The sequence below is a fragment of the Vibrio sp. B7 genome (assembly GCF_963888765.1).
Taxonomy (GTDB): domain Bacteria; phylum Pseudomonadota; class Gammaproteobacteria; order Enterobacterales; family Vibrionaceae; genus Vibrio; species Vibrio anguillarum.
Genome location: NZ_CAWPKR010000033.1, coordinates 1 through 230,686, shown reverse-complemented (window position 1 = coordinate 230,686; position 230,686 = coordinate 1). Strand labels below are relative to the sequence as shown.

183 protein-coding genes, 18 tRNA genes, 2 pseudogenes and 1 riboswitch (1 of these 204 cut by a window edge) are annotated in these 230,686 nt (G+C 43.9%); of the genes and pseudogenes, 69 read left to right on the top strand and 134 right to left on the bottom strand.

Going from position 1 to position 230,686, the window contains the following annotated elements; genetic code table 11:
• The 24 genes from AACV32_RS10600 to cysP all read right to left on the bottom strand — a co-directional run.
• Positions 1 to 2,745 carry the 5' portion of a M16 family metallopeptidase gene (locus tag AACV32_RS10600; RefSeq protein WP_170895000.1) on the bottom strand. It extends 111 nt beyond the left edge of the window, so 2,745 of the gene's 2,856 nt are visible here — the first part of the coding sequence; it begins with the start codon at positions 2,743 to 2,745; its stop codon lies beyond the left edge, outside the window.
• A 9-nt stretch (positions 2,746 to 2,754) separates the two neighbouring features.
• Positions 2,755 to 3,216, bottom strand: a complete 462-nt coding sequence (locus AACV32_RS10595) for a YqaA family protein (protein WP_017049742.1) — start codon at positions 3,214 to 3,216, stop codon at positions 2,755 to 2,757.
• The gene (locus tag AACV32_RS10590) at positions 3,210 to 4,160 is read right to left on the bottom strand and encodes an NADP-dependent oxidoreductase (protein WP_017049741.1); all 951 of its coding nucleotides are present in this window, start codon (positions 4,158 to 4,160) and stop codon (positions 3,210 to 3,212) included. The genes AACV32_RS10595 and AACV32_RS10590 overlap by 7 nt, the downstream gene beginning before the upstream one ends.
• 117 nt (positions 4,161 to 4,277) lie before the next feature.
• Entirely contained in the window at positions 4,278 to 5,408 is a 1,131-nt protein-coding gene (locus tag AACV32_RS10585) for a sodium ion-translocating decarboxylase subunit beta (RefSeq protein WP_013857700.1), read from the bottom strand.
• 9 nt (positions 5,409 to 5,417) lie between these two features.
• Complete coding sequence (oadA, locus tag AACV32_RS10580) at positions 5,418 to 7,196, bottom strand: sodium-extruding oxaloacetate decarboxylase subunit alpha (protein WP_029388147.1); 1,779 nt, start codon at positions 7,194 to 7,196, stop codon at positions 5,418 to 5,420.
• A 30-nt stretch (positions 7,197 to 7,226) separates the two neighbouring features.
• The gene (locus AACV32_RS10575; RefSeq protein WP_040122944.1) at positions 7,227 to 7,481 is read right to left on the bottom strand and encodes an oxaloacetate decarboxylase subunit gamma; all 255 of its coding nucleotides are present in this window, start codon (positions 7,479 to 7,481) and stop codon (positions 7,227 to 7,229) included.
• Between the two features lie 372 nt (positions 7,482 to 7,853).
• Positions 7,854 to 7,930 (bottom strand) — tRNA-Arg (locus AACV32_RS10570).
• A 66-nt stretch (positions 7,931 to 7,996) separates the two neighbouring features.
• Positions 7,997 to 8,073, bottom strand: a tRNA-Arg gene (locus tag AACV32_RS10565).
• Between the two features lie 36 nt (positions 8,074 to 8,109).
• Positions 8,110 to 8,186 (bottom strand) — tRNA-Arg (locus AACV32_RS10560).
• 66 nt (positions 8,187 to 8,252) lie between these two features.
• Positions 8,253 to 8,329 (bottom strand) — tRNA-Arg (locus tag AACV32_RS10555).
• A gap of 36 nt (positions 8,330 to 8,365) precedes the next feature.
• A tRNA-Arg gene (locus AACV32_RS10550) sits at positions 8,366 to 8,442 on the bottom strand.
• A 66-nt stretch (positions 8,443 to 8,508) separates the two neighbouring features.
• A tRNA-Ser gene (locus AACV32_RS10545) sits at positions 8,509 to 8,601 on the bottom strand.
• A 31-nt stretch (positions 8,602 to 8,632) separates the two neighbouring features.
• Positions 8,633 to 8,709: transfer RNA gene (locus tag AACV32_RS10540), tRNA-Arg, on the bottom strand.
• A gap of 41 nt (positions 8,710 to 8,750) precedes the next feature.
• Positions 8,751 to 8,843, bottom strand: a tRNA-Ser gene (locus AACV32_RS10535).
• Between the two features lie 186 nt (positions 8,844 to 9,029).
• On the bottom strand, positions 9,030 to 9,227 hold the full coding sequence (csrA, locus tag AACV32_RS10530; RefSeq protein WP_010320440.1) for a carbon storage regulator CsrA: 198 nt from the start codon (positions 9,225 to 9,227) through the stop codon (positions 9,030 to 9,032).
• Positions 9,228 to 9,319: 92 nt separating this feature from the next.
• A complete protein-coding gene (locus tag AACV32_RS10525) occupies positions 9,320 to 10,507 on the bottom strand; it encodes an aspartate kinase (protein ID WP_013857703.1) in 1,188 nt (395 codons plus the stop codon).
• A 205-nt stretch (positions 10,508 to 10,712) separates the two neighbouring features.
• Complete coding sequence (alaS, locus tag AACV32_RS10520) at positions 10,713 to 13,295, bottom strand: alanine--tRNA ligase (RefSeq protein ID WP_013857704.1); 2,583 nt, start codon at positions 13,293 to 13,295, stop codon at positions 10,713 to 10,715.
• A gap of 121 nt (positions 13,296 to 13,416) precedes the next feature.
• Entirely contained in the window at positions 13,417 to 13,920 is a 504-nt protein-coding gene (gene recX, locus AACV32_RS10515; protein ID WP_170895001.1) for a recombination regulator RecX, read from the bottom strand.
• A 35-nt stretch (positions 13,921 to 13,955) separates the two neighbouring features.
• Positions 13,956 to 15,002, bottom strand: coding sequence for a recombinase RecA (gene recA, locus AACV32_RS10510; RefSeq protein WP_010320444.1), 1,047 nt, complete (start codon positions 15,000 to 15,002; stop codon positions 13,956 to 13,958).
• Between the two features lie 133 nt (positions 15,003 to 15,135).
• A complete protein-coding gene (pncC, locus tag AACV32_RS10505) occupies positions 15,136 to 15,627 on the bottom strand; it encodes a nicotinamide-nucleotide amidase (RefSeq protein ID WP_088720873.1) in 492 nt (163 codons plus the stop codon).
• A 113-nt stretch (positions 15,628 to 15,740) separates the two neighbouring features.
• Positions 15,741 to 16,868, bottom strand: a complete 1,128-nt coding sequence (locus tag AACV32_RS10500; RefSeq protein WP_017043744.1) for a sulfate/molybdate ABC transporter ATP-binding protein — start codon at positions 16,866 to 16,868, stop codon at positions 15,741 to 15,743.
• The gene (gene cysW, locus AACV32_RS10495; protein WP_017046720.1) at positions 16,865 to 17,728 is read right to left on the bottom strand and encodes a sulfate ABC transporter permease subunit CysW; all 864 of its coding nucleotides are present in this window, start codon (positions 17,726 to 17,728) and stop codon (positions 16,865 to 16,867) included. The genes AACV32_RS10500 and cysW overlap by 4 nt, the downstream gene beginning before the upstream one ends.
• A gap of 10 nt (positions 17,729 to 17,738) precedes the next feature.
• The gene (gene cysT / locus AACV32_RS10490) at positions 17,739 to 18,596 is read right to left on the bottom strand and encodes a sulfate/thiosulfate ABC transporter permease CysT (RefSeq protein ID WP_017046719.1); all 858 of its coding nucleotides are present in this window, start codon (positions 18,594 to 18,596) and stop codon (positions 17,739 to 17,741) included.
• A gap of 66 nt (positions 18,597 to 18,662) precedes the next feature.
• A complete protein-coding gene (gene cysP, locus AACV32_RS10485) occupies positions 18,663 to 19,664 on the bottom strand; it encodes a thiosulfate ABC transporter substrate-binding protein CysP (protein ID WP_010320449.1) in 1,002 nt (333 codons plus the stop codon).
• Between the two features lie 213 nt (positions 19,665 to 19,877).
• Between cysP and cysM the strand changes: the two genes are divergently transcribed.
• Together cysM and mutS are read left to right on the top strand one after the other, a co-directional pair.
• On the top strand, positions 19,878 to 20,768 hold the full coding sequence (cysM, locus tag AACV32_RS10480) for a cysteine synthase CysM (protein WP_170895002.1): 891 nt from the start codon (positions 19,878 to 19,880) through the stop codon (positions 20,766 to 20,768).
• A gap of 243 nt (positions 20,769 to 21,011) precedes the next feature.
• Positions 21,012 to 23,600, top strand: coding sequence for a DNA mismatch repair protein MutS (gene mutS / locus AACV32_RS10475; protein ID WP_170895003.1), 2,589 nt, complete (start codon positions 21,012 to 21,014; stop codon positions 23,598 to 23,600).
• 132 nt (positions 23,601 to 23,732) lie between these two features.
• Here mutS and rpoS read toward each other — a convergent pair whose 3' ends face one another.
• The 11 genes from rpoS to folB form a co-directional block, all read right to left on the bottom strand.
• On the bottom strand, positions 23,733 to 24,734 hold the full coding sequence (gene rpoS, locus AACV32_RS10470) for an RNA polymerase sigma factor RpoS (protein ID WP_017047531.1): 1,002 nt from the start codon (positions 24,732 to 24,734) through the stop codon (positions 23,733 to 23,735).
• A 72-nt stretch (positions 24,735 to 24,806) separates the two neighbouring features.
• Complete coding sequence (nlpD, locus tag AACV32_RS10465; protein WP_026028368.1) at positions 24,807 to 25,739, bottom strand: murein hydrolase activator NlpD; 933 nt, start codon at positions 25,737 to 25,739, stop codon at positions 24,807 to 24,809.
• A gap of 5 nt (positions 25,740 to 25,744) precedes the next feature.
• Positions 25,745 to 26,371 carry a protein-L-isoaspartate(D-aspartate) O-methyltransferase gene (locus AACV32_RS10460; RefSeq protein WP_013857716.1) on the bottom strand — a complete coding sequence of 209 codons (627 nt, stop codon included), beginning with the start codon at positions 26,369 to 26,371 and terminating at the stop codon, positions 25,745 to 25,747.
• Entirely contained in the window at positions 26,371 to 27,117 is a 747-nt protein-coding gene (surE, locus tag AACV32_RS10455) for a 5'/3'-nucleotidase SurE (protein ID WP_010320454.1), read from the bottom strand. The genes AACV32_RS10460 and surE overlap by 1 nt, the downstream gene beginning before the upstream one ends.
• A gap of 12 nt (positions 27,118 to 27,129) precedes the next feature.
• A complete protein-coding gene (truD, locus tag AACV32_RS10450; protein WP_170895004.1) occupies positions 27,130 to 28,227 on the bottom strand; it encodes a tRNA pseudouridine(13) synthase TruD in 1,098 nt (365 codons plus the stop codon).
• A gap of 154 nt (positions 28,228 to 28,381) precedes the next feature.
• Complete coding sequence (ispF, locus tag AACV32_RS10445; protein ID WP_013857718.1) at positions 28,382 to 28,867, bottom strand: 2-C-methyl-D-erythritol 2,4-cyclodiphosphate synthase; 486 nt, start codon at positions 28,865 to 28,867, stop codon at positions 28,382 to 28,384.
• On the bottom strand, positions 28,860 to 29,591 hold the full coding sequence (ispD, locus tag AACV32_RS10440) for a 2-C-methyl-D-erythritol 4-phosphate cytidylyltransferase (RefSeq protein WP_010320457.1): 732 nt from the start codon (positions 29,589 to 29,591) through the stop codon (positions 28,860 to 28,862). The genes ispF and ispD overlap by 8 nt, the downstream gene beginning before the upstream one ends.
• Complete coding sequence (ftsB, locus tag AACV32_RS10435) at positions 29,592 to 29,873, bottom strand: cell division protein FtsB (protein ID WP_026027578.1); 282 nt, start codon at positions 29,871 to 29,873, stop codon at positions 29,592 to 29,594.
• 129 nt (positions 29,874 to 30,002) lie between these two features.
• Entirely contained in the window at positions 30,003 to 30,806 is an 804-nt protein-coding gene (locus tag AACV32_RS10430; protein WP_013857720.1) for an undecaprenyl-diphosphate phosphatase, read from the bottom strand.
• Between the two features lie 12 nt (positions 30,807 to 30,818).
• On the bottom strand, positions 30,819 to 31,310 hold the full coding sequence (gene folK / locus AACV32_RS10425) for a 2-amino-4-hydroxy-6-hydroxymethyldihydropteridine diphosphokinase (protein ID WP_094125538.1): 492 nt from the start codon (positions 31,308 to 31,310) through the stop codon (positions 30,819 to 30,821).
• A complete protein-coding gene (gene folB, locus AACV32_RS10420) occupies positions 31,307 to 31,660 on the bottom strand; it encodes a bifunctional dihydroneopterin aldolase/7,8-dihydroneopterin epimerase (RefSeq protein WP_017047526.1) in 354 nt (117 codons plus the stop codon). Before folB ends, folK begins: the two co-directional genes overlap by 4 nt.
• A gap of 187 nt (positions 31,661 to 31,847) precedes the next feature.
• Between folB and plsY the strand changes: the two genes are divergently transcribed.
• A complete protein-coding gene (gene plsY, locus AACV32_RS10415) occupies positions 31,848 to 32,450 on the top strand; it encodes a glycerol-3-phosphate 1-O-acyltransferase PlsY (RefSeq protein WP_017048933.1) in 603 nt (200 codons plus the stop codon).
• 111 nt (positions 32,451 to 32,561) lie between these two features.
• Here plsY and AACV32_RS10410 read toward each other — a convergent pair whose 3' ends face one another.
• Both AACV32_RS10410 and tsaD read right to left on the bottom strand, forming a co-directional pair.
• Complete coding sequence (locus AACV32_RS10410) at positions 32,562 to 33,410, bottom strand: alpha/beta fold hydrolase (protein ID WP_017048932.1); 849 nt, start codon at positions 33,408 to 33,410, stop codon at positions 32,562 to 32,564.
• A gap of 135 nt (positions 33,411 to 33,545) precedes the next feature.
• Positions 33,546 to 34,562: a tRNA (adenosine(37)-N6)-threonylcarbamoyltransferase complex transferase subunit TsaD gene (gene tsaD / locus AACV32_RS10405; protein ID WP_017048931.1), complete on the bottom strand. Its 1,017-nt coding sequence runs from the start codon at positions 34,560 to 34,562 to the stop codon at positions 33,546 to 33,548.
• Between the two features lie 240 nt (positions 34,563 to 34,802).
• On the opposite strand from tsaD, the gene rpsU reads away from it, so the two are divergent.
• The 5 genes from rpsU to AACV32_RS10380 all read left to right on the top strand — a co-directional run bounded on the left by rpsU (position 34,803) and on the right by AACV32_RS10380 (position 39,503).
• Positions 34,803 to 35,018, top strand: coding sequence for a 30S ribosomal protein S21 (gene rpsU / locus AACV32_RS10400; protein ID WP_004396009.1), 216 nt, complete (start codon positions 34,803 to 34,805; stop codon positions 35,016 to 35,018).
• Positions 35,019 to 35,047: 29 nt separating this feature from the next.
• The gene (locus AACV32_RS10395) at positions 35,048 to 35,491 is read left to right on the top strand and encodes a GatB/YqeY domain-containing protein (protein ID WP_010318215.1); all 444 of its coding nucleotides are present in this window, start codon (positions 35,048 to 35,050) and stop codon (positions 35,489 to 35,491) included.
• 95 nt (positions 35,492 to 35,586) lie between these two features.
• A complete protein-coding gene (gene dnaG / locus AACV32_RS10390) occupies positions 35,587 to 37,329 on the top strand; it encodes a DNA primase (RefSeq protein WP_017048930.1) in 1,743 nt (580 codons plus the stop codon).
• A gap of 98 nt (positions 37,330 to 37,427) precedes the next feature.
• Positions 37,428 to 39,284 (top strand): RNA polymerase sigma factor RpoD, encoded by a 1,857-nt coding sequence (gene rpoD, locus AACV32_RS10385; RefSeq protein WP_017048929.1) that lies wholly within the window; start codon positions 37,428 to 37,430, stop codon positions 39,282 to 39,284.
• Positions 39,285 to 39,427: 143 nt separating this feature from the next.
• Positions 39,428 to 39,503, top strand: a tRNA-Ile gene (locus tag AACV32_RS10380).
• Positions 39,504 to 39,766: 263 nt separating this feature from the next.
• Here AACV32_RS10380 and AACV32_RS10375 read toward each other — a convergent pair.
• The 7 genes from AACV32_RS10375 to AACV32_RS10345 all read right to left on the bottom strand — a co-directional run bounded on the left by AACV32_RS10375 (position 39,767) and on the right by AACV32_RS10345 (position 48,565).
• Entirely contained in the window at positions 39,767 to 40,063 is a 297-nt protein-coding gene (locus tag AACV32_RS10375; RefSeq protein WP_064624362.1) for a Dabb family protein, read from the bottom strand.
• A gap of 144 nt (positions 40,064 to 40,207) precedes the next feature.
• Positions 40,208 to 40,492: a type VI secretion system PAAR protein gene (locus tag AACV32_RS10370; RefSeq protein WP_094128495.1), complete on the bottom strand. Its 285-nt coding sequence runs from the start codon at positions 40,490 to 40,492 to the stop codon at positions 40,208 to 40,210.
• A 197-nt stretch (positions 40,493 to 40,689) separates the two neighbouring features.
• On the bottom strand, positions 40,690 to 41,688 hold the full coding sequence (locus AACV32_RS10365) for a sel1 repeat family protein (RefSeq protein ID WP_170895005.1): 999 nt from the start codon (positions 41,686 to 41,688) through the stop codon (positions 40,690 to 40,692).
• 2 nt (positions 41,689 to 41,690) lie between these two features.
• The gene (locus tag AACV32_RS10360) at positions 41,691 to 45,284 is read right to left on the bottom strand and encodes a LysM peptidoglycan-binding domain-containing protein (RefSeq protein WP_170895006.1); all 3,594 of its coding nucleotides are present in this window, start codon (positions 45,282 to 45,284) and stop codon (positions 41,691 to 41,693) included.
• Entirely contained in the window at positions 45,281 to 45,811 is a 531-nt protein-coding gene (locus AACV32_RS10355) for a DUF4123 domain-containing protein (protein ID WP_094133661.1), read from the bottom strand. Before AACV32_RS10355 ends, AACV32_RS10360 begins: the two co-directional genes overlap by 4 nt.
• Positions 45,811 to 47,907, bottom strand: coding sequence for a type VI secretion system Vgr family protein (locus tag AACV32_RS10350; RefSeq protein WP_170895007.1), 2,097 nt, complete (start codon positions 47,905 to 47,907; stop codon positions 45,811 to 45,813). Before AACV32_RS10350 ends, AACV32_RS10355 begins: the two co-directional genes overlap by 1 nt.
• A gap of 139 nt (positions 47,908 to 48,046) precedes the next feature.
• Complete coding sequence (locus AACV32_RS10345) at positions 48,047 to 48,565, bottom strand: Hcp family type VI secretion system effector (RefSeq protein WP_013857791.1); 519 nt, start codon at positions 48,563 to 48,565, stop codon at positions 48,047 to 48,049.
• Between the two features lie 303 nt (positions 48,566 to 48,868).
• Here AACV32_RS10345 and arfB point away from each other — a divergent pair, with 303 nt between their 5' ends.
• Entirely contained in the window at positions 48,869 to 49,282 is a 414-nt protein-coding gene (arfB, locus tag AACV32_RS10340; RefSeq protein WP_017043428.1) for an alternative ribosome rescue aminoacyl-tRNA hydrolase ArfB, read from the top strand.
• A gap of 381 nt (positions 49,283 to 49,663) precedes the next feature.
• Positions 49,664 to 51,415 carry a lysophospholipid acyltransferase family protein gene (locus AACV32_RS10335; RefSeq protein ID WP_170895008.1) on the top strand — a complete coding sequence of 584 codons (1,752 nt, stop codon included), beginning with the start codon at positions 49,664 to 49,666 and terminating at the stop codon, positions 51,413 to 51,415.
• A gap of 247 nt (positions 51,416 to 51,662) precedes the next feature.
• Here the strand turns inward: AACV32_RS10335 and accD are convergent, their stop codons facing one another.
• The gene (gene accD, locus AACV32_RS10330) at positions 51,663 to 52,529 is read right to left on the bottom strand and encodes an acetyl-CoA carboxylase, carboxyltransferase subunit beta (protein WP_017045524.1); all 867 of its coding nucleotides are present in this window, start codon (positions 52,527 to 52,529) and stop codon (positions 51,663 to 51,665) included.
• 106 nt (positions 52,530 to 52,635) lie between these two features.
• Here accD and AACV32_RS10325 point away from each other — a divergent pair, with 106 nt between their 5' ends.
• Complete coding sequence (locus AACV32_RS10325; protein ID WP_371319556.1) at positions 52,636 to 53,541, top strand: LysR family transcriptional regulator; 906 nt, start codon at positions 52,636 to 52,638, stop codon at positions 53,539 to 53,541.
• Positions 53,542 to 54,189: 648 nt separating this feature from the next.
• Here the strand turns inward: AACV32_RS10325 and AACV32_RS10320 are convergent.
• The 13 genes from AACV32_RS10320 to AACV32_RS10260 all read right to left on the bottom strand — a co-directional run bounded on the left by AACV32_RS10320 (position 54,190) and on the right by AACV32_RS10260 (position 76,883).
• Complete coding sequence (locus AACV32_RS10320) at positions 54,190 to 55,533, bottom strand: hypothetical protein (protein WP_170895010.1); 1,344 nt, start codon at positions 55,531 to 55,533, stop codon at positions 54,190 to 54,192.
• Between the two features lie 152 nt (positions 55,534 to 55,685).
• Positions 55,686 to 56,126: a restriction endonuclease gene (locus tag AACV32_RS10315; protein ID WP_170895011.1), complete on the bottom strand. Its 441-nt coding sequence runs from the start codon at positions 56,124 to 56,126 to the stop codon at positions 55,686 to 55,688.
• Positions 56,127 to 56,134: 8 nt separating this feature from the next.
• Positions 56,135 to 59,812, bottom strand: coding sequence for a Reverse transcriptase (RNA-dependent DNA polymerase) (locus tag AACV32_RS10310; RefSeq protein ID WP_170895012.1), 3,678 nt, complete (start codon positions 59,810 to 59,812; stop codon positions 56,135 to 56,137).
• Between the two features lie 12 nt (positions 59,813 to 59,824).
• The gene (locus AACV32_RS10305) at positions 59,825 to 63,469 is read right to left on the bottom strand and encodes a DEAD/DEAH box helicase family protein (RefSeq protein ID WP_170895013.1); all 3,645 of its coding nucleotides are present in this window, start codon (positions 63,467 to 63,469) and stop codon (positions 59,825 to 59,827) included.
• Between the two features lie 48 nt (positions 63,470 to 63,517).
• The gene (locus tag AACV32_RS10300; RefSeq protein ID WP_249339484.1) at positions 63,518 to 64,735 is read right to left on the bottom strand and encodes a restriction endonuclease subunit S; all 1,218 of its coding nucleotides are present in this window, start codon (positions 64,733 to 64,735) and stop codon (positions 63,518 to 63,520) included.
• Positions 64,735 to 66,342, bottom strand: a complete 1,608-nt coding sequence (locus AACV32_RS10295) for a type I restriction-modification system subunit M (RefSeq protein WP_170895015.1) — start codon at positions 66,340 to 66,342, stop codon at positions 64,735 to 64,737. Before AACV32_RS10295 ends, AACV32_RS10300 begins: the two co-directional genes overlap by 1 nt.
• A gap of 88 nt (positions 66,343 to 66,430) precedes the next feature.
• Positions 66,431 to 68,107 carry a hypothetical protein gene (locus AACV32_RS10290; protein ID WP_306690495.1) on the bottom strand — a complete coding sequence of 559 codons (1,677 nt, stop codon included), beginning with the start codon at positions 68,105 to 68,107 and terminating at the stop codon, positions 66,431 to 66,433.
• Positions 67,998 to 69,542: a TnsD family Tn7-like transposition protein gene (locus tag AACV32_RS10285; protein WP_170895016.1), complete on the bottom strand. Its 1,545-nt coding sequence runs from the start codon at positions 69,540 to 69,542 to the stop codon at positions 67,998 to 68,000. Before AACV32_RS10285 ends, AACV32_RS10290 begins: the two co-directional genes overlap by 110 nt.
• A 56-nt stretch (positions 69,543 to 69,598) precedes the next feature.
• Positions 69,599 to 71,182 carry an ATP-binding protein gene (locus AACV32_RS10280; protein WP_170895017.1) on the bottom strand — a complete coding sequence of 528 codons (1,584 nt, stop codon included), beginning with the start codon at positions 71,180 to 71,182 and terminating at the stop codon, positions 69,599 to 69,601.
• On the bottom strand, positions 71,175 to 73,256 hold the full coding sequence (locus tag AACV32_RS10275; RefSeq protein ID WP_170895018.1) for a Mu transposase C-terminal domain-containing protein: 2,082 nt from the start codon (positions 73,254 to 73,256) through the stop codon (positions 71,175 to 71,177). The genes AACV32_RS10280 and AACV32_RS10275 overlap by 8 nt, the downstream gene beginning before the upstream one ends.
• Complete coding sequence (locus tag AACV32_RS10270; RefSeq protein ID WP_170895019.1) at positions 73,246 to 74,067, bottom strand: TnsA endonuclease N-terminal domain-containing protein; 822 nt, start codon at positions 74,065 to 74,067, stop codon at positions 73,246 to 73,248. The genes AACV32_RS10275 and AACV32_RS10270 overlap by 11 nt, the downstream gene beginning before the upstream one ends.
• A gap of 134 nt (positions 74,068 to 74,201) precedes the next feature.
• Positions 74,202 to 76,034 (bottom strand): glutamine--fructose-6-phosphate transaminase (isomerizing), encoded by a 1,833-nt coding sequence (gene glmS / locus AACV32_RS10265; protein ID WP_170895020.1) that lies wholly within the window; start codon positions 76,032 to 76,034, stop codon positions 74,202 to 74,204.
• A gap of 87 nt (positions 76,035 to 76,121) precedes the next feature.
• Complete coding sequence (locus tag AACV32_RS10260) at positions 76,122 to 76,883, bottom strand: DeoR/GlpR family DNA-binding transcription regulator (RefSeq protein WP_013857797.1); 762 nt, start codon at positions 76,881 to 76,883, stop codon at positions 76,122 to 76,124.
• A 424-nt stretch (positions 76,884 to 77,307) separates the two neighbouring features.
• Between AACV32_RS10260 and pykF the strand changes: the two genes are divergently transcribed.
• Entirely contained in the window at positions 77,308 to 78,720 is a 1,413-nt protein-coding gene (gene pykF, locus AACV32_RS10255; protein ID WP_026027602.1) for a pyruvate kinase PykF, read from the top strand.
• A 103-nt stretch (positions 78,721 to 78,823) separates the two neighbouring features.
• Here pykF and AACV32_RS10250 read toward each other — a convergent pair whose 3' ends face one another.
• From AACV32_RS10250 to AACV32_RS10240, 3 genes are all read right to left on the bottom strand, one after another.
• Positions 78,824 to 80,695, bottom strand: coding sequence for a sensor domain-containing diguanylate cyclase (locus AACV32_RS10250; RefSeq protein WP_017049515.1), 1,872 nt, complete (start codon positions 80,693 to 80,695; stop codon positions 78,824 to 78,826).
• 165 nt (positions 80,696 to 80,860) lie between these two features.
• The gene (locus AACV32_RS10245; RefSeq protein WP_026028482.1) at positions 80,861 to 81,553 is read right to left on the bottom strand and encodes an oxidative stress defense protein; all 693 of its coding nucleotides are present in this window, start codon (positions 81,551 to 81,553) and stop codon (positions 80,861 to 80,863) included.
• A gap of 102 nt (positions 81,554 to 81,655) precedes the next feature.
• A complete protein-coding gene (locus AACV32_RS10240) occupies positions 81,656 to 82,552 on the bottom strand; it encodes a LysR family transcriptional regulator ArgP (protein WP_017045436.1) in 897 nt (298 codons plus the stop codon).
• A 122-nt stretch (positions 82,553 to 82,674) separates the two neighbouring features.
• On the opposite strand from AACV32_RS10240, the gene AACV32_RS10235 reads away from it, so the two are divergent.
• Positions 82,675 to 83,307 carry a LysE/ArgO family amino acid transporter gene (locus AACV32_RS10235; RefSeq protein ID WP_017045435.1) on the top strand — a complete coding sequence of 211 codons (633 nt, stop codon included), beginning with the start codon at positions 82,675 to 82,677 and terminating at the stop codon, positions 83,305 to 83,307.
• Positions 83,308 to 83,381: 74 nt separating this feature from the next.
• Here the strand turns inward: AACV32_RS10235 and mscS are convergent, their stop codons facing one another.
• The 5 genes from mscS to AACV32_RS10210 form a co-directional block, all read right to left on the bottom strand.
• On the bottom strand, positions 83,382 to 84,308 hold the full coding sequence (mscS, locus tag AACV32_RS10230; protein WP_164996748.1) for a small-conductance mechanosensitive channel MscS: 927 nt from the start codon (positions 84,306 to 84,308) through the stop codon (positions 83,382 to 83,384).
• A gap of 233 nt (positions 84,309 to 84,541) precedes the next feature.
• Entirely contained in the window at positions 84,542 to 85,618 is a 1,077-nt protein-coding gene (gene fbaA, locus AACV32_RS10225) for a class II fructose-bisphosphate aldolase (RefSeq protein WP_017049518.1), read from the bottom strand.
• 153 nt (positions 85,619 to 85,771) lie between these two features.
• A complete protein-coding gene (locus AACV32_RS10220) occupies positions 85,772 to 86,935 on the bottom strand; it encodes a phosphoglycerate kinase (protein WP_170895021.1) in 1,164 nt (387 codons plus the stop codon).
• A 148-nt stretch (positions 86,936 to 87,083) separates the two neighbouring features.
• Positions 87,084 to 88,109 (bottom strand): erythrose-4-phosphate dehydrogenase, encoded by a 1,026-nt coding sequence (epd, locus tag AACV32_RS10215; protein WP_026027970.1) that lies wholly within the window; start codon positions 88,107 to 88,109, stop codon positions 87,084 to 87,086.
• Positions 88,110 to 88,308: 199 nt separating this feature from the next.
• Positions 88,309 to 90,264: a ligand-gated channel protein gene (locus AACV32_RS10210; protein ID WP_170895022.1), complete on the bottom strand. Its 1,956-nt coding sequence runs from the start codon at positions 90,262 to 90,264 to the stop codon at positions 88,309 to 88,311.
• Positions 90,265 to 90,407: 143 nt separating this feature from the next.
• Here AACV32_RS10210 and AACV32_RS10205 point away from each other — a divergent pair, with 143 nt between their 5' ends.
• On the top strand, positions 90,408 to 91,310 hold the full coding sequence (locus AACV32_RS10205; protein ID WP_019282284.1) for a LysR family transcriptional regulator: 903 nt from the start codon (positions 90,408 to 90,410) through the stop codon (positions 91,308 to 91,310).
• A 63-nt stretch (positions 91,311 to 91,373) separates the two neighbouring features.
• On the opposite strand, the gene tkt is transcribed toward AACV32_RS10205, so the two are convergent.
• On the bottom strand, positions 91,374 to 93,383 hold the full coding sequence (gene tkt / locus AACV32_RS10200) for a transketolase (RefSeq protein ID WP_017049522.1): 2,010 nt from the start codon (positions 93,381 to 93,383) through the stop codon (positions 91,374 to 91,376).
• A 329-nt stretch (positions 93,384 to 93,712) separates the two neighbouring features.
• Between tkt and metK the strand changes: the two genes are divergently transcribed.
• From metK to ruvX, 7 genes are all read left to right on the top strand, one after another.
• A complete protein-coding gene (gene metK / locus AACV32_RS10195) occupies positions 93,713 to 94,867 on the top strand; it encodes a methionine adenosyltransferase (RefSeq protein ID WP_026027375.1) in 1,155 nt (384 codons plus the stop codon).
• A gap of 67 nt (positions 94,868 to 94,934) precedes the next feature.
• Positions 94,935 to 95,435 carry a SprT family zinc-dependent metalloprotease gene (locus AACV32_RS10190; RefSeq protein ID WP_170895023.1) on the top strand — a complete coding sequence of 167 codons (501 nt, stop codon included), beginning with the start codon at positions 94,935 to 94,937 and terminating at the stop codon, positions 95,433 to 95,435.
• 133 nt (positions 95,436 to 95,568) lie between these two features.
• Positions 95,569 to 96,276 carry a deoxyribonuclease I gene (gene endA / locus AACV32_RS10185; RefSeq protein WP_094150972.1) on the top strand — a complete coding sequence of 236 codons (708 nt, stop codon included), beginning with the start codon at positions 95,569 to 95,571 and terminating at the stop codon, positions 96,274 to 96,276.
• Positions 96,277 to 96,384: 108 nt separating this feature from the next.
• On the top strand, positions 96,385 to 97,116 hold the full coding sequence (gene rsmE, locus AACV32_RS10180; protein ID WP_017049524.1) for a 16S rRNA (uracil(1498)-N(3))-methyltransferase: 732 nt from the start codon (positions 96,385 to 96,387) through the stop codon (positions 97,114 to 97,116).
• A 13-nt stretch (positions 97,117 to 97,129) separates the two neighbouring features.
• Positions 97,130 to 98,083, top strand: coding sequence for a glutathione synthase (gene gshB / locus AACV32_RS10175; RefSeq protein WP_170895024.1), 954 nt, complete (start codon positions 97,130 to 97,132; stop codon positions 98,081 to 98,083).
• A gap of 46 nt (positions 98,084 to 98,129) precedes the next feature.
• Positions 98,130 to 98,693: a YqgE/AlgH family protein gene (locus AACV32_RS10170; protein ID WP_013857816.1), complete on the top strand. Its 564-nt coding sequence runs from the start codon at positions 98,130 to 98,132 to the stop codon at positions 98,691 to 98,693.
• Positions 98,694 to 98,775: 82 nt separating this feature from the next.
• On the top strand, positions 98,776 to 99,204 hold the full coding sequence (gene ruvX, locus AACV32_RS10165; RefSeq protein WP_017045508.1) for a Holliday junction resolvase RuvX: 429 nt from the start codon (positions 98,776 to 98,778) through the stop codon (positions 99,202 to 99,204).
• A gap of 83 nt (positions 99,205 to 99,287) precedes the next feature.
• On the opposite strand, the gene AACV32_RS10160 is transcribed toward ruvX, so the two are convergent.
• Positions 99,288 to 100,394 (bottom strand): PilT/PilU family type 4a pilus ATPase, encoded by a 1,107-nt coding sequence (locus tag AACV32_RS10160; RefSeq protein WP_017048293.1) that lies wholly within the window; start codon positions 100,392 to 100,394, stop codon positions 99,288 to 99,290.
• A gap of 10 nt (positions 100,395 to 100,404) precedes the next feature.
• Positions 100,405 to 101,442 carry a type IV pilus twitching motility protein PilT gene (locus tag AACV32_RS10155; RefSeq protein WP_013857819.1) on the bottom strand — a complete coding sequence of 346 codons (1,038 nt, stop codon included), beginning with the start codon at positions 101,440 to 101,442 and terminating at the stop codon, positions 100,405 to 100,407.
• Between the two features lie 25 nt (positions 101,443 to 101,467).
• Here AACV32_RS10155 and AACV32_RS10150 point away from each other — a divergent pair, with 25 nt between their 5' ends.
• The 7 genes from AACV32_RS10150 (at position 101,468) to hemW (ending at position 106,210) form a co-directional block, all read left to right on the top strand.
• Complete coding sequence (locus tag AACV32_RS10150; RefSeq protein WP_017049526.1) at positions 101,468 to 102,169, top strand: YggS family pyridoxal phosphate-dependent enzyme; 702 nt, start codon at positions 101,468 to 101,470, stop codon at positions 102,167 to 102,169.
• Between the two features lie 61 nt (positions 102,170 to 102,230).
• The gene (gene proC, locus AACV32_RS10145) at positions 102,231 to 103,049 is read left to right on the top strand and encodes a pyrroline-5-carboxylate reductase (RefSeq protein ID WP_069582293.1); all 819 of its coding nucleotides are present in this window, start codon (positions 102,231 to 102,233) and stop codon (positions 103,047 to 103,049) included.
• 70 nt (positions 103,050 to 103,119) lie between these two features.
• Positions 103,120 to 103,677 (top strand): YggT family protein, encoded by a 558-nt coding sequence (locus AACV32_RS10140; protein WP_170895025.1) that lies wholly within the window; start codon positions 103,120 to 103,122, stop codon positions 103,675 to 103,677.
• Positions 103,677 to 103,967 carry a DUF167 family protein YggU gene (gene yggU / locus AACV32_RS10135; protein WP_026028741.1) on the top strand — a complete coding sequence of 97 codons (291 nt, stop codon included), beginning with the start codon at positions 103,677 to 103,679 and terminating at the stop codon, positions 103,965 to 103,967. Before AACV32_RS10140 ends, yggU begins: the two co-directional genes overlap by 1 nt.
• 42 nt (positions 103,968 to 104,009) lie before the next feature.
• Positions 104,010 to 104,441, top strand: coding sequence for a DUF4426 domain-containing protein (locus AACV32_RS10130; RefSeq protein ID WP_013857823.1), 432 nt, complete (start codon positions 104,010 to 104,012; stop codon positions 104,439 to 104,441).
• 12 nt (positions 104,442 to 104,453) lie between these two features.
• On the top strand, positions 104,454 to 105,053 hold the full coding sequence (locus AACV32_RS10125) for an XTP/dITP diphosphatase (RefSeq protein ID WP_017042394.1): 600 nt from the start codon (positions 104,454 to 104,456) through the stop codon (positions 105,051 to 105,053).
• The gene (gene hemW, locus AACV32_RS10120; protein WP_170895026.1) at positions 105,053 to 106,210 is read left to right on the top strand and encodes a radical SAM family heme chaperone HemW; all 1,158 of its coding nucleotides are present in this window, start codon (positions 105,053 to 105,055) and stop codon (positions 106,208 to 106,210) included. Before AACV32_RS10125 ends, hemW begins: the two co-directional genes overlap by 1 nt.
• Positions 106,211 to 106,291: 81 nt before the next feature.
• Here the strand turns inward: hemW and glsB are convergent, their stop codons facing one another.
• Both glsB and trmB read right to left on the bottom strand, forming a co-directional pair.
• Positions 106,292 to 107,212, bottom strand: coding sequence for a glutaminase B (gene glsB / locus AACV32_RS10115; RefSeq protein ID WP_026028230.1), 921 nt, complete (start codon positions 107,210 to 107,212; stop codon positions 106,292 to 106,294).
• Between the two features lie 143 nt (positions 107,213 to 107,355).
• Positions 107,356 to 108,075 (bottom strand): tRNA (guanosine(46)-N7)-methyltransferase TrmB, encoded by a 720-nt coding sequence (trmB, locus tag AACV32_RS10110; protein WP_026027213.1) that lies wholly within the window; start codon positions 108,073 to 108,075, stop codon positions 107,356 to 107,358.
• Between the two features lie 411 nt (positions 108,076 to 108,486).
• Between trmB and mutY (AACV32_RS10105) the strand changes: the two genes are divergently transcribed.
• Positions 108,487 to 109,512 carry an A/G-specific adenine glycosylase gene (gene mutY, locus AACV32_RS10105; RefSeq protein ID WP_170895027.1) on the top strand — a complete coding sequence of 342 codons (1,026 nt, stop codon included), beginning with the start codon at positions 108,487 to 108,489 and terminating at the stop codon, positions 109,510 to 109,512.
• A 655-nt stretch (positions 109,513 to 110,167) separates the two neighbouring features.
• Entirely contained in the window at positions 110,168 to 110,398 is a 231-nt protein-coding gene (locus AACV32_RS10100; protein ID WP_170895028.1) for a hypothetical protein, read from the top strand.
• A gap of 8 nt (positions 110,399 to 110,406) precedes the next feature.
• Here the strand turns inward: AACV32_RS10100 and AACV32_RS10095 are convergent, their stop codons facing one another.
• The 7 genes from AACV32_RS10095 to AACV32_RS10065 all read right to left on the bottom strand — a co-directional run bounded on the left by AACV32_RS10095 (position 110,407) and on the right by AACV32_RS10065 (position 119,913).
• Positions 110,407 to 111,360, bottom strand: coding sequence for a type IV toxin-antitoxin system AbiEi family antitoxin (locus AACV32_RS10095; RefSeq protein ID WP_170895029.1), 954 nt, complete (start codon positions 111,358 to 111,360; stop codon positions 110,407 to 110,409).
• A 198-nt stretch (positions 111,361 to 111,558) separates the two neighbouring features.
• Positions 111,559 to 112,071 carry a hypothetical protein gene (locus AACV32_RS10090; RefSeq protein ID WP_170895030.1) on the bottom strand — a complete coding sequence of 171 codons (513 nt, stop codon included), beginning with the start codon at positions 112,069 to 112,071 and terminating at the stop codon, positions 111,559 to 111,561.
• Positions 112,072 to 112,269: 198 nt separating this feature from the next.
• Positions 112,270 to 114,234: an ORC-CDC6 family AAA ATPase gene (locus AACV32_RS10085; RefSeq protein WP_170895031.1), complete on the bottom strand. Its 1,965-nt coding sequence runs from the start codon at positions 114,232 to 114,234 to the stop codon at positions 112,270 to 112,272.
• Positions 114,235 to 114,407: 173 nt separating this feature from the next.
• On the bottom strand, positions 114,408 to 115,097 hold the full coding sequence (locus AACV32_RS10080) for a hypothetical protein (RefSeq protein WP_170895032.1): 690 nt from the start codon (positions 115,095 to 115,097) through the stop codon (positions 114,408 to 114,410).
• Positions 115,090 to 117,030: a site-specific integrase gene (locus AACV32_RS10075; protein WP_170895033.1), complete on the bottom strand. Its 1,941-nt coding sequence runs from the start codon at positions 117,028 to 117,030 to the stop codon at positions 115,090 to 115,092. The genes AACV32_RS10080 and AACV32_RS10075 overlap by 8 nt, the downstream gene beginning before the upstream one ends.
• Positions 117,031 to 117,035: 5 nt before the next feature.
• The gene (locus AACV32_RS10070) at positions 117,036 to 118,775 is read right to left on the bottom strand and encodes a hypothetical protein (protein ID WP_170895071.1); all 1,740 of its coding nucleotides are present in this window, start codon (positions 118,773 to 118,775) and stop codon (positions 117,036 to 117,038) included.
• Complete coding sequence (locus AACV32_RS10065; RefSeq protein ID WP_170895034.1) at positions 118,768 to 119,913, bottom strand: tyrosine-type recombinase/integrase; 1,146 nt, start codon at positions 119,911 to 119,913, stop codon at positions 118,768 to 118,770. Before AACV32_RS10065 ends, AACV32_RS10070 begins: the two co-directional genes overlap by 8 nt.
• A 488-nt stretch (positions 119,914 to 120,401) precedes the next feature.
• Here AACV32_RS10065 and AACV32_RS10060 point away from each other — a divergent pair, with 488 nt between their 5' ends.
• The gene (locus AACV32_RS10060) at positions 120,402 to 120,890 is read left to right on the top strand and encodes a mobile mystery protein A (protein WP_094147126.1); all 489 of its coding nucleotides are present in this window, start codon (positions 120,402 to 120,404) and stop codon (positions 120,888 to 120,890) included.
• Positions 120,887 to 121,498, top strand: a complete 612-nt coding sequence (locus AACV32_RS10055; RefSeq protein WP_014610887.1) for a mobile mystery protein B — start codon at positions 120,887 to 120,889, stop codon at positions 121,496 to 121,498. The genes AACV32_RS10060 and AACV32_RS10055 overlap by 4 nt, the downstream gene beginning before the upstream one ends.
• Positions 121,499 to 122,183: 685 nt before the next feature.
• Here AACV32_RS10055 and AACV32_RS10050 read toward each other — a convergent pair.
• The 5 genes from AACV32_RS10050 to AACV32_RS10030 form a co-directional block, all read right to left on the bottom strand.
• Positions 122,184 to 122,903, bottom strand: coding sequence for a hypothetical protein (locus AACV32_RS10050; RefSeq protein ID WP_115339209.1), 720 nt, complete (start codon positions 122,901 to 122,903; stop codon positions 122,184 to 122,186).
• A 130-nt stretch (positions 122,904 to 123,033) separates the two neighbouring features.
• Positions 123,034 to 123,963: a hypothetical protein gene (locus AACV32_RS10045; protein WP_115339210.1), complete on the bottom strand. Its 930-nt coding sequence runs from the start codon at positions 123,961 to 123,963 to the stop codon at positions 123,034 to 123,036.
• A 154-nt stretch (positions 123,964 to 124,117) separates the two neighbouring features.
• Positions 124,118 to 126,190: a hypothetical protein gene (locus tag AACV32_RS10040; protein ID WP_170895035.1), complete on the bottom strand. Its 2,073-nt coding sequence runs from the start codon at positions 126,188 to 126,190 to the stop codon at positions 124,118 to 124,120.
• 1,436 nt (positions 126,191 to 127,626) lie between these two features.
• On the bottom strand, positions 127,627 to 127,944 hold the full coding sequence (locus AACV32_RS10035) for a hypothetical protein (RefSeq protein ID WP_170895036.1): 318 nt from the start codon (positions 127,942 to 127,944) through the stop codon (positions 127,627 to 127,629).
• A 316-nt stretch (positions 127,945 to 128,260) separates the two neighbouring features.
• Positions 128,261 to 129,586: an IS4 family transposase gene (locus tag AACV32_RS10030; protein WP_170908164.1), complete on the bottom strand. Its 1,326-nt coding sequence runs from the start codon at positions 129,584 to 129,586 to the stop codon at positions 128,261 to 128,263.
• 266 nt (positions 129,587 to 129,852) lie between these two features.
• Here AACV32_RS10030 and AACV32_RS10025 point away from each other — a divergent pair, with 266 nt between their 5' ends.
• Positions 129,853 to 131,619 (top strand): hypothetical protein, encoded by a 1,767-nt coding sequence (locus AACV32_RS10025; protein WP_170895038.1) that lies wholly within the window; start codon positions 129,853 to 129,855, stop codon positions 131,617 to 131,619.
• A 394-nt stretch (positions 131,620 to 132,013) separates the two neighbouring features.
• Here the strand turns inward: AACV32_RS10025 and AACV32_RS10020 are convergent, their stop codons facing one another.
• On the bottom strand, positions 132,014 to 132,511 hold the full coding sequence (locus AACV32_RS10020) for a hypothetical protein (RefSeq protein WP_170895039.1): 498 nt from the start codon (positions 132,509 to 132,511) through the stop codon (positions 132,014 to 132,016).
• 62 nt (positions 132,512 to 132,573) lie between these two features.
• Complete coding sequence (locus tag AACV32_RS10015) at positions 132,574 to 133,077, bottom strand: hypothetical protein (protein ID WP_103193803.1); 504 nt, start codon at positions 133,075 to 133,077, stop codon at positions 132,574 to 132,576.
• A gap of 281 nt (positions 133,078 to 133,358) precedes the next feature.
• On the opposite strand from AACV32_RS10015, the pseudogene AACV32_RS10010 reads away from it, so the two are divergent.
• Positions 133,359 to 133,466: pseudogene (locus tag AACV32_RS10010) on the top strand (IS5/IS1182 family transposase); the annotation flags it as partial.
• 552 nt (positions 133,467 to 134,018) lie between these two features.
• Here AACV32_RS10010 and AACV32_RS10005 read toward each other — a convergent pair.
• Both AACV32_RS10005 and AACV32_RS10000 read right to left on the bottom strand, forming a co-directional pair.
• A complete protein-coding gene (locus AACV32_RS10005; RefSeq protein WP_170895040.1) occupies positions 134,019 to 134,507 on the bottom strand; it encodes a hypothetical protein in 489 nt (162 codons plus the stop codon).
• Positions 134,508 to 135,311, bottom strand: a complete 804-nt coding sequence (locus tag AACV32_RS10000) for a hypothetical protein (protein ID WP_170895041.1) — start codon at positions 135,309 to 135,311, stop codon at positions 134,508 to 134,510.
• Positions 135,312 to 135,893: 582 nt separating this feature from the next.
• Between AACV32_RS10000 and AACV32_RS09995 the strand changes: the two genes are divergently transcribed.
• Positions 135,894 to 136,754: a LysR family transcriptional regulator gene (locus tag AACV32_RS09995; protein WP_064626258.1), complete on the top strand. Its 861-nt coding sequence runs from the start codon at positions 135,894 to 135,896 to the stop codon at positions 136,752 to 136,754.
• Between the two features lie 46 nt (positions 136,755 to 136,800).
• On the opposite strand, the gene AACV32_RS09990 is transcribed toward AACV32_RS09995, so the two are convergent.
• Positions 136,801 to 139,308: an AMP-binding protein gene (locus AACV32_RS09990; RefSeq protein WP_170895042.1), complete on the bottom strand. Its 2,508-nt coding sequence runs from the start codon at positions 139,306 to 139,308 to the stop codon at positions 136,801 to 136,803.
• A gap of 3 nt (positions 139,309 to 139,311) precedes the next feature.
• Positions 139,312 to 140,709, bottom strand: a complete 1,398-nt coding sequence (locus tag AACV32_RS09985; protein ID WP_170895043.1) for a lysine decarboxylase — start codon at positions 140,707 to 140,709, stop codon at positions 139,312 to 139,314.
• Positions 140,710 to 140,917: 208 nt separating this feature from the next.
• Between AACV32_RS09985 and AACV32_RS09980 the strand changes: the two genes are divergently transcribed.
• The 13 genes and pseudogenes from AACV32_RS09980 (at position 140,918) to AACV32_RS09920 (ending at position 146,107) form a co-directional block, all read left to right on the top strand.
• On the top strand, positions 140,918 to 141,517 hold the full coding sequence (locus AACV32_RS09980; protein WP_064626255.1) for a cysteine hydrolase family protein: 600 nt from the start codon (positions 140,918 to 140,920) through the stop codon (positions 141,515 to 141,517).
• Positions 141,518 to 142,236: 719 nt separating this feature from the next.
• Positions 142,237 to 143,196: pseudogene (gene mutY / locus AACV32_RS09975) on the top strand (A/G-specific adenine glycosylase); the annotation flags it as partial.
• Positions 143,197 to 143,217: 21 nt separating this feature from the next.
• Positions 143,218 to 143,490 (top strand): oxidative damage protection protein, encoded by a 273-nt coding sequence (locus AACV32_RS09970; protein WP_010320634.1) that lies wholly within the window; start codon positions 143,218 to 143,220, stop codon positions 143,488 to 143,490.
• A gap of 78 nt (positions 143,491 to 143,568) precedes the next feature.
• Positions 143,569 to 144,699: a membrane-bound lytic murein transglycosylase MltC gene (gene mltC / locus AACV32_RS09965; protein WP_013857830.1), complete on the top strand. Its 1,131-nt coding sequence runs from the start codon at positions 143,569 to 143,571 to the stop codon at positions 144,697 to 144,699.
• A 106-nt stretch (positions 144,700 to 144,805) separates the two neighbouring features.
• Positions 144,806 to 144,881 (top strand) — tRNA-Phe (locus AACV32_RS09960).
• Between the two features lie 55 nt (positions 144,882 to 144,936).
• A tRNA-Thr gene (locus AACV32_RS09955) sits at positions 144,937 to 145,012 on the top strand.
• A 6-nt stretch (positions 145,013 to 145,018) separates the two neighbouring features.
• Positions 145,019 to 145,094: transfer RNA gene (locus AACV32_RS09950), tRNA-Phe, on the top strand.
• Positions 145,095 to 145,130: 36 nt separating this feature from the next.
• A tRNA-Asn gene (locus tag AACV32_RS09945) sits at positions 145,131 to 145,206 on the top strand.
• A 386-nt stretch (positions 145,207 to 145,592) separates the two neighbouring features.
• Positions 145,593 to 145,668: transfer RNA gene (locus tag AACV32_RS09940), tRNA-Phe, on the top strand.
• 55 nt (positions 145,669 to 145,723) lie between these two features.
• Positions 145,724 to 145,799, top strand: a tRNA-Thr gene (locus AACV32_RS09935).
• 15 nt (positions 145,800 to 145,814) lie between these two features.
• Positions 145,815 to 145,890: transfer RNA gene (locus AACV32_RS09930), tRNA-Asn, on the top strand.
• A 34-nt stretch (positions 145,891 to 145,924) separates the two neighbouring features.
• Positions 145,925 to 146,000: transfer RNA gene (locus AACV32_RS09925), tRNA-Thr, on the top strand.
• A 31-nt stretch (positions 146,001 to 146,031) separates the two neighbouring features.
• Positions 146,032 to 146,107: transfer RNA gene (locus AACV32_RS09920), tRNA-Asn, on the top strand.
• 121 nt (positions 146,108 to 146,228) lie between these two features.
• Here the strand turns inward: AACV32_RS09920 and djlA are convergent.
• Positions 146,229 to 147,083, bottom strand: coding sequence for a co-chaperone DjlA (gene djlA, locus AACV32_RS09915; RefSeq protein WP_017050643.1), 855 nt, complete (start codon positions 147,081 to 147,083; stop codon positions 146,229 to 146,231).
• A gap of 149 nt (positions 147,084 to 147,232) precedes the next feature.
• Here djlA and lptD point away from each other — a divergent pair, with 149 nt between their 5' ends.
• Genes lptD through apaH form a run of 6 tightly spaced genes read left to right on the top strand, consistent with a single transcriptional unit; the run spans position 147,233 to position 154,012 of the window.
• Positions 147,233 to 149,602 (top strand): LPS assembly protein LptD, encoded by a 2,370-nt coding sequence (gene lptD / locus AACV32_RS09910; protein WP_026028742.1) that lies wholly within the window; start codon positions 147,233 to 147,235, stop codon positions 149,600 to 149,602.
• A 56-nt stretch (positions 149,603 to 149,658) separates the two neighbouring features.
• Positions 149,659 to 150,954, top strand: coding sequence for a peptidylprolyl isomerase SurA (surA, locus tag AACV32_RS09905; protein ID WP_064624316.1), 1,296 nt, complete (start codon positions 149,659 to 149,661; stop codon positions 150,952 to 150,954).
• Entirely contained in the window at positions 150,944 to 151,936 is a 993-nt protein-coding gene (gene pdxA, locus AACV32_RS09900) for a 4-hydroxythreonine-4-phosphate dehydrogenase PdxA (protein WP_017050645.1), read from the top strand. The genes surA and pdxA overlap by 11 nt, the downstream gene beginning before the upstream one ends.
• A 13-nt stretch (positions 151,937 to 151,949) precedes the next feature.
• Entirely contained in the window at positions 151,950 to 152,756 is an 807-nt protein-coding gene (rsmA, locus tag AACV32_RS09895) for a 16S rRNA (adenine(1518)-N(6)/adenine(1519)-N(6))-dimethyltransferase RsmA (RefSeq protein ID WP_013857835.1), read from the top strand.
• A gap of 60 nt (positions 152,757 to 152,816) precedes the next feature.
• Positions 152,817 to 153,197, top strand: a complete 381-nt coding sequence (gene apaG / locus AACV32_RS09890) for a Co2+/Mg2+ efflux protein ApaG (protein ID WP_013857836.1) — start codon at positions 152,817 to 152,819, stop codon at positions 153,195 to 153,197.
• A gap of 11 nt (positions 153,198 to 153,208) precedes the next feature.
• Positions 153,209 to 154,012, top strand: coding sequence for a bis(5'-nucleosyl)-tetraphosphatase (symmetrical) ApaH (gene apaH / locus AACV32_RS09885; protein ID WP_170889054.1), 804 nt, complete (start codon positions 153,209 to 153,211; stop codon positions 154,010 to 154,012).
• Positions 154,013 to 154,076: 64 nt separating this feature from the next.
• Here the strand turns inward: apaH and folA are convergent, their stop codons facing one another.
• The 6 genes from folA to rplU form a co-directional block, all read right to left on the bottom strand.
• Positions 154,077 to 154,607, bottom strand: coding sequence for a type 3 dihydrofolate reductase (gene folA, locus AACV32_RS09880; RefSeq protein WP_373568406.1), 531 nt, complete (start codon positions 154,605 to 154,607; stop codon positions 154,077 to 154,079).
• Between the two features lie 72 nt (positions 154,608 to 154,679).
• Positions 154,680 to 155,168, bottom strand: coding sequence for a threonine/serine exporter family protein (locus AACV32_RS09875; RefSeq protein ID WP_013857839.1), 489 nt, complete (start codon positions 155,166 to 155,168; stop codon positions 154,680 to 154,682).
• Positions 155,156 to 155,917, bottom strand: a complete 762-nt coding sequence (locus tag AACV32_RS09870; RefSeq protein WP_129532213.1) for a threonine/serine exporter family protein — start codon at positions 155,915 to 155,917, stop codon at positions 155,156 to 155,158. Before AACV32_RS09870 ends, AACV32_RS09875 begins: the two co-directional genes overlap by 13 nt.
• A 116-nt stretch (positions 155,918 to 156,033) precedes the next feature.
• A complete protein-coding gene (gene cgtA, locus AACV32_RS09865; protein WP_010320622.1) occupies positions 156,034 to 157,206 on the bottom strand; it encodes an Obg family GTPase CgtA in 1,173 nt (390 codons plus the stop codon).
• A gap of 221 nt (positions 157,207 to 157,427) precedes the next feature.
• Positions 157,428 to 157,685 (bottom strand): 50S ribosomal protein L27, encoded by a 258-nt coding sequence (rpmA, locus tag AACV32_RS09860; RefSeq protein WP_010320621.1) that lies wholly within the window; start codon positions 157,683 to 157,685, stop codon positions 157,428 to 157,430.
• A gap of 21 nt (positions 157,686 to 157,706) precedes the next feature.
• Positions 157,707 to 158,018 carry a 50S ribosomal protein L21 gene (gene rplU, locus AACV32_RS09855; RefSeq protein WP_010320620.1) on the bottom strand — a complete coding sequence of 104 codons (312 nt, stop codon included), beginning with the start codon at positions 158,016 to 158,018 and terminating at the stop codon, positions 157,707 to 157,709.
• A gap of 272 nt (positions 158,019 to 158,290) precedes the next feature.
• Between rplU and ispB the strand changes: the two genes are divergently transcribed.
• Entirely contained in the window at positions 158,291 to 159,262 is a 972-nt protein-coding gene (gene ispB, locus AACV32_RS09850; protein WP_094128145.1) for an octaprenyl diphosphate synthase, read from the top strand.
• A gap of 96 nt (positions 159,263 to 159,358) precedes the next feature.
• On the opposite strand, the gene AACV32_RS09845 is transcribed toward ispB, so the two are convergent.
• Both AACV32_RS09845 and mdh read right to left on the bottom strand, forming a co-directional pair.
• A complete protein-coding gene (locus tag AACV32_RS09845; RefSeq protein WP_017047085.1) occupies positions 159,359 to 160,765 on the bottom strand; it encodes a basic amino acid/polyamine antiporter in 1,407 nt (468 codons plus the stop codon).
• Between the two features lie 293 nt (positions 160,766 to 161,058).
• Complete coding sequence (mdh, locus tag AACV32_RS09840) at positions 161,059 to 161,994, bottom strand: malate dehydrogenase (protein ID WP_017043806.1); 936 nt, start codon at positions 161,992 to 161,994, stop codon at positions 161,059 to 161,061.
• Between the two features lie 325 nt (positions 161,995 to 162,319).
• Here mdh and argR point away from each other — a divergent pair, with 325 nt between their 5' ends.
• The 5 genes from argR (at position 162,320) to AACV32_RS09815 (ending at position 168,169) form a co-directional block, all read left to right on the top strand.
• Entirely contained in the window at positions 162,320 to 162,793 is a 474-nt protein-coding gene (argR, locus tag AACV32_RS09835) for a transcriptional regulator ArgR (RefSeq protein ID WP_013857844.1), read from the top strand.
• A gap of 463 nt (positions 162,794 to 163,256) precedes the next feature.
• Positions 163,257 to 164,225 carry a TAXI family TRAP transporter solute-binding subunit gene (locus tag AACV32_RS09830; RefSeq protein ID WP_026027829.1) on the top strand — a complete coding sequence of 323 codons (969 nt, stop codon included), beginning with the start codon at positions 163,257 to 163,259 and terminating at the stop codon, positions 164,223 to 164,225.
• 287 nt (positions 164,226 to 164,512) lie between these two features.
• Entirely contained in the window at positions 164,513 to 167,086 is a 2,574-nt protein-coding gene (locus tag AACV32_RS09825; protein ID WP_094128151.1) for a TRAP transporter permease, read from the top strand.
• A gap of 84 nt (positions 167,087 to 167,170) precedes the next feature.
• Positions 167,171 to 167,608, top strand: a complete 438-nt coding sequence (locus AACV32_RS09820; protein ID WP_013857847.1) for a universal stress protein — start codon at positions 167,171 to 167,173, stop codon at positions 167,606 to 167,608.
• 168 nt (positions 167,609 to 167,776) lie between these two features.
• On the top strand, positions 167,777 to 168,169 hold the full coding sequence (locus tag AACV32_RS09815) for a DUF2061 domain-containing protein (RefSeq protein ID WP_026028743.1): 393 nt from the start codon (positions 167,777 to 167,779) through the stop codon (positions 168,167 to 168,169).
• Between the two features lie 11 nt (positions 168,170 to 168,180).
• Here AACV32_RS09815 and AACV32_RS09810 read toward each other — a convergent pair whose 3' ends face one another.
• Entirely contained in the window at positions 168,181 to 168,984 is an 804-nt protein-coding gene (locus tag AACV32_RS09810) for a glycosyl hydrolase 2 galactose-binding domain-containing protein (RefSeq protein ID WP_013857849.1), read from the bottom strand.
• 681 nt (positions 168,985 to 169,665) lie between these two features.
• Between AACV32_RS09810 and AACV32_RS09805 the strand changes: the two genes are divergently transcribed.
• Entirely contained in the window at positions 169,666 to 171,696 is a 2,031-nt protein-coding gene (locus AACV32_RS09805) for an HsdM family class I SAM-dependent methyltransferase (protein WP_170895044.1), read from the top strand.
• Positions 171,684 to 172,811, top strand: a complete 1,128-nt coding sequence (locus AACV32_RS09800; protein WP_170895072.1) for a restriction endonuclease subunit S — start codon at positions 171,684 to 171,686, stop codon at positions 172,809 to 172,811. Before AACV32_RS09805 ends, AACV32_RS09800 begins: the two co-directional genes overlap by 13 nt.
• 313 nt (positions 172,812 to 173,124) lie before the next feature.
• Here AACV32_RS09800 and AACV32_RS09795 read toward each other — a convergent pair whose 3' ends face one another.
• The 5 genes from AACV32_RS09795 to rraB form a co-directional block, all read right to left on the bottom strand.
• Positions 173,125 to 173,610: a hypothetical protein gene (locus tag AACV32_RS09795; RefSeq protein WP_170895045.1), complete on the bottom strand. Its 486-nt coding sequence runs from the start codon at positions 173,608 to 173,610 to the stop codon at positions 173,125 to 173,127.
• Complete coding sequence (locus AACV32_RS09790) at positions 173,611 to 175,620, bottom strand: hypothetical protein (protein WP_170895046.1); 2,010 nt, start codon at positions 175,618 to 175,620, stop codon at positions 173,611 to 173,613.
• A 2-nt stretch (positions 175,621 to 175,622) separates the two neighbouring features.
• Positions 175,623 to 177,467, bottom strand: a complete 1,845-nt coding sequence (locus tag AACV32_RS09785; protein WP_170895047.1) for a hypothetical protein — start codon at positions 177,465 to 177,467, stop codon at positions 175,623 to 175,625.
• Positions 177,464 to 179,101 (bottom strand): site-specific integrase, encoded by a 1,638-nt coding sequence (locus tag AACV32_RS09780; protein WP_170895048.1) that lies wholly within the window; start codon positions 179,099 to 179,101, stop codon positions 177,464 to 177,466. Before AACV32_RS09780 ends, AACV32_RS09785 begins: the two co-directional genes overlap by 4 nt.
• Positions 179,102 to 179,244: 143 nt before the next feature.
• Positions 179,245 to 179,670 (bottom strand): ribonuclease E inhibitor RraB, encoded by a 426-nt coding sequence (gene rraB, locus AACV32_RS09775; protein ID WP_170895049.1) that lies wholly within the window; start codon positions 179,668 to 179,670, stop codon positions 179,245 to 179,247.
• A 687-nt stretch (positions 179,671 to 180,357) separates the two neighbouring features.
• On the opposite strand from rraB, the gene arcA reads away from it, so the two are divergent.
• Entirely contained in the window at positions 180,358 to 181,578 is a 1,221-nt protein-coding gene (gene arcA, locus AACV32_RS09770) for an arginine deiminase (protein ID WP_017047087.1), read from the top strand.
• Positions 181,579 to 181,695: 117 nt separating this feature from the next.
• Here the strand turns inward: arcA and tldD are convergent, their stop codons facing one another.
• From tldD to AACV32_RS09640, 26 genes are all read right to left on the bottom strand, one after another.
• Positions 181,696 to 183,141, bottom strand: a complete 1,446-nt coding sequence (gene tldD, locus AACV32_RS09765; protein WP_013857867.1) for a metalloprotease TldD — start codon at positions 183,139 to 183,141, stop codon at positions 181,696 to 181,698.
• Positions 183,138 to 183,971, bottom strand: coding sequence for a carbon-nitrogen hydrolase family protein (locus AACV32_RS09760; protein ID WP_170895050.1), 834 nt, complete (start codon positions 183,969 to 183,971; stop codon positions 183,138 to 183,140). The genes tldD and AACV32_RS09760 overlap by 4 nt, the downstream gene beginning before the upstream one ends.
• A gap of 10 nt (positions 183,972 to 183,981) precedes the next feature.
• Entirely contained in the window at positions 183,982 to 187,866 is a 3,885-nt protein-coding gene (locus tag AACV32_RS09755; RefSeq protein ID WP_170895051.1) for a YhdP family protein, read from the bottom strand.
• 10 nt (positions 187,867 to 187,876) lie between these two features.
• Positions 187,877 to 189,346, bottom strand: a complete 1,470-nt coding sequence (rng, locus tag AACV32_RS09750; RefSeq protein ID WP_017047090.1) for a ribonuclease G — start codon at positions 189,344 to 189,346, stop codon at positions 187,877 to 187,879.
• 22 nt (positions 189,347 to 189,368) lie between these two features.
• Complete coding sequence (locus AACV32_RS09745; RefSeq protein WP_026027832.1) at positions 189,369 to 189,935, bottom strand: Maf family protein; 567 nt, start codon at positions 189,933 to 189,935, stop codon at positions 189,369 to 189,371.
• The gene (gene mreD / locus AACV32_RS09740; protein ID WP_013857872.1) at positions 189,932 to 190,420 is read right to left on the bottom strand and encodes a rod shape-determining protein MreD; all 489 of its coding nucleotides are present in this window, start codon (positions 190,418 to 190,420) and stop codon (positions 189,932 to 189,934) included. Before mreD ends, AACV32_RS09745 begins: the two co-directional genes overlap by 4 nt.
• Positions 190,410 to 191,297, bottom strand: coding sequence for a rod shape-determining protein MreC (gene mreC, locus AACV32_RS09735; RefSeq protein WP_013857873.1), 888 nt, complete (start codon positions 191,295 to 191,297; stop codon positions 190,410 to 190,412). The genes mreD and mreC overlap by 11 nt, the downstream gene beginning before the upstream one ends.
• Positions 191,298 to 191,348: 51 nt before the next feature.
• A complete protein-coding gene (locus AACV32_RS09730; RefSeq protein WP_013857874.1) occupies positions 191,349 to 192,392 on the bottom strand; it encodes a rod shape-determining protein in 1,044 nt (347 codons plus the stop codon).
• A gap of 170 nt (positions 192,393 to 192,562) precedes the next feature.
• The gene (locus AACV32_RS09725; RefSeq protein WP_170895052.1) at positions 192,563 to 196,975 is read right to left on the bottom strand and encodes a DUF6701 domain-containing protein; all 4,413 of its coding nucleotides are present in this window, start codon (positions 196,973 to 196,975) and stop codon (positions 192,563 to 192,565) included.
• On the bottom strand, positions 196,962 to 197,390 hold the full coding sequence (locus AACV32_RS09720; RefSeq protein ID WP_088728592.1) for an MSHA biogenesis protein MshP: 429 nt from the start codon (positions 197,388 to 197,390) through the stop codon (positions 196,962 to 196,964). Before AACV32_RS09720 ends, AACV32_RS09725 begins: the two co-directional genes overlap by 14 nt.
• Complete coding sequence (locus AACV32_RS09715; protein WP_170895053.1) at positions 197,362 to 198,132, bottom strand: PilW family protein; 771 nt, start codon at positions 198,130 to 198,132, stop codon at positions 197,362 to 197,364. The genes AACV32_RS09720 and AACV32_RS09715 overlap by 29 nt, the downstream gene beginning before the upstream one ends.
• Positions 198,132 to 198,689 carry a type IV pilus modification PilV family protein gene (locus tag AACV32_RS09710; RefSeq protein WP_170895054.1) on the bottom strand — a complete coding sequence of 186 codons (558 nt, stop codon included), beginning with the start codon at positions 198,687 to 198,689 and terminating at the stop codon, positions 198,132 to 198,134. Before AACV32_RS09710 ends, AACV32_RS09715 begins: the two co-directional genes overlap by 1 nt.
• Positions 198,679 to 199,176, bottom strand: coding sequence for a prepilin-type N-terminal cleavage/methylation domain-containing protein (locus tag AACV32_RS09705; protein ID WP_170895055.1), 498 nt, complete (start codon positions 199,174 to 199,176; stop codon positions 198,679 to 198,681). Before AACV32_RS09705 ends, AACV32_RS09710 begins: the two co-directional genes overlap by 11 nt.
• Positions 199,177 to 199,329: 153 nt before the next feature.
• Positions 199,330 to 199,803, bottom strand: coding sequence for a type II secretion system protein (locus AACV32_RS09700; RefSeq protein WP_094150213.1), 474 nt, complete (start codon positions 199,801 to 199,803; stop codon positions 199,330 to 199,332).
• Between the two features lie 37 nt (positions 199,804 to 199,840).
• Positions 199,841 to 200,416, bottom strand: a complete 576-nt coding sequence (locus AACV32_RS09695; protein WP_013857881.1) for a prepilin-type N-terminal cleavage/methylation domain-containing protein — start codon at positions 200,414 to 200,416, stop codon at positions 199,841 to 199,843.
• Positions 200,417 to 200,511: 95 nt separating this feature from the next.
• A complete protein-coding gene (locus tag AACV32_RS09690) occupies positions 200,512 to 200,973 on the bottom strand; it encodes an MSHA biogenesis protein MshF (protein ID WP_094123565.1) in 462 nt (153 codons plus the stop codon).
• Positions 200,974 to 200,983: 10 nt separating this feature from the next.
• The gene (locus AACV32_RS09685) at positions 200,984 to 202,201 is read right to left on the bottom strand and encodes a type II secretion system F family protein (RefSeq protein WP_013857883.1); all 1,218 of its coding nucleotides are present in this window, start codon (positions 202,199 to 202,201) and stop codon (positions 200,984 to 200,986) included.
• 12 nt (positions 202,202 to 202,213) lie between these two features.
• Positions 202,214 to 203,938: a GspE/PulE family protein gene (locus AACV32_RS09680; RefSeq protein WP_026028748.1), complete on the bottom strand. Its 1,725-nt coding sequence runs from the start codon at positions 203,936 to 203,938 to the stop codon at positions 202,214 to 202,216.
• Entirely contained in the window at positions 203,928 to 205,058 is a 1,131-nt protein-coding gene (locus AACV32_RS09675; protein ID WP_170895056.1) for a tetratricopeptide repeat protein, read from the bottom strand. Before AACV32_RS09675 ends, AACV32_RS09680 begins: the two co-directional genes overlap by 11 nt.
• Positions 205,055 to 205,900 (bottom strand): ExeA family protein, encoded by an 846-nt coding sequence (locus tag AACV32_RS09670; RefSeq protein ID WP_026029164.1) that lies wholly within the window; start codon positions 205,898 to 205,900, stop codon positions 205,055 to 205,057. Before AACV32_RS09670 ends, AACV32_RS09675 begins: the two co-directional genes overlap by 4 nt.
• 5 nt (positions 205,901 to 205,905) lie before the next feature.
• Positions 205,906 to 207,534, bottom strand: coding sequence for a pilus (MSHA type) biogenesis protein MshL (gene mshL / locus AACV32_RS09665; protein ID WP_170895057.1), 1,629 nt, complete (start codon positions 207,532 to 207,534; stop codon positions 205,906 to 205,908).
• A 14-nt stretch (positions 207,535 to 207,548) separates the two neighbouring features.
• Positions 207,549 to 207,875 carry an MSHA biogenesis protein MshK gene (locus AACV32_RS09660; RefSeq protein ID WP_170895058.1) on the bottom strand — a complete coding sequence of 109 codons (327 nt, stop codon included), beginning with the start codon at positions 207,873 to 207,875 and terminating at the stop codon, positions 207,549 to 207,551.
• Positions 207,865 to 208,509 carry a type II secretion system protein GspM gene (gene gspM / locus AACV32_RS09655; RefSeq protein ID WP_094133109.1) on the bottom strand — a complete coding sequence of 215 codons (645 nt, stop codon included), beginning with the start codon at positions 208,507 to 208,509 and terminating at the stop codon, positions 207,865 to 207,867. The genes AACV32_RS09660 and gspM overlap by 11 nt, the downstream gene beginning before the upstream one ends.
• Positions 208,506 to 209,948: an MSHA biogenesis protein MshI gene (locus tag AACV32_RS09650; RefSeq protein WP_170895059.1), complete on the bottom strand. Its 1,443-nt coding sequence runs from the start codon at positions 209,946 to 209,948 to the stop codon at positions 208,506 to 208,508. Before AACV32_RS09650 ends, gspM begins: the two co-directional genes overlap by 4 nt.
• A gap of 12 nt (positions 209,949 to 209,960) precedes the next feature.
• Positions 209,961 to 211,949 (bottom strand): RNase E specificity factor CsrD, encoded by a 1,989-nt coding sequence (csrD, locus tag AACV32_RS09645; protein ID WP_094125115.1) that lies wholly within the window; start codon positions 211,947 to 211,949, stop codon positions 209,961 to 209,963.
• 129 nt (positions 211,950 to 212,078) lie between these two features.
• A complete protein-coding gene (locus AACV32_RS09640) occupies positions 212,079 to 212,612 on the bottom strand; it encodes a single-stranded DNA-binding protein (RefSeq protein WP_013857892.1) in 534 nt (177 codons plus the stop codon).
• Positions 212,613 to 212,897: 285 nt separating this feature from the next.
• On the opposite strand from AACV32_RS09640, the gene AACV32_RS09635 reads away from it, so the two are divergent.
• The 4 genes from AACV32_RS09635 to AACV32_RS09620 all read left to right on the top strand — a co-directional run bounded on the left by AACV32_RS09635 (position 212,898) and on the right by AACV32_RS09620 (position 219,367).
• On the top strand, positions 212,898 to 213,545 hold the full coding sequence (locus AACV32_RS09635; RefSeq protein WP_170895060.1) for a LuxR C-terminal-related transcriptional regulator: 648 nt from the start codon (positions 212,898 to 212,900) through the stop codon (positions 213,543 to 213,545).
• 117 nt (positions 213,546 to 213,662) lie between these two features.
• Complete coding sequence (gene galU / locus AACV32_RS09630) at positions 213,663 to 214,532, top strand: UTP--glucose-1-phosphate uridylyltransferase GalU (protein WP_013857894.1); 870 nt, start codon at positions 213,663 to 213,665, stop codon at positions 214,530 to 214,532.
• Positions 214,533 to 214,716: 184 nt separating this feature from the next.
• A complete protein-coding gene (gene uvrA, locus AACV32_RS09625; protein ID WP_026029161.1) occupies positions 214,717 to 217,539 on the top strand; it encodes an excinuclease ABC subunit UvrA in 2,823 nt (940 codons plus the stop codon).
• 67 nt (positions 217,540 to 217,606) lie between these two features.
• Positions 217,607 to 219,367: a PglL family O-oligosaccharyltransferase gene (locus AACV32_RS09620; protein ID WP_170895061.1), complete on the top strand. Its 1,761-nt coding sequence runs from the start codon at positions 217,607 to 217,609 to the stop codon at positions 219,365 to 219,367.
• Positions 219,368 to 219,481: 114 nt separating this feature from the next.
• Here the strand turns inward: AACV32_RS09620 and mgtE are convergent, their stop codons facing one another.
• The 3 genes from mgtE to AACV32_RS09605 all read right to left on the bottom strand — a co-directional run bounded on the left by mgtE (position 219,482) and on the right by AACV32_RS09605 (position 223,391).
• Positions 219,482 to 220,858, bottom strand: coding sequence for a magnesium transporter (mgtE, locus tag AACV32_RS09615; RefSeq protein ID WP_170895062.1), 1,377 nt, complete (start codon positions 220,856 to 220,858; stop codon positions 219,482 to 219,484).
• A 166-nt stretch (positions 220,859 to 221,024) separates the two neighbouring features.
• Positions 221,025 to 221,420, bottom strand: a complete 396-nt coding sequence (locus AACV32_RS09610; RefSeq protein ID WP_170895063.1) for a hypothetical protein — start codon at positions 221,418 to 221,420, stop codon at positions 221,025 to 221,027.
• 849 nt (positions 221,421 to 222,269) lie between these two features.
• Positions 222,270 to 223,391, bottom strand: coding sequence for a pyridoxal-phosphate-dependent aminotransferase family protein (locus AACV32_RS09605; RefSeq protein ID WP_170895064.1), 1,122 nt, complete (start codon positions 223,389 to 223,391; stop codon positions 222,270 to 222,272).
• 178 nt (positions 223,392 to 223,569) lie between these two features.
• Positions 223,570 to 223,745, top strand: a riboswitch (Lysine riboswitch).
• Positions 223,746 to 223,854: 109 nt separating this feature from the next.
• Between AACV32_RS09605 and lysC the strand changes: the two genes are divergently transcribed.
• A complete protein-coding gene (lysC, locus tag AACV32_RS09600; RefSeq protein ID WP_017043419.1) occupies positions 223,855 to 225,207 on the top strand; it encodes a lysine-sensitive aspartokinase 3 in 1,353 nt (450 codons plus the stop codon).
• Between the two features lie 66 nt (positions 225,208 to 225,273).
• On the opposite strand, the gene metH is transcribed toward lysC, so the two are convergent.
• Positions 225,274 to 228,951 (bottom strand): methionine synthase, encoded by a 3,678-nt coding sequence (gene metH, locus AACV32_RS09595; RefSeq protein WP_170895065.1) that lies wholly within the window; start codon positions 228,949 to 228,951, stop codon positions 225,274 to 225,276.
• 116 nt (positions 228,952 to 229,067) lie between these two features.
• Between metH and AACV32_RS09590 the strand changes: the two genes are divergently transcribed.
• The gene (locus AACV32_RS09590; protein WP_017046634.1) at positions 229,068 to 230,414 is read left to right on the top strand and encodes a cation:proton antiporter; all 1,347 of its coding nucleotides are present in this window, start codon (positions 229,068 to 229,070) and stop codon (positions 230,412 to 230,414) included.
• The last annotated feature ends 272 nt before the right edge of the window (positions 230,415 to 230,686 follow it).

Sequence of the window (230,686 nt, the reverse complement as noted above, 5' to 3'; positions counted from 1 at the left end):
TTTAGCGGCGAGTTTATTGAGCGTTGATTTTTTTACGTTTTCCACCAGTTCATTTCGTTGCTGTAGGTAATCTTCATCCAAACTATAGGTCAAAATATTACTAAGCAACTGCGCTTTTTGTGATGGTGTTTCATACGTCAGTGCATCTTGTTGGCCAACAGCAAGGCGCATAAATTTTAGCTCTTGGTCGGTTAAGCCACTTTGACTGAATGTTGCCATCTCTTTTTCTATTTCAACGATTGAAGCTACGGTAGCATCAGCACGCACTTGAGCATTGAAAACAATAGCGCCCACTTCTCGATTGCTCGCGAAATAACTCCCAGCGCCATAGGTGTAGCCTTTATCTTCACGCAAATTCTGATTAATGCGGCTGTTAAAGTTGCCCGCTAAATTGAAGTTAGCCAGTTGGCTGAGAAAAAGCTCGCCAGTAGCATCAAAAGGCAACCCTTTTCGCACAAAACGAACAATGCTCTGCGGCGCATCAGGCTTATCAACCAGATATATCTTCCGCTCTGTCAGTGAGTTCACCACTTGGGGACGTAACAAAGGAGAAGCTTCACCGCGCCACTGCCCTAAAAAGGTTAACTGTTTAGCGACCTCTTTTTTGGAAATGTCGCCAACAACAACGATTTGCGTACCATGTGGCGTGTAATGTTTCGCATAAAAGCGTTTTACATCTTCTAATGTTAAATCGTTTAGTGATTGCTCAGTGCCTTCACTTGAACGCGCAAAAATAGAGTTGCCAAACAGTACTTGACGAGTAGCTTGTGAAGCAAGCCATCCCGGTGTTTGATGCTGATAAACCAACCCTTCCAGCATCTGCTGCTTCAGCCGTGTAAAATCATTCTCTTTGAAAGCAGGATGAAATAAAACTTCTTCAACCACATCCAATGTCGCTGCAACATTCTTCTTCAAACTAGAGACGATAATACTGGTCGAATACTCATTGGCAGTAACACTGATAGTCGAACCTAACGTGTCGAGTTGAGCTTGAATCGCTTCCACTGAGCGTCGAGTTGAGCCTTCTTCAAGTAGCGCCGCGGTTAAATTAGCTAACCCTTCTTTGCCACGCGCGGCGTGTCGCTCCCCTGCCGGTAAATTGATATTAATTAGCACGGTCGGCGTTTCGCTGGTTTGTGTGGCTAATAACTCAATACCGTTATCAAAATAGAGTTCATACAATGTCGGCATTTGTGCTTTCACACCTTTTGCCACAGAAGGCATGATTGAGCGATCAAATTGATCTTCAACCTGGCGATAAGCCAATTGATCTTCGGTTATCGTTTGATGCTCAGGTAGCACTCTTTTAGGGGGTACGAAATTGGCTTTTTGAACGGCAAGATCGGCTTTATGTTTAGGTACAACACTTAAGGTAACCTTATGTTGATGAGCAATGAAGCGCTGATAAGCCTGTTGAATTGACTCTGGGGTGACCGCATGAATCTGAGCTAATTGCTGCTCTAGGCGATCAGGCTGCCCATAAAACGTTTCGTTGGACGCAAGCTGCGTCACTTTTCCAGATACGCTTTGCAGCGCAAAGACCGCATTCGCTTCCGCCATACCGGTAATTTGATCAAGTCGACTCTGATCTACCCCTTGCTGCTCAAACTGACTGAGCGTTTGCATTAACTCTCGATACAAAGGAGCAAGCTGAGCCTTTTCACCCGAAGGGGCCATGGCATAAACATAGAAGGTACAAGCCAATTCGGCGCAATCTTGGAATGCACCCGCATTGACGGCTTTTTGAGTTTTGACCAACGCTTGGTAGAGATAACTATTGGTACCGCTGCCTAACACTTTGGCAAGCGCATCTAACGAGGCTTGACTTTGAGCACCGCGATATTCTGTCGGCCAGCCCACCACAACCATGGGTTGCTGAATACGATCTTCCAAGGTAATGAAACGATCTTGCGCCAACTGGGCCAGCTGTTTAGGTGCGTTATCAACGGCTGGGCCTGCCGGTATGGTGCCAAAATATTGATTAACCCATTCAAGTGTTTGCTGAACATCAATATCACCACCAATGGTCAGCACTGCATTATTCGGCCCATACCAACGTAAGAAAAACGCTTTAAGATCGTTGACGTCCACTCGGTCAAGATCTTCGACATAACCAATGGTTTGCCATGAATAAGGGTGTCCTTCGGCATACATCGCCTCCGCCATTTTTTCCCACATCAAGCCATAGGGGCGGTTGTCGTAGTTTTGTGCACGTTCGTTTTTTACTGTGTCACGTTGGATCTCAAATTTACGTTGAGAAACCGCGTTGAGTAAAAATCCCATCCGATCAGATTCGAGCCACAACACTTTTTCTAGCTGATTTGAAGGCACGGTTTGGTAATAATTAGTACGGTCACGGTTAGTACTCCCATTCATGGTTCCTCCCGCTTCGGTGATCAAACGAAAATGTTCTTGATCGCCAACGTGCTCCGTTCCTTGAAACATCATGTGTTCAAAGAAATGAGCAAACCCTGATTTTCCAATCTCTTCACGTGCCGAACCCACATGATAAGTGACATCGACATGCACTAAAGGATCTGAGTGATCCGGTGAGAGCACGACAGTAAGGCCATTATCGAGCTGATATTTTGCATAAGGGATCATCACTTTTCCCGGTTGAGCATCCACTTGCTCAATCAGCGTAACCCCTTTCGGTAATGATGAAAAAAAAGCGATAGGTGCGACCGTTGATGAACAGCCGTAAATGGCAATAAGAGAAAGGGCACCTAGCCAAATTTTTCTCATAACAGCTCCTTAGAAAAAACCATAGAATACAGCGGCAAGCATGATGTAACGCAGTGCTTTGCCGATCAAAATCATGACAAAAGTAGGTAAAAATTTCATGCGTAGCCAACCTGCGGCCAAACAAAGCACATCGCCCACCACAGGTAACCAACTGAATAAGAGGACCCAATAACCATATTTATTGAGCCAAGCTAACGCTTTATGACCGTGCTTTTCGCTTTCAGTTCGATTAGGCAACCAGATACCGAGCCAATAGTTGGTCAGACCGCCGAGGGTATTGCCAGCGCTTGCAACGGCGATAACCCAAAATACGGGAAATTGATTCAGGCTTAATGTGGCGAATAAACTCGCTTCTGAGCTTCCCGGTAATAAGGTAGCACTGAGAAAACCACTAAAAAAAAGCACCCACAGCGCAGAGCCAGCAAACCAATACGAGAGCGGTTCCAAATAGGTGCTAAAAATGTCTAACATTTCATATCAAGAAGAACTTTGCCTCGAGTATGGCTTGTTTCAATCTGTTGATGAGCCGCAGCCACTTCCGCCATCGGATAAACAGCTTGAATTTCCGTTTTCAATAAGCCAACGCTGACCATATAAAGCATGGTATCGAGCTGTTCAGGATTAGGATCAACTAACATACCTGTGGCTTCAAAACCAAGTAATTTTGCTTTTTCACAGATAAGCTCAGCACTTAGAGTGGGAACAGTAACGACACGCGCATGATCTTTCAAGCATTTCAAAGCGTCGAGAGCCGCATCACCCCCGACTAAATCAATCAGCACATCCACTTCTTCTAAACGCTGTGAAGCAGGAGCAAAATTATAATTAATCGCATGAGCACCAAGAGTCGCTAAATAATCCAAATTTTGTTCGCTGCACGTGGTATACACTTCGGCTTTTGCTGCTAAAGCAATTTGTACCGCTAAGTGCCCGACACCACCAGCGCCTGCGAGGATCAATACGCGATCCCCCTCTTTCACTTGCGCTTTATTTAGGGCTTGCGCCGCCGTTTGCCCTGCCAGTGGCAGCACCGCTGCTGCTTCTAAGGTCACAGCATCAGGAACAAGGCTGAGTTCGCTTTCTGCCACACACAGGTATTGGCTGTAACCGCCACCACGCAACGGAAACCCAACAAAGCCCGCCACATTATCTCCAATTTGAAAGCGGCGATTATCTTCCCCCACCTCAACAACTTGTCCAGAAATATCGTAACCTGGCACCCATGGCAGCTTATCTTTGTTTTGCGCTGCAGCCCACCCCAGACCAGCCCGAGTTTTTACATCAATAGGGTTTACACCAGCAAACGCCACTTTTACTAACACTTCGCCAGCTTTAGGTTGAGGAACGTCACTGGTTTGAATAACGAGCACCTCTGGTCCACCAAACTCAGTAATTGCGATCTGTTTATTATCCATGTCAAACTTCCCTATTGATAAAAAGAAAGGGATGCCTCAGCATCCCTTTGAATATATACCATTTTATTGCTTCTAGTTAATCTTTAGCTCGCAAAATAACCATCAGCTCGTCTAGGCTTAGCCAACAAGAGCAAGCAAAACACCCGCCGCAACTGCAGAGCCCAGTACACCTGCTACATTTGGCCCCATGGCGTGCATCAATAAGAAGTTCTGTGGATTAGCTTCAAGCCCCACTTTGTTCACTACTCGCGCCGCCATCGGTACCGCAGACACACCAGCCGCACCAATGAGAGGGTTAATATCCTCTTTCGAGAATTTATTAAGCACTTTCGCCATCAACACACCACCAGCCGTACCAATACTGAAAGCAATAGCACCGAGCGCCAAAATACCTAATGTTTCCAAGTTCAAAAACTTATCAGCCTGCAGTTTAGAACCAACGCCTAAGCCTAAGAAGATAGTAACGATGTTGATCAGTTCATTTTGCGCTGTCTTGGATAGACGCTCAACCACACCCGATTCACGCATTAAATTACCTAGACAGAACATACCCACTAATGGCGTTGCTGACGGTAAAAATAGAATCGTCATCAATAGCACCGCCAGAGGAAACAGTATTTTTTCTGTCTTCCCAACGTGGCGTAGCTGAGCCATTTTGATTTTTCGCTCCTCAGGTGTTGTAAGTGCCTTCATAATCGGTGGCTGAATGATAGGAACTAATGCCATATAGCTATAAGCCGCCACAGCGATTGCACCTAATAAATCCGGCGATAATTTACTGGCAAGGAAAATAGCGGTTGGGCCATCGGCTCCACCAATGATGGCGATGGACGCAGCATCGGCCATGGTAAATTCCATACCCGGTACATAGTTGAGTAATATCGCACCAAACAGGGTGGCGAAAATACCAAACTGAGCGGCCGCACCTAGCCATAACGTTTTAGGGTTTGCAATCAACGCCCCGAAATCGGTCATCGCGCCCACGCCCATAAAAATCAGCAGTGGAAAAACGCCCGTCTCAATACCAACATGATAAACGTAATAAAGCAGACCGCCGGGTTCGGTAAAACCCGCATTCGGAATATTCGCTAAAATCGCACCAAAGCCGATCGGCAATAACAGCAGTGGCTCAAAGCCTTTGCGAATAGCCAAAAACAGCAGTAAACAACCGACCAAAATCATGCAGATTTGGCCTAGCTGAAAATTAGCGATCCCTGTTTCAGACCATAAGGTCAATAATCCGTCCATGGTTCTCCCTTACGCTAAGCTCAGCAATGGTGCACCAACAGTCACAGCATCACCCTCTTTGACATGAAGATCTTGAACAATACCGCCACGTGCCGCACGGATCTCAGTTTCCATCTTCATCGCTTCCAGAATCACTAACACATCCCCTTCTAACACCTCAGAACCGGCTTGAACATTCACTTTAAAAATGTTGCCAGCGAGTGGTGAAGGAACCGCTTCTGCATTGTTACTTGCCGGCACGCTTGATGACTGTGCTGCTTGAGACTGGCTGGCAGCAATTGAGCTAAGCTGGCCTTGTGGTCCCACTTCAACCGTGTAAATTTGCCCATCCACTTTAACACTGTAGGTTTCAATACCACCTTTTGTCACAACGGTGGCAGGTGTAGGTTTGGCTGACTCCAAGGTTGGCGCAGGCTCAAATGCATCCGGATTGTGACGATTTTTCAAGAACTTCAAACCGACTTGTGGAAACAATGCATAAGTCAGAACATCATCCACCGTATCTGTAGCTAATGAAATTCCCTCTGCTTTTGCCTTTTCAAGCAATTCAGTGGTCAACACGGCCATTTCTGCATCCAACAAATCGGCTGGACGGCAAGTGATCGGCGTAAGATTACCCAACACCTTGGCTTGCAACTCAGTATTCACTGGCGCAGGCGTGGCACCGTATTCACCTTTTAATACCCCTGCAGTTTCTTTCGTGATGCTCTTATAGCGCTCACCAGTCAGGACGTTGATCACCGCTTGTGTTCCCACGATTTGAGATGTTGGAGTCACAAGGGGAATGAAACCTAAATCTTTTCGCACACGAGGGATCTCTTCAAGAACCTCATCAAGGCGATCGGCCGCTCCTTGTTCTTTTAGTTGACCTTCCATATTAGTCAACATACCACCAGGAACCTGCGCAATAAGAATACGAGAATCGACACCTTTTAACTGTCCTTCCCATTTAGCGTATTTCTTACGCACTTCACGAAAATAAGTGGCAATCGGTTCAAGCTGTGTCAGGCTCAAGCCCGTATCACGCTCGGTTCCTTCAAGCATAGCGACCACTGTTTCGGTTGGTGTGTGGCCATAAGTTTGGCTCATTGAAGAGATAGCAGTATCCAAAATATCGATACCAGCTTCTACCGCTTTAACGGCTGTTGCCGCTGAAAGACCAGTCGTTGCATGGCTGTGCAGTGCTAAAGGTACGGCACAAGAGGATTTAATACGGGTGATCAGATCTTCAGCTTCATACGGCTTGAGCAACCCTGACATATCTTTAATACACAAAGAGTGGCAACCGAGATCTTCCAACCGCTTGGCAAGATCAACCCAAGTATCTGAATTATGAACAGGGCTAGTGGTGTAAGACAGTGTGCCCTGCGCGTGTGCGCCAACATCAATTGTCGCTTTGACCGCTTTTTCAAAATTGCGAACATCATTCATCGCATCAAAAATACGGAAAACATCCATCCCATTCGCGTGAGCTCGTTCGACAAACTTTTCAACAACATCATCGGCATAGTGGCGATAGCCTAGTAAATTCTGGCCGCGTAGCAACATTTGCATTGGGGTGTTGGGCATCGCTTGCTTAAGCGAACGTAAACGCTCCCATGGATCTTCACCGAGAAAACGGATGCAAGCATCAAACGTTGCTCCTCCCCAAGTCTCCAGTGACCAATAACCGATCTTATCGAGCTCTGCTGCAATAGGCAGCATGTCTTCGATACGCATGCGCGTGGCAAATAGTGACTGATGGGCATCACGAAGGACCACATCCGTAATAGCTAGTGGTTTAGACATGCTCATAAACTCCTTTTCATCCTTTCTATGCTATTTAGCTAATGCGCGGTGCTGATGCACTGCTGCAGAAATTGCCGCCACAATTTGCGGGCTCACAGCTGAAGGGGTTGGTTGAACTTTTCGATGTTGAATCGGCGCTGCGATCGGTTGTGGTACTTCTTCCGGTACCAAGGTTGACATTAACTGAACGAGATAAACGAGAATAGTTAGAAAAATAAAGACTACAGCCATCCCCGTAATCATAAGGGTGGCGGCGTCAACTAATAGGCTTCCAATAGTAGTCATGTTGCTTCCTTTCTGTGTCATCCTGACAACAATTGCTACGCATTTTTACAAATGCGATCTTGGCAAGTGGACTAGGATTATCTCGATTGGTTAATAATTGTCAATTTTGTTTAAGGGACTCTTGTAGATAACACACAAAATCGGCGAACAATTACTCACACAAATCACAAAACTCTGAATTTTCTCTATTAAGAAGGGCATTTAACTAGCCAATACGGCTACGTTAATCAAAAAATGATGCAGATACTGAGAGGGAGTTAAAACATTGCAGATTAACAAGATAAAACAAATAGTTGCCATTTTAAATTTAACAAAATAGCAACAAAAAACCAACATAAAAAAGCCCCGCACAATGCGAGGCTTCTTAATAAATGGCGCGCTCAGGAGGATTCGAACCTCCGACCGCCTGGTTCGTAGCCAGGTACTCTATCCAGCTGAGCTATGAGCGCGCAAAGTTTTGATATTAATCAGCGATAATCGCTAACAATATCAGGATCAATGACCCTTTGAATAAGTGGCGCGTCCTGGAGGATTCGAACCTCCGACCGCCTGGTTCGTAGCCAGGTACTCTATCCAGCTGAGCTAAGGACGCGCAGAGTTAATGACAGTATCACTAACTTTTAATAAGTGGCGCGCTCAGGAGGATTCGAACCTCCGACCGCCTGGTTCGTAGCCAGGTACTCTATCCAGCTGAGCTATGAGCGCGCAAAGTTTTGATATTAATTAGCGATAATCACTAACAGTATCAGGAGCAATGACCCTATGAATAAGTGGCGCGTCCTGGAGGATTCGAACCTCCGACCGCCTGGTTCGTAGCCAGGTACTCTATCCAGCTGAGCTAAGGACGCGCAGAGTTAATGACAGTATCACTAACTTTAAATAAGTGGCGCGCTCAGAAGGATTCGAACCTCCGACCGCCTGGTTCGTAGCCAGGTACTCTATCCAGCTGAGCTATGAGCGCGCAAGATGTGAATTACATCACAAAAATTTTATTTCTGAACAAAAAAATTGACTCATGGTCAATAAATGGCGGTGAGGGAGGGATTCGAACCCTCGATACGGCTATAAACCGTATACTCCCTTAGCAGGGGAGCGCCTTCGGCCTCTCGGCCACCTCACCGCATTTTCACATTCAATCTTACGAAAGAATATGGCGCGTCCTGGAGGATTCGAACCTCCGACCGCCTGGTTCGTAGCCAGGTACTCTATCCAGCTGAGCTAAGGACGCACATTGTTCTTTATTTGGATGCTAAACCAAATAAGCAAGAATGGCGGTGAGGGAGGGATTCGAACCCTCGATACGGCTATAAACCGTATACTCCCTTAGCAGGGGAGCGCCTTCGGCCTCTCGGCCACCTCACCGTCTTGCGGAGGCACATATTACTTTTTACCAAAAATATGTCAAACACTTTCTTGGTAAAAGCGACAAAAATCAAATCAACCGTTGGCTATTTAATCAAAGCGCTGTGAAATTAAACTTTTCTGTCATATCAGTGACTTCAAAGCATAAAAAAGGCCAGAAAAATTCGCTGGCCTTCCTTGAGATAATTAGTAGTTGCTAGGTGCAACACTACCATTACCTTTTTCAGCTTGAATGCGCATGTAGATTTCTTCACGGTGGACAGAAACCTCTTTCGGTGCATTCACACCGATACGCACTTGATTACCTTTTACACCAAGAACTGTTACTGTCACTTCATCACCGATCATTAGTGTTTCGCCAACGCGGCGAGTCAAAATTAGCATTCTTTGCTCCTTGAGTAATCTCTGTATTATATTGCAACTGCGCTATTATCCACTAAAAGTTATATTTTCGTAAACTATCTATTAGTGCGCTCTCACCCTAAAGAGACATGTTTTAGGTGAAAAGCTAATAGCTCATCTGACGTTATATAGGCCTCATGTAAAATATTGGCTGCCTTATCAACATGTTGTGGCTGCATAACTAGCATTAACGATTGTTTATCAACCGAAAGGGAACTCACTTCGATCCCTTGTTCTGCAAGTAATTCACATGAGCGTTCAACTAATTCCTGAGCTAGTAAACCTACCGTGGTCAATAAACTAACGGGTTCACTATTACGGATTTTGTCATTGAAAACCAGAGCTAATTTAGCACAAGCGTCTCGTTTTATAATGACACCTGTCCATTCTGCCTCTTCGATCACACTCCACACTTCCACACCGAGCATTTGGCACTGCTTGGCTAAACTCGGGAAATGATCATGTTGCACAGTAATCAGCGCCATATCGCGTTGAATCGCAATGCCACATACTGCTTTATGACACTGCTCACCTTTGATTAGACTGCCTGCGTTTACATCAAAAGTAGACAGTACGCGTAAAGGAACTTCATTTTCCCACGCATATTGCACACAAGGTAAATGCAGAACTTTAGCGCCTTTACGTGCCATTTCTTCCATTGACGGGAAATCAACGATCTCTAATTTTTGAGCCGTTGCAACCACACGTGGATCACATGTGTAAACGCCATCCACATCAGTGAATATTTGACACTCATCGGCTTTAAGAGCTCCCGCTAGCGTCACAGCGCTAGTATCAGAACCTCCACGTCCTAAAGTGGTGATATCCCCATTCTCATTCACACCCTGAAAACCCGCTACCACCACAATATGATCTTGTGCCAGCAACTCGGTAATCGTTCGAGTATCAATCATTTTAATCGTCGCGTCATTGTGTTGATTATCGGTCACAATATTCGCTTGAGCTCCGGTTAGTGAGCGAGCTGAATAGCCTAATTTATTGAGTGTCATCGCTAATAGCGCCATAGACACTTGCTCACCAGCAGAGAGCAAAACATCAAGTTCCCTTGCAGTTGGTACACTATCGATTTGTTGTGCTAAGCCCAACAGTCGATTGGTTTCTCCTGACATTGCAGAAACAACTACAACCACTTGATTACCATCATTCTTCGCCTTAATGATGTGTTCAGCGACGGTATGGATTCGTTCTATTGAACCCACAGAGGTTCCGCCAAACTTTTGCACGATAAGGGGCTTTTTCACCTATCTTCACCTTCCCAAGACCAAAGTCTCATTAGGACCAAATCGAAAGCAGAGCACTATGTTGAGTATCGATTCAGTAGTTACAAAAACAAAACCAAGCAGATAACTGGCTCGTATCCTATTGCGCCAATTAGACCACTTGGTTTGGTAAATAAAATTACGCCCAATCAAAAAACAGTGATTGAGCGTGACTTATTACAGCGGTTTATAGATGCTCAGCAATCCAAGCATCTACTGAAGCTAAAGCGCTAGGCAAGGCATTAACATCCGTACCTCCCGCTTGAGCCATATCCGGACGGCCGCCACCTTTACCACCCACTTGCAAGGCAACCATATTGACCAGCTCCCCAGCTTTAACTTTAGCGGTAAGATCTTTGGTCACACCCGCAATCAAACCCACTTTATCATCAGCCACATTACCCAGCATGATAATGCCACTGCCTAACTGATTTTTTAGCTCATCAACCATACCACGCAGCGCTTTGTTATCGGCGCCATTAAGTTGAGCAACTAGCACTTTCACACCCGCAATCTCTTTTACATTGCTGATCAGATTGGCACTTTCTTTCGCTGCAAGTTTATCTTTTAACTGCTGCAACTCTTTTTCCAAAGATTTCGCTTTGGCCGCCATTTCAGCCACTTTGACTTCATATTGAGCCTGCTGTTGATCCAATAGATCCAGCGCGCCTTCACCCGTCACCGCTTCAATACGACGAATGCCAGCAGCAATACCGCCTTCAGAAACTATTTTGAATAGGCCGATATCACCGGTGTTACTTGCGTGAATACCACCACACAGTTCGGTTGAGAAATCACCCATCGACAATACACGAACTTCATCGTCGTATTTTTCACCAAACAGTGCCATAGCACCTTTGGCTTTTGCCGCTTCGATGTCCATAATATTAGTTTCAATCGTGTGGTTACGGCGAATTTGCGCGTTCACTAGACGTTCCACTTCTTTTAGCTCTACGGGCGTCATTGCTTCTAAATGAGAGAAGTCAAAACGCAAGCTTTCCGCTTTTACCAATGAGCCTTTTTGCGCCACGTGCGAACCTAATACTTGTCGAAGTGCAGCATGCAATAAATGTGTGGCGGAGTGGTTGAGTGAAATTGCAGCGCGGCGCTTAGCATCAACAATGGCTTTCGCTTCATCGCCTTTGGCGAGTACGCCCTCGATGAGTTCACCGTGATGAGCAATGGCGTTGCCGAGTTTTTGTGTATCTTCAACTTTAAACAAGCCCGTGGCCGTTTGAATAACACCCGCATCACCACATTGACCACCGGATTCAGCGTAGAAAGGTGTTTCGCCCAAGATCAAAATCGCTTTATCACCCGCAGATAGAGTGTCAACTTCATTGCCGTCAACAAACATAGCGGCAATGCGGCTCTCGCCTTGTGTCGCGCTGTAGCCACAGAAAGCGGTATTGGTATCAACTTTAATGATTGCATTGTAGTCAGTGCCAAATTGGCCCGCTTCACGCGCTCGTTGACGCTGCTCTTCCATCGCTTTTTCGAAACCTTGTTCGTCAATGGTCAGCTCACGTTCACGTGCAACATCATTCGTTAAATCAGCCGGAAAACCGTAGGTATCGTAAAGTTTAAAGACAGTTTCACCATCCAGTACGCTACCCTCTAAATTATCGAGTGCATCATTGAGGATCGCCATACCGCGTTCAAGAGTGCGACCGAAGTTCTCTTCTTCAATGCGCAGCACTTTTTCTACAAGCGCTTGCTGCTTTTTCAGTTCTTCACCAGCCGTTCCCATCACTTGTGCTAATGGGCCAACCAGTTTGTGGAAGAAGGCACCTTGCGCGCCCAATTTATTACCATGACGCACCGCTCGACGAATAATCCGACGCAGTACATAGCCACGACCTTCATTCGATGGCATTACACCATCCACAATCAAGAAAGCACAAGAACGGATGTGATCAGCAACAACGCGTAGCGATTGATTGGAAAGATCGTCATAACCCGTCACCTCAGCGGCGGCTTTAATCAAGGCTTGAAACACATCAATTTCATAGTTTGAGTGAACACCCTGCATGATCGCAGAAATACGTTCAATACCCATACCAGTATCAACGGAAGGTTTTGGAAGTGGCTCCATCGTGCCATCGGCATGACGGTTAAACTGCATGAAGACGTTGTTCCAAATTTCAATGAAACGATCGCCATCTTCCTCTGCCGAACCTGGAGGACCACCCCAGATATGATCGCCATGATCATAGAAAATTTCAGTACAAGGACCACACGGACCCGTGTCACCCATTTGCCAGAAGTTGTCTGACTCATAAGCTTTACCACCCGGTTTATCGCCAATGCGAATAATGCGCTCAGCCGGAATGCCTACTTTTTTATTCCAGATATCAAATGCTTCATCATCGGTTTCATACACGGTAACCAGTAGACGATCAGCGGGCAACTTGAGTGTTACAGTAAGAAACTCCCACGCGTATGCAATAGCGTCTTCTTTGAAATAATCACCAAAGCTGAAGTTACCCAACATTTCAAAAAAGGTATGGTGACGAGCGGTAAAACCAACGTTTTCCAGATCGTTATGCTTACCACCAGCTCGCACACAACGTTGCGCCGTTGTTGCACGTGTATAAGCACGCTTTTCTAAACCAAGAAAACAATCTTTAAATTGGTTCATTCCTGCATTTGTGAACAACAGGGTTGGGTCATTAGCGGGGACTAATGATGAACTATCAACAATTTGGTGTCCTTTACTTTCAAAGAACGAGAGGAACGCGCGGCGAACCTCATCAGTGCTCATAAACATGCAGCTCTTCCTGAAATACTCAAGTTAGAATTTTGCGTTATTGTAAAGCATGGACAAGAGTTCGACTAGTTTTCTTATAGAAAAGGCATGGCAGGAAATAAATTGCGGATCAGACGAAGAGTTAAGCTTCCGATGATGATAAAGCGTAGCTAATTTGCTCGAAGCTAAAGCCTCGATACTGCAAAAAACGCACTTGTTTGGCATGTTCTTTTGAACCTTTTTCCGCAGGTTCTCTGAATTTTTTTTCAGCCACTGCTTTTGCCAATTCAAACCAATCTTGAGGCTCTTGATATAAAGCGGTTTCAATATCATCGCTACTGACTCTTTTTTGGCTCAGCTCTTGTCGAATGCGCCGCTCACCATGACCTTTAGTGACATGTTGTCTTATTTGACTTGCGGCATAGCGCAGTTCATCCAAATAATGGTTATCAAGGCAGTAACTAATTGTTTTAACGATAATTTCCGCATCATACCCTTTACTCATGAGCTTTTGCTGTAGCTCATGCTCGCTGTGATCTCGCCGGCTCAGTAATTGCAATGCACACTCTTTGCACGATAACGTCGATTTGAATTTAGAGGAATACATACTGTCCCTATTGGTCATGGATAAAACAAAGCCCTGCATTGCAGGGCTTTGTTGAAATATAAACGTGGAGAATATTACAACTCTTCTTCTTGAGGCATTTCGCTCAAAATAGGTTCTTCAACAATTAACTCGGCTGGATTGAGCAGCATTTCACGTAACTTAGTATCAAGAGCCATAGCTGCAGCCGGATTCTCTCTCAAGAATTTACAGGCGTTTGCTTTACCTTGACCAATTTTATCACCGTTATAGCTATACCAAGCACCCGCTTTCTCAACCAATTTATGTTTCACGCCAAGATCAACCAATTCACCTTCACGGTTAAAACCTTGTCCGTAAAGAATTTGAGTATCCGCTTGTTTAAAGGGAGCCGCGATTTTGTTCTTAACCACTTTAATACGCGTTTCGTTACCCACGACTTCGTCACCCTCTTTAATAGAGCCTGTACGACGAATATCTAAACGAACTGAAGCGTAGAATTTAAGGGCATTACCACCTGTTGTGGTTTCAGGGTTACCAAACATCACACCAATTTTCATACGGATCTGGTTAATGAAGATGCACATGCAGTTGGACTGTTTTAGGTTACCCGTTAACTTACGCATCGCTTGAGAAAGCATACGTGCTTGCAAGCCCATGTGGCTATCGCCCATTTCACCTTCAATTTCAGCTTTTGGTGTCAGTGCAGCCACTGAGTCAATGACGATAACATCAATGGCACCAGAACGAGCCAAGGCATCACAAATTTCAAGCGCTTGTTCACCCGTATCAGGTTGTGAAACCAACAGCTCATCGATGTTTACACCCAGTTTTTTAGCATAAATTGGGTCAAGGGCATGTTCTGCATCGATAAAAGCACAGGTTTTACCCACTCGTTGTGCTGCTGCGATCAATTCCAGCGTTAACGTTGTTTTTCCTGATGATTCAGGGCCGTAGACTTCCACGATACGTCCCATTGGTAAACCGCCAGCACCCAATGCAATATCCAAAGAAAGTGAACCGGTAGAAATGGTTTCAACATCCATTGTACGGTTGTCACCAAGGCGCATGATCGAACCTTTACCAAATTGCTTTTCAATTTGACCCAGTGCTGCGGCTAACGCCTTCTGCTTATTTTCGTCCATTACTTTCTCCAAACTGTCGCTGTGGGTAGCGGCTCGTTAAATTTTTTATCGACTCTTTAGTCGCCAATTGGGGTTAATTATACTGTTGATTCATACAGTGTCTATAGCTGTGTCGAAAAAATTTCGACTAGGTTCAATTTGGCTGCGATAAAAAGTGACTCACCACTTGTAATGCATGAGTAATCGCCTGCTTGCGCACCTGCGCGCGATCGCCTTTAAAACAAAGCGTCTCAGCACGTTCCCAGCCTTGTTTAGAAGCCCATGCAAAGCATACGCTTCCCACTGGTTTTTCTGCGCTACCGCCGTCAGGACCAGCAATACCACTGATCGCTACACCAATAGTGGCTTGGGAATGCAAAAGTGCTCCTTGTACCATTTCGCGCACCACGGGTTCTGAAACCGCGCCAAAATCCACCAGTGTCTGTGCTTTGACACCGAGCATCTCTTGTTTAGCAAGATTACTGTAGGTCACAAACGATCGTTCAAACCAAGCCGAACTTCCTGCAACCTCGGTAAGTGCAAATGCCACACCACCGCCAGTGCATGATTCAGCACTGGTGAGGATCTCTTTTTGTGCTAACAATTGCTGACCTAATTGTTCACTTAATGCAAAAATCGCTTTCATTACGCTCTCTCCAAAGCCACGTTATCTTGCTTGAACCTTTATAGCAGATTGAATCTCCAGAAAACAGAATGGGCACGCAAGCGTACCCATTCTGAATCGTTCGTCCGTTGTATTTAGATCTCAAACATTAAACTATCTGCGTCTAAGAATGGCCAACGAATGGTGTGCGGAGTGCTGCTCTCTCCACCAAAAAAGTAGCCCACTTGTGGTGTAGCAAAGGTTTTGTCGCCTCGTGTGAGTGGTTGTTCACTCAATGCTCTATGGGTTAATTTTGCTTCCCATAATTGCTCACTCTCCCAGCCTACTGGCGCAAGTTCCACTCGCACTTCAGCGCCAACAGGGTTAACGGAGACCACTTCAAAAGGCAATGAAGCTTGGCTATTTTGTTTATTCGATAGGCTCAACTCATGGCTGCGCACATACAACTTTCCTGATTGATTAATCGCGTGATCTTTCGGCGGTAAGATAAACGATTGGCCGTTGACCCACTGCTCGTTATTCCAGTTGGCTTGGAATACATTCACATTGCCAAAAAAGTCAAAGACGAAGCGACTGTTCGGTTGAGCATAAAGCTGTACTGGCGAGTCGATCTGTTCGATGCGGCCATTGCTCATCACGACCACGCGATCAGAGAGTTCAAGTGCTTCATCTTGATCGTGGGTGACAAATACGCTCGTAAAACCGAGCTCTTCATGCAAGCTGCGCAACCAGCGGCGCAATTCTTTACGCACTTTGGCATCCAGTGCGCCAAAAGGCTCATCCAGCAGTAGCACTTCCGGCTTTGTTGCAAGAGCGCGAGCCAAGGCGATGCGCTGCTTTTGCCCACCGGAAAGTTGTTCAGGATAGCGCTCAGCTAAATGGCCAAGTTGTACAATATCCAACAGCTGTTTGACTCTTTTGGTTATTTCCGCCGCCGCTGGTCTATGACGGCGATCCATCACTTGCAAACCAAACGCGACATTGTCGGCCACCGTCATATGACGAAAAAGTGCGTAGTTTTGAAACACAAAGCCAACTCGGCGCTCGCGGACGTGGACATGAGTCACATCGCGATCTCTAAAATGAATGGTTCCGCTATCAGCACCTTCAAGGCCGGCAATAATACGCAACAAAGTGGTTTTGCCTGAGCCTGAAGGACCAAGTAAGCCAATCATCTCGCCATCATCAATCTGTAACGAGAGCGGAGAGAGCGCTTGAAATTGACCAAATTGTTTGGAAATGTTGTCTAAACGTATACTCATACCGTCTCTTGCTCTCTGTTCGTTTTTGTCTGATTGTTGTGTTGACGCCATTCAACATAAGCTTTAAAAACTAAGGTTAATAATGCAATGAAAGCCAATAGTGAGGCGCTAGCAAACGCCGCTTCCGATTGATAATCTTCATACAGTAGCTGCACATGTAGCGGTAAGGTATTGGTTTCACCACGAATATTGCCAGACACAACCGCTACTGCGCCAAATTCACCAATGGCACGCGCATTGGTTAGGATGACACCGTAAATCAGTGCCCATTTAATATTCGGTAAGGTGACGCGACGAAACAGTTGCCACCAAGATGCACCCAAAATAACCGCCGCTTCTTCATCTGATCGGCCTTGCTGCTGCATCAGCGGGATCAGCTCACGCGCAACAAACGGGCAAGTCACAAAAACCGTGACCAATAAAATTCCCGGCCAAGCAAACATCACTTGCAGATCGCGCTCAAACAACCACTCGCCCAACCAACCGCTGCTGCCGTAAAGCAGTAAATACAGAAGGCCTGCAACAACCGGTGATACGGCAAACGGAATATCAATTAAAGTGGTTAATATTTTTCTACCCGGAAATTCAAAACGAGTCACTGCCCAAGCTAATAACACGCCGAACACTAAGTTAATTGGCACCGTGAGTAGCGCAACTAGCAGTGTTAAACCAATGGCATGACGCGTATCGGGTTCAATTAAATGACTAATATAAGTCGATAAACCACTAGCAAAGGCTTGTTTGAAAATGCTCACTAGCGGGATAATCAGCAACAATGCAACCCAAAACAGCGCAAAGCCAATCAAACTCCACTTCACCCAAGGTGCTTCACCGACTCGTAACGGTTGATGTGCTTTCATTATCGGTTCCTTAACGTCCATGAATTCGACGCAGGTATGCGCCCTGCCATAGATTGATCAGTAGTAGCAGCGATAACGATGCCATCAATACTACCGAGGCAATGGCACTCGCCGCCGGAAAATCAAATTCTTGTAAGCGTACAAAAATCATTAATGAGGTAATTTCACTGACGTAAGGCATATTGCCCGCAATGAAAATCACTGCACCAAACTCGCCCAAGCTACGCGTAAATGAGAGTGCAATACCAACCAATAGTGCTGGACGAATCGAAGGCATGATCACTTTCCAAAATACGGCGCTGTCTGATGCGCCTAACGTCATTCCCGCTTCTTCCTCTTCTTTGGATATCTCTTCCAAGACGGGTTGTACCGTGCGTACCACAAACGGAATACTGGTAAACGCCATCGCGACAACAATCCCCAAGGGGGTATAAGCCACTTTAATTCCAAGCTCGCCAAGTACGCTGCCCACCCAGCCATTGGATGAGTAAAGCGTCGCCAACGTGATGCCTGCAACGGCGGTAGGCAAAGCAAACGGTAAATCGACTAAAGCATCAAGAATACGTTTGCCATAAAAATCATAACGAACCAGCACCCAAGCGAGTAATAATCCTAGCAAGCCATTAAACAATGAGGCGATGAGTGCTGCGCCCACCGTTACTTTGTAACTGGCCAGTACACGAGGGTCCGCCACCACCTGCCAATACTCGGTGAGCGACATTTGGCTCGTCTGCATAATCAAGCCACTAGCGGGCAATAGCAGCACTAAGCTGACAAAAAACAGCGAAGTACCGAGGCTAATACCAAATCCGGGTAGCACCCTTTTATGGCGTGGGCGAGATAAAGAAGCGGTGAAGGAATGGCTCATAAACCCTCGAAACAAAACGGATGCGTAAGAAAACCACCCACACTCAGCGCAGGTGGCGATGACGAATTAACGACGTTGAAGTTGGTCAAGCTTCGCGCCATTGGCAAAATGAAGTTTCATGGCATTTTCCCACCCGCCAGCAATGCTCTCAACTGTTAGCAATTCAACTTCAGGGAAGCGATCAGCAAATTCTGCGTTCACTTTTTCATCATGAACGCGGTAATTAAACCCAGCCAGCAAACGTTGCGCTTCTTCACTGTACAGATAAGCAAGATATTCGTTAGCTACCTCAAGCGTGCCTTTACGCTTGGCATTTTTTTCCACCACGGCCACAGGAAACTCGGCCAAGATAGAAGTCTTAGGCACCACTACTTGATATTCATCCACGCCATACTGCTGACGAATATTGTTCACTTCAGATTCAAACGTAATCAGCACATCGCCAATGCCACGTTCAACAAACGAAGTAGTCGCACCACGGCCGCCAGTATCAAATACCGCTACATTAGCTAAAAATTGTTTGAGGAATTGATCCTGCTCGGCTTGGTTCTCTTTGCCAAAAGTCTTTTGTGCATAACCGACCGCGGCCAAATAGGTATAACGCGCATTACCTGAGGTTTTAGGATTGGGGAATACAGAAGCCACATCAGCTTTGGCGAGATCGCCCCAATCTTGAATATTTTTGGGATTTCCCTTGCGCACTAAAAATGCGGTCGTGGAGTAGTAAGGTGAGCTTGCATTGGGCAATTTTTCTTGCCAATTAGCATCGATAAGCTTGCCACGATCGTGTAGCACCTGAACATCCGTTACCTGATTGAATGTCACTACATCGGCGGCTAACCCCTGCAAAATTGAGCGAGCTTGCGCAGATGACCCACCGTGCGACTGTTTGATCTCCACTGTTTGGCCTGTCTTTTGTTGCCAGTGTTTTTCAAACACTGGGTTATAAGAAGCAAACAGCTCGCGAGCGATGTCGTACGATGAGTTGAGAATGGTTTGATCCGCGGCCGAAACATTCAACGATCCTACGGCTAATAAGCTGGCTAAGGCTGACTTGATGAACTTCATATATTGCTACTCCCTAATCACTACGGCCAAAATGGCGTCCTTGGCAATTAGAGTATGAGGAAAATGAATTATAACAAAGAGGATAACTAGAACTTTTTGGAATAAACTCTAGCAATAAATTGTATGCCAATTACCAGCACGACTTTATAGTAGTGTTCGGTAAGGTGGATACGTCATCTTACTCTTCCGACTAAAAAAATTAAGGACAACATGATGGCGGACTTTCCAACGATTGAAGCATATGTCGGGCAAACGCCTTTAGTTCGCTTGCAGCGACTGGCGGCTCACACCTCAAGCACCGTATTGGTCAAGCTAGAAGGCAATAACCCAGCAGGTTCAGTCAAAGATCGCCCAGCACTCAATATGATAGTGCAAGCAGAGCGTCGCCAAGAGATCCAACCGGGCGATACCATCATTGAAGCGACCAGCGGCAACACGGGTATTGCGCTGGCAATGGCGGCCGCCATCAAAGGCTACAAAATGATTTTAATCATGCCGGATAATGCCACCCAAGAGCGTAAAGACGCGATGAAAGCGTATGGTTGTGAGCTCATTTTAGTCAGCAAAGAGCAAGGCATGGAAGGAGCGCGCGATTTAGCATTAAAAATGCAAAGTGAAGGCAAAGGAAAAGTGCTCGATCAATTCAATAACCCCGACAACCCGCAAGCTCATTTTGATTCTACTGGCCCAGAAATTTGGCAACAAAGCCACGGGGAAATCACCCACTTTGTCTCAAGTATGGGCACAACGGGCACCATCATGGGCACTTCTCGCTATCTAAAAACGCAAAATCCAGAGATAAGCATTGTCGGTTTACAACCAGCAGAAGGCAGTGCAATTCCGGGCATTCGCCGCTGGCCTCAAGCTTATTTGCCCGGCATTTTTGAATCATCACGTGTTGATGTGGTACTCGATATCAAAGAGCAAGATGCCATCAATACGGCTCGTGCTTTAGCGACCGAAGAAGGCATTTGCGCTGGCGTCAGCTCCGGAGGCGCGGTTTTCGCTGCATTACAAATCGCGCAACAAAATCCCGGTGCGGTGGTTGTCGCCATCATTTGCGATCGAGGCGATCGTTATCTCTCATCCGGTCTTTTTTCTTAGATCAAATCTCCAACCCAATGGGCTAATCAGTGCTGAACGCGCTCATCACTTTTTAGCCCTTGGCTTTGCTTCCACATCAGCATCCCTTGATTGCTCAGCAATAGCGAAGTTTGTTATCCTCTCCAACTATTTAAATGCATGTTCTGACGATTCTTTCTAACTCATGTCAGAGCTAAGACCACAACCATTTCTGTACGGTGGTCATTTTCACAGTCAGCCATTGATAATCGAGTGACGAATAACATGAGCAAATCCAGCGCATCTTCCGCCGAGTCTTCACCACAGCACACCCCGATGATGCGGCAATATCTGCAATTGAAAGCGGAAAACCCCGATATTCTGCTCTTTTATCGGATGGGCGATTTCTACGAGCTGTTTTACGATGATGCAAAACGCGCATCGCAATTGCTGGAAATATCACTCACCAAACGCGGTGCTTCTGCGGGTGAGCCTATTCCAATGGCGGGCGTTCCCTATCACGCAGTGGAAGGTTACTTAGCAAAATTGGTACAACAGGGCGAATCCGTCGCGATTTGTGAACAAATTGGCGATCCTGCCACCAGCAAAGGCCCCGTTGAGCGTAAAGTGGTGCGGATTGTCACGCCCGGTACGGTCACGGATGAAGCCTTGCTCTCTGAGCGAGTCGATAACTTAATTGCTGCCATCTACCACCACGATGGTCGCTTTGGCTACGCAACCTTAGACATCACTTCAGGGCGCTTCCAACTGAGTGAGCCAGAAACCGAAGAGGCGATGGCCGCCGAACTGCAACGCACCGCACCGCGCGAACTGCTCTTCCCTGAAGATTTCACGCCAGTCACTTTAATGGGCAATCGCAAAGGAAACCGTCGCCGCCCTATTTGGGAATTTGAGTTAGAGACAGCAAAACAGCAGTTGAACCAACAATTTGGTACGCGTGATTTGGTCGGTTTTGGCGTAGAACAGGCTAAACTGGGCTTATGCGCCGCTGGCTGCTTGATTCAATACGTGAAAGATACGCAGCGCACTGCACTGCCTCATATTCGTTCACTGACGTTTGATCGCCAAGATCACTCGGTGATCTTAGATGCCGCCACGCGCCGTAATTTAGAGATCACGCAGAACTTGTCCGGTGGCTTTGATAACACCTTAGCGGAAGTGCTCGATCATTGCGCCACCCCAATGGGCAGCCGCATGCTTAAACGCTGGTTACACCAACCGATGCGCTGTATTGATACGCTGAATCAACGCCTTGATGCGATCGGCGAGTTGAAACAGCTTGCTCTGTTTAGTGAATTACAACCAGTGCTGAAACAGATTGGCGATATTGAACGTATTCTTGCTCGTTTGGCATTGCGTTCCGCTCGCCCAAGAGACTTAGCACGCCTGCGACATGCGATGCAGCAATTGCCGCAGCTCAGTGAAATACTGCAACCCTTGTCGCAACCCCACTTAGTTCAGTTAACTCATCATGTACAGCCATTGGATGAGCTGTGCACACTGCTTGAGCGAGCGATCAAAGACAACCCACCAGTTGTGATTCGTGATGGTGGCGTGATTGCCGATGGCTACAGCGCCGAACTGGATGAATGGCGTGATTTAGCCAACGGCGCAACCGAATACTTGAATCAATTAGAAGCTGAAGAGCGCGAACGTCACGGCATTGATACGCTAAAAGTCGGCTACAATGCGATTCACGGTTTCTACATTCAAGTCAGCCGTGGCCAGAGTCACCTTGTTCCTCCCCACTATGTGCGCCGCCAAACGCTGAAAAATGCCGAGCGTTATATTATTGCCGAGCTAAAAGCGCATGAAGATAAAGTGCTCAACTCGAAATCAAAAGCACTGGCAGTGGAAAAGCAGCTTTGGGAAGAGTTATTTGACTTATTGTTGCCTCATTTAGAGCAGATGCAAAACCTTGCATCTTCGCTATCGCAGCTCGATGTGTTGCAAAACCTTGCCGAGCGCGCTGAAAGCTTAGATTACTGTCGCCCGACCTTGAGTAAAGAGCCAGCGATCCATATCCAAGCGGGCCGTCACCCTGTCGTTGAGCAAGTGATGAATGACCCCTTCATTGCCAACCCAATTGAGCTCAATCCGCAACGAAAAATGTTGATCATTACTGGGCCTAACATGGGCGGTAAATCGACCTACATGCGCCAAACCGCATTGATTACTTTATTAGCGCATATCGGTTGCTATGTGCCAGCGGAAGCGGCACGCATCGGTTCGATTGACCGCATCTTCACCCGTATTGGTGCATCGGACGATCTCGCCTCTGGGCGCTCTACTTTCATGGTTGAAATGACCGAAACTGCCAACATTTTGCATAATGCGACACAAAATAGCTTGGTATTGATGGATGAAATTGGCCGCGGCACCAGTACCTATGATGGGTTATCACTGGCTTGGGCAAGTGCACAATGGCTCGCAAGCCAAATTGGCGCGCTAACGCTATTTGCCACTCATTATTTTGAACTGACCGAGCTGCCAAACCAGCTACCTCACTTAGCCAACGTGCATTTAGATGCCGTGGAACATGGCGATAGCATTGCCTTTATGCATGCGGTTCAAGAAGGGGCGGCAAGTAAATCTTACGGCCTAGCAGTGGCAGGTCTTGCTGGCGTGCCTAAAACAGTGATCAAAAACGCGCGCGCTAAACTGTCGCAGCTCGAGTTATTGAGTCAACAGCAGCCCAATGGCAGCAAAAGCTCAACCGTAGATATTGCTAATCAACTCAGTTTGATCCCAGACCCAAGCGAAGTCGAACAGGCATTAGCAGCTATTGATCCTGACGATCTAACGCCTCGCCAAGCGTTAGAAGCACTTTATCGCTTGAAGAAGCTAATGTAACAATCTGATATTACAAATAAAAAAGGCATCGATTTAAAATCGGTGCCTTTTGTGCTTTTATGCAATAGTTTTATAAATCAACGGTTTTATGAATCAATGGTTTTATGAATCAAGGTCTTGTTGAACCAACCTTTAGTCGTATTCAACATTAAACAGCGCTTCCATGTTCAAGCCTTGTTTAACCAAGATCTCTCTCAAACGACGTAGGCCTTCCACTTGAATTTGACGAACTCGTTCACGGGTTAAGTTAATTTCGCGGCCTACCTCTTCTAAGGTGGACGGTTCATAACCTAATAGCCCAAAACGGCGTGCAAGTACCTCTTTTTGTTTTGGGTTCAGTTCATCTAACCAATTCAGTAGTGATTCACGGATATCATCATCTTGCGTAGAAATTTCAGGATCAGAGTTGTTCGCATCTGGGATGATATCGAGTAGTGCTTTGTCACCATCGCCGCCAATCGGTGTATCAACAGAACTGATACGCTCGTTCAGACGCAGCATTTTACTGACATCTTCTACTGGCTTATCCAGTTGGAACGCAATTTCTTCTGCGGTAGGTTCATGATCTAACTTCTGCGATAGCTCGCGAGCCGTGCGAAGGTAGATATTCAACTCTTTAACGACGTGAATTGGCAAACGGATAGTGCGTGTTTGGTTCATTAATGCACGTTCAATGGTTTGACGGATCCACCAAGTAGCATAGGTTGAGAATCTAAAGCCACGTTCTGGATCAAATTTTTCTACCGCGCGGATCAAGCCTAAATTACCCTCTTCAATTAGATCGAGTAAAGCTAAGCCACGATTACCATAACGGCGAGAAATTTTAACGACCAAACGTAAGTTACTTTCGATCATGCGTTTACGAGCAGCTTCATCGCCTCTCAGTGAACGACGAGCATAAAGTACTTCTTCTTGGGCTGTTAATAATGGAGAAAAACCAATCTCGCTAAGATACATCTGTGTTGCATCTAAGCTTTTTGTTGACGCATCAAATCCTTCTTTGGCATCTTCGATTTGAACATCGTCATCGCTTTGGCTTTTAGTGGTGGTGAGTTCTTCATCAACCTCAATCGAATCCATGATCTCTTGGTCTTCAAACTCTTCGACTTTCGTTACTGCATTGCTGATACTCATAGCGCCTCCCCCTGGCGAGCTAGCAAGACATTACTACTTTCTAATGTCGCTACATGACTCTTTCAAGTATGTTTACGGTAAGTAGCGTTTTGGATTCACCGACTTACCTTGATAACGAATTTCAAAGTGTAAACGAACACTGCTGGTTCCTGAGCTACCCATGGTTGCTATTTTTTGGCCAGCTTTAACACTTTGTCCTTCTTTTACCAGTAACCGATCGTTATGAGCATAAGCACTGAGGTAGTTATCGTTATGTTTAACAATCACAAGATTGCCGTAACCTCTTAATGCATTTCCCGAATAGACAACGGTTCCTGCAGCTGTTGATAAAATGGATTGACCACGCTGTCCTGCGATATCGATCCCTTTATTTCCTTGATCGCCTGCTGAAAAGTTTTTAATTATTCTCCCTTGTGTCGGCCATAACCATTTTGAAACTTTATCATCTTTTGGTTTAGCAAAGGTTACATTAGCATTAACATTTTGCTTACCTTTTGAATCAACATACTCTTTTGATTTCGATTGTTCAACTACCTTAGGAGGATCTTTTTTTGCGACTTTGGTCGAAGAACTTGCGGCATTAGATCCACTATTTTGATTAGAGTTTTTACTCACTCCGTCTACAACCATTGGGGGGGAAACTAAGCCAGCCATTGTGCTCGAAGGGGTTGCAGCCACAATGACTTCTGTTACACCATTACCACCATAAGCAGGAGGCGTGTAATTGGGGATCCATAATTTGAGTTTTTGACCGGGATGAATGGTGTAAGGTTTTTTTAAATTATTGAAACGGATCAAGTCGTTTACATTTTTATCTGTGACATAAGATATAAAATAGAGCGTATCGCCTTTTTGCACTTCGTAAAAACTGCCGCGATAACTACCACGAGGAATGGCATTATAGTCTTTATTGAGCCCAGAAACGGGTGCAGGAGTATGAGCAGCACATCCGATAAGGACGCTACTCATTAGCACCATTATTACTCTGTTTCTTAGGTTACTCATCATCACTAAGCTAAATCACCGGCAACTAAAGGAACAAAACGCACCATCTCAATGGTGTTAGAAATAAAATCATCGCCTTGGCGAACTATTTTCAATAACTGTTGCTCACTACTGCCGACAGGGATCACTAAACGGCCACCTTCCGCAAGCTGATCAAGCAGCGCATTTGGGACAAATTCGGCCGCTGCCGTAACAATGATCGCATCAAAAGGAGCTTTAGCATCCCAGCCCAACCAGCCATCACCATGCTTAGTGGAGACGTTATAAATATCAAGTTGCTTTAAACGACGCTTCGCGTCCCACTGTAATGACTTGATCCGTTCAATCGAATACACGTGCTCAACCAACTGGGCAAGCACAGCGGTTTGATAACCCGATCCTGTGCCAATTTCTAAGACCTTACTCTGCGGCTCAAGTTCTAAAAGCTGCGTCATTTTTGCCACAATGTAAGGTTGTGAAATCGTTTGTCCTTGGCCTATCGGCAAGGCATTGTTGTCATAGGCTTGATGCATCATCGCCTGAGAAACAAAGCTTTCTCTTGGCAAACAATGAATGGCATCCAAAACGGTTTGATCTTGGATACCATTCGCGATCAGAAATTCAATTAATCTGTCGGCATGTGGATTGGCCATTACCCTTTTTCCTTCAACCAGTTATCCATACTTGGCAGTGACTCATGAGCCGTGAGATCAACCTGCAACGGCGTCAAGGAGACATAGCCATGCTCAATCGCATAGAAATCAGTACCTTGCCCTGCATCTTGCTCTTTACCCGGAGGACCTAACCAATAAATATCATGCCCACGAGGATCTTTCTGCTTAATCATACTTTCTGCGTGATGGCGAGCACCTAAACGCGTCACTTGAATACCCGCTAACTCCTCAAATGGACGATCTGGTACGTTCACATTCAATAATCGATTGGTTGGGATCGGGGCATTGAGATGCTGTTCGACCAACTGGCGCGCTATCTGCGCTGCCGTAGTAAAATTAGCCGTCCCGACCAGTGAAAACGCGATCGCTTGCACCCCAAGAAAGTGCCCTTCCATCGCCGCCGCAACCGTGCCCGAATAGAGCACGTCATCGCCCAAATTCGCACCATGATTGATGCCTGTCAGCACCAAATCAGGCAGATCATCTTTGAGCAGTTCATTGAGTGCAAAATGCACACAATCGGTTGGTGTGCCTTGCACTGAATAGGTATTGGGTGCAATGAGATCCACACGAAGCGGCTGCTCTAATGTCAGCGAATTGGAGGCTCCTGACCGATTACGATCCGGCGCGACAATCACGATCTCAGCGAGATCCGCCAGCGCGCGTGCTAGGGTATTTAAACCTTGCGCGTATACACCATCATCATTGCTTAATAAAATCTTCATCGAGTTTTTTCCTTAGAACTCGCGTTCAACCGCTATCTCTTCAACCAATTCGCGAATGACTGAGGTAGCAAAACTTCCTGCATCTAAATCAAAACGTAACGTCACATTGTCTTGTTCAACTGTCCAAGAAAGATTCTGAGGCTTAAGCATCACCGCCCGGCGCTCATGACGCATACGATTGCTGCGGATCAGTGCCATCAAGTCAGGTTCAGCATCAAGGTGAACTTGTTCTAAATCTAAAGCCTCACCTTGCGTCGGTAATCCGTTATCGCCCGCCAAAGCAGCACTTATTTGCACTTCATTCAATGCCAGTTTGTTATTGAGATCGGTAAGATTCGCCAAGGTAACTAAGGTCGTTTTCTCTCCCTCAAGTGCGATATCTCCTTCGATAAATTGGTGTAACTTATCTTGCTCGATACGGGCAGAGACAATTTGGTTGAAAATCCACGAACGGGCCGCCGAAAGATACAAACTGCGCTGATTTTGGTTACGTGAACGCACGTTCTCTTTTCCCCAGCGACGCGCTTCACTGAGGTTATTGCCGTGATTGCCAAAACGTTGGCTACCAAAATAATTAGGCACACCGTGCGTGGCAATGTGCTCTAATCGCGTCACTACTTCGGCGGTGTCGGTGACTTCAGAAAGCGTGATTTCAAAATGATTGCCGACTAAATCTCCGGGGCGCAACTTTTTATTGTGACGCGTAGTTTCCAGAATTTCGATGCTCGGATATTGAGCCAAAAACTCGGTGAAATCTGGCGTCTCACCTTTTGGTAAATGTACACTGAGCCACTGCTGCGTAACCGCATGACGATCTTTCAGACCAGCCCAACTCACATCTTTTGATTTCACACCACATGCTTTAGCCAATTCATTGACCACAAAACTGGTATTTTCACCAGTTTTACGAATATGAACCATTAAGTGTTCACCACTTCCTGCCAGTTCGAATCCTAAGTCTTCAATCACTTTAAAGTGCTCTGGCTTGGCTTTTATTTTGGCTTTAGCGGCTGGTTTACCACAAAGGTAAGCCAATGAAGATAATATATCTGACATGTTTTCATCCGTCGCTGACGCGAGTTGGCGGTAATAATAAAAACAGCGACGCATGAGCCGCTATTGCGCGTTACTGAGCGTGCCATTCGTTGGCGGTAGTCCATCAATAACGTGTTTTCACATAGAAGGAGAGGCAAGTGAATTGCCATTACCTCTTCAATTTGGGTCGTTTTATTAAGGCGATATTATGCTTTGATCAACCGTGCATTTAATCTGTAGTACATTTGATCAATAAGACAACCGCTTCGCAAGCAATACCTTCTTTGCGCCCAGTGAAACCAAGGCGCTCGGTTGTGGTTGCTTTGACGTTAATATTATCTAGCGTCGTTTCAAGATCTTGCGCAATGGCAGCGCACATCGCTTCAATATACGGCGCCATCTTCGGCGCTTGCGCGATAATGGTGACGTCGGCATTTCCTAAACGGTAGCCTTGCGCTTTCACACGGCGATAGACATCTTTCAATAATTCACGGCTATCTGCCCCTTTCCATTTATCATCAGTATCGGGGAAATGGCGGCCAATATCACCTGCGGCAATCGCGCCAAGCAGCGCATCACTTAAAGCATGCAAGGCGACATCACCATCGGAATGAGCAATTAAGCCTTGTTCATAAGGAACGGCAATTCCCCCAATGATGACTGGGCCTTCACCGCCAAATTTATGAACATCAAAACCGTGGCCAATTCTAATCATGGTTATTTCCTATTGCGGCTAGTGAGGAAGTACGACCTAAGTAAAACTCAGCTAAAGCGAGATCTTCGGGTTGCGTAATTTTTAGATTATCCGCCCGCCCAGCGACCAACGCTGGATGTAACCCTTGCCACTCCATTGCGGATGCTTCATCGGTGATGATGACTTGCTGATCTAACGCGTCCGACAAAGCCTCAAAAAGCGGCTTGGCTCTAAACATCTGGGGGGTGAGTGCATGCCATAATGCGACGCGATCAACGGTATGATCAATGTTGTTTTCGCCATCAGCACGCTTCATTGTGTCTCGAACAGGTGCAGCTAAAATCGCACCTACTGGATGCTCTTTAGCCGTCGTAATCAATCGGTCAATATCTGCAAAAGTAAGACAAGGCCGCGCTGCATCATGCACGAGAACCCATTCACCTAGGGAATTAGCTAAAACATATTGCAGCGCCGAGAGCACCGAGTCGGCTCGCTCTTGACCACCGCTGACACGAATAACATTGGGGTTAGTGGCTAATGGCAGAGCAAAATAGTAAGGATCATCGTCACTGACGGCGACAACAACGCGATCAATATTAGGGTGCGCGAGCAGCGTCGCTATTGTGTGTTCAAGAACGGTTTTGTTGTGTATGGTTAAATACTGTTTCGGACGATCCGCTTGCATTCGGCTGCCAACACCAGCAGCCGGTACAATCGCGGTAAGAGAAAGCGTACTGTGCGGCATTTATTGACTATCCTCACCGACCAATCGATAGAAAGTTTCACCTTCTTTTATCATTCCTAATTCATGACGTGCTCGCTCTTCAATCGCGTCCAATCCTTGTCGTAAATCATCAATTTCGACGAACATTTCCGAATTTCGTAGCGTTAGGTTTTCGTTTACTTGTTGCTGCACGTCAATTTCATCGACAATGGTTCGATAATCAGCAATGCCATTTTTACCGAGCCACAAATCGTACTGTAATAAACCGAATAATAACGCCAATGTCACCGCAAAAAGTCGCATCACATCTATAACCATTCAAAACGTTCACTATGAAAGAGAACGTAAACGATAAACAAAGCGTGCTGTTTAAAAAAAGTGACGCTCTAACACAGCACGAAAATGATGGCTATTTATACCACAAGCCTTTATTTAACTCATCATTAGGAACGCAAATAAGCCGCCACCCAGAATTAAACGGTAAATGACAAACGGAGTCATACCCATTTTAGAAATCAGTTTTAAGAAGAAATGGATACAAATATAAGCACTGATAAAGGAGGTCAGGATACCCGTTGTTAAGAAACCAAAATGCACAGGTTCGCCACTGGTCACCAGCTTTAACCCTAAATAGCCACCCGCCAAAACAATGATAGGAATCGACATCAAGAAAGAAAAACGCGCGGCCGCTTCACGAGTAAAACCAAGATACAACGCCGCAGTGATGGTCGCTCCTGAGCGAGAGGTACCGGGGATCACCGCAACTGCTTGTGCCAAACCAATCATCAGCGATTTTTTCCAATCGGCTTGGTATTCATCATCCGCTAATGGAGCGTTTTTATCGACATACCACAGTAATAGACCAAAAATAATAGTGGTGGTTGCTATCACCCAAGCACTGCGTAGGTAGAGTTCAACAATATCTTTCATAAAAAAGCCGAAAATACAGGCAGGAATGGTTGCTAGTACGATCATCCATGCCAGTTTCGATTCTTTACTGCGCTCGCCTTTAAAAATCGAGGCAAAAAAAGCGCGCAGTAAAGTCACGACTTCTTTCCTAAAATAGATAACCACGGCAGCTAATGTGCCGACATGCACCGCCACATCAAAGGCAAGACCTTGATCTTCCCAGCCTAAAATGGCTGAAGGCAAAATTAAATGGGCGGAGCTGGAGATAGGTAAAAATTCGGTTAAGCCTTGAATCAAAGCCAAAAAAAACGCTTCTAAATAACTCATTACTGACTCTTATTAATTAATGTCAAACCAAAGTTTGACAGGGGTGAGCGATTCTAAGTTGATCGCCTGTTGCCATATTTGACGCACACTACGACCATCATTGGGAACGATCCGTTCCGGTGACAAATCGTAAAGTGGTTGTATGACAAATGGATATTTAAAGATATCACTGCGTGGCAGTTCAGGATCTTGCGCTGAAATTTCTTCACCAAACAAGATGATATCGAGATCTAAGGTGCGATCTTGAAATTTTTTCGCCTGCGGGTCGCGCCCCCATCGAGATTCAATCGCTCGAAGTTGCGCCACGAAATCACTCAACGAAAGCCTTGTTTCCAGCGCAACGACTAAATTATAAAAAGCCGCACTATTGAAACCAACCGATGCACATTCGTAAATGGTCGAGATCTGTAGATGATTTCCGATGGTCGACAATTCCTCGATGGCCACTTCGATATGTTTGCGTCTTTCAATATTAGAACCGACGCCAACATAGACCGTCGTCATGCATGGCCTCGTTCAATGATAACGCCAACACTGGATGCCTGTGCTACCGCGCCGGGCTTTGCTAAGCGAATTTTAACCCAAGGAACGGAAAAACGCTGCATCAGAAGCTCTGCTACTTCTTCTGCAACACGCTCTACCAATAAAAAGCGACCATTTTCAATATGTGCGATCACCGCTTGACTCACTTGTGCGTAGTCTAATGCATCGCTCACATCATCACTTTTACCTGCGGGTTGATTGTCGTGCGCCATTTCGATGTCGAGCACCAACTTCTGCTTAATCTCTTGTTCCCAATCATACACGCCAATGGTCGTAATTACCGTCAGCTGTTCAATAAAGACTTTGTCCATTTTTGCGTCTCTTCCTCTAGAGGTCGGATACCCTAATTACGTAAAAAATCGTACTATTTTGCCTAATCGCGATATCATATACCCAAACTGAGTCGAGATGCGAAATCCAAAACATTTTTTTGCTTTTCATCATGGTTAACAATGGCTTGTGAACTTGCTTTAGGGCATTTCCACTGCAGAGGTACTTATGACACCACTCGCACTGATAATGATCATTTCTGCCTATTTACTGGGTTCGATCTCAAGTGCGGTGTTGATCTGCCGTTTATTACGCCTGCCCGATCCTCGCAATATGGGCTCAAATAACCCCGGTGCAACTAACGTATTACGCATTGGTGGAAAAAAAGCCGCCATCGCGGTACTGCTGTGTGACATGCTCAAAGGTACTATTCCCGTATGGGGCAGCTACTATTTGGGGATTGACCCCATTCTATTGGGCCTAGTCGCCATCGCCGCTTGCCTTGGCCATATGTATCCTATTTTCTTTCATTTTAAAGGCGGAAAAGGTGTTGCAACAGCACTGGGAGCAATCGCACCGATCGGTTTAGATCTCACCGCACTTATCATATTGACTTGGATCAGCGTTGCATTTTTATTTCGCTATTCATCCTTAGCGGCTTTGGTTACCGTGCTGCTCGCTCCGTTCTACACTTGGTTGATCAAACCGCAATATACCTTACCGGTAGCAATGCTATGCTGCCTTATCGTGTTTCGTCATCACCAAAATATTAAACGGTTATTGGCTGGCACAGAGCCGAAAGTGGGTGAGAAAAAAACGCTTGGTTCTTGAGCTAGCTTGGATGATGGATAAACCCGCTTGCAAATAACGTCAATGACGAATAAGTAAAAGGCCTCTTACGAAGCCTTTTTTGATTAAGCATGGCCCGCTAATAAGGGAAGACTAGCTAAGCGCTTTTTTCAAGAAACGGGTCAACATGGCGGTAACGTATTCAGGTTGCTCTAAGTTACTGATATGTCCAGCATTAGCAATAACCTCTAACTCACTGCCGTGAATGGCATCATTCATTAAGTAAGCCTCAAGAGGCGGACGAGGCATATCTTCAGCGCCAGCTGCAATCAGCACTGGCAACCTCAATTGCTCCACCTCTTCAATCATGTCACGACGACCGAAGATCATTTTCCCCAACCGAGCCACTTCCACCGCTTGTTGACCAGTAAGCGCCGATAAATGTTGCTTGAATCCAGCCACTAATGCCGGAGATTGCTGCTCGCAATCTTTTGCAAAAAACATCGGTACAACTGCATCAACAATCGGTGCTGGCACTTGCTGCATCGCCGCAATCGCATCGAGCATGGCAAAATATTTTGTATGGCTGACTTCAGGCTCTAGACCAACAAAGGTATCCATCATCACTAATGATTTCACGCGCGCAGGCGCAAGAACGGCTAACTCAGCCCCCCACATTCCGCCTACAGAAAGACCAATGATAGAAAACTGCTCAATCGATAAGTGGTCCATCAAAGCCAAAATATGCTGAGCATAATCTTTCAGTGTGTTCATGGATGACGGTGCAAAATCTGACTGACCATGCGCCCATAAATCAGGCACGATACAGCGGTAGTGTTGACTCAACGCTTCCACCTGAGGTGCCCACATTGCGCTGTCCCACAGATAACTGTGACCGAAAACAAGCACTTCACCTTGCCCTTGATCCAAATAGCGCATCTGGCAATCATCAATAACAAATGTCTTCATTGTGAATCCAATATTAGTAAAGTAGGTTGGCATTGTAGCATTGATATGAGCGATAACAGCTCAGAGCAGAATGTAAGCAATGGCTAATTAAAATCAATACAGAACGCCACAGAAACGGAAGTACCAAAGAACAAAACGGCCTCTAAAAAGAGGCCGTTGCGACACCCGCTAAATAATGGATTTAAGTTGATCAATCGGCCAGCGAGGTGTTGCCTGCACCGCTAAATCGACTGTTTCACCATTTTTTAAACGCTGCATACCCGCATAAGCAATCATTGCACCGTTGTCGGTACAAAACTCAGTACGCGGGTAATACACTTCGCCACCAATTTTTTTCGCCAGTGCGCCAAGCTCTGCGCGTAACTGCTTATTGGCACTCACGCCACCGGCAATAACAATGCGTTTCATGCCAGTTTGCTCAAGGGCGCGTTTGCACTTAATCACTAAAGTGCCACACACCGCCTCTTGAAAGGCATACGCAATATCCGCTCGGGTCTGATCATCATTCTCATTAGCTGCAATCGTATTGGCTGTAAATGTTTTTAAACCAGAGAAACTCATGTCTAACCCTGGTCGATCCGTCATCGGACGCGGAAACTTAAAACGCCCTGGCGTTCCTTTTTCAGCCAAACGAGCCAACAATGGCCCCCCGGGATAATCAAGCCCCATCAGCTTCGCGGTTTTATCAAACGCCTCACCGGCCGCGTCATCAATAGACTCTCCGAGGATCTTATATTCACCAATCCCTTTCACCTCCACCATCATGGAATGACCACCGGAAACCAATACGGCCACAAACGGAAACGGAGGCGGATTATCTTCAAGCATCGGAGCTAAAAGGTGCCCTTCCATATGGTGAACAGGCACCGCAGGCACATTCCACGCATAAGCCAAACTACGGCCAATCGTCGCGCCAACAAGCAGCGCACCCACTAAACCAGGACCTGCGGTGTAAGCCACGCCATCAATATCCGCAGGCGTCAAATTCGCTTCAGCCATCGCTGCTTTTATCAGTGGAATGGTCTTTTTAACATGGTCTCTAGAAGCAAGCTCCGGCACCACACCGCCGTAATCGGCGTGCAGTTTTACTTGGCTGTACAATTGATGAGAAAGTAAGCCTTTCTCTTCGTCATAAATGGCGATGCCAGTCTCGTCACACGAGGTTTCAATACCAATAATGCGCATAATTTTCTCAGCACGCTTTCATCAACAATTGGAAATGGCCGCCATGTTACCCCGCCTTGGCTCCGTAAACAAATTTTGTACAGACTATAATCGACAAAGTGCTTTACAAAGCTATTGCGATCGGATTAAAATTCCGCACCATTTTTGATCAAGCTGATAACCGAGCAAACAGACAAGAAATCTTGTGGTTTAAGCCTCAAAATATCAGCGTTAACGAATAACCCCTGAGGTGAAAGGCATATGCCAATAGTTAAAGTACGTGAAAACGAACCGTTCGATGTTGCATTACGTCGTTTCAAGCGCTCTTGCGAAAAAGCAGGTATCCTTTCTGAAGTGCGTCGTCGTGAGCACTATGAAAAACCAACTACCGTTCGCAAACGCGCTAAAGCAGCAGCTCAAAAGCGTCACGCTAAGAAGCTAGCTCGCGAAAACGCACGTCGCGTTCGCCTGTACTAATAACCTTTTTCCATTAAGGAACGAGAGTTATGGCTCTAATTGATATCCTCAAAGAAGAGCAAAAATTAGCGATGAAAGCCAAGGATAAAGTACGCCTTGGCACTATTCGTTTAGCCTTATCCGCGATCAAACAACGAGAAGTCGACGAGCAGATCACTCTGAACGACGACGATATTCTTGCTGTGATGGTAAAAATGGTTAAACAGCGTCGCGACTCTGTCGCTCAATATGAAGCTGCCAATCGTCAAGATCTCGCAGATGCAGAGCAAGCAGAAATCACTATCCTTGAGGCATTTATGCCTCAGCCGTTGAGCGATGATGAAGTGAGCGCATTAATTGATGATGCGATCACCCAGTCCGCTGCTGCTGGCATGCAAGACATGGGGAAAGTGATGGCTGTCTTGAAACCGCAAATTCAAGGGCGTGCAGATATGGGTAAAGTCAGCGGATTAGTTCGAACTAAACTCGCTTAAATGCCCGCATCAAATTGCATCAAGCCGTGCTATCCTCTGGAACGCACGGCTTGTTTGTATCTAATCATTCGTTTTAATCTTTTCTTTTAGGTTTTATGGCAGGACACATCCCTCGCAGTTTTATTGATGATCTCCTTGCTCGACTTGATATTGTCGACATCATAGACGCACGTGTGAAACTTAAGAAAAAAGGTAAGAACTACGGTGCTTGCTGCCCATTTCATAATGAAAAAACGCCCTCATTTAGTGTAAGCCAAGAAAAACAGTTCTATCACTGCTTTGGTTGTGGCGTGCATGGCAACGCCATCGACTTCATGATGGAATATGAACGCCTTGAATTCGTCGAGGCCATCGAAGAATTGGCTTCTTTTGTGGGGCTAGAAGTTCCCCGAGAGCAACGCTCTAGTGGCCATTTCTCATCAGCCCCTAAAGCCAATAGTGAAGAAAAACGCACCCTTTATGACTTAATGGGCAGCATTGCGCAGTTTTACCGCAACCAACTCAAAGTTCCGGGTAATCGTCATGCCATCGAGTATCTGAAAGATCGCGGTCTTTCTGGCGAAATCGTGCAGAAATTTGGTATTGGCTATATCGCTGACGAATGGGATTTAGTGCGCAAAAACTTCGGTCAGCAACAAGAAAGCCAAGAGATGCTCGTCACTGGCGGCATGTTGATCGAAAATGACAAAGGCAACCGCTACGATCGTTTTCGTGGACGTATTATGTTTCCCATTCGCGACCGCCGCGGACGAGTGATCGGCTTTGGTGGACGCGTTACTGGTGATGGAACGCCAAAATACCTGAACTCACCAGAAACTCCCATTTTCCATAAAGGTAAAGAGCTGTATGGCCTATACGATGTCATGCAAGCCTATCGTGAACCACCGCAAATATTAGTTGTTGAAGGTTATATGGATGTGGTGGCTCTGGCGCAATATGGAGTGGACTACTCGGTTGCTTCGCTAGGAACCTCAACTACTGGCGATCACCTGCAACTGCTTTTTCGCCAAACCAATACGGTGGTCTGTTGCTATGATGGTGACCGAGCAGGACGAGAAGCGGCGTGGCGCGCACTGGAAAATGCGTTGAGTTATCTCAAAAGTGGCAATATTCTTAAATTTCTGTTTTTACCTGATGGTGAAGACCCAGATAGCTACATCAGAACCCATGGAAAAGCGGCCTTTGAACAGTTAGTGCAAGATGCAGAACCCTTATCCAAATACCTATTTACCAACCTACTGTCACAAGTTGATGTCGGTAATAACGAAGGGAAAGCAGCGCTTGAGGCGCTGGCATTACCACTGATTAATAAAGTGCCAGACACATCTCTACAAGCGCAATTGCTCAAAATATTAGGGCAAAAAACTGGGATTTATAAAAAGCCATCACTGCCAGAATCAGACAAACACCGCTCACAGCCACACAAAGAGCTCAAACGCACACCGATGCGTGAAGTGATCGCTTTGCTTATTCAAAATCCAAGCTATGCTGAAATGGTGCCTGATATTTCCAGCGTTCAATCCTTGCCCATACCCGGTTTAAGTTTATTAATTGAGGTACTTGAGAATTGTCAAGAGTACCCCAATATTACTACAGGCCAATTGCTTGAACACTGGCGCGGTAATAAAAACGAGACCCTTCTGTCTCGCCTCGCAAGTTGGGAAATTCCACTTGTTGAAGACAACCAAGAAGAACTATTTTTAGATTCATTGGACAAAATATTGGCTCAATGCATCGAAAAGCAAATTGAAAACCTGCAGGCAAAAGAAAGAAGCGTCGGTTTATCAGCCGAAGAGAGACGGGAGCTTCAAGACTTAATGAAAGACTTGAAAGCGTAACCCAGTTTAAATAGTCAGCAATGAATAAATTTGTTAGTATATGTGGTTTGCATTTCGCATACTAATTCCTTCACCAGATATGAAGTTGGATACCGTCTATGGATCAAAATCCGCAGTCACAGCTAAAACTACTTGTCATTAAAGGCAAAGAGCAAGGCTATCTGACCTACGCCGAAGTAAATGACCACCTACCAGCAGAAATCGTAGATTCCGAGCAGGTAGAAGATATCATTCAGATGATCAATGACATGGGCATTAAGGTGGTAGAAACTGCCCCTGATGCCGATGATCTTGCTCTAAATGATGACAACGCAATCACCGATGAGGATGCTGCCGAAGCTGCAGCCGCTGCATTATCCAGTGTAGAAAGCGAAATTGGTCGTACTACCGACCCTGTGCGCATGTATATGCGCGAAATGGGTACCGTAGAACTGCTGACTCGCGAAGGTGAAATTGATATCGCTAAGCGTATTGAAGATGGTATTAACCAAGTTCAACGCGCAGTGGCTGAATATCCAGGCACCATTCCATACATCTTAGAGCAATTTGACAAAGTTCTTGCTGAAGAACTTCGTTTAACAGACCTGATCTCAGGTTTTGTTGATCCTGACTCAGATGCAACGAACGCCCCAACAGCGACCCATATCGGTTCAGAGCTTGCTAGCGCTGACCTTGCTGATGAAGACGACCTCGATGATGACGACGATAACGACAGCGAAGATACTGACTCTGAAGAAGATGCAGGAATCGACCCTGAGCTTGCGCTAGAAAAATTCACCGAACTACGCAACAAGTATCAAAATCTTCAACTCGCGAAAAATGAGCATGGCTATGACAGCAATAAAGCCGCCCAAGCCACCGAGTTGATGTTGGATATTTTCCGTGAATTCCGACTCACGCCAAAGCAATTTGACTACCTAGTCAACAAGCTTCGCACCTCTATGGATCGTGTTCGTACTCAAGAACGTCTGATCATGAGAGCTGCGGTCGAATACGGTAAAATGCCTAAGAAATCATTCATTGCCTTATTCACTGGCAATGAATCAAGCGATGCATGGTTAGATGAAGTACTCGCTTCAGAAAAACCTTATGCAGAAAAAATCAGACAGCAAGAAGAAGACATTCGTCGTTCAATTCATAAATTGAAAATGATCGAAGAAGAAACGTCTTTGAATGTACAAAACATTAAAGACATCAGCCGTCGCATGTCTATCGGTGAAGCGAAAGCTCGTCGAGCGAAAAAAGAGATGGTTGAAGCAAACTTGCGTCTGGTTATTTCTATCGCGAAGAAATACACCAACCGTGGCCTGCAGTTCTTGGATCTTATCCAAGAAGGTAATATCGGCCTGATGAAAGCGGTAGATAAGTTTGAATACCGCCGTGGTTATAAGTTCTCAACTTACGCCACTTGGTGGATTCGCCAAGCTATCACACGTTCAATTGCAGACCAAGCACGTACTATTCGTATTCCAGTGCACATGATCGAAACGATCAACAAACTGAATCGAATTTCACGTCAGATGCTGCAAGAGATGGGCCGTGAGCCTCTGCCAGAAGAATTGGCAGAACGCATGCAAATGCCAGAAGATAAAATTCGTAAAGTACTGAAAATTGCTAAAGAGCCAATCTCTATGGAGACACCTATCGGTGACGACGAAGATTCGCATCTTGGTGACTTTATCGAGGATACAACCCTTGAACTACCACTTGATTCTGCTACGGCCACCAGCCTAAGAGCAGCGACTCGTGACGTTCTTGCTGGCCTAACCCCTCGTGAAGCGAAAGTACTGCGTATGCGTTTCGGTATTGATATGAATACAGACCATACGCTAGAAGAAGTTGGTAAGCAGTTTGACGTAACGCGTGAGCGTATCCGCCAAATTGAAGCGAAAGCACTGCGTAAACTGCGTCACCCAAGCCGCTCTGAAACATTGCGCAGCTTCCTAGACGAGTAATCGCAACCTATCCAATCTAAAAGGTGAGCACAAGCTCACCTTTTTTGTATCTCATGGTTTAAGTGGATAAAAACTAAGCGCATTTACCCTATTTTGCGGGTAGACACTCATAACTCCATCCCCTATAATCACACACCTAATTTGGCCCCTTAGCTCAGTGGTTAGAGCAGTCGACTCATAATCGATTGGTCCCCAGTTCAAGTCTGGGAGGGGCCACCACTTTCTCTCCGATAACATCCGTCAAAACCTACAAAGCCAATTAAATCAATATGTACCAAATTATTCAGCATTCATAGTCTCTTGTGACATCAATGATTTAATGTACCATCGAATGTACTAACGACTAAATATCGACTGTTCTGGTGGTACATCATGACGAAAAGAATAGCTCCTTAGCTAACACTCAAGCCAAACAAGCTAAAGAATCTAGAGTCCATCCCACCCAACATGGGGTGAGCGCCTCTAGGATTACCGGCTTGTAACTAAATCGAATAATCGAAAACGATGATCTCTTCGAGCAAAGGACGAAAGACATCCTTTAGCACGTTATGCTCTGGATGAGGTAGATAATTTTGGCGTCCTTGCTCATCGGTAAATGTCATTAAAACGCTGTGAGTATAACCTTGGTTTTTGCCTTCTGGGCTGTCGTTCACGCCCCACTCAACCGCAGCGACCCCCTCAATTTTCTCTGGCATGGCTTCAAACAGTGACTTGAGCTGTTGGATGTCGGCAGGCTGAGCTTGTGGTTTGAATTTGATTAATAAGATATGGCGGATCATTGTTCGCTCCGTTTCTGTCTGTAGAATTTCTTTTCATAAAGAGGGATAACGCTGGCTCACTATTGCTAAAGCTGCTGTGCTTAAAACAATAAAGCGGCACTCAAGGTTTGAAGCGCCGCTTTATATCTCAAATAGGTTACAACCTTAACCGATATTGACCGATGAACCACCAATAATTACACCACCGCAGTCAACGGCATCACCGACTCGCGCAGCAGGCTTGCCATCAATCATAACGCTACCCGATCCCCCTTTAATTACACGTGGGTGGCTTGGGTTGTTCGGTTTGTCATGAGGCTCTAGCGGGTCGCCCTGCCTTGCCACTGCTTTGCCATCAATTTTGACCGTCGGTGACCCAGCGGTGATCGGCGTAGGAGGAAAACCATCATGATCGGATCCGATATCTCCTACTAATGCACCATTTGCCATTGATTTGCTCCTTATCAGATTCGTTGATTAAGCTTGTTGCGATGTTGTTTTTACCCTAAGGGTTTAGGTAGTTTATGCTTTTGCCGTGTAGGCTATGAATTTGCCATTAACTTCGATGAATTTCGCTATGCAGAAAGGCGACGTATTCATCAAAACCACAGTAAGACCAATAACGCACCACCATAAGTACAGATGAATTAGAACAGATTTATCGACGTTTCATCCAAAAACAGATTAGGCTTAATGTCTTTTACAAATTCAGCCACTTGTTTATCTATTTCCGCTTGCTCTTGCTCAGTAACGAGAATTTCAAACACAGGTTCACCATTTTCATCCGAAACAGGTAAGCCATCTTTAATCAAACGAGTGCTGATAATAGAACTAGTCTCCTCTTCGCCCCCTAATGCCCCACTTAATTTATTATAGTAATAGGCTTTTTGAGGATTAGGCCTAATCACTTGATTTCCTTGCTTATCTTTTTTGCCTAAGTCATAGGCAAGAAATAAAACCCTAGCTGCAGCAGGATAACCAAGTTGAATAGCTTTATTAATCCACTTCAGCGCCCCCTCAATATCACCATCGTATAATTGAGTATAATAAAGAGAAACCATTGCAGGTGCATAACCTTGGTTAGCAGCGAGCTTGAGGTACGGTAGCTTGTCTTCAAATGAATCCCAATAGATATTGTGATCTAAGAATCGATAGCCCCCATTACTCGTCCCTCTAATAGCAATTTCTTGATATCGGCTCTGACGATAAAACGGAATATATTCCCACCAATCTCGACTTGTAGAACTATAAGCAAATTCAGCTTTGCCATTACCGTTTTCAGCCAGTACTTTCCATCCCTGCTTGGCTTTCGTTAACCATTTCTCATCACAGGACCAACCAAGGAACTTACAAGGGTTATTAGCATAAAGATTCACATCACCCAGAACCCCCATCGCCCATGGGTCGCCCATCTCCGCCGCTTGTAAAAAGGTTTGTCCCGCCTCAAAGTGCTGGCGGTTTTTGTACTGGGTCACCCCTAACCAAAACGTCGCATAAGCACTACCAGCATCCGATTGCTGCTGAAAAGTTTGCTGAGCTTGTTGATACTCTTTTTGATTAAATAAGCGAATTCCCTGCTCGATAGGTGCCATAGCCCAAACTGCGCTGTTTAACAACATTAAGCAGATAACAATAATTTTTTTCATGTTTATTTCTCTGGTAACCAATTAACAAGTCGATAGCCACTAGCTTTTAAAGATTCAAGTTGCTCCTTATCACTGGTAGGCAGTGCGATGTATTCGGTACTTAAACGGGCTCGGCGCGCAGAGCTCAGCGTGGTTTTTTCTAAAATTTTATGTTGCTCTGTTAACCGCAACATCGATTTTCGAAATGATCGATAATCACGGTGTACCTCATCCATATATGTGGCTTTATTTGTATCTTTCGGATTTTCATAAGGTTGAGAAAAGGCTTTGCTAAAGAAATCACGTAAACTTAATACATTTTTTGCGTAACGCGACCACTGCTCGGCTTTATCTAATTGAGTAGGATCTGCTAGCCCCATGCGCTGCAGCGCATTTTCAAAACGGCGCATACCACTTTGATTGGCCTTTTCACCCCCTAACCAGAGTAATATTTGGTTGATCGCCTTACGTTGATTTTCATTGCGAGTGGCTGCGTTATCTCGCTCAAGAGAAGTATCCTTAAAAAGGGTAAATACCGGAATATCATTGTAATGGATCAGTACCGACAATAGCTTAGCTAACGTTTCAGCGGGCATATTGGCGATCCACTGTTGGTTTTCTCGTTGATGCTCCTCCGAGAGTAAAAAGTTCGCCACAAAATAAGCGTTATCTTTATCACTGGCTTGCTTTTCCATATTGCTGATGATGTTAAAGGGTAACATCATCACTTGCCCAACCGTAAGACCAAAAGCCGCCGCCACGGTCAATATTGTGTTAAACGCAGCAAAGGTATTCACCTCTCCTGATTCATCGAAAAATTCAAAACGTTGGAAGCCCGAATTTTGCATCACCGCGAGTAAAGCGGCGAAAAAATCGTTCGCAGCCGCTGGGTTAAGTTCGGTGGCAAACTTACCCCCAATCCCCAGTCCAGTACTGGCACCCAGCGCCGTGATAAAAATAAAGCGGCCATTTTGAAAAGTGCATTGCAACACACCTTCATAGCCAATGCCTAGGCTCATTTTAAAATCTTGGCTGACTTTAAACAGGTTTTGCGGTGGCGATTTTAGATCTTTTGTCCAATCGTATTTGCAGCTCAGCATACCGCCCGCTTCAAGACCAGCAAAAACAGAGGCTTCCGCTTTAATACCAGCTCCAATGGCATTGTCATTGCTGCCGCGTGTCCCCAATGATGATACAGCGTAAGAGCTGTAATCCGCTCTATTCGGTACCGTCCCCTTGATGCCAAGTGGCTTGACTTGTTGGGCTCCAAATCCCGCACGAGATTCTTCGACATTGCCAATATGCAGTTCCGTCCCCAACTTGAGGCTGGCTCCTAATACGCCATAGACTTTACCCTCAATCACTAAGACGGCCGTGCCTATATTTTTGATTCGACGTTCGTTACTCTCTCTGACACGATACGGAATATCTAATGGTAAGGACCCCGAATTAGGGAATCGTATCGTGAAGCTGCGTTCAGCACTGGCTAATGTCAAACCCGCCTTAAGTTCAACTTTCACTAGCGTAGAGGAATCGGCTTTGATCAGTTCATGATCAACTTTCGCCTCAGCGCTATAAACATAACGAGCAAACTGTGCGCCACCGCTGGTTTCGTAAGCGGTATTAATACCAAACATCACACTTTGAAAGTCTTTCATTTGCCAAGGGAAAACAATGTCTTCAACGTTAGCCCATGTTGCCGTTTTCTCAAATTTCAGACTTTTCAATACCGATTCACTGCCCAGTGCCTTTTTGAGTCCTGCCGTGATTTTGCCTTTCTCCCGTGCAGCTAATGTCGCTAGGTTTAACGAAATCACCGAGGTACATTTTTTATTTTCAGACACATTGGAAGAAAGCACAGGGCTATCAGACAAGATATAAAGCGCGGTCTTTGGATCAGAAGAGAGGGCACATTCCACTACGGTTCGCTGATTAATACCACTATTGGCAAAAATCTGGTTATTGAGGTTTTGGGGTTGCCAGTGAGTTTCGCGGACCAATACCGTACGGGATGAATCATCCCAAACTGGAACATCGCCGATAAAGGTAATGTCTCTTTTCAAGTAATCCCAGTGGGGGGAGTTGACATTTTGAGTGGCCAGTGCCAAGAGACTTTCACGACGTTGCTGCGCCGCTTCCGCGTAGCGCAATAAACTTTTAACGTATTGAGCGTACTGCGCATTCTCCCCCAACCGCTCAGCAAAATTTTCTACTCGCAGCGCGACCTCTTGCAGTAAAAGCAAGTTCAGTACATAAACGCAATAATACCCCATTGCATTATCAATGGGCGTCTGCCGCTCAATGCTATTCAACAACTTTTGTAAATCAGCAATACTGGCGCGCTGCTCTTTAATCGCAATCCTTACTTGCTCTACCTGCTCCCAGCCTTTAAAGAGTTCATCTTCCGTTAAGCACTGCTCTTTAAGTACCGTTCCGGTCTGATTAAGATGGTACACCGCAGCATAAAAATCAGGATTCTGCAGTCGGTTATCACTCTTAGTACTAGTGAAAAAAGCCCTAGGGTTCCAATAGCCTCTTTGACTCATTAGACGATTTAAAACCGTATGCGCAGTGCCTTGCCAATACTGATAACTTTCATACGCGGCTTTTAATGAGGGTATTGCGGTGGAAATGGTTAAATCTGCGCTGTCGATATAGTCACATAACCCAAGCTTTTTACGTTCTTTTTTGATGGTTTCTAATGCATTATAAATTTCAAGCTCAACGTTTGAGGTGTAATAGGCATGCTTATCAGAAAATTGGTAATGTTTACCTTGCTCCTCAAGGCTCGTTTTGGCAGCAAAATCCATCGCCTCTTTTTCAAAGCGTTGAATGCTTTTTTCGAGCTGCTTTATCAGAGACTTCTGTAATTTTTTGAGTTGTGCAACTCGGTGATTATCAGCTCCGGCAATCGCATCTTTAGTTAACATGATTTCTCCCATCATTCCTCCGATGGGAAGCCAGTTTGAACCTTGGGAACGTTGTTCAATATCACGTAATGCGTCTTCATATCGTTCTTCAATTTTTTGCTGACGTGAATTGATACTACTGAGCCCTATACGCTCATTGTCTAAAGGAAATTGCAGTACATCGTTTTGGTAACAGTAGGATAAGGCCATGTGTTCCAACAGCGCTTCTCGGTAATCCTTGGCTTTTTGCTCATCAATATGCTTTAAAAAAGCTTCATGGGCGATGCTATTGAATTGATCCATCACACCCAGTTTAGTGAGCTGCTTAAGAACGGTTTCTTTATCCCCTTGCAAAGCGGCCTTACAACGCTGGTTATCTTCAAGCACATATTTTTTGGCCTCTTCGGTAAGCAATATCAGCATCTGTTTTCTGGTATTCGGATGCTCTGGAACATATAAAGCATCGACAAATTGCGGAACACTGCATTCAGAGAGAGTAAGCAGATCATTGGATAAGATTTGCTTAGCCTCTCGCTCACCACTAGCCAAATCGTAGACTTCCGGTAAAACCAAAGTATTACCGTTGTAAATGAGATCAATATCTTTGATCTGTTGGGCATTCAACCGCTGTAAAGTCTTGATATCGGTATTGTAACGTTTGGCTAATACAGAGAGCGTATCACCGGGTTGAATTATATGGGAGCTCATTGCAATAATTCCTCAATAAGTGCGCTAGGAAGTGAAAGCGGAGTTTGCTGGCTATTGAAACGGGTATGTTGAACGTTCTCCATCCCGTACTCCTGAGAAATAAGCGGTGATAAACAAGCCGAACGAGCAGCGCCTAAAACAGCATTAGTGACCGCCTCATCACCATATTTTGCGATAACTGATAGAGTGTAAGGAGAATAAAAGCGCAGCAGAAATAAACGCCCATCCGCGCTTAGCGCGGTAATGTTATTCTGCAATGAGGTGACAATATCGTTGAGCTCTTGGTTATCAGAATATACGAATATCACGGCGCTCGTTGCCCAAGTTTGGTCATTTTCCCACAACTGCCATAAAGGATCATCTGGTGTCACTTTGACCCAGATGGGGCTGTTTTCCAATTGTGGTTGCCACTCCGTTCCCAAATAAAGAGGCCCCCACTCGTTATTGTCTTGTGTACAAATTTGTTTGGCATCGGTCACTCTAAGTGCATCAACCACAAGCAAATATTGGTTATCATCGCTCTTCATCAGACACACTCACAATTAGGTTTTGGACAACTGCCATCAGCCTTCTTTTGACATAGCTCTGTGATGGGTAAATCTAATGTAGCCAACGCTGGTAATAGGCTGGTCATTGATGCAGAAATTGGAGCAAGCAATATTTCATCCGGCGCACTTGACGCTGCCAGCCCCATAGGCAACACCGCTACAACACCGCCATAACCCGAGCCGCTGCCTGCGCTGCCGCCGGAGTTAAGGTTGATCGCAGGCCCGACTAGGTACACGCCGCCGCCATCCACTTTGATAAAACTGCCCGCAGCTTTAATGGTGATCTCATTACCCGCATCTAACACCAACTTATTGCCTGCTTTAAGGTGCACTTCATTACCTGAATCAAAAACCGTTTTTTCACCGATTTTTTGGTGCAGTGAACCACCCACTTCAAGGCTATGATCTAACGCTATTTTCTGACGGCTTTCGCCCTCGACCGTTAGGTGTTGGTTATTTTTGATGTGGCTGAACTGGTCGTTATCCACTGTCAGGTGTTTATCGTGTTTGATGTGTGTGGTGGCATCATTAAGCACTAGTGCTTCATAGTCTTTTTGCGCATGCAGGTAGATTTTCTCTTGCCCTGCTTGATCTTCAAAACTCAGCTCATTAAAGCCTTCACCTTGGTGGGTTTCACTACGCAGTACGGTTTTGGTTTTGTTATCTGGCAGTGTGTAGGGCGCTTTATTGGTGGCGTGATAAGCGCGGCCAGTGACGATGGGTTGATCCGGATCGCCATTTAAAAAATCGACAATCACTTCATGGCCAATTCTTGGGATAGCCATCATGCCATATTGGCTGCCAGCCCAACCTTGCGACACCCTCACCCAACATGAACTGTGTTCATCGCCGTTAGAATATCTGTCCCATGGGAAATGCAGTTTAACGCGGCCATACTCATCGCAGAAGATCTCTTCGCCATCGGGGCCAACCACATGGGCGATGCATGGGCCATCCACTTGCGGCTTCGTGTGCGGTGTTGCGCGCCACGTTACATCGGCTGGGATCAAGGTAAATTGGTTACTGTAGGTTGTTGCACCGCTACCGCCAGACTCTTCTAATGCTTGCGGCTGCTGGCCTTGATGGTTTACTTGCACCACAACCCAATCTCGGTTCACGCTGTCGTCTAAATGTTCGGCCAAATCAAACAGGGTTCCGGCTTGCAAACGCGCTTCATTGCTTTGGCCTTGTGCGGTACGCGCCTGCCTTCTTAGGTACTCTAAACGAATTTGGTTAAACGCTTTACCGCTCTCATCGTCTTTAAATCGACCCGGGAAATCAAAATGTTCATAGTGGGTCTGCTGGTAATCCATCGCGGTGCCGAGTGCACTTTGCTTAAAACCGTAAATCGGTTTTTTAAAGCTGTAATCCGCCAATTGGCTTTCCGCCACTTGCGATTGCGTATGGCTGATTAAGTTGGAAATGTAAGGCGTATCAGCGATACCACCGGACAGCACATTGTAAGGGATCGGTGTATCGAGCTTCGTTAAGCTTTGACTGTCGTCACTGAAAATGAGGGTATGTTTACCTTCTTCATGTAGGAGGTGATAGACCAAGCCCTCTTCGGCGGCTAAGCGGTGTAAAAAGTGGATATCGGTTTCACGGTACTGTACGCAGAATTCGCGCTGAAGACATTCTCGTTTAAGTGCGAAGGCGTAGTCGTCAATGCCCATCTCTTGTAGCACAATGGAAAGAATTTCAGGTACGGTTTTAAGCTGGAAGATGCGGCTATTTTGGCGCAGCGACAAGCGCTCTAATGCAGGTACTAAAGTGAGTGAATAAAAGGTGTGATGATGACCAATATCGCCTTTACTGAACTGGCGCACGATGCCATGCACGCGCTGCACCACCCCGTCATTACGAAAAATCGTTAGCTGAGCCGTTTTGTCGACGACATCGATTGCACTCAAAGTTGATTGACGGCTTGCGAGCTCAATGTGGTAACGAAACCCATAACAAGGCTCGCCATTAGCCAGCACACTCTCCGATAAGGATTCTTGTCCGTGGTATTCTCGCACCACAAATGCATCGTCGGCGAGCCCGTCAACCTTTAACGTAAAATTCAGCGTGGCCATCTTCCATCCTCTTTACACTAGAAACAGCAAAGCCTTAAGCAAGTCACACTCATTGAATGCACTTTGCTTAAGGCTAAAAAAGGTGGCTGGCCGGATTGGCTTTGCTTACGCAACATCAACCAGCCACCCAAATCAAAGCTTACGCTTCTACTGGTTTGCGCCAGTCATCTGAACCTGAAGTACCCGCGTTCACGTGATCCCACAGGATTTTACGGTAAGACATAGAAACCGTAACGTTTTGCGTGAAGTCGCCGTTCGCAGGATCTTGGCAGTGTGGCATTTCGCAATGAATGTCCACGATAGACGCGCTTTCAAGTTTAGTGGTGAAGAAGTTCTCTTGTTTGCCTTCAATAGACGTGCGGTACCACTTTAGCTCAACCGATTTCATCTTCTCGCCAGACGCCAACGCGTTATAAAGAAGAGGAACCGCTTTATTTAGCGCAACGGTGAATTTGAATGGTTTGTGAACACGTTGACCAGAAGGCTGACCTGATTGTGGGTCAGTCGGTACTGTCACAACGTGGTCAAACATTTGAACCAACATTTGATCTTCATGACCTTCAACGAAAGCATCGCCGATAGAGTCAGTAGAAAGAGCGCCAGCAGTGATGAGACCCTGAGTTTCGCCTTCGATAGAGATATAACATGGAGTTGGCATGACTTAATCCTTATTCAGTAAGAAAAAGCGATGGAAATTGCATCGCGTTATGTAATGTTTCTTAAAGCAAAGGGGATGCCAAAACAAAAATATTTAAATTTCAACCAATTAGATTATAAGCTTTCATTTTCGAGCAAGAACTTGCTCGTCCGGGTAGAAACTTGCTCGTATCAAGCAATTTTTCGCTGCGATTTCGCAATACGTCACTCTGTATCGCTTTTCCTAATCTAGCCACAATCTGCGGTAGATAACCTTAGCCACCTCAACTAGAATGCGGATTGAACACATTTTTACTTTGGTTGTATGCTCAAACTATCCAACACTATTGAACTGGCAGACTGGGAAATCGAACTTACTGCGATTCGTGCAGCTGGAAATGGCGGGCAAAACGTCAATAAAGTCTCCAGTGCGATCCACTTACGTTTTGACATCAGACGCTCAACGTTACCGGACATCTACAAACAAAAATTACTCGAAAGACCAGATTCCAGAATGACCAAAGAGGGCGTTATTGTCCTCAAAGCGCAATCTCACCGCACCCAAGAGCTGAATAAAGAAGATGCACTCAAACGTCTCAAAGAAATTATTCTTTCTGCGATGGTGATAGAAAAACCGCGCCGGGCAACCAAACCGACAAAAAGCTCTCAACGTCGGCGAGTTGACGAGAAAAAACGGATAGCGGCCAATAAATCATTGCGCGGTAAAGTCTCTTTTTAAATGAATGGATTGGCAGCAAGGCAAAATAAAGAAGAAAAGAAATAAGCAACCTCGCGCTAAAAACAGCAACGGGAGCACGAAGCTCCCGTCTATTCCAGATCAGCAAAACAAAGGTTCAATTGACATTTTTATATTTTTTACAGCCATTACAAGCTAACACCAAAAATGTCGCATCAACACAAATTTGCTTCATTTTGTGAGCAATAAATTATTTAGTTTTACTAAAAAATCATTGTTGCATCCAAGATTCTAATTTATCTCCAGTTTGAGACGGATTTCATTAAACTGTAAAAAAAGAGCCATCAATTACTCACTTAATCGCAGCCAGATTGTCATCTTCCCTCTCTAGCATAAGCACAAAGCATAAAATGCGAGGTTTCTATGCTCACGACAAGCCCTTTTAAATTACCGAGAAAAACGCCGTTTGGACTAGGCGAACACTTCACTGAGTGGGCGACAGGCCTAACTCGTTTAGATAAGTTTTATGCACAACGCCCACCCCATTGCGATACCGCAACATTTTTGCGTTTTACGTTAGAGGTATTGGGTATTGACTACCAAGTGGTGAAAGGATCATTAGCTCAAGTTCCCACTCAAGGCGCGACAGTCGTTGTTGCAAATCACCCACTTGGTTGTGTGGAAGGCGTTATTCTGGCTGAGATGCTGCTTTCAATTCGCTCAGACGTGCAGATATTAGCCAATCACTATTTAAAAACCGTACCAGAGTTAGATTCGCTGTTCATTGGTGTGGATGTTTTTGAAGACAAAGCCGCGCAAAAAGCGAATATGCAAGCCTTGAGAGCCGCCAATAAACACCTTGCTCAAGGAGGGCTACTATTGATGTTTCCTGCGGGCGAAGTGTCACAATTGGTTGATAGTAAAACGCAGAAACTGGAGGACAAACAGTGGAGCCGTTCAGTCAGCCGACTGATACAAAAGCATCAAGCGATGGCGTTACCAGTGTTCATCAACGGGCAAAATTCGAAACGCTTTTACATGGCCGGAAAAATCCACCCGCTACTAAGAACGTTAATGTTGGGCCGTGAACTGCTCAATAAAAAGCATCAGCGTATCGAAATCGCCATTGGCGATGCGATCAATCATAAAGAAATCCAACATCTGTGTGATGAGACGCTGGTCAGCTATTTAAGGCTCAACACCTACCTTTTAAGTCACATCAACCCAACCAAGCGCAATAAAACCAATGATGAGCCGTTACAACCCATTGCGCAGCGGTTCCCCCTAAGCGCTTTGTTACACGATATTGAGCAGCTTTCTTTTTCTGATCATCTATTAAGGCATAACGAATTCGATGTGTATTGTACCAGCGCAGAAAACATCCCCTCGTTACTGCACGAAATAGGACGAGTGCGAGAGCACAATTTCAGGCTGGTAGGTGAAGGCACTGGCACCGAGCTCGATATCGATCAATACGATCGCAACTACCTGCATCTATTCATTTGGGATCGCGAAGCGCAGAAATTAGTCGGAGCTTACCGTTTAGGCTTAGTCGACCGTATTGTGCCTATAAGCGGTATTGCAGGTTTGTACTCACGAACGCTGTTTCAGTATGACCACCGCTTTCTCAATACCATAGGTAATGCAATTGAAATGGGGCGTTCAGTCGTCGACATCGAGTATCAAAAAAGTATGGCTCCGCTATTGCTGCTTTGGAAGGGAATCGCAACCTATGTGCACCGAAACCCGCACTATACGCACCTATTTGGCCCCGTAAGTATCAGCAATGATTACAGTGAAAGTGCGCGCCGTTTATTAGCCGATACAATGACGCAGCACTACTACAATAACCAACACGCCCATTTGGTAGAGGCAAGTAACCCACTCCCCAAGCAACAAGCTCCTTGGAATGCCAGTTTGCTGAGTGCATTGGCTGATTTACAGCTGCTTTCAAAAGTGATTGCCCGGTTGGATGAAGGGAAAAGCGTACCGGTGCTACTGCGTCAATACCTCGGTTTAAATGGCAAGTTAGTCAGTTTTAACGTAGACCCTGATTTTAATGATTCGTTAGATGGCTTGATTGTGGTCGATTTACGCAACGTTCCGGTGCGCAGCTTAAGCCGCTACATGGGCACTAAGGAAGCATACGAATACCTCACCCATCACACGCTTTAACTCTGTTGTTCGGGTTGTTTATACCTCCTCTTTTTAAGGGGAGGTATCCCTATAACACACTCCCCCAACCTAGCACTCCTTTTGAAGAAAACAGAGCTGAGTTTCGCATATTGGATAGCACTATCAGGGGCGCTTTCAAATTAAAAATGGCTTACTCCCAACGCTCACAAAACTGATTCCCTCCCCTTCAAGGGGAGGTACAGAACGTTTATCAACTTCCGCTCTAGAGCATAACTGAGCCTATAAACTATACATCCAGTGGAATAGTGGTATTGGTCATTTTAGCGACCAGTCCACCAATTCGTTTGCGCATCTCACGTCTATCCACAATCATATCTAGAGCACCATGTTCTAAGAGGAATTCACTTTGCTGAAAGTCCTCTGGTAGTTTCTCTCGAACGGTTTGTTCAATAACTCGGCGTCCTGCAAATCCGATCCTTGCTTTCGGCTCACCAATGTTAATATCACCCAACATGGCGATACTTGCAGATACCCCCCCATAAGTTTGATCGGTCAGCACAGATATGTAGGGTAACTTAGCCATTGATAACTGATTCAAGGCAGCACTGGTTTTAGCCATCTGCATCAATGCGATGAGTGATTCTTGCATTCGAGCGCCCCCACAAGCAGAAAAGCATACCAATCCACAATTTGCATCAATAGCCGTATTAATAGCCTTAACGAAGCGTGCGCCTACCACTGCCCCCATTGAACCAGCCATAAAAGAGAATTCGAATGCACAGGCCACAATAGGTAAGCCCATTAGTTTTCCTTTCATTGCAATTAACGCATCTTTTTCTCCTGTACTTTTCTGGGCGAGAACAAGACGTTCCTTGTAGCGTTTTAGATCCTTAAAATTCAGCAAATCTTTCGGCTCATATTCACTGGCAATCTCAATTCGCTCTGCTTTATCCAAAAAGCTATCTAATCGGCGGCGAGCTGACATCCTCATATGGTGATCGCATTTTGGGCACACATCTAAATTTCCCTCGAGGGCTATACGGTACAAGATCTGGTCACAGGACGGACATTTAATCCATACTCCCTCGGGAATCGGCGCTTTATGTGTACTGATGATCTTCTTCTTATCTATTAACCTTTCTAACCAACTCATGGGATGCCTCACTAGGTAACTTAGTGAGGAACATTGTATAAGCCAACTTCTGGTAATAAAGTGGTTTAAATGGGTTTGATAATCCAACTTAATGGGATTAAATGAGATGCTTGATAAGATTGATCAGCAGTGGCTAAAAAGTTTTCACTGCGTTTATGAGAACAAAAGCTTTAAACGAGCCGCGGAATTTCTATCTTTACCGACATCAAATGTCAGTCGCCATATCGCTTTACTCGAAGAACGGCTAGATATAAGACTATTTGACAGAACCACACGCCGAATCGCTCCGACAGACGCAGGAGAACATCTTTACTTACGCACACAGCCGTTGCTAGACAAACTTAATGATGCTCTTGAGGAAGTGACACTGCACTCCCATGAAGTCATGGGTCAACTGAGAGTTTTGATGCCTGATGCACCAACTTTAGCCCAAGCAGTGGTTTCATTTTGTACTCAACATCCCTCAATTTCATTATGTTGCGATACGAGTCTTAGCCCTAAAGAGGATCTGTTTGATCGGTTTGACATCATTTTAAGTTTTCATAGAGGAAGGCTCGAAGACACTAATTGGGTCGCGAAGAAGGTTAAATGTTGGCCAAGTGCGGTGGTGGCATCTCCCAAACTCCTTCAGACTACGCGAAGACCTTTCCAGATTACCGATTTGAAACATGTTCCTTGTATAAGTAGTTTTACCGCGTTAAACGGGACACCGTGGGTCTTCAAAAACGCTAAAGGTGAGCTGACAACCCAAAAGGTAAAGTCTTCATTTAAAGTCAATAGTGGACATTTAGCTAAATTAGGCGCGTTAGCTGGTTTGGGGTTCGCGATATTGCCAACCGAATCTTGTCGTAATGAGATAGAGGTAGGTTCTCTGGAAATAATAAAAATGGAGTACGCGCCTGAAGATTTGGTTTTATATGTCTTTTACGCTTCCAGAAAACACTTGGCAAAAAAGGTCTCAATGTTTATTGAACACTTACAGTGCCACGCAAATTTAGATACAAGTATATAGGCAGAAGAACAATTTCCGTGAACAGCTTCGTCTAAACCACTTATTTAGAGTAGAGGATTTGCTAAGCGAATTGCTATGCAAAGTTAGGCTACTTAGCATACGCAGGGTGATTCACTACACTGGTAGAAAGGGCGCATCGGTTCTGAATGGTCAGTTATTAGGAAGAATCGGGCAATGTTCTGCGAAGGAAGAGCATCATTTTGTTACGCAAACTCGTAATGGGACAAAAACTGTTTTAGCAAACTGCATCCATTATAATAAATGGCTTACTCCCAACGCTCACAAAACTGATTCCCTCCCCTTCAAGGGGAGGGTTAGGGTGGGGTGAACACCCCCTCCTAGCCTCCCCCTAAAAGAGGGAGGAACAAAAGCGTTATGAGCTTCTACTTTGAAGCATTAAGTGGCAGAAGCGGGTTTGTGCTGAATCGCTTGTTTACATCACTTGAGCTAAGTGTTTGAGCAAAGAAAAACGATGATACTTTATTCTACTCACACAACAATATTGTCGTTGGACATTAAAGTTTGATCATAAATGACCTAGAAATAGGTCATTTGCAACTCTCAAAATGATAAAGTTTGATCATTTATTTCATCAAAAATGATTGTTAAGAACTTAAAATCCACAATAAAGTTTGATCATAAAAAGCGCTAAAATAAAACTTTCTCTATCTTTCCATTTGAATCTTTCATGATGTAGAGCTTCGTTTCTTGACCAAGCATTTGAAGTTTAGTCGATACGCTCTCACTCCAAAGCAAATTACTCTCAAACTCTTCCACCATTGGTAATGCGGTTGTCTTTATTGTGGAAAAAATATCTTTTCTTCTATTTCTCAGTTCTTTATCACTTGTAAAAACAACCTTACCAAGCAACTTATCAGTCTTCTCTTTGAACTTCCTGAAGTAACTTTCCATTAGCATTGGTATCTCTTTACTACCAACAGATTTCCAATTATATAAGTTTTCATGGTGGGTACTATTTCTAGGATTAATGAACGCTCTTAATACATACACCAAAGTCATTAAGGAATGAGACAACACCGCCTGTTCAAATAAATTGAAATCATCTTTAAGTTTGGACTTTAACTCATCTCTAGTGCTAGCACTTCCAAAAGTATCCACAGCTTTAATCGATTCAACTAGCTGCTGATTTTGTTTAATTGAATCCTGACAGAAATCTATAGCCTTTAAAGCATCACCATATATTGCTTCTAATCTAACATGACGAGCACTTAATTCTGACTGAGACAAACGCTTATAAGATAAGTCTTGAGAAAACTCAGTTAAATAAATCAAATGTGATTTCAAAGTACTCTTGAATTGATCATTTATAAAATTGTTAACGTGATCTATTTTACTTTCAATCGATTTTAGCTTTCTTTTAATATCAACCAAATGACTTTGTGCTACAACTACTGAAAGTATTTGAAAAGAGGCAGCTCCAATAGCTGGTAGCTTACTTACAGGAATTTGTCTTGCTTGCCCAATGATTTTTCCATCAGGACCAATAGCAATACACATAGCAGCACCACTTTGATCATTTAAAACCGTAGCAGTTCCATTAGCTAGTTGCTCTGCTACCTCTGGTTTGAACACGAGTTGCACGGCATCACTGGATATAGAATGAACGGCACTTGCCAGTGATGGTAAAGTGCTGATCAAGCTGTTAAGGCTATCTTTCGCTACAGATGAATTATTTGGCGACTCTCCAAGATCCCTAACCAAGGTAGAACGATCAATTTGAATTAAAGATAGAACAGGGTTTTCTGGAATAATATTTTGACCATTTGTTAACTCTTGAGGAGAGACAAAACAAACGTATAAATGTTGTAAATCAAGTTGAAAGCCTACTGCCGATTTATACTTACTAGCCACAGCCAAAGGATTCTGATTACTTTCCAACGAGAAGCTTTCATGACAGTATAAAAACTCTCCAGTCTTATAGTCATATACATATAGCAAAGATGTATCATCACTATAGTTTTGCTCTAACACATTAATTCCCGTGTAGGGAGAACATAACGAGCTTTCATCTGAATAGGGAATATTTCGTATAGCCATTTTAAATTTCACACATTTTTAATTTAATTATATGAATCATCGCACATAACTCTTCTGGTTGTACCTAAAACTAAGTTCCCATTTAGTTACCCTGAAATCAGACTAAGCCTTATTAGATCCAAAATTGGCTCTATATAGAGTTTTTCTTCAATAACTCTAGTTTTTTTGAAATGCTCAGAATGAAACTTCAAATGTTTTTCTAAGGTATTTGCCCACGATTTATCCTTTAAGCTCCCTTCAACTTCTACAATCTGTTCGAAACAAAATATCATTCGAGCGACATACCAAACATATTGATCATACGCAGGATCTCTTTCTTTTCTAGGGTCTGCACTATACCCCTTGGAAAACTGAGGGTGCTCCATCGCCAATTGAAGGTAAGTATGATAAGCCGAATCCGCAACACTCTTCTTAGCTATTTCTTTGTTTTCTTTAATCGTTTGGGTGGCAACGAGGATAGCCCAAATAGCAACGCCTCCACTAACTACAGGCGACAAAACCGTAGCCCACTGAACTAACTCTTGCATAAATCCTCTTAATGTCGTCGATTAAAACCTGCTGGTTGAGTTTTAGTGTACTTATATTTTTTTACTTTTCTTCTAAATGCCGCTAAATCTACATCAGCAGTACTAATTGCTATTTGACTGGTTCCATGTGCATGAGAGATTAACTTATGGTGTTTTTCCTTATACGGAGCTTGCATTGTTGAGCCTCCGTATTCTCCAGTGTTAGCTATTACGACATGCTGATACATATGCCACTGAAGAGCAGAAGCCATATTATCAAATGTATTCACATCTTTGTTATATGCAGCAATAACAAACATATCTGTCAAGTCTCTTAGATCTGCGGCAAGCCTTATATCTGTTGCGTCATAGCATATTGCACCAGTTAACTTAAATGGCCCTTCAGGATGTCCCTCTATAGATATAATGTGCTGTGCTGGTCTATATCCTTGGACTCCTAAAGCAAGCTCACCATCGGTCATATGAAATTTACCCTGATCTCGAATACGCCATTGAATTCCTGATTCTGTTGTATCTGGAATAATCCACCGAGCTTTATTTACTATACGACCATCGTGCTCAGTAAACACAAAGCCTGCAAATATGATAGCTTTGGTTCTATAAGCCAGTGCTCTTACTATATCTTCATCATCAGGGTGAACAGCAACTTCTGAAAAAACGATTAAATCAGCGGTACTTTTGTATTCCCTCGATTCAGTTTTCAACTTCGCAATTAAAGTCTGTTCCGCTAGCTTACAAATTTCAGCCAAATGTTCTCTGTGCTTCCAGCGTACATCAGGGTTATCTAATTTCACATCAGAAGGATGGAAATTCTTATCTTTAGGATAAAGCTGTTGAACCGTAACTATTCTAAACGAATTAGACGCTAATTCTGGCCGGTAAACTACTGTTGGTAATGCTGGCACATTAGATGAAATACATAGTTGTGTATTAAGATAAACTAGTCTTGCCTTCAAACAACTCTTAAACTCTTCAAGGCTACCAATTGATAAAATGTCCTCTTCTTCTAGATATGAGGACGAAAAACCCGGCCACTGTAATCCATGTTGAAGAAGGCTTGCAAACCAATCACTTATTGTTCCATATGAACCCACAATTGATTCAGGCGTATGTAACATTCCCATACGTCGCTTATACCACTGGGAGCGAATTCCATCATATCTCGAACCATCTAATCTAAGATCATTTCGTTGAGTAAAATCTACATTTCCTAACGCTGCACTTCTTAACACGCTACATACCCAATAAAGCTTTGGTTCATCATTGCGCTTAGCCAGCCACGTAGGACTATGATAGCGAGGGTCTTTAGCAACTTGTTCGTTCCGATCAACTGAACAGGTTATACTTACATCCGGACTCCACAAATCTGCCCAAGACTTATTTGTGCTCGCCACTTTTATTTCATGTGGTGAATATTGTTTACCATCAGTTTTCCATATGCTGTTATCAACATCATCAATACTGTTAACCAACGCTATACCTAATTTAAGAAGAGCGTGCTCGTACTTAAAAGGGTTCTCTTTAAAGCTAATAACAGAAGAAAGATAATGTTCGGCTCCATTGGCTTTTGACTCTTGTTTAGGAATCGCCCATCTAAACCTATTAATCCTAGTCCTATTTTGCTCTCTAACTATTTCCTTCCAAAGAGCACTCCAGAATTTCCCACCTCGAAAAGCAAATTTTTGTATTATGATATCAACAACTTTTTTCTTATTTGGATGAGAAAGTAAGAAAGCAGCATTTGCTTGGTAGTCATTACTTATCTGAGCGGCTAACTCAAATATATATCCATCGCTACTTTCAAGTAACTCAATATGTTGCTTAATCAAAACACTCTGAAGTTTTGAGAGATCTGAGGTTGATTTATCGATGGATATATAAGGTTTATTAATAACAGCCAAATGAAATAGTGCTTGTTGATATGCATAACTTGGAAGTGAAGCCTTACAAACAAGTAGCTTTTGAGCAAAGGAGGTAACTTCACTAATTAACTTTTGATAATCAGCCAACTCATCCGTTTGTAGGCTACGGTATATCTCGATAACACTACGGAAAATATCTGACAGCAGATATAACATAATATATCGATCAAATTTATCTCGATTTGACCTGATACGATTAAAAATAATATCAAGAATCTTACTATAGAGATCAAGATTTGGATTTACATCTAAAGCCTTACGAAAAATGACCATTATAGATGGATCTTTTAACCAAGCTTTTAGTAAGTGCTTTGCAATTAGCGAAGATTCATTTTCGAACTGGACTCTCTCACTCGGTGAAATCAATTTTCTCTTTTTTGCCAAGCTTGTTTCTAGTCTATGAGCAGAAAAACGACGTAACGATTCGATTTTAATAGACTTATCATTGTTAAACCCAGGTAATAGCTCTTCCGCACCATCTAAAAAGTCATCTTGTTCTGTCAACAATAACTGCTGAAGCGCAGGTATATTATTATCTAGACCTCGGCGCTCTGGGACACTAGAAGCTCCGACTTCATTTTGAATTTCATTAATTCTATTGGTAAGACTACTTCCGTTATCAAGATCGGAAAGTGCTAAAACGTTGGTCTTACCTTTATTAACAACTAAACTCGGTTCATCTTCCAATTCATCTTGCTCGAGTGTTTCATCAAGAATACCTTGAACGAGTTTATGAACTGACGTCTTAATTTCATCAATAATTAAGGCTTCGCCAGATATAACTAGACGAATATCATCGACATACCGACAGTAGTCATGCAATTTAATCTGACTACCCTCAATCCTCTTACTAAGAATAGAACTTATAGACTCATCAAAGTCTATTAAGTATGCATTTGCCAAAGCACCAGCAGATGCAAGTCCTTGAGGTAGCCCAACGTTTCCAGGAATATCCAATTCCTCAAGTAATGTTATCGAGCTTTCAGACCACTCCCAATCTAGAATCTGACTTGCTAGCTTCCAAAACTGATCATCTTCTACATATTGAGAATCGTAATGCCTCGAAGCTATTTCTTTTAACTTCTCAATCAATAACTCGGTTTTTATAGATCCATAAAAATTAGACAAATCTAAACTAACAATGAAAACATCATCAATTTCACTAACTTTGTGGACGACTTCCCTACCAATGGAAATGGGTCTTTGCAAAAAGTTTCGATAATCAGTAGAAAACTTTCGATAATATTCACTTCCTCCCCAACGAAATCTTGCCTTTTCATTCTCCCAATCACAGAGCAATCTATTCCCGTAACTAAAAACCTCGTCTTTTATATGATCTGAATAATCAAGATTCATCAGCGAACAATCTTTCTGTCTCGTTTCAATTGCATCAGCAAGACACATTGCTACTGCCGTTGCAAATGACTGATCCTTAATAGATATATCAGCTAAAGGCCTTAACTTTCTATCATCTTTATTTGTGGTCCATTTCCCCTTATCAATGAACCACTTAGCTCCTTTAGGAGCTGGTATCAGTTCGATATGACTATTAGATAGTCCCCAATAAACAGCATCTTTTGACCAACTATTGACTTCGTCATCTATGTTAAAGGTACACTTATCTAGAGCCAAAAGATCTGCATACCAGTTGTGAATTCTGACAAAGTTATCCGTTTTCTTCCATGCTAACCCTAATATAAACGGATCTTTGAGATATTCAGAGAAGGGGCCAAGATTGTAGTATTTCTTATCTAATAATTTCATTGTTCAATAAACCTAAGCACTCTGACTCTCTTCAACCACCACATTCGCATTGGCATTCACGGCCCTTATCACGCCAAACAGCTCAACCACTGTGCCTTCATCAAAGAACCCATAGGCGCTTTCGCCGTGCGCGTCAGTAAATGGCGGCTCGAATATTTGCCCCATTTCGAGCACGCCGTTGTGCACTAGGTAATCGATCACTTGATCGACGAATTGAATCTGTTCAGCGTTGTAAGCGCCTTCATCAAGAAAGGCGCTAAAGGCTTCTTTGGCAGCGTTCATGTCTAGGCCAACCAATTCGCGAATAAACGTCCCTAGTGGCTTGTCTTGCAAAATCTGCTCTCGGTACGCCTCAATATCACTCATACCGCTAGCGTCCAACAACAAGCCTTCTAGTACGTCTAAATCGGCTTGGGTAATCGGTTTGTTACGTTTTAGCTTTTGAATAGTTAGCTGATCTTGGTGGTCTTGAATATACAGCTCAATTTTTTTACGGTACTGGGCTAAGTCCACCGTTGGGCTGGTATATACGCCTGTTACGTCGCGCACACCTTGAAACTCATCTTCAAAGTTGGTGTAAACCATCTCTTTTTTGTCTTTGTCTAAGGCGAACATCAAATTACGCAAGCGCTGACGTACATCCTCTAGCGTGACTAAATGAATGTCTTGCCAAAACTCGACGGTTTGCAGGTCTTGCAGCAGCTGCAATTGCGCTTGAATGGCCGGAATAACCGACTTGCCTTCCAACTGCTGCGCGATTTCCATCACTCGAACACGATTGGGCTCTGGTACTAAGCCCTTTTCCAGCAAGGCTAATTGCATGGTTAGCAGCAGGTTATCAAAACGGTTGGCTAAGTTATTCACTTGCTCAACGGGGTTAAACGGCTCGGCTTCAGTCGGTAGCGCGGCAATCTGGCTTTCTAGCTCGGTGTGTTTGGCATCGTCAATGTTGTCCCAATGCTCGCGGGCTAAAAAAGGCTCCACGGCTTGGCGTTTCGGGCGCACAATAAAGTTATCTAAGTTCATGCCGGTAACTTGATGATGCAGCAAGTCGAGCTGATAGCGGTTTAACTCTCGTAATCTCTGGGCATCTTCAGGGTGTTGCTCGGTATAGTTTTCATCGGCTAAGCGTTTATTGAGCAAGATGCTTAAACTAACGCGCTTTTCAAATACCTGCTGCATTAACGGCTTGGCAATACCAACGGGTAAGCCTTCAGGGTTTGAATCAAAATATTCAAAGTTTTGGCAATAATCGAACACCTTAAAGGTGGTTTTATGCAAGCCTGGGCCAAACAAATCCTCACACAAGCGGGTGCCGCGACCGATCATTTGGGTAAACTTCACCTTAGAGCGGATCACTTTAAAGAACACCAAGTTGACCACTTCGGGCACGTCGATACCGGTATCGAGCATGTCTACCGAAATCGCAATGCGGCAGGTCGGGTTTTTCGGGTCAAAGTCTTTGCGCTCGTTTTCGTCGCCACCGAATTCGTCAATCAGGCTTTGCGCGTAGGTTTCTTTAAAAGTGATCACCCGCGCCAACTTACCCGCCCATTTCGGGTAGTTTTTGTTGAACATTTTTTCAAGAAACACCGCGTGGTCGTTATTGGCGGCAAATATAATGGTTTTACCAATCACATCGCCACCTTCCACATGAATGCCGCCCAGTTCGTCTTTACTCATTAACTGGGCAAACATCTTCTCGGCGGTGTCTCCGTTGAATAAAAACTTATTCACTTCCGAGGGCAGCACTTCTTCGCGGTCGGTTAATTCGGCCTTGTTTTCCCACTCCAGTTTTTCTTCATCCGACAGCTCTTGATACTTAATGCCTTCACGGATGAACTTAGTGGCAACGGAAATTTTAGTCGGTGGCACTAAGTATTTTTCAGCGTAGGCACTGGCATCTTCATAGGCGTAGGTGGGCATGCCTTTTTGCAAATCAAAAATGCCGTAGGTGTCTTTTTCCACTTCGTCTTTCGGGGTGGCGGTTAAGCCCACTAAGCAGCCATCAAAATACTCAAAAATCTGACGATACTTGGAATACACCGAGCGGTGCGCTTCATCCACCACAATTAAATCAAAATGCCCCACGCCAAACGGGCGCTCGTCTGCGCCGCGATCCAATAAGTTTTTCATGGTGGGATAGGTTGAGAAATACAAGCGGCTGTCGATGCTGCCTTTGCTTTGCCCTGAGCTTAAAATAGAGCAGCTTACGCGCGGCAGCAGTTTCACAAAGTGCTTTTTAGCTTGGGTTAATAAGGCATTACGGTCGGCCAAAAACAACACGTTTTTCACCCAGTTATTTTTTACCAGCAAATCAACGAGGCTTATCACTGTACGGGTTTTACCTGTACCTGTGGCCATCACCAACAAGGCTTTACGCTGATGGGCTAATTCAAAATGCTGCAAAATATGAGTAATGGCGGCTTTTTGGTAATGGCGGTTGGTAATGTTTTCGTCTATTTGTGCGGTGAGCTTTTTACCTACCCCTGCCTCGTCACTGAAAAACGACAGCCGGTCATGGCGGCGTTTAATCATCAGCGCCAGCTCGGCTTTGGTGTAAAAGCCTTGCACCTTGCGCGGCGGGTAAAAGGCATCGTCCCACAGCCGCGTTTCGTAGCCATTAGTGTAAAAAATAATTGGCCGCACGCCGCACTGTTGTTCTAGGCAATCGGCATACAGCTTGGCTTGTTGCTGGCCGTCTTCAGGGCGGCGCGAGGTACGTTTGGCCTCTACCACCGCCAATGCGGTGCCGTCATCGCCCCATAACACATAATCAACAAAGCCATTGCCGTTAGGATTGGCGCTCGAAATCGGCATACCTGTTACCGGATATTCGCGGTCACGCTTGTCTGTTAACGGCCAGCCTGCTTCGTGTAACAAGGCATCAATTAAGTAATCGCGGGTTTGGGTTTCGTTGTAATCGTGGTTATCTGGCGCAGCATCGGCTTGTTGTTTCGCCTGTTCAATTTGCTCAAGCAAGGCTTGGTTTTGCGCTTTTAGGGCGGCGTTTTCATTAAGTTGTTGCTGGTATTCCTCACGCTTAATGCTGTCGCTTTCGGCCAGTTGTTTTTCCAGCTCTTGCACCCGTTTAATGCTGCTCATGGCTTTTGTGACCAGCGTGGCATCAATGGCCAGCTTTTGCGGCACTAACGCTTCGTCAAACGGGTTAACGATAAACTGTTTGCGATCAAACCCGCTGTTGCCAAAGTCAGGGGTATAGGTGCGCACAAACCAATACAACACATGGTGCAGCTCTTTCACCGCTTGCAAGGCATCGCGCTGTGGTGGTGTGGTTTTACCGTGCGCTGCTTCGTTACCAATTTTGATGATCAGTTTCAACTTGGGGAACAAGTTGCTGCTGAGGTTATCTTTAAAGCCTTTATCGTGAATAAGCGACATTAAGGTCACATCATGGCGCGGGCGGGTTAGCCAGTTATCAATGTCAAATACGGTTTCAACCATTAACTCCAAGGCATTACGGGCATAAAAGCCGGCAATACGTGGATCGGTTTTAATGTTGCTCTCGGCATTTTGGGCACGCGTTTTAATCTCGGCACAACGACTAGAAAACAGATCATCGCCGTTAATGGCACTATCCATAAACGCAAAGTTGCTACCACCTTGAGCGCCTTTTGAATCAACCGTATCTGACATTGAATTTCCTTTTTACATCACCGCTTTTTAGGTAAAAGCGATTATTCGTTATAGGTTTAGCTCGCCTTTAAAGGCTTTTTGCATAATGGCGTTAAATGACTTTTCACATTCTTCTTTTGATGATTTGTGATCATCAAGCAGTTTTTTATGTTGCTTAATAAATTGAGAGAACTCATCTTGTTTGACTTTTGGTGGTATGGGTAACGCAATTTCTCTCAACGCATCTTTACGAATAGTTTTTGTTACGGCACCTTTTACCTTTTTCTGAATAGCTTGAATACCGCCTTTACTTGTCAACAGATAATACATGAATATAGAACTAGCGAGTTCTTCGTTGAAACGGATCATAAATTGATTCATAGCTAACGACACAGGTCTGTTTAAAACTGGCATTAAATATACTTTTCCAGCACTACCAATCTTATTCACTATAAGTTCATTTCCAAACACTTTCGTTTTGGTCAAAAATTCATAGGCATGCTCTGAAATATAATTGACGCCATCGGTAAAGTTATTTCTCTCTAAGTCAGTAGTTCGAACCATCAAAGCGTAACCTTCATTAAGAAGAGTGACGTTTTCTTGCAGAATCTCATAACTACCGTTGGCGTGATAATCTGTCAGTAAATCAAAAGTTGTTCCAATAGCACGAACATCCCACCCCTTCGGATTGGTCACCGGATCACCAAACATCTCAATAAACACGGATTGGGCGAGGCTGTTTAGCTCTTGCTCCAAAAGCTTACAGTCTTTACGCAGTTGGTCGGCTTTTTCTAACACCGCCGCGATTTGCTTTTGGGTTTCGATTGGCGGGAGTGGGATTTTGATTTGTAAAAATCGAACTCTATCTAAGTTAGATATGTTAGTTGTCTGCTTTCCTAAATGCCGAATGCTATCTTGGGTTTTATCCATTGATAAAAAACGAAAAAGATAATCGGGATCAATCAATTCTGCTTTCGGCCTTAGCATCGAAATGAAGCCACCAATTGTTGATTTGTATCGAGTCGACTTTACTCGAACACACTTGCCTACTAATTCCCAACTATTCGCTGAGGATATTAAAATATCTCCCTGTTTAACGTATAATTCATCACGTTTCACAAAGCTTGAAGGTACAGCTAGTAAGTCTCTTTCATCAAGCTCTTTTTGGATGTTTTTCGTGCGCAAACACACCACGGAATCATCGGTTCCAACATCAACTTTATCATCTGGTTTGAAGGTAATACCTCTATGAAAAGTTAGAATCGAATCTAAAGGAACCAAATTCATCACAACAATTTCTCCAACTCAGCCACACCCTTCGCCATCTTGTCTTGCAAGGTTTTAATCCGCGCTAAAATCTCTTTTGGTGAGTCGTACTGCACTTCCTCATACACCACTTCTTTGTAGCGATTCAGGCTTAAATCGCAGTCGTTGCCGGTAATGCTTGCCACGGGCACCATAAAGCTTTGTTCGGTGGTTTTACGGCGGTACTCAGGACTGGCAAGGTTGGGCGTGCCGTCTGGGTTGGTTAAACTTAAATAACGGGCAATAATATCGGCAATGTTGCTTTGCTGGTGAGTGGGTGTTTCACCTTCTTTAAACAGTGGCGTGCGTTTATCATCCAGCGAGTAACCATCGGCTTGCATATCGTAAAACCACACTTTATCGGTGCCGCCAGAGTTGGTTTTGGTGAAGATTAAAATGGCCGTGCTCACCCCCGCATAAGGCTTAAATACGCCTGATGGCAGTGAAATCACCGCTTCGAGCTTTTGCTCGTTAACGATTTTTTCGCGTATGCTTTTGTGAGATTTGGTGGAGCCAAATAATACCCCATCAGGCACAATCACCGCGGCGCGACCACCGACTTTGAGCATGCGTAAAATCAGCGCTAAAAACAGCAGTTCGGACTTTTCGGTTGGGCCTTTCTTTTTCACCTCTACCTGAATCTCGTTGCCGTTTTCGTCAATTTCAGTTTTGTATTTCGGCGCGGCTTTTTTCGCGGCAGGGTTTTTACCAAGGGCGCGCAGTAAATCGGGCGCGACAATGTCAAAGTCCACCGAGCCTTTAAACGGTGGGTTGGCCAAAATCAGGTTGTAGGCGTCACGGATATTGGCGTCGCCTTGGTCTTGCAAGCTGTCGCGGTAATGCACGCTTGGGTTTTCAATGCCGTGCAGCAACATGTTCATCGCGCCAATGCGTAGCATGTGTTTGTCAAAATCAAAGCCGGTGAACATGGCATTATCAAAATGCTGTCGGTTAGCGGGTTTGTTGACGTCATTTTTATGGTGGGTTTCCACGTATTCCACCGCCGCCATTAAAAAGCCGCACGTACCCGAGGCGGGGTCACAAATGGTGTCGCCCATTTTCGGCTGCATTAGCTCCACCATCATTTGGATGAGGTTGCGCGGGGTGCGAAACTGACCATTAACGCCCGACTGTTGCAGCTTGCTGAGTAGGTATTCGTACAAGTCGCCCTTGGTGTCTTTGTCGTCCATGTTGATGGCACTTAACAGTTGCACCACTTGGTCGAGCAATTTGGCCGACGGGATCATGAAAATGGCGTCTTTCATGTGCTCGGCAAAGCTGCCTTCGTTTTGCAGGGTTTTGATTTTTGGAAATACTTGGTCGCGGACGATGGTCATCATCACGTCGGGATCTTTGTCTTTAAAGCTATTCCAGCGCAGCGCTTGCTCGTCGGGGCCAAAGGTTGGGTTGTTAACTGGTAAACCCGTGGCTTGGCTGCGGCGCTCTGCGGTGCGTTGCAGCTCGTCTAAACGACGGATAAACAACAGGTAAGATATTTGTTCGATCACTGAAATGGGGTTAGCGACACCGCCGGTCCAAAACATTTCCCACACTTGATCAATTTGACTGCGAATTTTGCCTGTTAACATGGATATTCTCTTCAGTATGAATTTAGCCAACTAATTGACTCATATTGGCTTCATTTTACTGGATAAGAACCACTTAAACACTTAGTTTTCATGATAATTGGGTTACCGAACGCTGAACTGCTCGATGAAGGGCTTCTATCCACGCGATTTCATATTCACTGGTTGTTCTAAGAACACTATCCCCATCTACCATCTTTGTCTTAAAAGGATGCTTTATCCCCATTACGATTGAACAGTACTCATCGTTGATTTCTGGATCCCAATGAACGCCTTTTTCAGAACAAGCTTTCATTACATACTTAAGCCCCTTATTACCGCTCTCACGAAACGCAAACAACCGAGAACCAAGTTTATGTTTAGCACTAATGTCGCTGATATCGACTTCAATAATGACTAAAGGGATTTGTTGATAATAAAAATACGCACAGTGATAAGTCCGAGGCTCCTGTGTGAATTTATTTATATAAATAAGAGAGCCATTGTCTGGTTTTGGCATTGCTAAGCACTGTGTTGATTGGTGCTCATATTCAGGCAACATCATTAGTCGCTTTATAACCTTTTCAAAAATGTGAAAGTTACTTGTAGGGGCTACTTCCTTTGGCTCTTCTGGTACGTCTGGTTCACCACAATCATCTCGATTAATGGCCCAATCAAGCTCTTGAGCACTACCACCATCAGAAGCATGTCCGACTCCTGATATATCTGATTTAGGTTCTTCATTCATGTTAACAGTCGGCGTAACTCGTCGTTGGTCATTGCCTGGAAGCACTTTAACTTCATCATCAGAATCACAAATAAAACGGAATCCTTCCTCACTGACGATATCCCTTTTTCTTTGCGTTCCTGGAGTCGCTCGAAAATCTAATTGCGGATCTGGATCAGAACGATTGACTTCAGGTTGATTCCCATTACTAGGCTCAACAGAAATCAGTTTTCGTTTCTTCGGGTGAGAAATAGTAACTTTCTTTCCATAGTCAAAGTAAGGCGTTTTAACGCGTTTTATCTCTTCAACATGAAAAAGCATCGTGTCTTCTTGATCATACTCGCCAAACAACCTGAACCCCCACCCCTTTAAGGGTGGTGGTGAAAAACTAAATTTCCAGTTAGCTGTTTTTTCTTCGATTAGGTGCTGGTAAATACTATTAAAACTTCGTTTGGCGTCACGATTCAGTAGCAACCAGCGGATATGCTCACATGCACCTTTTGAGTCGAGATTTTTCAGCGGGTAATCAGATAGCTTGTGAAACCGAATGATAGTTCCACTTTTATCTGTCTCAATGAAAGCCATCCCCTGCAACCCGTTAGGTCTCAATGCAGTTCGAGTCAAATGCACATTATGTAAAAACAATGCCCTTGCTAGCTCTATGCTCGGTATGGCTAATTTTAAGTTTCCGTCTTTTAAAAGAATCGAGTTCCCTACTTGCGATGTCATCTGCGGCCCGTTTTCAGTAATACTGACTTCCAGAGATGTTCTTTCTTTCCGTGAAATTCGCTCTTTATTATTGTACTGCGAATTAAGAACGAGCATTGGTATCAACTCCGCAGGGACTTTACTTTCAGGGTAACCTGAGAATTGGACATTGATATAAGGTCTGACTTTATTGCCCAATACACTTTTAGTTTGAATACTGCCAATGTGTATTAGTGGTGTTTCTTTAGGAAAATGTCGCAGTTCTCTGCCAGGCTGGGATGTCCAGTCTGAGAATCTCCCTCGCAGGTTGTCTGCTACGCTTACGGCTGAGTCCAGCAAGTTTTTCAATCTCACACACAGGCCTTAAAATATCTTTATGTTCAATTAGTTGAACCATAACACGAGTTAACCTGCGTACTTGGTATTCTTCAATCGATTCGCTATATCGATCAAGAAACAAACGACATAGTGGTAACTTATGCAGTTTTTTCTCCATAAGCGTCTTTTGATTGATTCTTGTTGAATACCAAGACTTAGAGCGACGTTGTATTTCAAAGTTATCTTCATCGTGATTCTTAATTTGAATTAAAGTTTTCACTAACTTCAGATCTCTACTAGCCCAATCAACCCTTTTGTTTTGATAATTACTCATACGTTGAGGTTTATGGCTATCCAACCACTTTCGGTCATAACGATATAACCAAGAATATGATTTTGCTCCAATCGATGTAGACCGAATCTCTTTCAGTGGCAAATATTTTAAAAATTTCAGCAAATTGAGCCACTCTTCTCTAGTTTGATCTCTCTTTGTTGAGTTAGGTATTGAACGATAACTTTTGTATTCAACGAATGGTTGTATTGAGCGAGCTAGATTTAGCTCTTCATTCAGTTTTATGACCGAATCTCGAAGAGATAACCAAACAACAAAATGCTGTAGGTAACTAAATGGTCTTCTGTGTTTTCTAAAGAGGGAAAGTAACCAAGTATTTTCTCCAGTTAACTCCGACTGCAAGCCGTGTTGCTCCAACCATGATTTTGTCCAATATTTTTCAACCAAATACTTAATAGCTTGATGATCGATCCTTGCACCTTTCATCATTCCTCTATCTCTGGCAAGGTTCTGATAGTATCTAGTCCATTGCTCAGGTGAAACATACCCAACTCCGGATTTGAGTAAGGTTTCAATCATGGATGATAATTCCAATTCAGACGACTTAGCAGCCTCTGATAACCACGCTTTAGGCTGATAACCAAGCGTGCCTATGAAGCGATGACGATGGGAAGATGAAATCCTCAAGCCAGTATCAACTAAGCAACATTCATGCTTCAAACATACGGTTACCCCTGGGGATTGGAACAATCTCTGCCAGTATGTAAAGCCCAAAAGTTCTAATTGTTCTTTCCAGCATTGGGGACATATTTTATAGCTAAGTGGCCATTGAATGAGAGAGGCATTGATCCCTGCTCGCGACATACTGAGATTGACATGACCAAACGATAGATCAGACATTAACTGTTCATAACGATAGTTAGGTAAGAAAGGTTGAAACAACGGGAGGAGTGTATGCTGCGATATTAATTCCTTCGAGTCGACGCGCCAAAGATGTCCTACCTGACTAAGCAGCGGATCTATATGTCCTTGCAAAAAAGCCGACGGTATTACCATTCTATTTTTAAATAGAATATCCAAGGCAACTTTGTCGTCTTTAATGTCTAATTGATAAATAAACCGAGCCAGTACGCTCGTTAACAATTCATCTTGTTGCGCTTTAGGAAAGTGAGCCAACATAAAAGCCGCCAAACTAATAATTTAACTTGGTTAAGTATAGTTTGCGGCCTTATATCTTACAGAAAAGGCGTAATATCGAGAATCATGCCTTCATTTTTTAAATTACTGTAAGTCGACATCGGTTCATCATTTCTGAGTAGTCTAAGATCTCGTTCAACAAACCTCGACTCTAGTTTTTTTACCTTTGAACCGGAAGATTTCTCTACTGCAACGGTTTGGTCTTCTAAAGATTTGATATGTGCAACTAATCCAAAGAGATCTGCGTCAGGCTTTTCGTCTAATGCTTGTCGTGCAGCAAGCGGAGCAATATCATCCCCCAAACCCATTCGAATCAACATATCTGTAAGTTCCGATAATTTATCTTTAGATGTTTCATCAATACTTTCGACTTCGCTTAATACTGTATCGTTCGACAGCCCCAATATACGAATCGAATCAGCAGGTAAATCTAGATCTGCATATTTAACAATCTCTTCTTTTCGACCACTTTGTAAGGCTTTGATCATAGGATGAACAATAGATAGCTCTTCGGTAAAAACATCTTTTACCAATTTAGGTGTGATGAACTCTTTTCCAGCAACAACAGCTCTAGCTTGGCAGAGATAAAACAGCGACACAGCCACGTGTGCCACCCCTTGAGTCAGTTCCCAGAATAAGTCCTGCATTGGTTTAGTCAAAGGAGTTGGCGATTTAAACCACTGTAATTTCCACATCCGATGAATAAACCGTTCCCACTCACTTTCTCCTGGTATATTCGACAGATGCTCAAACCTATTCCAATTTAGACTACCAAATTGGGCAGCGCGGCGAGCAGACCTCAGTGTAGGTGAGAATAGTTCGAGTGCTTTTGGAGTTCCAATGAATAATACAGGTACTTTGATAACGTTGGTGAGTGTAACAAAGAAGTTAAGTAGTTTAGACGCACCACCTGAACGAGCAGCACTTAAATGCTGAATTTCATCAAGAACCAATATCCCTATAGAATGCAGAGCAGCCACTCTGGCTATATCCCCCAGCATAGACTCAGCCGAAGATCTCGATTTTACATAAAGCATTTCATAATCTGTTCCAATCGCATCATCTACTGCACGGAAAAAATGAATACATAGACTTTTCGCTGACCCATCATGAGGACAGTCAATCTTTAACCATACTAATTGCATGTGCTGGAAATCTGGATGGTAAATAGCTTGATGGCGGTATGAGTCCAATATAGCTTGAACAGCCGTTGTTTTTCCTGTTCCTGAGCAACCAATCACAGATGTCGTCAACGCAGCGTTGCCTGCATTCCTAGATGCGACTGAGAAGTCGACGTTATCTACATCGGATAGATTACGCTGATATTCATTTGAAGCGATATTACGCCCTAAATACCCACGTCGTATCATCCCAGAAATCATCTGCTCAAGTTGAAGATGTGCTTTAGTAGGATACAAAAACTCATCAAGTATTCTCATCATCGCATGACGACGAATATAGCCAGGCAGAACTTTTTCAGATTCTCTTACTTTAGGGTAACGATTGAGAGCTTTCGCTGTATCTTGTGGAGAATTAAGCAAAGGCAAAGCATTAATCAGAGGCTGATCTCGATAATCTTCTATTTCAGGCTCAGCATATTCTGCATGATGAATGTTAATCATCGTCTTCTCCTAAAAAGTCATCGAGTGAGGGATATTCTATATTTTCCGAATTCTGACCAGATTTAATGTCGATAACCTTAGCTAGTGTTTGCTCTATCTTCGGTTTTAAATTAACAGCATTGCTTGTACGCTCTAGTTCTCGCTCATTGTCTCTATTCTCTTTAATACCAGATAGTCGTTGTGAATCTTTCAACTTTGGAACATTACTTTTCTTTCCACGCTCTCGCTTAGCAATTGTTTCCAATTTTTCTTGCAAATCTGGAGCACTAAAATCCTTAATTTGATTTGCAGTAGCCTCTGCTATTTGGGACGACTTTAAAATACCCGCAGCATCGATAAAACTCATACCTTTGTATCGACGACTACGATCAGAAAGTTCGCATATCCAATAAGATTGGTAGCTATTATCAGGTCGAAGATAAACTACATCGGTTCTTCTTGGATCAAACGCTATCTCGACATTTTTGGGTCTAGAATGTTTAAACCGATCAAACCACCCTTCAGCTAAAGCCTCACGACAAGTATATTTCAAGCCTTTGAATCCGATACCTACTGCTGAAACGGTTCCTTTTTCCGTTGGTAATAAATTCACTTCGACCATATCTTTGCTACATGGTCTAAGCTTGCCAGTTCGATTTTTTATACCCCAGTTCCAGAGCTGAAGAGGCACTGCTGGTAAATCATCTGGCATATCTGCGGCAAAATCATAATCTTTAACTACATGACGAGTATTGTAGTGGATAATTATGTGTATTACCGTTTCCGTGAACGCACTCAAGGTTAATTCTGCATCTAGTTCATAGCGACGACCCAAACGTTTTTTACCATTTACCGGCTCAACAATCCCTCCAATATATGGCTTAAATGTTGTTTGAAGTGTATTGAAATAGCGCTCCACACCACCTTTATCATCACCCCTGTAGGAACGAGAGTTACTCAACTGAATGTTAAACGCATTGACTAACACATCAGCTTGCCTATGCAAAAGCTCTCCCTTATCTGCCATCATGGATGCAGGGATACCAACAGAAGGCCACATGCTGCTATCAATATCGATACCGTAGCTTCGGCAATATTCAACTTTATCAAGAAATGCGTTAGACATTGCCATCATAGCTGCTACCCATGACGGATTTTCAAGACCAACATATAGACCTGTAACCATTCGGCTAAATACATCTTTAACAACATAAACAACAGGCCGTCCGATGATTCGATTAGGATCTTTCTCAGAAACCAAATATAAGTCAGCTATCGTTGCATCAATCTCATATCGACCTCCGGGTCCCATATTCATAAAGGCTGAAGTACTCGTTAAGGCTCGAATATCTTTATCGTATGTTTTCGATGAAGTCCTACGTCTGACAACATCTTCCTTTCTGTAGTTAGACTCATAGAAGTAACGAAATTGTCGAAGAGTGGGAATAGATGTTTTATCAGACTCTGGATAGCGAGATTTATAGAGACCAATGGCCTTATCTTTAGCATCTTTGATTGAAAATTTATCATTTGGAAGAAAGAAGCCATCAATAGCCAGACGAAATATTTCTGCAACTTCATCATTAATAATCACTCCGACGCCATCACTAGTAGTTCGCTTTCTTCCAAGCTTGTGTTCTACGTTACGCCTAGGCTTACCTTTGCCTCCAGAATTATGGTAGTCCGGTAACAAAGCATTGGGTGTCATGCCTCGCTGCCAATAGCGGCGCAATTGACGAATAAAATAAATTCGTGGCTTTCCGGTCTCTTCAACCACATGTCTGATTATTCTGTTTCGTTCATTTTTATCAAATAATTGGCTAGGTTCGCCTAATACTAATTTAAGTAGTGAATACGCCTCATCTCGTTTGATACTTTGTGTACTACCTATTTCAACGTGGGAGAAAGTAAAAGGCTCACTGATATTTCGTATTTCTTGGCTGACAATGAGTTCTTGCAACTCGGAAATAGGCTTAGGCATAGGCCAAGCAGAAGCGTCATCAATATTGATCAGCCAAACAAGTTCTATTGTTTCGTATACGATACGAATGCGCTCACTTGAATCAGTGTATTCATAGACTTGATTAAGAAGCATTACCCACTCCTAAGCTATTACTGTCACTGATTAACACTTCAATGTCTTCACATTTCCAATCAGTGAATGGGGTTTGTAGTGGTGTCTTCAAATATTGATTTGCTATACCGTAGCGGAAGATCTCAATATGAGTACCTGCCTCTAACTGGTAATCATCATCTAATTTAGCACAGTGTCGTGCGACATAAGCATTAGGTTGTCTGGATAATCTAGCCACAAGATCCATGACATCTTGTTTAGAGAATGAGTAGTTAAATCCAGCATCAATATCTATTAGTGGCTTCAACCATTTCAAGTTCATCTGAAGCTCTTTGGATACTTCTTGATCGGTGAAAATTAGGCAAGGAATCTTGGTGCTTTCCCAGTATGACTTTTCGATTTGAAGCTTTTCAATAACTCTTTTGTCATTGAGCTTTGAGGCTGGTTTTACAGGTATAGCCAGTTGGGTTCCGTCCAATAAATCAATGAGCAGATCCGTTGTAACGATCTTCAATTCGCCTTTTTCTTGTGGATGACGAATACCTAGCTGACGACAAATGTTAAGGGATTCAGCAAGAGGAATTGGAAACTGTTCCCGAATGTCGATGACATTTTTACACCAATCAAACACCAAAAAGGCTGCGAGTTCATTGCCTGAGAAAAAATGATGAATCCGCCCAACAGTAGTACTTTTCACACGAACACTTTCACCGGAACTACTAAACTCCCCAACTTTAATGAAAGGGACATAGTCTTTTCCCACACCTTGTCCACGTTTCTCATCCAAACGCTTTTGGTCTTTCTTATTTAATGGCTTATTTTCATCTGACATAAAAAAACCTCCGACTAAGCTCAACTTAGCAGGAGGTTATTAATTGTTCAAACTTTATTGTAAATGATCAGACTTTATTGTTAATGATCATACTTTATTGTCTTCCGACAAATATGCGCTCTAACCACCTTGTATCACTCAACCGTTACGGCTTTGGCCAGGTTACGAGGTTGGTCGACATCCGTACCTTTGATTAAAGCAACATAATAAGAAAGAAGCTGCATTGGAATGGTGTAGTAGATCGGCGCGGTAATTTCACTCACGTGTGGCATGGTGATGATTTTCATTGTTTCATCAGCCGCAAAGCCAGCGTCTTGATCGGCAAACACATACAGCAAACCGCCACGAGCACGTACTTCTTCAATGTTAGATTTTAGCTTCTCTAACAGCTCGTTATTTGGCGCAACCACGACAACGGGCATATCAGCATCAATCAGTGCTAATGGGCCGTGCTTTAATTCGCCTGCCGCGTATGCTTCAGCATGAATGTAAGAGATTTCCTTCAGCTTTAATGACGCTTCAAGCGCGATAGGATAAAACTCACCACGGCCCAAGAATAGAGTGTGGTGTTTATCTGCGAAATCTTCAGCCAGTGCTTCAATCTGCTTTTCATAGGCAAGGGCTGCATTAATTTGTGCAGGCAGTGCATGCAGAGCTTCAACAATTTCCGCCTCTTTTTCTTTATTAATGCACTGCTTTTGTTTACCAAGAGCGGTCACTAACATTAGCAAGGTTGCAAGCTGAGTAGTGAAGGCTTTGGTTGACGCCACACCAATCTCTGTTCCAGCGCGAGTCATGAATGCAAAGTCAGATTCACGAACCAGCGAAGAACCCGCTACGTTACAAATAGTCATCGCGGCCATGTAACCTTTTTCTTTCGCCAAGCGCAAAGCGGCTAAGGTATCTGCCGTTTCACCGGATTGAGAAAGCGTGATCAACAAGCTATTTGGACGAGTCACAAATTTGCGATAGCGAAATTCAGAGGCAATTTCCACATCGCAACTCACGCCTGCCAATGCTTCAAACCAATAACGCGCTGTCATGCCTGCGTTGTACGACGTTCCGCAAGCGACGATTTGTACATGTTCCACTTGGCTAAGAATTTCGGCAGCGTTCACGCCAATGCTTTCTGTCACTACGCTGTCTTTGGTGATGCGGCCTTCCATGGTGTTAATCAATGCCGTTGGCTGTTCAAAGATCTCTTTTTGCATGAAATGACGATATTTACCTTTATCGCCAGCGTCGTGCTCTGCGTTAGATTCGCTAATTTCACGCGTCACCTGTTCGCCGTTTGCAGCAAAAACCGTCACATCGCGGCGCGTAACTTCCGCAACATCACCCTCTTCAAGATACATAAAGCTGCGTGTAACATTCAGCAAAGCTAATTGGTCTGAAGCTAAGAAATTCTCACCGACACCAAAACCGATCACGATCGGGCTACCAGAGCGAGCAACCACAACACGGCTTGGATCTTTGCGATCAAGTACCACAGTACCGTAAGCACCCTCGAGTTGTTTAACCGTTTTTTGCACCGCTTCAAGCAGTGAACTGGCCGTGCGCAGTTCCCACTCAACAAGGTGAGCAATCACTTCGGTATCGGTTTGCGATTCAAAAAGGTAGCCGCGTTCACGCAGAACGTCACGTAGCGTTTCATGGTTTTCGATAATGCCGTTATGCACAACCGCAATATCGCCCGACATGTGTGGGTGAGCATTAATTTCGGAAGGTTCACCGTGTGTCGCCCAGCGTGTGTGCGCAATGCCAGTGCCTCCGGCAACATGTTGTTTTTCGACTGCATCGGCTAGCTCTTGCACTTTGCCTAAACGACGAACGCGCGTTAATTGACTCGCACTATCCACCACAGCAACACCGGCTGAATCATAGCCGCGGTATTCCAAGCGGCGTAGTCCTTCCACTAAAATTTCAGCCACATCTCGTTGTGCTACTGCACCGACGATTCCACACATAAGGTTTTTACTCCATTTTAGATTTATGCTTCATCCCTAAAGCCGCAAGCGAAGGCCTTTATTTAGGAATGGTTGAATAGGGGTTAATTAGGCTCGGATCACTCGCACTTGGTGCGATTCAATCAATGCGGCATCTTGAACGGTTAGATCGTTATCGGTCACTAACACGTCGATATGCTCCCAAGCGAGCTCAAGGTTGGGAATTTTTCGGCCAACTTTGTCTGATTCGATCATCACGATCACTTCTCGTGAGACTTCGGCCATCACTTTGCTCAGGCCAATCAGTTCATTGAAGGTGGTGGTGCCACGTTCAAGATCAATACCGTCAGCGCCAATAAACAGTTGGTCAAAATCGTAAGAACGCAGTACAGATTCAGCCACTTTGCCCTGAAAGGACTCGGAATGGGTATCCCAAGTACCGCCCGTCATTAATAGTGTCGGTTCACTTTCTAGTTCATTAAGGGCATTCGCTACGTGCAATGAGTTGGTCATCACAACCAAACCGCGTTTATCATTCAGTTGCTGAATTAATGCTGCCGTAGTACTACCACAGTCAATAACGATGCGATTGTGGTCTCGAATTAACTTAGCCGCCGCCTTAGCCAGCTTTATCTTTCGATTCGAAACTTTAGGATTAAACTCATCATTGACCACCTCTTTAGGCAGTGCAATCGCACCACCGTAACGGCGTAAGAGTTGACCGTTTTTCTCTAAAGAGGCCAAATCCTTTCTAATCGTCACCTCTGAGGTTTCAAACTGAGCAGAGAGTGCATCAACACTGACCTCACCCTGTTCATTCACAAGGTTAGCGATGGTATGTCTTCTCAGTTGTGTATTTCGTTTCGACATTTATATTTTTCTTCAAGATTACGAATCGAAAGCAATATTAATCGAATCGAAACTTTATTGTCTATTTATTTCGATCTAAAAAATTAATAATTCACGCTAAAACCTTGTCCTAAGACAATTCTTAGGCAGTGATATTGAACTCATTAGGTGGTAGAATTCGCGCCGAAAAGAAAAAAAATTACAGAATTGACTGTTATTCTTTTGCAACTTAACCGATTTAAACTCAATAAGTGGCAAAATAACGCTATAAAATCGACAATGCTTGGTCATAAAATGACTAAACTGTTGAAAGACTTTCAGCTCTAATGTCACAAAATCACATCAATATTGTTGGGTAATAGATAAGAAAAATTGCCGCTTGTGATGACGCTAGAACACTCAACCAACTTCAAATTGTAATCATATTTACCGGAGAGAACCTTCCATGAAAAAGACCAAAATCGTATGTACGATTGGCCCTAAAACTGAATCTGTAGAGAAGCTTACTGAGCTAGTGAATGCTGGCATGAACGTTATGCGTTTGAACTTCTCTCACGGTGACTTCGTAGAACACGGCACTCGTATTGCGAACTTCCGTAAAGTAATGGAAAACACTGGTAAACAGCTTGCGATCCTTTTAGACACTAAAGGTCCTGAAATCCGTACCATCAAACTAGAAAATGGTGATGACGTTGATCTCGTGGCTGGCCAGGATTTCACTTTCACTACTGATGCAACTGTTGTAGGTAACAAAGATAAAGTTGCCGTGACTTACTTAGGTTTTGCTAAAGACCTTACTGTAGGTAACAAAATTTTGGTTGATGACGGCCTGATTGAAATGGAAGTGATTGCAACCACAGAAACTGAAGTGAAATGTAAAGTGCTGAACAACGGCGCGCTAGGTGAAAACAAAGGTGTTAACCTTCCTAACGTTTCAGTAAACCTTCCAGCTCTTTCTGAAAAAGATAAAGCAGACCTTAAATTTGGTTGTGAGCAAGGCGTTGATTTTGTTGCGGCTTCTTTCATTCGTAAAGCTGACGACGTACGTGAAATCCGCGAACTGCTAACAGCAAACGGTGGCGCAGATATCCAAATCATCTCTAAAATTGAAAACCAAGAAGGCGTTGATAACTTCGACGAAATTCTTGAGCTTTCTGACGGTATCATGGTTGCTCGTGGCGACCTAGGTGTTGAGATCCCTGCTGAAGAAGTTATCTTTGCACAGAAGATGATGATCGAAAAATGTAACCGCGCACGTAAAGTGGTTATCACAGCAACTCAAATGCTTGATTCAATGATCAAGAACCCACGTCCAACTCGCGCAGAAGCTGGCGACGTAGCCAACGCGGTAATGGATGGTACAGATGCAGTGATGCTTTCTGGCGAAACAGCAAAAGGTAAATACCCTGTTGAAGCGGTCACTATCATGGCGCAAATCTGTGCTCGTACAGACCGCGTTCTACAAGCTGAGTTGGGTTCTCGTTTAGACAGCCCACGCCTACGCATTACTGAAGCCGTATGTAAAGGTGCGGTAGATACTGCTGAGAAATTGGCGGCTCCACTTATCGTGGTCGCAACTGAAGCGGGTAAATCAGCTCGTTCAGTGCGTAAGTACTTCCCAACTGCGAACATCATTGCCGTAACCACTAACAAGAAAACGGCCGCTCAACTTGTTCTGACTAAAGGTGTAACACCGGTTGTTGTTGATACTATCGACAGCACTGATGCGTTCTACATCAATGGTAAAGAGATTGCACTGGCTTCTGGTCTAGGCAAGAAGGGTGACATCGTAGTGATGGTTTCTGGTGCACTTGTTGCCTCAGGTACAACCAACACAGCTTCTGTTCACGTTCTATAATAGAAACGTAAGCTAGAAACAGAAAAATCGGGGCTTGCCCCGATTTTTCTGTTTCCGCTATTTACGCTTTATTTGCCAAACCCATCACTCTTTGTGGTATGCCTTAAGCAAGATCATCACTGCTTTTACACAGTGAAATTCGATTTCGTCCTAAGGTTTTCGCCTCATATAAAGCAATGTCAGCACATTTATACGAGCGTTTACCATCTGCGGTTAAGTCAGTAAAACCAGCGCTGATGGTCACGGTAAGACTTTGCTCTACCTCTACTGCGACTCGTAAGCGGTTCAAGACAATCTCCGCCTCTTCGACAGAAGTGTGCGGCATAATAATCGCAAACTCTTCACCGCCAATACGTGCCAGAAAATCCGTGGCACGCAATGTTTGGCTCAAAATCTCACCAACTTTAATAATGACGCGATCACCTTCATCATGTCCTTGTTCATCATTCACTCGTTTAAAGTAATCAATATCAATTAAGACGAGGCAAACATGATGGCTTTCGGGATAACGTTGAATGATGTGCGTATGATGCTGCAATTCTGCTTCAAATTTACGCCGATTCCATAGCTGAGTTAACGCATCTTTTTCACTCAATTCTCGCAATCGGTTTTCTAAGACTTTGTACTGAGTAATATCGACTAAAGAGGTGATGTAATAACTGACTTTAGTCGCCTCTTTAATCGCTTGAATTCTCATGATGGCGGTTAGAGTCTCACCTTGTGTATTGACCATTTCTACTTCACCTTCCCAGAAATGTTGCTGCGATACCTCTTCAAGCACCTCGAGCATAAACTCCATACCATTTGGACTGAGCAGTAACTTTAATGCGTTACTGCCTTTTATCTCGTCAATAGTCAAACCTGTAATCTTTTCAAATTCGCCATTAACCATCATCACTTTGTGCTTTCTGTCTGAGATCATCACTGCAGACATACCATTCAAGGCCGCTCTTGCCAGTTTGCTTTCAATACTTCGATGATGGTAATGCAACGCCATGGAAACCATGGGAAGCGCAAAAATGAGTATAACGAAGAAGACAAAAAAAGCTTCTTTGATTAAATCGTTGACGTCACGCTTCGCTCGATGCTCTAGTTGCTCATCGGTGAGTTGAATCATCAAAAAAACAGGTTTCAGTGAAGCAAATTTAAGGGTTTTATAAACCGTAACCTTGCCATTTTCGAATACATAGCCAGAAGGAGTTGTCTGCATCTGCTGCCAAGTTTTCGGTAGCAGAAGTGCAAGATTCACGTATTGATTGGACGGTAATAAGTCTCCAAATAATTTGGTTTTATCGTTGGAAGACCAATAGAAACCTGAATCGCCGATAAGCTCAGGAGTTAATTGTGGATCACGGACATGATTTAAACGCGAGGATTGTGACCAAATATCAACATTGAGGACTAAATAGCCTTTTCGTTCCCCTAATACGGTAACTGGCGTGATCACACATAGCATCGGCTGTATAGCCGCAGCACTTCGAGCACTAGCCAATGCAATGCCCCATACACCCACTTCTCCCTCTGACAGGTTTTCTGCAAAGGCAATATAGCCATGATGTGACAGGTCTTGAAGATTTTTTGCACTAGAGGCTAAAGGGTTGTCCGCAGAATGATCAATACGGAGTCGCTCATGCCCAGATAAATCCAAAAGTGTAATCGAACTATACCATGTCTGCTTTTCAGCAACAGAAGACCATATATTTTCAAGATGCTGCCGGTTTATCTCTGAAGGAGAAAAAATAAATTCATACAAACTTTGGCTTCGACTAAGCAAATCAATAATGGAACCGACCTGAGCTTTCAACCCCCGATACTGTCGCTCACTTTCATTGAGTTGATCAAACGCCTCCGCTACCGTGTTTTGCGTTGCGTTGTCTTTCACTTCTTGGTAGCGCTGATAGTAATACCCAGTCACTATTGCGCTGAATAAGAAACAAATGATGAGAAGGATGCTGATTATTTTTGTGTATCTCATGACTTGTCTAAATATTAACCCTAAATAGTGATGAGCGGATTATAGCATCTTAAAAAATAGACAAAACAAAAAGCTACCGATTAATAATACAATCAATTTATGGAAGTAAAGGCTCGTTTTTATCCATTTTAAATTAACTAATTAATCAGTAGCTTAGGAAAGGGCTTAGTTGTTTAATTGATAGACTACGTCCACCCTATCGCGAATAATAAGCGTCGAGTCTTGGTAACTATTAGATTCAGATTTTGCATCCATTGCCATAGCACGCATCATAATCGGCTGCACGCTGGGCGAGTTGTAGTCTATCTGCCACACATCACCTAATTTCAACTTAAATCCTTCCGCCAATGATAGTGCTTTGGTATTCGCATCTTGAATCGCCGCTAGCCGAGCTTGTTGCTGGTATTGCTCTTGATTCCGAACTTTAAGTTGAATATTGTCGACTTGGTTAATGCCCTCACCGAGCGCTACATCAAGGTATTGATTAAGCTGGCTTAAATCTTCAACCTCAACCGTGACACTTCTTGTTGCTTGATAACCCACTAACTCAGGCTTGCCGGACTTAGGGTAGTGATATTGAGGGGCAAGGTAGAGATTTGAACTCGATATTTGTTGGGAAGTCACACCGGATTCTTTCAAACGCGCCACAAATGCTTCTACCACTTTGTCGACCGCTCTTTTTGCCTGCTCCGCCGTCAGCGTCGATTCAACCACTTTAACTGAAAACTCAGCCATATCAGGTGCCGCAACGACTTCACCATAACCTGTCGTTGAAAGATGAGGAAAATTCATTTCCTGCGCCATAGAACCAAAACTGAGCAATCCAGATAATAGCGTTACACTTATCATTAATTTCATGGGAGTTACCTTACTCAAATGGGTGAATACATCATAGGCGATACTCTATATAAGCACAGTTAATAGCTTATGAAATGACACAACTTTGACGTTGAACTTTTATCATTGCGGCAACACTTGGCGAGCATATTGAACGATGGCCTGAGAAATTTCCTGTAATATTCCCGTTTCTAACTGCCAATGATGCCAATAAATACGGTTGGTTAAAATGAACCCTGGTGTAATGTCGGTAAGCGTGCCTATTTCGAGCTCTTGTGCTATCTGTAAGCGAGGGATCAAACAATACGCCGCACCGGATAGGGCTAATTTAACAAAAGCTTCTGAACTACCCACGGTATGGTTTATGACGGCATCTCTTGGCACATTGAAGTGATCATGCAAATATTTTTTATGCAGATCATCATACTGATCATACGATACCGCTGGTGCTTTTTTTAAGGTATGAAAGTTCACACCTTGAGAGAAATAACGCTGATAAAACTCCGGGCTGGCAACACACACATAGTCCATTCGGCCTAAGTAGTCAGCATGACAACCAGGAATGGCTTGCGATTCTAAGCTTATTGCGCCAGCTACTTCGCCATTTTTAATTTTTTCGATCGTACGTGACTCACCGAAAACTGTCAGGTTCAACTCAACTTGCCGCGTTTTCATCGTATTCGATAACGCAGGAAGTAACCAAGTGGCCAAACTGTCCGCATTAGTGGCAATAGCTATTGAAACAGGCCGCGTATTCTCCTCATTCATCAATTCAGGCACCAGTTCATTTTCAAGCAAACACACCCTACGATACAACCCTAGCAATTTTTTTCCCACCAGCGTTGGCCTTGGTGGCTGCTCTCGAATCAGGACCGGTTGGGCGATAAATCTCTCTAGTTGCTTGATTCTTTGAGAAATAGCCGATTGTGAAATATAGAGATTTTCAGCGGCTCGTTCAAAGCTTCCTTGTTGCAGTACCGCATCTAATGCCTCAATCCATTTGTAATCTAGCCCTCTCATCCTAGGCTCCTTTTTATGGTTATTAGTATTACTAATATAATATTAAAATCATTAATTATACTTATTTTTATACTCTCGCTATTGTGCGCTCACTGTATTGAATTATTACGATGAGGTGAGCTGTGAATGTGTGGATTTTGCTACAAGGTTTTGGATTAGGTGCAACGATGATTATTCCTATTGGTGCACAAAATGCCTATGTGCTAAACCAAGGAATTAAGCGCAATCACCACTTAACGACGGCGACCATCTGTAGTCTACTGGATGTGATTTTTATTTCTCTGGGTATATTTGGTGGCGGTGCCCTACTCTCAAGTAACGAAATCTTACTGACCTCGGTTACCTTAGGCGGTGTTGCTTTTCTCTCATTTTATGGATTTATTTCTTTAAGGAGTACCTTCACTTCAACAAGCACTAATGAATCGGATGGCGAAGTGATCGCACGTGGTAAACGAACGGTTATTTTGGGCGCGTTAGCCGTTACTGTGCTTAACCCACATTTATACTTAGATACGGTTGTGATTTTGGGATCGATTGGTGGTCAGTTTGAAGGCCATGATCGCATCGCGTTTGCGCTAGGAACCATGATGGCCTCTTTTGTATGGTTTTATTCTTTATCAATTGGTGCTGCGAAGCTGGGGCCGACGCTCTCAAAGCCTAACGTGAAGAAAGGAATAGACATGGCCGTGGCTGCAATGATGTTTAGCATCGCCTTTATCCTTGCAAAAGGGCTGGCAATTCAATATCTGGTGTAAGTGTATAACCAACAAAAAGAAAGGGCATGAACTGAATAATCATTTCATGCCCTTTTCACTTGATTGAAAATGAATTAATTCATTTTATTCAGATGAACATCCATTTGTGGGAATGGGATCTCAATACCTTCTTTATCTAACTCTTCTTTGATGGCTTGTAACAAATCAAAATAAACAGCCCAATACTCTGTCGTTTTCACCCAAGGACGAACCACAAAATTGACTGAAGAATCGGCCAAGGCCATTACACCGATAGTCGGTGCAGGATCTTTCAACAAACGAGGCTCTGCCGCGACTACTTTAGCCAGCACTTCCTTGGTTTTTTGCAGATTGGACTTATAAGAAACACCAATCACCAAATCAATACGACGAGTGTCATGGCGTGAATAGTTAACAATTGGGCCACTGATGATCGAACCATTAGGCACAATCACCATTTTATTGTCAGGCGTGCGCAGTACTGTTGAAAAAATTTGAATCGATTCAACCGATCCAGCAGTACCACTCACTTCCACGTAATCACCGGATTTGAATGGGCGGAATGCCACAATCAAAACGCCCGCAGCAAAGTTTGATAGGGAGCCTTGTAGCGCTAAACCAACCGCCAATCCAGCCGCACCGATAATGGCCACAACAGAAGCGGTTTGCACACCAATGCGACCTAAAGCGGCAATTAATACCACTACAAATAGCGTATAACGGACTAGACCATGAACAAACTCAACAACTGCTTTGTCCATGTCTTTCTTTTTCAGAGCCTTGGCAACACTTCCAGCGACAGCTTTAACAACAATGTTACCGATAAATAGGATCAGAATAGCGGAAATAATATTGACGCCGTATTGTATCAAAAGATCTGAATTATTGGTCAGCCAAGTATTGGCTTGCGCTAAACCATCGACTAATGGAGCTTCGATGCCCATTGATTCACCTGACATATTGCATTTCCTCTTTATAAAATCATTTTGAATGTTGTTGTTACCACTGAACATCAAAGACAAAAAACGACTGACAGTAGAGTGTCAGTTTTTTGGCACAATATCTCACTTTGGTTATGTTGCAAAGTCAGTTTTATGTAAACACTGACAAAACAAATAGTTACTTGGAAGCATTGATATGAGCTTGTTAGAGGTTAAGCAATATTTTAACAATCCGCCAGTCATTTTGTCTGAATCTCGGTCATAAAAAAACCCGCTCATTGAGCGGGTTCATCACTTAGTCCAGATAAATGAACTTATAGTACGTCGATCGCATTAAGGTCAGCGAAGGCTTTCTCTAAACGAGCAACCATCGATGCTTGACCAGCACGTAGCCATACGCGTGGATCGTAGTATTTCTTGTTTGGCGCAGATTCACCCGTAGGGTTACCAATTTGACCTTGTAGGTAATCATGGTTTTCAGCTTCGTACTGACGGATACCGTCCCAAGTTGCCCACTGAGTATCAGTATCGATGTTCATTTTGATAACACCATAGCTGATTGACTCTTTGATCTCGGCTTCAGAAGAACCAGAACCACCGTGGAATACGAAGTTTAGAGAGTTCGCTGGAAGGCCAAATTTCTCAGAAACATACGCTTGTGAATCACGTAGGATAGTTGGAGTCAGTACCACGTTACCCGCTTGGTAAACACCGTGTACGTTACCGAAAGAAGCTGCGATAGTGAAACGGTGGCTCACTGCGCTCAATTTCTCGTAAGCGTAAGCTACGTCTTCAGGAGAAGTGTACAGCTCAGATGAATCCATGTCTGAGTTGTCAACGCCGTCTTCTTCGCCACCAGTACAACCTAGTTCGATCTCGATAGTCATACCCATTTTAGCCATACGCTCTAGGTATTTCGCACAAGTTTCAACGTTCTCTTCTAGAGGCTCTTCAGAAAGGTCTAGCATATGAGAAGAGAATAGAGGCTTACCAGTTTGAGCGAAGAACTCTTCGCCTGCGTCTAGTAGACCGTCGATCCAAGGAAGTAGTTTCTTCGCAGCGTGGTCAGTGTGAAGAATAACAGGCACACCGTAAGTTTCTGCTACAGCGTGAACATATTTCGCGCCAGCAACCGCACCTAGGATTTGTGCACCTTGACCAGCAAGTTTAACGCCTTTACCAGCAAAGAAAGCCGCTCCACCGTTAGAGAACTGAACAACCACTGGCGCTTTAACTTTAGATGCAGCTTCAAGAACCGCATTGATAGAGTCAGTGTTCACTACGTTTACTGCAGGAAGAGCAAAGTTATTTTGTTTTGCAACTTCAAATACTTTCTGTACGTCATCGCCAGAAATTACGCCTGGTTTTACGAAATCGAAGATCTTAGACATGGATTTGATCCTATTTTTTCTATCGTTTTAAAAATAAAACAGTTAAGTTTAAATTCTTGCAAACGTTTGCTCACAACTGGCGTCATTCTATCAGAATAAAAACACACGTGCAGCAAACAAGAAAGCGGGAATCACTCCCGCTTTCATTAGTCATTAAGCTTTCGCGCGTGCTTCTAGCATTTCAACCGCTGGTAGTACTTTACCTTCAACAAACTCAAGGAATGCACCGCCGCCAGTAGAGATGTAAGAGACATCCGCTTTGATACCGAACTTGTCGATTGCCGCCAGTGTGTCGCCACCACCAGCCACTGAGAAACCTGCAGATTTCGCAATCGCTTCAGAGATACCTTTTGTACCTGCTTCGAAGTTTTTGAATTCAAATACGCCAACAGGACCGTTCCATAGAATGGTTTTTGCGTTAGCGATGATTTCAGCCAGTTGTGCGGTTGAGTCTGGACCTAGGTCGAAAATCATATCGTCATCTTGAACATCCGCCACGTTTTTGATTTCCGCTTCTGCGTTTTCATCAAAGGCTTTTGCACAAGCAACATCTGTTGCTACTGGAATAGAACACTCTTTCATCAACTTTTTAGCCGTTTCAAGCAAGTCTGCTTCATATAGAGACTTACCTACGTTGTGGCCTGCTGCTGCGATGAAAGTGTTAGCAATACCACCGCCAACAACCAGTTGGTCAGCAATTTTAGATAGCGATTCTAGAACCGTTAGTTTAGTAGACACTTTTGAGCCACCAACGATAGCCACTAATGGACGCTCTGGGTTATCCATGGCTTTGCCTAGTGCTTCAAGTTCTGCTGCCAATAGTGGACCAGCACAAGCGATAGGTGCTTGCATACCAATGCCGTGAGTTGAGGCTTGTGCACGGTGAGCCGTACCAAATGCATCCATCACAAATACGTCGCAAAGAGCGGCGTATTTTTTAGATAGTTCTTCTTCGTTCTTTTTCTCGCCTTTGTTAAAGCGAACGTTTTCTAGAACAACAAGCTCACCTGCGTTTAGCTCTAGGCCATTTAGGTAATCTTTTGCCAGTTTCACTTCGCAATCTAGCGCGTCGTTTAGGTAATTAACCACTGGTAGTAGAGAGAACTCTTCCGCGTATTCGCCTTCAGTTGGACGACCTAGGTGAGAAGTAACCATCACTTTAGCGCCCGCCGCTAGGCAGTGCTGAATTGTTGGTAGCGATGCAAGAATACGTGCATCAGAAGTTACTTTGCCATCTTTCACTGGTACGTTTAGGTCAGCACGGATAAATACGCGTTTACCTGCTAGGTCCAGGTCGGTCATCTTGATTACAGACATGGTTTGTCCTCTCAAATATTAATAAATAAAGTTTTTGGAAACCCGGCAACCTTGCCGAGCCTATAAATTCTTCAAACTGGTTATCGATATGGAGATTTGAGTTATTTATTTCAAGCCTGAAAATAAATAAATCTCCATCATCCTGCTACTACTCGGATGCTTGCATTGCGAGTGCCGTATCCAGCATGCGATTCGCAAAGCCCCATTCGTTATCACACCAAACGAGCATTTTAACAAGCTGCCCGTTGCTCACTCTTGTTTGTGAACCATCAACAATCGCACTATGGGGATCGTGGTTAAAATCGATGGAAACAAGCGGAGCTTCAGTATAGTCAACAATGCCACGTAATGTACACTGAGATGCGTTAACAATGGTTTGATTTACGTCATTAACTTTCACATTTGTATTAATTGTGACACTCAAATCCATCGCGGTGACATTAACTGTCGGTACGCGCACTGATATCGCTTCAAATTTGTTAGAAAATTTCGGAAAGATCCTTTCAATTCCTTTGTGCAACTTGGTGTCCACTGGAATGATGGATTGGCTTGCAGAACGTGTTCGACGCAAATCGGTGTGGTAGGCATCGATCACTTGTTGATCATTCATTGACGAGTGAATGGTGGTAATGGTTCCTGAATCGATACCAAACGCTTCATCAAGCACTTTAATAATCGGTACAATGCAATTGGTGGTACAGGATCCGTTTGACACAATGCGGTGTTCTGCGGTTAGCGTCTCATGGTTGACCCCATAAATGATTGTATTATCGAGATCATGTGAGCCTGGATGTGAAAAGAGTACCTTCTTTGCGCCTGCCTCAATGTGCTCCAAACCATCGGCTTTTGAGCCGTACACCCCCGTGCAGTCGAGCACAATATCAACGCCTAAATCGCGCCATGGCAGAAGTTTGATTTCACTAAGGTGCAAAATTCGAATCGAGTCATACTCATCCAGCCCATGATGAACATAGATATGCTCTTGATCATTGGTGATCTTTTTACCAAATCGACCATGAGTAGTGTCGTATTGCAGTAGGTGCGCCATGGCATCAGGTAGCGCCAGCTCATTCACCGCCACCACTTTTATCTGCTGACTTTTTCCACTTTCATATATCGCACGCAGCACGTTGCGCCCGATACGCCCAAAACCATTGATCGCGACTTTAAGCATCATTCCATCGTCTTAACTTTTTTCGTGGTACAGATAGTAACCGATAGCGACCAAGAGCAACACCCCAAGCCATCAGTTGTCGCAAAAGATTCCGTTTCTAAACGGACTCAAGGTACAAGCAACGGCGGCTACGACAAGAAAGATGACCATAAAAAATGGCTCACCAAACGGGAGCCATTTCATTTGCGGTATTGATGGTTTAAAAGTTAACGTCAATACCTAACCAATAACGACGTCCATCTTCTACATAGCCATATTCTTGGTATGAAATTTCTTCATCGAGTAGATTGTAAATCGCACCTTTCAAGCTTACTTGAGAAGAAAGCGCGTAAGTGATGCCAGTATCGATGAACTGATAAGCTGGCTCAATCAAGCTGCTACGAGAAGGGCCAGTGACTGGGTTGCTCTCTTTTCCACGATAAGTCAGCTTCAACCAACTGCTCAAGTTGTCAGTCGCTTGCCAATCAATATCAGCGCTGAAGCGATGTTCAGGTTGTTGCTCAAGTGGCATACCTTGATATTTTCCGGTTTTTTGCTCTGAGTCAGTAAAGGTATAACTCGCGTTGAAATAAACCGTTTCTGTGATAGGTAAACCGAGCGTACTTTCGACCCCACGCGTGTACGCTTCATCAACGTTCACTCGATAAGTGGGATCAGAGCCCCACTCGTTCGGGCCTGCAGTACAGACGTTGCTTGGGCACACAACACGGGTAATTTTGTCTTTGAAATCATTATGGAAGAAAGTCAAACTCGCGTTAAGACCCTCTCCATTTTGGTACATCAACCCCAACTCTTTGTTAATCGAGGTTTCGGGTTTTAAGTCTGGATTACCGTAAATATTACCGCCTTGACTCACTTGCGCCCAATTTGGCGTGACTTCTCTGAGCTGCGGTGAACGAAAACCCGTTGCCACGCCACCTTTCAGAATCCACGCTGGATTGATGGTCCACACGCCATACGCTCTTGGGCTAAAATGAGAACCATAATTTTCATCGTGGTCAACACGGCCACCTAAGGTTAGGTTAAACGACTCGGTCATGCGCCACTCGTCTTCAACAAACGCCGCCCATTGAGTGCTTTCAATCTGAGTTAAATCAGAGGCTTTATTTGAGGTGAAATCTTCTAACTTTGAATGTGAAGCCTCAATGCCTACGGTTGCCGTATTGTTAGTCAATGGCACCACTAAGCTTGATTTAGCCACCGTATTGATGATCTCCATCTCACGGCTTTTATTGTTACTTACTTCACGTTGGACATAAGTATCCGACACACCATAGTCGCCCCAATCCCCTTGGTGAGAAAGGGAAATATAGGTTCTACGGTATTCGTTTAAGCTGTCTTCGCACCCACCTTTACAACCTGTCGTTGGCACGGATAACCCCACATTGCCTCGGCGATCTTGTGCGGAAGTGCCCACTTCAAAAGTCAGATCATGCTGCTCATTAAGTTGGTAGTTCAACTTTGAAGTTAAACTTTTTAAGCTTTTGTCTTGGTAGCCACGTTCAATCTTATCTTCATCGCGTTCGGTACTCTGTCCATAAACTTGCAGAGAAAGATTGTCGGCCAGTGGCCCTGTCAGGAAGAAGTTGACGCCGTTCTGATCGCCAGAATCGCGATTTTCTTGGAAAACCGTATCCAACTGAACACTGCCTGACCACTCTTGATTATCTTTTCGTGTGATGATGTTGATCACACCACCAATGGCATCTGAGCCATACAAAGTCGACATTGGGCCACGAATCACTTCAATTCGTTCAATGGCTTGCAGTGGTGGCATCCATCCCTGCTCAATACCTGGGCCATCACTATTTGGTCGAGTTTGACGCGAAGATTGACGCTTACCATCGACTAACATCAAGGTGTAGTTTGAACTCATACCGCGCAAGCTAATGTCTGTTTTATCACCACCTCCAGTCACCAACACGCCCGGCACACTGCGCAGTGCATCGGTTACATCACGATAATAACGTGATTGCAACTCTTCTCGTGTAATCACACTGATACTCGCTGGAGCCTGCGCTTGTGTTTGTTCAAAACCAGCCGCCGTCACCACTAATTTCTCATAAGATTGAATTTCTTCAGCGAACACGTGTGATGAGGTGAATAACCCGAGCGCCACAGTAATTGCAACATTCAGCGGATTGAGTCTGGACATGTACCACTCCTTTAAATGATAATGATTATTAATTTCAGGAGTGGATTATTCATAATTTTGATGATTGAGATAGATAGACAGATGGAATGGTCGATACCGAATATGGAACACAGTGATGATTAGATTAAAAGGCCATTTTACTTATGCATGATTTCAGTGCGATCAAAGCTTTCCATGCTCTCTGTCAATACAAAAGCCTGACTGCGGCGGCGAAAGCGCTGGAACAGCCTAAGTCCACCCTCAGTCGACGTTTGGCGTCTTTGGAAAACGATCTCGGACAAGCCTTAATTGCTCGGCAAGGCAACCGTCTAACTTTGACTAAAGCTGGGCAAGTTTTTGCAGTCTATACAGAACAACTGCTTGAATTAGCAGAAAAAAGCCATGAAGCACTGCAAGAGTTTAATAACCAAATCAGCGGTGAAATGACCTTGGTGGTTCATCCGAACTTAATTCGTGGCTGGTTGAGCAACGTATTGGATGAGTTCATGCAAACCCACACCGAAATCAACATTCGACTCTACAGCCAATATGTGGCAGAAGAGTCGCATCTTGAGCCTGATTTACTGATTTGGATTGGCCCGTTTGCTCAACAAGGCTGGAGACGTGAATTGCTCGGCCATTGGCAATATTCACCTTATGCGTCGCCACACTATCTTGCCAATAACGACATGCCAGAGCATCCACAAGATCTAGTCAAACATCCTTGGATTGATTTTATCGCTTTTCGCCAAGAAGCTTTGGCTCTCATCCATCCTATTCACGGCAGCTATCTTTTACCTGCGCTCACAAGCCGCTTGCAGAGTGACAATTTAGCTATGCAAGCGGATGCGATAGCCAAAGGAAGAGGCATCGGCTTACTGCCAACATGGTTTGCCAAAGGCTTTGAACAAGCGCACCCAAACAGTGTGCAAGCATGTTTGCCAGAATGGTTGTCGCCACCCACTGAAATTAGTTGTCATTATCCAGCAGGCAGACATCCGCTCAAACTGCGTCTGTTTATCGACGCGCTACGTCAAGCCTGTCCTGAGGAATGGAAAGCACCATAAACATCAAGATCAAAAAAGCCCAGCGAATGACTCGCTGGGCTTTTGCATTAAAAATAAGAAGACTTAAGCAAGCAGCTCTTGTGCTTGTTTCACCACGTTTTCAGTTGTAAAGCCGAACATTTTGAACAGTTGATCCGCTGGTGCTGACTCACCAAAGGTAGTCATACCGATGATCTTGCCGCCAAAACCAACGTACTTGTACCAGAAATCCGCGATACCTGCTTCAATTGCAATACGCTTAGTCACGGCGGCTGGTAGTACGGCTTCGCGGTAGGCTGCGTCTTGTTTATCAAACGCATCGGTCGATGGCATCGAAACTACGCGCACTTTCTTACCTTCGGCTGTAAGTTGCTCTGCAGCTTTTACCGCCAGTTCAACTTCAGAGCCAGTGGCAATCAGGATAAGCTCAGGCTGACCCGCGCACTCTTTTAGGATGTAACCACCTTTCGCGATATCCGCAACTTGCGCTTCGCTACGTGGTTGCTGCGCTAGGTTTTGACGAGAGAAAATCAGCGCTGATGGGCCATCTTTACGCTCAATCGCCAACTTCCATGCGACGGCTGATTCCACTTGGTCACACGGACGCCATGTGCTCATGTTTGGTGTCAAACGCAGTGAAGCCACTTGCTCAACCGGTTGATGGGTTGGGCCATCTTCACCCAAGCCAATCGAGTCATGAGTGTAGACTTGGATGTTCTGAATCTTCATCAGCGCGGCCATACGCATTGCATTACGGGCGTATTCCATAAACATCAGGAAGGTTGCGCCGTAAGGAACGAAGCCACCGTGCAGCGCGATACCGTTCATGATGGCAGTCATACCGAATTCACGCACACCATAGTGAATGTAGTTACCCGAGAAGTCTTCCGCCGTGAGCGACTGAGAGCCCGACCACATGGTGAGGTTAGACGGTGCCAAGTCCGCCGAGCCGCCCATAAATTCTGGCAGCATTTTACCAAACGCTTCCAGCGCATTTTGTGACGCTTTACGTGACGCAATATTGGCTGGGTTAGCTTGAAGGTCAGCGATAATTTGACTCGCTTTCGCTTCCCATTCTGCTGGCAACTCGCCATTTACGCGGCGTTTGAACTCAGCGGCTTCGGCTGGGTAAGCGGCGGCGTAAGCTTCAAACTTGGCGTTCCAATCTGTTTCTTTCGCTTGGCCAGCTTCTTTGGCATCCCACTGCGCGTAAATGTCGGCAGGGATGTGGAAAGGTGCATGCGGCCAACCCAGGAATTCACGCGCTGCTTTGATTTCTTCAGCGCCTAAAGGGGCACCGTGACAGTCGTGTGAGCCCGCTTTGTTTGGCGAGCCAAAACCGATGATGGTTTTGGTGCAAATCAAGGTTGGACGAGGGTCAGCTTTCGCAGCCTCAATCGCGGCATTAATCGCTTCAGCGTTATGTCCATCAACCGCAGCAATAACATGCCAGCCATACGCTTCAAAACGTTTTGGCGTGTCATCAGAGAACCAGCCTTCCACATGACCATCGATAGAGATGCCGTTGTCATCCCAAAACGCAATCAGTTTGCCAAGGCCCAGTGTTCCCGCCAGAGAACACGCCTCGTGCGAGATGCCTTCCATCAAACAACCATCACCCATGAACACATAAGTGAAGTGGTCAACGATGTCGTGACCCGGTTTGTTGAACTGCGCCGCCAGTGCTTTTTCAGCCATCGCCATGCCGACCGCATTGGTAATACCTTGGCCTAGTGGGCCCGTGGTGGTTTCAATGCCCGGCGCGTAACCGTATTCTGGGTGACCCGGTGTTTTTGAGTGCAATTGACGGAAGTTTTTCAAATCATCAATCGACAGCGCGTAACCGCTCAGGTGCAATAAAGAGTAAATCAGCATTGAGCCGTGGCCGTTCGACAGCACAAAACGGTCGCGGTCAGCCCATTGTGGGTTTTGTGGGTTATGGTTTAAGTGGCTACGCCAAAGCACTTCAGCGATATCCGCCATACCCATCGGTGCACCAGGGTGACCAGAGTTAGCTTGTTGAACACCGTCCATACTAAGAGCACGGATGGCATTGGCGAGTTCTTTATTAGAAACAAGGTTACGGGAAGACATGTCTGCTCCTGAGTGCATTAAGCGAATTCAAATTAACGGAAATGGGCTGAAAATAGCGCGGCTATTCTCTCAAAGCACTTTTCTCACTGCAAACGTTTTACTGGAGAAATAGTGCTCTTTAGCGCTTATTTTTAGGATAAAAAACCAAACTCCAATTTTTCATCTAAATTTAAGCAAACGTTTGGTTTACAGACAGGCGTAAAAATAACTTGTAATTCGACCATTCAAAACTAGAATAGACGTCTAGATGTAGAAACACCTACATAAACTAATGAATAACGATGGTGAGCGAAGCTTGCCATAGTCCAACGATTAAAAGTGGAGCTCTCATGGTTAAGCACCTATTTACTTCTGAATCCGTTTCAGAAGGCCATCCAGATAAAATTGCAGACCAAATTTCTGATGCAGTTTTGGATGCGATTCTAGAACAAGACATCAAAGCGCGTGTTGCTTGTGAAACTTACGTGAAAACCGGCATGGTCATGGTTGGTGGTGAAATCACGACCTCTGCATGGGTAGACATTGAAGAGCTTACTCGCCAAACCGTTCGTGAAATTGGTTACGTCAACTCAGAGATGGGTTTCGATGCCAATTCTTGCGCTGTTTTGAATACCATTGGTAAACAGTCACCTGATATCAACCAAGGTGTTGATAAGGCCGACCCTAAAGAACAAGGCGCCGGTGACCAAGGTATTATGTTCGGTTACGCGACCAACGAAACTGAAATCCTGATGCCAGCACCAATCACCTACGCTCACCGCTTGATGCAAAAACAAGCAGAAGTGCGTAAAAATGGCACGCTTTCTTGGCTACGTCCTGATGCAAAATCTCAAGTTACCTTCCAATATGACCAAGGTAAAATTGTCGGAATTGATGCAGTCGTTCTTTCAACGCAACATTGCGACTCTATCTCGACAGCTGACCTACGCGAAGGCGTCATGGAAGAGATCATTAAGCCTGTGTTGCCAGCCGAGTGGCTTAGCAAAGAGACCAAATTCTTCATCAACCCAACCGGTCGTTTTGTGATTGGCGGCCCAATGGGTGACTGTGGTTTAACTGGTCGTAAGATCATTGTTGATACCTACGGCGGCGCAGCGCGTCACGGTGGTGGTGCATTCTCTGGTAAAGATCCATCAAAAGTAGACCGTAGTGCAGCCTACGCGGCGCGTTATGTAGCGAAAAACATCGTAGCAGCTGGCCTTGCTGACCGCTGTGAAATTCAGTTGTCATACGCGATTGGTATCGCAGATCCAACCTCAATCATGGTCGAAACCTTTGGTACTGAGAAAGTATCACAAGAAATCATCATTGAAGCGGTACGCCAGCACTTTGACCTACGCCCATACGGCCTACAAGAAATGCTCAATTTGCTGCAACCGATCTACAAGAAAACCGCCGCTTACGGTCACTTCGGCCGTGAAGAGTTTCCTTGGGAAGCGACTGACAAAGCCGCCATCCTGCGTGACTTTGCTGGCTTGAAGTAATTTTCAACCTAGTTTAAATTTGTAAGCCCTTGCTCATTCGCAAGGGCTTTTTTCTAGGAATGAATCTGTGCCTAATTTTGAGCTACATTACCGTGTGCAAGTAAAAGCAAAACAGTGCATCACAACCGCTCGTCACTATTTTCAACACGACTTCCCTATGCCGAGTATCAGCTATCAGTTACGGGGAAAGGCGGCAGGTAAGGCTTATTTACAACGTTGGGAAATCAGACTGAATCCAGTGCTGTTTGCTGAAAATCAACGCGCCTTTCTCGATGAAGTGATCCCACATGAAATCGCCCACCTAATTACCTACCAGCGCTATGGTCGTGTTCGTCCACACGGTAAAGAGTGGCAGGCCGTGATGAATCAAGTGTTTCATTTACCAGCCAATACCACTCATCGCTTTGAAGTCTCTTCTGTGCAAGGCAAAACCTTTGAATATCACTGCGCTTGTGCGCATTATCCGCTCACTGTCCGTCGTCACAATAAAGTGATGCGCAATCAAGCCACCTACCGCTGCCAACACTGTGCACAAACGCTCCATTTTACTGGCGTGCAGCTTTCATAAATAAACTTTGGTTGCTGCTACTTGAATCCACAGCGGTGTGGTTACACCCATCTACAATTAACAACAAAAACATCATTTATTATTCTTTAATCTGAGTGTTAGACTAATAAAAACCATACTTATATCAGTCTAAATGATGTCCTATTTTCGCTTATTGCTTGTGAATAGCAGCTTAGCTTTGTTCTCGTTTTGTGCCCTAGCTGCGCCTCCCGCTTCCTTTTCTCAAGCTAAAAAAGAAGCATTGAAAATCTATCATGATCATCCAGTGAGCTTTTACTGCGGTTGTGACATTGCATGGCAAGGTAAGAAAGGCACGCCCGACTTACAAACTTGTGGTTACCAAGTTCGCAAACAACAAACTCGCGCCAGCCGTATTGAATGGGAACACGTCGTCCCTGCTTGGCAATTTGGCCACCAGCGTCAGTGCTGGCAACAAGGTGGGCGTAAAAATTGCACCAAAAATGATACTATTTTTCGTTCGATGGAAGCTGATCTCCACAACCTGACGCCGGCGATTGGCGAAGTCAACGGCGATCGTTCAAACTACAATTTCAGTCAGTGGAATGGCGTAGAAGGTGAAAGCTATGGCCGTTGTGAAATGCAGGTCGATTTTAAACAACGCAAAGTCATGCCACCCGATAGAGCACGTGGCTCAATTGCTCGTACCTATCTGTACATGAGCCAAAACTATGGCTTTCAGTTATCCAAGTCCCAAACACAACTAATGCAAGCTTGGAATCGCCAATACCCAGCCGATGAGTGGGAATGCAAACGCGATCAGCGAATTGCCAAAGTTCAAGGCAACCACAACCCATTTGTGCAGCAACAGTGCCGTTCATAAGGTACTTTTTGTGGGCCATTTTCGTGATTGAAACTCGCCCTTGCCCCTTGTTTTTTCAGTGTAAAGCATCCATGTTAATGGCTATTCAACGTCAGGTAGGAACTATCCATGCGTATCCCTAGAATTTATCATCCGACTCCTCTTCAACCCTCAAGCATTATTGCTCTCAATGATGATGCGGCTGGGCATATTGGCCGGGTGTTACGCATGCAAGCGGGCCAAGAAGTACTGCTTTTTGATGGCAGTGGCGCGGAATTTCCAGCGGAAATTACCGAGGTCAGCAAAAAAAATGTGCTGGTCAATGTGTTGAAAAGAGTCGAAAGCAGCTGTGAATCGCCTCTTAATTTACACCTTGGGCAGGTGATCTCGCGTGGAGACAAAATGGAGTTCACCATTCAAAAATCGGTCGAACTTGGCGTCAATACCATCACGCCTTTGATTTCTGAACGTTGCGGCGTGAAATTAGATGCCAAACGTTTTGAGAAAAAACTTGAACAGTGGCAAAAAATTGCAATCAGCGCTTGTGAGCAGTGCGGCCGCAATATAGTGCCGCTGATCCGCCCAATTATGCAGTTGGAAGAGTGGTGTGCCGAACCCAGTGATGCGCTCAAGCTCAACTTACATCCACGTGCGAAGTATTCGATTAATACCCTGCCTCAACCCATCAATAAAGTCCGTTTGTTGATTGGCCCTGAAGGGGGCTTATCAGAATCAGAAATTAGCATGAGTGAACAGTACCATTTTGAAGAAACCTTGCTAGGTCCACGCGTACTGCGTACTGAAACTGCGGCCTTAACGGCTATTACTGCTCTTCAAGTTCGCTTTGGCGATCTTGGCTAACCGGAGAAAAACAATGATTAAACTTGGTATCGTCATGGACCCTATCTCGTCCATTAACATCAAAAAAGATTCCAGCTTTGCCATGTTGCTAGAAGCGCAGCGTCGTGGTTATGAAATCCACTATATGGAGATGAATGATCTACACTTAGATCAAGGTGTCGCTTTTGCCGATACCAAAGTGGTGACATTGAAAGAAGATCCGAATGGTTGGTATGAGTTTTTATCTGAGCAAACTATTCCACTGGCTGAACTCGATGCAGTGTTGATGCGTAAAGATCCGCCGTTTGACACTGAATATATCTACGCAACCTACATTCTAGAACGCGCAGAAGAAGCAGGAACATTAATCGTCAATAAGCCGCAAAGCTTACGTGACTGCAATGAGAAACTGTTTACGGCATGGTTCCCTGAACTAACGCCAACCACCATAGTGACGCGTAAAGCGGAAAAAATTAAAGCCTTCCGCGCGCAACATGGTGATGTGATTTTAAAACCGTTAGACGGTATGGGCGGGGCATCTATCTTCCGCGTTAAAGAGGGTGATCCAAACGTATCTGTCATTATCGAAACATTAACTAACCACGGCCAAAACTACTGTATGGCGCAAACTTTTGTACCTGACATCAGCAACGGTGATAAACGTATTTTAGTGGTCGATGGTGAACCAATGCCTTACTGCCTAGCGCGAATTCCGGCACAAGGTGAAACCCGTGGCAATTTGGCAGCTGGTGGCCGTGGTGAAGCGCGTCCGCTAAGCGAAACCGATAAAAAAATTGCTCAAACTATTGCTCCAACATTGAAAGAAAAAGGCTTAATCTTTGTCGGACTTGACGTTATTGGCGACAAGCTCACTGAGATCAACGTGACGAGCCCTACGTGTATTCGTGAAATAGAGGCCGCCTTTGATATCTCAATTACCGGTAAGTTGATGGACGCGATTGAGCGTCGAATCAACAAGTCATGCTGAACTGGGCAAACTCTTGCCCAGTAATTTGCGATAGGTTGGAGGCAGTATGAATCTTACAAATCATTTTTTAGTCGCCATGCCAAGTATGAGAGACCCTTACTTCAAGCACAGTGTTATTTACATCTGTGAGCACAATGAAGAAGGGGCGATGGGCTTGATGATTAATGTGCCGATTGATATCACCGTGGGCGGCATGTTAAACCAAGTCGATGTTGAGCCAAGCTACCCGAAGCTTCAACTTGATAGCCTAAAAAGGCCCGTATTGAATGGCGGTCCTGTTTCTGAAGATCGCGGTTTTATCCTACATCGACCGAAAGATCATTATGAATCCAGCATCCGTATGAGCGATGACATTGCCGTCACCACATCGAAAGATATTTTAGCGGTACTGGGCACGGATGCCGAACCAAGTCACTATCTTGTGGCTCTGGGTTATTCAGGCTGGGAGCCCGGTCAACTTGAGTTAGAGCTGGCTGAAAATTCTTGGTTAACCATTGAGGCCGATCCAGATGTTATCTTTAATACGCCCATTCACGATAAGTGGAATCAGGCGATTAAAAAACTCGGCATTGACCCCATCCAACTCTCAGCACAAGCTGGGCATGCTTAACTTTTACGGCTCTAACCTTTACGGCTCTAACTAGGTAACGCGCCTTTTTAGAGCCTTCGTTGCACCATTCAAGATACTGATTATGACATCCAGAACCATTATGGCTTTTGACTTTGGCACCAAAAGCATCGGCAGTGCGATTGGCCAAGAAGTTACAGGCACCGCATCGCCACTTAAAGCCTTTAAAGCCAATGACGGAATTCCACATTGGGAAGAGATCGAAAAGCAGATCAAAGAGTGGCAACCCCATTTATTGGTGGTAGGGCTACCAACAGATTTGCACGGCAAAGCATTAGAAACCATTACCCCACGAGCCAAAAAATTTGCGCAGCGTTTACACGGGCGCTTTGGCTTAGCCGTCGAGATGCATGACGAACGGCTTTCAACCCGGGAAGCCCGCGCCGACTTGTTTGCCATGGGCGGCTATAAGGCGCTGAGCAAAGGCAATGTCGATTGCCAATCAGCTGTAGTGATCTTAGAGAGCTGGTTTGAAGCGCAATGGGGCGCGTAACTTAACCTCGCGTAACTTAACTTTAATACAGCGGTGCAGCACAATCCCGAATCGAGTTCGGGATTGTTCGTCTTAAACTGCGACTATTCCATATCAATCTGCACGTTATCCAATGTGCCACTGCTGATCCCTTCGCCACGCTTTGTTTTTAACATTAAACGTAAATCGTTAGCCGAGTCAGCGCTGTGCAGTGCATCTTGTTCACTGATTTTGTCCTCAACGACCAGTTGATACAGTGCTTGGTCAAAAGTCTGCATCCCCACTTCTTTTGATTTGCCCATCGTCGCTTTCAATTCGTGCAGATCACCGCGGCGGATCAAATCGGAAATTCGAGGACTGTTGAGTAAAATCTCAAACACACCATGTCGTCCCTTGCCATTTTTATCGCGGATCAACTGCTGCCCCACAACGCCTTTGAGGTTCATCGACAGATCAAACAAAAACTGCTCTTTTTGCTCTTTAGGAACCAAATGCAAAATTCGCTCAAGCGCTTGGTTGGCATTGTTAGCATGTAACGTTGCCATACATAAATGACCAGTCTCGGCAAAGGTCATCGCATATTCCATCGTTTCACGTGAACGGATCTCACCAATTAAAATCATATCAGGGGCTTGGCGCAGCGAGTTTTTCAGCGCCACTTCGTAACTCTCGGTATCCAACCCCACTTCTCGCTGGGTCACAATGCAACGCTGATGCTCATGCACAAACTCAATCGGATCTTCCACTGTTAAAATATGCCCAGTTCGGTGCGAGTTACGATAGCCCGTCATGGCCGCCATGGTGGTCGATTTGCCCGACCCCGTAGCGCCGACCACCAGCACCAGCCCACGCTTTGCAATCGAGAGATCTTGCAACACGCCCGGTAACTTTAATTCTTCAAAAGTGGGGATATGAGTTTCAATACGGCGGATCACCGCACCGGGCAGCTCACGCTGAAAAAAAGCACTGACACGAAAACGGCCAATCTCTCTCACCACTGCAAAATTGGCTTCACGTGTGCGTTGAAATTCACGGCGGCGATCCTCATCCATCATGGCATCTAACAACGCCATCACCTGCGTTTGGGATAACTTTTCGCCATGAGCTCTTAACTCTCCATCGACGCGAAATAACACTGGCGCTCCTACGGTGAGGTACAAGTCGGAAGCTTTTTGAGTCAACATACCCTCAAGACATTGGTTCAGTTCCATGAGCTCTCTCTTAAAATGGTGATGAATTGACTTCCAGTTTTTTCTGCACTTCTTCTTGATCGACAATACCTTGCGCAATCAACTGTTTGGAATTCTGTTCCATGGTTTGCATGCCATGCGCCGCACCCGTTTGGATGATAGAGTACATCTGCGCAACCTTATCCTCGCGGATCAAGTTACGAATCGCTGGAGTGGCAAGCATAATTTCATGACATGCGACGCGGCCCCCACCTAAACGTTTTAGCAACTTTTGCGCAATCACGGCTCGCAATGATTCAGAGAGCATTGAACGAACCATCTCTTTATCACTACCGGGAAACACATCAATGATCCGGTCGATGGTTTTCGCCGCAGAGCTGGTATGTAACGTGCCGAACACTAAATGCCCGGTTTCAGCCGCGGTTAACGCTAAGCTGATGGTTTCTTGATCGCGCAGCTCACCGACCAAGATTACATCCGGATCTTCGCGCAGCGCCGAGCGTAGCGCCGCTTTAAAACTGTGGGTATCTCGGTGTACTTCACGTTGGTTAACCAAACATTTATTGTTGCTATGCACAAACTCAATGGGGTCTTCAATGGTTAAAATGTGTTTGTTGTGATGAGAATTAATGTAATCAACCATTGCTGCCAGTGTGGTCGACTTACCCGACCCTGTTGGCCCAGTCACCAGCACCAATCCTTTCTCATAATTGGCGATTTTATTAAAAATGTCAGGCGCTTGTAGTTCTTCCAAGGTTGGGATCACCGTAGGAATCGTCCGGAAAACCGCAGAGCAGCCACGAGATTGATGGAAAGCATTGACACGAAAACGCCCTACATTAGGCAGCTCAAATGAGAAATCCACTTCCAGTTTCTCTTCAAATTCACTACGCTGAGCATCGTTCATGATCTCAAAAATCAAACGATGCACGTCAGCATGAGTAAAAGCAGGCACTCCGAGCTTTCTTACTTCACCATCTATCCGTACCATAGGTGGAACACCTGCAGATAGGTGTAGATCCGAAGCGTTGTGCTTTACACTAAAATCCAGTAGCTCAGCGATATCCATTTAATTTCCTTAGTAAAGTCAGGCTATGAGTAGTATTCAACAAAACATTGAACAGATCACTTCACAAATTGAAAGTGCACAACAAAAGTGTGGACGCGCTCGAGAGAGAGTGCAACTTTTAGCGGTCAGTAAGACCAAACCTGTCGAGGCGATTCTAGAAGCGGCGCGCGTTGGGCAACGTTTATTTGGTGAAAACTATGTGCAAGAGGGCGCGGATAAAGTTCAATACTTCAATACCTTGCACCCCGAACTGGATTTAGAATGGCACTTTATCGGCCCAATTCAGTCCAATAAATCGCGCATTGTGGCCGAGAACTTTGCTTGGGTGCATACGGTGGATCGAAGTAAAATTGCCCAGCGTTTAAATGATCAACGCCCAGCAGGCATGCCACCACTACAGGTCTTGATTCAAGTCAACACCAGCGGCGAAAGCTCGAAATCGGGCATTGGTGAACACGAAATAGTTGAGTTGGCAGAGTTGATATCCGCGCTACCCAACCTCACGTTAAGAGGACTGATGTCTATTCCTGAGAATGTCCCCGATTACGCTGCGCAACTTGCCGCATTTCAAAAACTGGCGAGCTTACAAGCGCAATTGTCTGAACGTTTTTCAGGGTTAGATACGCTCTCAATGGGCATGAGTGGCGACATGCAAGCGGCGATTGAAGCTGGTAGCACTATGGTGAGGATCGGCACCGCTATTTTTGGTGCGCGTGATTACGCTTAGCACTGGCTTATCTATCAACCACATAATAATCAATCAGCGACAAGCAATTAGAGGTCAGCAGATGCAGCAGAGAAACATCACTTTTATCGGTGCAGGCAATATGGCCAAAGCAATTATTGCAGGCTTAGTCGCCAGCGGTTATCCAGCTGATAGAATTACCGCGACCGCACCGTCAGAAACAAGACGCAAACCACTGGAAAGTGCTTGTGGCATTCACACCACAAGCGATAATCTTGCCGCAGCGCAGCAAGCCGATGTGGTGGTACTGGCGGTCAAACCGCAGTTGATGGCCAGTGTCTGTCAACCTTTGCAATCCATTGATTTTAGAAATAAGTTGGTGATCTCCATTGCAGCAGGTGTTTCTGCGGCGCGCCTTAATGAGATGCTGGCAACCGAACTACAACTAGTACGCGCCATGCCCAATACACCTTCGCTGATCAATCGAGGCATGAGCGGTCTATTTGCCACTCCAAGCGTATCAGAGCAAGACAAACGCTTTACCGCACAATTGCTACAAGCCGTTGGTGAAGTGTGCTGGGTTGAAAACGAGTCCGCCATTAATGGCATCATCGCCGCCGCAGGCAGTGCGCCTGCCTACTTCTTTTTGTTTATGGAAGCGATGCAAAATGAAGCCATCGCTCAAGGCTTTGATAAAGAAACGGCCCGTTTGTTAGTACAACAAGCGGCGTTAGGCGCAGCCGAAATGGTGGTGGCAAACCCTGAGATTGAACTCTCGACATTGCGTGAACAAGTGACCTCCAAAGGCGGCACCACCGCCGAGGCGATTCGCACCTTTAACGAGCATCAACTTGCCAATATCGTTGCACAAGCGATGCAAGCGGCCGTAACTCGTGCACAAGAAATGGAAAAACTGTTTTAATCCTAGTGGCGTTTCACTAAGCTATAGCGCAAAAGCGCAAACGACACTCTACTCATATTAAGGGCTAGCTATGAATTCAATGAGTTTTTTGATCTCCACCCTGTTTGATCTGTACATCATGGTCGTAATTTTACGCATCTGGTTACAAGCAGCGCGTGCCGATTTCTATAACCCATTCTCCCAGTTTATCGTCAAAGCAACGCAACCTGTGGTTGGCCCACTGCGCCGAGCGATTCCATCCATTGGTAGCCTAGATTTGGCCACGGTTCTCTTTGCGTACGTGCTGTGCGTATTGAAATTTATTGCCTTAATGCTGGTGGCATCAGGTGGTGCAGTTAGTTTTAGCGTCTACTTTTTATTCTTAGGCTTACTCTCGTTAGTCAAAGCCGCTGGCGGTTTACTGTTCTGGGTGCTGTTGATCCGCGCTATTCTTAGTTGGGTTAGCCAAGGCCGCAGCCCGATTGAATACGTATTTTATCAATTAACCGAGCCGATGCTTGCGCCGATCCGCCGTATTCTACCAGCAATGGGTGGTTTTGATTTAAGTGTATTGGTGCTGTTTATTGTGCTGCAGTTTGCTAACTTCCTAATGGGCGATTTTATTGGCCCAGTATGGTATCAGTTGTAATGTCATCTGCTGTTTGGCAAGAGGGAGAGGATCTAATCCTCAAGCTCTACATCCAACCCAAAGCAAGCCGCGATAGTATCGTCGGCTTGCATGATGAGGAACTCAAAATTGCCATCACCGCACCGCCTGTTGATGGCAAAGCCAACGCGCATTTAACCAAATTCTTGGCCAAACAATTTAAAGTCGCCAAAGGTTTAATCGAGATAGAAAAAGGGGAATTGGGACGTCATAAACAAGTCCGAATTCATTCACCTCAAGTGATACCACAGCCGATTGAAGCCATCTTGTGATGGCTTTTTATTTAGCCCACTCTGTTTTGTAAGGAGCACCACATGCGTAAATGGATGATAGCGTTTGTTATAGCCTTTATTTCGCTACCCACACTCGCCGAGCAGTTTCAAACCATCAAGAATGTTGAAGTTCACTACTCAGCTTTCAACTCAACATTTTTAACGCCACAAGTGGCGCGCAGTTATCAATTAAAACGTAATGGTTACTCGGCTATTTTAAACATCAGCGTATTAGATAACTCGGCCTTAGGTAAACCAGCTATGGAAGCGACACTCAAAGGCAATGCGAAAAACCTAATCGGTCAGGTGCGTGAACTTGAATTTAAACAATTCAAAGAGGGCAACGCGATTTATTACCTCGCTGAATTCCCCATTACCAATGAAGAGAATTTGAGTTTTGACATTGAGGTTGATGCGGGCTTAAAAGGCACCGGTAAGCTTAAATTCACCCAAAAATTCTACGTCGAAGAATAGAGAAATAGTGCAATGAAAAAAATAGTATTAGCCACAGGAAACCAAGGCAAAGTGCGCGAAATGGCTGATCTGCTGGTTGATTTCGGTTTTGATGTGGTGGCGCAAACAGAATTAAACGTCCCAGAAGCCGAAGAGACTGGCACCACCTTTATTGAAAATGCGATCATCAAAGCACGACATGCTGCCAAAATCACTGGCTTACCTGCGATTGCCGATGACTCCGGCTTAGAAGTGGATTATCTGCAAGGTGCTCCGGGGATTTACTCGGCGCGCTACGCTGGTGAAAATGCCAGTGACCAACAAAACCTAGAAAAATTATTAGCGGCGATGGAAGGCGTACCAGACGAACAACGCACCGCTCGTTTTCATTGCGTGCTGGTTTTCATGCGTCACGAAAATGACCCAACACCATTGGTCTGCCATGGTACGTGGCAAGGTCGCATCTTGCACCAAGCTCACGGCAGTAACGGTTTTGGTTATGATCCGATCTTTTTTGTCCCTGAAGATAACTGCGCTTCAGCTGAACTGCTACCTGCACGTAAAAAGCAGCTTTCACATCGTGGCAAAGCGCTAAAAATGCTATTTAAAACCTTAAGCGAGCAAAATTCATAATGTTGCAACCACCCACGCTGAGTTTGTACGTGCACATCCCGTGGTGTGTACAAAAATGCCCCTATTGTGATTTTAACTCTCACGCGCTAAAGCACGATATTCCTGAACGTGAATACATTGATGCGCTATTGGAGGATCTCGATACCGATATCGCCAAATACCGCCTTGCAGACCATCCTCGCCCATTGCATTCCATTTTTATTGGCGGTGGTACACCGAGTCTTTTTTCTGCTGAAGGTATTGCTCGCCTGCTGCAAGGCATTGAAGCGCGTCTTGCGTTTAAGCCTGGGATTGAAATCACCATGGAGGCCAACCCGGGCACGGTAGAAGCTGACCGTTTTGTTGGATATCGACAAGCAGGGGTGACGCGCATCTCGATTGGTGTACAAAGTTTTGAGCCACAAAAACTGGCACGTTTAGGGCGAATTCACGGTCAGCAAGAGGCGGTTAATGCCGCTCAATTAGCTCATCAAATTGGCTTAAACAGCTTCAACTTAGATTTGATGCATGGCTTACCCGATCAAAACTGTGAACAAGCGCTGGACGATTTAGACAAAGCGATTGAACTAAACCCACCTCATCTTTCTTGGTATCAACTGACCATTGAACCTAATACGGTTTTCTACTTTAAACCGCCTACTTTGCCAGATGATGACGCGCTGTGGGATATTTTTGAGCTGGGTCACCAAAAATTGGCCGCCGCTGGGTACGTGCAGTATGAAATTTCTGGCTATAGCAAGCCCGGCTATCAATGCCAACACAACTTAAATTACTGGCGCTTTGGTGATTATCTAGGGATTGGTTGTGGCGCGCATGGCAAGCTCAGCTTTAACGATGGGCGTATTGTACGCACCACTAAGGTGAAGCATCCGCGTGGCTATCTCAATTTACTCAAACCTTACTTGGATGACGAATTTGAAGTCGCCGCTGCGGATCGCCCTTTTGAATTCTTCATGAACCGCTTTCGCTTGATGGAACCTTGTCCGAAACAAGACTTTGTTGAAACAACTGGATTAAGTTTAAGCGTGATTCAGCCAACGATAGATTGGGCACTAGCCGAACACTATTTAACGCAAACCGAAAGTCACTGGCAAATCACAGAAAAAGGAAAACTGTTTCTTAATGACTTGCTCGAAGCCTTTATGGCTGACGACTAAAAAGATAAACCCAAGAGATTGGCTAACCTAATCGGTAGCCAATCTTTTGCCAAAAGCACGGGCTGTCAGAGAATATTGAACTTAAAAGATAGAGCGACCAATACGCTCAGCCAAGAGTTCTAACATCTTAGTGCCCGCTAAAGAATTACCTGACGCATCAAGCTCTGGCGACCAAACCGCAATCGTCATCTCCCCAGGAACAACAGCAATAATACCGCCACCTACGCCCGATTTACCCGGCATGCCAACACGATAAGCGAACTCTCCTGCGCCATCATACAAACCGCAAGTAGCCAATAAGGCATTGATCTGCTTACTTTGTGTCGGCGTTACTATCGCTTCCTTGGTATGCACGGACACCCCTTTATTCGCCAGATAACTGAAGGTTTTCGCTAATTGAACACAGCTCATTTTAAGTGAACAAGCGTGAAAATAGTTGTGCAGGACCGGGATAACGTCATTATCGAAATTACCAAACGATCGCATCAAATAGGCGATGGCGGCATTGCGATCGCTGTGCATCATTTCTGAAGCCGCTACCACTTTGTCGTATACGATGCCCTCTTCACCCGACAACTGACGTACAAACTCCAGTAAGCGCTGCCGAGGGGCTGATAAACGGCTATGCAGCATATCCGCCACCACAATAGCTCCAGCATTGATAAAAGGGTTACGCGGAATGCCCTGCTCCATTTCAAGCTGGATCATCGAATTAAACGCTTGGCCTGAAGGTTCTTTTCCGACACGAAGCCATAGCTCTTCTGGTTTATAAAGCATCATAGCGAGCGTTAAGCTCAAAGCTTTAGAGATGGATTGAATTGAGAATCCTTCCGTGGCATCTCCAGCCGAAATCACTTCACCTTGATTGGTGTAAACCGCAATCGCCAGCTTGTTATTCGGTACTTTGGCTAAAGCAGGAATGTAATCGGCGACTTTTCCTTTGCCGATCAGTGGGCGAACCTCACACAAAATATCAGCAAGTAGATTGGGTGTTAGCTTCATGGGTGACTTTACCTCGGGTGAGAAATGTTTTTCTCTATTTTTATAATGATTTTCGTAGGGCGCTAAGGCCGAAAAAGCCAACATTACAACAATGTTGGCTTTTCTTTAATCGCTAATTTTGTTGCAGCAATAAAAGTGAGTCGTTACGCGGTACGTTTATATTTTATATCCCACACACCATGACCTAAACGGTGACCACGCGCTTCAAATTTAGTCAAAGGACGCTCTTCTGGACGAGGAATATAGTCACCTTCTGCGGCAATATTGGCAAAGCCCGGCGCTTGATTCATCACTTCAATCATATGCTCAGCGTAGTTTTCCCAGTCCGTCGCCATATGAAAGATACCCTCTTCCATTTTTAGTTTTTGACGCACCATTTCCGCAAATTCTAACTGCACAATACGGCGCTTGTGGTGACGTTTTTTGTGCCAAGGATCAGGGAAGAACAGTTGCAGTGTATGCAGGCTACCATCAGGGATCATGTGTTCAAACACTTCCACTGCATCATGGCACATCACGCGTAAATTAGTCACGCCAGCATCACGAGCGGCTGACAAACAGGCGCCAACACCTGGGCTATGCACTTCAATACCAAAGAAGTTTTTTTGCGGTGCATTTTTAGCCATTTCAACTAATGAAGCGCCCATACCAAAACCGATTTCTAAAACCACCGGGTTATCGTTACCAAAAACCGCCGCCCAATCGAGCAATTGTGGCTGGAAATCAATACCCATTGTTGGCCAACATTCATTCATTGCCGCTTCTTGGCCTTTGGTTAATCGACCCTCACGACGAACGAAACTACGGATTCGACGCAGTATTTTGCCTTCTTCGGTATATTCGTTGGTGGTTACTTCACTCATTGATCTTGCCTGCACATTGATTAATCAAAGCGGGGATTATCCAAAGAATTATTCTCGGTGCAAGTGTTATCGAAATAAACTTGTTGGATAAATCCACACAATTTGTCCGTTTTACAACGTCACATTTATGTGGTGCAATTTTGCTCCACTAAAACTATAAACCAAAGAGCCTGTCGTGACACCTTTCGCTAACGCCATTTTAAAATGGTATGACGCCTATGGGCGCAAACATTTGCCGTGGCAACAAAACAAAACGGCCTACAGCGTTTGGCTGTGTCGAAGAATCACGACCGCTTAGTGGCACTCTAACATAACTATCTGTTTTTATAAGACAATTAAACTTCTTTCAATATATGTGGTTCACTTTCGATTTTATCGGCAAAAGTTAACTCAATCGGATTACTAAAACTAATGGCAACAAAATCGCTTACACCGAAGCAATTTCAAGAGCACTTACTGACTTGGCAACGTCAACACGGTCGACATGATCTTCCGTGGCAACAAAATCCATCACCGTATCGTGTTCTTGTTTCTGAGGTGATGCTGCAACAGACACAAGTAGTTACCGTCATTCCTTACTTTGAACGTTGGATGGCTAGTTTTCCGAACATTGAGGCACTTGCGAACGCAACGGAAGATGAAGTCATGAACCATTGGCAAGGTTTAGGCTACTACTCGCGGGCACGAAATTTACGTAAAGCAGCCATTTATATTCATGAAACATGGGCCGATGAGTTTCCATCTGACGTGAAAACCCTACAAGAAATTCCAGGCGTGGGTCGGTATACCGCAGGGGCGATCGCATCATTTGCGTTCAATACATACGGCCCTATCGTAGACGGCAACGTAAAACGCCTATTTTGCCGTTATTTTGGGATCGAAGGGGTACCGGGTACCTCTGCTGTAGATAAGCAGCTCTGGAGCACTGCAGAAGCTTATACGCCAACAATCAATAACAGGCAGTATGCCCAAGGCCTTCTGGATATGGGTGCGACCCTCTGCAAACCTAAATCGCCTGACTGTGGTGCGTGCTCATTCACCACCACATGTATCGCATACCAAACTAATCGCGTCAGTGAGTTACCCACACCAAAACCCAAGAAAGTCATCCCGACCAAACCCGGGCATTTTCTCTGGATAGAATCCAATGGAAAGCTGCTACTCGAAAAACGGGCTGATAATGGTATTTGGGGCGCACTGTGGTGTTTACCCCAGATTTATATTGAACCTGAGCAGTTAGGTGATCACGTCAAACTGCAAGGCTCATTTAAACATACATTTTCACATTATAAGCTTGATGGGAAAGTATGGTTCATCAATAAGTTAGGTGTAGAAAACGCTCAACAGCAATGGATTCCATTTAACAATTTGAATGACTTAGGTCTTCCAAAACCAATCCGAACATTCATTGAAAAACATTTAAAAAAGCGGCCTTGAAATAAAAGAAAATCACGGAATATGATGAAAAGTGTGCCACGTGGCACACCTTTATAAAAACCACTAATTAACATTTAAATTCAATAACTTAATCATAAATTTATTTTATTTCATCTTAAAAAGTCTCCCACGTGGGAGACTTTTGGTTTTTTGACAAAAATTCACTAATAAACAATGCGTTACGGTTAATTTTGTTTTTTATAAATAAATTTAAAACTCATACTTTTCAAAAAATCGGTATTGAAAGTTTAAAAGTTTGAAATATGGCTCTTTCCCATCGACCAATCCGTTAAATGCCCCGTATGTTTCTACAGGAGCCACGCCCGCTTCTAAAGAAGAGTTGATAGAGAAAAAACAATGATGGAAAACATTTAAATACAGGTGACCTTGAATTAAAAAATGACAGGGGATTAGTAAAAAGTCTCCCACGTGGGAGACTTTTGGGTTTTAACCAAAAGTTACTAATAAACAATGCATTACGGTTAATTTTATTTTTTATAAATAAATTTAAAACTCATACTTTTCAAAAAATCGGTATTGAAAGTTTAAAAGTTTCAAAATATGGCTCGTTTACATCTACCAATCGGCCAAATGTTCTGTATGTTTCTAAAGGACCCACACCCGCTTCTAAAGAAGAGTTGATAGAGAAAGAACAATGACAGATAACTTTGATCAATTATTACCAAACCTCAAAGAATTTGAGTTACCGAACGTGCCATTTAAAGTGGTCGACCCATCATCTTTACCACCGCAGACACTCATGGCATTTGACGAGTTCATGAGGGGGGCTAGCGTTCCGCATCGCGTTTATGTGTACACTCAAGATTACTCACGCTTTTGCATGTTGGTTCGCCGTGGCGATATCACGGTTCAATCACCGGAATAAGCATGAAATCACAGTGGCAATGTTTTAATGTTTAAGTACTTCTCATTCAAAAGCGCTGCCACTTCTCTATTCCGACCATCCTGAGAGGCTATCAAATCTCCTGTGGCCAGAAGAGCTTTCGCTTGCTCTGATAACACCAACGTTTTTCCCCAGAAAGGTTTGCTCCATAAGAACGTCATGACATTATCTGGTGCTATTGGGTAGTTTTTAGGTGCAGTTTCACTAAACAGCAAGAGCTCTTGTGGAATAAGGTACTCTGTTAACTGACAGGCTGAGACTTCTCCACCCCATGTCGCATCAGGTGTGACTGGGATGTCCTCCCATCGCTTCGGTGTTGGTAACCGTATACGCTGAGACTTTTCGACAATACATCGCTTATATCCGAGCAACCATTCATACAACAACTGATCGAGATTTAATAAACGTCGATTGCTTTTAGTGCTCGATAGATACTGATTTGTCTTTAGATAGGTCATGGTTTTCGCAACCATACCCAATGAAACGCCAGACTTTTCCGCAATATGTTGATACGAGCTTTGCAGTAAGGATGATTCAGCATACAAAGCAAATACACATCGAACCACACCAGGAGTCATTGATGCACTGACGGGTAACTGAATCGGCACTTCAGGAGGGGACTGAATAAGGATATAGCAACCTTTTCTCACGATCCTTGCATTCCCCTTAAGATCGATAAAATTAAGGCTAAGGGCCTTGCTCTGTGCGACCAAAAAATCGCTTAACGCCCCACAAAGCAAAACAGTATCCAGTCCAACGGATTGTTGAAAGCTCACTAAGCTTTCTTTTCGATGGATAAGTTTAAACTGACACTTGAAGTTGTGCTCCATACCATCTAGCTGAAGCGACAAAACACCAGATTGTGATCCATCGTCCCACTGGACTACAGTGGCATTCAGGTCATCTGGAAGTTGCTTAACCCACTCACTGATGTGTGCTCTCATGACATGAGACTCCAACAAATTTTCACGAAATTAAATATTTCATGAATCATGAAAAAACTCAAATCGTGAAAAAGCTGACTGGTAACATTCCATTATGAGAAAGGAATGGCCTATGACAATGACTAACTCGAAAGATTAATTGGTTAAAGTAAAAAATTTAGTCGTTACAGCTCCGGTAAATACCTCCCCATAAGCTGATTATATCGGAGGATCCAGTTTAAAATACTCCTCCCAATGTTTTCTCCAATCAGAGGAAAGTTCGAAAAATGGTCCATCACTTCGCTCACGCCTAATAATCCATTTTTCATTGCTGACAGGTTCGGTTCTTAACGCTCGAGAAATATTGTTCGGAGCCTTTTCATTCTTCGGCTGAGAAATTAGGTAGTTATTGATTGTTTTAGTAATTTCAGTTCCATTACTAAGTTCTTGGCCTTGTTTGTACCTGAGCACAAGCGCTACAAATATAAGTGGGATATAAATAGTCCCTTTTATTTTCTGAGCTTCTAAATATTTCGGTATTTTATTAAAAATACCATCATCAAAATCGAGCACATCATCATTCCTTTCATAAAAATGTGTCGTTAACTCTATATCTTGTGTTTGTTCATGAAGCGACAAAACACCAGATTGTGATCCATCGTCCCACTGGACTACAGTGGCATTCAGGTCATCTGGAAGTTGCTTAACCCACTCACTGATGTGTGCTCTCATGACATGAGACTCCAACAAATTTTCACGAAATTAAATATTTCATGAATCATGAAAAAACTCAAATCGTGAAAAAGCTGACTGGTAACATTCCATTATGAGAAAGGAATGGCCTATGACAATGACTAACTCGAAAGATTAATTGGTTAAAGTAAAAAATTTAGTCGTTACAGCTCCGGTAAATACCTCCCCATAAGCTGATTATATCGGAGGATCCAGTTTAAAATACTCCTCCCAATGTTTTCTCCAATCAGAGGAAAGTTCGAAAAATGGTCCATCACTTCGCTCACGCCTAATAATCCATTTTTCATTGCTGACAGGTTCGGTTCTTAACGCTCGAGAAATATTGTTCGGAGCCTTTTCATTCTTCGGCTGAGAAATTAGGTAGTTATTGATTGTTTTAGTAATTTCAGTTCCATTACTAAGTTCTTGGCCTTGTTTGTACCTGAGCACAAGCGCTACAAATATAAGTGGGATATAAATAGTCCCTTTTATTTTCTGAGCTTCTAAATATTTCGGTATTTTATTAAAAATACCATCATCAAAATCGAGCACATCATCATTCCTTTCATAAAAATGTGTCGTTAACTCTATATCTTGTGTTTGTTCAAATAACGGAAGATGTCCTAGTTTATAGTAGCTATCCAAATCCAATATAGAGCTTTTCCCGTAGCTATTATCTATTTTGGGGACACTGATATACCCTGTCTCGTCATTAATCAGTCCTTGTGGCTCATCCCTAGTATTAATCAAATGAGAGTAGCATCCATAATCTAATGAATATAAGTTGTACTTAAAACCTTGGGCAGACCTTACCGAAACGCCTTGTTTAACCAAGTGAATAACCCTAGAGTCGTAAAGATAATCTATAAGTTCATCGTTCGTAGTGTTGTTAACTAGGAACCCCCTAGTTCTCTTCGTACCGATTACCACAGATACAATCCATTCCAATAGTCCTACAGCTTCAGTACGAGAGTTAATATCTTTACTCTTTGATGTGGTATACCAAGTTCTAGCAGCATTTCTTATACCTTTCACACCGATTTTTTGATCTTTCTGATGTTGTGCTGCCTGAGAAATGATATTTATAGCGTCACGGGAAACTCCTTCACTAGCTCGAGCAAACTCTTCAAGAGCATTCTTATTCTTAAATACCATCGATATAAACTTCTCAACATCGTCTGGTATTATGTTTTTTCTATCTGCCGCTTTCGCATGTTTAAAAATAAGACTTTTGAAGAACTCCACGGATTGCTCTTTATCGCTGTCAAAAACCATGAAATGGTCCAAATTTAACGATGCCGATGCATCAGATGAAACTTCTAGACCTACTGACGCACCATTTTCATCATGTATGCGAAACCGTGAACGGTGACTAATAGCTGCTATCTTTACTGTAATACTTGGAACTGAAAATATAATTCGTCTCAACATATCAGCCAGATAAGGTTGAAGGTCTAATGGAACTTCACTCCATTCGTCAATCAAGATAAGTAAGCTGCTCTCTGGTAGTTTTTGTACTATACGCTTAAGAATTCGTGATAAAGTTCCAAAATGAATTCTTAAGGTCTGTTGACCAGATTCTCTCGTAGTGACCGTACCAGAATCATTTATAGACTGTGAGCACTCCAAATCAGCCGATATACTACTCTGAAGAGAAAGCCCAGCTGACAGTTTAGCTGATGAAGCCGATGATATTGCTTTACTAGTACTTAGCTCCTTATCAATACTGCCTTGAATAACTATATTTGTTGCCTGTTCAACAAACTCGTCTAGTAATGGTATAAGTTGAGAGAAGTCACATGATTCACTGTCATAGCAAACATCTAATATTTGCTCACGGATATCGCACAAGGTATCAGAAAGTAACCTAGATGCTCTTTCAGTTATACTAATACTACCGTCAGCGTACATCCCTCCCGTAGAGCCCATTGTTCTCATATCAATTTCTAAACAAGGCACTCCCGATTTATTCACTTCACTTTTTAAGTATTTCAAAAGGTGAGTTTTACCCGTACCTCGACGACCGTAAATTATTTGATTTTCTAAACAGGAAAATAAAGGGAAAACTGACCCAATATGAACGAAAGAATCCACTAAGTAGTTATCTGGTTTTTTCTCCGCTCTTCGGGGCATAGTCGCTAAAATTTCGCTCAATGGAGTCATAATGAGTATCTTACGCAAGGATCAGTACAAACATTGTACAAGTATCATATCCAACTGAAAACACATTACTTTCGTTCATATAAAACAGGGAGGGGTACAAAATCAGGTTTATGCGATGATCAATCGACATACCTTCTAAAATAAAAAAGTCCAAGCAATCTTGGACTTCCACTTCAAGCACTACGCATTTTCAATAAACTTTCAACATCCTCAGAACTAGCCTTCAATGATTCAATCATTGTTCGCCCATGAAAGCTGGGCTCGGGTCTCACGAGCAGTGAGTAAAAGGCTTCTACTCCGCCAGGTAACAAAGGGCCATAACGATTTTTTAGTTCTTCGACATTGCGCATCATAGGTTCATGTTCTGCGCCATACAGTCGTAAGACCTCAAACTGAAACCAGAGTGGCGTTGAATTTGCGTAGTGAACTGTAAACCCCTCAACGATAGAAGGGAATCGCCCGACATTTTTTAATTGTTCTAACTTTGAAAGCGCCTCTTTTAGCTCTTTTTCAAACTGACGCTTTTCTTGCCATTCATCGATCTGTGCTTGGCGCAGGTTTTGAATTGTAATTAGTTGTTCATCAATTGTCTTCTGAAGTTTGTCTTTCTTATTTTGAGGTTTAGACTCTTTCAAAGTGGTATGAACTAATACATGCACATCATTCCAACGATCAATGGCTTTCGAAACCATCTGGCCTACATCACGATGATTGCCTAGCGACGTTCGACTAATGTCGAACGTCTGAGAAAACAACCGTAACGACATCATTTTTTGTCGCCCTAACAACACATCCTCAGGGCGAATGTCATCTAAAGCATGCAAAGCCTCTTTCACTCTCTCAACAAAGTCGTGACTAGCCATACAGCGCTTCTTCTTTCAATTGATGAACGAGATCACGAACTTTATCAAGTCCTTGAACGATCCCTTCTTTTTCACACGCTTCCATCATTTGGAGTTGGTCCTCCCAAAATGGTAATTGCGCGGTCGTAATGACACAGTTCTCACACGAAATACACTGGATTCGATTGAGGCGACAATTATTTGAACAAGCACCTTTATCAACCGGCCGAACGGAAACCGAATGCGCATTTAGCTGCACCTCCATTCCAGTGCCAATCTGTTTCTGAAGCGTTTTTAGATTTTTCGCCGTTTTAAAATCTCGTGCTGCATATTGTTCATTAGCCATCAACTCCCCTAAGCCACCATGCTTAGGTCGAGAACTTTCTACCTGCATATCCATGACGGACTTTTGAAACTCACTCTGATCCTCAGCAATCCAATTTAACAGCTCATCATCGCCACCTTGCATGTAGTACTCCGTAATATCCGCAGAGAGATGTCCAAATTGCTCCCGCAACGCCTCGACACTTCCTAGAGGGGATAACGCTACAAAACGAGCAAAAGTACGACGAAATCGATGAGGGGTAATTTTTGCTGTTGTTTTTACCCCTGAATACTCAACAAAACGAGTAATTCTGCGACCAATAGTAATTGTGTCTAATCTTAAAGAATAACGGTGTGTTGAGTTTATACCTGAAGACAAAAACAAGCTATTTGATGCTTTGATTGCCTCACTAGTTATCAATGACTCGAACTGTCCGTCGCCATAAGACATCAGTCGCTGGTTTTTTTCTCGACGATGTCGATTCAACTGATTGACTCGTTCAATGACTGCATTTATCTCTTGAGGGGCTAACCATATGTGATGTTGTCCTTCAGGTAAATACGAATACTTATACGTCACCCCACGAAGGAAGCTTGAACCATAATTCGTCGATAGAAACTCGGTTTTCTTATCTTGGAAACAATCCATCGATAGGCCTGATAATTCACTTTGGCGCATACCGGTTAGTGCCAGAATCAGAATTATCGCAGCACCTTCAAATAAAATAATGTCCAATTCAAGTTCAGCATAAGTCTCATATCCTTTATTCAATAGGAAGGCTTTCTTCCTGTTGGTCACCGTGGATGCTGAAGGATTTTTTTTATCCCGAGTGGGTGATGCAACAAATTCTGATTGTTTAGTTGTCCAATAGTCAACATAGGTTTGGAGCGAATGTTCAGACGAATCAACACAATCCCATGCAGCCTGAATTAATGCTCGCCACTTATCCTCCTCAATGACTTGTGTCTGGTGACGCTTCTTGATTTTACCGACGACCGACTGACCTTTTAGCCCTCTAAAGGGGGGATGGATAAATCCTGCTTTTAACAAATGTCGATAGTTATATAACTGATGAATTGGCTGAAGCCTGAATATCTGAGTTTCCTTGCTTACATACGAGTTTTCGTGTCCCGGACGAAAGTCTTGCTTTATCCACCGAACATATTGCTCTAACCCCGTAGGCGATTGAAGCCAATCTTCAAATGCCATTCCATGGAAAGTATTCACCCACCATTGCGTGAATACTTTCCATGCTTTTAAATCTCCTTTCAGAGTATTGGCCGAGATCCCATCAGAGAATCGTAGCCACAGACAATCTCGGGTAGCCTCATATATGCTATAGCCGTGTTGATGAGTTGAACACTTAACACTTCGCGTTTCACATTCCTTTGTAAATGAGAGATTTTTTGTGGATCGTGGAATATTTGCATTTCCACTAACATGTTGGAGTAACCAGATGTCATCACCGTAGCTACCTAAGTCATAACCATCATAAAACCCGATCGACAACCCTAATTTTTCTTGAAACGTTGCATATTTTATTTTTTGTACTGTGATAGTTTGAGTTGAACGAGTTGCCTCAACATGACTTACCGATAAACCATCCACTAATTCTTTTTTTCTATTCATACTTTTTATTCCACCATCGACAGCATCTGAGCAAGATAAGATTGATCATTCAGGTTCCATAACGGATACGGCGCTTGTTCCGCACGTTCTTTCGCTTTTTTTACGACTAACGGACGATGACGAAATGCGTGGGGAATATCATCTTCTAGCGTTTTTAAGTAGATACCATAGCGTTTCAGCCATGAAGCCGAGGGAATCCTTCCTGATTCAAAATCATGGCGTAACGCCCGTTGAAATGAGAATAATCGCCATAAATCAGTTTCTAAAATCACCATGTGTGGACAAAGCAAACATTGCATAAAATCTAGACAATGAGGTCCAGAAGATAGCGATTGTTCCTTGTTTTTCGGGTTATTACAGCTCGCGACATGTGTTTTGAAACGAGAATCACTTTGCAACAAATCCAACTCATCTTTCTGCGCTTCTGTCAGCACGTTTTGCTGCTCATATTGAATCCATGTTTCAACCCCACCCGAGACTGAATAGTCATGAAGGCGACTGAGTAATAGACTTATCCGTGCTTTCTGTTCTGGACTCGCATTTAAATAATGCCGTTCAGTTGTAGGCGAATAGCTCATACCAAAATTTAGTTTGTGCCCCAAAATACGAGAAACACTCGCCACAGAACCATAGCGGCGTAAAATCTGAACACACGTCGGACGTAAACGAGAGATTCGAATCCTTAATTCTTGGTCTTGATCATCCCTCAAATCATATAGGTCTGCAATAACATCCAAAGGAACAACTGCATTCTGGTTTTTATTACGACTGCTATCCAAATACCCTGCTTTCAACGATGTAACGCATCCTCTACTTCCCCAAGAACTACTTTCGTATAACCAAATAGATTCACGAATATCGTTAGAAGTTTGCTCTCGGTACTTATCTGACCGTTCTTTAAGGTAATCGAATAAACCTTTTGCACTCATATGGAACAAACGAGATTCTGCGAACATTTCTATTTCACGTTCATCAATATTGGAGAAATCTTTAATGATGGTGCGATGTTTTGCCCGTGGTTTGTAAAAAGCAAAACAGACACGACGCTCGGGGTCATGAGGGTGAGGGTACATTGAATCCACTTGTAACCTTAAGATATCAGACTTATTCGCCAACGTGTAAATCGACATCAATACCGCGGCAGCCGCGAGGACAACAGAGTCAGCCCCTTGCCATTCCGCTTTTTTATCCAAATCAACAATCGATTTACACGCTTTGAGGATTTGACGGAACTCACGTTTTGAGTAAGGTTCTCTAGGGGAACTGGGAATACCACGAACCGAAGGTAAGTGACCAAGCAATACATCGACATGTACGCTATCGGGTTGCAACTCCGCAATACTGACCAACAATTTAGGGATCAATCGAGCAATACCAATAGACTTACGACGTTTACCTTTTCTTTCTCCCTCTTGGAGCGGTCTCAATTGAAACCACTTTAAATAACTGAGCAAGAATTCATAATCACAATCGGCAATATTATCGACGGTATTTTCTGTGTTTAAGTACAGCAAAAACATATCAATCGCTCGACGGTATTGCCCAAGAGATTTCAACGCAAAACCTTTGCAATGTAAGCCATACAATCCCTCATTCAATTGCAAAATAATGGTCTTCAAATGCGGATACTCTGTGATTCTCGCGTTCACATCAAAATGATAATTACCATGTACTGGATCTGAAAAAGTCCACATTAGCGGTGCTTTGAAGTACAAAAGGTTATTGCTTTGAGATGGATTACTCATCATCTGCCTCCTGCATCATTTGACAAAGCTCTTGTTCATATTGTTGAAGCACCTTGCGGTCATGCGCATGCAGCTCGCTGGTCATGTTGATATATATGTTTGCAGTTGTTGATACTAGGCTGTGCCCCAATTGCTTCTGCAACCAGATTAAGCATGCCATTTCGGAAGAAAAGCCTGACTCCTGCCACTTTTCTAGTGTTCGTGTTGCAAATACATGCCTCAGAGTATGAGGAGTAATGGAATACCGTAACCCTGCGAGGTCTGACGTACTTTTAAATGATTTCTGTATGGTAGACGATGCCCAAGCTTGATGATTTTCATTAGCAAAAAATAGAGATTTATTTCCAGAAAACGACGATGACATGACTTGTTCATAAATCGCCAATAATAATCGTCCCGGAATGAACACTGTTCGAGTTTTATCATTTTTAATGTTCATCACTCGAGTATCAAGACGAATGCTATACATCCGGTTTGGATCGTTTAGAACTGAGGTATACGAAGGGAATGCAGACACTGGCGCAGACAACACTTCACTAATTCGCATTCCCGTTCCTAACATCAACCCCATCATAGGTCGAATATATTTAGGTAATTTTTTTGAAAACCGTTCAATCTCTTCCATGGTTGGTAAAGGATCCCGGTAAATAAATTCTGTTAGTAATAATCGAATACTTCGGATTTGCTGAGCTTGCTGTTTCTGATTAAAGTTCAACTGACCAGTACGAATTAACTTTTCAACGCGAAGTCCCCAAAAACTATCTTGGGTATAATTATTTAAAATCGCCCATTCAATAAATCTCACAACAGCACGTAATCGGACATTGATTGTTCGATTAGTCACTCGTCGGCCATGCCCAGATTTATGAACCAGACGGTTTCTCCACTTAAAAATATGTTTGATTTGAACATCTTTGAAGGGAACATTCTGTTCTTCTAAAAATGAGACAAACTGCTCAATGCCAGTCGCATTTGATCGTACAGTGTCCATTGACGACCAAAAACCAGATTCAATTTTCTCTATCACATAAACCATTCCGGCAGACATAATTCTTTCTGATCGGTCCCAAAATACAGGAAGATGTGTAATTGCCACGACTCCCATATTTGTTGCTATGTCTTCGTAGGTTACTTTCAAATTTCAACTCTCCACTCAAAATGAAGTTTGATGAAAACATGATTCGACAAACGCGCAAGCCCCTTAAAAACAACAAATTATGCTGTTTTCAAGGGGCTTGCGCGATGAATATTGTGTGTTATGAGAATGGGGAAAATGGGTGATAAAGTCGCTTTTCCCACGACCGATTCAAGAAATCAGCAGAAAAGCTTATGGACAGAAATCATTCAGAGCAGAAGTCTGGATTGTGTACTTACCAAAACAACCCCCATTCTAAATCAACCTAAACCGTTCACTTCCCATTCTAGCGCTGCCGAAGACGTTTGCTCTTCCAAGATGAATTTGTCACGACCATTGTCCAGTAAACTGATAGCCAAATAAGTAGCGTATTTTATAATCGATACATTTTACTTTGATGTGTATTAAAAATTAGATACAAGAATCTTTATAATGTATGCAAAATCAGATACTATTGTCATCGCAATGTATTTAATTAGAGATACAAAATTATGAAAAAATCCGGTGTCTATGCCGTTGCACTCAAGCAAGTCAAAGCAAAAATCAGCGCTTTACTCGGTTTATCTGTGCCTAAACCGCCGAAAAATGGTTGGGTGCGCAGTATCCGTGAGGCCTTGGGGATGTCGGGCGCGCAATTAGGTGAACGTCTTAATCTCTCTCGTAATCAAGTCTCCATATTGGAGCGTAAAGAAACCGATGAAACCATCACACTCAAACAACTTAAACAACTGGCGAGCGGGCTCGATGCCGAACTGGTTTATGCGATTATTCCGCGTCAGTCGATTGATGACATGATAGAAGCGCGCGCTATGGAGTTGGCCAAGCAGCGTTTGGCCATGAGCCACCAATCGATGTTTTTAGAAGCACAGCAGTTAACCTCAGAGCAACAACAGCAAGCGCTGGTTCAATTAGCCAATGAGATTAAAACGGGCAGCACCCGAGATTTGTGGAAAGTCAGTTTGCAGGAGAAATACCAATGAGTCTGTTTGTTGAACCAGAGGGCGCAACCCAACTAAATGCCGATGATGTTGCCGGGCTGAAATTTGATCACATCACGACTCGCGAAGAGCTTAATGAGCTTGAAAATGCCAACATACTACAAGGGTTGAGTTGGTTAGCCACGACGCCTAAAACCAGCATGGATGACATTCTTTCTATGGCGTTTGTGGAAGAGTTGCATCAACGTTTGCTTGGTGATGTGTGGGAATGGGCCGGCAGCTACCGTCACCGAGAGTTGAACATTGGTGTCGATCCGCTGAATATCCGGCCAGATTTACACAACTTACTGGAAGACATCAAATGCTGGATTGAGTTTGAACACTATGACAGCCTAGAACTCTCGGCTCGGATACAGCACAGGTTAGTTAAAATTCACCCTTTTCCTAACGGCAACGGACGTCACTCGCGCGTGATGACGGACTACATACGAATGGTACTACTCAAACAAAAGCCTTTAGTTTGGTCCAATACAGATTTGGATAAACAAAGCCAAGAGCGGGGTGAGTACATTGCGAGCTTACGCCAAGCTGATGCCGGCGATTATGCGCCTTTAATTCAATATCTTCAGGCGAAAGGGAATGTGACTTAAACCAAGCGTTAAGAGCTAAATATACAATTACAGTGTGGATAGTTAAAAGAGGCTGGAACGTCAGCCTCTTTTCTTTGTACAGAGAGCAAGCTCACCAAAACAACCCCCATTGTCCCCAGAAATGGAGTGCACCACAACGACAATTCTAAGTAACTTTTGGGCAATAACACCAGAGTTGTGTCTGCATCTGTTTAAGAAGGGAGAATGATTTAACTACTTCGAAGATAAAATAGAGCGTTAGAACCGGATGAAAAATATGGGCATAGATCACACATTTTGAACATCATGTTGCTCGGTTGATTTTGAACTCAGATAGCTCATAGCCGAGTTCAAATCGAACTGCACAAGGAGCTGCAAAGTTGTAACAAACTATTGGACAATTCTGAGTCAGTGGTTTCTCTAAATTAGTAATTCATGGATTATCTGACGTATTGTAAACCTTTAAAATAGTGGCCAATTTCTCTCATTCACTACAAAGGGATTAACTGGGAGAGCGTAATACTTTAAAAAACAACAAGTAATAACTAACCGTATGATAATATTGACTTTGTCACAGCTGCACTCACCATGAGAAAACCAACGAGGCGATATCACTTCTAAAACTTATCAATTTACTTATATAGAGGCTTCAGGCTTGTTCAACACCCAGATAAGATGTCGGCTGCGCGACATCTATCCTTATTTGTTATATTTTTCTGACCGCAAAGCCTTCGGACTTTCTATATAAAGTACTGACAGATTTAGGCAACAACCCTAAGAAACCTTCTTTTAGACTGTCTTTAGCTACATTAATACCTTGCTTATCGCTAAACTCCCAAGCATCTGCACACTCACTACTTGCAGCATACCTAATTAGGTTTTCGATTAGAGAACGTACCGATGTAAATGCTTTATCTGCTTTCATTTGCTCTAGATTACAAACGATAGCATTGCTCACCGTAATGTCCTCGTCATCATCTGAAGGTGTTACATCGAGAATAAGAAGCTCATTTTCACCACTATATGTCCAGTTAGTTTTAGCTTCAAAACTTTCAACTACGTCAACTAAAGCAGAGTCACTGTAAAACCATGGTTCTCCATCAATCTCTATAATTTGCTGGACATCATTAAATTCAGTTGAGTTTTTGTAAGCTCCGAAGCCACAGCAAAATATATGGATATGATGTTTAGATCTTTTGTGGAAATAGTTCAATGAATTCAGAATTTCACTTTTACAGAACTGAGTGTTTGGATTACAGAACAAAACTGCGACGAGAGTATGCCGCTGCAATTTGGCATTCATCTCTGCCATTAGGTTTTCAGTAACACTGTCAATAGAGTCAAAACAATACCTACGCCCAGTCACTCGCTTTTCGTTTGCTTTAACTGTTCTTACAATATCTAAATACTTTACTGTTTCAATCATTCGAAAATCTCGATAAAAAATATAACGCCCGCTTCACGGGTAACTTATAGTGAAGCATTTTTGTGTGATACTGGCGCGCAGCGGCAACACAAAAATACTTAATGAAAAGTTGTCCCAGTACAAGCGCTTGTTAGCTTTCATTTGCAGCCAAAACAAAGTCACCGTCACTAATTCTTTTCATCATTGTAAATGGAAAATAATCGTAGAATTGTTCAATATCTTGAATACTCACTTTATTTATATTATTTAGATGCCCATCAGCTAATTGCAGAGCAATCATTTCCTTTGTGATCTCAGTAAAGGTATCAACTTCTGAAAGCAGCCATGTTTTCTGACCTCTTTCAAAAAGCTCGTAGGGTAATTCATCAAGGCTTAATTTTTCTCTGTCGTGATTTTTATCTTTATTGAGCTCTATTAAAATAAACTCAAAAAAGTCACAAAGATACGAATATAAGAGATGTGTATGAAAGGCAAAATAATTATCCGCGAAATTAATATTGTTATTACACTCATTCGAATACATGTAATGAGGCTGAATTAAGTCATCCAAATTAAAATCATATGCCTGAAAACAAATTCTATTCTTAACTTCATCGTCATTGACATAGAATGGGTTAACTGTAATGCCACCATGAACTATTTTATTTCTAACTTTGTTTAAGTCTCTATACCATCCTAGCTGTAGGGCATCAAAATTATCGGCATAACCCTCAAATTTCTTTTCCAAATATTCATACTTATCACCTGATTTTTTATTGGGAAAAATAAGCTTATCTGCTATTTGATAGGCAATATCCCAAATGGTACTAATCTTGTAATAACAATATTCAACTGAACTAATACTGACCACAGATGTTTGATTATACTCTTTAATAAAGTCTTCATCTTTTTGTACCTTATTAATATGAGCAATGGTATAAAATAGTTTTTTAAAATTTGTTTGTAAATTTTTAAAAAGAAATTGAATCTTCTCATTATCTAGAAGTTCTGGTTCGTATTTATTCAAATACATCATGATTTTATAAGTTGGACTATCAACTCTTTTCGCATTTACATCCATTACACGATCCTACTTGAAAGCTAACATTCTTAATAACAGGCTGTCTCGTTTTTCTGTCTGCCTGACTTTCCATAAACTTATCATAACTCACTAAAAATTAGCGCAAATACTCTATAACCTAACATTATATTTCTTTCTCAACTCGTATACCGTTTTAAAAAGTATGGGCGAGCTCCACGCCAGTTACAGAGAAGCCTGACATCAACGGTATTTTTACTAAGTACAGTTTATACCCACTCATATCTTGTCCCCTCAATTTTTCTTTTGCCGAGTCGATTCGTCCTGTGTAAAAGTTTTCAAGCTCGTGTTCTTCATGCTTTGGAACATAGAAACAAAATATAGATGCCTTTTTTTGCTCCTCATTTGAGAATACAACTGAGCCAGATTTGCGTTTAGTTACAAGGTTCTGCTCTTGTTTGGTTACCATGTCTTTTAGCTCTTTTTGCCCTTGTTTATTAAAAAAGCAAAACGTCTTAGCGCACTCAAATCCATTCTCATACTGACACATTTCATGGACTAGCTTGCTAAAAAATTCATGTGTATATAACTGAGGTTTTTCACCATTTTTCAAATAAAAGTCATCAAACTTATCGGAGTTTGGTTCTATTGCAACAAGATCTATTCCCTCATCGTCAATGTTTTCTATTCCTCTTAATCTATCGGACAGATAATAACCGAGCCAATCCAGCTCATCATGAATGTACATTTTCTGATTATCCGAACTTTTAATCCTCCGATGGATATAGTCTAAAAAGTCATGAGGTTGAGGGAGCATGTCAGTAACTACATACAAATCGAATATGTTAATTGCCCACGGCATGTCTGAAGGACGAAACCTTCCTGAACTCATGACATATTGAGGGTTACTAGTAAACTCATCTAATCTCTCTTGACTAATAGGGAGTAGTATTACATCTGTCACATCTGTTAAATCTAAGTCAATAGCCCTCCCGTTCTCATCTCTCAAGTTAGGGGCATGAGACACATCGAACATCGACTCTCTAGCTCTTATGCACTGTGAATATGCGCTATTAACAATTTGTTCTACGTGCTTCTCTATTCTTAGTGCTTTCCCTTCAATTGCAGGCGGACTTACTCGGTGTGCCTTCGCCTCAATAATAAAGAGAGTATTTCGAAATTTAACTAGACCATCGACCTCACAACGATCACCAGTATGAATCGAATCATAATAAACTTCCTCATATGCTTCAGCTCCATCTAGCACCGATGTTATCAAAGAAACAGCTTTTCTTTCTAAGGTTGCCGCTCTGTGTTTATTATATCTTTTTTGCGTTTTAGCCCCTTGCCTCAAACAATCGTCTGAAACCTGATAAAAAGCAGTTAACAACATATCTAAATGGACACAAAAATAACTATCATCCAAACAGATGAACGGTTTTTTAGAAAAAACATTATAGCTATTAGTACTTTCTAACTCTGTCAGGTCATTTACAGTGAGGTGCTTCAAAAGCGCTTTGACATTGCTATTATCACCTGTAACGCCTGCATCGATATCACCTAACTTAAAAAAGAGCACATCAGTCGCATGGTTCAAAAAATCAACGTATAGAGCCCCATCGATCATCTTATAACACTGGTTTTTGTTTTTTATTTTCGCTTTGGGAAAAACTTTCAAGAACGCCTTTTTATCTGCTTTGAACAAGCTAATTAATTCGTCTCTTTTAGTCTTTGAACCATCTTGATAAGAGATCAATTTTTGCATTGAAGTCTTGTTAACGAAATCAAAAATATCCAATACATCGTTATAACAAAAACCATTAGCCGCTATAAGATCACCAGAGAATTGACCAAACAAAGCTTCCAAATAATCCTTTGCGTGTACATCATAAAACTCACCTCTAATGAAGTTCTTATTTGCCGCATATGATGACAAACCACCTAATGATGGCTTATCCTCTGATGTATTCTTTGCGTTTTTTGACATTTCTTTAAAGCGAGTTAAGAAGCTCCCAAGCTCTATTTTCTCACTAATTTCCTCTAAATCTGATTGAGTAATATATCGGCCATCACAACTTTCTAGATGAGGTATCTTAGCTATGAGAGTTTCATAAATTATTGGCAAACTACTACCAAATATCGACTCAAATTTAAACGCAGCTATCGCGCTTTTAATATCAATATCATTCAACAAATTGATTAGCTCACCATGTTTGGCTTCGCACTCTTCTCCCAACCCTTTCAGGTCTGGCATGAATTCGTCACTCATGATCATCTCCAACATCAAGTTGTTTTCAGAATACCTTACAATTCAATAAATCATAATGTGGCATATCATAAAGTTGGATAACCACCCTTCGTTTTTTCAGTTGTAAGTTCATTCGGGGAGCTTCCGCTTTTGCCATCATTAGGCGCACCAATTAACATCAGTTTTGAGGATAAGGTCTACGACTGATAGTACTGATAATATGGGATTACTTTTGCTGAGACACTTTCGTTACTTTAACTCATTGGTATAGTTTGCCATAAACCAAATCAGAGCGTCGTACTGTTGAACTGATTTGAGGTTTTTCTATTGATGAGTTTTACGTATCCAGATGTGACCGCCAACTTATATTCCTACCAAACGGTAAGTGACTATAGAACTTATTGATCATGAGGACTTGGAAAGGGATAAGTTAACAGTAGTTACTTCGAGATTATTGATGAAATCGCGTAGTCAAAGTAGAGAATGTGAAGATCAAAAAAGGGAGTCGATTGCGGGTCGACTCCCTTGATTACGGTGCTTCGTACTTTTACTTGTTGAAGTCGTTATAGATTTCGATACATTTATGCACGATTTCTAAGGTCACTAAAGCAAGGGTCAGATATTCAATCATCGTTATGCTCCTATCACAGAGCTACAACCGTTTCCCTTCGCCTTTAGATTACACTTTCAGTACTTCGGTGCTGCCACTTTACGAGTAGAGCTAGCTCAAGGGTTACAAGAGGCTACTTAGATTGCTAGTCCAAGCTAGTGTTGAGTTTACGAAATTTAAACAGTGGTCAAAATGCAAGCACCTTAACTTACCCATTTAGTCTGCTATCCAATAAACACTTTTGTTTGTTGAAAGCTAAACAATTCGTTTCTCATTTGTAACCACAATTACTCTGTAGTGTCAGGTGAATTATCCCTGAAATAATTCGATCGCTCAATGCTTTAACCTAATTTTTGCAAAAAAAAGTCATAGATTGTATAATTAAGAAGCAACTTTACGAGTAGAGCTAAATCAAGTACTTGACTTAGCTTATGGTGCAAAAAAACCTAGGCCGCTAACCTAGGTTTTTTTGTTATCTTACCCACTTTTTTGGCAACACTATTATCTCGCGCACCTTGAGGACGAAAATCAAACATTGTCCGTAATTTTTTGTCTTGCAATTCTATCCTCAACGACAAAATTAAAAGCTGGAATTGTGAGTCTACCATCTCAGGTATGCACTCAATTTGTAACCCCCACTGTCTATCACGCGCACAAAATTTAGAGCTTTGTGTTTCTTTTTGCTAGCCATTAACTTTTCTATTTCAAAAACACAAGTTCACATGACATGGTATGTCAAGGCGTAACGCACAATGGGGCAAAAGTGAGCTAGAACGTTTGCCCTAACTCCAATCGATTTGATTAGAAAAAGTATAGTGCTCAGTTCAGTTTTTAATTCGAGAAACAATTAATTTCGCTCTAGCAGCTCCTCAATGTTAGTGGCAATACAGCTAATCGATTCACTGACAGCATCAATCACAAAGTCAAAAGCTCTTCCATAGCCAACGCTTAAAGTAGCTGTATCAAACCCAAGGTCTTGCAGAACATCAATCCATTTCTTAACTGCATCATGGGCATCAGCGATCCTGAGGTCGTTATTCAAGAACAGCGGCGCTAGTGCGGCAATGCGTTTTTTCCGACCCTCGGGTTCATTTTCTGATGCAAAGCAATCAATAGCTTGATGCTGTTCGTTCAAAGATTCGATGACGTTCAAAAGACTTTGCATCAACTTTAAACTGCCTAGGTTTTTCAAGTCAGCGCTTGGACACCTAGCATGGCGAAGAAGTGATTTGAGAAAACCATTTGGTTTTTATTGAAGAATTCCATGGAGACTCTTACACCGAGCCAAAAACACCTGTTGCGTCATATCTAGCGGTGCGACCTGTGCTAGTCGCATAAGAGATGTGTAATGCAACCATCCATTAGCGTCCACTTCTTCTCGACTAAAACCTGTGAGGTCTTCAGGGGAACACAGAAGTAGACCCCGATGGTTGGACACATAAGCTTATCTGTTAAAAGGAGAAGCGATGGTCTAATGCCGTTCACTTAAGGTGAGCGGCATTGTATTTTCTAGGATATCGGCTTGGCTTTTTCTTCACGACTCTAGGGAAGGCTCTTTCTCGCCTTGACTCAAGTATTAAGCTCCCACTCATTGCATAGAAGTTTTGGAGTTGCCTCGGTATGGCTCCCGGTGACGAGTAGGGAAGCCCCACTATGAGGCGCATGATATGGGCTAACGCTCCATTGAAGCTAAGTTGGTATGGCAAGTAGTCTCCATTCAACGTATTACACATCTGCACCATTTGATATCTGACTAAGTTGTATGTCAGTAGTATTCCCCAGAGCTCTTGTCTCACGAGCTCTGGGAGTCGGCTTCGCAGTGTAAGGCGGTTACCAAGCATGTATTGTTTTTGCTCTCGGTACCCCAGTTCAATTTCCCAACGGTATTCATATAAACCGACTATATCTGATTTGGGATAAAGCATAGGGTCAACCATTGAGGTGAGAACATCGTATTGCTTACCCTCTTTGACTCTCGTGATTAAACGTACCACAACCTCTTCTTCTAGCTCTGGCCATTTCTTACGCGCTTGCGGATTACTTTTCAGTTTTATCAGTTTATCTTGTCGGCCAAAAGACTGAACGACTTCATAAATCAGCCCTTTTTTCATCGGGATAAGCCAATGGCGATTGATGCCTTGCGAGCTCCATGCTTGAAGTAAACCTAGGGAGTAAAAGCCTTTGTCGAAGAGCGTTAAGCTGTTATCGGGGGTCGTTTCGATAAGCTGCTCTGCCAGCTTCATTTCATTGACGGTATAACAGTCAAAAGCACTGCCTGTGATTAAATGACTGCTCAGCTCCATCTGACAGACCATGCGCACCTGTGGATACTGTGTTTCTTTACCATCCCGATTAGTGGGCTTAGCAAACGCTTCAGCGTTATCTTTTGAGTCTTCTGTTCGCCATAAAACCCCATCAACACCCAATAACGTAAGTCCGTTCCAGTTTGGTAAGTTAGCCTGTTTGAACCAATGACTTTGCGTACACTCAAAGAGCGCTTTAGCGGCTGACTCACCAAGGTTTTTTCTTCGCTGTGTTAATGCACTTGGAGCAACAAATGGCTTACCTGTACGGTCAACAATATCGAGCATATTGACAATGTCAGCCATGGATTTATCGTTATAGATAGCCATGCCAACCAGTAACCATGCCATCGACTCTAAAGTGAGCTTTCGTTTTCTTAGAGTAACGGTATCAGTAAGCTCATAAGCACTATTGATGAGTTCAATGGGCAAGAGGTCTGCGAGTGTTTCAACTTGATTGGGTTTATAACTGTTGATGATATCGAGGGCTTGAGAAACGTGCATAAAAAAATCCGATAAACAGGGTCTATCGGATTTTTACATAAAGGTAGGATCATTCAACTGATCTGCCGATTAAAGTCTTAACTGATCGGCATTAAAGCGATGGTCCCTCCTTTTTTCGTTTTATCGGCATGAAGGGGGCAAACATAACATTGTGTGACGACCCTTATAGTTTTCTCTTTATATTCACCTGGTTTTATATTAATTGCTATTCTCAATAGGAACGTGCACCACTGTGTGCTTTGGCTAGTAAACTAAAAGGACGTCCTATGAGCCTTCCAAAATTATGCTCTTTGCAAAACGCCGATAATAAGAAATATCGTTGCAACCATGCCACTAAGCTGGCGTCTGATTATAAACCCCCACAATGTCTGTTTGAGCTATTGCCGTATGGCAATGAAACCTATGCGATTAAGAATGTGGACAATGGGGAATTCTACCAAAATCATATTCGTTCATTGGCCAGCAGTGTTAAGGGAGATGGTCAGCTTTGGACGATTGTGCCCGAGGCTGAAGGAACGTTTACGATTCAAAATGTCGAAAATGGCGAGTACATGACGAGTCATGCAGGTCAGTTACATAAGGGCAAGCCGGGGGCGAATGAGCATTGGGTAATTGAAGCACGTGAGGAGGCAAAACCTGACCTTAAGGCGTCTTTCTATGGCTTCTTGAAGAACCAAAGTAATAATGAGTATCGATGCAATCACGCCTCGCAGTTGAAGGATAAGCCAGTTGTGCCCAATTGTTTGACGAAGTTTATCCCGTACGATGACGGTACGGTAGCGATTCAAAACCAAGACAATTACGAGTTTTTCCAAAGCTCGATTCTTACGATGGCTGATCGCGTGACGTCGGATGCGCAAAAGTGGCGTTTAATTGAGGTGGACTCTGAAGAGGGCAATACATTTTATGTGAAAAATGTCCAAAATGAAGAGTACATGACCAGTAAAGCGAGTCAGCTTCACGCTGGTAAACCCGGTAAAGATGAAGTGTGGGTGATTGAACCGTTTGACTGCGCACAAACCTCGTCTTGGATGAGCAGTAATGCGGCACTTATTGGCAATAAGCCGCTCAGTGAAATTTGTCTGCCAGCGTCTCATGATTCGGGGACGTATAAGCGCACCTACCACACTCAGTATGGTACTCAAGCAGTGACAAAAACTCAGATCTTTGATATCCAAATGCAACTGATGCAAGGGGCCCGTAAGCTCGATTTGCGCCCAGCGCTTTGGAATGGTGATTTTTATACTGCTCATTACACGGACATTAGCAAGGATAGCGGTTTAGCAGCAACATTTAAGGTTGGCTTTCAAGGTGCTGCCGGAGTTGCGTTATCAGAGGCCTTAGAGCAGGTGGCGGCGTTTATTGAGAACAATCAAGGTGAACTGGTGATTTTGAAGTTCAGTCACTTTATTGATTGGGCGAAGCGTGATGATCGTAAAGATAACGGTTTGTCTGCAGAACAATCGAGGTTGTTTATCTCGATGGTTCGTGATGTTCTTGGCGCGCACCTTATCACAGGGGATGCGACGAACCTGTCGAGCTTGACGGTCAATGAGCTACTCACTAAAGGGAATGTTATTGCGCTGATGCCGAATGGTTTTGAGGGCATTGATTCGATGGCAGGGATTTGGGCGATCGATCAGTTACCTGGGGAGGGAGGTTATTCAAATACCAATGTGCTTGAGAACATGGTGGCCAATCAAGAGAAGAAGTTGACTTCTCATTCTCATGATAACAAGTCTTTTATGATGAACATCTCTTGGCAATTAACGTTGGATACTACCAACTGTATTTCTGGCGCGACCTTGGGGACTCCGACGATTTTAAGTTACGCGCAAAAGGCAAATGCGGCTTTGAGCCCGACTCTTTCTGAGTGGCTTGTCCATGGCGTGATTAATGGTACGTATTATCCGAATACGTTGCAGACGGATATCTGCTTTGAGGCGCAGACTCAGGCAGTCGCCCTTTCTCTAGCGGTTACCCGTCAGGTAGAGAGGTTACTCCATGAGCGTCAGGAGACGCTGCCAGCATAGGCTTTCTAGTGTGTGATAAACAAACCGATAGGTGAAGGCCTATCGGTTTTTTGTGTTTCAGGAAAATGATTAATGGACAGGCATCATAAACTCTAGAATTCAGCGTTCAATCTATTTTTTTCCCTATAGATCATTTAAGTCTTTTCTCATGGCATTTAGTAGAGTGAGCCGCTCCAGCAGTTTTGGACACTAAGTGAGTACAATCACTAACGAGGCGGATCAGCCTGTCGAGTGGGCATGTTTTTTTACTATGAAAAGTATGCAACATACTTTGATTAACAACCTACCTTTAGCTCTCTGATTTCACTGCGGTCGCTATAAAAACAGAACCCCACTTAAAAAGTGGGGTTCCTCAGCAATCTAAAAAGACAGCGGGCTGTCTCCTTTTTCTTTTTTACTGGTGCGGGTTTGGTACTTCAATTAGCTGAACCCTAGCTTGTTGTTTGACATCGGCCACAACTTTTCCATCCTTAATTGACAGTGCAAGGCCATAACCTTTGTATTCAGAAGACGATAAAAAGATTCCATTGTCCAGCTTCCATGAAACAGAAGTACTGTCGTGCTTACTTCCAAATAGTTCGCATGGAGGAATTCCTAAATGGTAGTCTAAGCGCAATCCGCCAGATTTGCCGTAAGGATAAAAAGCCCATGTGTAGAAATCTTTATCTTTAACATAGCTTTTTGTAGATTTGTTGATGATAGCATTGGTTACACGAGGGTCATTTTCATCCTCACATACAGAAAGGTGCAAATCGGGATTTGTCTTCTTGTCTGCATCAAAAGCCAGCCAGCCATGCCCTTCTATTTTCATTTTGTAGTATGGTCCTTTGGACTTTCCGACCATAGTTTCTTCTTGCTCAAGTATAGAAGCGCCTTCGGTAACGTTGTTCATAGTTAAATTCCTAATTATTGTTTATTGAATTGATATTTCCATCAAAATAGCTAGATTTCTACTTAGTCCTCCTTCTCTTTGTCGGTAATAATTAACTCTGAAGTCGAACCAGAACCGATAAAACTCACTAAATATGGCTGAGAGGAATAAGAGATCTGGCCTGTTTTATAAAATGGCTGCTCGGTGAAAGGCAGTTCAAGTTCTGGGTTTGTGTTATCCAAACGAACACTCATTTTACCTTTGTTCTCTTTTTCCCAGAGGTATTCAACATCTAGTACAAACTCTGGAGATTTTTCATTAATGTCCTCTACAAGAGTCCAAGAGAGCTTGAAGTCACTGGTAAAAAATTTAGATGCGCTTAATGAGCAGTCATGTGTATCCCCTGGCTTTAAAAACAAAGGGGGCATAACTCCTAATGCCGTATTGTCATCTTCGACATGAGAAAACTCGAGGAACTTCAAATAAGTGTTCTCAGTCTTGTTGGTAATTCTCATGGTGGTTGTAACGCCAGATTGGAAGTACTCTTTTGCTTCCATAGCTACTTCAAGTAGAGATTTCAGGTCCATGTCTGCCCTTTTATGATGTGCATTTGATTTCATAAAAATCATAATATAAATATCTAGGCATGTGTGACCACGTAATAGTTCATTTGTGACTATTATGGCAATCATTAACTGAAAATTTATTGAAATCACAATAATGATGTGGTCAGCACAATTCACGGTTTGACGGAATGATTGATATCTACTATCAAGACCGAAAGAGGCTGTTGCGAATGGCGTTGTTTTTTAAATCATTGAACTAATCAGCGGCAACTCGAGCGGAACCTCAGAACGAGTGACAGATGATGAGCAAAGCCGAGTACAGAACCAGCAACTGGAAGCAATACAATCAAGCTTTGATCAATAGAGTTTCTATAACCTTTTGGGTCGATGATTCAGCTATCCAGAGTTGGCACTGCAAAGAACACCATGGGAAATGAGGAACAGGGTTTACGTTTGGCCGATAGTGCCATCGATAAGAATTACTAATGAAATTTTTGACTAATTCCTAGAGGCAGGTCAGAGTAAGTATTAATTTAAATCCTCGATAACGTAAGTATATTAAAAAGTAAATGCATGTTTATGGTTAGCCATGTGGCGACAAACTTTGTCCATAAGCTAGCAATGTCTCCCAACGAACTTGCTGCATAGTGATGCAAGTAAAAATGACTAGTTGAGAACACCAGCGATGCACAGTTCTAGGAGGTTCAGTGTAGTTTCCATCGATGGAAAAGATGCACAGCATGGCAAGGAGCTACTGCAGTAAACACATCTTTGGCATGAGAAAATGTATATCAAATACTTGCCTTGACGAAAGGCAGTACGAATCTCTGTAACACCGAATGGGGCAAAGACGTGCTAGCTAAGATCGTGCTGCCACGTCTATGGACATAAACGATTTAGAATTACGGCACTAAAACGTTTCTGTCAGATTAGGAAAAGTAAGTTGAAGCCTTAGACATTTGTTATGTTCGTTTTGGCAGTTCACGCTTTGCTGATTTAATTAATTTAGGCAGATATTCTTGAACAGTGTCACGGACTGCCAATGCATGTCTAAATAGGTGAGCCGATTGAGGATTGTCAAAAGCCTCTTGCGCGGCTTCATGCACACTAAAGTTTTCTTTTTGAAGTGCGCTATTGACTGCCACTAGTAGACCATAAAACTCATCATTCATTACCAGTCTACCTGTTACTGCCAACTTCTGAACCTCTCTCATTGACTGTTCTATATTAGAACCAGAGCGACTTGTATATTCACCGCAGTGTTCTGACCGAACTTGCTCAGCCCAATACGAGATATCTTCGAGGGCAACAATGACTTTGCTGTAAAGCTCTCGTTTTTCATCCCAGATTTTTTCTTTTTTTGTTCGGGACAAAGCTAAATGAGTCCCCAATACTGCACCGACAAAACCACCCAAAAGCGGTACTACAAGTTTATATACTTCGATATCCATTTAGTCCTCTAAGAACATGGCGTCATTGGTATTCAGCCCCACCTGCGCAAGATCCCAATCAGACGCCTGATTGCTTTTAGCCTGTTCAAACTTAGCTTTGCACAATGTTAAAAAATCAGGATATATCTTCTGTAATTCTTCTTTTTCAAAAGTCTCTAGGCAGATATGAAATACATATAGAACTGGCCCTATTGTTATCGTTGAGCGGTATGCGTTAAGTTCCTTCGTATTTTTATCACCATTTACAATCAAGCCACCATGAGCAGCATACTGCTCGACCCCAAAATTTGATGATGCATGACTAAAAAATGGATCGACTTTTATCTCTAACCAAATACGGTTGAGAGAATTCCTACTAATAGCAAACTCCGCAAGTGTAGTGGGAATAGGGCCAGCCACTTCAGCGATATGGCAGCACAACAACTTGGCGAAATAACGGAATATATTCAGATAAGAATCTCCCCCCTCCAAGTAAAGTTCAGGCGAGAAGACGCTCACAGGCTCTTGATTATTCTTGACCCGCTCAGCCACTAATCCATGAAAGCGATCAAACTCTCTATCCGCCTGTTGAGTGCGTGATGTATTGCAGGTTTCACAAATTCTTACTTTGAACTTAAGATGCTTTGATTTAACGCTTTGAGCTGATTTCATAGCCCTATTTGACTCACCAGAAACTCCAACCATCAATGGCTCTTTCCCGAATTCCTTGCGCAAAGCCGCAGCCTTGATTTTATGCTCACCCGTCAAATTTTCGTAGTTACCGCACAAGCAGCACTTTGTGACGGGAAATTGCTGAAAATACACCTCGTAGCCTCCTGATGCCTAACAGTTGCTGGACAGATAATCTCTACTAGAAATTGTCCGTCAAAAATACTCTGCTTAGTTCTTTCGATCTTTCATACATCACGGATCAAGCCTGACGTAACCTAACGTTAGACAAGTAGGTCTTTTTCAATCGAACCCACAAAATTCAGACATCTTCTATCTAACACACCATAGTAAACTGAGTACATATTTAATCATTAGTCTAAGTAGGTCAACTAATGACAAAAAAACTAGTTAAGTGTTTAAGCTAGACAAGATTTGGGGCAAATTTCAGTCAGTGGCTGTACTAATAGTCTAATTGAAACGCCCTGTGCGGTCCCGTATGCAGGATGTTGTGTGAATAGAGAAGGAATACCGAAAAACTCACATCAGTTACCTATTTGTAGAGTGGATTAACTCTATAAACTTCCTGCGAGCATACTTTAAAAATCCTCGCTTCTCTTATTGTGTCCTGAAGGACATTTTTATTGCTTCACCTCTATTACTGACTATTTTGCAACCTATTGATGGATTGTATACTCTAAAAACGGATTCGATAAAAATTAAGCAAAGGGACAATAAGTGAACAATAGTAACTGGGATGATTTGAAGTTTTTCTTAGTGCTTTATGAGTCGGGCAAGGTAAGTACAGCAGCTAATAGATTGAATGTAAATTACGCGACAGTTTCGAGGCGCATAGATCGATTGGAAGATTCTTTAAAACTTAAATTATTTAACCGTACAGGCGATGGATTTAATTCAACGATTGAAGGTAAGCTTTTATACGAACGTTCGGTTGACCTAAGAGATAAAATCAACAGTCTATCCGAGTCTCTTTCGCCTGAATCGAAGTTTAATCAGAATGCCAAAATTTCTATGGTTCCGTTTTTGGCAGAACACTTCGTCATCGAAAACCTGAAGAAGTTGCACTCACGATTTCCCGAACTGAGATTTGAAATTGATACATCAAATCGAAACGTGAATATAGCTAAACAAGAAGCTGACATCGCATTACGTTTGGATCTTCCTGAAAAGGGTGAATCAATTTGTAAGAAACTAGGTGAAGTAGAGTTTGTATTGTGCGGTACAGATTACTGGATAGAACGATTGGTAAACGATGAGCCAGTCGATGTCATCACTTACACGGCAGAATTCAGTCATCTGACAGAGTGTAAATTCCTGATTGAAAAGTTCGGGACTAAGGCTATAAAACTCCAAACAGACACAATATCCGCTCAGAAGAAAGCGGCCGAGCATGGCTACGGCATTGCACTTCTACCACGACTAACACTAGGTTTAAGCTCATTGAGTTCGATTGAACCAGAAAATCCTATTACTCGCGAGATATGGATGCTCACTTCGAAGAAGACTTCAATGTCCACACCAAAGAAGCTTGTCATGGAAGAGTTGGTGAAAATGTTTAAGAATGAGCTGAAAAACTAATAAAAATGGCAGGGTATCCTGCCATTTCTTTAAAGGAGAGGTTCTTTTAGCTTTGAGCTGTTTGTACCTGGAAGCGATTTGTACTTACAGTTTTAGGCTTTGATGCTAAGCGACTGTAAATGTTGTTTAGCACTAGAACGAGGATTGTAATACCAGCGCCGTAAACCTCAGTATTCGTGATCGTTTCACCTCTGAACATGCCAATAGTGAAAGCAGTAATTGGTACCATGTTAATAAACAACACGCCGTTGATTGGGCCTAAAGTGCTTATTCCGTGGTTCCAAGAGAAAACAGCAATCACACCAGCAAATGTGATCAAGTAGATTAACTCCCATTTAACTGCTAGAACTTGGTTAAGCGACGGCGCCTGAGTGATTCCAGCGAAGTTGGTAAAACACGCAACTAATACGATGGTAAATGCACCAAAGAAACAGGACAGCGCGGTATAGCGTAGTACTGAATATCCACTTACGTAGCTCGCGCCTAATGTATACGTTACCCAACAAAACGCACCCGCAAGAATAACTAAGCTTGGTAATAAGCTGCCACCTGATAGAGCTGAAAGATCACCTTTGGTAATCACTAGTAGAACACCAAGCAAAGCAAAAACGATCGATACAATAGTGAAATTTGAAGGTCTTATTTTTTTCAGTGTCCACATCATAACAGCTGAGATTAAAGGCATCAGCGCCATAATTATCGCGCCATGTTGTGGTTTAGTGTAAGCCAGACCAGCAAAAGCTAAGATACTGAAACCTGCGAATCCAAATGAGCCAAACAACCATAGTTTGAAGAAGTCTCTGCCTGGCAATAAAGATGATAGTCCCTCTTTAGCTGCTAATATCGCTACAAATATGAGAGACGCGGTTCCATATCGAATTAAACTGATATGTACTGCATCCATTGTCGTTAAAGCGTTCTTCGCTATTGGGAACATCGCCCCCCAAGAGATAGCAGTACCTAACAAGCATAAGATTGCTATTACAAATTGTGTGAATGAAATGCTCGACGCTTTGGTTGGTTTTGATTCCGAGTTCTTTGATGGCTGAACAGTCGCTTTATTCAATATCATCTGCTTGAGCTCATCATTACGAACTTTGCCTGATGGTGAATATGGAATTGAATCGACTTGGCAAACACCTTCAAGTTTCACCTTGAGCTTTTTGCAGATGTACTTAATGTTTCTGACCAATTCGGCGTCATCAACAATAAACTCCTCGTTAATCGCATACCCACAAAGTATGGAGTTCTTTGAGACCGGTATCATCGCTACATCTTTGATTCCCGGGAGGTGTCTTACATCGTTTTCAAGTTCATAGACATTTAGTGCGCTTTCACCTTGTGCGCGGTTTCTCAGATAAATATTTCCATCAGCATCCATTTCGCCTGTCTCTGCGGTGATAAGGTATTTATCATCATCGATCACGACATATTCAGAATCTTGGTTTCCATAACCATCCATGTTCATGTAACTCGAAATAGCAATGCGTCCAACTTGATGATTTGGAAGCAGGTTACCGTTCTGATCGACCACTTTGATTTTGTTGCCATCATAAGCTCGACCAACACTTGTAGGGTTAGTGATCAAATCACATGGTTCAGCTAGTGCATTAACACCAGTCTCAGTTGTCCCATAGTACTCATGGATTACGGGGCCAAGAGCGTTGATAGCTTGAAGTTTCGCTTGTGGGTGAAAATGTTTACCACCAACAATGATGAATTTTAAATTGTTATCATTAGATGCATAACCACCTAGAGAATAATGAGTGACCACATCATTCAAAAGTGGGGGAGTCATGGCACTTGTAGTAATCCATTCACTTTTAATTAGGTTGGCCATATTAAGCGTGTCATGTGGTTTAGCGATAACGATAGTAGCGCCTAACTGCATGAATAATCGTGACCAACCACTACCGGCAGCATGATACAAAGGCATTGCAAGCAAATGAACATCTTCGGAAGAGAAGCCGTAACGCGCAGTGAAGAATGAAAATCTTCGAGCATCAAAAGACTTACTACGCACGACTGTTTTTGGTACACCAGAGGTACCTGAAGTGAATGATATACTTCTGAAAGGACGATGCTGTACTTTGATTGCTCCCGACAGATCCTCTGTATCTTCTAACAGTTCACAGAAGTTGATGCTATTCTTCAACTGACTATCTAAATCAACGATAGTCACACGCTTAGCAAGTTCCTGTAAATTGATATTATTTTCAATACAGTATGACGATGATACAACCAAAATATTGCAATTGGTTGAAGTCAACATCGACTCGATTTTCTCAGTATTCTGCGTATAGTCTATACCAGTGCATGGTATCTTTAATGAAGATGCCGCTGACATTAGGTAAACCAGTTCTAGGCAATTCGGTGAGATGTAACACATACATAGGTCGGCACGATTGTTGTCTATCTTCGAAGACAGGTTTACCGTGATTTTGTATGCCTCTCTATAAAACTCAGACCATGTGACTTTTTTGTCACCGAAAATGACGGCGTTTTTATTTCCTCGAGCAGAGGATATTCCCTTTAGTTTATCTATTGGAAGCATTATTTAATTCCCTTCAACAATTAATAGAGATGTATCGTCAAAAATTGATTGGTTAATTTTAGTTATTACGTTGTTACAAATGGTTTGTCCTGGTGTCAAAATCGGAATCCCAGGTGGATATAAAATATAGAATGAATTCGCTATATCACCGACATTGATATTTAGTAGGTTGTTTTTGGTTTTATACTTCTTGTCTATTTCACATAGAGCATTAGCCAGTAAGCCAATTAATTCATTTGAAATCCCATGATGAAGATTTAGAAGAATTGAATTATGTGAATATCTGCTAACATATATCCCATATTTATTAAATAGGATTTCTCGAATTTTAGCGCCGCTTAATAGTTTAGTGGTGCATGTTATCCATAGCTTTGTCGGGTCTTGAATTAGATATTCTTCTTCAAGAGTCAAACTAAGATATCTAAACAGGCTCAAATCGTTAATGAAGGATTTAAGGTATTCACACTGTTCACTTATTCTATTCGAGTACTGTACTGCGTATTGGTTAGCATGACTCAAAGCGAGTTCCGTACTTGCCAGAATAGGATAACTAGGAGAGGTGGAATGATTTCGAAAGTGACTACCAACAACCTTAGTTTGACAATCCTCCGAACCAAAAACATTGATTATGCTTGCTTGTCGCAATGCAAATAAGGACTTGTGAACAGAATGCGTCACTATAAAATTAACATCATATTTCTTTGAGAGAATTGAGGCGTTTTGTATTGCACTTTTCTCTTTCATCTTAGGATCAAAAGTAGACCAAGCCCCCCATGCTTCATCTATCACGATGTTCTTTATGCCTTTAGCTCTTTCACAGACAACAGGAAGAAACTCTTGTAAATCAAAACACACGCCATCATAGGTCTGACTGTTGATGATGAGGGTTGTATAGGATGTTCCAGTCTCTTCAGCTCTGACTAACGCATCAATTATGCCTTGGGTATCAGCAGAGTAGATATAAGCATCATCATTGCAAATCAGATCCTGTACATAGTTCACATCACTATTTTGAGCCTTCAATGAAAAGTATATAGATTGATGAACACCTCTTTGACATAAGACCTTATCAGATGACTTACAAATAGCTTCTATTATAATTTTGTTTGATATTGTGCTACCGCACGTAACGAACAGTGACAAGTCAGAACCATACATATCTTTCAATATATTCGCTGATTCATCTATAGCTTTACTTGGATCAGTTAAACTATCGAAAAATGGTGAGGTAAGTGATAGCTCTAGTTCTTTTACCTTAGATAACCTAGCGTTAAAATCCTCACTCACTACGACATCTTTTGTTTTTCCAAGATTTTGTATGGGTAACGCATGAAAACTCCCTTTAAGCTTTTTATTAGCATTATTTAAAGAGTTATATATTGGTAATGATATGTTGTTCATAATCCCTCCGACGTTTATGGTAAAAGTAAATTAACACATTGAATATTTATATGAAAATTTTCGCATATAGTATGTGCAATTAATATTGGTGTTATTTTACTTATAAATCGCCTCCACTAAATTTTTGCACATGTCATTTGCAAAAATAGGAATTAACTAAGAATTTATATGTAGGTATGATTTGCTTCAGTTTCATAGGAGAAAAAACATGAATCAATTAAATACACTTCGAAATATTGCTGGTCTACAAGAGCATAAGGTTGATTGGAATAATGCAGCTGTTCTTTTTGTTGATTACCAAAATGAATATGTGGATGGTGTTTTGTCACTAGGCAAAGCAGGAAAAACAGCACTGGAGAACGCAGAAAATCTACTAGAGACCGCTCGAAGTAAGAATGCCCCAGTTTTCCATATACTTCACAAAGCGAGTTCAGCATCACCGGTATTTAACTGCAATTCACCTTTGTCAGATGCTATAGATGTTGTAAAACCTAATGACAACGAGACAGTAGTTCATAAGACACTACCTAACTCATTTTTCAATACCGACCTAGAAGAGATGCTGCAGTTAACTGGACGCAAGCAACTCATTATCCTCGGCTTCATGAGCCATATGTGTGTTACTGCGACAACTATCAAAGCTGTAGAGTTAGGTTACGATGTTATTGTTTGTGAAGACGCCTGTGCAACACGATCATTACCTGATCAAAATGGTAATCCAATCGATGAAAATCTCATTCACTTAGTATCTATGGCAGCATTAAGCGACCGATACGCTTCAATTCAACCATTGCAAAATTTTTCATAGGCCGTTGACTATAAAGTCCTGTAAAGGCTCAAACAGGGCTTTAAGTACGATCTGAAGTTCGGAGAATACAGTGTCAATACTCAACGTAGAGCTTTAACTCAGCGTTGAGTTTCTTTTTATAGGGGGGACGAATAACCACCTCAAAATTTGGATTAGATTTATTTAGTCAAAAATCGCAAGATTAACCGACTGAGCTCGATGGCTCTAAAAAGATTTGGGGCAAAAGTATGTTTGCGAGGGAGCATTACATTTTAGGGACGAAATGAATTAGAGAGATTATCAACAAACGGTAAGGTCGTTTAGATACAGAGAAATGAATAAATTAGAAGATGAAGTCCAGAACGGCTCTATTGAGAATTTTTCAACGGTAAGTTAGAGATGCCGCTGCCATCTCAATGCCACCTTTGTTCCTTACGAACTGACTGTGACCAGTGCTGCGCGGGCCCACACACACAAAGTATGCCTCATATTTAAAGACCAAGGGGCGTATGCTTGGTCGCTTCCAATAATAGATTCAATTGCTTTTGGATACAACACTCTCTAATCCCATTCACTTACAACATCTTATCCTTTTAAAGTCTCATCAACCGTTAACTTCTTACATCAACAGATATCGCATAAATAAATCTAATGTTAAGATAAAAGTACCACTTGCAGGATTAGAGAACAGTAAGATCATGATTTATATTATTAAAAATAGAAGTACCACTTAAATCGTGATTACGGAAATTATGCTCCAACAAACTCAAGTCGCCACGGTAATCCCTTATTTCGAACGCTTCATGCAACGTTTTCCAACCGTGATTGATTTGGCCAATGCAGAACAAGACGAGGTACTGCACCTATGGACCGGCCTTGGTTATTACGCACGTGCGCGCAATCTACACAAAGCAGCCAAAATAGTGGCCAGCGAATATGGCGGTGAGTTTCCCCTTGATATCGAACAGATGAATGCTCTACCGGGTATTGGCCGATCAACCGCTGCGGCGGTGCTTTCTTCAGTTTATAAGCAGCCGCACGCCATTTTAGATGGTAACGTAAAGCGTACTTTAGCCCGCTGCTTTGCTGTCGAAGGCTGGCCGGGGCAAAAAAAAGTTGAAACTCAGTTGTGGCAACATGCCGAACAAAATACGCCAGCGCAAGATGTTGATAAATATAACCAAGCCATGATGGATATGGGGGCGATGGTCTGCACACGCAGCAAACCGAAATGCACGCTCTGCCCAGTTGAATCTTTTTGCATCGCCAATAAACAAAATAACCCACTCGATTATCCGGGCAAAAAACCAAAAACAGACAAACCAACCAAACAAACTTGGTTTGTGATGCTGCACCATAACCATCAAGTATGGTTAGAACAGCGCCCTCAAAGTGGAATTTGGGGTGGATTATTTTGCTTCCCTGAAAACCCCAATAGCGCCATCGAAGATCAACTTGATCACAGAGCCATCAAAGAGAGCGCTATCCGCTCTATTCGCCCACTCATCGCTTTTCGCCACACGTTTAGCCATTATCATTTAGAGATCACACCGATCTTGGTGGAGTTATCTCAACAACCGAACATCATCATGGAAGCAAGCAAAGGTCTTTGGTATAACTTAGCCCAACCGGAACAAATCGGCTTAGCCGCTCCTGTAAAACAGTTGCTAGAAAGCCTTCCATTTGAAATTAACCCTTAAAACACCGAAGAGGAAGTGACCATGAGCCGCACTGTATTTTGTGCTCGACTAAATAAAGAAGCCGACGGTTTGGATTTTCAACTGTACCCAGGTGAATTAGGTAAACGTATTTTTGACAACATCTCAAAAGAGGCTTGGGCACAATGGCAGCATAAGCAAACCATGCTGATCAACGAGAAAAAACTCAATATGATGGACCCTGAACATCGTAAATTGCTGGAAACCGAAATGACCAACTTCCTATTTGAAGGAAAAGAGGTCCATATCGAAGGCTACACGCCACCAAGCAAATAAGAGATACCTTATTTATTTCGAGGATAATCAATGACATCATGGTAAACGCTCTGATGTCATTTTTGTATTGGGAAGATAATGAGAAAGCTGACTTACTTTTTTATTGCAATGCTACTGGCCGGTTGTAGCCGAGAATTAGTTGAACGCATATACAGCGTCGACTATGAGCCGACCAACCGTTTTGCCAAAAACTTAGCGCAATTACCCGGGCAATTTGTCAAAGATACCGCCGCCTTAGATGCACTGATCAGCAGTTTTTCTGGCAACATCGAGAAACGCTGGGGCAGTAAAGAGATCAAAGTCGCCGGTAAAAGCAACTATGTAAAATACATCGATAATTACCTGAGTCGTTCCGAAGTCAATTTCTCCACGGGAACCATTATTATCGAAACAGTTTCCCCAACTGACCCCAAAAAACATCTGCGCAATGCCATTATTACCACCTTGCTCACGCCTGATGATCCCGCACACGTTGACCTTTTCTCTTCACAAAATATCGAATTGAATGGTCAGCCATTTTTGTACAACCAAGTGCTTGATCAAGATAAACAACCGATCCAGTGGGGTTGGCGCGCGAATCGATTTGCTGATTATCTTATTGAAAATAAATTAAAAGTTAAGAACGTTGATTTCAAAAAAGCCTACTATGTGGAAATTCCTATGGTAGCGGATCATGCCTCTAAACGAGGTTATAAATACGCCGACATCGTGCACCGAGCCTCGAAAAAATATAACATTCCCGAAGATCTGATCTACGCGATCATAAAAACTGAAAGTAGCTTTAACCCCTACGCCGTCAGTTGGGCCAATGCGTATGGCTTGATGCAAGTGGTTCCTAAAACCGCAGGTCGAGATGTTTTTAAACTGGTCAAAAATAAATCTGGTGAGCCCAGTCCTGAATATCTGTTTGATCCCGAAAAAAATATTGATACGGGAACGGCCTATTTTTATATTCTGAAAAACCGCTACCTCAAAGAGGTCAGCCATCCAACGTCGCTCGAATACAGTATGATTTCGGCCTACAACGGCGGTACAGGAGGAGTACTGAATACCTTTAGCAAAGATAGGAAACGAGCGATGAGGGACTTAAATTCACTGCAACCCAATCAAGTCTATTGGGCGCTGACCCAAAAACACCCTAATGCTGAATCGAGAAGGTACTTAGAAAAAGTAACAAAATTCAAAAAGGAATTTAACGCAGGTGGATAAAAAAGCGCAGCTTTGTCTAAATTCGCAGCAAACAAACCGTTTTTTCAAAATATTTCCAAAAAGCAGTTGACGATTGAAGGGAAAATCCGTTTAATAGCGCTCCGTTGCCCGGATAGCTCAGTCGGTAGAGCAGAGGATTGAAAATCCTCGTGTCGGTGGTTCGATTCCGCCTCCGGGCACCATAAATTAAATTGTTGGTGCTTTTGTTAAAGTAGCAGCAAGCAATAAATAAAGTGCGCCGACTTAGCTCAGTAGGTAGAGCAACTGACTTGTAATCAGTAGGTCACCAGTTCGATTCCGGTAGTCGGCACCATTTATTGCCTCGATAGCTCAGTCGGTAGAGCAGAGGATTGAAAATCCTCGTGTCGGTGGTTCGATTCCGCCTCGAGGCACCATTATTTGGTGCGAAGTCTTAGACTTACACAGATAATTCCCCCTTAGTTCAGTCGGTAGAACGGCGGACTGTTAATCCGTATGTCGCAAGTTCAAGTCTTGCAGGGGGAGCCACTTTTAAAGCCAAGTCTAACGACTTGGCTTTTTTATTGTCCGTCATATTTATCCAATCCCCTCTACCTCTACAGCGATTACCTCTACAACGATTGAATTATGGGTCAGTCCATTTTCCGTCAAAAACTAAAACCAGTCTGGTGAGTTTGCTCCTTTAGTGTAACCAAGCGGATAAACGTGTGTTTTTCAACGCGCTTTTATTCGCTATTTGCTCCATTCAAAGCTCCTATTTTCTTTTCAACGCCTCTTTCCCTATTTAATCTGACACTAATTTTTAACGAAAATGGGCAAAAACGAGTCACTAAGTATAGAAAAACAACAAACGACATTTTTTTTGCATTTTACTGTTGACGTTAAATGCGAAAAACCTTTTAATACACCCCGTCGCCCGGATAGCTCAGTCGGTAGAGCAGAGGATTGAAAATCCTCGTGTCGGTGGTTCGATTCCGCCTCCGGGCACCACAGTTTCTAAATTGTTGGTGCCTAGCACAGACAATAAATTTAAAGATAAAAATGTGCCGACTTAGCTCAGTAGGTAGAGCAACTGACTTGTAATCAGTAGGTCACCAGTTCGACTCCGGTAGTCGGCACCATTCTTTAAAACCTGTTCCCCCTTAGTTCAGTCGGTAGAACGGCGGACTGTTAATCCGTATGTCGCAAGTTCAAGTCTTGCAGGGGGAGCCACTTTTCATCAATGAGCATTGCTTATTGATTCGGCGCCGACTTAGCTCAGTAGGTAGAGCAACTGACTTGTAATCAGTAGGTCACCAGTTCGATTCCGGTAGTCGGCACCATTTATCTGCATAAGATAAGCAAACATTCTGTTCCCCCTTAGTTCAGTCGGTAGAACGGCGGACTGTTAATCCGTATGTCGCAAGTTCAAGTCTTGCAGGGGGAGCCACTTTCTAAAGCCAAGTTTTCAAACTTGGCTTTTTTTGTGTCTTGCGTATGCTCATAATAAAAAGAGCCAGTTTGCACCAGCTCAATCGATTGGAACGTTCGCGGTAATTCACGATAGCCGGTTACTTAAAACCCTTCTCTTTCTTAATCAAATCGTACGCATTTTGGATCTCTTGCGATTTTTCTTTCGCAACGTTCATCATCTCTGGTGGTAAGCCTTTGGCCATCAATTTATCTGGGTGATGCTCATTCATCAATTTGCGATAGGCACGTTTAATCTCTTTAGCATCCGCATCTTCACTCACGCCTAACACATCGTAAGCATCAGTGAGGCGTTCAGCTTGCGCGGCTTGTTGCCACTGCCCAGATTGCTGGTAGCCTTGCTGTTGGCCACCAAAATTTCCGCCTTGTTGAAAACGAAAGGCCGCTTCTTGCATACGTAAGCGTCTTTCCAGTTGATCGGATGAGAAACCTAAACTACGAGCGATTTTGTGCAGTACATTGCGCTCGCTAGGGTGAACATCCCCATCGGCAAACGCGGCTGATATTTGCAATTCGAGGAAAAATTGCAACAAGTCAAAGCGTCCACCCGTCGAAAGGCGCACACGCTCCAACACTTCCTCTAAAGGAAAGCCACTCTCTTTCCCCTCACGAAACGCATCTTGAGCCGCTTTACGTTGCTCACCATGTAAGTTCATACGCTCCATCATGATGGTAGCTAGCTGGATCTCTTCTTTGGTAACTTGCCCTTTCGCTTTAGCAACATGGCCCATGACCGCGAAAGCGGCTTTAAAAAATTCGTCTTGTCGCTCAGTTTGGCTTGGCCCAGAACCAAATGAGCTAGTTTTAAACCCCGCTTGATTCAAACGACGAGCTTTATCAAATTGATGCCCGAGAAACAAACCAAAAAATGCGCCAAACGGTCCTCCAAATAAGAAGCCAAAAAAAGCGCCAAGAATTTTGCCAAAAATATGCATTATGTGCTCTCAATCTATGAATTTTTCAGGAGTAAAGCGGTCTGATAGTGCCGGGAGCTTCAATTTCCTTTATGATAAGAAACGTTTTATTTTACATTCGGCCATCCATCTTCCGAATCAATCAAGTTCAAACAGGATAGTACAACTCGATGTCATGTTTTTCCCGCACCTTGTTAGCCGCTTCAATTAGCGCAGCTCTTTTTGTGCCACAGACTCAAGCAGAAGCTATGTTAGACAATAGTGTGCAGGAAATGCCCGCTATAGATCAATGTTTGATCAACGAACCTGAAGCAGAAAACTCAAGTCAGCAACCGATTAATGTCGAGGCTGATACGCTAGAAGCCGTGAACGGTGAACGCGCAAACTACTCAGGCAATGTGGTCGTTGTTCAAGGTAAAAAACGCATTCTAGCGGATACCGTTACCCTGCATCAGAAAGATAATATTGTGGTTGCGCAAGGTAATGTCAACTTCAGTGACGGTGAAGTAAGGACCATTTCTGACAAAGCCACCAACAATCTTAATACGGATTTAATGACATTAGAGAACACAAAATATCAATTTTTGTGTGAACCCGGCCGTGGTGAAGCTGTGTATATTTCCAAAACGGGTAAGGCTATTTATGAGATAGAAGATGGTTCGATTACCTCTTGCCCTGAAGGTAATAATGCATGGCGATTGAAAGCATCCAGCATTGATATTGACCAAAATGAAGAGCAAGCCACTTTTTATAATCCGCGCTTCGAGATTCAAAATATTCCGATTTTTTATCTGCCATTTCTTACGGTGCCGATTGGCGACACACGTAAAACGGGATTTTTATACCCTACCGTTTCTTACGGTTCTAGCGATGGTTTTGAAGCCCAAATCCCTATTTATTGGAACTTAGCGCCAAACTATGACCTAGAAACGACCTTTAAATATATGCAAGAACGCGGTACGCAATTAAACAGTGAATTCCGTTATCTGAATGATTTTGGTACAGGTAACATTAAATCTGAATATTTACCTGATGATCAAAAACATCCGGAAAAGGGCAGCCGCTGGGGCTTCCAATACCAACACAGTGGTATTTTCAACCAAGCTTGGAAGTTTGAAATTGACTACTCTCAAGTCAGTGACATTAGCTACTTTAGTGATTTAGACTCAGGTATCGGTAACCGAGAAGATGGTCAGCTTATCCAAGAAGGTAAAGCCACCTACCGGACCCACAATTGGGATTCATCGATACTGGTTCGCGACTTTCAGCTGCTTACAGAAGACAAAACTAGCACCAACCAACCCTATCGCTTGATGCCACAGATTGCGTTTAATTACTATGCGCCCGAATTATTACCGTATTTGAACTTTGATATGGTGAGCCATCTGTCGCGTTTTGAAACCGATGCAAGAGGAAAACCTGCAGCCACCCGAGCGCACATTGAACCGGGCTTTACTATTCCTCTCAGTAACACCTGGGGCACTTGGACAACCGAAGCGCGAGTGCTTGGTACTTATTACCAACAAGATCTCAGCGGTGTTGACCTCAATTCGGATAATTATAAAGACCTAAAAGAGAGCGTTTCACGCATCATTCCGGAATTTAGAACTCATGTGGGATTAGTACTGGAAAGAGATACGGTTCTGTTTGATGACTATACGCAGACACTTGAGCCGCAGATTCAGTACCTGTACGTACCGAGAGAAGATCAGCGCAATATCGGGCTGTACGATACAACGCTACTGCAAACCGATTATTATGGTTTATTCCGCAGCCGTAAATACAGTGGTGTCGATTATATTGCCCCGGCAAATCAGATCAGCTACGGTGCCTCTTCACGGTTTTTCGACGATCAGTATAAAGAACGTTTAAATATCTCTTTTGGCCAGATTTTTTACCTCAAAAAAGATCTCAAGAATTCCTCCCCTAATGAGGGAGATAATTCAGCCAACACTTCCAACTATTCGGCTTGGGCCGTCGAAATGGACTTCAACTATGATGATTTACTCTTCTACCATGGCGGGGTTCAGTACGACATTGATAGCAGTACGATGCAGCTCGCCAATAGTACTCTCGAGTACCGAGTGGGTTCTGGATACATTCAAACTAACTATCGTTACGTCACCAAAGAGTATATTGATAATACCGTTGGCGATACAATTACCAATATCAATGCCATTACCAAAGATGGCATTTCACAAGCTGGTTTACTGGCTGGGTATCAGATCTCCAAAAAGTGGAATGCTAGCGGACAGTACTTCTACGATTTAACCACGGAAAAGAGCCTGGAGTGGCTGGCTAACCTAAGCTACACCTCAGATTGTTGGTATATTGGTTTTACTTATAGTAATCAACTGCGGAAATGGGATGGTGATTTTGTTACTGACCCTAATGCTACGCCACTCTACGAAAATAACTTTAGTTTGAACTTTGGTATTGTCGGTTTTGGCACCACGATTGGTGCAGGTTCCGGAATGACGGGCGTAGACAGCGCTGGAAATTCATTAAGTTATGGTCGTCCATTTTTCCTAAACAACTAATTTATTCGGCCTTTGCTTAAGCGTAAAGGCCTTTGCTCATTTTGATAGGACTACAAATGAAATTGTGGAAACACACACTGATTGGATTGATGGCAACATTAAGCCTAAACACCGCATACGCTGCTCCTGTTGAGCTCGATCGCGTCGCCGTCATCGTCAATAGTGGCGTTATTTTACAGAGTGACATTGATGGTGCATTAAAAACCTTGACCATTAATGCAAAGAAAAATGGTCAAACGCTACCCGAAGACACAGTGCTACGTGAGCAAGTGGTTGAAAAATTGATTATTGATACCATTCAGCAACAAGAAGCACAACGCATTGGCGTTCGCATTGACGATAACCGACTCAGTGACGCGATCGCCGACATCGCGAAAAACAATAATCAAACCCTAGAACAGCTTAACGCTTCTGTTACTGCTGAAGGGCTGACTTATGCCGAATTTCGCGAACAAGTACGTAAAGAAATTGCAGCAAGTGAAGCGCGCAATGCTTTAGTTCGTCGCCGGATCAATATATTACCGGACGAAGTGGACAACTTAGCCAATATTCTTGCGCAAGAAACCAATGCAACGGTGCAATATAAAATCAGCCACATCCAACTGCGTGTTGACGACACTCAAGATAAGGCCGCAGTAGAACAGCAAGCCAAAACCTTAGTCGAAAAACTCAACCAAGGAGCAGATTTCAGCACCATGGCTTACACCTATTCAAAAGGTCCGAAAGCGCTGCAAGGTGGTGATTGGGGCTGGATGCGCAAAGAAGAAATGCCGACAATTTTTGCCGACCAAATCAAAATGCAAAACAAAGGCTCTATTATTGGGCCATTTCGCAGTGGCGTCGGTTTCCACATTCTTAAAATTGATGACGTCAAAGGATTAGAAACCGTCGCGGTCACGGAAGTTAATGCACGCCATATTTTAATCAAACCCACGGTCATTTTAAGCGATGACGGCGTACAAAAAGAGCTACATGACTTCATTCGTCGCATTAAGGCAGGTGAAGCGACCTTTGGTGAATTGGCGCAGCAATACAGCCAAGATCCCGGCTCTGCGGCGCAAAATGGCGAATTGGGTTATCAAACACCGGATCTGTACGTGCCGGAGTTTCAACATCAAATCGAAACATTATCGGTTGGACAAATCAGCGAACCCTTTAAAACCGTTCATGGTTGGCATATTGTCGAAGTGCTTGATCGCCGTGAAGTCGACCGCACCGACTCTGCACTGAAAAACAAAGCTTATCGCATTCTTTTTAATCGAAAATTCAATGAAGAAGCCAGCGCATGGCTACAAGAAATGCGTGCCAGTGCCTTTGTCGAAATTATACAGGACAACCAAGATGACAATTAAACGCATCGTGGTTACCGCTGGCGAGCCCGCGGGTATTGGCCCAGATTTGGTGCTGGCCTTATCAAAAGAAGATTGGGCACATCAACTGGTGGTATGCGCGGACAAAAGCTTGCTTGCAGAGCGCGCTAAAGAGCTCAATATTGACGTTATATTGGAAGACTACTCAGTCACCTCTGCACCAAAACCACAGCAAGCGGGACGGTTAGTAGTGGATCATATTCCCCTCGGCGCACCGGTGATAACGGGGAAACTGAATGAAGCCAATGGACATTATGTATTAAATACATTAGAAAGAGCCGCTTTAGGCTGTATGAATGATGAATTTGATGCTATTGTCACCGGCCCTGTGCACAAGGGGGTGATCAACCGAGCTGGCGTTGCATTTAGCGGCCACACTGAATTCTTTGCAGAAAAGTCTAATACTCCACTGGTGGTTATGATGCTCGCAACAGAAGGGTTGAGAGTCGCGCTAGTGACAACACATATTCCACTGGCTTATGTATCAAAGGCAGTAACGGTCGAGCGGTTAGAAAAAATCATCACTATTTTGCATAAAGATTTGGTGGAAAAATTTGCTATTGCTCAACCCAAAATTTATGTGTGTGGTTTAAACCCACACGCAGGAGAAGATGGCTGTCTGGGCCGTGAAGAGATAGAAACCATCACTCCAACACTAGAAAAAATTCGTCAGCAAGATGGCATTAATTTGATTGGCCCACTACCAGCCGACACCATCTTCAATGACAAATACTTGCAAGATGCCGATGCTGTTTTAGGCATGTATCACGACCAAGTCCTGCCCGTATTAAAGTACAAAGGCTTTGGTCGTTCAGTAAATATTACTCTTGGTCTACCCTTTATAAGAACATCGGTCGATCATGGCACCGCACTCGAATTGGCAGGGAAAGGGCTTGCGGATACAGGGAGCTTTAGAACAGCACTCGCCTACGCGATTGACTTGGTAGAAAAGAAACCTAATTAATTTCGAGAAAACTATGAGAAATGATGTCCACTTAGGGCACAAAGCGCGTAAACGTTTTGGTCAAAACTTCCTAAACGATCCATACATTATTGATGGCATCGTCTCTGCGATTAACCCTCGTCCGGGACAAAATTTGGTTGAGATCGGCCCCGGTCTTGGAGCGATAACTGAGCCAGTCGGCCGCGAAGTGGATAAATTCACTGTTATTGAGCTAGACCGTGACTTAGCTGAGCGCCTGCGCAACCACCCAGAATTATCGAGTAAATTGACGATTCACGAAGGCGATGCGATGCGCTTTGACTTTACGCAGTTGGTGAAGCCGAATAATAAACTGCGCATTTTCGGCAACTTGCCATACAACATTTCAACGCCATTAATGTTCCACTTATTTGAATTCCATAAAGATATTCAAGATATGCACTTCATGCTGCAAAAAGAAGTGGTCAACCGTTTAGCTGCTGGTCCCGGCAGTAAAGCTTACGGGCGCTTAACGGTTATGACGCAGTATTTCTGCAAAGTGGTTCCTGTGTTAGAAGTTCCGCCAACGGCCTTTGTACCGCCACCGAAAGTTGATTCAGCCGTGGTGCGCTTGGTGCCTTATGAAGTACTGCCGCATCCAACGACAAACATGAAATGGTTAGAGCGTGTCTGCCGAGATGGTTTTAACCAACGTCGTAAAACCGTACGCAACTGCTACAAAGGTTTGATTGAGGTGGAAACGCTAGAAGAACTTGGGGTCAACCCTGGCATGCGCCCGGAAAACCTAACACTTGAACAGTTTGTTGCTATGGCAAACTGGTTAGACGCTCATCACGCCTAATAACGATTGAGCGATAAACGGCCAATGTCTATCGCTCATCTATAAAAACAAGGAGTTAACATGGATATCTCTGAACCTTGTATCAAAATCCAAGTCCATACCCAGTATCTCCCCGAGCAGTCCAATCCCGATTTACACCGCTATATCTTTGCCTATGTGATCACCATCCGTAATCTCAGCAACCAGCAGGTACAACTGATGAGCCGCCGTTGGTTAATTACCGATGCGAATGGCAAACAGATGTCTGTGGAAGGTGATGGCGTGGTCGGGGAACAACCGATTATCTTGCCCAATGATGAGTACCGCTATAACAGTGGTACGGCGTTGGAAACGCCAGTCGGTGTTATGCAAGGTCATTACATTATGTTAGATGAAGCGGACGCTGAATTTATTGTTGAAATTGAGCCTTTTCGTCTCGCTATTCCTAATGTTTTAAATTAAAAGAGGTAGCCGTGGCGAACTATATTGTCGGCGACATTCAAGGCTGTTTTGATGAACTACAGTGTTTATTGGCTCAAGTGCAATTCCAACCACAACAAGACACACTGTGGGTCGCTGGCGACTTAGTTGCAAGAGGCCCTAAATCTCTAGAAACGCTACGTTTTATCAAACAATTGGGTAGTTCGGCACGCATCGTTCTAGGCAATCACGATCTTCACCTACTGGCCGTCTCGCTGGGCATCCACCCATGTAAACCTCGTGATAAAACCTTACCCATATTACAAGCGAACGATGCAACAGAGCTACTCACTTGGTTGCGCCATCAACCGCTCCTCGCTGAACATGCTGACTTTGTCATGTGCCATGCGGGGATTTCTCCTCTATGGGATCTTGAAACTGCACGTCAAGCAGCAAAAGAAGTCGAAAGTATTTTGCAAAGTGATCGTTGGCGTTGGCTTATCGAGCAGATGTACAGCAACACACCTGATATGTGGAGCTCGAAGCTAGAAGGGATTGATCGCTATCGCTATACCATCAATGCCTATACTCGGATGCGTTTTTGCTTTGCTGATGGGCGTCTTGATATGGCGTGCAAACTTCCCCCTCAAGAAATAAAAGATGAAGAATTGTTACCGTGGTTTGCCCTACCCAAACGCCTTAAACTCGATAAAACAGTCCTATTTGGCCACTGGGCTGCGTTAGAAGGTTACCGCAGCGACGAAGTGATAGGGCTTGATACTGGCTGTGTGTGGGGAGGATGTTTGACCATGCTACGCTGGGAAGATAAACAGTATTTTGTTCAAAAAGCGCTTTAAAATAACTACTCCCAAAAAGCTGGCAACTATCGCCAGCAATATTTGAAAGTAAAAGCACTTCTAACTATTTTTTCTCAAGCACTACAAAATGCATGTCAAACTGGTTTCCGCTATCTTTCTTGTATTTTCGTTGTTCAGCTACTTTCCAATCGGCTCCCCATTCAGGGAATCTAGTGTCACCATTTATATCAGCTTCAATAAATGTCAAATACAATTTTCCAGCTAAGGGGAGAAAAGCTTTATAGATGGACCCACCACCGATGATCATTATTTCATCCACATTGCCAGCGGAACTGATTGCTTCTTCAACAGACGAGACAACTGTAACGCCTTCAATTTCTAGTGATAAATCACGGCTGATTACAATATTATGGCGTTCAGGTAACGGACGACCTATAGACTCATACGTCTTACGCCCCATTACAACGGGTTTACCTAACGTATGTTCTCGAAACCAAGCAAAGTCAGCTGGCAAATGCCAAGGCATCGAATTCTCGTTACCGATAACCCGAGAACTAGCATTAGAAAGATACATATCTTGAGATTTATCTATCTTACCGCCATGGGCCATAGCCGCGATCATGCTAATTAACACGTCAAATATACCTTAGAATTCTTGGAGAAAACGGATTATACCTAATTCCCTTATTAGTACAAACCATTGCCCTTACACTATGGGTTTGCGCCGATAGAATAACAAACCCGGCACCGCAAGGCCAACCGCTAAGCCCGCGATAATAAACATCGCTTTTAAAAAATTATCCATCAGTATCGCCAGCAGCTCTGGCGTAAAACCAAGATGGTTAATTTCAACCATTGCAATCATCGCTTTAAAGGCAAAAACCCCAGGAACCATTGGGATCAAAGCCGCTACCGTAAACACTTTAGGGTGAGCTAAAAATTTACGCGACCAACGCACGCCAATCATTCCAACGATAGTTGCAGCAAAAAAAGTCGCCCACTCAATGGGAATTCCAAATTGCATCATTAAGTAACGTGAGCCATGACCAATCGCACCACCTAACGCACAATATTTTAGGGCTGGTACAGGAACATTAAACACCAAAGCAAAACCAACGGCTGGGATTGCAGCAAAAAACATGTCATTGGCTAAACCGAGTAATAAATTCATCCAATCCATCGCTACCACCCCCATACACCCGTCACGCTCATCGCCGCAACGATGCCCAAACTCGTTGCCAACGTAAGCAAACTTGCCATCACAAAACGGGCAATACCCATATTGATATAACCTTTAAGCATATCCGCGACCGCATTAATTAAAGGAAAACCGGGGACTAACATCAGTACAGAAGAAGCCATCACAATGGTTGGTTTATTGCCTAGTTGGTAGATGATAGCTTGCGCTGAAATGATCGAAGTAACAAATGAGGTCACCGTAAAGTTGACGAGCGGATTAAATTGGCGATGCCCAATCTCTTGGCGCACAATCATACCCGCCGCAGAAGCAATGAACGTCATCGTAAACACCGTCCAATCTCCGCCAGCTAAACGAGCAAATGCAGCACAAGAAAGACCAATCATCACCACAACCAACCAACGGTTGTAGCGTTCAGGGCTGATCTGATTGAGTTTTTTCTGCGCAAGGGAATAATCTAAAATCCCTTTTTCCATCATGATGCAGATGCGCTGGACTTGCGTCACTACCCGCATATTGATCCCACGATCAGGACAACGGCGCGCAGTCGTAATGCAATGGCCATCGTAAACCGTGGTTAGCACAAGTGAACTCGCCGAGAGCGATACTTCCACTTCACTCATGCCACACGCCGATCCCATGCGACGCATAATATCGCCCACCAGTGTACTTTCCGCGCCATGAGCCAACAACATTTGCCCAGCCTGGGCGATCAATCGAGAAACAAGCCTCTGTTTGGATGTCATGATTCCTTTCCGAACGTCCTAAAAGCCCAATAGTGTGCCCGAAATTGGGTGCTTTAAATATGATTTAGCTATAAAAAAGCCGCAATAATTATTGCGGCTCAATCCATTCAGGAAAATTAATCACGAACATAGATAACGTGGCCGTCATCTTCTTCGTCGTCCCAATCATCCCAGTCATCACCATCTTCAGTGATCACATTTTGGCTGTTCATCTCATCTTTATGGTAATCATCCCACATGAAATCGACTTTCTGAGCTTCACTGAGCTCTTCCTGCTCACGAGGTAGCGTTTCCATATAGTCAGCCAACTCACGGCACAAATCCGCCGTACCTTGTTGGTTTACTGCCGAAATTTTGAAGTATCGCCCTTCCCAAGCCAGCGCATCTAAGATCTCTTGGATCTTTTCATCGGCTTCTTCTTCAAGCATCAGATCAACTTTGTTGAACACCAACCAACAAGGTTTTTGTGACACTTTTTCACTGTATTGCTCTAGCTCATCAAAGATGGTCAGCGCATTTTGCGCAGGATCACTTTGATCAATAGGAAGAATGTCGATCATATGCAGCAACACTCGGCAACGTTCTAAGTGCTTTAAGAAGCGAATACCTAAACCAGCACCATCGGCCGCGCCTTCAATCAAGCCCGGAATATCAGCGATCACGAAACTTTTCTCAGGAACCACACTCACGACACCCAAACTTGGGATCAGCGTAGTGAAGGGGTAATCAGCGACTTTTGGCTTCGCTGCTGAAACAGAACGAATAAAGGTTGATTTACCCGCATTCGGCAAGCCAAGCATACCCACGTCAGCTAACAGTAAAAGCTCAAGGCGTAATTCGCGCACCTCACCTTTTTTACCCATGGTTTTTTGGCGTGGTGCACGGTTAACGGATGACTTAAAGCGAGCATTACCTAAACCATGCCAGCCACCTTTAGCGACCATCACTTTTTTGCCATGCTCTGCAACTTCACCCACAACTTCATTGGTGTGAATGTCAACCGCTCGAGTCCCAACAGGCACCTTCAAAGTAATGTCTTTACCGCGCTTACCTGTACAGTTAGCACCACCACCATTTTGACCGCGCTCAGCAGCGTAAAAGCGTTGGAATCGGTAATCAACCAAGGTATTTAAGTTTTCATCGGCTTGGATATAAACGTCGCCGCCATCGCCGCCATCGCCGCCATCAGGGCCGCCTTTCGTCACGAATTTTTCACGCCAAAAGCTCACGACACCGTTACCGCCATCACCCGCTTCGACTTTAATTATCGCTTCATCAACGAATTTCATTTGTTACTCCACGCTCTTTGCGTTGCGATATCATTGTCACACAATGATATAAATTCTAGCAGATACACATTCAGGATCGACCGTGATCATCCTTCGTTTTATCCACAATTGGAACACATAAGGAGAAACTCTAGTGATTAGAGTGTCTTCTTTTCTGTTCGGCTGATAAATAAAAAACCCCACCGTAACGGCAGGGCTTTTGAGTTCAGTTAGGTATAAATTTATTCAGCGTCGATGCTAACAAATTTACGGTTTTTAGGACCTTTAACTTCAAATTTCACTTTACCTTCAGTAAGAGCGAAAAGAGTATGGTCTTTACCGATACCAACGTTAGTGCCTGCGTGGAACTTAGTACCACGTTGACGAACGATGATGTTACCTGCAAGAACAGATTCACCACCGAAACGCTTAACACCAAGACGTTTGCTTTCTGAATCGCGGCCGTTACGAGTAGAACCGCCAGCTTTTTTGTGTGCCATTGTTAAACTCTCCTAAATTACTTAAGCGTTGATGCCAGTGATTTTCACTTCAGTGAACCACTGACGGTGGCCTTGTTGTTTACGAGAGTGTTTACGACGACGGAACTTAACGATTTTAACTTTATCGCCACGACCGTGTTGTACTACTTCAGCAGTAATTTTACCGCCTTCAACAAGAGGTGCCCCAACAGTGATTTGCTCACCGTTAGCAACTAGTAGAACTTTATCAAATTCAACAGTTGCACCAGTTTCAACGTCTAATTTCTCTAAACGAAGAGTTTGACCTTCGCTTACACGGTGTTGTTTACCACCAGATTGGAAAACAGCGTACATATTTTACTCCGCTCTTTCCGCACAGCCGTATGCTTTTTATTTGAGCAATTTGGGTGTGCGCTAAACTAATCATCAATAGGGCGCAGATTCTACGCGAATGAGTACCCCAAGACAAGCCATATTTTGAAAAAATTGGCGAAAAGCTAATCGCCAATGAAAAGTGGCGCAATCATGCCTTTAAGCCTTGTATTAATCAACGTTTTTTAGTGTATTATTCGAGAATTATAGAAGAACACAACACCTTATAGGTTCTAACTTCAGCCGGATTAACCATGGATTTTAAAGCTATCCAAACGCTTACTGCCGATGACATGGCAAAAGTAAATGAAACGATTCAAGCTCAGCTCAACTCTGATGTATCTTTAATCAATCAATTAGGATTCTACATCGTCAGCGGAGGTGGGAAACGCCTGCGTCCTTTGCTGGCTATTTTGTCGGCTCGAGCCCTTGGTTATCAAGGTGAAGCGCACACGACTGCCGCTGCATTTATTGAATTCCTCCACACGGCAACCTTGCTGCATGACGACGTTGTCGATGAGTCGGATATGCGCCGTGGCAAGGCAACAGCGAACGCGGCATTTGGCAATGCAGCGAGCGTGTTAGTGGGGGATTTCATCTACACGCGTTCCTTCCAAATGATGACTACACTAGGATCGTTAAGGATCCTTGAGCTGATGAGCGATGCGGTGAACGTTATCGCTGAAGGCGAAGTGCAACAATTGATGAACTGTAATGATCCAAACACTACCGAGGAAAATTACCTACAGGTGATCTACTCGAAAACGGCGCGTTTGTTTGAAGCAGCGACCCAGATTGGTGCGATATTAAGTAACGCTTCTCCTGAAATTGAAACGGCACTACAGAACTATGGTAAGTACCTTGGCACAGCTTTCCAGCTCATTGATGACGTGATGGATTACACCTCTGATGGCAGTGAAATGGGCAAAAATGTGGGCGATGATTTAGCGGAAGGCAAACCAACACTTCCTCTATTGTACGCAATGCAGCATGGTACACCCGAACAAAAAGAGATGATCCGTGAGGCCATCGAAAAAGCCAATGGCATGGAACAGCTTGATGAGATTCTAGCGGCAATGAAACAGACAGGCTCGCTTGAATACACAACCAACAAAGCGCTAAAAGAAGCCGATAAAGCGATCAATGAGCTGTCTATCCTGCCAGAAAGTGAATATAAACAAGCACTGATAGCTCTAGCTCATATGGCTGTGAATAGGACAAAGTAGAACAGCAGCTAGCTTGGACGAAAATCGACCTTTGCCTAGAAATGCACCGCTACAAAAAGAGCCTCAATTGAGGCTCTTTTTGATTCTAAGCGTTATTTAAAACCCGCCTTGCCAAATCATGCCAAATGCAAAAACAGCCACGATCGTTAAAGCACAAGCTCCTAACTTTTCTTTGCCTTGAAAAGGATGAATGCCCTGCTCTCGTTTGGCTTTCATGTAGAAATAGAGCCCAGGTAAGTAGAGTAGCGCGGAGAGCATCAAATAGTGCAAACCAGAGGCATACAAAAGCCAAATTCCATAAATGGTGGCACAAGAACCTATTACCAGAAGTTTGCCTTTATTCTTCTGTTCAATCGCGATCTTTAACGTAAAGGCGCCGATCAAAAAATAGGGAACAAGGATCATTTCTGAAGCGAAGATCAGCAGCGTATCGTAGGTACTGCCTGCGTACATCACCAGAATCAGTGAGACCTGAATGCAAATATTGGTTAGAGTTAACGCTTTTACTGGGCTCCCCGCTTCGTTTTGCTGGGCATAGATGGCAGGAAACATCTTATCTCTAGCACATAAAAATGGCGCTTCGGAGGCCAGGACCGTCCAGCTAAGAAAAGCACCGCACACCGAAATAATTAATCCAACACCGATAATGTACTCGCCCCAAGGACCAAGAATAGTCGTCAGCACTTTGGCCATTGAAGGGTTCTGATATTGCGCCAATTCAACCGGTTTAATCACGCCCATCGACAATAAGGTGACCAATACATAAATGGTCAACGCCGTAAGCAAACCGAGAATAGTCGCTTTACCGATATCAGCACGGTGGCGAGCGCGGCTTGACACAACAACCGCTCCCTCTATTCCGATGAACACCCATACCGTGATCAACATGGTGCTTTTTATTTGATCCAGCAGATCATGGCCAACACCGAAGTGTAAGCCTGTAAAATCCAATGTGAATTTGTCCCAAGAAAAAGCAAAAGCGGCACAAATGATGAACAACACTAGAGGGATCATTTTAGCAAAGGTGGTAATCAGATTAATGAATGCGGCCGTTTGTACTCCTTTTTTGACCAACGCATGCACCAACCAAAGTAATAGCGATGCACTCCCAATGGAAAGCCACGTATTACCCGCCCCAAACATCACGTTATCTGGTGTATCAAACAGCATACCTAAGGTACTAAAAACAATTACCAGATAAGAGACATTAGCCACCATGGCGCTAAACCAGTAACCCCATGCGGAACAAAAACCCGCAAAGTCACCAAATCCTTCTCGAGCAAAACCAAATACGCCACTATTAATATGAGGTTTATGAATGGCAAGTTGTTGAAAAGAGAGCGCGAGAAAGATCATACCAACGCCGGTGATCCCCCAACCGATCATTACCGCCAAAGGGCTGGCGACTGAGGCCATGTTTTGTGGCAGGCTAAAAACACCAGCGCCAATCATTGAACCAATGACCAGTGCTGTCAGTGAGCCCAAACCAAGCTTATTATCCATGGGAACTATCCAGTGAGTGTTTACACATTAGAGGAAGGCGCTATTTTAGAGAACATATTTATCAGACATCAATCCCTATGTGATCGCGGTCACTGAGATAGTGAGTCAATAGTCAAATTCATTGCTAGGGATCAAAAAGTTTGTAAGTTCACGACGAAAATAATGCACTGCTCAGTAAAAAAAACCGCATATTACACAGTTCAAAGCATCATCATACAAAAATATTGGTAAAAACCATAAAAAATGCCGCTTGGATGAGCAAGCGGCATTTTTGTATAAGATAAGGTTATTCTTTATTTGGCGAAATCAACACCTAGCTGAATATCACCTTTCAGTGTTGTCAGCATTCCATCTAACGCGGCTTGTTCATAGGCACTCAATGCACCATAGCTCAACACTTCTTCGACACCCTCCTTACCGAGTTTAATCGGTTGTGCAAAGAATGAGGCATGCTCACTACCACCGTCAACGTAGGCACATTCCACAACACCTGGTTCACCTTGTAGTGCTTTGACTAATGATAAGCCAAAACGGCAAGCCGCTTGACCCATTGACAGTGTTGCACTGCCGCCACCCGCCTTCGCTTCCACCACTTCGGTGCCTGCGTTTTGAATGCGCTTAGTTAGTGCTTCCACTTCTTCAGCCGTGAACTCAACCCCTTCAATTTGCGAAAGCAAAGGAAGGATAGTGACGCCTGAGTGGCCGCCAATCACAGGCACAATAATCTCGCTAGGGTTTTTATCTTTTAGCGCCGCGACAAACGTTTCTGAGCGGATCACATCCAACGTTGTCACACCAAATAGCTTACGCTTGTCGTAAACGCCTGCTTTTTTCAAGACTTCCGCTGCAATAGGTACTGTTGTATTGACAGGGTTGGTGATAATGCCCACACAGGCTTTCGGACAGACAACCGCAATCTTTTCAGCCAATGCTTTCACAATGCCAGCGTTAACATTAAACAGATCTGCGCGATCCATACCCGGCTTACGAGCGACACCAGCAGAAACAAGGACTACATCCGCACCTTCAAGCGCAGGTGTTGGATCTTCGCCAGCATAGCCTTTGATCGATACGGGAGTAGGAATGTGGCTTAGATCGGCAGCAACGCCCGGAGTCACCGGTGCGATGTCATACAGCGCCAGATCGGAACCAGCAGGAAGATGGTTTTTAAGTAGAAGTGCTAGGGCTTGACCGATGCCACCAGCGGCACCAATAACAGCTACTTTCATCGTAGTTCTCCTTGAGAATAAATCTCTTATAAATGTTTTTGTGTAGGGTATTTTTAAGCTAGAAAACTATAGCAATCACAATATGATTACAATCAATTAACGCTAGCTTTGCGACCTCGCGCAATTCGCTAAAATCGTGCTACAGCACCGATGGCAATTATGACCTTGTTTATCTTTACCGACAAAGAGTTAAGTTGCCATTCGACCAAAGTTTTACATAAAAGTTTACAGTGACCTTTTAGACACTTTTGGACGATAATTTGGCGATGACTGCATAGCTATGCGAGAATATGCAGCAATAAATGGCTAATCGAAGACGATAACTATGCGCAACAATAATGATAAGCAAGATAATCTGGTTCGTGCTTTTAAAAATCTATTAAAAGAAGAACGTTTTGGATCTCAAGGTGACATTGTCGATGCCCTGCGTAATGAAGGGTTTGATAATATCAACCAATCCAAAGTATCTCGCATGCTGACTAAATTTGGCGCGGTACGCACTCGCAACGCAAAAATGGAGATGGTCTACTGCCTTCCTGCTGAACTCGGTGTACCAACCGTATCAAGTTCACTGCGCGAATTAGTGCTAGATATAGATCACAATGCCGCGCTGGTAGTGATTCATACCGGACCAGGGGCGGCGCAGCTTATTGCTCGGTTACTTGATTCTCTGGGCAAATCAGAAGGCATCTTGGGTGTGGTGGCCGGTGACGATACCATTTTTATCACACCGACACTGAACGTAACGACAAAGCAGCTGTTTGATTCAGTCTGTGATCTGTTTGATTACGCAGGGTAATTTGTCACTAAACGCATTTCATCTCACTCTCTAGTAGAATCACACTGAGTCAAGTCGGCGTGATTCTCTTCACATCTTCAGCAATAAGTTGTCACAGCAGAAAGAGGAATAACTCCTTGATAGGCAAGCTATTGCCATATTTTGGCTCTGACAATGACGCTTATTGATAGCCAATTTCGCTACATTTTTTAACATTCCTGTAATTATGTGTCGATTTTTTGGTATTATTTAGCCACTTTTTCAACATACGGATTGAAAAAGATGCCGTTTCTAGATGAGGAAACTCCCCCGATACCCAAACAACTTGAAGTTGCGGGTAGGCGGCAAGTGAGTCAGTCGTCATAAGCATGGATAATTCTGTGATTGGGGTGAACGAACGTAGCCAACACCACAGCAACTTCAGGTGGGAAGGGTGTAACAACAATTATCTATGGGGTTAATAATGAATAAGGAAGGAAAATTCATGGCATTGAATAAATTGATTAAAGTTGGAATTATTGCAGCAGCGGTCATGGGTACAGGTACGTTAAGCGCACAAGAGTTCATTACGATTGGTACAGGATCCGTCACTGGTGTTTACTACCCGACAGGTGGTGCTATTTGTAAGCTGGTTAATAAAGGGCGTAAAGATCACAACATTCGCTGCTCAGTAGAATCAACGGGCGGATCGATCTACAACGTGAACACGATTCGTGCAGGTGAACTCGATTTCGGTATTGTTCAATCTGACTGGCAGTACCATGGTTATAACGGTACCAGTGAATTTGCCGAGCAAGGCCCGAATAAAAAACTGCGCGCAGTTTTTTCCCTTCATACCGAACCTTTTAATATCATTGCCCGCGCGGATTCTGGCATTGAAAACGTGGCTGACTTGAAAGGTAAACGTGTCAACATTGGTAACCCAGGTTCTGGTGACAGGGCCACCATGGCAGTGGTGATGGATGCATTTGGTTGGACCAATGACAGCTTCAAATTGGCTTCTGAGCTCAAAGGCTCTGAGCGCTCTCAAGCATTGTGCGACAATAAAATAGATGCCTTTATTTATATGGTTGGCCATCCAAATGGTTCAATCAAAGAAGCAACGACCTCATGCGATGCAAAACTCGTCTCTGCTACTGGCCCTGAAATTGAAAAAATTGTTGCCAATAACCCTTACTACGCTTATAGCACGATTCCTGCTGGCATGTACCGTGGAACAGATAAAGATGTAACCAGTTTTGGTGTGGCTGCGACCTTGGTATCAAGCACTGATGTGTCTGATGAAGTCGCATACAATTTGGTCAAAGCGGTATTTGAAGATTTTGATACCTTTAAACGTCTTCACCCTGCCTTTGCTAACTTGAAAAAAGAAGACATGGTGAAAGCGGGGATCTCCATTCCTCTTCACCCTGGCGCAGAAAAATACTACAAAGAAATCGGTCTGCTAAAATAATTTCGCATCGCGAAAACCAACAATAGCGATACCGAATCAAAGGAGGCTGAACGTCTCCTTTGATTGCCCTTTCAGTCACGAGCGATATGCCCTTTATCCCTTGGCGTTATGGTCAGCGATGATGGCCTGTCCTCTTACGTTTACAACGACTCTCTGGGCACATTTGGGTTTTAAATGATTTAACAACCCACCTTTTGTTCTGTTCCGCAATAGCCCACTTCTCATTAGCAGTGAATTGACCCTGTGACCAACCGAGACGTAGGCAGCCAATAATAAGGATAACGTACATGACGAAGACACTTACTCCGTCAACCGATGTGCAGGAAATGGTAGCGCAATCTGATACCGGCGCAAGAAACCCTCACGGCTTGCCGGGGCGCATTTTGTGGTTTGTCCCACTATGTTGGTCACTATTCCAACTTTGGTATGCTTCACCGCTGCCCTTTATTTTTAACTTTGCCATCTTAAACGATACGCAAGCACGAGCCATTCACCTCACATTCGCTGTTTTTCTCGCCTTTACTGCCTACCCTGCGTTAAAAAACTCACCACGCGATCGCATTCCATTGATTGATTGGATTTTGGCATTGGCGGGCAGTTTCTCTGCTGCTTACATCTATTTATTTTACAATGAGTTGGCTGGTCGCTCCGGTGCGCCAACCTTGATTGATATAGCGGTCTCTGTCACAGGAATGGTGCTATTACTTGAAGCAACACGTCGAGCGTTAGGGCCACCGCTAATGTTGGTCGCAGCACTCTTTTTGCTCTACACCTTTGGTGGCCCCTACATGCCGGATGTGATCGCTCATAAAGGAGCGAGCCTAAACAAAGCGATGTCTCATTTATGGCTGACTACTGAAGGGGTTTTTGGGGTGGCTCTTGGCGTTTCCACCTCTTTTGTGTTCTTGTTTGTTCTATTTGGTGCAATGCTTGAACGAGCTGGCGCAGGTTCCTATTTTATCAAAGTAGCCTTTTCACTGCTGGGCCACATGCGAGGCGGTCCCGCGAAAGCAGCGGTTGTAGCCTCAGGCTTATCGGGGCTAGTGTCTGGCTCATCGATTGCAAACGTAGTTACCACCGGTACTTTTACCATTCCCTTGATGAAACGTGTCGGCTTTCCCGGAACAAAGGCGGGCGCTGTTGAAGTAGCCGCTTCCACCAATGGCCAATTAACCCCGCCTATCATGGGTGCTGCCGCATTTTTAATGGTGGAATATGTCGGTATTTCCTATGTTGAAGTGATCCGTGCGGCGCTACTGCCAGCGCTTATCTCTTATATTGCCTTAATTTATATTGTCCATTTGGAAGCCTGCAAAGCAGGAATGAAAGGCCTACCTCGCCGTCATACACCGACATGGGTGCAAAGCTTACTTTCATTTACGGGTACTATTTTAGGGCTTTGCGTTCTCAGCGCTGTTGTTTACTACGGCATTGGTTGGACCAAAGAGGTGTTTGGTGACGCCGCTACTCCAATTGTTACGGTCGCGCTTTTACTGACTTATGTCGCTCTGATTAAAATTTCGTCTCGCTACGCCTCAGAAAGTGCAATGGATATGGATATCCAAGAAGTACCCGACCCTGGGCCGACGGTAAAATCAGGGCTTCATTACCTGCTACCTATTGTGGTGCTAGTATGGTGTTTGACGGTCGAGCGCTTCTCGCCTGGATTATCCGCCTTTTGGGCCACGATATTTATGGTCTTCATTTTGATCACTCAGCGGCCAATCATGTCGTTACTCAATAAGAGCAACGATTTGAACACGCAAGTGAAGGCTGGGTTTGTTGATCTTGCCGAAAGCTTGGTTTCGGGCGCGCGGAATATGATTGGCATTGGTGTGGCAACCGCCGCCGCAGGAACCGTCGTTGGTGTCGTCACCTTGACTGGCATTGGCTTAGTGATGACCGATTTTGTTGAGTTTATCTCCGGTGGCAGCGTCATACTGATGCTGATTTTTACCGCTGTGATCAGCCTCATTCTTGGTATGGGCTTACCGACTACCGCCAACTACATCGTCGTATCAACCTTAATGGCTCCCGTCATTGTGACACTGGGAGCCGCTCATGGTCTTATCATCCCATTGATTGCCGTACACTTATTTGTGTTCTATTTCGGCATTTTGGCAGATGACACCCCACCAGTTGGCTTGGCGGCATTTGCCGCAGCCGCTATCGCTAAATCAGACCCTATTCGTACAGGTATTCAAGGGTTTGCTTACGATATTCGTACCGCCATTTTGCCCTTTATGTTCGTATTCAACACTCAACTACTGCTAATGGGAATTGATACATGGTGGCACTTAGCGTTAACCATTTTCTCGGCAATTACCGCAATGCTGCTGTTTTCTGCTGCGACCCAAGGTTGGTGGTTAACACGCAATAAATGGTGGGAAACCGTCTTGTTGTTGGTGCTGACGTTCTCGTTCTTCCGACCCGGTTTTTGGTGGGACATGATTTATCCTGCAAGCGAACTGCACCCAGGCACAGAGATAGCGCAAATTGTAGAAAACCTCGATGTGGGTCAATCGATAGAGCTTATCGTCGCTGGTGAAACCATTGAAGGTGATTACTTATCAAAAACAGTACTACTCCCTTTTGATGATCAAGCGTCAACGGCAGAACAGCGTATTCAATCAATGGGGCTAACCCTGAAAGAAACCAGTAATCGTATGCTGGTGGATATGATTGAGTTTGGCAGTCCAGCTGAAGCTGCAGGCATAGATTTTGATTGGGAAATCCGCTCAGTTGTGTTGGAAAGCCAACGGCCAATGAAAGAGTGGGTTTTCTTACCTGCATTATTATTAGTGCTGACGCTAGCTTGGAATCAAAAACGCCGTATGAGAACACAAGAAATACGCGCTTAATCAATATGCCTAGCACGAGCTAGGCATATACTTTACGGAAACAAGGTGCTCTAAAGCACCCTATCGTAGATGAGATAATCCATAATGTATAAACACATCCTTGTTCCAGTGGACCTTAATGAAAAAGGCTTTTCTGACAAAGCCGTTGAACTTGCTGTTTGGCACGCGACACATTCTAATGCTGAAATTCATCTTTTAAATGTATTACCTGGTATCCACATGTCGATGGTCGCCACATACTTTCCAAAAGATGCCGCGGCGAAAATGAAAGAAGACGTCAAGCAACAGCTAAAACAGTTTGCTGATCAACATATCGCTGACGAAATAATCTACAAACTGCATGTAGCGGAAGGTAAAGCCTACACCACCATTTTAGATTACGCAGAAAAGCTCGGAGCTGATTTGATTATCATGCCAAGCCATAAACGATCGAAGATCGATAAAGTGATGCTGGGATCGGTGGCCAGTAAAGTAGTGCAAAACTCGCCAATCAATGTACTGGTTGTCAAACCGCAAGGATAGAAACCCTGCATCGTCATAAAAAAGCGCATGAGGCGCTTTTTTTTATGCCAACGACAAGCGCCTCAGTTAGGAATTGGCTATCAAACTAATAGGCTCAATTACCTTTACTTGTTGAGAATAATTATCAATAATGTTTACATCAACCCGATAACCGTTTAGGTGAACATTATGAAAAAAACGCTTAGCTTTGCCGCGATCCATTTCAGTATTGCGTTTACCGTCGTTTATCTACTTACGGGCGACATTATTCTTGGTAGTCTGATTGCCATGCTTGAGCCGATGGTCAATACCGTTGCTTTTTACTTTCACGAAAAAGTATGGGCGCACTACACCCCACTGCGCCGCTACTCACAATCGGCCAAAATTAAAACAGGTAGCTTTGCTGTAGTGCACTTCAGTGTTGCATTTAGCGTGGCATATATCATGACCGGAAGTTTTGTCATCGGTGGTGTTTTAGCCATGATCGAACCGAGCATTAATACGTGTGCTTACTACTTCTACGAGAAGTTTTGGCAAAAGAGGCATCCACAAGAATGGTCACCAATGAAATGCTCTCATTAACTGTACGTTGATCAGATAGGAAAATGGGTAACACAGAGATCTTCGCTTAACGCAATATGGAAGGATTGCTGCTGACCATCAAGTTGCACCGATAAGGTATACAAATCATTCGGGTTAAGCTGTGTAAGATCTGCGTACTTCGGCGCTTCCACTTGAAATAAAGCACTGGCATGCTGATGACGTACATCAATAGGTAACTGATAGCTCATACCATTAAATTTCACCACCGCGGAAACTAATCCTGGTGCGTAGGTTTGATAATGTAAGTGAACCAAAAACTCACAGCCACCGCCATAGTGCCAGATTTGCTCAGTGGTAACATGCTCTAAACGAACATGACGAATGCATTGCAGATAAGGCTCTTGCCAAATACCCATTCGCTCATCGTATTTCTTCACCGAGTGGTGTCCTAATGGGCATAATTGCGGTAAATCTTGATCCTCCAGCAACCACTCTTCTTCTTGCTCAACAAACAAAATTTCGAATCGATTGCGGCCGAGTTGCAGCAAAGGCCTAATGTCTTTTTTATACACCGCTTGACTGCCATCACAATCAAATAGTGCCACACCGTTTAAACGTATTTCCGCATAAAAATCGATCCCCTCAAGCACAAGATCAATTGCAGCAAAACCAAGCATCACTTCATCCACCTCAACATCATGCATCAAATGCCACTCTTGCTCGGCAATTTGTGCTTCTGTCATATCATGAGGTAATACTTGGCTAAGAGGCGCAGGAAAACAAAGATCATCTTGCGGGATCGATAAATCAGTCAACGGTGAAAGCTGCCAAAAGCCAGCAAGAGAAATTCGCATAATAAACTTGAGCTAGATCAATGTTGAGCGATTATATACAAAATAAATAAAGATGTGCTGACAAAAATAATGATTCGTCACTAAAGTGCCCCGTTAGCTTTGCATAGCTAAAAAAATACCAGCCAAAGGGCTGGTATCTCACATCAAGGTAAATAACGCCTAATTACTCTTGGTCGTCTTCATCTTCTTCATCGTCGTATAGCGCATCTTCACCAGAGTACACCCTTACACTTCCTTTCTTTAAATTAGTGTGAGCAGGCAGGATACAAAAGGCTTCTCACACCATTCATACAAAATATCACGATTAAGCGGGAAAATCGCAAAAAGGTGTGAATTACTAGCTTTTAAGATTCACACCTTTTTATATGGCTGAATCAGATAAAATATAGGAGACAAATACAGTTTTATACTCAACGTAACTCATTTTTGGACAATTATCAGTTTCGGAAAATCGAACATTAGCAAATCATGAATAACTAGGGGTATGGAAAAGTTGTTGTGAAGTGCTAGTGCGATGAATAACATCGCACTAGCAAAAAGGTTGGACTAGGGTGCTCACTAAGTGCCGTTACGTTAAATTGGGCTTCTATGAGTTTATGGCGAATCACCAGAAATACTTTGAAATATAGAAACATATAGTAGAATGCACGGCATTAATAACACACCTATTTAATTGAACTCATGCCTAAATCCGTAGAACCTAACATTGCAGACCTAGCGAATGGCTGGCTTAAAAGCCACAAACTGGATTACAAACTAGAGCAAGAAAGCCTTAATTCAGAGATTGATAAGGCTCTGAATGATTACTTTACAAAGAGTGGCGGACAAGGTGGGAATAGACCTGACGCTAAGCTTTTACTGGAAGATTCATTAACCAATAACTATCCAGTTCTGATTGAGTACAAAGGCTTACAAGGCAAACTGGTTAAGCTAGATAGTAACGGCAACGTTGATAATAGGAATGCGAAAGGTGAGCCTAACCTAAAAAACATCAATGATTTTGCGGTTAACGGGGCTGTTCACTACGCTAACGCTGTTCTACACCACACTAGCTATACAGACATCATCGCTATTGGTATCACGGGTTACAAAGATGAGTCAGACAACCTAAATCATGAAATAGGCGTTTACTACGTATCTAAGCACAACCTTGGTGCAGGTCAAAAAGTCGGTGAATATAGCGACCTATCTTTCTTATCATCAAAACACTTCGACAACTTTATTCAGAAAGTTAAATCTCTCAACCTATCTCAAGATGAGCTAGACAAGCTCAAGCAACAACGAGAGAAAGAGATTGATATTAGCTTAACTCGTCTTAACAACGACATTTACCAGAATGAAAAAGGATTAGGTGAAAACGATAGGGTTTACCTAGTCGCTGCTTCAATCATGGCTACGTTAGGTGTGGCTGGAAAAGTAAAACCATTAGAAAAGTCTGAATTACTCTCATCCCAAGAAGAAGGTAATCGAGACGGTGATATTTTACTTCGCAAGATCAAAGCCTTCTTAGGCGAAAAAAATATCCCTCGTGAAAAGCGAGAGTTAATCCTAAGAACTCTCACCAACACACTCACGACTGAAAACATCAATAAGGTCAAAGACGGTGAAAGCCAACTAAAACGTGTCTTCATAAAGATTGTTGATGACTTAGGTATCTACTACAAGATTGGTTTAACGACTGACTTCACAGGCAAACTGTTCAATGAAATGTACGGGTGGTTAGGCTTTTCTCAAGACAAGCTAAACGATGTTGTTCTCACACCGTCTTATGTTTCGACGCTTCTTTCCCGATTGGCTCGTGTAAACAAAGATTCTTACGTTTGGGATTTTGCCACTGGCTCTGCAGGCTTACTTGTAGCGGCCATGAATGAAATGCTAAACGATGCTAAACAAACGATAACATCACCAGAAAAACTAGCCAGAAAAGAGGCTCAGATTAAAGCAGAGCAGCTTTTAGGGTTAGAGATGCTATCAAGTGTCTACATGCTTGCGGTGTTAAACATGATCTTAATGGGAGACGGTAGCTCTAACGTTCTAAATGGCGACTCTCTCACTTTTGACGGTAAGTATGGGTTTGGTAAGGACAATGAACTTTTTCCAGCCGATGCTTTTGTTCTAAACCCTCCGTATTCTGCTACTGGTAACGGAATGAACTTTGTTCACAAAGCATTAAGCATGATGAACAAAGGCTATGCTGCGATCATCATTCAAAGTTCAGCAGGTACTGGTAAAGCTAAAGAGTTAAACCAAAAGATACTTGAAACAAATACACTCATCGCCAGCATCAAGATGCCGATAGATCTCTTCATTGGCAAGTCTAGTGTTCAGACTTATGTGTATGTATTTAAAGTTGGAGAGGCTCACCATAAAGACGAGATGGTGAAGTTTATCGACTTTTCAAATGATGGGTACACTCGAACCAATCGAAAGAAAGCCAGCAATAACTTAAAAGATACCGATCAAGCCCAAGCTAGATATGACGAGCTTGTGAGCCTTGTCCGCTTCGGTAAAAGCAAACTAAGCCTGTTTACTGAAAGTGAGTATTACGAGAATACGATAGATCCTAAAAATGGTGCCGATTGGAATCAAAGCATTCCCATTGATACCAAACCAACCATTGCTGATTTCAAAAAGACAGTCAGTGACTACCTAGCGTGGGAAGTATCAAATCTTCTAAAGCAAAAAGGAATGGGCACTGAATCGGGAAAGTAACCACCTCACTTAACGAAAAGTTAGAAAATGTTGAGTGGGGAGACTTTAAGTTTAATGACAATCTATTTGAATTATGCAAGGTTAAAAACAAACTAAGTAAAGCTGAATTAGATATCACCGGTCGCGTTCCTGTTTATTCCTCCGAATCTACGAACAATGGGATAATTGGGTATACAAATGAAAAACCTGATTTTTCTATAAACAAGGAAAATCAGGTTTATGTTGTTTTTGGAGATCATACAAGAAGCTTTAATATTGCTAAAAGCTGTTTTTGTGTGGCAGACAACACCAAAGTTTTGAGCGTTGAAAACCCTCTAATATCAGATAAGTCTCTTATGTTTATTAACTCATCATGGAAAAAAAGCATTCCTGATAAAGGCTACTCAAGGCATTGGAGTGTAGCTCAACAAATATCATTCAAACTTCCTGTCAAGCAAGGGAAACCAGACTTTGAGTTCATGGAGAGATTCATAACGGAGCTAGAGGCGGAGCGTATAGCAGAGCTAGGGGCTTACTTAGCAGTGACAGGGTTATCTGATTGTGAACTGACAGAAGATGAGCGAAAGGCTTTAGATGACTTTACTAATGATGATATTGAGTGGGGTAAGTTCAACCTAAAGGATCTATTTGGTTTAGCAACCAGAGGTAGACGCCTAAAAAGTTCAGACCGAATCAAAGGTAAGACACCTTTCGTAACAGCAGGTGAAACAAATCAAGGTATTTCAGCTTTTATTGGTAATGACGTTACGGTTTTTAACAAGAACACTGTAACCATTGATATGTTTGGTTCTGCGAAATATCGAAACCACTCATATGGTGCAGATGATCACGTCGCAGTTGTTCACACTGAAAACTTAGATAAGTTCGCCTCAATTTTTGTAACCACATCAGCACATAAAGTAGCAAATGCTGGTCAGTTTGATTATGGGCGAAACTTTTACGCTAAAGATGCTGATGCTTTAAACATTCAGCTACCTGTTAAAACAAATTCAAGCAATCCTAATTACTCAGCTATGGAGCTACTCATATCTGCAATTCAAAAGATTGTTATCAAGGATGTAGTCGTATATGCAGATAAAAAAATACAAGCCCACAAAGAAGTAATCCACTCGTAGGATGCAAAAAAATAGTGCCCATAACGGCCACTCTTAATACACTTACTCGACCGATGATTTACAGGGCAAAAATCAGTGTGTTCATTTGAGTCAAGAAAAGCACAATGACACTCATTTTTCGTACTTTGTGAGTTTTGGGTGTCAGATTAGTTATATTTGGTCAAAGTTCACATGGTCGAGAAAGTAGGTTTTTTGGTGAAACTAGTAATGGGGCAGAAGTCAGTTAGAGTAACCTGTCAGGTTTGAGGAATCTTGAGTTGGAAAGGACGATTGCGTTCTGACCAACCCAACCCAAATTACTAACAACTAACAGTTACTTTTTATAATCTTCATACTCAGCAACGCTATCAGGAAGTTCTTGCTGAAGTTCATAGACTCGAAACATCAGCGACTTGTTCAATGCTTCAAGTCCATCATTAATTGCTAGAGCCTCATCTCTCTCAATCCGATAACCTTCTTTAAGTTCAATCTGCTTCCTTAACTCATCTTTGAGCCTATCGATTTCGCTCATATCTTCTGTAAGAGGCGAAGCTGTTACAGACAGCTCTGGGTTATCTTGCAATTCGTTGTGCGCTTCGATAGCAGGGTTAGCAACCTTATCAACGAACTCTTTGAACTTATGAATGTAGCTACGCCCTAATCCCGCTTCATTGTTGATTTTATTCAGAGTTAGACGACCTTTAGCTTTAGTTCGCAAAGGTATGCCATTTTGGAGTCGAGCGAGTGCCTTATGAAGCTTTTCTTCAGCCGACAATGCTTTCTCTTCTTGTATCAAATCCCTGAGAGCTTCTTGGTTCATTTAGGTTACTCTAATAATGACATCAGTAAATGGCGTGTAAGGAATTTCGTGTGCTTTTAGTATCAGTTCTTCCACTTGAATCTTCTGCTTTAAGCCACTCAGGATTGAACTTTTTAATACATCACCAGTATTAAGGTTCGTAAACTTGGCAATCAAACGTTCTCTTTGTCTAGCAATCTTTTTCGCTCCTTTATCGGTCACAACTTTATGATCGCACTCTTTGATTTCCGCTCGAAATAGTTGTGTACCACACACTCGGTCACACGAAGCATTAGTACAATAGGCACCGCTCGGAAGTTGCATGATGTGAAAGTTGCCACGACGAATGTTCTCTTCAATTTCAGCACGAGTCATGAAGATGCGTTTTCCAGCTTTCAATTGATCCAGTCGTTCCTGCATAATTTCTTCGCCTTTGAACCCACTCAAATGCTCACTTTCGTTGTAAATCTCATCGAAGATATCCACCCCCAAGTCAATACCAGCCTCTTTCAAGTCGTTTAAGACCTCTTCATCCATCAGCAGGTCATTCAACTGTGCCAATACCGCATTATTTGCGTAGTAACCTGCCATATTGATGTTTTGGTGTTTAAATTGAAATTTAATCCCTGAAGCCGTACCGAAGCCGTATCGCACAAAGAACACGGCAAATGACCGTCTAAAGTCATGAGAACTCAAGCCATTGTATGTGCCGCCAACTTTTAATTGTCCCTCTCTTGAAGGATTTAGCGTATTAAACTCTTCAACATCCTCTGAGGTGGCCTTATAACCTAGATTTTTTATAAACCTTTTCAGTGCATTGAAAGGGTCGAATATATAGTTGTCGCTGCCTTGTCGTACAGCTTTAGGCACCAAAAATGCGGAACACAATTGTTTTCTCATGTGCTTTATTTTTTGTGGCACCTCACCTTTCGCTTCTTTTTTATCAACGCCATTGTGATAAAACTCGCGAGTTGACGCCATCATGTCATAAGCCAGTTCTAGCGCTGTTTCTGCAACAGAGTGTGATTGCCAAGTGGCAAGAATAGGTATTCCATCATGCCCCTTGCTTGTCTCACCTGTGAGTAAGGTCACTGGCTTACCGTTAACCATTACCGTATCTACGCTGCCTTTGTTGAAAGATACGACCTCTCCAATTCTCCCCCCTGAGAAGCCCTGAACCACCACCAAACAACTGGTCAGGATGTCGGCCAAGCCATCAGCTTGCAAGTCTACATTGAAACCAGGAATTCGATGTTCAATCCTCTTTGTAGCATTTCTCACTCTTTGTCCAAGGGCTTTGTCGGTCATTAATAGTTCCTTTCTGCCAAAGCCTCGACCTTGTTCAGTAAGCTTTTCACCATTACGAATTCGCTTCCTAATGTCATAGGCTTCTCCCATAACCAATGAAATCTCATGACGATACGGATGGTATTTTTCAACGGTTTCTAAGGCATTATTCATGATGCATTGATACAATTTATGCGGAATAGCCACATGCTGCTCAGGTTCTGTCCTAGTTGCGCACTTTCTTAACGCCTTCGCGTCAACATATGAACTGAGCAAACCAACATCAGTCAGTTTATTTAATGCTGTAAGAAAGTGACCAAAATGTGAGCCGCCAAGCTGTTTCTGTTTAAGCCTACGGGTAAATGATTTCCAGTGTCTGGCGTTATCTAGTTGACTCCAATCTGTCCCCTCCAAGCAGCCTGCAATATGCTGTAGCGTAGTCTTCAACCTATCCATGAAACTGACCGATAAGGGCAATGTACCCACTTTTTTTGAGTGGTGATAGAGCTGATATAATGCGTCCTGTATTCCATTAACATACTCAGGCTTAGTAGAATTAAAGCTCACGATTAATTGATACCTCACCCCAACGGTATGCGACGTTGAAAAATCCCACTTCTCAACATGGTATGGCTTATCTTTTACGTCGAGCCTGTCTAACCCCTCGATTAAGAATGCCGTTTCAGACTTCTGAATTGGAACTGATGAAACAACGTTATGGAGTTTATCGGGTTTATCATTCATTGTTAAAACGTCTCCAGTAAGTCCATTAGACTATACCCATCACTATAAAGCGGATGAGGGGCTTCGCTGTGCATTTCTAGCGCTTTGGTGTAGTTATCAGGCGCAACCTTTTTAAACGCCTTTAAAATCGATTCTATGGTGTTACACAGCTTATGAAACTTATCCGTTGGCAGACTATTAATCGCTGGGTAACCCTTCATTTCTTGTAGCGTGTCGTTGAAGGACAGCATTAGCCAAATATCCTCTACCTCAGACACTAGTCGATGATACGAACATTCGAAGCAGCCAAGGAAATCAGTGCAACTTTGCTCCTTTTCTGGTTGTTTGATCCCCATATTTTCAAGGTTTTTCTTAATTCTTGCGGCAACACCTTGTGAAGAATCCTTGCAGCGAACACCTAGGGGGGTTTGGGTATCGTTCGCTGTTTCTTCCTTACGCAGCCTTTTGTAGTTGTAGTCGCTCAGTACATTGGCATGATTAAACTTCGATTTATTCGCGGCCTCGTGAGGATCGGTGCCATTTTTCGAAATGTCGTACAGCGCATCACCGTTTGCCGCCAAGCTCGTTCTATGATCACCTTCATTGCCGTCAGAATAACTAACTGCAAGAACTTCAATTGAATTATTCGCTGACATTGACACTAGCCAGATGTCTTCCGTCACTTTCATTAATGCATCAATCTTCGTTTGGCGTAGTTTTGAGGGTGTTACATGTACAAATCCCAATTTCTTTGTGTACCTATTGATGCTCTTTTGAGGTGCTGTTTGACCTGCATCAACCCCCCCCTGAATATCGCCTGATTTCAGAAAATAAGGAAACACCCATTCTGTACCAGAGTTTTTCTGAAGTGACATCGAGATTTCCAGCCATTGATGGAAGAACTCTTGGGTCTTTTTATGAAAGCCAAGTGAAGTATCAAAGTTCAAATGATTTGCACGCGCCTTGGTCATATCAAAGTAGACTTTGCCATTCGATTTAGCGGTAAACCGGATGTCGCTAAAGCGAAGGTTTAAAAGGGGGGTTGTGTTTTGCCCTGTGAAGCAAAACGCAAGCATCGCAGCCAGTCGAGAAAAATGGTTACGTGCTGAATTTTCGGTTCTTACAGCATTCTTAAAATATTGTTTATAATTTACTTTTTTTACGGGGCTCCACCCATTTTTCTCGGCTTGTTGATCGAACAGATCTTCACGCCAAAGTGGATGAACATCCGGTTTAGTGCCCTTTAAAAAATGTTGTCTAAACTCTCCAAACGCCGCAATAAACCGACGAACAAGCGGCTTGTACTCCCCAACCACATCAATGCCTTTATGTGAAACGGCCTGTTTTTTGCCCCATTTTATTAATTTTAATTGCCTTGCCTCGACGGAGCGATTATTAGATTTAAGGAAAAAGCCAACCATCTTTTTAGCGTTACTCCATGTTGATAGACTTTGCTCACCTCGGTTACATTTGTCTTGATGATAATCCATGTAGGCGTTGTATAAATCTGGGGCAAAGTAGTCACCATTAATGGGGTCCAGGTGATTACTGTCCATCCAGCGAAGGTATAACTTCAATTTTTCAAAATATCTTTTCTTTGTGCGGTTGAAATCCGTTTTTAGAAGACGATAGACATCTCGGACAAAAGCCTCTCTACCTGCAACAGGTATATAATCCACACCCTCTATTTTTTTGCCTCGCTGAGAATAGTTAGGAGCGCCTTTATATAACAGCTGGATAAAATGAGATGTACCTCCGTTGCATTTCAGCTTCAACTCATCCAAATGAAGCGGCTCAATAATTGCGACGGGGGTGTCATAAAATGCTTCATCAAGGAAAACGGGGGTTGAGTTATCTTTGCGGCTCATTTTTTCTTTGACTCCTCAAGCTTTCTAGACGCCTCTTCGAACTCAGGTAAATCATCCAATTCGCTCTCTTCATCGAACACACCAACGTAGTCCAACACATCTTCCCAGATTTCATCCCCAGTAGGCTTATCCTGAGCAATTTGTAGATAAAGCAGTGTGGTGGATAAATCTTCATGCCCAAGAAATGCTGATACTATTTTTAGAGCCTCGTCTGCATCCATTTTCTTTAACAATGTCCGAAAAGCTGAGATCGCAAAGGTAGAGCGTAAGTTGTGAACCACCGAATCAATTTCATTCGGCAAATTAATGGCAGCTGTTTTCCTGACCTCATTCCATCGAGTATTGATTTCTTCCAGTTTCTTAAACAAGGGTACACCAGAGTTACTAATGAAAAGGTATTGCTTGTATTCATCAACCCCATCAGGTCCATCAAAGTAGGCATCATTACCCGCCTCTCTCTCAGCCCTGCATCTTTCTTTAAATTTCGCTAAGCGTTTTTTGTATCTTGGTGAGTGGCTGTAGTTGTAAAGTTCGAGCATCAGTGAACTAGGAATGATGGTGCGTCGAGACTTATTGTTGTAACCACCATTAGGGTCTTTAGTGAGTGAGCCATATTGGTTGCCCACACCAAGCCTCAATACAGCAGTTTTCATATCAGGGCGAACCACTTGTCTTAGATGCAAACTTGCGCCTTCCTCCTTACGAAGCCCCGTGTAGCGGTAGACGCGGAGCAATAAGCAATACTCTTCAGGTAGGCTAACAAGCTTTTCTTCGCGATTAACATTCTTAATGACCCGCTGGGTGTTAATCAGGACATTCTTAATCTCTTCCCATTCACTGTTTAACAGTGGCTTTAGATCGCGTCTTGCATTGGGTAACTTACCTCCATCGTTTCGCTTTGACTTTGGGAAGCTCAGTTTTAAATCGGTGGTTTGTATTACCTTACGACTGTAAGCGCTCATGTGAGTGCCACTGTTTTCGATGCTAATTAGCAAGGTTTCAAATTCAAACGGAGGGTTATTAAACTTCATTCCCTGTCTGAGATGATGTTTGTAAAACTCTACAACTGAACGCACATACGATACTGCGGTCGTTCGAGCTAACCCTGTTCCACTTATCGTTGTCTTTTTGATTGCATCCCTGTACATGAATGTGGCACGTAGATTTTTCCTAACAGCAAACTTATCCCAAGCAGGGCGAGGAGGGTCGATAAAGGGATCGTAATCTTCATTGTCATATTTACTATCCCACTTTGCTTGAGCATCCAATATAAACCTGAAGTAATGTGTGAGAGCTTTAGAAGCTTGTTGGGACTCTTCTGCATCTTTCTCAACGTGTTTTGCAAGAATAAACTCATTAACACAATCCAGAGGCTCAAATGAAAGCAGCTTTCCCTTAGTGAAAATAGTGTTGCCGTACTCATCTTTCATCGGCTTACCCTTCTCATCAAGCCGTTTAAGCTTCTCGTAACCAACCAAGTTCAAGAAGATAACCTTCTTAATATGAACATGACTTTCTTTGTTACGAGAGTATTCATATTGAAGCTCTCCATTATCATCAACGAACACCAATGGCTTTTTATAAGTGAAAGGTTTTAATGTTTTTGTCTTGATGTCGTAAATGATTTCCGTCATTTGAATGTCGCTAACTCATTATCTAGTTAACATTAAACCTATCACATATTCTCACCTTCAAAAGTCGTATGGATGGTAAAAAACAAAATTAGAGCAAAAAAAACCTCACCATGTGGCGAGGCTCTCATTAATTCTCACTTTTATTATTCATCAAAATCGTCGGGGTCTTCGTATTCGTCAGAATCGTAGGGGTGTTCGTAGTAAGTGCCCCAGCCGTCGTAAATAATGTCATATTTTTCAGCAAGTTGAATAAGCTTCTCTGCCTGTTCATCGATCGCTTCGGCCTTCAGTACCGATTGCATAGTCGCGTCACAGCACAATAGTTTATTGCCGTCTTCATCTTCTGTTTCTTCTGCTTCAAGCACTTCAAAGCCCATTTTAAAGGCTTCAACAACCGCTTTTTCTAGCGTGTCAAAATCTTCAGCAAATAGGTGGTGCTCTATCTCATATAACGCATCTGGATCACTGCCATCTTCGAGCAGGGCTTGAATGATGTCGCGAGTATCTTCTTTTTGAATTTCGATTAACTCTTCAACGGATACGTAGTCATCTTGCTGAGGTTGAGACATAAGGTGCTCCAGATTTGGCTAAATGTAGACTATACTCCATCAACTTGGCGTTGCAGATAGGCGGCAAGTGAGTTCATCCCCATGAACATAGATAAACTATGTGACTGGGGTGAGCAAACGTAGCCAGCACCGCTGCAACTTCACGTCGGAAGGGTATAAATGAATTTCGACGAAATATGGCATGGTTCGCCTAAAATTGCCACCAACAACGTACCGCGATCTTTATCTTTCTAAAGGATCACTGCTCAATCAAGTACAGATTAAATAAAAAAACACTTTAATTTAACAATTTATTTTCATTTTGCTAATTCAGTAGATTATCTGCCTGATGATTTGCTCTTTCACCGCATTAAACTGCCTGTTTATCAAACATTCATGCATAGCGAAAAAGGTCGCTTTGGCTAAACATGCCCGCATTATGCACTTTTTATGTAAATAACCGCATAGAAAATCACTTATTCTTCATGCTTAATTCACCCTCCTCTGAGCCAAAAACGCATAACAAAGCACTTTGTCGTTATTAGGCTTATTTGGCTAGTTTTGGAGTTATTTTTTAATAAGCGCACACTTTAAAGCATACACAACTATAAGTTCACAAAATAACAGCTAATATCACCACTAAGTAGACTTGCATCGTTCGCTTAAGCTTGTCATAAAGAACATGAGAAATAAGAGTAGGGATACAAAATGAATAAGCTGTACGTTGGATCTGAAGTTGGGCAACTGCGCCGAGTATTACTCAATCGGCCAGAGCGTGCCTTAACTCATCTCACACCGTCGAACTGTCATGAACTGTTATTTGATGATGTGCTTGCCGTAGAAGATGCAGGAAAAGAGCATGATGCCTTTGCCAACACATTGAAGGACCAAGATGTTGAAGTGCTGTTGTTGCATGATCTCTTAGTCGAAACCTTAGCCGTTGCCGATGCCAAAGCGTGGTTGCTCGATACGCAAATTTCTGATTTTCGCTATGGTCCCACTTTGGCACGCGATCTGCGCTGCTATTTAGCTGACATGGATAACGAACACCTCGCCACTCTGCTACTCGGTGGTCTTGCTTATTCCGAACTGCCCATCCACTCCTCTTCGATGCTACCTAAAATGCATCGTCCGTTAGATTTTGTGATTGAACCGTTGCCCAATCATCTCTTTACCCGCGATACCTCTTGCTGGGTGTATGGCGGCGTATCGCTTAATCCGATGATGAAACCAGCACGCCAACGTGAAACCAACCATTTACGCGCCATTTATCGTTGGCATCCTGTATTTGCAGGAGAGAATTTTATCAAGTATTTCGGTGATGAAGATCTGCACTACGATAATGCCAATATTGAAGGGGGCGACGTACTGGTGATCGGTAAAGGTGCAGTGTTGATTGGTATTTCCGAACGCACGACTGTGCAAGGAGTAGAAAATTTTGCTGCGAGTTTATTTAAACATGGGCAGGCCAAAGAGGTGATTGCCGTTAACCTGCCTAAACACCGCTCTTGTATGCATTTAGATACGGTGATGACACATATGGATGTCGACACCTTTTCTGTTTACCCCGAAATTATGCGTCATGATTTAGAAACATGGCGTTTAACGCCAAAAGGCGATGGCGGGATGAACGTCGATTCAATGCCAAGTTATGTTAATGCGATTGAACGCGCGTTAGGTTTGGACAAACTCAAAATCATCACCACTGGTGGTGATAGCTATGAGGCTGAGCGCGAGCAATGGAATGACGCCAACAACGTGCTAACGGTTAAACCCGGAGTTGTGATTGGCTACGAGCGCAATGTCTACACTAACGAGAAATACGATAAGGCGGGCATCAAAGTATTAACCATCCCCGGCAATGAACTCGGCCGAGGCCGAGGCGGCGCGCGCTGCATGAGTTGCCCGATCGAGCGAGATGATATTTAACTTTTTCAATTCAACGCAGTGAATAAAAGAGATAAAAAAGCGGCGCATCAAAACGCCGCTTTTTATTTGCTTACGCTGCGCGATACAAACCACGTCAGCTCTGAGCGAGTAACAACGTTATTCGGTGCCACCAACAGTGAGCGAATCTAGCTTAAGCGTAGGTTGCCCTACTCCAACAGGCACACTTTGTCCTGCTTTACCGCACACTCCAACGCCGCGATCAAGGCTCAAATCGTTACCCACCATCGAGACTTGTTGCATTGCCTCAATACCAGAACCGATCAAGGTTGCACCTTTGATTGGATAAGTAATTTTGCCGTTTTCAATCATATAGGCTTCAGAGGCAGAGAACACAAATTTACCCGAGGTGATATCCACTTGGCCACCGCCAAAGTTGGGCGCATAAACGCCTTTCTTCACTGTTGAAATGATCTCTTCTGGCGTATGTTCACCCGGCAACATGTAAGTGTTGGTCATGCGCGGCATCGGTAAATGTGCGTACGATTCACGACGCCCATTACCCGTAGGGTTCACCCCCATCAAACGTGCGTTGAGTTTGTCTTGTATGTAGCCTTTCAACACGCCATTTTCAATTAAGGTGTTGTATTGACCATTGACACCTTCATCGTCGACATTGAGCGAGCCACGCAGATCTTTCAGTGTGCCATCGTCAACAATCGTACAAAGCGTTGAGGTTACTTTCTGGCCAATTTTACCGGAGAAAACAGAAGATCCTTTGCGGTTAAAATCACCTTCTAAGCCATGCCCTACCGCTTCGTGAAGCAAGACGCCCGGCCAACCAGAACCGAGCACAACAGGCATCGCGCCAGCGGGAGCTGCGACAGCTTCAAGGTTGACTAAGGCTTGTCGGATAGCTTCATCGGCAAACTGAAACGCAACTTTACGGCCATCTTGTTCGGTGAGGAAAAAGTCATAACCAAAACGACCACCACCGCCAGAGCTGCCTCGCTCGCGGCGATCACCTTTTTGTGCTAACACGCTGATCGACAAACGGACCAACGGGCGGATATCGCCTGCGTAAGTCCCATCGGTTGCAGCAACTAACATCTGTTCATGCACACCACTTAAGCTCACCGAGACTTCTTGGATCAAGGGCTCTTTGGTACGAATGTAAGCATCCAGCTCTTGCAGTAATTCTGTTTTTTGCTTTTTTTCCCAACTGGCTAATGGGTTATCCGCCGCATAATAGGCTTGATTATCGCTACGTTTAAAGGCTTGAACACAACCACTTTTACCTTGCTGCGCAATGCCTCGTGCGGCTATTGCACTCTGTTTCAAACCTTCTAATTGGATTTGATCTGAATAAGCAAAACCCGTTTTTTCACCTGTGATGGCACGCACACCAACACCGCAATCGATATTAAATGAGCCGTCTTTAATAATGCTGTCTTCGAGCACTAAAGATTCATGCCAGCTCGACTGAAAATAGATATCGGCATAATCAATTTGACGAGTGGCAATTGTCGCTAGTGTATCCGCAATATCTTGCTCGGTTAATCCTGCAGGTTTTAATAGTGCATCTTCAATGCGGTTAATACTCATAGTTTGCTCTTATTATCTATAAACTGATTGGTGAATCGGGTGTGTGCAGCAATGGGCATTTTTTGTCGAACTTGCTCAACGTAAACCAAGTCAATATCGGCGACTAAATTCCCCACTTGCTGGTTTAAGCTTGCAATAACCTCACCCCAAGGGCTGATGACCATCGAATGACCCCATGTCTCGCGCCCACATGGATGAAGCCCAGTTTGCCCAACCGCAACAATCCAACACTGATTATCTATCGCTCGGGCTCTTAACAAGACTTCCCAATGTGCCTTTCCGGTCACCGCCGTAAAGGCCGCAGGAACCACTAATATCTGGGCACCCTGCATTCTTAATTGGGAATAGAGGTGCGGAAAGCGCACATCATAGCAGATGGAAAGGCCAATTTGACCAAATGGCGTCGACGCAACACTCAGCTTTGTGCCGCAGGTAAAAGTTTCCGATTCTCGATAGCGCTGGTGGCCGTCAGCGACATCTGCATCAAACATGTGTAATTTGTCGTAGTACGCGACAAGATCGCCACTAGCGTCAAACAGCAAGGAGGTAGTCGTTACCCCGACCTCACGACGGATAGGCATGCTGCCCACCAACAGCCACACCCGATGAAAGAGAGCCATAGCAGCCAATTGACTCTGCAAGGGCCCTTGCCCCAATGGCTCGGCATGTTGGTGATACTGTTGTCGCGTGCCAAACACCAGTGCATTTTCCGGCGTGACAATCCACTTCGCACCTTGCGCCACAAGTAGTGACACTTGCTGTTCGATATAGGCCAAATTCTGCGCAGGTTCAGAGCTTGACGTCATTTGAATAAGTCCAACGCGATCCATGCCTACTTCCCTATTTTTCAGTCAATTTTCTCAACTTTTCTGGTAATTTAAACTCGCCCCTACTACGTGAAAGCTCTTTAACAACCGGTGAATTAATTGGTCCTTTAACCTCATAGTTGACTTGGGTAAAGACCTCAACCACAGGTGCAATCACGGTCGTAATAGCTAGGACATACAGCGCTGTTTGCGGTGTCACCGCAAAAGCCGTCAAGACGGGAATTCCTGATGTGATGTCTGGTACAAAATTCACCTCAGCATCAACAGTACGGCTATTGAGATCCGCTAAGCCTTTAATGGTCATTTCACCGGCAACAGCATCCATTTTGATGTTGTTGGTAACAAAAATCCCTTGCGAAATTTCACCACTGCCCGTAATTGAGTTAAAGGCCATTCCTTTATCAAACACGTCACTAAAATCGAGCTGCATTTTACGGATAATGGAATCTAAACTGAATAATCCGAGTAAACGAGCGGCACCGCTGACATCAGAAACGACACCTTTACCCATAGTAGTCTCTATCTTGCCTTCTAAGCTGTCGATCTTCATTGACCAAGGCGCGCCATCCCATTCGGTTTGACTCGACATTTCAAATGGCGCTCTTTGGATACCGGAGCTGATGCCAAAGCGCTCCATCAAATCGCTATTATTGTCACCTTTCATGGTGAGATTCAGTTGAGTATGACTACGCTCATCACCTTGTGCGTCTTTATTCAACGTCCAAGCACCACTGATATTGACTTGGTTTGAACCACTACTGATATAAATCTTCTTCCATTGCAAAGTATCACCTTGCCGTTGGAAGTCCATATTCATCTTGCCCACCTTGTAACCCTGCAACCAAAGATCATCAATGGCCAAAGTTAAGTTTGGCACCAATCGATGAAACTGTCGGTCAAAATCAGTAATAAGCGGCTCAGACTGGCGATCTTGATCAACCAACAGTGATTTTTTGGAGCTATCCTCCAGCTCAGGAATGTAAACGTGCAAGCGTTCAAGCGAGACGGACAAATCATAAGGTTCAATATAACTCGCTTGACCTTTTGCTTCTTGGCTCTCGAGCTGTGCGTACCAACCGAGATTTTTACGTCTAGCACTAAAATCAACATCGTGCCACTCAATGCCCGCTAGTAGAAGTGCTTTGACGTTGATGTCCACTCTCTCTGGTGGTGGGATCTCGGGAGTATTCATCTCCGCTAGAGCTGATTTTTTCTTCGGTTGAGGCTCATTGGCCAAACTCAACCATTCATCCAAATTAAAGGTATCGCTGCGGATCTGCGCATGGTGGCCAACCACTGGGCTGATTTTGAAATTGCCGCTCCCTACTATGAGATTGGTGGCCGTCAGGCGTGGTTTTTTCGATGTGATATCGATTTCAGCTTGGTATTTCGCTTGTGGTAATTGTAGGCGAGCGGTGATCGACTCTTGGTTACCCGATGCTTGCAAGTGAGCTTTGCCTGCCACGTTGAAGGCTTTTTTTAGCGGGTAAGGGTAATCACTTTCTACCATTTTTAAATCGGCTAAGGTGTCGATTTGATAAGTAAAACCGACATCATTGAGCTGAATATCAACGCCCATTTGCCAAGGAGCATGCCCTTTTAAACGGTTTAGCCAGCGCTCACCGACAAAAGGCGTCAGGGGTTTAATATCCCAGTCTCCCACCACATCAATATTCACCGCGTAACCTTGGCTGGCATTTTCACCTTTAAAATCAATCGCGATCGGTTGAGTCAGCAGATCAGCCGACAAACCGGCTGCCGTCACAACGTCATTATCAAATTCAATTTTGCCAGAGACACCCTCAAGCACCATTGGCGGTGCATCAATTTCCACGTGGTTATTATTTAAATTCGCCCAACCCCATGCTCGGGGTTCCTGTTCACTATCAAAAGGGATACGAAGCTGAAATTCAGATTGCACTTCGCCACTGACTTGGATCGCCGTTAACGCCGCTCCCACCGAATCCACTAAAGGCGTTGAGGTCATATAGTCGCGTACGGCATTGCCTTGGGCTGTTGCACTGGCTTCGATTTCGATGTGTCCACCTTCGGCTAGTTCAGGTATTCGCCCTGTGATCCGCTGGGCAGTGACATCCATTAAGGTCGCAGAGTGTGAATCAAGGTACATCGCATCGTTTTCAAACAGCAGATCGAGTTGCAAATTGGTGATCGGCGGCCACGCCGTATCAAAACTAAATTTCGCCTCTTTTAAACCAACCCAAGCTTGGAATACGCCATTGTTTTGTTGGTAGGGAAAATCGCCAAGTTCACCATACCAAAGCAGTTTAGCAGTGTTGGCTTTACCACCTTGAATCGCAGTAGAGAGATAGTCTGTTAACTTGCGCCCCAATGCTAAGGTGGGCAAATAACGCCAAGTTTCACCTGCATTGTATAAGTCCGCTTCCGCATAAAATGAAAGTAAAGGGCTGCGTTTTTCAGGAAAATCGAGACGAAATGATCCAAGCACTTGTAAGTCAGGCGTCGCCGCAGTCACTTTACTGGCCCACAATGACCAGCCATCGTCTTGCTTTTGCCACACAACATCGGCTTCACCTTGACGAATATTCAATGGTGCTTGGAAAACCTCACCATAAGGTAACACGTCATCAATCAGCGTCACTTTGGCGCGGGCACTCTCCATGCTACCTGCAATGGAGGCTTTGAGATGGTGTACTTGTGGCAATAACTGCCATTGCGCCATGGCGCCATCACTGAGTTCAGCCGAATAACGAAGCGATTGCAGGCTATCTCCTTTGCTGAGCCGAATATCTTCTAAGGTGCCCCCCAAATCCAATAGCTGCAAAAGCTCGTTCGTTTTGCTGGAATCGGGCATCATTTTCACAAAGGGAAGCAAAGTTTTTATGTCTAACTGCGACAAGTTCAAACGCCATTGCGTCGGTTGCCATTCAAACGCGACATCAAGTTTAGGCCACACTTCGTCATCCGTGCGCAACTGAAGTGAGTAAGCGTTAACTTGCCATCCTTGTTCAATAGGTAACAGTTTGATGATTCCCGACTCTAACAGCAATTCATGCTGACGCTCTTCACCCCAAACCAGTTCAGAGGGCTTAAGTTCGACATAGCCATCTTTGGGTTGGTTATGTTCTAAGGTCAGCCATGCATTAAAACTCACCTGTCCTTTCTTAATGCCGGTTTCGTCTTTGAGATAACGAGTCAACCACGGGTTTATTTTGATATTGTCAGCGCTAACATAGAAGCGACCTGAAATATCGCGTAGTGAACCATGATCTTCAAAGTTAGCACTCACTAACAGAGAGTTAATACTGGTATCAGCGATGCTCACCACGCCTTCAGCTTTATGTTGCTGAGCGTTATTTTTCCACCGAAGACGTTCAATATCTAACTGGCGAATCTCCCCCGCGACAGATTGATAGAAAACCGTCGAGTCGAGTAGCGCAAAATCATCCAATTGCCGCAACAGTAGGTTGTCTAAACGTTGAATGACATTGCCTTGTGTGCGGCTCTGTTGGTTATCTTCAGCCTGTAGATCAAGCCAGTTTACCGAGCGAATATCCAATTTGAGTTGATGCATACTGAGATCCGCGACCACAGGTTGCATTTGCAGTATTGACTGAATGAGGTCAAATTCAATATCGATTTGCTGCGCAGAAAAGTGAATTTGCGATCCATCAGGTAGCTTTGCTTTTAGCCCCTTAAGTGCAATTGACGGGTGAGTATTACGCCAAAAACCAGTGACCTCACTTAATTCAAATTCAAAACCTGAATTTTGGTTGATCAACGTTTGTATTTCGCCTTGGAAACGATTCATTTGTGGCAAAAACACACGCAAGGTGGTGACAGCAACAGCCAGCACCACTAGCACGCAAACGATAAACCACAATACTATTCGCCAAAGGCGCGTAAAAGTTGAGATCACAAAAGCCCTACTACATCATCACAACGTCAAATTGTTCTTGAATATAAAGTGGCTCCGCTTGGATGCGCACTTCTTTTCCAATAAACACTTCCAACTCAGCAAGAGCATGAGACTCATCACCTTGCAAGGTTTCTGCCACCGCAGGGGATGCGTAAACCACAAATTTATCCGCATCGTAAGCACGGTTGACACGCGTGATTTCACGTAAGATTTCGAAACAGACGGTTTCAACGGTTTTCACACTGCCGCGGCCTTCACAGGTTGGACAACTTGAACATAACACGTGTTCAATACTTTCACGGGTGCGCTTACGCGTCATCTCCACCAAGCCTAACTGCGTAAAACCATTAATATTCGTTTTGACGCGATCTTTAACCAGTGCGGCATCTAAGGAGTTGAGCACTCGCTTACGGTGCTCTTCAGACATCATATCGATAAAATCAATAATGATGATGCCCCCTAAGTTGCGCAAACGTAACTGACGGGCAATGGCTTGAGTCGCTTCAACATTGGTATTAAAAATGGTTTCTTCGAGGTTACGACGGCCAACAAACGCGCCAGTATTGATATCAATCGTAGTCATGGCTTCGGTTTGGTCGATGATAAGGTATCCACCAGACTTGAGCTCCACTTTACGCTCGAGAGAACGCTGAACCTCGTTTTCGGTGTCGTACATATCAAAAATAGGCTTGTCACCTTCATACAGTTCAAGCTTATCGGTTAACTCAGGCACAAACTCTGAGGTAAACTCTTTGAGGTTCTCAAATTCAAGTCGTGAATCGACTAAAATCCGCGTCAAATCGGTGCCGACAAAATCTCGTAAAATACGCTGAGCTAAACCCAATTCGCCATACAGTGTCGAGCGTGTTTTGTATTTAACTCGACGCTCCAACACTTTCAGCCATAGCCGTTTAAGAAAGGCGGCATCTTGTGAAAGCTCTTTCTCATCAGCCCCTTCAGCGGCGGTACGAATAATGAACCCACCGTGCTCATCACAATAATGAGCCACGACTTTTTTGAGACGATCACGCTCTGATTCACTTTCAATGCGTTGTGAGACACCAACATGACTTGCGCCGGGCATAAAAACGAGATAGCGCGAAGGTAGGGTAATATCTGTCGTTAAACGGGCGCCTTTAGTGCCTAATGGATCTTTGACCACTTGCACCACGATATCTTGGCCTTGACGAACTAGCTCTGAAATATCACGAACTTGAAACTGCTGTTTTTCGTTCTCAGCCACACATTCAGTATGAGGAACAATGTCAGAAGCGTGAAGAAAAGCGGCCTTGTCTAAACCAATATCGACAAAGGCGGCCTGCATTCCTGGAAGAACTCGGCTGACTTTTCCTTTGTAAATATTGCCCACAATGCCGCGTTTCGCTTCTCGCTCAATGTGGACCTCTTGAAGAACTCCGCCTTCAATCATCGCCACTCGAGTTTCACTCGGGGTGACGTTTAGTAGCAACTCTGCACTCATGAGTACACCTCAATGTTTTTAATTATATAAATTCGTGCAAGAGCTGGTCAGTTTCGAATAATGGTAATCCTACAACAGCGTAATAGCTGCCTTCGATCTTCGTTACAAATCGTCCACCCAATCCTTGAATGCCATAACTGCCAGCCTTATCGCAAGGTTCACCCGATTGCCAATATTGTTCTATTTCTTCATCTGACAAAGGTTTAAACCATACATCCGTCGTTACCACGACGGATTTAGAATGATCATGTGTTGCTACGGTTACGGCTGTCATCACTTGATGTTTTGTACCAGATAAGCTGCGTAACATCTGTTGTGCTTGAGCAAAATCAGCAGGTTTTTCAAGTACTGTTTCACCTTGCACGACTATGGTATCAGACCCAATAACTATCGAAGCAGGGTTGGATAAAGCAACACCAGCCAGTGCCTTATCACGTGATAAACGTTCAACATACACTGCTGGGGCTTCATGCTCATTACGGCACTCTTCAACGTTGGGCACCACAATATCAAACTGATAACCCAGTTGAGTCAGTAACTCTCGTCTTCTTGGCGAGCCAGAAGCTAATACAATTTTTTTATTCATCATCTAAGGTGCCAGTGGCGTCGCACACGACGAAGCAGTAGGAACATCCAAGGCCATAATATGCAATTGATCATACCAACCCATAGTGAGAGCGGGTTAAATGTCACATCTTGAATTAAATATTCGCCGCAAAAGATCAGCACTTCAAGCAACATAGATAACACGCCAATGATTACGGCTTGTTGCCATAACGCCATATTACGCAGCACTAAGAAGTTAATCGCCACTAAGTAGACAACAATGGCCATCATCATGCCACGAATGCCCAATGTTGAACCAAGCAGCAGATCCCATAACAAACCAAGGATCAAAGCCGACCCTACGTTGACTCGATGCGGCAACGCTAAAACCCAATAGCATGTCACCAGCAGTAACCACGATGGGCGCAGTAGATCCAGCTCACCCGGCCAAGGGATAGTTTGTAAAACCAGAGCAAAGAGAAATGATGCACCAATCACCAATTTACTTTTCACGACACTACTGGCCATCGGTTGCTTCCTCTAACATTTTCTCTGGTGTAACTTGCAATACTTTCTGTTGCCTATCTTCGTTAGGCCAGATCAACAGCAAATAACGTAGACGATCAAAATCCACCACGGGATCGGCGGTGATCGACGCAAATTCACGCTGAGTATCTTTGTCGACCACCGAAACGTGTGCGACAGGATAACCTTCAGGATATACGCCCCCTAAACCTGATGTGACGAGCAAGTCACCCACTTCAATATCGGTGCTGGTGGGAATGTGTTCCAATTGAATACGATCCACCTGGCCATTCCCTGAAGCAATCACTCGAATATCATTACGAATAATTTGCACTGGAATCGCACTATTGGTGTCAGTCAGCAACAACACCCGGCTGTTATGCGCCGCCACAAAAGTCACTTGGCCAACAATACCTTTGTCGTTGATAACGGGTTGCCCTTCGTAAACGCCATCCGTTCGCCCTTTATCAATCACAACTTGATGACGATAAGGTGAGGTATCGACCGCCATCACCTCAGTGACAACCTTCTTTTCATCACGAACAAAAGAAGATCCAAGCAATTTACGTAACCGTTGGTTCTCTTCTCGGTATTGATCAAACAAGATCAAATCACTTTTCAAGGTGATCGCTTCTCGCTTTAAACGTTGATTCGATTCAATCAGTTTTTGATGAGTGGCGAATCGCTCATACAGATCATCAAACATGCTGCGCGGTAAATCCGCCATGTATTGAATGGGAGCCACTAAGCTATTAAGAAAAAAACGAACGTTGGAAAAAGCACCTAAACGACTATCAGCCAGCATAAGACTGGCTGATAAAATCACGGCAAAAAAGAGACGTAGCTGAAGAGATGGTCCTCGACCAAATATTGGCTTCATTCTATAAAAATCCTAGATGTCATGATGGGAGCTTTACGGCTCCCAAAGCCATTATTCTTCGCTAAATAGGTCGCCACCGTGCATATCGATCATTTCCAACGCTTTACCGCCACCAAGGGCAACACAGGTTAGAGGATTATCGGCAACCACGACTGGTATTCCCGTTTCTTCGGTCAAGAGGCGGTCGATATCTTTGAGCAGCGCTCCACCACCGGTTAATACCATACCATTTTCTGAGATATCAGAAGCAAGCTCTGGCGGACACTGTTCAAGCGCAACCATCACCGCAGAAACAATACCGGAAAGCGGTTCTTGCAGTGCTTCTAAGATTTCATTGGAGTTAAGAGTAAAGCTACGAGGGACCCCTTCAGCAAGGTTACGACCACGAACTTCAATCTCCATCACTTCATCGCCGGGGTAAGCCGAGCCAATTTCATGTTTGATTTTCTCTGCGGTCGCTTCACCGATTAAGCTGCCGTAGTTACGACGCACATAATTAATGATCGCTTCATCAAAACGATCACCGCCGATACGCACAGAGGAAGAGTAAACCACACCGTTCAAGGAAATAACGGCAACTTCAGTCGTACCACCACCGATATCGACCACCATTGAACCCGTTGGTTCAGAAACACGCAGACCAGCACCGATGGCCGCCGCCATAGGCTCATCAATCAAATACACTTCACGCGCGCCAGCACCGAGTGCTGATTCACGAATCGCACGGCGTTCAACTTGGGTGGAGCCACAAGGCACACACACCAGAACGCGAGGGCTTGGTTTGAGTACACTGTTGTCATGCACCTGCTTGATGAAGTGTTGCAACATTTTTTCGGTCACGTAGAAATCCGCAATCACGCCGTCTTTCATAGGACGAATTGCAGAAATATTCCCCGGCGTACGACCAAGCATCTGCTTAGCGGCATGACCGACAGCAGCAACGCTTTTTCCACCACGACCTTTATCTTGGCGAATAGCAACAACGGAAGGCTCGTCGAGGACAATACCTTGTCCTTTAACGTATATAAGAGTATTGGCGGTACCTAAATCGATCGATAGATCGTTGGAAAACATGCCACGCAGTTTTTTGAACATATTCTTCGCTCGTCCTGCAAGAATTAGAAGATAGAAAATTGCACTAAATGTACCAATGCCTTGCGATCACAGCAAGGCGTTGACGCATAAACATGGACTGAAACACGCAATTTCTAACAGATTCCTAACTTAGGTAGAAAAATCTCTATGAATTTGTGTGAATTATCCGGTTAATTTTTTTCACGCCACCAGATTACCCGGTCGCTGCCTCGGTACAATCCAAACTGTACTCGGCCTGAGACTTCATTTTCAAACGCGCTATTTTGATCATTGTAGAGACGCAACCAAGGCAACCCATGAGCATTGAGATCAAGCAAAGTATCAATGAATCCTTGATGACCCGCTCCCGGAGCCGTAAAGTTGATATTCGCGGTACCCAAAGTGAGCGTTTGACTGACTAAAGTAGGATAAACTTCAGGAGCCCCACCGGAACCTAAAGTTAGATCGGTCGGCGTTAAAGTGAAATTCGCAAGATCTGGTAACCTTGTACAGCGATCAAAGCTATTGGTAACAAAGCCATTGGCAGTGAAGTATTCACTCGTGATTGGCTGACTTAACGCACTCGTTTCTGGGCCATAAGTGTCGTGGATCACCAGTTTTCCCCAGCGCAATTTCATCTCATCATCAATATCTGTAATCGTATAGTCTATGCAAGGACTGCTGGCTGTTTCGCGGTAGCAAACTCCATCAAGATCTGTAAGATCGGATACCAAGAGGGTAAGATCTAACTTGCTGTTAAAAGGCACTATTGGTTGTGGTGGCTTTTGGTAGATCAATATCTCCCCAGAGAGTTCAATGCGAGAATCAACGCCATTGACTCGGTTCACACTCGTCAAATCGCTATCAAAGCTGATTGGTAAACTATTCACAGTATCGTTATATATTCGGTTGTCCCACTGCCGATCATAACGCCACCAAGCACTGTCGAAATAATTGACCGTTTCACTGCCTGACGCGGATTTTGGGTGTAAGTAAATACCCGGATTTTCTTTATATCCAAACGGTTGTCCTAAATAACTGAACGATTCGTCATTAGGAGAAGTCACCTCACACTCAGCCTGTAAGCTGGTCACCACCGAAGAAGGAGAAAAATAGGCTGGGATAAAACGACCTATCTGGCCCGTTGAGGCAACGGCAATCGGCAGATTCTCACTCGCTAAATCGAGTCCAAGATACGTCGTTGGCGCGTTCAGCGAGAAATCAAACACCCCAACCTCACTCACTCTTTGTTGTACAGTCGTCGAGCTACCTAATTGGTGATCATATTCAACTTCGCCGAGAGCACCGGGCACGCCTGTCGCTGGTGCGATTAGAGTATGTTTAAGCTCAATGTTTGCTTGTTGATAATTTGTCACGCCTAAATTGTTAGTGAAATCATTATCCTCAATCGGTGCCTCCGCAACCGCTTTGATATTGAGATTAAAGTTTTCATCCGCCCTAGCAAAAATATCACAGCTAATATCGGTATTAGGACACGCTCCACTAACACCATAATAGCTGGTCGCGCTGAGCACTAAAGCACGAGGAACTCGGGTAAAAATGCCTTGCCCTTCTAAAAGTAAATCCTGCTCATCACCACTCCCCGTTAAACGAGCATTCAAAGCAAGGCTACCAGCCTCACGATAGGATACGTTAATGCTCGCCTCACCATTTTGGTTGAAATTGAGCACCACTGGCGTTGCAGTATTGGATGACTGCCCTACCGCCACACTATTCACACCAACCGATAAAGCGCTAAAACCTTGCCCCCCATTAGGGCTCAAGTAATCACTCCAAAAGGAAACGGGTTTTTGTACATTTTGAAAACTAGGCAAACACAGTTGTGAAGCGTTATCTTTTCGTACCGCTTTAATGGTCCCAGTTACCGATTGATTGGCATAGGAATTAGGTACATCCAAAATGAAGCCACTGTCAGCAAAGTTCATCGTGCAGTTACTGGCCAAAAAGGGGCCAGCATTCCCATTGTGGCTGCATAAAGTGTTATTGAAAGACATAGCCGTGGGAACGGAACCAGAAACATCAACGGTGACATTACCTGCGCTGTTACGCCTAAGTTGGGTGTTACCAACCCCATTGCTAAATGGGATAGTTGAACCATTGACCCAACCGCCCGTTGCACTAGGTAGAGAGTTAGGGACTAAATAAGCAATAACCGGATCGGTAAATAAGTTATTGCAATTTTCATCGGCACACGCCGTCACAGACACGTCAGAGGCTGCACAAGTTAAACCTTGTGCTGGCAAAGAGATGCGAAAGTGATTAATTTGCTCACCAACTGGACGAGAATTGAGCGCACAGACTTCGAAATTATCAATTTCATGGTTATTAGTCGAAGAGCCTGTAGAACCTGTGATGGACATAAACAGATCCGTAGGAACATTTTGTTGCGCCGCAAATGACATCACATCAACTGGCCCAATTAAAGTTTGCCAACTGTCAGTACCAACTTTACGGCTTACAGTCACCAGCGACGTTGAAGCTTGAGTTGAGTCAATAACAATTCGGTAGCGGTGCTGAGGATTACCATTGGTATTGTCTACCCTCGGATTTAGGCAATCTCCATTGGTATTGGTTGTGCCGTTATTACACGTGCCTGCCAAATAGTTATAACCGCTATAGCCGGAACCAGATCCCCTTAATACAACGGCTTGCCGCCTACGACCTGGGCCATTCCCGCCACCTTCGATCGAATAGTTACCATATTCATCCAATCCAATGCCTAACCAGCCGCCCGCAAATCCGGGTTTTTGCTCATTGACTTTATAACCAAAACCTAAAGGCCCACCAAATGCCCCAACTTGAGGAGTGACAGAGGCATCAGAAAAGACAATCGCCACCCCATCTGCGCCATTACCACCATAAGCAAAATAGTCAAATTCAACCTCTACACGGTTCCCTGCCGCTGGGAAAATGCGTTGGAATGTTGAGGCTGTGGCTTGGTTTTGCACCGCTTGTGTTAATCGCATGCGATTATTGGTGATTGAAGGCGTAAAGTTGCCACTGCTACTGAATACTCGCCACTGCTCATCCAACGGCTGACTTTGGAAATCATCGCTAAAGCATTGCAACCCAGCGCTTTGGCACAAATGGCGCTCGTTATACAAATCCAGAATCTGACCATCAGTTAGTGCTTGATTATAAATAGCCACTTCATCAAGCCTTCCAGAAAAACTTCGGCTATCGGAATTATAATCTCGACCAATCTCCAAATTCAGAGTATTGGTTTTTAGCGGTTGGTTATCATTGCTCCTCGCAGCAACCACACCATTAATATAGATTTTTTGTCGCTCATTACCATTGGCTGAACGGTTATAACGAATGGTGATATGAGTCCAAGTATTTAGCGGAATAACATCGGATGTGGTTAGTGTATTAGCACCGCCAGAACTTCTCTCCCAGTACCAGAAAACTCTCCCTTGGCTATTAAGGTGGAATTCGTAGTTAGTATCTTTCGCCACTATGGTATGCAAGCCACCATTCGGCGGTCGGCTGACGGGGTACACCCACACAGATATCGTTAACTGCTCAGAAAAGGATAGTTTGTTATCATGCGCCACTTGCACATATTGGTTTTGGTTGGCAATAAACTCGCCATAGCCACAAGTACCGTAATTATTAACATTGGCGGGTAGCGCTGGTGATTGGGAACTGGTGAGCGCGCCATTCATCGCTCGACCATTAAGCGATGTGCCAAATGCATTTTTGACTTCGTTGGAGACACCGCTCCACTGCACTTCATCAAAATGATAGCGAGCAACAGGAGAAGGAGCACAAGCATTCAGTGGGTTAGATATGGGGGAACATGTACCAGTAATTGAACTATTGTTCACGTTAACTTTGCCACCAGCATTATTGGTTGCCGCAGTAAAATCACCATAAGCTGTTGAGTCATTTAAGGTGATATCGTTGGATGTAGTACTGATAATGACCGGAGAATCAGGTCTTCCTAGCTGGCTATTGTTAGCTGTGAAATGACTTGCCCCTGATACAGAACCGGAAGTCATATCCACCGAATTAAACGTCACAGAGTTATTAGAGGTCATCGTAATATTACCGCTATACACTCCCCCGGTAATCACAACCCCTGATTGAGCCGTAATATTACCAACCACATTCGCGCTCGTAATCACGACAGTATTATTATTACTGGTTAAATTACCCTGCACGCTACCGCCGTTGATAATGACGTTTCCTCCCGTCGTAACATTACCAATTAAATTGGTGTTATTGAAAGTTACGTTGCTGCTGCTGGCTGAAACATCCCCATAAATCGTATTTTGAGAGCCTTGGCTGGCTATCGCTCCGTAGTTCGCTTGTAGACTTATCTTATTTGATGCGTTACCCACTTGGTTATTAATCAAATAAAAACCGTCATTGGCGATCAGTGTTGAGTCAACATCGGCGACAATCACATCACCATCATTTAACGTCACTTGACCATTACCGCTACAGGTATAAGTATTGCCAGATTTTTGCCACGAGGTATTACAAGGAGGATATTGATTATTGGATAAATTATATTGTTGGGCACAAACCCCACTGCTCATGAACAGTATGCTAATCAGCCATTTATAGTGAATCACTTTTCACCCCCACTTCAATAACTCGCTGCAACGTCCAATCGCCAGACTGACAACGCCCGGTTGACGTCAGTTGATAAACAGTGCGACCATCATCCATATCGCCCACTGAGTTACATTCAACTTGTGCGCTACATTGCGCTAATCCTTCACCTTCAAACGTGAGTGATTGTACAGAATTAGTATGGCAACTGCCGTCGGTTGTCGTTTGATAAAAACGACTCAGTTCAACGTTGATCGCCGATCGCGCCGCCATTTCAGCCCTTGTCCCTAACACCATCGAAACCAATTGCTGGCTATTGCGCTGTTGATTACGGTTCGCGACCGATGCAACAAAGCCGACCACCACAATGATAAAGATGACCAATACTAAGCCGCTGCCTTGCTGTTTACGGCGTGTTGTAGATAAGCGCATCATGGTCAAACTTTACCTCCTCGCCGCGGTCGGAAAATGTCAGTTCAATTTTCACTAAGCCGTTGCGTTGTAGCTCTGGCTGTGTGACGTGAAAATTAGCTTGGCTAATGTTTTCAGCCATCAATACTGGAGTGCCAAGCTGCTCAGGGCTGAGCGCACTGCGATTAAGCGTGTAATCCGCGTAACGATAAATACGACTGTTCTGATAACAAAAAGCCACTGGCGTGCGATAAAAATAGACTCGCTTAGCTGGCGATTGAATTACAAACCCAGTCTGTTGTGTCAAGGCAACATCGACCATCCTTGTGTTGTTGGGTGATGTAAAATCCACATCTGCGTTTACTTGCGCTGTTTGCCCGCTGGCACTTGGCGTTTGGCGTAGCGAAGCGGCATTGGTTGGAAACACGACTAGACGATCGCCATTGAGTACCTTTTTGTCGATCGGCAATAAACGCACCGCAGCCGAAGGCGATTGCACGGTTGGCAGGTCGCTGTAGAGCGCGCTGTCAGTGATCGGCAAAAACTCAATGCAACCATTTTCCACCAACACGCTGTTTGGCACCGCTTCACGCAATTCTCGGCTCAGCCGCTCAGTAATAAAGCGCCCTTGTTGGATCAAAGCTTCGCGGGCGGTGGTATCAACATAAATACCCATACTTTGGCGGATCACAGAGCCTAAAAATAGCCCGACTACCGACAACAGAATAATCGCAATCACCATTTCAATCAGGGTGAAACCACGCATCAGAAATTGCCCTTAATCGCCGCAAACGGGTAGCGATTACCCTTCGGGTCAATGATCACCACAGAAACCCGTTTATAGTGAGTCAGTTGGTTAGCGTTCACTCCGCTTAGTTGCCCACCATTGTCCTGCTCATAAAATACTTGAATCTCAACGTTATAACGTTGGTAATCAGCACTGATATCAATGCCTAATACATCTTTAACCGATCCCGTTAGGCCATGGAAATCATCCACATCGTTGTACAACGTATTATTGGTTTCACTAGGTTCGGGACCAAGTTGCGCAATAGACGTACACATTGTTCGTCCTGATGCTGTCACTAATACACACTCAGGCAATCCGCCATTGGGGCCGGATTTTTCGTCAAAGGCTCGGCCCATTACTTCATCCATAACCGCGCGGCCTAACTCGGCGGCTTTTACTGCTAACACCTGTTCAGCGCTTTGTTGCGAGCGAGGATAAAGTGCGGCCGTGATGCCTGTCATGGCTATTGCCGTTACCGTGATAACGATGATCATCTCAATGAGAGTAAACCCGCGCGGCGTGTTAACACGCATAAATGTACCCCTCGCTATTGATGCACACTTGGCGAGATTCACCCGATTGCAGATTATTTAAGGTAACAGTGCAGTTTGCCGTTAAGCACTGCGTGGCGCGGCCTAAACTATCAAAATCTAAAAAATAGCTGCCATCGTTATTGGTTAACGTCAGGGTGATATCGTTTTCTGCCGCATCGACAAAACTGCTGTCTGCCAGCGTACTTGGTAGTGAAGTGGTGCAAGCACCAGCAGAAACGGAAGGAGATACTTGCTGTGCTTGATTATTGCTGACCAACCAGCGATTACAGAGGTCGGTACGCTGCATAGCGCGGTTTTGGGTCAAACGCAGTGAGGCCAACACTTCGCTTTGAGTGGTCACGCTTGAAAAGGAGGAGATGCCAGTATAACGGCTTGCAGCGTACACAGCGACAATGCCCAGCAGCACAATTACCACGACCAGTTCGATCAACGTAAAACCACGCCGTGCTGCTAAATGCTGCTGCATTTTATACCTCTAGCAAAAAAACAAGTGCTTAAAGTATATAAGAAATTTCCGTGGTGGGCTTAAGTTTTACTGATTTTTGTGGGTGAGAAATAACTAGCAGTAAAGGCCAGCAATGCTGGCCTTTACCTACAAGGCGATAACCCTACGCTTTTCTTACTTACAACTTACGATTTCAATCGTGGGCTCAGATGATGGCGTACTTGGAGTTACTGCGTATTTAACAAAACATTTACTAGAATCATCGCTACCCGTTTTGAAAGTATACGATATAGCGTCATTAGTAGTATTTGAACCTGATACAACTTTCCAATCACTATCCAAACCAGTCACGACTTTACCTATACCATTAGCACTTGCTTCAGGATAACCCCACACAACTTTTACTGCACCGCTAATACCACTAATAGCGACATCTGCTGCAGAGACAGACTCTTTACCATCAATTGCCGCTCGGCCATAAACAATGCCAGCGGCACCTTGCATCGCACCTTTTAGTCCTTGTAAAGAAGCATCACGCGCATCGCCTTGCAAATTCAAAAAACGTGGTGCAGCGGTGACGGCGAGAATGCCGAGAATGACAATCACAACCACAAGCTCGATTAGGGTGAAACCGTTTTGTCTTTTCATAGTTACTTTCTCTCTATGTTTTAATCAATGCGCAGACTTACTGCAAAGTGACGGTCACACGACCAGTTTTTATCTCATACACAAACTGGTGCGCGGTTCCGCCCTCCTTTTGCACATAAGTACAAGTGGCTTGACCGTCATCGGCTTGTGCTGAATATTTTACATTAGCGTTATTGGCTGCATTAGCGACTGTGTCAACTTTTGGTGGGTTTTGCAGCAAATTATCCATTAAATCAATACATGACTGATCCGTAATCGCCGCTGGATAACTGGTATTATCGGTATTGAGCGCCAATGGATAACCGTCCCTAAAACCTGTTGCGGCCCCGCTACTATCTGTAGAGCGAGTCAGCCAGAAATTGACACCATCATAGTTGACGGTGTTTTGTTTTTCCGAACCCAAAGTCACAGAGGTTCTTGCCTGAGCTTCCCACTGAGCACGCGCCGATAGAACACCAGTAGCAAAACCACCGGCAACCCCTTCAATGCTGGCTTTTTTCGCTTCATCGGTGACGTCTAAAAAGCGGGGTAGCGCTGCAACGGCTAATAAGCCGACAACCACAATCACTACGACTAATTCAACTAAGGAAAAGCCCGTTTGTTTGTTATCCATGCTCTACCTATCTCTTTGTTATTACCGTGTATTATACGCACTTGTTCTCGCATCGCTACGGGGCGAGTGCTCATTTCACTGCTTATGTCGAAAACTCATGCTGAAAAATCGACGCTTACTGTAAACTTATCCCTTAAAAGTTCAATGGTTATCACCTGTTTTTGACTGTAAACATAGCGACATTGATACTGATTTGCTTGATGTGCCGATTCAATTGAAATCACTTTGCTTTCAAGCAGTTGTTCATCTGGGTATAGCAGGCTTAACCAATAACGACAATCTATACTTGATTCATTTTCAGCTAATGGTAATACCCAGCCCGTTGTACTCATATTGAGTAATCGACCATTCGCGATTAAAGTTGAGGGCCGCCCCTTTAATAACCAATCTTGCTTATAAAAATTGGCACTTTCTACGATTTTACTGCTCGCCATCGCTAATGCGGTTTGATTGGCTTCTTTTTCTATCGACTTCCATGCTGATAGCAAAGCCATCAAAAGAACAAAGACAATCAACCCCCAAATTACGAACTGAGAACGCTCTATCGCCGTTTTCATCTGACAACCTTTATCCTTTGATCGCGTCGAGCATTCCCCACATTGGCAAAAAGATGCCAAGTGCCAGCACCAACACCATAGCGGCGACAATCACCAATAAAATCGGCTCTATACGCGCGGTGAGGGTTTTGAGATCGTAATCCACCTCTCTATCATAGAAGTCCGCGACTTCAAGTAGCAACTCATCAATGCGCCCTGTCTCTTCACCCACCGAAATCATCTGAATAACTAATGGCGTAAAAATATTGGCGTTTACCGCGGTGGTGGATACGCTTGTTCCCGCTTCAATGGCAGCTTTCATTTCTAACAGGCGAGACTCTAGAAATTTGTTATCCAGCGCTTCGGCAGATAATGCTATCGATTGGTTTAACGGCACCCCTGCTTTCAGCATCAAGGCAAAAGTTCGAGAAAAACGCGCCAATTGCGCTCGGTTCACTATGCCGCCGACAATGGGCATTCTTAAACGAAACTTATCCCACTTTTGACGCCCTGCGGCTGTGCTCAACCAAGCTCTGAAAGCAAATAAACACCCAAGCAATACGCCTATCATCATCGGCCAGTAGTTGACAAAGAAATCTGACATACCAATTAAAATGCGAGTTGGCAGCGGTAAATCAACCCCGAAACGGCTAAACATGCTAGTAAATTGTGGGATCACTTTAACGTTGAGAATGAACATCGCGACCAAAATAAAGCTGATGACAAAACTCGGATAACGCATCGCCGTTTTAATCCGTTTACGAGTTTCGACTTCTTGCTCGTAGTAATGAGACAATTGCAGCAAGGCTTCATCAAGCCGCCCTGTGTTCTCACCGACGTGGATCATCGACACAAACAACGGGCTAAAGACTTTCGGGTACATCTGCATTGAGCTCGATAAACTGCGCCCGTTGGTTAGCTCATTACTAACCGCTTCCAATGCTTCTTTAAGCTGTTTATTGGCACAATTTTGGATAAGTCCTTTCATCGAGCGCAGCAGCGGCACTCCCGCCTTGGTCAAGCTGTAAAGCTGACGACAGAAGATCACCAACACCTCAAGTGGCACACTTGGGGTAAACAGCGATTTCCAATCAATCGAAAAATCAGCCCCTTGGTCTGACGAAATTAAGGTCGGAATCACACCCTTGTTAAATAGCGCTTCCGCCGCGAGCTCTTCTGTCGGGGCATCAACATGCCCAGAGGTTTTGCTACCATCTAAATTTCGACCCTGATAACGATACGTTGGCATGAGTAACCTTAACTATAGATAGATGGCTTGAATGATGCCGGATGAATCACCTTCACCTAAGCTCATCACTTCATCTAAACTGACAACCCCTTGTAGCGCCAACTCCATCGCCGAAGCTAGCAGCGGTTTGTATTGCTTCGACTGACGAGCGGCTTGCGCAAAACTAACCGCATCGTTGGCGCGCAGCGCATCCATCATCTCGTGTTCAAGTTCGAGCATTTCAAAAACCCCAATTCGCCCACGGTACCCCGTCAAATTACAGTTCTGGCACCCACGTCCACGCGTAAAAGCCGCTTCAACTTGATTTGGGAAACGCACCGTCAGCCACTGTTTACGGGCTTCATCAACCTCATCCACCGCTTTACAATCGGGGCACACTTTACGCACTAAACGTTGGGCAACCACAGCCCGCACGGCGCTGGCCACTAAATAACCCGGCGCGCCCATGTCCATCATGCGCAAGGCGCTATCAACGGCATCATTGGTGTGTAAGGTGCTCAACACTAAGTGGCCGGTTAAGGCCGCGCGCAAACCAATTTCAACCGTTTCTTGATCGCGCATCTCCCCGACTAGAATAATGTCCGGGTCTTGGCGCAAAAAGGTTCTCAGCACCGTTGAGAAATCAAGGTCAATTTTAGGGTTGATTTGCACTTGGCTGATGCGTGGCAATCGGTACTCAACCGGGTCCTCAGCAGTAATGATTTTTTTGCCAGGAACATTGAGCTCTGATAACGCGCCGTATAGCGTCGTCGTTTTCCCTGAGCCGGTTGGGCCGGTCACTAAGATCATGCCGTGTGGACGTTTCAGTTGATGACGTAAACGCTGTAAAATATCATCAGGAATACCTGACTCTTCCAGTTTACGAACTCCGGATGATTGGTTGAGCAAACGCATCACCACCGATTCACCGTATTGTACTGGCATGGTCGACATACGAATATCGACCGATTGACCTTTGGCTCGGATATTAAAACGGCCATCTTGTGGGAGGCGTTTTTCTGAGATATCAAGATTGGCCATCAATTTTAAACGCAGCACTAAAGCCGAAGCGATGTTGGTTTCATTGAGTAGGGTTTCGTGTAATACCCCATCAATCCGCTGGCGTAAACGCAATACGTTAGCATCAGGTTCGATATGAATATCAGACGCCCCGACCTGAATCGCATCTTCAAATAGAGAGTTGATGAGCTTAACAACGGTCACTTCATCGCTGTCATCATCACCGATATCGAAATCAAAGGCGGTATTGCCTTGGTGTTCCAGTTGTAGCTGCTCGGCAAAGGACGCAATCTCTTTGGTGCGGCGATAGTAACGATCAAACCCTTCAACCAATTGTTTTTCTGGAGCAATAACAAATTCAAAACTGTATTGGGGTAATTGAGTGAGCAGAGATTCTTGAGCAAACAGATCCGCCGGATCACTCATTGCGATGCGCAGCGTGTCGCCATTTTTACCAATGATTAAGGCGCGTAAACGGCGTGCATGTACCTCCGGGAGGATCTGCACTGCATCAATATCGACATTGGCTCGGCTGAGATCGATCAGCGGCAGCGAAAGTTGCTGCGATAAGAAGCTAAGCATCTGCTGCTCTGACAAAAAGCCGAGTTCGATCAGCGTGTCACCCAGTTTACGTCCACTGCGCTTTTGCGTAGCGAGCGCTTGTTCCACTTGATTTTCAGTGATGATCCCTTCTTCAACCAGCAGATCACCTAAGCGTTTTCGTAGCTTAATTTGCACTCGCACTCTCCTCTAAACTGCTTAGTACGACTAGGCGATCACGAATAAACAGTTGTGACTGACTCGAGAGGCCAACTTTCGCAAGCGCTTGTTGGTAGGTATATTTGGCCGCCTGAAAATCCATCGTACGCTCTTGTGCTATCGCAAGCCCTAACCACCAGCGTGCGTTCTCAGCATCAAGCTTGACTAAGCGTTGATAGCTTTCTAATGCGAGTGAATCTTGCTTGGCTTTTTGTGCCAAGGCTGCTCTTAGCGAGAGATAATCGATCGAAGCATTGTCAGGTAAATGAACTAGAGGGGTTAACGCCGCTTCACTCTGCTTCTCTTTAATCAGCAATTTGGCTAACGCGATCCGCAAACTTTCTCCGTTATGATTGAGCTTTATACCGCTTTGTAAAATTTCAAAAGCTTTGCGCGCATCACCTTTGCCGTAATAGAGCGCGGATAATTTTTGACGGGCGAGTTCATTTTCTGGGGTAAAGCGTAGCACTTCACTGTACGCATCCAGTGCCTCTTTGAGCTCATTGCTGTCCACGGCTTTATCAGCGCGGCTCATTGCTTTTACCGCCAGTTGCTCTGGCGTCAAATCCACTTGTTCAATCAAAACACTTGAGATTTCTTGGCCACTTTCAGCACCGAGCGCGACCGCACGGTTAGAATGCAACGGCTGTTGATTGGCTAAGGCCGAATCCTGTTTAACCGTCACTGTGGGCATTGCTGAATTTGACGTTTTTTTGTCTACTGCAACAACGGCAGTTTGGTAAACGGGACGGTGAACCGGAACAATTTTGGTGGTCGGGGAAACAAGCGCAGGCGAAGAGCTTCGCTCATCAACCTCTAACAACAGGCTCTTAGGTTCATTCACTATCGCTTGATTGGCCAGTGTCTGACTGACCACTGTTTGACTGACCATTGTTTGGTCAACCGCAACTTGGTCAACCATAGCTTGCTGCTGTGACACCGCCCATCCACCGACCGCTAAGCTAGCAGCAAACCCGGCTACCATCCACAACCAAGCGCGGCTGCGTTTTACTTTCGCAACTTGCGCTGGTTGCAAGTTCACCACCGATTGGCGTTGCGCTTGTGCCAGTTTTGATAGTGCATCGTTCATCGCACTCATGATTGACTCCATCCCCACATAAAAGGGCGTTTAAACTTAGGCTTACAGGTATCAAACGTATCGTGAATCGCTGTAAATAGGTGCTGATTGCGAATCGTGCTGTCGTTTTGCGTAAAAGCCAGCAACAGAGCTTTGTGACACACTTGGTTAATCAAACGAGGGGTACCATAACTGGCTCGCCACAACGCTTTTTTCTGTTCAAGATTAAACAGTTGCGCATCACCTCCGGCTTTGCTCAAGCGACTCTCGATATAAGCGACTGTTTCATCTAAAGAGAGCGGCCGCAGATAAGCGCTAAAAGTAATTCGTTGGCGAAATTGGCGCAGATGGTGCTGCGCTAAACGCTCATCGAGCTCTGGTTGGCCGATCAACACCAGTTGCAACAACTTTGTGTATTCTGTTTCTAAATTGCCGAATAAACGCAGCACTTCCAATGCATCGTCTGGTAACGCTTGTGCTTCATCAACAATCGCGACTACTCGTTTCCCCTGCTGCTTTAGCACAATCAATTGTTGCTGAATACGATCAACAATATCCGCATCATCTTGCTTACTAAGGCCTAGTTCGCTGGCGACAGCTTGGCGAAGTTCTCGACCATTAAGCGCTGGGTTGGGTAAATAAATCAGTGCAATATGATCATGTAAATGATTGATCAACATACGACACACCATGGTTTTTCCGGTTCCGACTTCTCCGGTTATCTTGATCACTCCTTCGCCTAAATCAATGGCGGCACTCACTGTCTGAATCGCCTCGTAATGTGGTGCTAAGCCTAAAAACAGTGATGTATTAGGCGTGAGATGAAAAGGCAGTTGCTCAAAACCAAAGTGCTCAAGATACATGATGTTTATTCTTCGTCTGGGAACCACTCCTGTAGTAGTTCACGCGAGCGTTCGAGCTCTTTTTGCCACGTATTAACACCCACAACCGTTGGTTTCAGCAAAATCACCAATTCGGTTTTTTCAGTCAGCTCAGAGGTGTTACGAAACAGATACCCTAAACCGGGTAAATCCCCCAAAAAAGGGACTTTAGATACTTGATTGGAGGTGTTGGATTTCATTAATCCACCAATCACCACCACGTCACCATCTTGCGCGCGGATCACCGAGTCTGATTCGCGGATCGTACTACGCGCTAATGGTAAAATGATCTTAGTATTCCCGTAATCAATCTGTTTGTTCTGCTCTGCCACTTCAATCACAGCAGGGTGAACGTGCAAGAGCACATTACCTTGATCATCAATTTGTGGCGTCACATCAAGAGAGATACCCGAGAAAAATGGCGTGAGTTGAACATCTGGTGCGACATTGGAGTTCTCGCCATTTCCGACTACACCTGTCACATCGGTGACATAATATTCATCAGTGCCGACTTTGATCACCGCTTTTTGGTTGTTAGCCGCGGTAACTCTAGGGCTGGACAGGACATTCAAATCCCCTTGAGTTCCCATGAAGTTAAGCACTGCTTTAAAGCTGCCATCTGAAATGGTGACATTGGTTTGGCCTTTCAGCAGAGTGCCAATCGCATCCATCCCCGGCAGTAACGAAGCCGCACTACCGACTTTATCAATCACAACATCACCATTGCCAAAGGACATATTTGACCAATTGATCCCTTGCTGGTAACCATCGCTCAAGGTGACTTCTAAAATTTTCGCTTCAAGGATCACTTGTCGCTGCAGACGTTGCTGAGAAATGCCAAGGAAGTTACGCACTTCGCGAATTTCATCGGGGTAAGCGCGAATCGTAATGACACTGGCTTGTGGCGTGACGACCACACTTTGACCTTTACCCGAACCAATCAGTTGTGCAACGGCTTTTTCAAGCTGCGGCCAGAAATCGCTTTCACTGGTGGTTTCAATTTCAGTCCCACCTTTCGAATTACTGGATGAGTTACTCGAATTGGAATTAGAACTGGAATTTGAGCTAGAACTACTCGAAGAACTAGAACCGGTATCCGTATTAGTGATCGTACCGGTGGTGATGGAAGTTAAAGAACGGCCCGTACGTTTAAGTTGTAAATAATCGACCGGGATAGTCACAGTACGCAGGCCTGACGGGTAAACCTGAATCACTTTACCCTTTTTGATAATTTCATAGCCATACATGTCACGAACAACGGCCAATACATCATCCAAAGTCACGTCGGTTAGATTTACCGTTACACTTCCAGTAACTTCAGGGTGGATGGCGGCACTAAACTCAGTCCCTTTCACTAAACTGGCAAAAAATACCCTTGCATCCACATTATCAGCTTGGATACGAAAGCGTTTAACCGTTTCTTGACTGCGCGCTGTGATTCCCTCAATGTCAGGCATCAAGTCAGCTTCTACGGAGGCCGGTAGAACGGCTAGATTTCGGCTGTTGGCTTCATTAATCGCCTGATTCAAAGACTGTTTCATCTCAACTGGATCGCGATGCCCCATAGAACAGCCCATTAAGGATACGATGACTACGCCTAATACGATTTTACGCATACGATTTCTATACCTTACTGCTTGATGTCCAGAGAAAAGAGGCCTAAATCCCACGTCTTTCCTCTGCGAGAAAGGGTCACTTGCTGTGGTTCAATGGCTTCTACTGTGTAGCCAAATAGCGACTCTCCGATGCCAACCACTTGATCGTTAAGCACTGCCACACAAGGTATGGTTTGTTGGCATACAATACTTTGCAACCTAGGTAGCGGGTAACTTTCTATCTTATTGACAGGTGATGCGCTCTCACTCGCCCAACCTAATGGCGCGGTAGGATCTTTCGCTGCCCAACTACTGCATACAAAACACATCAACAGCAGTGAAAAAACGGATCTAACCACCAATAAACTCCTGTCTAATGCCTAATGTGTACACTTCCATAATGACTCTGGCTTGGGGGTAATTTTCTACCTTGTATTGGAAATGACGCCAATAATACTTCATCGGTAAACTTTCTAAATTGGTCAAATAATTCAATATCGCGAAGTAATTACCGGTGAACTCCAATCTCACAGGATGAACATAATAGCCTGAATATTCAGATGATTGGTTGTTATTTGCAATCGGCTCTGCTGCTAATGACTCCATGGAGACCAAAGTCAACTCTGGGCTGGTTGCCAAAACACTTTCAAGCAATTGCGCCATCTTCGCGGGTGTAATCAGTGAATCAACCAATGCTGCCAGCTCAAGCGAGAGAGTTTGGCTCTGCGTCATTAACTGTTTGAATTCTAGATTGATCTCTTGATTCGGATCTTTATTAAGCTTAGCAGTCAATAACAGAATTTCACCTTGCATTCGCTGGTTCATCTGCTCAACAGACTGAAGCTGTAACCGATTAGCCGCCACCGATTTCATCGCAGGCTCGAGTAACAAGCTAAACAAGAGCAGTGTAATCACCACTAAGCCACATAAGGCGATCAACATTTTTTCACGCGAACTGATGGCTAAGAATTTGTTGCTGATGCTCTGCCAATTCATTGGCTATCCTCCGCTTTAGTTTTAAGCTCAAAGATGAGAATGCCTTGCTCATTGCGCGCAATTTTTAACTTTTCAAAACTACGTCCCACTAGGTTCAGTTCGCTTTTAAACTGACTTAACCAGTTTGGAATATCTTTCGCCTCTCTAGCCAAACCTTGCAAATCGAGCTGCTCATGATGAATGGTAATGGTCGTTAATGAAATATCATCACGGCTGAGTGTGGCGAGCGAACGCATGACTCCTGAGTAACCGACCTGTTGTGATTGGTCAAACTCATTAATCGAATCCAATGTGGCTTGTTTGCCCTTAATTTGCTGCTTCAAACGCTCAATCGCCGCCATTTTTTCAACCGATGGCTTATGCTTATCAACTTTCTGTTTGGTCGTTTCTAATTCAGCAGCAAGGACTTTATTTTGCGCTTGTTTAGCTTGTAGCTGCTGTTTCAATTGACTATTTTGCCATTGATAACTGGCATAGGCCAATAGCATCACTAAAGCGACAATGCCCCAAATCGCGCAGACCATGGACAGTGAAAAATACTCTTTCTTCGGCTTAAGATACGCCGGGTATAAGTTGAGCATTGAATCGTCAATGCGAGTCACTTGCTCCACCAGCAGATGCGCCGAACTCGGTAACCGCTCATCAAGCAGGGAAACTTTGACATTTAGGCGTTCATTTAATGCATCGACCAACTCTTGCTGCGCTTCTTCATCACACAGCACTTTTAGCTGATGTAATGAGGCCCCTTTAAGCTGCGAGGAAAGGTAATCGATCGAACGTTGCAGTTCTAACGCTAAACCATCGAGCTGTAAAACCGAGCTGGCGACGCCAGTAATGGGAGAGACAACACCTCTCATCGTGCGTTGAAAACAGCATTTTTGGTCCACAAATGCGTCAAACTTAAAACTGCTGTTTTTACTGCGCTGTAGCAGCAAAAAATGTTCAAGATCACCGGCACTTCTCGCCCACACTTCATCTTCGGGAATTACTTTGCCTAACTCTAAACCCATCGCACTCAGTTGCGACGCCACTTCCAATACTGTGCGTTTTGAGACCACGTAGGCTTGAATTTTATTATCTGCGGGTAACGGAAAAGCATCAGCGATGATGTCAGTGACTTTCTCTGTCACCAGATCTTTCAATAAAAATGGCAGGGCGACTGACCACTCTTCTTTGGGTAACTGCGGTTTTTCTATTTGATAAGTTTGATAAAAATGAGCATGGAGGACAAGGTTAATTACCGTGCCCTTGATGTTGAGCGGTTTGAGTGCGTGAAAGAGTACCTGTTGCCACGTTGCACCATCAAGCGGGATCTCTGTCGGCAAAGTCGCATCATCCAAAGCCGAGAAATAGAGAGCATCAGGTCTTACGACAACGAACAATTGCCGCAACGTCGCTTTAGATGGTTTTAATTTATCAATCAGTGACTGAAGATTCATATAGGTTCGCTTTTATTTTTTACGCCAACGATTTCTTCGCCCTAAGGTCACGCTAGGGCTAATTATTTTCTCAGGTAACAAAGGCTGCTCTTCTTCAAACAGTCGGCCTTGCCCACCATGAATGCCTAGGTTTTTTAGCGTTTGCCACTCTTGCTCTGTTTCGACACCGACCGCAATAACTTGAGTCTGAGTACCGCCACAAGCACCGATCATGCTACGTACAAACAGCTGATTTTCATGCCGTTGGTCTATTTTCTTCATCAAACTGCGGTGTAACTTAAGGAAATCAATCTTAAGATCTTTTATGTAGTGAGTGCTGACAATCGTTCTGCCAGCCTGCCCTACGATTACCTTAGCACCGAGGCCGGAGATCATCTTAATAACGGGGCGCATATAATCGAGATGCTGTACTAATCGCCCCTCTGGAAACTCAAAGGATAGCAGTACTCTGCTACTCGAGGTCAGTTGCAGCAATTCATGTCGAAACCACTTAAAATACGACTTATCGGCGAATGGGACGACATGCAAGTTCACTGACACATTGACCTTAACTTCAGAGCGTTTGAGCAAACGAACCACCTGCAGCAACACGGCTCGATCCATCACCATTTCATAACCTACAGTTTCTAAAGCAGAATGAAAGCGAGAGGCTTTTATAACACCTTGTTCTGGATCATCAATACGCGCAAACAACTCATCGTGCAGCCATACTAAATCATTCGTCTTTTCAAGCAAATAGCAAGGTTGACGGAATAAAATTATTTTCTCAGGCGTCAGCACCTGATCAAACAAAGTTCGCCAACGCACACTGCCGCGTTCCTCTTGGAAAAAAGTACTCTTTTTAAAGCGGCTCCACGTGTTCACTCGCTGTAACTGAGCACTTTTTAAGGCCGTTTCTGCCTCATCCAACACTCGACCACGCCGCTCGCCTTCGCTGTACATACTGATACCTATATGGCACCAGTTTTCTTTATCGAGCGGCTCTGGAGGCGATATGCGCGCTAAAAGCTTCAAACATTGTGTAGCAATAGAAGCGACCTCTTTTACCCCTTGGTGCGGCACAAAAATGGCAAAATCGGTATCGTAATAGCGAGATAAAATAACATCCGGGTAACGCTGTATGACGTTAGAGATGTTCTCCCCGACTTCCACAACGAGATCATCCGCTGCTTTTTTATCATTTTCTTCGCACAGAGAATCCCAATCATCGATACGCACTAACAAAACGCCACCACGCGCGCCATTCTCTAACAAGGCTGATTCCAATTTGCTATCAAAAAGGACACGGTTGGCCGTACCCGTCAACTTATCTAAGAAGGTTTGGGTCCGGATAAAAGTATCAAAGCGGCTACGCTCTTGACGAGCATCTTGCAGTTCATCAATCAGGACATCAAGCGCCTCACTCGCCGTATAAGGCCACTCGCGGTGATCACCTTTGGCGTACTGCTCCACTCGACCGGCGAGAATCATTCGCCCTCGCTCCTCCAACAATTCAGATCCAAGCAATTGCTCTTTAAGCCACTTTACCCCACGAATCAAACAAAACACGATGAGACCAACTGCCAACGTAATAGACCACATGGCACCCAATGAGTAGCTATAACTGAGATAGGGCGGAACGGCTTTAAAGCTGATGCTGTAGCCTGGATTACGTTCAAGGATAATATCAATATGGTACAAACGGGCAGGGTCGACTTTGGACGAGGTATCTTTAAAACGGTAAATAACGCCAGCTGGTGAAGAGAGCTGCATTTCAACAATGCTACTGGCTTGCAACATTTTGGGCATCCAACGTTGCAATGAATAAGCGGCATCAGGATCTTCTATTTCTTTATCGACTACCTCCACAATTCCTGCTAGGTAGTGATTGAGATATTCTTGTCCAAGCCGTTGAAAAGACAAAGTTCCACCAATAAACAAAATGAACATTGCACTGGTTACGATGAGCGTAACAAAAGCTACTAACCGAGTACTCAGTTTCAGTGTTGGTGTATACCGCATGAATGCTGAATTCCTTTTCAACGTAAACTTTGTCGATCACTAAGCTGTGCTGACAAACAAGAAAATGCTAATAGTGATAACTATATAAAAAAGCCGCGGTTTTCGCGGCTTTTTTCGACATTCGAACGTTTAGAATGGGATGTCGTCATCAAAATCCATTGGTGGTTCATTATACTGAGGTTGAGCCTGTTGAGGAGCTGACTGCTGTTGCTGTGGTTGCTTTTGCATCGCAGGCTGCTGAGGTTGCCCCCATCCGCCACCTTGTTGCTGTTGTTGTGGCATTCCACCTTGCGCTGGAGCACCACCTTGAGCACGGCCACCCAACATTTGCATCACACCATTAAAACCTTGTACGACAACTTCGGTGGTATAACGATCTTGTCCGCTTTGATCTTGCCACTTACGAGTTTGTAGCTGACCTTCAATGTACACTTGTGAACCTTTACGTAAGTATTCACCAGCCACTTCGGCTAATTTGCCAAACAGCGCAACACGGTGCCATTCGGTTTTTTCGCGTTGCTCGCCAGTTGCTTTATCACGCCATGAATCTGACGTTGCAATGGTGATATTTGCCACAGCAGCGCCACCAGGCATATAACGAATTTCTGGGTCGTTACCTAGGTTACCCACTAAAATAACTTTATTTACTCCACGGCTTGCCATGTTTTGCTCCGTCTTCCATCATGAGTGTTCTTTAAATAGCTGACTAGGATACCACGCTTTATGCGAGGCACAAATCTTCACAGAAATAGTTGTCAAAATTCATCTCACAATCTTGCTCAATTTCCTATTTTTTAGAACCACTACCTCTAATTTAAGGATGACAAAACACTCAGTTACCTTACTATATGAAACTAAGCGCAATTTTATTTATCTCGTTGGCTTTATAACCTAATTTCCGTCATTTTCTAGACAGTTGTCTAACATTCTCGTCAAAAGGAAGTGACCATGAGAAAAGCAAACTATACCCGCACCATTTACTTTCTCTGTTTAGATAAAGAGCAAGAACACCCTTATATTGACCATTTAACCGATCGGCTTGGGCTGCCCATTCCTAAAATTGAGCCCGAAACCTTGCGCCAAGCGTATTGTTCAGATAAACACAAAATATTGATGATTGACCATGCCGATTATGCGCAGTTGCAACGACGCTTGGGAAACTGCCCATTAAACAGTCAGCATCATGAAACGATCCTCATCAATGTGTTGCAAAGATTAACCACGAATGACTTATTAACCTTTGGCCATTTAAAAGGGCTATTTTATAAAAATGACACCTTAGATAAAATTGCATTCGGGCTTGGCGAAATCATTAATGGACAAAATTGGCTACCCAGACACGCTGTAAGTCAGTTACTGCACTACTATCGCTACGCGTTTGAGTCCCATACTGCTCAAGTGATTACAGACTTAACCGCCCGCGAAATACAGATCCTCCGCTGCTTACAAACTGGCGCATCGAATAACCAAATGTCGGAAGATTTATTCATCAGTGAATTCACGGTCAAATCACATCTCTACCAAATATTCAAAAAGCTATCGGTCAAAAATAGGGTCCAAGCGATTGCGTGGGCCAATCAAAATATTCTGTCTTAATTATGTGCTTTCACGCAGAATTTAACTGAGTTCACCGCTTTAGTGGTGATAGCGTTTCATAAAGCATGATAAGGTTGCGCCATCAATTAACAATTCAAATAAAAATAAGGTTATAGCATGATCAAAAAATGCCTATTCCCAGCCGCTGGCTACGGTACACGTTTTCTTCCAGCGACAAAATCAATGCCCAAAGAGATGATGCCAGTAGTCAATAAACCCTTGATCGAATATGGTGTTGAAGAGGCGATTCAAGCCGGAATGACCGGGATGTGTATTGTGACTGGGCGTGGAAAACACTCGATCATGGATCACTTCGATAAAAACTATGAGCTAGAGCATCAAATTAGTGGCACCAACAAAGAAGAGCTACTGGTTGATATTCGTGAAATCATTGATACCGCCAACTTCACCTACATTCGTCAACGTGAAATGAAAGGTTTAGGCCATGCGATTTTAACGGGTCGAGAGTTAGTCGGCGATGAACCTTTTGCGGTGGTGCTGGCCGATGACTTATGTGTCAATCAAGAAAAAGGGGTTTTGGCACAAATGGTCGCTCTGTATAAACAGTTCCGCTGCTCAATTGTTGCCGTTCAAGAAGTGCCTGAAAATGAAACACATAAATACGGTGTTATTTCTGGTGAAATGATCAAAGACGATCTGTTCCGAGTGGATGACATGGTTGAAAAACCAGAACCAGGCACCGCACCAAGCAATTTAGCCATCATTGGCCGCTACATTTTAACCCCAGATATTTTTGATCTGATTGAGCAAACAGAGCCAGGTAAAGGTGGCGAAATTCAAATTACCGACGCGCTACTCAAACAAGCGCAATCAGGCTGTGTATTGGCGTATAAATTCAAAGGCCAACGCTTTGACTGTGGTAGCGTAGAAGGCTATATCGAAGCCACTAACTACTGCTTTGAAAACATGTACAAAAAGAACGAACAAAAAGTCGCGTTGGATAAACATTCGACTCATAAAGCTTAAGTAACCGAATGCGTTAGTCACCTAATGCGTTAGTCACCTAATGCGTTAGTAACCTAGCGCCTCCCCAATAAAAACCACGGCAAGTCCCGTGGTTTTTATTTACTGTTTTTTTATCCAGTACCTATTTGCACAAAACTCACACTATGCAATACTTGCTTAACTTGTGTTACATAGAGCCTAGATGATGGACAAAATTGAAGTTAGGGGCGCTCGAACCCACAACCTGAAAAATATCAACCTGACCATTCCACGCGATAAATTAACGGTGATTACAGGGCTATCAGGCTCGGGGAAGTCGTCTCTCGCCTTTGATACACTCTACGCAGAGGGCCAACGCCGCTATGTTGAATCGCTGTCTGCCTATGCACGCCAATTTTTATCTTTGATGGAAAAACCGGATGTTGACCATATTGAAGGTCTTTCACCGGCTATCTCTATTGAACAAAAATCAACCTCGCATAACCCTCGTTCTACGGTTGGCACCATTACCGAAGTTTATGACTACTTGCGTCTGCTTTATGCGCGAGTCGGTGAGCCGCGCTGCCCTGAGCACAAAGTGCCACTTCGCGCCCAAACCATCAGCCAGATGGTTGATAAAGTATTGGAGTTAGCTGAAGGTTCAAAACTGATGCTGCTTGCACCGATTGTGAAGGAGCGCAAAGGTGAACACGTTAAAACGCTGGAAAACTTGGCCGCGCAAGGTTTTATCCGTGCCCGCATTGATGGTGAAACGTGCGATCTGACTGATCCACCAACCCTTGAGCTGCACAAAAAGCACACCATTGAAGTGGTGGTTGATCGCTTTAAAGTTCGTCCTGACCTACAGCAGCGCCTAGCCGAATCCTTTGAGACAGCGCTCGAGTTGTCAGGCGGTATTGCTGTGGTTACTGATATGGATGGTGAAGGCGAACAGATTGTATTCTCAGCCAATTTTGCTTGTCCACACTGTGGCTACAGTATGCAGGAGTTAGAGCCTCGGCTGTTCTCATTTAATAACCCAGCGGGCGCATGCCACACCTGTGATGGTTTAGGCGTACAACAATATTTTGACCCTGAACGCGTTATCCAAGATAGCCAACTCAGCCTCGCGCAAGGAGCGATTCGTGGCTGGGATCAGAAAAATTACTACTACTTCCAGATGCTCACGTCACTCGCTGCGCATTATGATTTTGATTTACACACCCCATTTAACAAACTGCCTAAAAAGGTTCAGGAAATCATCTTGAAAGGCTCGGGGAAAACTGAGATTGAGTTTAACTACATTAATGATCGTGGTGATATTCGGGTTAAACGCCATCCGTTTGAAGGCATTCTCAATACACTTGAACGGCGTTATCGCGATACAGAATCTAATTCTGTCCGTGAAGATTTGGTGAAATACATCTCGACTAAGCCTTGTACCAGTTGTAATGGCACCCGTTTACGCATCGAAGCTCGCAACGTATTTATCAATGACACCGCACTCCCGGAAGTGGTGGAACTGAGCATTGCCGATGCCTTGCAATTTTTCCAATCTCTTGATTTAGAAGGCCAACGAGCACAAATTGCTGAAAAAGTAATGAAAGAGATCAATGACCGTTTGCATTTCCTCGTCAACGTTGGATTGAATTATCTCAACCTTTCTCGGAGTGCTGAAACCCTATCAGGAGGCGAAGCACAACGGATTCGCTTAGCGAGCCAAATTGGCGCTGGACTCGTTGGGGTAATGTACGTCTTAGATGAGCCATCGATTGGGCTCCACCAGCGTGATAACGAACGGCTATTAAAAACGCTCACACATTTACGCGATCTAGGCAACACGGTATTAGTTGTAGAGCATGACGAAGACGCGATTCGTATGGCCGATCATGTAATTGATATTGGCCCCGGCGCTGGTGTGCATGGTGGGCAAGTCGTAGCAGAAGGGAATGTGAATGACATTATTTCCAACCCTAATTCGCTCACGGGACAGTACCTGAGCGGCGCGAAAAAAATTGCGATTCCTACCGTGCGTACCCCGAGAGATCCCAAGAAAACGGTGGAGCTTATCGGCGCGTCGGGTAACAACCTCAAGACGGTTGATTTATCAATTCCTGTTGGTTTATTTAGCTGCGTAACCGGAGTTTCAGGCTCCGGTAAATCAACCTTAATTAATGATACCTTTTTTAAAATTGCTCATACGGCCTTAAATGGAGCCACCACAGCAACGCCTGCTCCATATCAAAAAATCAAAGGGTTAGAGCATTTTGATAAGGTCATCGACATTGACCAAAGCCCGATAGGCCGAACTCCCCGCTCAAACCCGGCCACCTATACAGGCATTTTCACACCGATCCGTGAGCTATTCTCGGGCACTCAAGAGTCTCGCTCTCGAGGCTATAAACCGGGTCGTTTTAGCTTTAACGTACGCGGTGGACGCTGCGAAGCATGCCAAGGTGATGGTGTGATTAAGGTTGAAATGCACTTTTTACCCGATGTTTACGTGCCATGCGATGTGTGTAAGGGCAAACGCTATAATCGTGAAACATTGGAAGTCCGCTACAAAGGCAAAGCGATTGATGAAGTGTTGGAGATGACCGTCGAAGATGCTTACGCTTTTTTTGAGCCCGTACCGATGATCGCTCGCAAACTCAAAACTTTGATTGACGTGGGTTTATCCTACATACGCCTCGGACAAGCGGCGACGACATTGTCAGGGGGCGAAGCTCAACGCGTCAAACTGGCTCGTGAACTATCAAAACGCGATACAGGAAAAACCTTGTACATTTTGGATGAGCCAACGACTGGTTTACACTTCCATGATATCCAACAGCTCTTGACCGTACTGCATCGCCTACGCGACCACGGCAATACTGTGGTGGTGATTGAACACAACTTAGATGTGATTAAAACCGCAGACTGGGTGATCGACTTAGGGCCAGAAGGTGGACAAGGCGGCGGCGAAATTATTGCTCAAGGAACGCCCGAAGATGTGGCGCAGATCGAAGGTTCACACACAGCACGCTTTCTTAAGCCTATGTTGAAATAGAAAAAAACGGTAAAGTAAAGAAACCAGTAAGTGGTTGCTGGTTTCTTTTAATTGGAACGCGAGACCTATGGCAACATTGCATCTAAGCGGTACACAACTTGAAGCACAAACACCCGCCATCCCCTTAAACAAACCCTTTTTGCTTTCGATTGGCATTCTCTATTTACTGGCAATGCATTTTTTTATGCCCAACCCTGGTGGCTCAGGTCTGGCTTTATCTTTTAATCCAACCACTTGGCTTGCCCTTAGTTTTACGCTCTCATTAGGTCTGTATCAACTCGCATCTAACCGTAGGTTACGCTATTCCAAACTGACCATCGGTCTTTTCATCAGTTGTGTGATCATGACGATTCCGCTGCTTTATACGAATGCTCAAATTGAGTCGTCGTTGAGTCGAATGTTAGGACTATGGACTGGGCTGCTTTTTTTTGTATTGCTGCAACAATTTCGTTTTAGTAACAAACATAAGCAGCGATTACTCTGGTTTATCGTACTCGCGGTATTGATTGAAACTCTATTTGGTCTGTACCAATACTTTTTGCTTTCACCCGATAATATTTTTGGCTACAACACCCTCATCAACCGCCCTTACGGCATTTTTCAGCAACCGAATGTGATGGCGAGCTTTCTCGCGACAGGGCTGGTCATGTCCGGCTATTTACTGGCTCGTCAACCGAAAAAGTACAATCAGCATGTTAGCGAAGTGAGCCTACTTTATGTCACTCCACTGCTCACTGCACCGTTGCTGGTGATATTAGCCTCGCGCACTGGCTGGATTGGCGCGGTACTCGGCACGCTTTTTGTTCTGCCTTACCTATTTAAATTTTCGACGCCTAAACGATTTTGGGGATGGAGCGCTGCGACGCTATTGGGTATTGCTTTAGGGTTTGTCGCTGTCTATGCCCAAGGCTCGGGCGATTTTCTAGAGAATAAGGCTGATTTAGAGAGCCCTCGCCGTTATACCTTTCCTCAAACCATCGATATGGTCATAGAAAAACCCTTCACGGGTTATGGCTATGGCAAGTTTGAATCTGAATATTTGCTTTATACTGCAAGGCAACACCAATTAAACCCTAGCTACCAACCGGGGTTAGCGTCGATGGATCATCCTCATAATGAATTACTATTCTGGGCGGTGGAAGGCGGTTTGTTACCTGTGCTAGGGATCACACTGGCCATGCTTTTCGTGCTCATGCGGATGTATTCGGCCAAGAAAGGGACCAGGCTTGCGATGTTCGCCCTTTTCATCCCTATCGTGTTGCACAGCCAACTCGAATACCCGTTTTACCATTCGGCCATTCACTGGGTAACCTTCATCATTCTTCTTTTTTGGGTTGATCAGCGAGTAGCTAAATACCGTTCGGCCCCTTTTGGCCTTATCAGTAAATCCCTGTTTCGAGTATTGAGTTTAGTACTGCCGATTTTGACTGGCTTTTATATGCTCAGCGCACTGCACAGTAATTACGTGCTTACCCAATTTGAGAAATCTCAACCCAAAAACCCGGATATCCTACAAAAGGTGACGAACCCTGTAGTTTGGAAAGACCGTTTTGATTGGGATGTCTACAGCACTTACCTCAACATTGGCCTGTATAATCAAGATCCTAAATTGATTACGCCATACATCGACTGGTCATTGGCCATCATAAAACATAAACCGCGTCCTGCTTTTTACAATAATCTGATCTTGGCTTACCAAGGTATTGGTGACGAAAGCCGCGCCGAGCAAATTCGCTCCGAAGCCGCATTTTTGTTCCCCAATATGGATTTCAGTGAGGTGCAGTATAGCCCACCAGCCAGTTCGGCTGATCGTTCGTCTGCCAATTAAATCGAGGATATGAGCCTTATTCATTAAAAAAGCTTTCCCCAAAAGAGAGAAAGCTTTTAACCGTTGAGCTTATTTCACACTCCAACCAGTAGATCTCACTGCCAGATGAGTGGCTTACGTCACTGGTGGAAAATCCAACACCATGGTAGCAACGCTGAAATAGATGATCACCCCAATAGAATCCGCAATGGTCGTGATCAACGGAGCACTGGCTGATGCAGGATCGAGCTTAAACTTATTCAGAATGAACGGAAGGAGCATTCCAACAATACAGCCAATAATCACCACAATTTGCATCGTTACCGCAACGACAAAAGCGATATCACTGCCGCCTCGCCAAAAACCCAATAAAGAGACAGCAATGGCCATTGTTGCCCCTAATAACGCCGCAATCCCTAACTCTCGCACCAACATGGATAGCCAATCTTTCATCACCACTTCACCAGTGGCTAAGGCTCGAACCATCAACGTTGCTGACTGGGATCCTGCATTACCGCCGCTATCAATCAACAGTGGTAAGAAGAAGACCAAGGCGACATAGGTTTGAATCGTCTCCTCAAAGTACGCAATTCCGGCACCAGAAAAAAGATTACCAAAGACTAACAACACCAGCCAAAACACACGTTTCTTGTACATTAGCCATACGCTGGCTTCTTTAAGGTTACCGGTAAAACCAACCGCAGCGACTTTATGAAAATCCATATCCGCTTGCTGCTCGGCCACGTCCATCGCATCGTCATAAGTCACTATACCGACCAAACGAAATTGCTCATCAAAAACAGGTACCGCAAGTAAATCGTATTTACTGATGGCTTGCGCTGCACACTCTTGATCTTCATCGGCTCGAACAAACACTGTCTCTTTGGTCATGATGTCAGAGACAAGCGAGGTTGGTTGTGCCAGCACTAAATCCTTAAGCGAAAGTGTACCAAGTAAGCGATTCTGTTTATCAATCACATACGCTTGATAGATGGTTTCCCTCTCGTTGGCCATTTCACGTAAACGCGCTATAGCCTGCTGCACATCATCATCGGCGTTTAACGTCGCATAATCTGTCGTCATGATGGAGCCGACCGAGCCTTGAGGGTAGGCTGCAAGTTGTTGTACATCTTGCCGCTCTTGTTGATCCAGTAGAGCAAGTAGCGGCGGTTGGCGCGTCTCATCCAAGTGAGCATATAAGTCAGCCCTTTCATCATGGGGCATAACTTGAAGCACTTTCGCAAGCGCTTCGAGCGGCATTCTCTCCACCACTTTTTCTCTGATAGGCTCAGAAAAATACCCCAATAGCTCCGCTTGACGAGCGATTGGCATCAATTGCACCAGCTCAAAGACATCCTCTTCGCTCAAGGTCTGATTAGCCAACTGCTCAGCGAAGACTTGAGCAATATCAGCGATAGGATACTGTTCCATTAATTGATTTAAGTTTAATGGGTCACGATTAAAATTAATCGCAGCGAGTTCTAACGCTATTTTTTGTAATTTCATTATCATATCTCAGCCGATATTTAACTTTAAAAATAAACATAATAATTTTAAAGCTTATTTTTAGAATCAATGTATTCAATGAATAACTTAAATTTTAAGTACACTGTTCCAATCTCACTAAAATTTCATTTAGTGAAGTTGAGCGACTTATTTTAAAGTTTGTTAATATTTATTATATAGAATAGGCGCCAATCACTCGATTCCGACTATCGATGATAGGAATCATAGGCAAATGACTGTCTAATAATAACTTTCTAGCTTGAACCTTATCCATTAAGGCCGATACGGCAATATCGCTTTTGTGCATAATATCTTTCATGATGATATTCATCTGTGATACCACCACCTTGCTTAAATAAACAAATCCTAAGTATTCACCTGCATTACCAGAGATAAAGATAAGGTTTAAACGCTTATCGGTTAAGGACGATGAGCGTAGAATCGCAATCACCGCCTCTACAGATAGCGATGCGCCTACACAAATAAAGTTGTTATCCATTTCGGTTTGAATAGAGTGAGCAGCAGGTAGCCGGTTGCCCATAGCTAATGATGTGTTGTACATAACCATCTTTGTATCTCCTTGAAACTATCAAGGCAAAGAAACCAAATTATGCAGAAAATCCACGTAACTGAGCTGCAATAAGCTTATACCATCAAGCTCAAGCATTCCCCGCCTTGAACAAGCAAGTTAGGAGAAGATAAAGTCAGTCAAATAGAGAAGCCGTGTACTTGCGAAAGTTCTAGCGGTGTACAGATGACACGCAAGAAATTCAAAAGCATTCACGCTCTAGCCAGTAGAAACGCTGTATTGAATAAATCATATGATCGACTTAAACAAACACGATACTCTATAAAAAGAGTGTGATATTGACAGGAGAGAACAAGAAAAGGAGCTTCGTTAGTATGAATACCAACTTAGCAAAAGCGAGGCTTTAAATGAAAAGTTGGCAACAAAACGTAGGCTTTTCTACTAACCAGAAAATACCACACTTGGATAATCGACTACTCGACGAGTCCATAGGTTTCTATTGCACCTCTAAAAAGTTAATAATAAGTATGCTTTCTCAGCGCGCTTATCCTAACGCAGATAAAATAATGGTCAACCAAAACAATCGAACAATGTTCATTTTTTACAATACCATGACAATACAAAGTAGTATCCAAACTGGTTCTAATATTTAGGCCACAAACTTTAGCATCGTATATTTATTATAAATACACAAAATGCCACTTATATTCATACGAGTAATTAAACCATTAACGCAAAATTTATCTTAAGATATCAATCACGAGTATTCCACTCACGCTAGGGAAGAGCTAACAATAAAAATGAATTTTATGATTGATGCTGAGACGAACAACGTTCAGCATCAGCACCACTAAAAAGGAGCAAATGCTCCCTTATGTGTTTTTTTTGCTAATTTGTTAATGACTCTTCTAACGCCCGCAAGCATAAGGCCACGTTTTCACTGCGCGCCCCATACCCCATTAGACCAATACGCCACGCTTTACCCGCTAAAGTGCCAAGGCCTGCGCCGATCTCCAAGTTGTATTGATTGAGTAAATGCGCTCGCACTTTAGCCTCATCAACCCCTTCTGGAATATAGATCGCATTCAATTGCGGTAAACGACAATCTTCAGCAACGACAAATTCAAATCCTAATTTTTCTAAGCCCTGCTTTAATTTGTCATGCATCACACGATGACGTGCCCAAGCCAGCTCTAGACCTTCGTTTCTCAACACCAGCAAGGCTTCATGCAATGCGTACAAACTGTTAACTGGCGCAGTGTGGTGATAACTGCGTTTGCCTGCACCGCTCCAATAACCAAGCACTAAGCTTTGATCTAAAAACCAGCTTTGAACGGGGGTTGTGCGAGATTGAATTTTTTCAATCGCTTGCGCTGAAAAAGTCAGTGGCGATAAACCCGGAGGGCACGATAAGCACTTTTGGCTCCCAGAATAGACGGCATCGAGCTGCCATTGATCCACATAAAGTGGCACGCCGCCTAAGGATGTCACCGCATCTACAATACTCAGCATGTTGTTTTGCTTAGCCAGCAAACCTAATGCTTGCGCATCACTCAATGCACCAGTTGACGTTTCTGCATGGACAAACGCGAGAATTTTAGCATCAGGGTTAGCCTGTATGGCTTGCTCGACTTTATCGAGCGAAACGGGGGTTCCCCACTCATCATCCACCAGCACCACTTCTCCGCCACAGCGCACTACATTCTCGCGCATACGTTCGCCAAAAACGCCATTGCGACACACGATGACCTTATCTCCCGGCTCAATCAGGTTGACAAAGCACGCCTCCATACCAGCGCTGCCCGGCGCCGAAACCGCGATGGTAAACTCATTTTCCGTTTGAAAAGCGTATTTAAGCAGCTGCTTTAGCTCATCCATCATCTGGATAAAAAGCGGATCTAAGTGGCCAACGGTCGGCCTGCTCAGCGCTTGTAATACTTGAGGGTAAATATCTGACGGGCCTGGCCCCATCAAAATTCGCTGGGGTGGGTTAAAACTGGTAATGGACATAGTTGCTCCTTGCTTGCGGCCAAATACGAATACCCAGAGTAAAACAAATCTGCTGATGCAACAATTCGACCGAAGTCTAGAGGTCAAACCAGTGTCACACTCTGGTTAATTTTATTTTACATTTGGACTTAATTAGCGATTGACATTAACAGTTCAAAAACGTTCAATGAATGAGCTATCTAGCAGAAGAGGAGCACTGCCCAGGCAGATGTTTTGTGGAGCCTCAACTCCAATACAAAACATTAATGGGGAGCAGTGCCGAGATAAACCAAGGTTGTGGATTTGGTTTATCGGTTGAATGGGCTGAATCCCTTCAACTGTCATCAGCAACCCTGATGAAGAGCTTCTGAGGTAAACCAATCATAAAAACACCTCTTTATTTGCTCTAGAAAAACTCTCTTCAAACATTGGACGTTGGTACACCAACACTATTTTTATTTCAGGAAGTCGTGGGAGAAATGCCGTGAGCGCATTCAATGTCGCCAAATTTGGCGGAACAAGCGTTGCTAACTTTGAAGCAATGAGCCTTTGTGCCGCTGTGATCGAAAATAATCCAGAGACCAAATTAGTCGTGAGCAGTGCCTGCTCTGGCGTGACGAATTTATTGGTTGAATTAGCCAATGGCGTACAAGATGCCAATCAACGCTTAAGTATTATCAAGCAGTTAGCTGATATTCATCATGCGATTATTGATAAACTTGCCGACCCGCTACAAGTTGAAAAAGAGGTACACTCAATTTTAGATATGGTGGCCAGTGTCGCAGAAGCGGCCTCTTTTCAAGCGAGTAAAAAACTGACCGATCACTTAGTGGCTTGTGGCGAGTTAATGTCGACCTTCATTCTGACGCAATTACTGCGTGAACGTGGCATGGATGCGATCCGTTTTGATATTCGAGAAGTGCTGCGTACTGATGATCACTACGGTCGGGCAGAACCGCAATTAGAACAGATCCAGCAATTAGCCCAAGAGAAGTTAACACCACTTTGTCTGCAACACGTAGTGGTAACTCAAGGTTTCATCGGCGCTGATGAGCAAGGAAATACAACCACATTGGGCCGAGGCGGCAGTGATTATTCTGCGGCCTTGATCGCCGAAGCGGTACAAGCTTCTGGCTTAGAAATTTGGACTGATGTGCCGGGGATTTATACGACCGACCCTCGCATTGCGCCTAAAGCCGCTCCGATTGCGGAAATAAGCTTTAGCGAAGCATCGGAGATGGCAAACTTTGGCGCTAAGATTTTGCATCCATCGACGTTGCTGCCCGCGCTTCGCCACGATATCCCTGTGTTTGTCGGCTCCTCAAAAGAGCCTGAAAAAGGCGGCACTTGGATCCGTAAACGTGTGGAAAGCTCACCTCTATTTAGAGCCTTGACCCTACGCTGCAATCAAACCATGGTTACGCTACGCAGCGCTAGCATGTTTCACGCATACGGCTTTCTTTCGAAGGTGTTTGAAATTTTAGCCAAACACAAAATTTCGGTGGATCTGATCACCACCTCTGAAATCAGCGTCTCATTAACATTAGATAAAACCGATACCTCAGGTGGAGCGCCTGAACTACCTCAAGCGGTGCGCTTAGAATTAGAAGAGCTGTGTAAAGTTGAAGTCGAACATAATCTGTGTTTAGTTGCGCTGATCGGCAACAACATGAGTGAAAGCAAAGGCTATGCAAAACAAGTTTTTAGCACCTTAGAGGATTTCAATTTGCGTATGATTTGCTATGGTGCCAGCCCGCACAACCTCTGCTTTTTATTACACGAGTCGGTTTCTAAAGCGGCAATTCAGAAACTTCATCAAGATTTGTTTGAACGATAAAACCACATTGAGTAGTAACATGCTGAATAAAAAACAGGTTGGCTTAGCCAACCTGTTTTTTATTACTTAATCTAAATTCGGCCCAAGCCATTTTTCCGCTTCTTGCACATTCCAGCCTTTACGTTGCGCGTAATCTTGCATCTGATCTTGCTGAATTTGTGCAATGGCAAAATAACGAGAGTCAGGATGCGAGAAGTACCAACCTGACACCGAAGCACCCGGCCACATAGCGTAACTGGTGGTTAAAGACATATCGATGGTTTGCTCAACCTGCAACATCTCCCACAAGGTGCCTTTTTCCGTATGCTCAGGACACGCTGGATAGCCCGGCGCTGGGCGTATACCTTGGTATTTCTCACGGATCAAATCATCGTTCGACAACTCTTCGTCAGCAGCATAGCCCCAAATTTCTTTACGAACTTGCTGATGCAAATATTCCGCAAAAGCCTCAGCAAGACGATCAGCTACCGCTTGGATCATGATGGCGTTGTAGTCATCGCCTTGCGCTTTATATTGGTCTGCTAATTCTCGCTCACCAATTCCGCCTGTCACGGCAAATGCACCGATCCAATCTCGTTTACCACTCTCTTTTGGTGCAATGTAATCGGACAAGCAGTAGTTATAACCTTTGGGCTTTTCGGTTTGTTGGCGTAAGTGATGAAGAACATGAGCAACCTCGGTGCGCGATTCATCGCGATACACTTCGATATCATCTCCCACACTCGCGGCCGGGAATAAAGCGCAAATACCGCGAGCTTTGAGTAGCCCTTCTCGCTCAACTCTATCAAGCAATGCATTAGCATCATGGAATAAACTTTGCGCTTCCTCTCCCACCTCTTCGTGTTCAAAAATCGTCGGATATTTACCCATCAATGACCATGTCATGAAAAATGGTGTCCAGTCGATGTAACGACGAAGGGTAGCCACATCAAAATCATCAAACACATGTACGCCCAATTTAGCCGGAACTGGCGGCGTATAGTTACCCCAATCGATAACCGCTTTATTTGCCCTTGCCACTTCTAATGATACGGGTTTAGTACGGGGGGTTTTACGGTGATGTTGATCACGCGTGCGTTCATAATCGAGGTTTAATTTTTCCACAAAAGCAGGACGTAACTCATCAGAAAGAAGCGAAGAACAAACGCCTACTGCGCGCGAAGCATTGTTCACGTACACAACTGGCTGGTGATAATTTTGCTCAATTTTAACTGCGGTATGTGCTTTAGAGGTGGTTGCTCCGCCAATCAAAAGCGGTAATTTAAACCCTTGTCGCTCCATTTCTTTGGCGACGTGCACCATTTCATCTAAAGAGGGAGTGATGAGGCCGGATAACCCAATGATGTCGACATTCTGTTCTTTCGCGACTTTGAGGATCTGCTCGCATGGCACCATAACACCGAGGTCAATGATTTCGTAGTTATTACACTGCAAAACGACGCCAACGATATTTTTGCCGATGTCGTGTACATCCCCTTTAACTGTGGCAAGAAGGATTTTGCCATTATTAGAACCTGCTTGCTTAAGCGCGTTGATGTAGGGCTCTAAATGCGCAACGGCTTGCTTCATAACGCGCGCCGATTTCACCACTTGCGGCAGGAACATTTTTCCTTCGCCAAAGAGGTCACCGACCACGTTCATTCCATCCATTAGAGGCCCTTCGATCACATCCAGTGGGCGACTGGCATTTTGACGAGCTTCTTCTGTATCTTCAACAATATACTCGGTGATACCTTTGACCAACGCATGCTCTAAACGTTTTGCAACTGGCCATGAACGCCATTCAAGCGCACTGGCATCCTCTTCCTTACCGACACCTTTGTTCGCGTATTCAGCCGCAATATCCAGTAAGCGTTCAGTGCCATCGCTGCGGCGATTGAGAATGATATCTTCGACTGCTTCACGCAGTTTCTCAGGCACGTTATCGTAAATCTCAAGCTGACCGGCATTGACGATACCCATGTCCATGCCGTTTTTAAAACAGTGATAAAGGAATACAGCATGGATCGCTTCACGCACATAGTTGTTACCGCGAAAAGAGAAAGAGACGTTGGAAACCCCGCCGGAAATCATCGCATGGGGTAAATTACGTTTGATATCAGCCACGGCTTCGATAAAGTCCACAGCATAATTATTATGCTCATCAATACCAGTCGCAACCGCGAAAATATTGGGATCAAAAATGATATCTTCAGCAGGGAAACCAACCTCATCAACCAAAATTCGATAAGCTTTGGTACAAATTTCAAGTTTTCGCTCACGGGTATCCGCTTGGCCTACTTCATCAAACGCCATCACGATCACAGCAGCACCATAGCGGCGAATGAGTTTAGCTTGTTCAACAAACTTCTCTTTCCCCTCCTTGAGGGAAATCGAGTTCACAATCCCTTTGCCTTGAATGCATTTGAGACCTGCTTCAATTACCTCCCACTTAGAAGAATCAACCATGATTGGCACTTTGGAAATATCCGGCTCAGAAGCGCATAAATTGAGAAAGCGGACCATGCAAGCTTGCGCATCCAACATCCCTTCATCCATATTGATATCGATGATTTGTGCACCGTTTTCGACCTGCTCTCGAGCAACATGCAGCGCCTCGTCATACTGTTCATCTTTGATTAAACGCTTAAAACGCGCAGAACCAGTGACGTTAGTTCGCTCACCTACGTTGATGAATAAGCTCTCTTTGGTAATCGTCAGCGGCTCTAGACCGGATAGACGACAAGCCACTGGAATATCGGGTAACGCTCTTGGTTTCACACCTTCGACCACTTTTGCCATTTGTCTAATGTGCTCAGGAGTGGTTCCACAACAGCCACCAACAAGGTTCAAGAATCCTGCTCGCGCCCATTCCCCGATGTGCTGCGCCATCTCATCGGCTTCAAGATCATATTCACCGAATGCGTTAGGCAACCCCGCATTGGGGTGAGCCGAGACATAACATTCGGAAATACGTGATAGCTCTTCAACGTATTGGCGCAATTCATCCGGACCGAGTGCACAGTTCAAACCAAATGAGATAGGCTCAACGTGTCGCAGTGCATTATAAAAGGCTTCGGTTGTTTGCCCAGAAAGCGTTCGACCAGAGGCATCGGTGATTGTCCCTGAGATCATCACGGGCAGTTTGTAACCCAACTCTTCAAACACACAATCCACCGCAAAGGCACAGGCTTTAGCATTTAAAGTATCGAAAATAGTTTCAATCAAAATTAAGTCGCTGCCGCCACGAATTAAAGCACGTGTTGATTCTGAGTAAGCTTCAACTAATTGCTCAAAGCTGATATTTCGAAAACCAGGGTCATTCACGTCAGGGGAGAGCGAGCAAGTGCGGTTTGTTGGCCCTAGCACTCCCGCCACGTAACGAGGTTTCTCAGGCGTTTTCGCCGTCCATTCGTCAGCAGCTTCGCGTGCAAGTTTTGCAGCAGCGAAATTGATCTCATCGCTAATGGCTTGCATATCGTAGTCGGCCATTGCGATGCTCGTCGCGTTGAAGGTATTCGTCTCTAGGATATCAGCACCTGCTTCCAAGTAAGCACTATGAATTTCTTTGATTAACTGAGGCTGCGTCAAGACGAGAAGGTCATTATTTCCTTTCAGATCGCTTGGCCAATGGGCAAAGCGATCTCCGCGATAATCTTGCTCTTCCAATTTATAGCTCTGAATCATGGTGCCCATGCCACCATCAATCAATAATATTCTCTGTTGCAATTGAGCTTCAATTTGACTTCTAACTTCTCTTCCCACAGTACAGCCTCATTCCTTTTGGTTATTCGCTCATCCTATCATATAACCATTAGAAATCTAGACGTCTAAACTTCACTTTAATTATCGTTTGATACATCTGCAATCATGGCTAAAAAGTGTTTGCTATTTGTACATCATCCAAGGAGAATTTCATTCATATTTTGTTACACGACGAGAAAACAATGTCTGTCTATTACACTTTATGCTTCCTATCAGGAGCAGCAATGTTGATTGCCTTTCTAAACAGTAAGATAGGCAATATGCAAACCACTATCGCCATTACAGCAGGATCGATGATGTTGTCATTATTGATCTTAGTTGCAGGTCAAAATGATTGGTTTCATCTAACTCAAATAGCGACAGAAACCGTCAACAGTATTAACTTTGAAAATTTTCTGCTCAAAGGAATACTCGGTTTTCTACTTTTCGCTGGCGGCCTAGGCATCAAATTACCCAACCTAAAAGATCAGAAATGGGAAATCGCGGTTCTTGCACTAGGCGCAACGCTATTTTCAACCTTCTTCATCGGTTTTGGGCTATACGCCTTCTGTCAATTTATCGGTATTCACTTCGATCTCGTTTACTGTCTGCTCTTTGGTGCACTCATATCACCAACAGACCCAATAGCCGTATTAGCTATTGTTAAAAAGTTAGATGCACCAAAACGTATTTCAACCCAAATCGAGGGAGAATCGCTCTTTAATGATGGTTTTGGTTTGGTTATCTTTGTCACTATTTTCACTATTGCATTTGGTACAGAAGCACCAACCATAGGTAGTGTAACTATGTTGTTTATTCAAGAGGCAATGGGGGGCATCCTGTATGGCCTAGCTCTTGGGCTATTATTCCACTACCTCATCAGCGCCACCGATGATCACTCAATGGAACTGCTTTTAACCATTGGTATACCGACTGCTGGCTATGTTTTTGCAGATGTTATTCATGTTTCCGGGCCTTTAGCTATGGTTGTATCAGGGATAATGATCGGCAACTGGACACGCTTCATTGGCTTTTCAAAAGAAAGTGAAGAACACCTTGACCACTTTTGGGAATTGGTTGACGAATTTTTGAATGGTGTGCTCTTCCTACTTATCGGTATGTCGATGCTACTCTTCAAATTCCATGAAGAGGACTGGATATTGATGGCTTTCGCCATTCCTCTTGTCTTATCTGCTCGCTATCTAAGCGTTTTTTTCTCTTACATTGGCTTCAAGCGTTACCGCTCCTACAACCCATGGTCAATAAAGATACTAACTTGGGGAGGGCTACGAGGTGGGCTAGCACTAGCAATGGCACTTTCTATCCCATCTGGCATATTAGTTATCCCAGACAAGCTTATTGATGTAAAAGAGATAATCCTTGTTATGACATACGCTGTCGTGGTGTTCTCAATACTTATTCAAGGTTCAACAATTACCCCATTGATAGATAAAGCAAAACAAGCTGAAAAGTCGTCAATGTAGAAAGAAAACTGTCAGTAATGACTGATCAAATCAATTTTATCCCTAGCCGATGTTCTAGAACATCGGCTTTTGCTATCTTTACTTTGTTACTCCTCTCTCTATATCTACTTAATACCAATTTAAAAAATATGATCTAATTAAGGCTTGTAGTGGCATAGTGAATTTGGTCACTTAGTTAGAGGTGATATCATCACCTCATAAGTTAACAGGTGACACTATGACAAAACGTACAAGACGACTATTTAGCGCAGAATTTAAGTTAGAAGCAGCAC

Coding starts and splice junctions, on each gene's coding strand:
- AACV32_RS10595 (WP_017049742.1), bottom strand. CDS start 3,216: ATGTTAGACATTTTTAGCACCTATTTGGAACCGCTCTCGTATTGGTTT.
- AACV32_RS10590 (WP_017049741.1), bottom strand. CDS start 4,160: ATGGATAATAAACAGATCGCAATTACTGAGTTTGGTGGACCAGAGGTG.
- AACV32_RS10585 (WP_013857700.1), bottom strand. CDS start 5,408: ATGGACGGATTATTGACCTTATGGTCTGAAACAGGGATCGCTAATTTT.
- oadA (WP_029388147.1), bottom strand. CDS start 7,196: ATGTCTAAACCACTAGCTATTACGGATGTGGTCCTTCGTGATGCCCAT.
- AACV32_RS10575 (WP_040122944.1), bottom strand. CDS start 7,481: ATGACTACTATTGGAAGCCTATTAGTTGACGCCGCCACCCTTATGATT.
- csrA (WP_010320440.1), bottom strand. CDS start 9,227: ATGCTAATTTTGACTCGCCGCGTTGGCGAAACACTAATGATCGGTGAT.
- alaS (WP_013857704.1), bottom strand. CDS start 13,295: ATGTTTATGAGCACTGATGAGGTTCGCCGCGCGTTCCTCTCGTTCTTT.
- recX (WP_170895001.1), bottom strand. CDS start 13,920: ATGCAGGGCTTTGTTTTATCCATGACCAATAGGGACAGTATGTATTCC.
- recA (WP_010320444.1), bottom strand. CDS start 15,002: ATGGACGAAAATAAGCAGAAGGCGTTAGCCGCAGCACTGGGTCAAATT.
- pncC (WP_088720873.1), bottom strand. CDS start 15,627: ATGAAAGCGATTTTTGCATTAAGTGAACAATTAGGTCAGCAATTGTTA.
- AACV32_RS10500 (WP_017043744.1), bottom strand. CDS start 16,868: ATGAGTATACGTTTAGACAACATTTCCAAACAATTTGGTCAATTTCAA.
- cysW (WP_017046720.1), bottom strand. CDS start 17,728: ATGAAAGCACATCAACCGTTACGAGTCGGTGAAGCACCTTGGGTGAAG.
- cysT (WP_017046719.1), bottom strand. CDS start 18,596: ATGAGCCATTCCTTCACCGCTTCTTTATCTCGCCCACGCCATAAAAGG.
- cysP (WP_010320449.1), bottom strand. CDS start 19,664: ATGAAGTTCATCAAGTCAGCCTTAGCCAGCTTATTAGCCGTAGGATCG.
- cysM (WP_170895002.1), top strand. CDS start 19,878: ATGGCGGACTTTCCAACGATTGAAGCATATGTCGGGCAAACGCCTTTA.
- mutS (WP_170895003.1), top strand. CDS start 21,012: ATGAGCAAATCCAGCGCATCTTCCGCCGAGTCTTCACCACAGCACACC.
- rpoS (WP_017047531.1), bottom strand. CDS start 24,734: ATGAGTATCAGCAATGCAGTAACGAAAGTCGAAGAGTTTGAAGACCAA.
- nlpD (WP_026028368.1), bottom strand. CDS start 25,739: ATGAGTAACCTAAGAAACAGAGTAATAATGGTGCTAATGAGTAGCGTC.
- AACV32_RS10460 (WP_013857716.1), bottom strand. CDS start 26,371: ATGGCCAATCCACATGCCGACAGATTAATTGAATTTCTGATCGCGAAT.
- surE (WP_010320454.1), bottom strand. CDS start 27,117: ATGAAGATTTTATTAAGCAATGATGATGGTGTATACGCGCAAGGTTTA.
- truD (WP_170895004.1), bottom strand. CDS start 28,227: ATGCGTCGCTGTTTTTATTATTACCGCCAACTCGCGTCAGCGACGGAT.
- ispF (WP_013857718.1), bottom strand. CDS start 28,867: ATGATTAGAATTGGCCACGGTTTTGATGTTCATAAATTTGGCGGTGAA.
- ispD (WP_010320457.1), bottom strand. CDS start 29,591: ATGCCGCACAGTACGCTTTCTCTTACCGCGATTGTACCGGCTGCTGGT.
- ftsB (WP_026027578.1), bottom strand. CDS start 29,873: ATGCGACTTTTTGCGGTGACATTGGCGTTATTATTCGGTTTATTACAG.
- AACV32_RS10430 (WP_013857720.1), bottom strand. CDS start 30,806: ATGAGTTATTTAGAAGCGTTTTTTTTGGCTTTGATTCAAGGCTTAACC.
- folK (WP_094125538.1), bottom strand. CDS start 31,310: ATGACGACGGTCTATGTTGGCGTCGGTTCTAATATTGAAAGACGCAAA.
- folB (WP_017047526.1), bottom strand. CDS start 31,660: ATGGACAAAGTCTTTATTGAACAGCTGACGGTAATTACGACCATTGGC.
- plsY (WP_017048933.1), top strand. CDS start 31,848: ATGACACCACTCGCACTGATAATGATCATTTCTGCCTATTTACTGGGT.
- AACV32_RS10410 (WP_017048932.1), bottom strand. CDS start 33,410: ATGCCAACCTACTTTACTAATATTGGATTCACAATGAAGACATTTGTT.
- tsaD (WP_017048931.1), bottom strand. CDS start 34,562: ATGCGCATTATTGGTATTGAAACCTCGTGTGACGAGACTGGCATCGCC.
- rpsU (WP_004396009.1), top strand. CDS start 34,803: ATGCCAATAGTTAAAGTACGTGAAAACGAACCGTTCGATGTTGCATTA.
- AACV32_RS10395 (WP_010318215.1), top strand. CDS start 35,048: ATGGCTCTAATTGATATCCTCAAAGAAGAGCAAAAATTAGCGATGAAA.
- dnaG (WP_017048930.1), top strand. CDS start 35,587: ATGGCAGGACACATCCCTCGCAGTTTTATTGATGATCTCCTTGCTCGA.
- rpoD (WP_017048929.1), top strand. CDS start 37,428: ATGGATCAAAATCCGCAGTCACAGCTAAAACTACTTGTCATTAAAGGC.
- AACV32_RS10375 (WP_064624362.1), bottom strand. CDS start 40,063: ATGATCCGCCATATCTTATTAATCAAATTCAAACCACAAGCTCAGCCT.
- AACV32_RS10370 (WP_094128495.1), bottom strand. CDS start 40,492: ATGGCAAATGGTGCATTAGTAGGAGATATCGGATCCGATCATGATGGT.
- AACV32_RS10365 (WP_170895005.1), bottom strand. CDS start 41,688: ATGAAAAAAATTATTGTTATCTGCTTAATGTTGTTAAACAGCGCAGTT.
- AACV32_RS10360 (WP_170895006.1), bottom strand. CDS start 45,284: ATGAGCTCCCATATAATTCAACCCGGTGATACGCTCTCTGTATTAGCC.
- AACV32_RS10355 (WP_094133661.1), bottom strand. CDS start 45,811: ATGAAGAGCGATGATAACCAATATTTGCTTGTGGTTGATGCACTTAGA.
- AACV32_RS10350 (WP_170895007.1), bottom strand. CDS start 47,907: ATGGCCACGCTGAATTTTACGTTAAAGGTTGACGGGCTCGCCGACGAT.
- AACV32_RS10345 (WP_013857791.1), bottom strand. CDS start 48,565: ATGCCAACTCCATGTTATATCTCTATCGAAGGCGAAACTCAGGGTCTC.
- arfB (WP_017043428.1), top strand. CDS start 48,869: ATGCTCAAACTATCCAACACTATTGAACTGGCAGACTGGGAAATCGAA.
- AACV32_RS10335 (WP_170895008.1), top strand. CDS start 49,664: ATGCTCACGACAAGCCCTTTTAAATTACCGAGAAAAACGCCGTTTGGA.
- accD (WP_017045524.1), bottom strand. CDS start 52,529: ATGAGTTGGTTAGAAAGGTTAATAGATAAGAAGAAGATCATCAGTACA.
- AACV32_RS10325 (WP_371319556.1), top strand. CDS start 52,636: ATGCTTGATAAGATTGATCAGCAGTGGCTAAAAAGTTTTCACTGCGTT.
- AACV32_RS10315 (WP_170895011.1), bottom strand. CDS start 56,126: ATGCAAGAGTTAGTTCAGTGGGCTACGGTTTTGTCGCCTGTAGTTAGT.
- AACV32_RS10310 (WP_170895012.1), bottom strand. CDS start 59,812: ATGAAATTATTAGATAAGAAATACTACAATCTTGGCCCCTTCTCTGAA.
- AACV32_RS10305 (WP_170895013.1), bottom strand. CDS start 63,469: ATGTCAGATACGGTTGATTCAAAAGGCGCTCAAGGTGGTAGCAACTTT.
- AACV32_RS10300 (WP_249339484.1), bottom strand. CDS start 64,735: ATGAATTTGGTTCCTTTAGATTCGATTCTAACTTTTCATAGAGGTATT.
- AACV32_RS10295 (WP_170895015.1), bottom strand. CDS start 66,342: ATGTTAACAGGCAAAATTCGCAGTCAAATTGATCAAGTGTGGGAAATG.
- AACV32_RS10285 (WP_170895016.1), bottom strand. CDS start 69,542: ATGTTGGCTCACTTTCCTAAAGCGCAACAAGATGAATTGTTAACGAGC.
- AACV32_RS10280 (WP_170895017.1), bottom strand. CDS start 71,182: ATGATTAACATTCATCATGCAGAATATGCTGAGCCTGAAATAGAAGAT.
- AACV32_RS10275 (WP_170895018.1), bottom strand. CDS start 73,256: ATGCTTCTTAATCAAGTCTATGAATACACTGATTCAAGTGAGCGCATT.
- AACV32_RS10270 (WP_170895019.1), bottom strand. CDS start 74,067: ATGTCAGATGAAAATAAGCCATTAAATAAGAAAGACCAAAAGCGTTTG.
- glmS (WP_170895020.1), bottom strand. CDS start 76,034: ATGTGTGGAATCGTCGGTGCAGTAGCACAACGAGATGTGGCTGAAATT.
- AACV32_RS10260 (WP_013857797.1), bottom strand. CDS start 76,883: ATGTCGAAACGAAATACACAACTGAGAAGACATACCATCGCTAACCTT.
- pykF (WP_026027602.1), top strand. CDS start 77,308: ATGAAAAAGACCAAAATCGTATGTACGATTGGCCCTAAAACTGAATCT.
- AACV32_RS10250 (WP_017049515.1), bottom strand. CDS start 80,695: ATGAGATACACAAAAATAATCAGCATCCTTCTCATCATTTGTTTCTTA.
- AACV32_RS10245 (WP_026028482.1), bottom strand. CDS start 81,553: ATGAAATTAATGATAAGTGTAACGCTATTATCTGGATTGCTCAGTTTT.
- AACV32_RS10240 (WP_017045436.1), bottom strand. CDS start 82,552: ATGAGAGGGCTAGATTACAAATGGATTGAGGCATTAGATGCGGTACTG.
- fbaA (WP_017049518.1), bottom strand. CDS start 85,618: ATGTCTAAGATCTTCGATTTCGTAAAACCAGGCGTAATTTCTGGCGAT.
- AACV32_RS10220 (WP_170895021.1), bottom strand. CDS start 86,935: ATGTCTGTAATCAAGATGACCGACCTGGACCTAGCAGGTAAACGCGTA.
- epd (WP_026027970.1), bottom strand. CDS start 88,109: ATGCTTAAAGTCGCGATCAATGGTTTTGGGCGTATCGGGCGCAACGTG.
- AACV32_RS10210 (WP_170895022.1), bottom strand. CDS start 90,264: ATGTCCAGACTCAATCCGCTGAATGTTGCAATTACTGTGGCGCTCGGG.
- AACV32_RS10205 (WP_019282284.1), top strand. CDS start 90,408: ATGCATGATTTCAGTGCGATCAAAGCTTTCCATGCTCTCTGTCAATAC.
- tkt (WP_017049522.1), bottom strand. CDS start 93,383: ATGTCTTCCCGTAACCTTGTTTCTAATAAAGAACTCGCCAATGCCATC.
- metK (WP_026027375.1), top strand. CDS start 93,713: ATGGTTAAGCACCTATTTACTTCTGAATCCGTTTCAGAAGGCCATCCA.
- endA (WP_094150972.1), top strand. CDS start 95,569: ATGATGTCCTATTTTCGCTTATTGCTTGTGAATAGCAGCTTAGCTTTG.
- rsmE (WP_017049524.1), top strand. CDS start 96,385: ATGCGTATCCCTAGAATTTATCATCCGACTCCTCTTCAACCCTCAAGC.
- gshB (WP_170895024.1), top strand. CDS start 97,130: ATGATTAAACTTGGTATCGTCATGGACCCTATCTCGTCCATTAACATC.
- AACV32_RS10170 (WP_013857816.1), top strand. CDS start 98,130: ATGAATCTTACAAATCATTTTTTAGTCGCCATGCCAAGTATGAGAGAC.
- ruvX (WP_017045508.1), top strand. CDS start 98,776: ATGACATCCAGAACCATTATGGCTTTTGACTTTGGCACCAAAAGCATC.
- AACV32_RS10160 (WP_017048293.1), bottom strand. CDS start 100,394: ATGGAACTGAACCAATGTCTTGAGGGTATGTTGACTCAAAAAGCTTCC.
- AACV32_RS10155 (WP_013857819.1), bottom strand. CDS start 101,442: ATGGATATCGCTGAGCTACTGGATTTTAGTGTAAAGCACAACGCTTCG.
- AACV32_RS10150 (WP_017049526.1), top strand. CDS start 101,468: ATGAGTAGTATTCAACAAAACATTGAACAGATCACTTCACAAATTGAA.
- proC (WP_069582293.1), top strand. CDS start 102,231: ATGCAGCAGAGAAACATCACTTTTATCGGTGCAGGCAATATGGCCAAA.
- AACV32_RS10140 (WP_170895025.1), top strand. CDS start 103,120: ATGAATTCAATGAGTTTTTTGATCTCCACCCTGTTTGATCTGTACATC.
- yggU (WP_026028741.1), top strand. CDS start 103,677: ATGTCATCTGCTGTTTGGCAAGAGGGAGAGGATCTAATCCTCAAGCTC.
- AACV32_RS10130 (WP_013857823.1), top strand. CDS start 104,010: ATGCGTAAATGGATGATAGCGTTTGTTATAGCCTTTATTTCGCTACCC.
- AACV32_RS10125 (WP_017042394.1), top strand. CDS start 104,454: ATGAAAAAAATAGTATTAGCCACAGGAAACCAAGGCAAAGTGCGCGAA.
- hemW (WP_170895026.1), top strand. CDS start 105,053: ATGTTGCAACCACCCACGCTGAGTTTGTACGTGCACATCCCGTGGTGT.
- glsB (WP_026028230.1), bottom strand. CDS start 107,212: ATGAAGCTAACACCCAATCTACTTGCTGATATTTTGTGTGAGGTTCGC.
- trmB (WP_026027213.1), bottom strand. CDS start 108,075: ATGAGTGAAGTAACCACCAACGAATATACCGAAGAAGGCAAAATACTG.
- mutY (WP_170895027.1), top strand. CDS start 108,487: ATGGCAACAAAATCGCTTACACCGAAGCAATTTCAAGAGCACTTACTG.
- AACV32_RS10100 (WP_170895028.1), top strand. CDS start 110,168: ATGACAGATAACTTTGATCAATTATTACCAAACCTCAAAGAATTTGAG.
- AACV32_RS10095 (WP_170895029.1), bottom strand. CDS start 111,360: ATGAGAGCACACATCAGTGAGTGGGTTAAGCAACTTCCAGATGACCTG.
- AACV32_RS10090 (WP_170895030.1), bottom strand. CDS start 112,071: ATGAGAGCACACATCAGTGAGTGGGTTAAGCAACTTCCAGATGACCTG.
- AACV32_RS10085 (WP_170895031.1), bottom strand. CDS start 114,234: ATGACTCCATTGAGCGAAATTTTAGCGACTATGCCCCGAAGAGCGGAG.
- AACV32_RS10080 (WP_170895032.1), bottom strand. CDS start 115,097: ATGGCTAGTCACGACTTTGTTGAGAGAGTGAAAGAGGCTTTGCATGCT.
- AACV32_RS10075 (WP_170895033.1), bottom strand. CDS start 117,030: ATGAATAGAAAAAAAGAATTAGTGGATGGTTTATCGGTAAGTCATGTT.
- AACV32_RS10070 (WP_170895071.1), bottom strand. CDS start 118,775: ATGAGTAATCCATCTCAAAGCAATAACCTTTTGTACTTCAAAGCACCG.
- AACV32_RS10060 (WP_094147126.1), top strand. CDS start 120,402: ATGAAAAAATCCGGTGTCTATGCCGTTGCACTCAAGCAAGTCAAAGCA.
- AACV32_RS10055 (WP_014610887.1), top strand. CDS start 120,887: ATGAGTCTGTTTGTTGAACCAGAGGGCGCAACCCAACTAAATGCCGAT.
- AACV32_RS10050 (WP_115339209.1), bottom strand. CDS start 122,903: ATGATTGAAACAGTAAAGTATTTAGATATTGTAAGAACAGTTAAAGCA.
- AACV32_RS10045 (WP_115339210.1), bottom strand. CDS start 123,963: ATGGATGTAAATGCGAAAAGAGTTGATAGTCCAACTTATAAAATCATG.
- AACV32_RS10040 (WP_170895035.1), bottom strand. CDS start 126,190: ATGAGTGACGAATTCATGCCAGACCTGAAAGGGTTGGGAGAAGAGTGC.
- AACV32_RS10035 (WP_170895036.1), bottom strand. CDS start 127,944: ATGCAAAGTCTTTTGAACGTCATCGAATCTTTGAACGAACAGCATCAA.
- AACV32_RS10030 (WP_170908164.1), bottom strand. CDS start 129,586: ATGCACGTTTCTCAAGCCCTCGATATCATCAACAGTTATAAACCCAAT.
- AACV32_RS10025 (WP_170895038.1), top strand. CDS start 129,853: ATGAGCCTTCCAAAATTATGCTCTTTGCAAAACGCCGATAATAAGAAA.
- AACV32_RS10020 (WP_170895039.1), bottom strand. CDS start 132,511: ATGAACAACGTTACCGAAGGCGCTTCTATACTTGAGCAAGAAGAAACT.
- AACV32_RS10015 (WP_103193803.1), bottom strand. CDS start 133,077: ATGGACCTGAAATCTCTACTTGAAGTAGCTATGGAAGCAAAAGAGTAC.
- AACV32_RS10005 (WP_170895040.1), bottom strand. CDS start 134,507: ATGGATATCGAAGTATATAAACTTGTAGTACCGCTTTTGGGTGGTTTT.
- AACV32_RS09990 (WP_170895042.1), bottom strand. CDS start 139,308: ATGCTTCCAATAGATAAACTAAAGGGAATATCCTCTGCTCGAGGAAAT.
- AACV32_RS09985 (WP_170895043.1), bottom strand. CDS start 140,709: ATGAACAACATATCATTACCAATATATAACTCTTTAAATAATGCTAAT.
- AACV32_RS09980 (WP_064626255.1), top strand. CDS start 140,918: ATGAATCAATTAAATACACTTCGAAATATTGCTGGTCTACAAGAGCAT.
- AACV32_RS09970 (WP_010320634.1), top strand. CDS start 143,218: ATGAGCCGCACTGTATTTTGTGCTCGACTAAATAAAGAAGCCGACGGT.
- mltC (WP_013857830.1), top strand. CDS start 143,569: ATGAGAAAGCTGACTTACTTTTTTATTGCAATGCTACTGGCCGGTTGT.
- djlA (WP_017050643.1), bottom strand. CDS start 147,083: ATGCATATTTTTGGCAAAATTCTTGGCGCTTTTTTTGGCTTCTTATTT.
- lptD (WP_026028742.1), top strand. CDS start 147,233: ATGTCATGTTTTTCCCGCACCTTGTTAGCCGCTTCAATTAGCGCAGCT.
- surA (WP_064624316.1), top strand. CDS start 149,659: ATGAAATTGTGGAAACACACACTGATTGGATTGATGGCAACATTAAGC.
- pdxA (WP_017050645.1), top strand. CDS start 150,944: ATGACAATTAAACGCATCGTGGTTACCGCTGGCGAGCCCGCGGGTATT.
- rsmA (WP_013857835.1), top strand. CDS start 151,950: ATGAGAAATGATGTCCACTTAGGGCACAAAGCGCGTAAACGTTTTGGT.
- apaG (WP_013857836.1), top strand. CDS start 152,817: ATGGATATCTCTGAACCTTGTATCAAAATCCAAGTCCATACCCAGTAT.
- AACV32_RS09875 (WP_013857839.1), bottom strand. CDS start 155,168: ATGGGGGTGGTAGCGATGGATTGGATGAATTTATTACTCGGTTTAGCC.
- AACV32_RS09870 (WP_129532213.1), bottom strand. CDS start 155,917: ATGACATCCAAACAGAGGCTTGTTTCTCGATTGATCGCCCAGGCTGGG.
- cgtA (WP_010320622.1), bottom strand. CDS start 157,206: ATGAAATTCGTTGATGAAGCGATAATTAAAGTCGAAGCGGGTGATGGC.
- rpmA (WP_010320621.1), bottom strand. CDS start 157,685: ATGGCACACAAAAAAGCTGGCGGTTCTACTCGTAACGGCCGCGATTCA.
- rplU (WP_010320620.1), bottom strand. CDS start 158,018: ATGTACGCTGTTTTCCAATCTGGTGGTAAACAACACCGTGTAAGCGAA.
- ispB (WP_094128145.1), top strand. CDS start 158,291: ATGGATTTTAAAGCTATCCAAACGCTTACTGCCGATGACATGGCAAAA.
- AACV32_RS09845 (WP_017047085.1), bottom strand. CDS start 160,765: ATGGATAATAAGCTTGGTTTGGGCTCACTGACAGCACTGGTCATTGGT.
- mdh (WP_017043806.1), bottom strand. CDS start 161,994: ATGAAAGTAGCTGTTATTGGTGCCGCTGGTGGCATCGGTCAAGCCCTA.
- argR (WP_013857844.1), top strand. CDS start 162,320: ATGCGCAACAATAATGATAAGCAAGATAATCTGGTTCGTGCTTTTAAA.
- AACV32_RS09830 (WP_026027829.1), top strand. CDS start 163,257: ATGGCATTGAATAAATTGATTAAAGTTGGAATTATTGCAGCAGCGGTC.
- AACV32_RS09825 (WP_094128151.1), top strand. CDS start 164,513: ATGACGAAGACACTTACTCCGTCAACCGATGTGCAGGAAATGGTAGCG.
- AACV32_RS09820 (WP_013857847.1), top strand. CDS start 167,171: ATGTATAAACACATCCTTGTTCCAGTGGACCTTAATGAAAAAGGCTTT.
- AACV32_RS09815 (WP_026028743.1), top strand. CDS start 167,777: ATGAAAAAAACGCTTAGCTTTGCCGCGATCCATTTCAGTATTGCGTTT.
- AACV32_RS09810 (WP_013857849.1), bottom strand. CDS start 168,984: ATGCGAATTTCTCTTGCTGGCTTTTGGCAGCTTTCACCGTTGACTGAT.
- AACV32_RS09805 (WP_170895044.1), top strand. CDS start 169,666: ATGCCTAAATCCGTAGAACCTAACATTGCAGACCTAGCGAATGGCTGG.
- AACV32_RS09795 (WP_170895045.1), bottom strand. CDS start 173,610: ATGAACCAAGAAGCTCTCAGGGATTTGATACAAGAAGAGAAAGCATTG.
- AACV32_RS09790 (WP_170895046.1), bottom strand. CDS start 175,620: ATGAATGATAAACCCGATAAACTCCATAACGTTGTTTCATCAGTTCCA.
- AACV32_RS09785 (WP_170895047.1), bottom strand. CDS start 177,467: ATGAGCCGCAAAGATAACTCAACCCCCGTTTTCCTTGATGAAGCATTT.
- AACV32_RS09780 (WP_170895048.1), bottom strand. CDS start 179,101: ATGACGGAAATCATTTACGACATCAAGACAAAAACATTAAAACCTTTC.
- rraB (WP_170895049.1), bottom strand. CDS start 179,670: ATGTCTCAACCTCAGCAAGATGACTACGTATCCGTTGAAGAGTTAATC.
- arcA (WP_017047087.1), top strand. CDS start 180,358: ATGAATAAGCTGTACGTTGGATCTGAAGTTGGGCAACTGCGCCGAGTA.
- tldD (WP_013857867.1), bottom strand. CDS start 183,141: ATGAGTATTAACCGCATTGAAGATGCACTATTAAAACCTGCAGGATTA.
- AACV32_RS09760 (WP_170895050.1), bottom strand. CDS start 183,971: ATGGATCGCGTTGGACTTATTCAAATGACGTCAAGCTCTGAACCTGCG.
- rng (WP_017047090.1), bottom strand. CDS start 189,346: ATGAGTGCAGAGTTGCTACTAAACGTCACCCCGAGTGAAACTCGAGTG.
- AACV32_RS09745 (WP_026027832.1), bottom strand. CDS start 189,935: ATGATGAATAAAAAAATTGTATTAGCTTCTGGCTCGCCAAGAAGACGA.
- mreD (WP_013857872.1), bottom strand. CDS start 190,420: ATGGCCAGTAGTGTCGTGAAAAGTAAATTGGTGATTGGTGCATCATTT.
- mreC (WP_013857873.1), bottom strand. CDS start 191,297: ATGAAGCCAATATTTGGTCGAGGACCATCTCTTCAGCTACGTCTCTTT.
- AACV32_RS09730 (WP_013857874.1), bottom strand. CDS start 192,392: ATGTTCAAAAAACTGCGTGGCATGTTTTCCAACGATCTATCGATCGAT.
- AACV32_RS09720 (WP_088728592.1), bottom strand. CDS start 197,390: ATGATGCGCTTATCTACAACACGCCGTAAACAGCAAGGCAGCGGCTTA.
- AACV32_RS09715 (WP_170895053.1), bottom strand. CDS start 198,132: ATGCGTGGTTTCACCCTGATTGAAATGGTGATTGCGATTATTCTGTTG.
- AACV32_RS09710 (WP_170895054.1), bottom strand. CDS start 198,689: ATGCGTGTTAACACGCCGCGCGGGTTTACTCTCATTGAGATGATCATC.
- AACV32_RS09705 (WP_170895055.1), bottom strand. CDS start 199,176: ATGCAGCAGCATTTAGCAGCACGGCGTGGTTTTACGTTGATCGAACTG.
- AACV32_RS09700 (WP_094150213.1), bottom strand. CDS start 199,803: ATGAAAAGACAAAACGGTTTCACCCTAATCGAGCTTGTGGTTGTGATT.
- AACV32_RS09695 (WP_013857881.1), bottom strand. CDS start 200,416: ATGGATAACAAACAAACGGGCTTTTCCTTAGTTGAATTAGTCGTAGTG.
- AACV32_RS09690 (WP_094123565.1), bottom strand. CDS start 200,973: ATGAAAACGGCGATAGAGCGTTCTCAGTTCGTAATTTGGGGGTTGATT.
- AACV32_RS09685 (WP_013857883.1), bottom strand. CDS start 202,201: ATGCCAACGTATCGTTATCAGGGTCGAAATTTAGATGGTAGCAAAACC.
- AACV32_RS09675 (WP_170895056.1), bottom strand. CDS start 205,058: ATGAGTGCGATGAACGATGCACTATCAAAACTGGCACAAGCGCAACGC.
- AACV32_RS09670 (WP_026029164.1), bottom strand. CDS start 205,900: ATGTATCTTGAGCACTTTGGTTTTGAGCAACTGCCTTTTCATCTCACG.
- mshL (WP_170895057.1), bottom strand. CDS start 207,534: ATGCGTAAAATCGTATTAGGCGTAGTCATCGTATCCTTAATGGGCTGT.
- gspM (WP_094133109.1), bottom strand. CDS start 208,509: ATGAATTGGCAGAGCATCAGCAACAAATTCTTAGCCATCAGTTCGCGT.
- AACV32_RS09650 (WP_170895059.1), bottom strand. CDS start 209,948: ATGAATCTTCAGTCACTGATTGATAAATTAAAACCATCTAAAGCGACG.
- csrD (WP_094125115.1), bottom strand. CDS start 211,949: ATGCGGTATACACCAACACTGAAACTGAGTACTCGGTTAGTAGCTTTT.
- AACV32_RS09640 (WP_013857892.1), bottom strand. CDS start 212,612: ATGGCAAGCCGTGGAGTAAATAAAGTTATTTTAGTGGGTAACCTAGGT.
- AACV32_RS09635 (WP_170895060.1), top strand. CDS start 212,898: ATGAGAAAAGCAAACTATACCCGCACCATTTACTTTCTCTGTTTAGAT.
- galU (WP_013857894.1), top strand. CDS start 213,663: ATGATCAAAAAATGCCTATTCCCAGCCGCTGGCTACGGTACACGTTTT.
- uvrA (WP_026029161.1), top strand. CDS start 214,717: ATGGACAAAATTGAAGTTAGGGGCGCTCGAACCCACAACCTGAAAAAT.
- AACV32_RS09620 (WP_170895061.1), top strand. CDS start 217,607: ATGGCAACATTGCATCTAAGCGGTACACAACTTGAAGCACAAACACCC.
- mgtE (WP_170895062.1), bottom strand. CDS start 220,858: ATGATAATGAAATTACAAAAAATAGCGTTAGAACTCGCTGCGATTAAT.
- AACV32_RS09610 (WP_170895063.1), bottom strand. CDS start 221,420: ATGGTTATGTACAACACATCATTAGCTATGGGCAACCGGCTACCTGCT.
- AACV32_RS09605 (WP_170895064.1), bottom strand. CDS start 223,391: ATGTCCATTACCAGTTTTAACCCACCCCAGCGAATTTTGATGGGGCCA.